This is a genomic window from Deinococcus terrestris, assembly GCF_009377345.1.
Classification (GTDB): Bacteria; Deinococcota; Deinococci; order Deinococcales; family Deinococcaceae; genus Deinococcus; species Deinococcus terrestris.
On record NZ_WBSL01000002.1, the window covers coordinates 53,862 to 283,531 of the forward strand.

189 protein-coding genes, 6 pseudogenes and 1 CRISPR repeat array (1 of these 196 only partly in view) are annotated in these 229,670 nt (G+C 69.3%); of the genes and pseudogenes, 104 read left to right on the forward strand and 91 right to left on the reverse strand.

Translation table 11 applies throughout. The annotated features are described in order from the left end of the window. Window positions 1-180, reverse strand: partial view of a hypothetical protein gene (locus F8S09_RS06435; RefSeq protein WP_152870333.1) — the start only. It extends 246 nt beyond the left edge of the window; the window shows 180 of its 426 coding nt (coding positions 1-180); the start codon lies at window positions 178-180; the stop codon falls past the left edge of the window. 202 nt (window positions 181-382) lie between these two features. Between F8S09_RS06435 and F8S09_RS06440 the strand changes: the two genes are divergently transcribed. Both F8S09_RS06440 and F8S09_RS06445 read left to right on the forward strand, forming a co-directional pair. Next, window positions 383-1,798, forward strand: a complete 1,416-nt coding sequence (locus tag F8S09_RS06440; protein WP_152870335.1) for a DR2241 family protein — start codon at window positions 383-385, stop codon at window positions 1,796-1,798. Window positions 1,799-1,843: 45 nt separating this feature from the next. Continuing rightward, complete coding sequence (locus F8S09_RS06445) at window positions 1,844-2,638, forward strand: VC0807 family protein (protein WP_407643654.1); 795 nt, start codon at window positions 1,844-1,846, stop codon at window positions 2,636-2,638. Between the two features lie 60 nt (window positions 2,639-2,698). Here F8S09_RS06445 and F8S09_RS06450 read toward each other — a convergent pair whose 3' ends face one another. The 5 genes from F8S09_RS06450 to priA all read right to left on the reverse strand — a co-directional run bounded on the left by F8S09_RS06450 (window position 2,699) and on the right by priA (window position 8,713). Further along, complete coding sequence (locus F8S09_RS06450) at window positions 2,699-3,433, reverse strand: metallophosphoesterase family protein (protein WP_152870339.1); 735 nt, start codon at window positions 3,431-3,433, stop codon at window positions 2,699-2,701. A 115-nt stretch (window positions 3,434-3,548) separates the two neighbouring features. After that, complete coding sequence (locus F8S09_RS06455; RefSeq protein WP_152870342.1) at window positions 3,549-4,193, reverse strand: CsgG/HfaB family protein; 645 nt, start codon at window positions 4,191-4,193, stop codon at window positions 3,549-3,551. Window positions 4,194-4,237: 44 nt separating this feature from the next. After that, entirely contained in the window at window positions 4,238-4,936 is a 699-nt protein-coding gene (locus F8S09_RS06460) for a hypothetical protein (protein WP_227978543.1), read from the reverse strand. A 23-nt stretch (window positions 4,937-4,959) separates the two neighbouring features. Continuing rightward, a complete protein-coding gene (locus F8S09_RS06465) occupies window positions 4,960-6,045 on the reverse strand; it encodes a flagellar assembly protein T N-terminal domain-containing protein (protein WP_152870344.1) in 1,086 nt (361 codons plus the stop codon). Window positions 6,046-6,199: 154 nt separating this feature from the next. Then, window positions 6,200-8,713 (reverse strand): replication restart helicase PriA, encoded by a 2,514-nt coding sequence (gene priA / locus F8S09_RS06470; RefSeq protein WP_152871001.1) that lies wholly within the window; start codon window positions 8,711-8,713, stop codon window positions 6,200-6,202. Window positions 8,714-8,813: 100 nt separating this feature from the next. Here priA and F8S09_RS06475 point away from each other — a divergent pair, with 100 nt between their 5' ends. After that, on the forward strand, window positions 8,814-9,707 hold the full coding sequence (locus F8S09_RS06475; protein WP_152870346.1) for a DMT family transporter: 894 nt from the start codon (window positions 8,814-8,816) through the stop codon (window positions 9,705-9,707). Between the two features lie 22 nt (window positions 9,708-9,729). Further along, window positions 9,730-12,084, forward strand: a complete 2,355-nt coding sequence (locus F8S09_RS06480; RefSeq protein WP_152870348.1) for a penicillin acylase family protein — start codon at window positions 9,730-9,732, stop codon at window positions 12,082-12,084. Window positions 12,085-12,114: 30 nt separating this feature from the next. Here F8S09_RS06480 and F8S09_RS06485 read toward each other — a convergent pair whose 3' ends face one another. Further along, a complete protein-coding gene (locus F8S09_RS06485; protein ID WP_152870350.1) occupies window positions 12,115-13,278 on the reverse strand; it encodes a nitric oxide synthase oxygenase in 1,164 nt (387 codons plus the stop codon). Between the two features lie 51 nt (window positions 13,279-13,329). Next, entirely contained in the window at window positions 13,330-13,761 is a 432-nt protein-coding gene (locus tag F8S09_RS06490; protein WP_152870352.1) for a secondary thiamine-phosphate synthase enzyme YjbQ, read from the reverse strand. 53 nt (window positions 13,762-13,814) lie between these two features. Here F8S09_RS06490 and F8S09_RS06495 point away from each other — a divergent pair, with 53 nt between their 5' ends. Beyond that, on the forward strand, window positions 13,815-15,209 hold the full coding sequence (locus F8S09_RS06495; RefSeq protein WP_152870354.1) for a DUF4403 family protein: 1,395 nt from the start codon (window positions 13,815-13,817) through the stop codon (window positions 15,207-15,209). A gap of 10 nt (window positions 15,210-15,219) precedes the next feature. Here the strand turns inward: F8S09_RS06495 and F8S09_RS06500 are convergent, their stop codons facing one another. The 4 genes from F8S09_RS06500 to pgeF all read right to left on the reverse strand — a co-directional run bounded on the left by F8S09_RS06500 (window position 15,220) and on the right by pgeF (window position 20,491). Beyond that, window positions 15,220-16,452 (reverse strand): type IV pilus twitching motility protein PilT, encoded by a 1,233-nt coding sequence (locus F8S09_RS06500; protein WP_152870356.1) that lies wholly within the window; start codon window positions 16,450-16,452, stop codon window positions 15,220-15,222. A gap of 64 nt (window positions 16,453-16,516) precedes the next feature. Beyond that, window positions 16,517-19,186 (reverse strand): ATPase, T2SS/T4P/T4SS family, encoded by a 2,670-nt coding sequence (locus F8S09_RS06505; RefSeq protein WP_322618603.1) that lies wholly within the window; start codon window positions 19,184-19,186, stop codon window positions 16,517-16,519. A gap of 40 nt (window positions 19,187-19,226) precedes the next feature. Then, window positions 19,227-19,727, reverse strand: a complete 501-nt coding sequence (locus F8S09_RS06510) for a YqeG family HAD IIIA-type phosphatase (protein ID WP_322618604.1) — start codon at window positions 19,725-19,727, stop codon at window positions 19,227-19,229. Beyond that, a complete protein-coding gene (pgeF, locus tag F8S09_RS06515; RefSeq protein WP_152870358.1) occupies window positions 19,724-20,491 on the reverse strand; it encodes a peptidoglycan editing factor PgeF in 768 nt (255 codons plus the stop codon). The genes F8S09_RS06510 and pgeF overlap by 4 nt, the downstream gene beginning before the upstream one ends. A gap of 459 nt (window positions 20,492-20,950) precedes the next feature. On the opposite strand from pgeF, the gene F8S09_RS06520 reads away from it, so the two are divergent. From F8S09_RS06520 to F8S09_RS06545, 6 genes are all read left to right on the forward strand, one after another. Further along, on the forward strand, window positions 20,951-21,736 hold the full coding sequence (locus F8S09_RS06520) for an enoyl-ACP reductase FabI (protein ID WP_152870361.1): 786 nt from the start codon (window positions 20,951-20,953) through the stop codon (window positions 21,734-21,736). 76 nt (window positions 21,737-21,812) lie between these two features. Further along, window positions 21,813-22,691: an acyltransferase gene (locus tag F8S09_RS06525; RefSeq protein ID WP_322618605.1), complete on the forward strand. Its 879-nt coding sequence runs from the start codon at window positions 21,813-21,815 to the stop codon at window positions 22,689-22,691. A 13-nt stretch (window positions 22,692-22,704) separates the two neighbouring features. Then, window positions 22,705-23,286, forward strand: coding sequence for a 5-formyltetrahydrofolate cyclo-ligase family protein (locus F8S09_RS06530; RefSeq protein ID WP_152870363.1), 582 nt, complete (start codon window positions 22,705-22,707; stop codon window positions 23,284-23,286). Window positions 23,287-23,290: 4 nt separating this feature from the next. Further along, on the forward strand, window positions 23,291-23,875 hold the full coding sequence (locus tag F8S09_RS06535; RefSeq protein ID WP_152870364.1) for a DinB family protein: 585 nt from the start codon (window positions 23,291-23,293) through the stop codon (window positions 23,873-23,875). A gap of 5 nt (window positions 23,876-23,880) precedes the next feature. After that, on the forward strand, window positions 23,881-24,345 hold the full coding sequence (locus tag F8S09_RS06540; RefSeq protein ID WP_322618606.1) for a DUF488 domain-containing protein: 465 nt from the start codon (window positions 23,881-23,883) through the stop codon (window positions 24,343-24,345). Between the two features lie 49 nt (window positions 24,346-24,394). Further along, a complete protein-coding gene (locus F8S09_RS06545; RefSeq protein ID WP_152870369.1) occupies window positions 24,395-25,474 on the forward strand; it encodes a type IV pilus twitching motility protein PilT in 1,080 nt (359 codons plus the stop codon). Window positions 25,475-25,535: 61 nt separating this feature from the next. On the opposite strand, the gene F8S09_RS06550 is transcribed toward F8S09_RS06545, so the two are convergent. Together F8S09_RS06550 and dnaE are read right to left on the reverse strand one after the other, a co-directional pair. Continuing rightward, a complete protein-coding gene (locus tag F8S09_RS06550) occupies window positions 25,536-26,468 on the reverse strand; it encodes a hypothetical protein (protein ID WP_152870371.1) in 933 nt (310 codons plus the stop codon). A gap of 63 nt (window positions 26,469-26,531) precedes the next feature. Beyond that, the gene (dnaE, locus tag F8S09_RS06555) at window positions 26,532-30,533 is read right to left on the reverse strand and encodes a DNA polymerase III subunit alpha (protein WP_152870373.1); all 4,002 of its coding nucleotides are present in this window, start codon (window positions 30,531-30,533) and stop codon (window positions 26,532-26,534) included. A 134-nt stretch (window positions 30,534-30,667) separates the two neighbouring features. On the opposite strand from dnaE, the gene F8S09_RS06560 reads away from it, so the two are divergent. Continuing rightward, window positions 30,668-32,452: an N-acetylmuramoyl-L-alanine amidase gene (locus F8S09_RS06560; RefSeq protein ID WP_152870375.1), complete on the forward strand. Its 1,785-nt coding sequence runs from the start codon at window positions 30,668-30,670 to the stop codon at window positions 32,450-32,452. A 61-nt stretch (window positions 32,453-32,513) separates the two neighbouring features. On the opposite strand, the gene rpoZ is transcribed toward F8S09_RS06560, so the two are convergent. Continuing rightward, the gene (gene rpoZ, locus F8S09_RS06565) at window positions 32,514-32,813 is read right to left on the reverse strand and encodes a DNA-directed RNA polymerase subunit omega (RefSeq protein ID WP_152870377.1); all 300 of its coding nucleotides are present in this window, start codon (window positions 32,811-32,813) and stop codon (window positions 32,514-32,516) included. Between the two features lie 369 nt (window positions 32,814-33,182). Between rpoZ and F8S09_RS06570 the strand changes: the two genes are divergently transcribed. From F8S09_RS06570 to F8S09_RS06590, 5 genes are all read left to right on the forward strand, one after another. After that, window positions 33,183-34,178, forward strand: a complete 996-nt coding sequence (locus F8S09_RS06570; RefSeq protein WP_152870379.1) for a LacI family DNA-binding transcriptional regulator — start codon at window positions 33,183-33,185, stop codon at window positions 34,176-34,178. Next, entirely contained in the window at window positions 34,175-35,413 is a 1,239-nt protein-coding gene (locus F8S09_RS06575; RefSeq protein ID WP_152870381.1) for an extracellular solute-binding protein, read from the forward strand. The genes F8S09_RS06570 and F8S09_RS06575 overlap by 4 nt, the downstream gene beginning before the upstream one ends. A gap of 75 nt (window positions 35,414-35,488) precedes the next feature. Next, complete coding sequence (locus tag F8S09_RS06580) at window positions 35,489-36,586, forward strand: carbohydrate ABC transporter permease (protein WP_152870383.1); 1,098 nt, start codon at window positions 35,489-35,491, stop codon at window positions 36,584-36,586. A 28-nt stretch (window positions 36,587-36,614) separates the two neighbouring features. Next, on the forward strand, window positions 36,615-38,147 hold the full coding sequence (locus F8S09_RS06585) for a carbohydrate ABC transporter permease (protein ID WP_152870385.1): 1,533 nt from the start codon (window positions 36,615-36,617) through the stop codon (window positions 38,145-38,147). Window positions 38,148-38,192: 45 nt separating this feature from the next. Continuing rightward, window positions 38,193-40,088 carry an amylo-alpha-1,6-glucosidase gene (locus tag F8S09_RS06590; protein WP_152870387.1) on the forward strand — a complete coding sequence of 632 codons (1,896 nt, stop codon included), beginning with the start codon at window positions 38,193-38,195 and terminating at the stop codon, window positions 40,086-40,088. 626 nt (window positions 40,089-40,714) lie between these two features. Here F8S09_RS06590 and F8S09_RS06595 read toward each other — a convergent pair. From F8S09_RS06595 to F8S09_RS06605, 3 genes are all read right to left on the reverse strand, one after another. Next, entirely contained in the window at window positions 40,715-41,134 is a 420-nt protein-coding gene (locus F8S09_RS06595) for a type II toxin-antitoxin system VapC family toxin (protein WP_227978544.1), read from the reverse strand. Then, window positions 41,134-41,379: a type II toxin-antitoxin system Phd/YefM family antitoxin gene (locus F8S09_RS06600; protein WP_152870391.1), complete on the reverse strand. Its 246-nt coding sequence runs from the start codon at window positions 41,377-41,379 to the stop codon at window positions 41,134-41,136. The genes F8S09_RS06595 and F8S09_RS06600 overlap by 1 nt, the downstream gene beginning before the upstream one ends. Window positions 41,380-41,517: 138 nt before the next feature. After that, the gene (locus F8S09_RS06605; protein WP_152870393.1) at window positions 41,518-44,571 is read right to left on the reverse strand and encodes an ATP-binding protein; all 3,054 of its coding nucleotides are present in this window, start codon (window positions 44,569-44,571) and stop codon (window positions 41,518-41,520) included. 312 nt (window positions 44,572-44,883) lie between these two features. Here F8S09_RS06605 and F8S09_RS06610 point away from each other — a divergent pair, with 312 nt between their 5' ends. Continuing rightward, complete coding sequence (locus tag F8S09_RS06610) at window positions 44,884-45,357, forward strand: hypothetical protein (RefSeq protein WP_152870395.1); 474 nt, start codon at window positions 44,884-44,886, stop codon at window positions 45,355-45,357. 395 nt (window positions 45,358-45,752) lie between these two features. Continuing rightward, window positions 45,753-46,694: an aldo/keto reductase gene (locus F8S09_RS06615; RefSeq protein WP_152870396.1), complete on the forward strand. Its 942-nt coding sequence runs from the start codon at window positions 45,753-45,755 to the stop codon at window positions 46,692-46,694. Window positions 46,695-46,806: 112 nt separating this feature from the next. On the opposite strand, the gene cas6 is transcribed toward F8S09_RS06615, so the two are convergent. Genes cas6 through F8S09_RS06630 form a run of 3 tightly spaced genes read right to left on the reverse strand, consistent with a single transcriptional unit; the run spans window position 46,807 to window position 48,843 of the window. Further along, entirely contained in the window at window positions 46,807-47,592 is a 786-nt protein-coding gene (gene cas6 / locus F8S09_RS06620; protein ID WP_152870398.1) for a CRISPR system precrRNA processing endoribonuclease RAMP protein Cas6, read from the reverse strand. 1 nt (window position 47,593) lies between these two features. After that, the gene (locus tag F8S09_RS06625) at window positions 47,594-47,911 is read right to left on the reverse strand and encodes a hypothetical protein (protein ID WP_194165252.1); all 318 of its coding nucleotides are present in this window, start codon (window positions 47,909-47,911) and stop codon (window positions 47,594-47,596) included. Window positions 47,912-47,937: 26 nt separating this feature from the next. Further along, entirely contained in the window at window positions 47,938-48,843 is a 906-nt protein-coding gene (locus F8S09_RS06630; protein ID WP_152870402.1) for a hypothetical protein, read from the reverse strand. 69 nt (window positions 48,844-48,912) lie between these two features. Here F8S09_RS06630 and F8S09_RS06635 point away from each other — a divergent pair, with 69 nt between their 5' ends. Both F8S09_RS06635 and F8S09_RS06640 read left to right on the forward strand, forming a co-directional pair. Next, on the forward strand, window positions 48,913-49,611 hold the full coding sequence (locus F8S09_RS06635) for a site-specific integrase (RefSeq protein WP_152870404.1): 699 nt from the start codon (window positions 48,913-48,915) through the stop codon (window positions 49,609-49,611). Between the two features lie 177 nt (window positions 49,612-49,788). Further along, complete coding sequence (locus F8S09_RS06640; RefSeq protein WP_152870406.1) at window positions 49,789-50,298, forward strand: hypothetical protein; 510 nt, start codon at window positions 49,789-49,791, stop codon at window positions 50,296-50,298. Window positions 50,299-50,474: 176 nt separating this feature from the next. Here F8S09_RS06640 and F8S09_RS06645 read toward each other — a convergent pair whose 3' ends face one another. Beyond that, window positions 50,475-51,986, reverse strand: a complete 1,512-nt coding sequence (locus F8S09_RS06645) for a S8/S53 family peptidase (protein ID WP_194165253.1) — start codon at window positions 51,984-51,986, stop codon at window positions 50,475-50,477. A 28-nt stretch (window positions 51,987-52,014) separates the two neighbouring features. Continuing rightward, window positions 52,015-52,984 (reverse strand): IS630 family transposase gene (locus F8S09_RS06650; protein ID WP_152870410.1). Its coding sequence is split into 2 segments (ribosomal slippage): window positions 52,015-52,629 and window positions 52,631-52,984, totalling 969 coding nucleotides; the frame shifts between segments, so codons are not numbered across the junction. A gap of 33 nt (window positions 52,985-53,017) precedes the next feature. Between F8S09_RS06650 and F8S09_RS06655 the strand changes: the two genes are divergently transcribed. The 3 genes from F8S09_RS06655 to F8S09_RS06665 all read left to right on the forward strand — a co-directional run bounded on the left by F8S09_RS06655 (window position 53,018) and on the right by F8S09_RS06665 (window position 55,573). Then, window positions 53,018-53,992 carry an NAD(P)-dependent alcohol dehydrogenase gene (locus F8S09_RS06655; protein ID WP_152870412.1) on the forward strand — a complete coding sequence of 325 codons (975 nt, stop codon included), beginning with the start codon at window positions 53,018-53,020 and terminating at the stop codon, window positions 53,990-53,992. Window positions 53,993-54,160: 168 nt separating this feature from the next. Next, complete coding sequence (locus F8S09_RS06660; RefSeq protein ID WP_152870414.1) at window positions 54,161-54,397, forward strand: stress-induced protein; 237 nt, start codon at window positions 54,161-54,163, stop codon at window positions 54,395-54,397. 69 nt (window positions 54,398-54,466) lie between these two features. Beyond that, entirely contained in the window at window positions 54,467-55,573 is a 1,107-nt protein-coding gene (locus F8S09_RS06665; protein ID WP_227978545.1) for an EAL domain-containing protein, read from the forward strand. 238 nt (window positions 55,574-55,811) lie between these two features. Here F8S09_RS06665 and F8S09_RS06670 read toward each other — a convergent pair whose 3' ends face one another. Next, complete coding sequence (locus tag F8S09_RS06670; RefSeq protein WP_152870416.1) at window positions 55,812-56,732, reverse strand: tyrosine-type recombinase/integrase; 921 nt, start codon at window positions 56,730-56,732, stop codon at window positions 55,812-55,814. A 191-nt stretch (window positions 56,733-56,923) separates the two neighbouring features. On the opposite strand from F8S09_RS06670, the gene F8S09_RS06675 reads away from it, so the two are divergent. Beyond that, complete coding sequence (locus F8S09_RS06675) at window positions 56,924-57,421, forward strand: hypothetical protein (protein WP_227978546.1); 498 nt, start codon at window positions 56,924-56,926, stop codon at window positions 57,419-57,421. Window positions 57,422-57,711: 290 nt separating this feature from the next. On the opposite strand, the gene F8S09_RS06680 is transcribed toward F8S09_RS06675, so the two are convergent. Further along, window positions 57,712-58,467, reverse strand: a complete 756-nt coding sequence (locus F8S09_RS06680) for an SDR family NAD(P)-dependent oxidoreductase (protein WP_152870419.1) — start codon at window positions 58,465-58,467, stop codon at window positions 57,712-57,714. A 357-nt stretch (window positions 58,468-58,824) separates the two neighbouring features. Between F8S09_RS06680 and F8S09_RS18300 the strand changes: the two genes are divergently transcribed. Further along, the gene (locus F8S09_RS18300) at window positions 58,825-59,181 is read left to right on the forward strand and encodes a transposase (protein ID WP_152871007.1); all 357 of its coding nucleotides are present in this window, start codon (window positions 58,825-58,827) and stop codon (window positions 59,179-59,181) included. Window positions 59,182-59,377: 196 nt separating this feature from the next. Here the strand turns inward: F8S09_RS18300 and F8S09_RS06690 are convergent, their stop codons facing one another. Both F8S09_RS06690 and F8S09_RS06695 read right to left on the reverse strand, forming a co-directional pair. Beyond that, the gene (locus F8S09_RS06690) at window positions 59,378-60,478 is read right to left on the reverse strand and encodes a DUF4384 domain-containing protein (RefSeq protein WP_152870420.1); all 1,101 of its coding nucleotides are present in this window, start codon (window positions 60,476-60,478) and stop codon (window positions 59,378-59,380) included. A gap of 128 nt (window positions 60,479-60,606) precedes the next feature. Further along, the gene (locus tag F8S09_RS06695) at window positions 60,607-61,113 is read right to left on the reverse strand and encodes a hypothetical protein (protein ID WP_227978547.1); all 507 of its coding nucleotides are present in this window, start codon (window positions 61,111-61,113) and stop codon (window positions 60,607-60,609) included. Between the two features lie 221 nt (window positions 61,114-61,334). Here F8S09_RS06695 and F8S09_RS18130 point away from each other — a divergent pair, with 221 nt between their 5' ends. Next, the gene (locus F8S09_RS18130) at window positions 61,335-62,744 is read left to right on the forward strand and encodes a sensor histidine kinase (protein ID WP_322618607.1); all 1,410 of its coding nucleotides are present in this window, start codon (window positions 61,335-61,337) and stop codon (window positions 62,742-62,744) included. Window positions 62,745-62,753: 9 nt separating this feature from the next. Continuing rightward, window positions 62,754-63,392: a response regulator gene (locus tag F8S09_RS06705; RefSeq protein ID WP_152870422.1), complete on the forward strand. Its 639-nt coding sequence runs from the start codon at window positions 62,754-62,756 to the stop codon at window positions 63,390-63,392. A gap of 70 nt (window positions 63,393-63,462) precedes the next feature. Here the strand turns inward: F8S09_RS06705 and F8S09_RS06710 are convergent, their stop codons facing one another. After that, window positions 63,463-65,160, reverse strand: coding sequence for a GGDEF domain-containing protein (locus F8S09_RS06710; protein WP_152870424.1), 1,698 nt, complete (start codon window positions 65,158-65,160; stop codon window positions 63,463-63,465). A gap of 165 nt (window positions 65,161-65,325) precedes the next feature. On the opposite strand from F8S09_RS06710, the gene F8S09_RS06715 reads away from it, so the two are divergent. The 5 genes and pseudogenes from F8S09_RS06715 (at window position 65,326) to F8S09_RS06735 (ending at window position 74,802) form a co-directional block, all read left to right on the forward strand. Beyond that, window positions 65,326-66,210, forward strand: a complete 885-nt coding sequence (locus tag F8S09_RS06715) for a DNA repair protein (protein ID WP_152870426.1) — start codon at window positions 65,326-65,328, stop codon at window positions 66,208-66,210. A 194-nt stretch (window positions 66,211-66,404) separates the two neighbouring features. Next, window positions 66,405-70,092: a CRISPR direct-repeat array (repeat unit 29 nt; unit sequence GTGTTCCCCACGGGTGTGGGGATGGTCCG). Between the two features lie 337 nt (window positions 70,093-70,429). Continuing rightward, window positions 70,430-70,828 (forward strand): annotated as a pseudogene (locus tag F8S09_RS06720) (hypothetical protein). A gap of 417 nt (window positions 70,829-71,245) precedes the next feature. After that, window positions 71,246-72,577, forward strand: coding sequence for a nucleotide sugar dehydrogenase (locus F8S09_RS06725; protein ID WP_322618662.1), 1,332 nt, complete (start codon window positions 71,246-71,248; stop codon window positions 72,575-72,577). A gap of 522 nt (window positions 72,578-73,099) precedes the next feature. Then, window positions 73,100-74,410 (forward strand): glycosyltransferase, encoded by a 1,311-nt coding sequence (locus F8S09_RS06730; RefSeq protein WP_152870428.1) that lies wholly within the window; start codon window positions 73,100-73,102, stop codon window positions 74,408-74,410. Then, complete coding sequence (locus tag F8S09_RS06735) at window positions 74,410-74,802, forward strand: hypothetical protein (RefSeq protein WP_152870431.1); 393 nt, start codon at window positions 74,410-74,412, stop codon at window positions 74,800-74,802. The genes F8S09_RS06730 and F8S09_RS06735 overlap by 1 nt, the downstream gene beginning before the upstream one ends. 171 nt (window positions 74,803-74,973) lie before the next feature. Here the strand turns inward: F8S09_RS06735 and F8S09_RS06740 are convergent. Both F8S09_RS06740 and F8S09_RS18305 read right to left on the reverse strand, forming a co-directional pair. Next, window positions 74,974-75,745: pseudogene (locus tag F8S09_RS06740) on the reverse strand (IS982 family transposase). Window positions 75,746-75,993: 248 nt separating this feature from the next. After that, window positions 75,994-76,257, reverse strand: coding sequence for a recombinase family protein (locus F8S09_RS18305; protein ID WP_227978548.1), 264 nt, complete (start codon window positions 76,255-76,257; stop codon window positions 75,994-75,996). A 212-nt stretch (window positions 76,258-76,469) separates the two neighbouring features. Between F8S09_RS18305 and F8S09_RS06755 the strand changes: the two genes are divergently transcribed. The 5 genes and pseudogenes from F8S09_RS06755 to F8S09_RS06775 all read left to right on the forward strand — a co-directional run. Continuing rightward, window positions 76,470-77,066: a DUF305 domain-containing protein gene (locus tag F8S09_RS06755; RefSeq protein ID WP_152870433.1), complete on the forward strand. Its 597-nt coding sequence runs from the start codon at window positions 76,470-76,472 to the stop codon at window positions 77,064-77,066. 97 nt (window positions 77,067-77,163) lie between these two features. Then, the gene (locus tag F8S09_RS06760) at window positions 77,164-77,832 is read left to right on the forward strand and encodes a response regulator transcription factor (protein WP_152870435.1); all 669 of its coding nucleotides are present in this window, start codon (window positions 77,164-77,166) and stop codon (window positions 77,830-77,832) included. Then, on the forward strand, window positions 77,829-78,929 hold the full coding sequence (locus tag F8S09_RS06765; protein ID WP_322618608.1) for a sensor histidine kinase: 1,101 nt from the start codon (window positions 77,829-77,831) through the stop codon (window positions 78,927-78,929). Before F8S09_RS06760 ends, F8S09_RS06765 begins: the two co-directional genes overlap by 4 nt. 58 nt (window positions 78,930-78,987) lie before the next feature. Then, complete coding sequence (locus F8S09_RS06770) at window positions 78,988-81,432, forward strand: heavy metal translocating P-type ATPase (protein WP_152870437.1); 2,445 nt, start codon at window positions 78,988-78,990, stop codon at window positions 81,430-81,432. A 102-nt stretch (window positions 81,433-81,534) separates the two neighbouring features. After that, window positions 81,535-82,184, forward strand: a pseudogene (locus tag F8S09_RS06775) (Tn3 family transposase); the annotation flags it as partial. A gap of 192 nt (window positions 82,185-82,376) precedes the next feature. Here F8S09_RS06775 and F8S09_RS06780 read toward each other — a convergent pair. The 3 genes from F8S09_RS06780 to F8S09_RS06790 all read right to left on the reverse strand — a co-directional run bounded on the left by F8S09_RS06780 (window position 82,377) and on the right by F8S09_RS06790 (window position 84,687). Continuing rightward, the gene (locus F8S09_RS06780; RefSeq protein WP_152870439.1) at window positions 82,377-82,781 is read right to left on the reverse strand and encodes a hypothetical protein; all 405 of its coding nucleotides are present in this window, start codon (window positions 82,779-82,781) and stop codon (window positions 82,377-82,379) included. Then, a complete protein-coding gene (locus F8S09_RS06785; RefSeq protein WP_152870441.1) occupies window positions 82,781-83,998 on the reverse strand; it encodes a hypothetical protein in 1,218 nt (405 codons plus the stop codon). Before F8S09_RS06785 ends, F8S09_RS06780 begins: the two co-directional genes overlap by 1 nt. A 101-nt stretch (window positions 83,999-84,099) precedes the next feature. Continuing rightward, window positions 84,100-84,687 (reverse strand): hypothetical protein, encoded by a 588-nt coding sequence (locus F8S09_RS06790; protein WP_152870443.1) that lies wholly within the window; start codon window positions 84,685-84,687, stop codon window positions 84,100-84,102. 351 nt (window positions 84,688-85,038) lie between these two features. On the opposite strand from F8S09_RS06790, the gene F8S09_RS06795 reads away from it, so the two are divergent. Beyond that, a complete protein-coding gene (locus F8S09_RS06795) occupies window positions 85,039-86,049 on the forward strand; it encodes a GNAT family N-acetyltransferase (protein ID WP_152870445.1) in 1,011 nt (336 codons plus the stop codon). Window positions 86,050-86,103: 54 nt separating this feature from the next. Here the strand turns inward: F8S09_RS06795 and F8S09_RS18135 are convergent, their stop codons facing one another. The 4 genes from F8S09_RS18135 to F8S09_RS06815 form a co-directional block, all read right to left on the reverse strand. Further along, window positions 86,104-89,157: a BTAD domain-containing putative transcriptional regulator gene (locus F8S09_RS18135; protein WP_152870447.1), complete on the reverse strand. Its 3,054-nt coding sequence runs from the start codon at window positions 89,155-89,157 to the stop codon at window positions 86,104-86,106. Window positions 89,158-89,277: 120 nt separating this feature from the next. Further along, window positions 89,278-89,820, reverse strand: a complete 543-nt coding sequence (locus tag F8S09_RS06805) for a DUF3592 domain-containing protein (RefSeq protein WP_152870449.1) — start codon at window positions 89,818-89,820, stop codon at window positions 89,278-89,280. 73 nt (window positions 89,821-89,893) lie between these two features. Beyond that, a complete protein-coding gene (locus F8S09_RS06810) occupies window positions 89,894-90,646 on the reverse strand; it encodes a carboxypeptidase regulatory-like domain-containing protein (protein WP_152870451.1) in 753 nt (250 codons plus the stop codon). 82 nt (window positions 90,647-90,728) lie between these two features. After that, window positions 90,729-91,745: a hypothetical protein gene (locus F8S09_RS06815; RefSeq protein ID WP_152870453.1), complete on the reverse strand. Its 1,017-nt coding sequence runs from the start codon at window positions 91,743-91,745 to the stop codon at window positions 90,729-90,731. Window positions 91,746-92,185: 440 nt separating this feature from the next. On the opposite strand from F8S09_RS06815, the gene F8S09_RS06820 reads away from it, so the two are divergent. The 5 genes from F8S09_RS06820 (at window position 92,186) to F8S09_RS06835 (ending at window position 97,443) form a co-directional block, all read left to right on the forward strand. Next, window positions 92,186-93,061, forward strand: a complete 876-nt coding sequence (locus F8S09_RS06820; protein WP_152870455.1) for a hypothetical protein — start codon at window positions 92,186-92,188, stop codon at window positions 93,059-93,061. An 81-nt stretch (window positions 93,062-93,142) separates the two neighbouring features. Beyond that, entirely contained in the window at window positions 93,143-93,277 is a 135-nt protein-coding gene (locus F8S09_RS18140; RefSeq protein ID WP_265468997.1) for a hypothetical protein, read from the forward strand. Between the two features lie 53 nt (window positions 93,278-93,330). Next, complete coding sequence (locus F8S09_RS06825) at window positions 93,331-94,092, forward strand: carboxypeptidase-like regulatory domain-containing protein (protein WP_152870457.1); 762 nt, start codon at window positions 93,331-93,333, stop codon at window positions 94,090-94,092. 122 nt (window positions 94,093-94,214) lie between these two features. Next, on the forward strand, window positions 94,215-96,317 hold the full coding sequence (locus F8S09_RS06830; RefSeq protein ID WP_152870459.1) for a tetratricopeptide repeat protein: 2,103 nt from the start codon (window positions 94,215-94,217) through the stop codon (window positions 96,315-96,317). Between the two features lie 127 nt (window positions 96,318-96,444). Then, window positions 96,445-97,443 (forward strand): hypothetical protein, encoded by a 999-nt coding sequence (locus tag F8S09_RS06835; RefSeq protein WP_152870461.1) that lies wholly within the window; start codon window positions 96,445-96,447, stop codon window positions 97,441-97,443. 416 nt (window positions 97,444-97,859) lie between these two features. Here the strand turns inward: F8S09_RS06835 and F8S09_RS06840 are convergent, their stop codons facing one another. From F8S09_RS06840 to F8S09_RS06855, 4 genes are all read right to left on the reverse strand, one after another. Further along, entirely contained in the window at window positions 97,860-98,330 is a 471-nt protein-coding gene (locus tag F8S09_RS06840) for a YbjN domain-containing protein (RefSeq protein ID WP_152870463.1), read from the reverse strand. Window positions 98,331-98,419: 89 nt separating this feature from the next. Further along, window positions 98,420-99,223, reverse strand: coding sequence for a GNAT family N-acetyltransferase (locus F8S09_RS06845; protein WP_152870465.1), 804 nt, complete (start codon window positions 99,221-99,223; stop codon window positions 98,420-98,422). A 60-nt stretch (window positions 99,224-99,283) separates the two neighbouring features. Further along, window positions 99,284-99,577: a hypothetical protein gene (locus tag F8S09_RS06850; RefSeq protein WP_152870467.1), complete on the reverse strand. Its 294-nt coding sequence runs from the start codon at window positions 99,575-99,577 to the stop codon at window positions 99,284-99,286. 76 nt (window positions 99,578-99,653) lie between these two features. Beyond that, complete coding sequence (locus tag F8S09_RS06855) at window positions 99,654-99,878, reverse strand: hypothetical protein (RefSeq protein ID WP_152870469.1); 225 nt, start codon at window positions 99,876-99,878, stop codon at window positions 99,654-99,656. A 496-nt stretch (window positions 99,879-100,374) separates the two neighbouring features. On the opposite strand from F8S09_RS06855, the pseudogene F8S09_RS06865 reads away from it, so the two are divergent. Beyond that, window positions 100,375-101,105 (forward strand): annotated as a pseudogene (locus tag F8S09_RS06865) (IS6 family transposase). 103 nt (window positions 101,106-101,208) lie between these two features. Here the strand turns inward: F8S09_RS06865 and F8S09_RS06870 are convergent. From F8S09_RS06870 to hutU, 8 genes are all read right to left on the reverse strand, one after another. Then, window positions 101,209-102,726, reverse strand: a complete 1,518-nt coding sequence (locus tag F8S09_RS06870; RefSeq protein WP_152870473.1) for a sensor domain-containing diguanylate cyclase — start codon at window positions 102,724-102,726, stop codon at window positions 101,209-101,211. 254 nt (window positions 102,727-102,980) lie between these two features. Beyond that, window positions 102,981-103,142, reverse strand: a complete 162-nt coding sequence (locus tag F8S09_RS17615) for a hypothetical protein (protein ID WP_194165255.1) — start codon at window positions 103,140-103,142, stop codon at window positions 102,981-102,983. Window positions 103,143-103,221: 79 nt separating this feature from the next. Then, window positions 103,222-104,469, reverse strand: a complete 1,248-nt coding sequence (locus tag F8S09_RS06875; protein ID WP_152870475.1) for a glycerate kinase type-2 family protein — start codon at window positions 104,467-104,469, stop codon at window positions 103,222-103,224. A 70-nt stretch (window positions 104,470-104,539) separates the two neighbouring features. Then, the gene (locus tag F8S09_RS06880) at window positions 104,540-106,117 is read right to left on the reverse strand and encodes a catalase (RefSeq protein ID WP_152870477.1); all 1,578 of its coding nucleotides are present in this window, start codon (window positions 106,115-106,117) and stop codon (window positions 104,540-104,542) included. A gap of 155 nt (window positions 106,118-106,272) precedes the next feature. After that, complete coding sequence (gene hutH, locus F8S09_RS06885; RefSeq protein WP_322618609.1) at window positions 106,273-107,772, reverse strand: histidine ammonia-lyase; 1,500 nt, start codon at window positions 107,770-107,772, stop codon at window positions 106,273-106,275. Next, window positions 107,769-108,983, reverse strand: a complete 1,215-nt coding sequence (gene hutI / locus F8S09_RS06890) for an imidazolonepropionase (protein ID WP_322618610.1) — start codon at window positions 108,981-108,983, stop codon at window positions 107,769-107,771. Before hutI ends, hutH begins: the two co-directional genes overlap by 4 nt. Further along, window positions 108,976-109,887, reverse strand: a complete 912-nt coding sequence (locus tag F8S09_RS06895; protein ID WP_322618611.1) for an arginase family protein — start codon at window positions 109,885-109,887, stop codon at window positions 108,976-108,978. Before F8S09_RS06895 ends, hutI begins: the two co-directional genes overlap by 8 nt. Next, window positions 109,884-111,581 carry a urocanate hydratase gene (gene hutU / locus F8S09_RS06900; RefSeq protein ID WP_152870479.1) on the reverse strand — a complete coding sequence of 566 codons (1,698 nt, stop codon included), beginning with the start codon at window positions 111,579-111,581 and terminating at the stop codon, window positions 109,884-109,886. The genes F8S09_RS06895 and hutU overlap by 4 nt, the downstream gene beginning before the upstream one ends. A 168-nt stretch (window positions 111,582-111,749) precedes the next feature. On the opposite strand from hutU, the gene F8S09_RS06905 reads away from it, so the two are divergent. The 14 genes from F8S09_RS06905 to F8S09_RS06970 all read left to right on the forward strand — a co-directional run bounded on the left by F8S09_RS06905 (window position 111,750) and on the right by F8S09_RS06970 (window position 126,358). Next, window positions 111,750-113,267 carry a tetratricopeptide repeat-containing diguanylate cyclase gene (locus F8S09_RS06905; protein WP_152870481.1) on the forward strand — a complete coding sequence of 506 codons (1,518 nt, stop codon included), beginning with the start codon at window positions 111,750-111,752 and terminating at the stop codon, window positions 113,265-113,267. 53 nt (window positions 113,268-113,320) lie between these two features. After that, entirely contained in the window at window positions 113,321-114,055 is a 735-nt protein-coding gene (locus F8S09_RS06910; RefSeq protein ID WP_322618612.1) for an IclR family transcriptional regulator, read from the forward strand. A gap of 16 nt (window positions 114,056-114,071) precedes the next feature. Beyond that, window positions 114,072-114,293, forward strand: coding sequence for a DUF6766 family protein (locus F8S09_RS06915; RefSeq protein ID WP_152870483.1), 222 nt, complete (start codon window positions 114,072-114,074; stop codon window positions 114,291-114,293). An 88-nt stretch (window positions 114,294-114,381) separates the two neighbouring features. Beyond that, the gene (locus tag F8S09_RS06920) at window positions 114,382-116,106 is read left to right on the forward strand and encodes a S8 family peptidase (RefSeq protein ID WP_152870485.1); all 1,725 of its coding nucleotides are present in this window, start codon (window positions 114,382-114,384) and stop codon (window positions 116,104-116,106) included. Window positions 116,107-116,215: 109 nt separating this feature from the next. Then, on the forward strand, window positions 116,216-117,778 hold the full coding sequence (locus F8S09_RS06925) for a bifunctional metallophosphatase/5'-nucleotidase (RefSeq protein WP_152870487.1): 1,563 nt from the start codon (window positions 116,216-116,218) through the stop codon (window positions 117,776-117,778). A gap of 260 nt (window positions 117,779-118,038) precedes the next feature. Then, window positions 118,039-119,208: a homocitrate synthase gene (lysS, locus tag F8S09_RS06930; protein WP_152870489.1), complete on the forward strand. Its 1,170-nt coding sequence runs from the start codon at window positions 118,039-118,041 to the stop codon at window positions 119,206-119,208. A gap of 11 nt (window positions 119,209-119,219) precedes the next feature. Further along, the gene (locus F8S09_RS06935) at window positions 119,220-120,506 is read left to right on the forward strand and encodes a 3-isopropylmalate dehydratase large subunit (protein ID WP_152870491.1); all 1,287 of its coding nucleotides are present in this window, start codon (window positions 119,220-119,222) and stop codon (window positions 120,504-120,506) included. Window positions 120,507-120,562: 56 nt separating this feature from the next. Then, window positions 120,563-121,111, forward strand: a complete 549-nt coding sequence (locus F8S09_RS06940) for a LeuD/DmdB family oxidoreductase small subunit (protein ID WP_152870492.1) — start codon at window positions 120,563-120,565, stop codon at window positions 121,109-121,111. Window positions 121,112-121,129: 18 nt separating this feature from the next. After that, the gene (locus tag F8S09_RS06945; protein WP_152870494.1) at window positions 121,130-121,291 is read left to right on the forward strand and encodes an alpha-aminoadipate/glutamate carrier protein LysW; all 162 of its coding nucleotides are present in this window, start codon (window positions 121,130-121,132) and stop codon (window positions 121,289-121,291) included. Then, the gene (gene lysX / locus F8S09_RS06950; protein ID WP_322618613.1) at window positions 121,288-122,169 is read left to right on the forward strand and encodes a lysine biosynthesis protein LysX; all 882 of its coding nucleotides are present in this window, start codon (window positions 121,288-121,290) and stop codon (window positions 122,167-122,169) included. Before F8S09_RS06945 ends, lysX begins: the two co-directional genes overlap by 4 nt. Continuing rightward, on the forward strand, window positions 122,166-123,197 hold the full coding sequence (gene argC / locus F8S09_RS06955) for an N-acetyl-gamma-glutamyl-phosphate reductase (protein ID WP_322618614.1): 1,032 nt from the start codon (window positions 122,166-122,168) through the stop codon (window positions 123,195-123,197). The genes lysX and argC overlap by 4 nt, the downstream gene beginning before the upstream one ends. 85 nt (window positions 123,198-123,282) lie before the next feature. Further along, window positions 123,283-124,122, forward strand: coding sequence for a [LysW]-aminoadipate kinase (locus F8S09_RS06960; RefSeq protein WP_152870498.1), 840 nt, complete (start codon window positions 123,283-123,285; stop codon window positions 124,120-124,122). Next, window positions 124,119-125,285, forward strand: coding sequence for an aspartate aminotransferase family protein (locus tag F8S09_RS06965; protein ID WP_152870500.1), 1,167 nt, complete (start codon window positions 124,119-124,121; stop codon window positions 125,283-125,285). Before F8S09_RS06960 ends, F8S09_RS06965 begins: the two co-directional genes overlap by 4 nt. Continuing rightward, window positions 125,282-126,358, forward strand: a complete 1,077-nt coding sequence (locus tag F8S09_RS06970) for a [LysW]-lysine hydrolase (protein WP_322618615.1) — start codon at window positions 125,282-125,284, stop codon at window positions 126,356-126,358. Before F8S09_RS06965 ends, F8S09_RS06970 begins: the two co-directional genes overlap by 4 nt. Before the next feature lie 4 nt (window positions 126,359-126,362). Here F8S09_RS06970 and F8S09_RS06975 read toward each other — a convergent pair whose 3' ends face one another. Next, window positions 126,363-126,809, reverse strand: coding sequence for a response regulator (locus F8S09_RS06975; RefSeq protein ID WP_152870502.1), 447 nt, complete (start codon window positions 126,807-126,809; stop codon window positions 126,363-126,365). Between the two features lie 352 nt (window positions 126,810-127,161). Continuing rightward, window positions 127,162-128,871, reverse strand: a complete 1,710-nt coding sequence (locus F8S09_RS06980; protein WP_152870504.1) for a long-chain-fatty-acid--CoA ligase — start codon at window positions 128,869-128,871, stop codon at window positions 127,162-127,164. Between the two features lie 398 nt (window positions 128,872-129,269). Here F8S09_RS06980 and F8S09_RS06985 point away from each other — a divergent pair, with 398 nt between their 5' ends. Next, the gene (locus F8S09_RS06985) at window positions 129,270-130,559 is read left to right on the forward strand and encodes a hydroxyacid-oxoacid transhydrogenase (RefSeq protein WP_152870506.1); all 1,290 of its coding nucleotides are present in this window, start codon (window positions 129,270-129,272) and stop codon (window positions 130,557-130,559) included. A gap of 10 nt (window positions 130,560-130,569) precedes the next feature. Here F8S09_RS06985 and F8S09_RS06990 read toward each other — a convergent pair whose 3' ends face one another. Beyond that, window positions 130,570-133,038, reverse strand: a complete 2,469-nt coding sequence (locus tag F8S09_RS06990; protein ID WP_152870508.1) for a tetratricopeptide repeat protein — start codon at window positions 133,036-133,038, stop codon at window positions 130,570-130,572. Between the two features lie 157 nt (window positions 133,039-133,195). Between F8S09_RS06990 and F8S09_RS06995 the strand changes: the two genes are divergently transcribed. Together F8S09_RS06995 and F8S09_RS07000 are read left to right on the forward strand one after the other, a co-directional pair. Beyond that, complete coding sequence (locus F8S09_RS06995) at window positions 133,196-135,031, forward strand: S8 family serine peptidase (protein WP_152870511.1); 1,836 nt, start codon at window positions 133,196-133,198, stop codon at window positions 135,029-135,031. Window positions 135,032-135,116: 85 nt separating this feature from the next. After that, window positions 135,117-135,647: a DinB family protein gene (locus tag F8S09_RS07000; RefSeq protein ID WP_152870514.1), complete on the forward strand. Its 531-nt coding sequence runs from the start codon at window positions 135,117-135,119 to the stop codon at window positions 135,645-135,647. Between the two features lie 17 nt (window positions 135,648-135,664). On the opposite strand, the gene F8S09_RS07005 is transcribed toward F8S09_RS07000, so the two are convergent. The 4 genes from F8S09_RS07005 to F8S09_RS07020 all read right to left on the reverse strand — a co-directional run bounded on the left by F8S09_RS07005 (window position 135,665) and on the right by F8S09_RS07020 (window position 141,483). Next, window positions 135,665-138,946 carry a carboxypeptidase-like regulatory domain-containing protein gene (locus F8S09_RS07005; RefSeq protein WP_152870516.1) on the reverse strand — a complete coding sequence of 1,094 codons (3,282 nt, stop codon included), beginning with the start codon at window positions 138,944-138,946 and terminating at the stop codon, window positions 135,665-135,667. A gap of 19 nt (window positions 138,947-138,965) precedes the next feature. After that, complete coding sequence (locus F8S09_RS07010; RefSeq protein ID WP_152870518.1) at window positions 138,966-139,499, reverse strand: hypothetical protein; 534 nt, start codon at window positions 139,497-139,499, stop codon at window positions 138,966-138,968. Further along, window positions 139,496-140,329 carry a COG1470 family protein gene (locus tag F8S09_RS07015; RefSeq protein WP_152870520.1) on the reverse strand — a complete coding sequence of 278 codons (834 nt, stop codon included), beginning with the start codon at window positions 140,327-140,329 and terminating at the stop codon, window positions 139,496-139,498. Before F8S09_RS07015 ends, F8S09_RS07010 begins: the two co-directional genes overlap by 4 nt. A gap of 236 nt (window positions 140,330-140,565) precedes the next feature. Beyond that, window positions 140,566-141,483: a hypothetical protein gene (locus F8S09_RS07020; RefSeq protein ID WP_152870523.1), complete on the reverse strand. Its 918-nt coding sequence runs from the start codon at window positions 141,481-141,483 to the stop codon at window positions 140,566-140,568. 282 nt (window positions 141,484-141,765) lie between these two features. Here F8S09_RS07020 and F8S09_RS07025 point away from each other — a divergent pair, with 282 nt between their 5' ends. Further along, window positions 141,766-144,063, forward strand: coding sequence for a hypothetical protein (locus F8S09_RS07025; protein ID WP_152870525.1), 2,298 nt, complete (start codon window positions 141,766-141,768; stop codon window positions 144,061-144,063). Window positions 144,064-144,122: 59 nt separating this feature from the next. Here the strand turns inward: F8S09_RS07025 and F8S09_RS07030 are convergent, their stop codons facing one another. Continuing rightward, window positions 144,123-145,919, reverse strand: a complete 1,797-nt coding sequence (locus F8S09_RS07030) for an acyl-CoA dehydrogenase (protein ID WP_152870527.1) — start codon at window positions 145,917-145,919, stop codon at window positions 144,123-144,125. 126 nt (window positions 145,920-146,045) lie between these two features. Between F8S09_RS07030 and F8S09_RS07035 the strand changes: the two genes are divergently transcribed. Genes F8S09_RS07035 through F8S09_RS07045 form a run of 3 tightly spaced genes read left to right on the forward strand, consistent with a single transcriptional unit; the run spans window position 146,046 to window position 148,893 of the window. Further along, window positions 146,046-147,020, forward strand: coding sequence for an NADPH:quinone oxidoreductase family protein (locus tag F8S09_RS07035; protein ID WP_152870529.1), 975 nt, complete (start codon window positions 146,046-146,048; stop codon window positions 147,018-147,020). Continuing rightward, window positions 147,017-147,493, forward strand: coding sequence for a MerR family transcriptional regulator (locus F8S09_RS07040; protein ID WP_152870531.1), 477 nt, complete (start codon window positions 147,017-147,019; stop codon window positions 147,491-147,493). The genes F8S09_RS07035 and F8S09_RS07040 overlap by 4 nt, the downstream gene beginning before the upstream one ends. Before the next feature lie 38 nt (window positions 147,494-147,531). Beyond that, window positions 147,532-148,893: an MATE family efflux transporter gene (locus tag F8S09_RS07045; RefSeq protein ID WP_322618616.1), complete on the forward strand. Its 1,362-nt coding sequence runs from the start codon at window positions 147,532-147,534 to the stop codon at window positions 148,891-148,893. Window positions 148,894-148,993: 100 nt separating this feature from the next. Here the strand turns inward: F8S09_RS07045 and F8S09_RS07050 are convergent, their stop codons facing one another. The 4 genes from F8S09_RS07050 to F8S09_RS07065 all read right to left on the reverse strand — a co-directional run bounded on the left by F8S09_RS07050 (window position 148,994) and on the right by F8S09_RS07065 (window position 154,061). Then, window positions 148,994-150,283 (reverse strand): AMP-binding protein, encoded by a 1,290-nt coding sequence (locus tag F8S09_RS07050; RefSeq protein ID WP_152870533.1) that lies wholly within the window; start codon window positions 150,281-150,283, stop codon window positions 148,994-148,996. After that, a complete protein-coding gene (locus tag F8S09_RS07055; RefSeq protein WP_322618617.1) occupies window positions 150,264-151,736 on the reverse strand; it encodes an FAD-binding oxidoreductase in 1,473 nt (490 codons plus the stop codon). Before F8S09_RS07055 ends, F8S09_RS07050 begins: the two co-directional genes overlap by 20 nt. After that, entirely contained in the window at window positions 151,718-152,869 is a 1,152-nt protein-coding gene (locus F8S09_RS07060; RefSeq protein WP_152870535.1) for an ABC transporter substrate-binding protein, read from the reverse strand. Before F8S09_RS07060 ends, F8S09_RS07055 begins: the two co-directional genes overlap by 19 nt. 94 nt (window positions 152,870-152,963) lie before the next feature. Next, window positions 152,964-154,061 (reverse strand): PucR family transcriptional regulator, encoded by a 1,098-nt coding sequence (locus tag F8S09_RS07065; protein WP_152870537.1) that lies wholly within the window; start codon window positions 154,059-154,061, stop codon window positions 152,964-152,966. A gap of 122 nt (window positions 154,062-154,183) precedes the next feature. Here F8S09_RS07065 and F8S09_RS07070 point away from each other — a divergent pair, with 122 nt between their 5' ends. From F8S09_RS07070 to F8S09_RS07090, 5 genes are all read left to right on the forward strand, one after another. Next, window positions 154,184-154,984 carry a fumarylacetoacetate hydrolase family protein gene (locus F8S09_RS07070; protein WP_152870539.1) on the forward strand — a complete coding sequence of 267 codons (801 nt, stop codon included), beginning with the start codon at window positions 154,184-154,186 and terminating at the stop codon, window positions 154,982-154,984. Window positions 154,985-155,046: 62 nt separating this feature from the next. Next, window positions 155,047-155,802: a hypothetical protein gene (locus tag F8S09_RS07075; RefSeq protein ID WP_227978549.1), complete on the forward strand. Its 756-nt coding sequence runs from the start codon at window positions 155,047-155,049 to the stop codon at window positions 155,800-155,802. After that, window positions 155,799-157,355, forward strand: coding sequence for a 5-carboxymethyl-2-hydroxymuconate semialdehyde dehydrogenase (hpaE, locus tag F8S09_RS07080; RefSeq protein WP_152870544.1), 1,557 nt, complete (start codon window positions 155,799-155,801; stop codon window positions 157,353-157,355). Before F8S09_RS07075 ends, hpaE begins: the two co-directional genes overlap by 4 nt. Continuing rightward, a complete protein-coding gene (locus F8S09_RS07085; RefSeq protein ID WP_322618618.1) occupies window positions 157,352-157,921 on the forward strand; it encodes an SMI1/KNR4 family protein in 570 nt (189 codons plus the stop codon). Before hpaE ends, F8S09_RS07085 begins: the two co-directional genes overlap by 4 nt. Next, a complete protein-coding gene (locus F8S09_RS07090; RefSeq protein WP_152870546.1) occupies window positions 157,918-158,736 on the forward strand; it encodes an NAD-dependent epimerase/dehydratase family protein in 819 nt (272 codons plus the stop codon). The genes F8S09_RS07085 and F8S09_RS07090 overlap by 4 nt, the downstream gene beginning before the upstream one ends. A gap of 53 nt (window positions 158,737-158,789) precedes the next feature. Here the strand turns inward: F8S09_RS07090 and F8S09_RS07095 are convergent, their stop codons facing one another. Beyond that, complete coding sequence (locus tag F8S09_RS07095) at window positions 158,790-159,107, reverse strand: endonuclease domain-containing protein (protein WP_322618619.1); 318 nt, start codon at window positions 159,105-159,107, stop codon at window positions 158,790-158,792. A gap of 112 nt (window positions 159,108-159,219) precedes the next feature. Here F8S09_RS07095 and hpaB point away from each other — a divergent pair, with 112 nt between their 5' ends. The 10 genes from hpaB to F8S09_RS07145 all read left to right on the forward strand — a co-directional run bounded on the left by hpaB (window position 159,220) and on the right by F8S09_RS07145 (window position 170,048). Then, window positions 159,220-160,707, forward strand: a complete 1,488-nt coding sequence (gene hpaB / locus F8S09_RS07100) for a 4-hydroxyphenylacetate 3-monooxygenase, oxygenase component (RefSeq protein WP_152870551.1) — start codon at window positions 159,220-159,222, stop codon at window positions 160,705-160,707. Beyond that, the gene (gene hpaD, locus F8S09_RS07105) at window positions 160,700-161,710 is read left to right on the forward strand and encodes a 3,4-dihydroxyphenylacetate 2,3-dioxygenase (protein WP_152870554.1); all 1,011 of its coding nucleotides are present in this window, start codon (window positions 160,700-160,702) and stop codon (window positions 161,708-161,710) included. Before hpaB ends, hpaD begins: the two co-directional genes overlap by 8 nt. Beyond that, the gene (gene hpaH, locus F8S09_RS07110; RefSeq protein ID WP_152870556.1) at window positions 161,700-162,536 is read left to right on the forward strand and encodes a 2-oxo-hept-4-ene-1,7-dioate hydratase; all 837 of its coding nucleotides are present in this window, start codon (window positions 161,700-161,702) and stop codon (window positions 162,534-162,536) included. The genes hpaD and hpaH overlap by 11 nt, the downstream gene beginning before the upstream one ends. Next, window positions 162,526-163,290 (forward strand): 4-hydroxy-2-oxoheptanedioate aldolase, encoded by a 765-nt coding sequence (hpaI, locus tag F8S09_RS07115; protein WP_322618620.1) that lies wholly within the window; start codon window positions 162,526-162,528, stop codon window positions 163,288-163,290. Before hpaH ends, hpaI begins: the two co-directional genes overlap by 11 nt. A 1,014-nt stretch (window positions 163,291-164,304) precedes the next feature. Then, entirely contained in the window at window positions 164,305-164,487 is a 183-nt protein-coding gene (locus F8S09_RS07120; RefSeq protein WP_152870560.1) for a hypothetical protein, read from the forward strand. A gap of 23 nt (window positions 164,488-164,510) precedes the next feature. Continuing rightward, the gene (locus F8S09_RS07125) at window positions 164,511-165,059 is read left to right on the forward strand and encodes a hypothetical protein (protein WP_152870563.1); all 549 of its coding nucleotides are present in this window, start codon (window positions 164,511-164,513) and stop codon (window positions 165,057-165,059) included. Window positions 165,060-165,180: 121 nt separating this feature from the next. Next, a complete protein-coding gene (locus tag F8S09_RS07130; RefSeq protein ID WP_152870567.1) occupies window positions 165,181-166,521 on the forward strand; it encodes an SWIM zinc finger family protein in 1,341 nt (446 codons plus the stop codon). Next, the gene (locus F8S09_RS07135; protein ID WP_152870569.1) at window positions 166,518-167,978 is read left to right on the forward strand and encodes a DUF5691 domain-containing protein; all 1,461 of its coding nucleotides are present in this window, start codon (window positions 166,518-166,520) and stop codon (window positions 167,976-167,978) included. The genes F8S09_RS07130 and F8S09_RS07135 overlap by 4 nt, the downstream gene beginning before the upstream one ends. 18 nt (window positions 167,979-167,996) lie before the next feature. Beyond that, the gene (locus F8S09_RS07140; protein ID WP_152870571.1) at window positions 167,997-169,082 is read left to right on the forward strand and encodes an ATP-binding protein; all 1,086 of its coding nucleotides are present in this window, start codon (window positions 167,997-167,999) and stop codon (window positions 169,080-169,082) included. Further along, complete coding sequence (locus tag F8S09_RS07145; RefSeq protein WP_152870573.1) at window positions 169,083-170,048, forward strand: SMI1/KNR4 family protein; 966 nt, start codon at window positions 169,083-169,085, stop codon at window positions 170,046-170,048. Window positions 170,049-170,050: 2 nt separating this feature from the next. On the opposite strand, the gene F8S09_RS07150 is transcribed toward F8S09_RS07145, so the two are convergent. Then, window positions 170,051-170,284, reverse strand: a complete 234-nt coding sequence (locus tag F8S09_RS07150; RefSeq protein ID WP_152870576.1) for an antitoxin — start codon at window positions 170,282-170,284, stop codon at window positions 170,051-170,053. Window positions 170,285-170,335: 51 nt separating this feature from the next. Between F8S09_RS07150 and F8S09_RS07155 the strand changes: the two genes are divergently transcribed. Continuing rightward, on the forward strand, window positions 170,336-172,570 hold the full coding sequence (locus F8S09_RS07155) for a DUF5682 family protein (protein ID WP_152870579.1): 2,235 nt from the start codon (window positions 170,336-170,338) through the stop codon (window positions 172,568-172,570). Then, window positions 172,567-173,835: a VWA domain-containing protein gene (locus F8S09_RS07160; protein WP_152870581.1), complete on the forward strand. Its 1,269-nt coding sequence runs from the start codon at window positions 172,567-172,569 to the stop codon at window positions 173,833-173,835. The genes F8S09_RS07155 and F8S09_RS07160 overlap by 4 nt, the downstream gene beginning before the upstream one ends. Window positions 173,836-174,684: 849 nt before the next feature. On the opposite strand, the gene F8S09_RS17620 is transcribed toward F8S09_RS07160, so the two are convergent. The 3 genes from F8S09_RS17620 to F8S09_RS07175 form a co-directional block, all read right to left on the reverse strand. After that, window positions 174,685-174,990 (reverse strand): hypothetical protein, encoded by a 306-nt coding sequence (locus tag F8S09_RS17620; RefSeq protein ID WP_194165256.1) that lies wholly within the window; start codon window positions 174,988-174,990, stop codon window positions 174,685-174,687. A 422-nt stretch (window positions 174,991-175,412) separates the two neighbouring features. Then, window positions 175,413-176,456, reverse strand: a complete 1,044-nt coding sequence (locus F8S09_RS07170; protein WP_227978551.1) for an alpha/beta hydrolase — start codon at window positions 176,454-176,456, stop codon at window positions 175,413-175,415. Window positions 176,457-176,477: 21 nt separating this feature from the next. Then, on the reverse strand, window positions 176,478-177,494 hold the full coding sequence (locus F8S09_RS07175; RefSeq protein WP_152870586.1) for an SDR family NAD(P)-dependent oxidoreductase: 1,017 nt from the start codon (window positions 177,492-177,494) through the stop codon (window positions 176,478-176,480). 89 nt (window positions 177,495-177,583) lie between these two features. On the opposite strand from F8S09_RS07175, the gene F8S09_RS07180 reads away from it, so the two are divergent. From F8S09_RS07180 to F8S09_RS07190, 3 genes and pseudogenes are all read left to right on the forward strand, one after another. After that, a complete protein-coding gene (locus tag F8S09_RS07180; RefSeq protein WP_152870588.1) occupies window positions 177,584-178,435 on the forward strand; it encodes a helix-turn-helix domain-containing protein in 852 nt (283 codons plus the stop codon). A gap of 112 nt (window positions 178,436-178,547) precedes the next feature. Next, window positions 178,548-181,004 carry a diguanylate cyclase domain-containing protein gene (locus F8S09_RS07185; RefSeq protein ID WP_152870590.1) on the forward strand — a complete coding sequence of 819 codons (2,457 nt, stop codon included), beginning with the start codon at window positions 178,548-178,550 and terminating at the stop codon, window positions 181,002-181,004. Window positions 181,005-181,125: 121 nt separating this feature from the next. Beyond that, window positions 181,126-182,442, forward strand: a pseudogene (locus tag F8S09_RS07190) (IS701 family transposase). A 309-nt stretch (window positions 182,443-182,751) separates the two neighbouring features. Here the strand turns inward: F8S09_RS07190 and F8S09_RS07195 are convergent. The 3 genes from F8S09_RS07195 to F8S09_RS07205 all read right to left on the reverse strand — a co-directional run bounded on the left by F8S09_RS07195 (window position 182,752) and on the right by F8S09_RS07205 (window position 186,258). Then, entirely contained in the window at window positions 182,752-184,065 is a 1,314-nt protein-coding gene (locus F8S09_RS07195; RefSeq protein WP_152870595.1) for a hemolysin family protein, read from the reverse strand. After that, the gene (locus F8S09_RS07200; protein ID WP_152870597.1) at window positions 184,065-185,378 is read right to left on the reverse strand and encodes a hemolysin family protein; all 1,314 of its coding nucleotides are present in this window, start codon (window positions 185,376-185,378) and stop codon (window positions 184,065-184,067) included. Before F8S09_RS07200 ends, F8S09_RS07195 begins: the two co-directional genes overlap by 1 nt. A gap of 613 nt (window positions 185,379-185,991) precedes the next feature. After that, on the reverse strand, window positions 185,992-186,258 hold the full coding sequence (locus F8S09_RS07205) for a metal-sensitive transcriptional regulator (protein WP_152870599.1): 267 nt from the start codon (window positions 186,256-186,258) through the stop codon (window positions 185,992-185,994). 61 nt (window positions 186,259-186,319) lie between these two features. On the opposite strand from F8S09_RS07205, the gene F8S09_RS07210 reads away from it, so the two are divergent. From F8S09_RS07210 to F8S09_RS17905, 3 genes are all read left to right on the forward strand, one after another. Further along, window positions 186,320-187,699 (forward strand): MBL fold metallo-hydrolase, encoded by a 1,380-nt coding sequence (locus F8S09_RS07210; RefSeq protein ID WP_152870601.1) that lies wholly within the window; start codon window positions 186,320-186,322, stop codon window positions 187,697-187,699. 68 nt (window positions 187,700-187,767) lie between these two features. Next, complete coding sequence (locus F8S09_RS07215) at window positions 187,768-188,085, forward strand: rhodanese-like domain-containing protein (protein ID WP_152870604.1); 318 nt, start codon at window positions 187,768-187,770, stop codon at window positions 188,083-188,085. Window positions 188,086-188,178: 93 nt separating this feature from the next. Beyond that, window positions 188,179-188,352 carry a hypothetical protein gene (locus tag F8S09_RS17905; protein WP_227978552.1) on the forward strand — a complete coding sequence of 58 codons (174 nt, stop codon included), beginning with the start codon at window positions 188,179-188,181 and terminating at the stop codon, window positions 188,350-188,352. Between the two features lie 58 nt (window positions 188,353-188,410). Here F8S09_RS17905 and F8S09_RS18310 read toward each other — a convergent pair whose 3' ends face one another. From F8S09_RS18310 to F8S09_RS07255, 7 genes are all read right to left on the reverse strand, one after another. Further along, window positions 188,411-188,617, reverse strand: coding sequence for an isocitrate lyase/phosphoenolpyruvate mutase family protein (locus F8S09_RS18310; RefSeq protein WP_152871020.1), 207 nt, complete (start codon window positions 188,615-188,617; stop codon window positions 188,411-188,413). Window positions 188,618-188,629: 12 nt separating this feature from the next. Next, complete coding sequence (locus F8S09_RS07230) at window positions 188,630-190,174, reverse strand: 2-isopropylmalate synthase (RefSeq protein ID WP_152870606.1); 1,545 nt, start codon at window positions 190,172-190,174, stop codon at window positions 188,630-188,632. A gap of 235 nt (window positions 190,175-190,409) precedes the next feature. Then, a complete protein-coding gene (locus F8S09_RS07235) occupies window positions 190,410-190,598 on the reverse strand; it encodes a hypothetical protein (protein WP_152870608.1) in 189 nt (62 codons plus the stop codon). 119 nt (window positions 190,599-190,717) lie between these two features. Beyond that, complete coding sequence (ilvC, locus tag F8S09_RS07240; protein ID WP_152870611.1) at window positions 190,718-191,728, reverse strand: ketol-acid reductoisomerase; 1,011 nt, start codon at window positions 191,726-191,728, stop codon at window positions 190,718-190,720. Between the two features lie 69 nt (window positions 191,729-191,797). Further along, window positions 191,798-192,394: an acetolactate synthase small subunit gene (ilvN, locus tag F8S09_RS07245; protein ID WP_194165257.1), complete on the reverse strand. Its 597-nt coding sequence runs from the start codon at window positions 192,392-192,394 to the stop codon at window positions 191,798-191,800. Next, window positions 192,391-194,070: a biosynthetic-type acetolactate synthase large subunit gene (gene ilvB, locus F8S09_RS07250; RefSeq protein ID WP_152870613.1), complete on the reverse strand. Its 1,680-nt coding sequence runs from the start codon at window positions 194,068-194,070 to the stop codon at window positions 192,391-192,393. Before ilvB ends, ilvN begins: the two co-directional genes overlap by 4 nt. Before the next feature lie 334 nt (window positions 194,071-194,404). Then, window positions 194,405-194,704 (reverse strand): hypothetical protein, encoded by a 300-nt coding sequence (locus F8S09_RS07255; RefSeq protein ID WP_152870615.1) that lies wholly within the window; start codon window positions 194,702-194,704, stop codon window positions 194,405-194,407. A 73-nt stretch (window positions 194,705-194,777) separates the two neighbouring features. Here F8S09_RS07255 and ilvD point away from each other — a divergent pair, with 73 nt between their 5' ends. The 4 genes from ilvD (at window position 194,778) to leuB (ending at window position 199,681) form a co-directional block, all read left to right on the forward strand. Then, the gene (gene ilvD / locus F8S09_RS07260) at window positions 194,778-196,553 is read left to right on the forward strand and encodes a dihydroxy-acid dehydratase (RefSeq protein WP_152870617.1); all 1,776 of its coding nucleotides are present in this window, start codon (window positions 194,778-194,780) and stop codon (window positions 196,551-196,553) included. A gap of 203 nt (window positions 196,554-196,756) precedes the next feature. Then, window positions 196,757-198,046 (forward strand): 3-isopropylmalate dehydratase large subunit, encoded by a 1,290-nt coding sequence (locus F8S09_RS07265; RefSeq protein ID WP_152870619.1) that lies wholly within the window; start codon window positions 196,757-196,759, stop codon window positions 198,044-198,046. Then, the gene (locus F8S09_RS07270; protein WP_152870621.1) at window positions 198,046-198,633 is read left to right on the forward strand and encodes a 3-isopropylmalate dehydratase small subunit; all 588 of its coding nucleotides are present in this window, start codon (window positions 198,046-198,048) and stop codon (window positions 198,631-198,633) included. The genes F8S09_RS07265 and F8S09_RS07270 overlap by 1 nt, the downstream gene beginning before the upstream one ends. Continuing rightward, a complete protein-coding gene (gene leuB, locus F8S09_RS07275) occupies window positions 198,626-199,681 on the forward strand; it encodes a 3-isopropylmalate dehydrogenase (RefSeq protein WP_152870624.1) in 1,056 nt (351 codons plus the stop codon). Before F8S09_RS07270 ends, leuB begins: the two co-directional genes overlap by 8 nt. A 411-nt stretch (window positions 199,682-200,092) precedes the next feature. On the opposite strand, the gene F8S09_RS07280 is transcribed toward leuB, so the two are convergent. Beyond that, the gene (locus tag F8S09_RS07280) at window positions 200,093-201,553 is read right to left on the reverse strand and encodes a glutamate synthase subunit beta (RefSeq protein ID WP_152870626.1); all 1,461 of its coding nucleotides are present in this window, start codon (window positions 201,551-201,553) and stop codon (window positions 200,093-200,095) included. A 24-nt stretch (window positions 201,554-201,577) separates the two neighbouring features. After that, window positions 201,578-206,305, reverse strand: coding sequence for a glutamate synthase-related protein (locus F8S09_RS07285; RefSeq protein ID WP_152870628.1), 4,728 nt, complete (start codon window positions 206,303-206,305; stop codon window positions 201,578-201,580). 324 nt (window positions 206,306-206,629) lie between these two features. Here F8S09_RS07285 and F8S09_RS17910 point away from each other — a divergent pair. After that, window positions 206,630-206,932, forward strand: a pseudogene (locus F8S09_RS17910) (DDE-type integrase/transposase/recombinase); the annotation flags it as partial. Between the two features lie 21 nt (window positions 206,933-206,953). Here the strand turns inward: F8S09_RS17910 and F8S09_RS18315 are convergent. Together F8S09_RS18315 and F8S09_RS07295 are read right to left on the reverse strand one after the other, a co-directional pair. Beyond that, complete coding sequence (locus F8S09_RS18315; protein ID WP_227978577.1) at window positions 206,954-207,199, reverse strand: IS3 family transposase; 246 nt, start codon at window positions 207,197-207,199, stop codon at window positions 206,954-206,956. Between the two features lie 53 nt (window positions 207,200-207,252). Beyond that, window positions 207,253-207,519 carry a transposase gene (locus F8S09_RS07295; RefSeq protein WP_194165258.1) on the reverse strand — a complete coding sequence of 89 codons (267 nt, stop codon included), beginning with the start codon at window positions 207,517-207,519 and terminating at the stop codon, window positions 207,253-207,255. 610 nt (window positions 207,520-208,129) lie between these two features. Between F8S09_RS07295 and F8S09_RS07300 the strand changes: the two genes are divergently transcribed. After that, window positions 208,130-209,278, forward strand: a complete 1,149-nt coding sequence (locus F8S09_RS07300) for a sigma-70 family RNA polymerase sigma factor (RefSeq protein ID WP_194165259.1) — start codon at window positions 208,130-208,132, stop codon at window positions 209,276-209,278. Window positions 209,279-209,327: 49 nt separating this feature from the next. Further along, window positions 209,328-209,825, forward strand: coding sequence for a MarR family winged helix-turn-helix transcriptional regulator (locus F8S09_RS07305; RefSeq protein ID WP_194165260.1), 498 nt, complete (start codon window positions 209,328-209,330; stop codon window positions 209,823-209,825). A 317-nt stretch (window positions 209,826-210,142) separates the two neighbouring features. Here F8S09_RS07305 and F8S09_RS07310 read toward each other — a convergent pair whose 3' ends face one another. From F8S09_RS07310 to F8S09_RS07330, 5 genes are all read right to left on the reverse strand, one after another. Further along, window positions 210,143-210,952, reverse strand: coding sequence for a bacteriorhodopsin (locus tag F8S09_RS07310; protein ID WP_194165261.1), 810 nt, complete (start codon window positions 210,950-210,952; stop codon window positions 210,143-210,145). Beyond that, entirely contained in the window at window positions 210,949-211,719 is a 771-nt protein-coding gene (locus tag F8S09_RS07315) for a hypothetical protein (protein WP_152870641.1), read from the reverse strand. Before F8S09_RS07315 ends, F8S09_RS07310 begins: the two co-directional genes overlap by 4 nt. 352 nt (window positions 211,720-212,071) lie before the next feature. Beyond that, window positions 212,072-213,514, reverse strand: a complete 1,443-nt coding sequence (locus F8S09_RS07320; protein WP_152870644.1) for a DEAD/DEAH box helicase — start codon at window positions 213,512-213,514, stop codon at window positions 212,072-212,074. A gap of 296 nt (window positions 213,515-213,810) precedes the next feature. Further along, window positions 213,811-214,008 (reverse strand): hypothetical protein, encoded by a 198-nt coding sequence (locus F8S09_RS07325; RefSeq protein WP_152870646.1) that lies wholly within the window; start codon window positions 214,006-214,008, stop codon window positions 213,811-213,813. Window positions 214,009-214,021: 13 nt separating this feature from the next. After that, on the reverse strand, window positions 214,022-214,939 hold the full coding sequence (locus F8S09_RS07330; RefSeq protein WP_152870648.1) for an SPFH domain-containing protein: 918 nt from the start codon (window positions 214,937-214,939) through the stop codon (window positions 214,022-214,024). 193 nt (window positions 214,940-215,132) lie between these two features. Here F8S09_RS07330 and F8S09_RS07335 point away from each other — a divergent pair, with 193 nt between their 5' ends. The 5 genes from F8S09_RS07335 to F8S09_RS07355 all read left to right on the forward strand — a co-directional run bounded on the left by F8S09_RS07335 (window position 215,133) and on the right by F8S09_RS07355 (window position 219,809). Next, window positions 215,133-216,182: a branched-chain amino acid ABC transporter permease gene (locus tag F8S09_RS07335; RefSeq protein WP_152870650.1), complete on the forward strand. Its 1,050-nt coding sequence runs from the start codon at window positions 215,133-215,135 to the stop codon at window positions 216,180-216,182. After that, window positions 216,179-217,957, forward strand: a complete 1,779-nt coding sequence (locus tag F8S09_RS07340) for a branched-chain amino acid ABC transporter ATP-binding protein/permease (protein ID WP_152870652.1) — start codon at window positions 216,179-216,181, stop codon at window positions 217,955-217,957. Before F8S09_RS07335 ends, F8S09_RS07340 begins: the two co-directional genes overlap by 4 nt. Then, window positions 217,954-218,664 (forward strand): ABC transporter ATP-binding protein, encoded by a 711-nt coding sequence (locus F8S09_RS07345; protein WP_322618621.1) that lies wholly within the window; start codon window positions 217,954-217,956, stop codon window positions 218,662-218,664. Before F8S09_RS07340 ends, F8S09_RS07345 begins: the two co-directional genes overlap by 4 nt. Window positions 218,665-218,687: 23 nt before the next feature. Beyond that, complete coding sequence (locus tag F8S09_RS07350; protein WP_152870654.1) at window positions 218,688-219,239, forward strand: inorganic diphosphatase; 552 nt, start codon at window positions 218,688-218,690, stop codon at window positions 219,237-219,239. A gap of 186 nt (window positions 219,240-219,425) precedes the next feature. Next, window positions 219,426-219,809, forward strand: coding sequence for an aromatic acid exporter family protein (locus tag F8S09_RS07355; RefSeq protein ID WP_152870656.1), 384 nt, complete (start codon window positions 219,426-219,428; stop codon window positions 219,807-219,809). Window positions 219,810-219,958: 149 nt separating this feature from the next. On the opposite strand, the gene F8S09_RS07360 is transcribed toward F8S09_RS07355, so the two are convergent. From F8S09_RS07360 to F8S09_RS07370, 3 genes are read right to left on the reverse strand one after another with little or no spacing between them, the layout of a single operon-like run. Beyond that, window positions 219,959-221,065, reverse strand: a complete 1,107-nt coding sequence (locus tag F8S09_RS07360; RefSeq protein WP_322618622.1) for an FAD-dependent oxidoreductase — start codon at window positions 221,063-221,065, stop codon at window positions 219,959-219,961. Beyond that, window positions 221,062-222,471 carry a glucose-6-phosphate dehydrogenase gene (locus F8S09_RS07365; protein WP_152870658.1) on the reverse strand — a complete coding sequence of 470 codons (1,410 nt, stop codon included), beginning with the start codon at window positions 222,469-222,471 and terminating at the stop codon, window positions 221,062-221,064. Before F8S09_RS07365 ends, F8S09_RS07360 begins: the two co-directional genes overlap by 4 nt. A gap of 28 nt (window positions 222,472-222,499) precedes the next feature. Continuing rightward, window positions 222,500-223,348 carry an SMP-30/gluconolactonase/LRE family protein gene (locus F8S09_RS07370; protein ID WP_152870660.1) on the reverse strand — a complete coding sequence of 283 codons (849 nt, stop codon included), beginning with the start codon at window positions 223,346-223,348 and terminating at the stop codon, window positions 222,500-222,502. 172 nt (window positions 223,349-223,520) lie between these two features. On the opposite strand from F8S09_RS07370, the gene F8S09_RS07375 reads away from it, so the two are divergent. From F8S09_RS07375 to F8S09_RS07385, 3 genes are all read left to right on the forward strand, one after another. Beyond that, on the forward strand, window positions 223,521-224,900 hold the full coding sequence (locus F8S09_RS07375) for a sugar porter family MFS transporter (RefSeq protein ID WP_152870662.1): 1,380 nt from the start codon (window positions 223,521-223,523) through the stop codon (window positions 224,898-224,900). A gap of 79 nt (window positions 224,901-224,979) precedes the next feature. Beyond that, entirely contained in the window at window positions 224,980-225,699 is a 720-nt protein-coding gene (locus tag F8S09_RS07380; protein ID WP_152870664.1) for an HAD family hydrolase, read from the forward strand. Then, a complete protein-coding gene (locus F8S09_RS07385) occupies window positions 225,696-226,361 on the forward strand; it encodes an MBL fold metallo-hydrolase (protein ID WP_322618623.1) in 666 nt (221 codons plus the stop codon). The genes F8S09_RS07380 and F8S09_RS07385 overlap by 4 nt, the downstream gene beginning before the upstream one ends. Before the next feature lie 10 nt (window positions 226,362-226,371). Here F8S09_RS07385 and F8S09_RS07390 read toward each other — a convergent pair whose 3' ends face one another. From F8S09_RS07390 to F8S09_RS07400, 3 genes are read right to left on the reverse strand one after another with little or no spacing between them, the layout of a single operon-like run. Next, window positions 226,372-227,247 (reverse strand): ParB/RepB/Spo0J family partition protein, encoded by an 876-nt coding sequence (locus F8S09_RS07390; RefSeq protein ID WP_322618624.1) that lies wholly within the window; start codon window positions 227,245-227,247, stop codon window positions 226,372-226,374. After that, window positions 227,244-228,035: a ParA family protein gene (locus F8S09_RS07395; protein ID WP_152870666.1), complete on the reverse strand. Its 792-nt coding sequence runs from the start codon at window positions 228,033-228,035 to the stop codon at window positions 227,244-227,246. The genes F8S09_RS07390 and F8S09_RS07395 overlap by 4 nt, the downstream gene beginning before the upstream one ends. A gap of 38 nt (window positions 228,036-228,073) precedes the next feature. Beyond that, window positions 228,074-229,480, reverse strand: coding sequence for a replication initiator protein A (locus F8S09_RS07400; protein ID WP_152870668.1), 1,407 nt, complete (start codon window positions 229,478-229,480; stop codon window positions 228,074-228,076). Window positions 229,481-229,670: the final 190 nt, after the last annotated feature.

The window sequence follows — 229,670 nt, forward strand, 5'->3', positions numbered from 1 at the left end:
CGGGCTCATCTGCGAGAAGTACTCGCGCATGATCTGCTGGCGCTCCTGCGGGGAGGCGTCCCGCAGGTAGTCCTGGATGTAGGCGGCGGCCTCCTGCGGGCTGACCACGCCGTCCATGTTGGTATCGCGGGGGTCGAGGCGGGCCATCTGCTCGTGGCGGTCACGTTGCTGGAAAAACATGGGATACCTCCTGGGGAATGGGGGGAAACTCCTCGTGGGTTGCGCCCTTAACCCTAAGCACCCCGGCCCCGTCCCGCGTGAGGGGAAGCTGGCGGAAGATTCATGCCGGGGCCACGGCCGGGAGCCGGGCCGAACCGGGGCCGGGCCAACTTGAGTCGGGGGGACAATCGCGCCGCAGGAGCGCTGCTAGAGTGCCCGCCGTATGCGTTCGCTCGTCCTGATCGGCCACGGGTCGCACCTCAACGGCGAGTCCGCCGGAGCCGTCTACCGTTACGCGGAGTTGCTGCGGGAGCGTGGCCTGTACGACGAGGTCGTCGAGGGCTACTGGAAGGAAGAACCCTCGCTGCGGCAGGTGCTGAGGACTGTACGCAGCACCGACGTGACCGTGATTCCCATGTTCATCTCGGAGGGCTATTTCACCGAGACGGTGATTCCGCGCGAGCTGGGGCTGGGCCACCAGGGGCCGGTGCCGCCGGAGGGCGTGGCCCGCGTGCTGGGCGGCAAGACGGTGCGTTACACGCTGCCCTACGGGGTCCACCCCGCCATGAGCGAGGTGATTCTGGCCCGCGCCCGTGAGGTGCTGCCCGACCTAAATGCAGAAGACACCGCCCTGATCGTGCTGGGGCACGGCACCACCCGCAACCAGAACTCCAACCGGGTGATCTACGGAAATGCCGACCGCCTGCGCGACTCCGGCCACTTCGCGGAGGTCCACGCCCTCTTCCTGGACGAGGACCCCAAGGTGGGCACCTGGCCGGACGTCGTGAAGGCACCGCGCGTGGTGGTCGTGCCCTTCTTCGCGTCGGAAGGATGGCACACGCTGGAGACGATTCCCGAGGACATGGGCCTGACCGGGGCCGTGACCGAGTTCGCGGACACGCCGAACGCCCCGCAGACCGTCTACTACGCTGCCCCCGTGGGCACCCACCCCGACGTAGCCGAGGTGGTCTTGCAGCTCGCGCAGGAGGCGCGGGGGGCGTCGGGCGCGGGCGGCGACGAGGACCACGGCCACGCCGCCGCGTGGAACGCCTTTCTCGCGCTGGCCCGGCGCGGCACCCGCATCGGGGAAGCGATGATCACCCCGCAGGCGGGCATGTATGAGCTGCGTCACGCCCTTGACGAGGGCCGCCCCGCCGCCGACCTCCAGACGCTGGTGACGGTGGAGGGCCTGCGCGACCGCACCCGCCGCGACGAGGGCGGGCACCACCGCCCGGTCCATACCCTGCGCAACCTTCCACGCGGCTGGCGGGCCATCCTGACGGAAGCCGAGCTGCCCCGCGCGGTGCACAACCTCTATCCCGCTGTCGTGGAGGAGAGCTACGCCCACCACACCCACAACCTGCGGGCGACCCCGTGGCCCACGACCGCCCGGCGCCAGACCGGGATCTACACCAAGGTCACCCGCGCGACCTCCGAGCAGGTGGAGGAAGTGGCGCAGGACGTGTGTAGCAAGTGCCTCAAGACCCGGCTGTGGGCGGGCGAGCGCCTGGGTTCCACCGTCTTCAGCGGCGTGCCCGGCGCAATTCCCTGCCCGGAAGCCTGCACCCTCTTTATCGCGGAGGTGCGCGAGGAGGTCAGCGGCAAGCGCGGCCAGGGCGGGCACGGGCACGACCACTGACCGGCGAGCGGAGCCCTCCCCTCCCCCTCACCCGCAGATGAGACAATGGCGCCCATGACCGTGCCCTCGCCCGCCGCCCGCCCTCGCACCGGGGTCCCCAAGACCGTCTGGGACCTCGTCTTCACGCTGCTGATCCCGATTCTGATTCTCAGCCCCAACATCCTGGGCAGCGGCATCAGCGTGGCGGACCTGCTGGGGGGCGACACGGCGGGGAACATCAAAGCTTACGTGATCGCGGCGCTGATTCCGGTCGTGTACGTGCTTGTCGACCTGATCGTGAACCGCAACGTCAGCCCGGTGGCGCTGATCGGCGGGGCGGGGGCGATCTTTTCGGGAGCCCTGGCGTTCTGGTACGTGGACGGCTTCTGGTACGCGATCAAGGACAGTGCGCGGTCGTACCTCGTCGGGCTGTTCTTCCTGATCAGCGCGGGGACGCGGGTGCCCCTCTTCCGGGTGTTTCTGGACGCCGCCAGCCTGGGCGAGAAGCCGGAGGAACGCGCGGCGACCCAGCAGGCGATGCGCGACCCCGTGGTTCACCGGGGGCTGGTCGGGGCGACGATCGCCTTTGCGGTGGTGGACCTGATCGGCGGGGTGATCAACAGCGCCGTGAACTACGCCCGCGTGACCGCCGAGTTCGGCTCCGACGCCTTCAACGCCCAGGTGGCCGAGGTCAACGCCCTGATGCGGGTGCCCAGCCTGGTGATCAGCCTCGCGGGGGTGGCGCTGGCGCTGTGGCTGGTGCAAAGCGCCGTGAAGCGCCGCTACGGGGCGGGCGCAAGCCTGCTGGAACCCACCAAGCTGCGGGAAGCGATGCGGGAGCGGGGGGAACTCCCCGCCTGAGCCTGGGAAGATGCAAGGGAGGCCCCGCCGCGTGCGGGGCTTCTCTTGCGGTGCCCTTCCCTACTCTCCCGTCCGCGCCCGCCGCTTCTGGTACGCCCCCGTCAGCAACTCCGCGATGTACTCGCGGGTAAAGGGCATTCCACTGGCCTCCGCCGCCGCGATCTCCGCGTCACGGTTGTAGGTCAGGCGCACGAAGGTCGCACTGTGGGCGGGACTGTTCGGGTCAAACTCTAGAATCAGATAACTCGGCAGCGTGCTGTCGAGGGGATTGCCCACCGAGCCCGTGTTGATCAGCGGGCGGCCCTCCACGTCCAGCATCAGCGTCTCGTGGACATCGGCGTAGACGAGAGCGTCGGCGTGCTGCCGCAGGGCGAACTGGGGGTTGGGCAGGTAGGCGTCGAGCTGCTCGGCGAGGCTGGAGTGCGGATAGAGCCGGTGAAAGAGGCCCTTGCTGGAGGCATGGACAAAGCGCCACCACGCCCCCCCGAACTGTTCCTCAATGCCGTAGGGCAGCCCGGCGAGGTAGGCGAGTTGGTCGGGCGTCAGGCGGGAACGCGGCCAGAGGTCTTGCGGCCGGTTGGTGGCCCCGGCGACGCGGGCGTCCCAGTTGCCCTGGATCACGCGGGTGGCGTAAGCCTGGGTCCATTCCACAACCTCACGGGGACGCGGCCCCTTGCCCACGAGGTCGCCCAGCACCCAGATCTCGTCCAGCCCGCGTCTTTTCACGTCGGCGTGTACGGCCAGCGTCGCCTCCAGGTTGGCGTGCAGGTCCGAGAGCACGGCGAGGCGAATCATGCGGGGCAGTCTAGCCCAGGGGACAGATGGGCCTGAAAAAGCTCAAGAAAAGGGTCAGGCCGGGGAGGAGAGGACGCTGCCGCTCCCCCCTTCTCAGCCTGACAAGGTCCCGCGCTCAGTTGCGGTAGTAGCTGGCGGGCACCTTAAGCAGCAGCTGCTGCACGGCGTCGTTGAGCATCGCGCTGATGGCCGCCTCGATCTGCGGGCTGGACTTGACGCCGAGATTCATGGGCAGCAGGCCGCTCAGGCTGAAGCTGTTACCCTGTGCCTCGCCCTTGACCTGGGTGCCGCCAATGATGCGGCGGGTCTTCACGTCCACGATCCGCAGGTCCATTGCAACGGTGCTTTTCTTCTGGCCCAGGGACACGCCCATGAAGCTGATCCCGCCCCCCGACGCTTCCGGCTCGTACTGGGTGATCGAGCCGAAGATCAGCAGATCCGCGCCTTCAAAGGCAGCCCCGCCGCTCAGGAAGGCCTCCTCGGTAAGCTGCCCGGTGTTCTCGCGCTCGTAGACGGCGAACTTGCCCGTGTTGAGCAGGGCAGTCGTCAGGGCGTCGGAGATGCCGTCACCGAGGTCAGACGAGCACTTAGACGCCTTGCAGCGGAAGGTTCCCACGGCGATATTGACCTGTCCCTGCGGGAGGGCGGGGGCAGCGGTCACTGGGGCGGGCGTGGCCGGAGCTGCCGGGGTGGCCGTGGTCTGGGCGGCGGCGGGCGCGGCGAGGGCGAGGGTCAGGGCGAGCAGGCGCAGGTGGGTCATGAAAAGCTCCTTGGAGTGGGGAAAGAGGCCAGGGGAAAAAAGGCCTAGAAGTCGCCGCTGGTGCCGGGCGGGGGCAGGGGGAAGCCCGAGCCGACCGGTGCCGGGCCGCCCGGCAGGGCCGCGCCGCGCGGGGCCGGGGAACTGGTCCCAGCGGAACGTTGATCCAGCGGCAACTCGTACCGCGCGACCACACACAGCCCCTGATTCCCCAGGCTGACGAGGCGGTGCCCGGTGACCCGGCCGCCGCGCAGCACGGCCTGGGCACCCGTGCGGACGCTCTCGCGCACCGTTTCCAGCGCGAAGTTGGAAAGCTTCAGGTCGCCGCCGTCCACGACGCTGGCGGTGGTGTCCTGGGTATCTAGGCTCCGCGAAACCGCCGTCCGCAGGCCCCCGAAGAACTCGGCGGCAGCTCCGTTGGCCCGCAGCTCCGCCTTCTGCATGGCGGGGGCGAGCGCGGTCACTCCCCGCGCCTGATACACCTGTGCGGGCACGATGCCAAAGCCGTACACGCGCAGGGTGTCGTTGCGCCCGTCCCGGTTGGTGTCCACGGGCGAGGCCCCGGACAGGGTGCACTGCCGCATCAGCGCGAGGGCGTCCACCGGACTGAGCTGGTCGCCCCGCACGGTATATGCGGCCTGCACCCCCTCGGTCTTCACGAACTGCTGGGGAGTGACGGGCGTGTCGGCGGTCTGGGCGAGTGCTATCCCCGCGCCCAGGGCGGCGGTCATCAGAATTTTCTGCATGGATTCTCCTTGAATGTGGGGGCTCAGCGGTAGGAGACGGTGATCTCGCCCGCGCTGAGGCCCGTCACGGACAGACCGAGGTCCTCGAGCAGGCCAGCGAGATCCTCGGGGGAGCCGCTGTACTCGACTTCCACTTGGGCACCCGCCGCATCAAAGTGGCGGTTCAGGGCCGCTGCCACCCCGGCACTCGCCCGCAGCGAGGCCAGCGTGTCGTTGAGGACTCGGAAACTGGGCACGCCCACCAGCCGCACGCTGAAGGTGCGCCCGGCCGCCTTGCCGCTGCCGCTGAGCCAGCCCAGCAGGGCACCAGGCAGGGCGGGCACCGCCGTCTTGGCGACGTTCTGCAGGGCTGCCTTGCCTGCCACCGCGTCGGTGGGGGCCGTGCCCGTTCCCGTGAAGGCGTCGCTGAAGATGATCTGCCCGGTGGCGAGGTCCACGATCTTGAGTTCGAGGCGGGCGGTGTAGGCCCGCTGCGAGAGCACGGTGCCGTACTCCTCCGCGAAGGCTTCCCCGGTGATCAGCAGGTCGGCTTTGAAGCGGGTGGCGAGGTCGCCCAGCGCCTGAGCGCTCAGGCTGCCGCCGCGCAGCACGTCGCGCAGGGCGTTGTGCTCGGTCTGCTTGAGGTCCACCACCCGGTACCCGGCGGCGATCAGGGCCCGCTGCACCTCGGTCTCGGCGGCGGGGTCGGGGACGGTGCGGCGCAAGATCACCTCGGGAATCGCCACGATGATGCGCGGGTCGCCCTTCTGCGCGAGAAAGGCCTTGAGTTCCTGCTCCAGGCTGGGGCGGGCCACGACCACCCGGACGGTCACGGTGTAGAGGCTCCCCTGCTGCCCCTCGGCCAGCACCTGGGTGACCCGGCCGAAGCCGTCCGAACGCTTCATCAAGCGTTGCTGGAACTGCTCAAAATCGTCGGTGCTGCGCAGGGTGCTCGACGTGCTGATATAGGCGCCGAGCACCTGCTCGATGGCGGCCCGCACCGCGTCATTGATGGCCGCCTGCCGCGCCGCCGCCACGTTCCCAGTGAACGGGGCACTCCCCTGCACCTGCACCGACTGCTCGGCCTGGGTCGCGGCCAGCGCCACCGATCCGGTGGGAAGAGACGGCATTACAGGCAACGCCAGCGCCAACGTCAGGAGCAGGGGACGCCACGAGCCCCGCTGTGGGCTTTTCAATCTCACGTCAGCAGTGTCTCAGGCTTCTCTCAGCCTCGCGGCGCACATGAGGGCACCCCCGTTGGGGGTGTAGGTCCGACCTCCCCGCCTACAGCCCCCCCCGAGGATTCACGTCCACCCGCACCCGCGCCCGCCAGGGCCGGTCCAGTGTGGCGAGCAGTTCGGAGAGGCGGGCGTCGTTTCTCGCCCGCAGCAGCAGGTGGTAGGGGTACACCCCGCGCAGCCGGGCGACCGGGCTGGGGGCAGGACCGAGGACCTCTCCTGGCGCGGCTCCCGCCCCGTGCAAGGCGTCGAAGACCTCGGTGGCGACCTCCCTGGCGCGGCGGGCTTCGCGGGCGGCGACCTCCACCTGGGCCAGGCGGGCGTGGGGGGGGTAGCCCAGGGCCTTGCGGGCACGTTCCTCGGCGGTGGGGTAGGCCAGGGCGTCCTTGCCGTCCACGAGGACGCGCAGGGCCGGGTGCTCGGCCTGAAAGGTCTGCACGACCAGCAGGGGCGGGCGCGAGACGTGCCACTCCCCGAGCTGGCGCAGCAGGCGGTGGTAGCGCTCGGAGGCCCGGAAATCCGAGACGTTGAGCCAGGTGTCCGCCAGCGTCACCCCGATCAGGGCGAGGTTCGGCGGCGCCTCGCCCGAGAGCAGGAGCTGGGTCCCCACCACCACGCCACCCTCCCCCGCGTGCAGGGGCGAGAGGTCGTCCTGACGGTCGCGGTCGCAGCGGTAGACGGGCAGGCCGGGCACCAGTCGGGCGACCTCGGCGGCAATCCACTCGGTGCCGGGGCCACGGGCCTTCCACATCTGCTCGCCGCACTCGTCGCAGCGGTCGGGGACGGGTTCGTGGTAGCCGCACTGGTGGCAGGTGAGCTGCCGGGTGCCCTGGTGAAAGCGCAGCGGCACGTCGCAGTTGCGGCAACCCGGCGTGTGGTCGCACGAGGGGCAGCGCAGCAGGGCCGAGTAGCCCCGCCGGGGGGCCAGCAGCGCCGCCTGCCGCCCGCGCTCCTGCACCTGCCGCAAGAGGCGCACGAGGTCGTGGCTGAGGGGGTAGCCCAGGTCGCCGGGCGTCAGGTGAACCGAGGAGAGCGGCCCCAGTTCGGGCTGCTCGGGCGGGTTGGCGTAGTCCACGACATGCAGCCGCAGCCGGGGCGGGGGCAGCACCGCGCCGGGCAGGGGCACGCTCTCGGCGGCGGGGGCCACGCCCACCAGCGCGAGGGCCGCGTCATGAGCGGCGGCCACCCGCGCGGCCACGTCGGGGACAAAGGCCCGTGAGCCCGACTGGAGCTTGTAGGCGTCGCTGCCCTCCTCCAGCACGACGATCAGGGCGGGGGCCTCCAGCGGCGAGGCGAGGGCGAGGTAACTCCCGACCGCCAGCCGGGCCGCCCCCGTGCGGATCAGGTGCCAGGTGTGCTCGCGTTCCTCCGGGTTCAGCGCCCCGCTGACCTGCACGGCCCGCGTGCCCGCCGCCTCCGCCAGCCCAGAGAGGCCCTCCCAGGCGCGGCGCAGGGTGGCGTGGTCGGGCGCGAGGACGAGGACGCCGCGCCCCTGCTCCAGAAGCCGGGCGACGCGGGGCGCCAGCGTGCGGAAGCGCGAGGCTGGACGCCCGCCGTGCAGCCGCCACGCGGAGCCTTCGGGAAGGCGGTCGGGGTCGCTGGAGGGGGGGGACGGGACGGGAGAGGCCAGTGTGGGGGGCGGCGCGACCTCCTGCACCGTGTCCGCCCAGCCGCGCAGGGCCAGGGTGCCCGCCGCCGTGGGGGTCAGCGGCACGCCCCCCGCCGAGGCGAGGGAAGCCCACGCGCTCAGCGAGTCCACCGGGCCGTGCTCGTGCAGCCAGGTCCAGGCGGGGGGCGGGGAGGCCTCCTCCCGGACATACGCTGCCCCGCCCGCGTTCAGCACCCCGTTCACCACGCCACCGCTAACCCCCACGCCCCGCGCCCAGGCGCTCAGGGTGGGCTGGGGACCGTATTCGGCCAGCCATGCCCACGCCTCCCGGCCCTTCGGCGTCAGGGTGGGGGGCGGCTCAGCGGAGGCCCGCAGCACCGTCATCGTGCGGGCCGCAGGGGGCACCTCCTCCAGGGGCCGCGCCCGCACCACCCCGCGCAACCGGGGCCGGGGGCGGAAGGCTTCCTCCAGGAGTCCCTGCTCACGGATGGCGTCCAGCAGGGGTGACGAGTAGTCGGCGGCGTCGGTCCAGGCGGTGCCCGGCACGTGCGACCCGAAGGCCCCCAGGTCCGCGTCGGGAACGGCCCGTACCCGGTGCTCCAGCCGAACTTCCCACCCCACGCCGAGGAGGTCGCTCCAGACGAGTCCGGCGGGCAGCCGCGCCTCCCGCGCCCAGCCGGTCACCGCTTCCACGGTGGCAGGAGAGACCCAGGGGCCGTCCTCGTCGTCCAGCAGGTGAACGGCCTCGCGCAGGCGGGAGCTTCCGGCGCCGCCCTCGCCCGCGCCCACGACCAGCCCCGCCGAGAGCCCGCCGCGCCAGGGGACCAGCACCCGGCAGCCCACCGGCACCGCACCGCCGAAGCCGTGTGGGGCGGCAAAATCCAGCGCCGGAATGGGCACGGGAAGTGCCACCCGCCAGGGCACCGGGGGGAGGGTGGGGGCGGGCGACATCACATGCTCGACCCTACCGCAAGGGGTCAGGCGGCGGGGTGGGGCGGGTCGCAGACAACCCCGGACGGGAGTGGCCCGCCCCGCGTTACGCTGCCCTCCTATGCCCACGCCCGCCCGCCCCGGCCTGCTGCTCGCCCTCGTCGCCGCGCTGAGTTTTGCCACGCTGGGGGTCTGGGGCAAGCTCGCGGGGGAGGTGGGGCTGGGGACATTTGAAGTGCTCGTGTGGCGCTTCGGGCTGGTCGCCGCCGTGCTGCTGCCGCTCGCGGGGCGGGGGATGACGCTGGCCCAGCGGAGGCCGCTGTTGGGCGTAGGGGTGGTGTACGTGCTGGCGACCTTCTGCTACTTCGGGGCGCTGGGGCGCGTCACAGCCGGGGCGACGGGGCTGCTGCTGTACCTCGCCCCCGCCTTCGTGATTCTGTTCGGGTGGCTGGCGGGGCGGCGGCCCGGTGCGGCGCGGCTGGGGGCGGTGGCGCTCGCGGCGCTGGGGCTGGGCCTCGTCGTGGGACTGCCGGGGGCGGGCGACCGGGACCCGCTGGGGTTGGCGCTGGGGGCCGGGGCGGGGGCGCTGTACGCCGCCTATCTGCTGGCCTCCGAGCACTGGCTGCGGGGGGTCACGCCACTCGCGGCGACCGGGCACCTCGCGCTCGTGGGGGCAGTTGCCTTCGGGAGCCTAGCCGGGGCGCGGGGCGAACTGGGGGTGCCGGACACCGCCGCGCAGTGGGGCGTGGTGCTGGGCATGGCCGCGCTGCCCACCCTGATCGCGGTGCCCGCCCTGTACGGGGCCATCGCCCGGCTGGGAGCAGCGCGGGCCAGCCTGCTGGGCACGTTGGAGCCGCTGTTCACGGTGGGACTGGCCTTTCTCGTTCTCGGGGAACCTCTGCGGCCCGCCATGCTGCTGGGTGGGGCGCTGATTCTGGCGGGGGCGGCACTGGCGCAAAAACCCGAGCGGGTCACGCCCCCGGCCCCCTCCCCCGCCCCGTCTCCCCTATCCTGACGGCCTAGACAAAGGAGGCAGGATGCGTTTGATGGGACGGGTGGGCCGGGGCCTGCTCTGGGTGGTGTTGGTCGTGCTGCTGCTCGTGCTGGCGGCGGTGCTGTGGCTGCGGGGCACGTCGCGGCCCCAGGTGTCGGGCGAAATGAGGCTCGCGGGCCTCTCGGGGCCGGTCACGGTCACGCGCGACGCCTGGGGCGTGCCGCACATCCGGGCCGAGGCGTCGGACGAGGACGCGATCTTCGCGCTGGGCTTCACCCACTGGCAGGACCGGGCGTGGCAGATGGATTTCCAGCGCCGGGTCACCCAGGGGCGGCTCTCGGAGGTGCTGGGCGAGGCGGGCCTCTCGCAAGACCGCTTCCTGCGGACGTGGGGCTTTTCCCGCGCCGCAGAGAGCGCTTTGCCCGCCCTCTCGGAGCGCTCGCGGCGGATGATCCGGGCGTATACGGCGGGCGTGAACGCGGCGATGGCTCAGGGCAAGGTGGCCCCCGAGTTCCGCATCCTGGGGTACACGCCTGAACCCTGGACCGAGGTGGACGCCATCGCCTGGAGCAAGCTGATGGCCTACGACCTCGGCGGCAACTGGGACGAGGAACTGCTCGCGGCGCGGGTGCAGGAGAAGCTCGGGGAGGGCCGTATGGACGACATCCGACCCCCCTATCCTCAGGGCGCGACCACCATCCTGAGCGCGGGCGAGGTGGGCGAGGAGAACGCGGCCCCGGTGGGGGCGAACGCCGTCACCCTGCCGGACGCGACCCTGGCCGCCCTGCGGACCCATCTGGAGGCCGCCCGCTCGCTGGGCATGGAACGGGTCCCCGGCAAGGGAAGCAACAACTGGGTGATCTCGGGGAGCCGCACCGAGAGCGGTAAACCCATCCTGGCCGACGACCCGCACCTCGCGCTGTCCAGCCCGATGCTGTGGTACCTCGCGGACCTGCGCGGGCCGACCCTGCGGGTGATCGGGGCGACCATTCCGGGCCTGCCCAGCGTGGTGATCGGCCGCAACGACCGCATCGCCTGGGGGGTGACCAACGTGAACCCCGACGTGCAGGACCTCTATATCGAGCCGGAGTCGGCCCGCCTGACCCAGCGCACCGAGGTCATCAAGGTCAAGGGCGGCGAGGACGTGCGCCTCACGGTGCGCGAGAGCGAGCACGGGCCGATCATCTCGGACGTGGGCGCGGGGGCGCTCGGGCCGCGTGTGGCCCTGAAGTGGACCGCGCTGCAACCCGGCGATACCACCCTGGACGCCTTCCTGGGCCTGAACTACGCGCAGAACTGGAACGAGTTCCGCGAGGCGCTGCGCCCCTACGTGGCCCCCAGCCAGAGCTTCGTGTATGCCGACGTGGACGGCAACGTGGGCTACACGGCGCCGGGGCGGGTGCCCGTGCGCGAAGGCTGGGACGGCTCCGAGCCCGTGCCCGGCGACGGCTCGCGCGAGTGGCAGGGCTTCATCCCCTATGAGGAACTGCCCGCCACCCTCAACCCGGACGACGGCCTCGTCGTGACGGCCAACAACAAGGTGCTGCCGGGCGGGGCCGACCCCCTGGGCAACCTCCGCAACTGGGCCGAGCCGTACCGCGCCGAGCGCATCACGGCGCTGCTGACCGCCAAGCCGGAGGGCCTCACGCTGGACGACGTGAAGGCCGTGCAACTGGACACGGTGAGTCTGGTGTGGCGCGACCTCCAGCCGCTGCTGCTCGCCACCCAACCGGACGGGGACCTCAGCCGGGCGGCGCTGGAGCGGCTGCGCGGTTGGGACGGGAATCAGACCACGGAGAGCGTCCCCAGCACGGTCTACGAGGCGTGGCTGGCCGAGTTGCAGACGATGGCGGGGGACGAACTGGGCGACGACACCCGCCTGAACGCGCTCGCCGTGCGCGAGCAACTGCGGGAGGACGGCGAGTTGTGCCGCTCGGAGGCCGCCCGCGTGGAGTCCTGCGCCGACCTGCTGCGCGTCAGCTTGAAAGCGGCGGTGGACGGCCTCGCCGCACGGCTGGGGGACGACCTGGACGGCTGGACCTACGGCCGGGTGCACACGGTCGCCAGCAACCACCGCGCCTTCGGGCAGGTGGACGCGCTGGCGTGGCTGTTCAACCATGCCGCGCCCACCCCCGGCGGCACGAACACGGTGAACGTGGCCCGCCCCGACCCCGAGACGCTGCGCCAGACGCACGGCCCGAGCTACCGCCACATCATCGACCTGGCGGACATGAACCGCAGCCTCTACATCGGCAGCCTGGGGCAGGGGGGCAACCCGCTGGGCGAGCACGTCAGCGACCAGCAAGGCCGGTGGACGTCGGGTGAGTACCTCCCCATGAGCACCGACGAGGGGGACTGGGGCCGCACGGTGACGCTGACCCTCACGCCGGGCGAATAACACTCACGGAGCGGTGGCGGACGGGAGGCTTCAGTCCGCCGCCGCCCCTTGCCGCCTCCCGGTGAAAGGGCAGACCGCTTCCGCCCGCTCCTCCTGCCACGCGGGAGTCTGGGCGACGTAGCCGGGCCGCTCCTCCCCATCGGTGTATGAGCGGTGCCACACGGGGGTGGTCGCGGGCGAGAGGGGCGGAATCAGCCACGACCAGCGGCCCCGCACCGCCCGCCCGGCCCGCTGCTCCTCGGCCTCGAAGCGGACGAACTGCCGGGTGACCGCGTGGTGGTCGGTAATGCGAATCCCCGCCCGGTCGAAGGAGTGCAGCACCGCCACGTTCAGCTCCACCAGGGCTCGGTCCCGCCACAGCCGCCGGGGCGAGAGGTCCAGCCCCAGCGCCCGCGCCACGGCGGGGAGGGCGTCGTAGCGCCCCTCATCCGCGAGGTTGCGGGCGGCAATCTCGGTCTGGAGGTACCAGCCGTTGAAGGGGGCGGCGGGAAAGCTCAGGCCCCCGACCTCCAGCGTGAGGTTGCTCAGGACCGGGAGGGCGAACCACCGCAGCCCCAGCTCGCCCACGCCGGGACAGTCGGGGTGGGTGATGGGCACCTGACAGGTCGCGTCCTCCGGCAGGCAGTAGAGCCCCACCCGGCCCCGGCCCTCGATGGCGAGCGGCAGTACGTCGAAGGCGGTGCCGGGACCACCCGCCCACCCCAGGCGGCGCAGATGGTCGGTGAGGGCCACGTTCTGCGGGTCGCCCACCACCGTCCCGCCGGGCTGGCGGTAGCCCGCGTAGCGCAGCAACTGGTCGTTGTGAACGCGCACGCCGGGACCCAAGATGCTGATGACCGGGCGAATGCGTCCGCCCCCCAGGGCGTCATGCAGGTGCGCCATGAGGTACGCGAACACGTCGTCGGGGTGGGTGACGTGCCGCAGGTCGCGCACCTCCAGCGCCCGCCAGGGCAGGCGGCCCACGCAGCGGCTGCTGTTGCGCCACGCCACCCGCGCCCCGTGCGCGAGTTCCGCCGTGCGGAGGGTGTACGTCCCCGTGCGGGCCACCTCCGCCCGGACCTCGGCCAGCCGCGCCTCCCGCTCGCGGGGACCATGCCCGTGCTCGTCCGCGTACAGGTGCAGGAAGCGTTCGGCCTCGGCCAGCAGCGCGTCAGGGGCCAGGCCGGACGGCGGGCGGGGGGCGGCGGCGGACATGGCCCCATGCTGCGGGTCCCGCCCCCCGCCGAATGTCCCCGGCTGGTCCTCTCAGCTCTGGCCCTCCTCGCCCTGCAAGGTCAGCACCAGCCGCCGCGCTCCCCCGTCGTTCCGGTGCTCGCACAGGTAGATGCCCTGCCAGGTTCCCAGCGCCAGCCGCCCCCCGCGCACGGGCAGGGTCAGCGACGGCCCCAGCAGGCTGGCCTTGACGTGCGCGGCCATGTCGTCGGGGCCTTCGTCCGTGTGCTCGAAGTCCGGCCAGCCGTCGGGTACGAGGTGGTTGAAATACCGCTCGAAATCGCGCCGCACGTCCGGCGAGGCGTTCTCGTTCAGGGCGAGGCTGGCCGAGGTGTGCGTGATGAAGACGTGCAGGAGGCCCACCCGCACCCGCGCGAGTTCGGGCACGGCAGCGGCGACCTCGCGGGTGATGAGGTGAAAGCCACGCGGGAGGGGCCGGAGCCGGAGGTCGTGTTGTGCCCACATGCCCGCCAGCGTACCCAGCGCTCATGGCCCGGCCCTAGCCTGAGCCCCAGCCCATGCGACGCCTTCTCATCCCGCTGCTGTCCACTGCCCTGATGACCGCCCCCGCCCCCACCCAAGCTCAGGCCCAGAGCGTGCCGCGTTCCTCGCTGGTCCTGCCCGTCACGGTGCCGCTCTCTGGCGTGCAGGCGGCGGCCAACGCCCGCGTCCCCGCCGAGTTCGCCCGGCTGGATGAGACGCGGCCCCTCGCGGGCGGGCTGCTCACGGTGCGCCTCACGGGGACGGTCACCCGCACCGGGCACGTGCGGGTGGGGGCCGCGCCGGAGGGGGACGCCCTGCTGGTGCGCGTGCCGCTGCGGGCCGCCTTCCGCGCCGAGGGCCAGGGGCTGGGGTCGGCCCTGGGCCGCGATTTCGGCGGCGAGGCGACGGTGAGCCTGCGCCTGACGCCCACCCTCGGGGCCGACTGGCAGGCCGGGGTGAAGGTCGTGGGGACGGTGGAGTGGACCGACCCCCTGAGTGTAGAGCTGACGCCCGGCGTGCGGGTTAGCGTGCAGTCTTTGGTGGACGGACAGGTGCGGGCGGCGCTGGACCGCGTGACCGCCGACATCGAGCGGGCGGTGCGCGAGGGCGCCGACCTGCGGGACCGCGCCGGGGCGCTGTGGGCGCGGGCGGGGCAGCCCTGGACGCTTCCGGCGCCAGAACCCGCCTACGCCCGCGTCACGCCGCGTACCCTGACCGTCAGCCCCTTCCGCTTCACCGGGGACGCGCTGAAACTCACGCTGGGCGCGACCTTCGACCTCGCGGCGGGGCTGGGTCGGGCGCCCGCACAGCCGTCCGTCCCCCTGCCCCCGCTGCGGGTGGCCGAGCCGCCATCGCCGGGCGTGGCCCTCGCCCTGCCCGTGCGCCTGCCCTACCCGGAGCTGTCGCGGGCCGCGACCCGCGCCGCCGCCGCGCGGACCCTGACCCTGCCGCTGCCCCTCTCCCCCACCCTGCGGGTCGAGAACGTCGTGGTGACAGGCCGGGGACCCAGACTGAACGCCGCCGTCACCGTGCGCGTCTCCGGCCCGCTGGGCCTCAGCGTGCGGGCCACCGCCGACGTGTCGGGCGTGCCCGCGCTGGACGCCTCCGGGCGGGTGGTCACCCTACGTGACCCTACCGTCGTCACCCGCCGCGAGGGGTTGACCGGGCGGGTAGTGGGCTGGCTGGCCGACGCCCGCGCTCAGGCCTATCTGCGGGGGGCGGCCCGCTTCGACCTCACGCCGCAACTCACACAGGCGCGGGGGCAGGTGCAGTCGCGGCTCCCCTTCACGCCCGTCCCCGGCGTGACCCTGACGGGCAAGGTGGGCGAGTTGCGGCTGACCGGGCTGAATGTGACCCCGGAAGCCCTCGTCGTGACCGCCGCCGCTGGGGGGCAACTCGCGGCAGCGGTGGATGCGGGGAAGGTGCGCTAGAGCCGGGGTCTCAGCGCCGCCCGAACTGCGTCCCCGTCGTTCCCGACTGGGTCGTGGTCGTGCCCGTCCCCGCTGCCGTCCGTCCCAGAGACGCCCCCGCAGGCTGAGCCGGGGCAGGTGCTGCCGGAGCCGCAGGCGGCGTGTAGGTCGCGCCGCCCACCCCCGCGCTGGGGTCGTTGGCGAGGCGGGCGAACTCCTTGGGGTCCACGGCGCGGGCCACGCCCGTCTCGTAGGAGATCACCCGGCGGCGGTAGAGGTTCGCCAAGAAGGCGTCCATCGTGACCATGCCCTCGCGTGCCCCGGTCTGCATGGTGGAGACGATCTGGAAGGTCTTGCCCTCGCGGATCAGCGCCCGGACGGCCGGGTTGGCAATCAGCAGTTCGTAGGCGAGGACCCGGCCCGGACCGTCGGCGCGGGGCAGGAGCTGCTGGGTCATCACGGCGACGAGGTTGTTGGCAAGCTGCACCCGGATCTGCTCCTGCTGCTCTTCGGGAAACACGTCCACGATGCGGTCGATGGACTCGGGCGCCGAGTTGGTGTGCAGGGTGCCCATCACGAGGTGCCCGGTTTCGGCGGCGGTCACGGCCGCACGGATGGTCTCGTAGTCGCGCATCTCGCCCACCAGAATCACGTCGGGGGCCTGGCGCAAGGAGGCCCGCAGCGCGTCCTCGAAGCTCAGGGTGTCCGACCCGATCTCGCGCTGGTTCACGATGCTCTGCTTGTGAGAGTGCATGAACTCAATGGGGTCCTCAATGGTCACGATGTGCAGCTTTTTGGTGACATTGATGTGATCGATCATCGCGGCCAGGGTGGTCGACTTGCCCGACCCGGTCGGCCCGGTCACCAGCACCAGCCCGCGCGGCGCGTTGGCGATGTCGGTGATGTTCTGCGGCAACCCCATCTCGGCGGCGCTGCGGATGGTCGTCGGAATCAGGCGCATCACGCCCCCCACGAAGCCGCGCTGCATAAAGGCGTTCACACGGAAGCGGGCCTTTTCGCCCAGTGCGAAGGAGAAGTCCAGTTCTCGCTTCTCCTCGAAGGTGCGCTGCTGGCGCTCGTTCATCATCGAGTACATCAGCTTGCGCGTCTCGGTCGCGGCGAGGGGACTCATTCCCTGCTGCACCTCGTAGGTCCCGCTGAGCTTGAACTGCGGCGGCAGCCCCACCGTCAGGATGATGTCGGACGCGCCCTTCTCGGCGGCGAAACGCAGGATGTCGGTGATGTCGGGAGTGGCTAGGGTCATCGGTTACCTCGGCGTGTGGCGTTTGGAGGGGAGTGGGGAGTAGGCCGTGGAAGGCTGGCGGCTCTTACCCCGCCGTCACCGCGAGCACTTCTTCGAGGGTGGTCAGGCCCGCGAGCGCCTTCTCGATGCCGTCCTGGCGCAGCGTCTTCATGCTGCTTTCGGCCAGGGCCACGTCGCGCAGCTCGGAGGCGGTCTGCCCGGCCCCGATGGCGCGGCGCAGCGGGTCGTCGATCACCATCAGTTCGTGAATCCCCATGCGGCCCTTGTAACCGGTGCCGCCGCAGCGCGGGCAGCCCGCCCCGCGCACGAGCGAGGCCCCGCGCACCTCCTCCTCGGCGAGTCCCAGGCGGCGCAGCACGTCGGGGTCGGCGTTGGTGGGCTGCTTGCACTCGGAGCACACCCGGCGCACCAGCCGCTGCGCGAGCACCCCGATCACCGACGCGGAGATGTTGAAGGGCTCCACGCCCATTTCATCCAGACGGGTAATGGCCCCCGGCGCATCGTTGGTGTGCAGGGTCGCCAGCACGAGGTGGCCGGTCAGCGCCGCTTCGGTGGCGATCTTGGCCGTCTCGGTGTCGCGGATTTCGCCCACGAAGATGATGTCGGGGTCCTGGCGCAGGAAGGCGCGGAGGGCACGGGCGAAGGTCATCCCGGCCACCGAGTTGACCTGCGACTGCACGATGCCCGGAATCTCGTACTCGATGGGGTCCTCGATGGTCGTGGTGTTCTTCTCGGGCCGGGCGATGCGCTTGAGGGTCGAGAAACTGGTAAAGGACTTGCCCGACCCCGTCGGCCCCGTCACCAGGAAGATGCCGTTGGGCTTCTCGATCACGTCGAGGTAGCGCTGGAAGTTGTGCGCGGAAAAGCCGAGCTGCTCGACTTCGGGGATGTTCTCGGCCTTTTGCAACAGGCGCATCACGGCCTTCTCGCCGTACACGGTGGGCAGGGTCGAGAGCCGCAGGTCGATGTCGATGGAGCCTTTCTTGAAGCGCACGCGCCCGTCTTGCGGCAGGCGGCGCTCGGAGATGTCGAGGTTCCCCATGATCTTGATGCGGGCCAGCACGCTCTGGGAGCTCCCGCGCGGCAGCTCGGGCTGCTCACGCAACACCCCGTCAATGCGGTAGCGCACCCGCAGTGAGGTCTGGGTGGGCTCGATGTGGATGTCGGAGGCGTCTTGCAGGGCGGCCTCGCGGATAATCTGGTCCACCACCCGCACGACGGCGTTGTCGTCGAGCCCGGCCGAGAGGTCCACGTCCTCCCGCTTGGCCTCCCGCGCCCGGCTCTCGGCGGCGAGCTTCTGGTTGAGCGCCGCCATGTCCTTGTTGCCGTGGTAGCGCTCGATCAGGCGGGTGATGTCTTTTTCCGCCATCACCGCCGGGATGATCTCGCGGCCCGTGATCAGCTTGAGGTCGTCGAGCGCGAACACGTTGCGCGGGTCCTTCATCGCCACGATCAGGGACTCGCCCTGCAACCTGACTGGCACCACCCCGTAGCGCCGGGCGGTCGCCTCGGGGATCAGCAGGGCCACCGCCGCGTCGGGCGGGTTCTGGCCGGGGTCGAGGTACTCGTAGCCGAGCTGCGCGGCCAGCGAGCGGGCCAGCATCTCGGGGCTGAGCTTGCCCGACTGCACCAGCGTGTCTTCCAGCCGCCCGCCCCCCGCGTTCTGCTTTTGCAGCGCCCCGTCGATGTCGCCGGGAGTGGCGAAGCCCAGCTCGACAATCACCTCGCCCAGCGGCTTGACCTTGCCGCCGCGGGCCTGGACCTGCAAGGCCTCGCGCAGTTGCCCGCGCGAGAGGGTCCCCTGCTGCACCATCTGCTCGCCCAGGCGGGTGCGCTGGGGGTAGCAGCGCTCGATCAGGGCCTCGACCTCGCGCGGGCGGGCCAGCACCAGGCTCACCGGGCGGCCGATCAGGGCTCCGAGTTCCTCGCGGCGGCGGGGGTCACTCGTCAGGACCGTCACACCCGCCGCCGTCTCCTCGACCGGCACCGCCGAAAGCCGCAGGGCGTCCGCCCGCAGCAGCGCCCCCAGCACCTCTTCCGGGGGCTGGAGGCCGCGCGTGTCGGGCAGGTAGGGGGCACCCGCCTGCTCGGCCAGCACCTCGTAGAGGCGGTCCTCGGTCAGGGCGCCCTGGGCCACCAGCGTCGCGCCCAGCGATTCACCGGTCTGCTGCTGGGCGTCGAGCGCCACCTGAAGCTGCGCGTCGGTGATCAGCCCGCGCGTGATGAGCAAGCGGCCCAGTTGCCCGCCGTTCGCGTCGCCGCTCTCCTCGCCGGGCAGGGCCACGTCCAGTCCGAGTTCCGGGTAGTAAGTGGCGATCGCCCACAGCACCTGATCACGCAGGGCCTGGTACGGCTCGATGTTCAGGCCCGAGTCGTCCTCCAGCGCCTCGATGGCGAGGCTGGACAGCGGGTCCACAAACGCCACCCGCAGCGTGTCGCCCTCCCGCGCGAAGGGGAACGCGGCCACCCGCTGCGCCGTCTGTGCCCGCACCGCCCCGACCGCCGCCGACTCCGGCGTGACCACCAGCAGGTTGACGAGCGGAATGCCCAGCGCTTCCTCGATGGCCCGCGCGATGCGCTTCTCGCCGACCTGCCCGGAGTCGATCAGGATGTCGGCCAGCCGCCCGCCGACCTCGGCGTGCCGGACGAGCGCCTTTTGCAGTTCGGTGTCGCTGACGTAACCCTGTTCGAGCAGGATCGCTCCGAGTCTCCGGTCGCCGATGGAAAGTGCCACTGTGTCTCCTGTAGGGAAAAGGGGGAAGGGAATGCGGGAGTTAGGCCCGCCAGTCGTGTCCGTAGCGCTTGAGAACGGCCCGCTCGAGCTTGCGGGTCACGCGGGTGTGCGGCAGGGCGTTGTCGGCCAGGGGGTGAACGAGGATGGTGTGCATCCCCGCGAGGTTGCCCCCGAGGATGTCGGTAAAGACCTGATCCCCCACCATGCCGACCTGATGGGGCGGCAGCCCGAGCTTGCCGAGCGCCTGCCGGAAGGCGCGGGGATTGGGTTTGCCCGCCATGCCGACGCCCTCGAAGCCGAGTTTGTCCAGCCAGAAGCGGGCACGCCTCCCCGTCGCGTTGCTCAGGAGGTACAGCCGGATGCCGGAGCGGCGCAGCTCGGCGGCCCAGGCCATCACGTCGGCCCGTTCCTCATAGCTGCCGTAGGGAATCAAGGTGTTGTCGAGGTCCAGCAGCAGCCCACGCAATCCCCGCGCCGCCAGGAACTCGGGGGTGATGTCGTGAACGTGGGGCAGCACGTCGCGGGGGCGCAGCAGGCTCACGCGTCCACCCCCGCCGAGCCGGAGGGGTCCGGCAAGCCGATCACAGCCCACATCCGGCCCGTGCGGCCCGCGTCCCGGCGGTAGGAGTAAAAGTCTCCTTCCGTCGAGCAGCGCCCGCTGACCCAGACATGCTGGGGCGAGAGGCCCGCCGCGAGCAGCACCGCCCGGTTCGCCCCGACGAGGTCGAGGTGCGGCCCTTTTTCCCGCTCCATCACGAAGTCACTTAGGCCCGCGTCCTGAAACTGCTGGGCCACGTCCCCGCCGACCGCGTACCGCTCGCCGCAGATGCCGGGGCCGACGGCGGCGCGGATGTTCGCCGGAGTGGCCCCCCGCGCCACCATCGCCTCCACCGTGCGGGCGGCGATGCGGCCCAGCGTGCCGCGCCAGCCCGCGTGGGCGGCCCCCACAACCCCGGCGGCCTCGTCCGCCAGCAGGATGGGGTAGCAGTCGGCGGTCCCGATGGCTAGGAGCAACCCCGGCTCGGTGCTCACCAGCGCGTCGCCGTCCTGCACGCCGGGCCGCGCTTCAAGGACATCCGTGCCGTGAAACTGGTTCAGGCGGGCCACCCGCGAGGGCGCGAAGCCCAGCGCCTCGGCCACCCGGCGGCGGTTCTCGGCCACCGCCTGCGGGTCGTCCTCGCGGTCGTCGAGGTTCAGGCCTGCATACGCCCCCAGCGACACGCCGCCCGTCCGCGTGGTGAACGCGTGGGGCAGCGGGAGGGCGGGGGAGCGCAGGAGCATCAGGGGGTCAGTATCGGGGCGCATGTCTCACCGAATTCTGACGGTCAAGCCCCCCGGCGGGGGTGTGGAGGGGGTGGGGAAGCCGCCAGCTTCCAGCTCCCGGCTGGCCGCTGGAGGACCTGGCGGGGCTGAGGGGTCCACTGCTGCTTTTGCCGAGGCCGTCTCTCTCCTTGTATCAGCCGCCCGAAACGTCCCCACCCCTCAAGCTCACGTTCCAGGCAGACGAGCCGTTCGGCGCGGACGCGCCGAGGCCGCCCGCTGGGCGACAGAAGGGCGTGGAGGGGGAAACCGCGACGAGGCAAGCGACGCCGGAGCATGGGGGAACGACCTTTGCCCAGCGCCACGCCGCTCCCCCCTTTCCTCTGGGGAGGGGGCTGGGGGGGGAGGCCACCGACGCGAATCGAAACCCCATTCCTCTCCCGCCCCCTCTTTCCTTGCACCCACTCCAACGCCCGCCCCCGCCGCGTTGCTACAGTCGCCCCCATGAGTCTGACGATTGACCTCTCCGGCAAGACGGCCCTGGTAATGGGCGTGGCAAACGCCCGCAGCCTGGGCTGGGCCATCGCCGAACCCCTCCTCCAGGCCGGATGCCGGGTGGGCTTTTCCTACCAGGGCGAGCGCCTCAAGGGCGAACTCGACAAGCTCCTCGTGGGGCGGGAGGGCGTGTGGACCCAGCAGGCCGACGCGACGAGCGAGGAGGACCTGACCGCGCTGTTCGCCCGCGTGAAGGCGGAATTCGGGCATCTGGACTACCTCGTCCACTCCATCGCCTACGCGCCGCGCCCCGCGATGGAGGGCCGCTTTATCGCCACCACGCCAGAAGACTGGAACACCGCCCTGAACGTCAGCGCCTACACGCTGGTGAGCGCGGCCCGCCACGCCGAACCCTTGCTGCGCCCCGGCGGAAGCATCGTCAGCCTGACTTACCACGCCTCGCAGCAGGTCGTGCCCAAGTACAACGTGATGGGCGTGGCGAAGGCGGCGCTGGAGGCCGCCACCCGCTACCTCGCCGCCGACCTGGGCAAGATGGACGTGCGGGTGAACACCATCAGCGCCGGGGCGATGCGGACGGTCGCGGCCCGCTCCATCCCCGGCTTCAGCGGCCTGTACGACGAGGCCGGACGCCGCGCCGCCCTGGGCCGCCACGCCACCCCCGAGGAGGTGGGCAAGCTGGCCCTCTTCCTGCTCTCGGACCTGGGCAGCGGCGTGACCGGGCAAACGGTGTATGTGGACGCCGGGGCGAACATCATGACCATGAAGTTGGAGTGACCGCCTGGCCGCGCCCGGCCTCAACCCTGCTTTACTTCCCACAGTAGCCCCCGGTTCACGCGCTACAGTGGCGGGCGTGACGTGGCTGAAGCCGGTGAGCATCGATGGAGACGCGCAGGCCGCGTATAACGAGTTTCTGCGGGACCTGGAAGCCAGGCTCGCGGACCCGGCGACCGACCGCAATGGGGTGGCCCGCGAGGTGCTGGCACAGGCGATGTATGGCCGCGAGTATGGGCAACTCCTTGCGGACGCGCCCCTCGCGGCCCTGAACCTCGACGCGCGGAATGTGACCTTCGAGGCCGAGTATTACCTCGCGACCGACGCCGAGCAGTTCGCCCGCGTCAAGCCGCTGCTGTGGCTGTGGAAGAACCTCGACCTCACGCCCGTCGGCCAGAACCCGGTGACTGGGATACCCGTGCGGCGGATTCTCGCCGGGCACATCTTCCGGCGGGTGGGGCGCGACTTCAAATGCTGGCAGAACGTGGAATTCTCGGTCGGCTACAACATGGAGGTGGGCGACAACGTCGTGGTCCACCGCCATGTCCTGCTGGACGACATCGGCGGCATCGAGTTGCAGGATGGGGCCTCGGTCAGCGACTACGTGAACATCTACAGCCACACGCACTCGGTGCTGGACGGCCCGGACGTGACGCTGCGCCGGACCGTGATCGGCCGGGGCGCCCGCATCACCTACCACTCCACCATCCTGGCGGGCAGCGTGGTCAGCGACGACGCGATGCTCGCCACCCACGCCCTGCTGCGCGGAGACATCCCGCCGCACGGCATCGCGATGGGGCTGCCTGCCCGCGTGACCCGCTTCAAGGAGCGGCCCCAGCCGGAGGCGTATGGGGTGGACTCGCGCACCCATCCCCACGACGCGGGGCGCAAGGCCAACCCGCAGTTTCCCGACCCCACGCCCAACCAGACCCGCGTGCCGGGCGAGGGCGACCTCTAGCCCTGCGCCGCCCATGACCCTGCCCGGTGCCCACCGTGAGGCGGTCTGGACGCGGCTGATGCGCGAGCGGGCCTGCGCGTACCCGCTGCCGCCGCACGGGCACCACCCCAACTTCATCGGGGCGCGGGAGGCGGCGCACGCCCTCCTCTCGCACCCGGAGGTCGCCCGGCACCGCACGCTGATCGTGGGCGGGGACCGGGTGCTGTACCCGCTGCGCAAGCTCGCTCTGGCCTCGGGCCTGATCCTTTACGTGCCGCATCAGACGCGCGAGGGGTGGTACTGGCGGCTGAGCGACCCGGCGGGGGCACAGCTCCGGGCGATGGCGCGGGTGGGCGAACCGAGGCTGCACCCGGAGGGGGCGGGGGCCGCCGTCCTCGCCTGCGTCGCCGTGGACCGCGCGGGCGGGCGGCTGGGCAAGGGCTTCGGGTGGGGCGCACGGGGCCTGGGCCTCGGCCTGCCCGAATACACGCTGGTGCACCCGCTGATGCTGGCGGACATCCTGCCCTGCCTGCCGGACTCGCGGGCAGAGCTGATTGGGTTACCGGGAAGGGTACTGGGCGTTTCGGTGCAGGCCGGTCCGCAAACTCTAGACTGAGTTCATGACCAAGCGCAGCAAAGTCTTCGTGCCCGTCGTCGTCACTGTGGCGACAGTCGGGGTGGCCGCCGGGGCCGCCTACGTCGCCCGGTACCGCAAGGACGACGTGAAGGAACTGTTCGTGGCGCAGGCCCTGGAGCGCCCCGCCGCCCGCCAGAGCTATGCCGAACTCGCCCAGGGACTGGAGCGGGCCGGGATCGCCCTCTTTCAGCGGGCGGGCCGCGCCGCCGATACTCCCGCCAACCGGGGCCTCCTGACCCACATCATCGGCCTGGAACGCTGGGGCCAGGAGCGGCTGCGCGTGGCCCTGGGCGAGCGCGAGTTCGTGCGCGACGAGCACCACCCCTACAAGCCCGGCGCGGGCACCACGTTGCGCGAATTGCAGGACCTCCTCTCCCAGACCCGCTCGCGGACGGTGGACCTTGCCCGTCGCCTGAACGCCTCGCCGCCCGCCGAGGGGACCACCGTCGAGCACAACGGGCTGGGGTCGCTGACTCCCAAGGGCTGGCTGCGCTACCTGACCCAGCACGCGGACGGGGAAAGCCGCAAGCTGCGCGGGGCCAAGGAAGCCAAGGCCCTGGGCGAGTAGGCCGCGTGGCCCCGCCCACCCTCTGGACGGTCGGCTACGAGGGGGCCGACCCCGGCGCTTTTCTCTCCACGCTGGAGGCGGCGGGCGTAACGCTGCTGGTCGACACCCGCGAGCGGGCGCAGAGCCGCCGCCGGGGCTACAGCAAGACCGCGCTCTCGCAGGCCCTGGCGGAGCGCGGCATCGGCTACCGCCACCTGCGGACGCTGGGCACGCCGCCCCCGGTTCGCAAGGCGTACAAGCTGGACCACGACTTCCGCGCGTTGGAGGCCGCCTATACCCTGCACCTCGCCACCCAGGGGGAAGCCTTGGAGGACCTCGGCGCCCTGGCCGCGCGGGACCGGGTGGCCCTGTTGTGCTACGAGGCCGATCCCACAACCTGTCACCGCTCGCTGATCGCCCGCCGCCTGCGGGTGTTGGGGCTGGTGGGCGAGGTGGTGGACCTCGACATTCCGGGACGCAGGCTGACGTAGCAAAGCGCCGTAGAAAGCTGTAAGACTCCCTCCCCTACGCTGGGCGGCGATGAGCGTGCTGCAAGCCCTCTTGGGCGTGATCGTGAAGGCCGGGGCCAGTGACATCCACCTGCGGGCCGGGAGTGCCCCTGCCGCGCGGGTCAACGGCGAGATCGTGCGCTTCGGAGAAGACCGCCTGATGCCCGAACACGTCGAGGCTTTCGCCCGCGAGATGATGGGTCGCCCCGGCCTGTGGGACGACTTTTTGAATCGCCGGGACGCCGACTTCGCCTATGGCATTCCCGCCGTGGCCCGCTTCCGGGTCAATGCGTACTACCAGCGCGGCAGCGTGGGCCTGATCATGCGCGTGATCGAGGACAAAGCGATCCCCAGTTTCGCGGACCTCGGCCTGCCGGTGGGCACCTTCGAGGAACTGGCAGGCCATGAGCGCGGCCTCGTGCTGGTCACCGGGCCGACCGGGTCGGGCAAGACGACCACGCTGGCCTCGCTGCTCGACCACATCAACGCGACGCAGCCCGTCAACATCGTCACGCTCGAAGACCCCATCGAGGTGCTGCACCGCGACAAGCGGGCGCTCGTCTCGCAGCGCGAACTCGGCACCGACACGCTGAGTTTCGCGGCGGGGCTGCGGGCCGCGATGCGCCAGGATCCCGACGTGATCCTCATCGGCGAGATGCGCGACAAGGAGACGGTGGAGGCCGCGCTCTCGGCCGCGCAGACCGGGCACCTCGTCTTCTCGACCCTGCACACCCAGGACGCGATCCGCACGGTGAACCGCATCATCGACTTTTTCGCCCCGCACGAGCGCGACCAGATTCGGCTGGGGCTCTCCGAAAGCCTCGTCGGGGTGGTCAGTCAGCGCCTGCTGCCGCGCAAGGGCGGGGGCCGGGTGCTGGGCATGGAGATCCTGCTGGGCACCCCCACCGTCCGCGAATGCGTCAAGGACCCCGAGCGCACCGACGAGATCAAGCAGGCGCTGCTGGAGGGCGGGGCGAGGGGGATGCACACCTTCGACCAGCACCTCGCCCAGCTCGTCGGCGAGGGGCTGATGACCGAGGAGGACGCCATGCAGACCGCCACCAGCCCCCACGAGCTGAAGATCATGCTGATGAAGGCGCAGTTCGCCTGAGCCGTAGAACCAAGCCCCGGCACGCCCACCGTCAGAGCGTGCCGGGTTCACTTGGAAAAGGTCAGTACGGGGACCGCACCGCCCGGCGCAACACCGATGCGGGCGTCTCGCGGACGGCGCGGTCCACCTCGGCCACCGGGGAGCGGTAGATCAGTTCGGAGACGAGGCTGCGCTGTGCGTCCAGCGTGTGGCACACCTGCCGCGCCAGCGAACGCCATAGCACCAGCGTGAACCCGGTGGTCAGCAGCAGGCCCACCAGTACGGCGATCATGGGCTGAAGCTGACCGGCCAGCACCTCGTCAAAGTCGGTGATGTGGTACGCGGAAGTCGTGACCTGAAACAGGGTCGCGGGCAGCATCCAGAGTCCCAGCCCCAGCAGCAGCGCGGCGGCGTATTTCAGCGGCGAGGTCGCGTCCCGCAAGGCCCGGTGCAGTGCACCCGAGGGTCCGGGCTGCCTCTGCCACGGCCCCACCCGGCCCGCCCAGCGCGACAGTCCCCCAAAGCCCCGCCACAGCAGCCCCAGGATCGGCCCCGTCAGCGTGACCGCCAGCACCACCGTGATGAAGGCATACAACCCGGCAGGCAGCAGTTGCGTGGTGGGTTGAGGTTGCCCCACCGCCCACAGGCGTACTCCCACGAAGACCAGCACACCCAGCCCCAGCACCCAGCGAAAGCCCTGCGTCGCCGCGGTAAAGGCCCGCCGCGCCGCCCAGTCGTCCCAGTTCGGCAGGCCCGCCGCCCACGCCCGGAAGCCCACAAGCCCCAGCGCGAGCAGGCCCGCGAGCAGGCCCAGGGTCACTTCCAGCGCGAGGTGCGGCAGGATTCGCGCGGCGTGCAGGGCTGGAATGCCGATCTCCCGCGTGTCCTCCAGCATCCCCGCCCACGCCCGCAGCAAGAAGAACACCAGTCCGCCGCACACCGCGAACAGGACGAGGGCAGCGGCGGCCAGCACTCGCAGGGCCAGGTCCTGACGCGGCGTCAGCACGGGTGTCATGGTGGGAGGAGCGTACACCGCCCCGGAGGGCGGCGTGAGCAAGGATGCCGAGCGGTCCTTAGCCTAGGCCTGCATCCCCCGCCCCTTGTTCATCCACGCGGGCGGCTTGGGCGCAAAGCGGCCCAGGATGGTGCCCTGGTCGTAGGCGAGGTAGGCATCGGCCCAGGGGAAAGTCTGGTTCAGCACCCGGATCGCCTCCGGGCTGCCCATGTTGTGGTCGAGCTGGTAGAGCACGAACTGCTCGGGCGTCTCCAGCCGCAGGTAGGTCGGCATGGCCCCGGCATGCTCATCCAGCACGCTCTGGAACTCGCCCACCGCGTCGGGGCTGGCCGTCTCCAGGTCGATGGTCACGTACATGACCTTGGGCACCTCGGCGAGCTGCTCGATGCTGACCACTTCCTCCGCGATGGCCCGCAGGCCGCCGTCCTCGGATTCGAGTTCGACGATGACGAGGGCGGGGGTGTCGTTGACCAGCTTCTCCTGAATACGGTCGTAGGCGCGGGAAAAGGCCACCAGCTCGGTCTGTCCCGACTCGTCCGCGAGGATGAAGCGGGCCATCATGCCGCCCGACTTGGTGGGCTTCTTGACCACGCTCTCGATCATGCCCGCCAGCACGGCCTTGACCCGCTTGCCCGGCGCGACGTTCTGGGTGGTGAACCAGGCGTCGAGGTCCGAGATGCGGCAGCTCGCGGCCTCGCGCAGCCCCTCGTGCTGCTCCAGCGGGTGCCCGGAGATGTAGAGGCCCAGCGATTCTTTCTCGACGGCGAGGCGCTGGAGGTCGGTGTAGGGTTCGACGCCCGACTTGAGCCGTGGCTCGGGGGCCGTCTCGTTCATGCCGAACAGGGCGTCCATGCCGCTGTTCGCCATCGCCGCCGCGCCCTGTGCCCAGGCCATCGCTTCTTCCAGGCTCTCGGAAAGCTGCCGCCGCTCTCCGAAGCGGTCGAAGGCCCCCGACTTGATCAGCGATTCCATCGCCTTGCGGTTGCAGACCTTATGGCCCAGGCGGGAGCAGAAGTCGGCCAGCGACTTGAAGGCGCCGCCCCGCTCGCGTTCCTCCAGAATCCGCTGGACGGCGGCCTCGCCCAGCCCCTTGATCGCGTACAGACCGAACAGGATTTCCTCGCCCTGCACGGCGAAGTCGGGCGCCGAGCGGTTGATGTCGGGCGGCAGCACCCGCACGTCCATCTTGCGGGCGTCGGAGACATACTCGGCCACCTTGTCCGAGTCGCGGCGCTCGACGGTGAGCAGCGCGGCCATGAACTCGACCGGGTAGTTGGCCTTCAGCCACGCGGTCTGGTAGGTGATGACTCCGTAGGCGGCCGAGTGCGACTTGTTGAAGCCGTAATTCGCAAAGGCGTCCAGCAGGTCGAAGAGGCGGTTCCCCTCATCCTGCGGCACCCCGTTCTTCTCGGCCCCATCCACGAAGATCTGCCGCTGACGCTTCATCTCCTCCGCGTCTTTTTTACCCATCGCGCGGCGCAGGAGGTCGGCGCCGCCCAGCGAGAACCCGGCGACTTCCGAGGCGATCTGCATGATCTGTTCCTGGTACACGGGGATGCCGTAGGTTTCGGCCAGGATCTTTTCCAGCCACTTCGCGCTGTTGGGGAAGCCGTCCTTGACGTAGTCCACCTCCTCGACCCCGTGGTGACGGCGCACGTAGGTGGGGATGTTCTCCATCGGGCCGGGGCGGTACAGCGCCGAGAGCGCGATGATGTCGGCCAATCGGCGGGGCTTGAGGCGGCGGGAAGCGTCCGCGATGCCCGCCCCTTCGAGCTGGAAGACGCCCTTGGTATCGCCCCGGCTCATCAGCTCATAGGTCCGGGCGTCGTCGAAGGGGATCGCGTCGAAGTCGATCTCGATGCCCTTCGACTCGCGCATGATGCGCCTGGCCTCGTCGAGGAAGGACAGGGTGCGCAGGCCCAGGAAGTCCATCTTGATCAGGCCGATGTCCTCCACGGCCTTCATGTCGTACTGGCAGACCATGCCCTCGCCCGACGTATCGCGCATCACGGGCACGAGATCGGTCAGTTGCGTCTTGCCGATCACCACCCCCGCCGCGTGGACGGAGGCGTGGCGGGTCAATCCTTCGAGCTTTTGCGCGAACTCGTAGGCTTCGAGCAGTTGGGCGTCCTCGGCCAGCATCTGCTGGATGTCCGGCACGGCCTCACGGGCCTGCTCCAGCGAATACGATTTTCCGAACTTGATGGGGATGAGCTTGGACACCTTGTCCACCTTGGCGTATTCCAGCCCCATCACGCGGGCCACGTCCTTGAGGCACGCCTTGCTCGCCATCGTCCCGAAGGTGGCGATCTGCGCGACCTTGTCGTCGCCGTACTTCTGCTGCACGTAGCCGATCACCTCGCCGCGCCGCGCGTCGTTGAAATCGATGTCGAAGTCAGGCATGGAGATGCGGTCGGGGTTCAGGAAGCGCTCGAACAGCAGCTCGAACTCCAGCGGGTCGAGGTTGGTGATGCGGATCGCGTAGGCCACGAGCGACCCCGCGCCCGAGCCGCGCCCCGGCCCCACCGAGATGCCCTGATCCTTGGCCCAGTTGATGTAGTCCGCGACGATCAGGAAGTAGTCGGGGAAGCCCATGTTGTTGATGACGCTCAGCTCGTACTCGGCGCGGCGCAGGATGGTCAGGGCGTGCGCGTGGTGGGTGCGGGTCGTCTCGGTGTCGTCGGCTTCCGGGTCCAGTTCGATGGCCGTGTCGCTGTCCTTCTGGCGGGCGCGGCGACAGTCCTCGTGGGCATATACGGGCAAGATTCCCGACTCAGCCTCCGCCTCCATCACTTCCAGCGCCGGATACTTCGTGTACTTTTCCCCTGCCGCCTTGCCCCGCGCCTCCCACTCACTGCCCATAAAGGCGAGCAGCGTGAACAGGGTTTCGAGGTCGCAGGTGGTGGCGTCACAGCCCTTCACGCGGGCGAGCACCTTCGCCTTGTCCTCCGCTCCCAGCGCTTCCAACGAGCGCAGGGCGTAGTCACGCAGCAGCCCCTCCGTCGCGTGCGCCGGGTAGCGCTTCACCGTTCCCCGGTACGTCTGCACCCGCAGTTCCTCGGCCATCGTGCGGCCTTCCGGGATGGGGAGGGCAGGCATCTGGTACTGCCGCTTCTTGCCCACCGGCAGGTCCACGTTGCAGATGGAGGCGATATAGGCCGTGTTGTCGAACGGCTCCTCGCCCCACTCGGAGACGGGCAGGGCGGCCTGCATCTCGTCCAACCCCTTCACGTAAAACTCGTCGCAAGGGAACTTGAAACGGTTCTCGTCGGCGAGGGTCGCCTTGGTCTGGATGGCGAGGAGCGTCTCGTGGGCGGTGGCGTCCGTCTTCTTGACGTAGTGGCCGTCGTTCGTGGCGACCAGGCCGATGCCGAGTTCCTGCGCCCAGGCCTTCAAAATGGGGTTGTTCTTCCGCTGCTCGGGCAGGCCGTGGTCCTGAATCTCGATGAAATAGTTCTCGCCGAAAAGGTCGCGGTACCACAGCAGGCGTTGCTTGGCCTCGTCCTCCCGGCCCTGGAGGAGAAGCTGCTGCACCTCCGACCCCAGGCAGCCGGAAAAGGCGATCACGCCCCGGTGGTGCTCCTGCAAGAGCTCGTGGTCGATGCGCGGCTTGTAGTAGTACCCCTCGGTATAGCCGCGCGAGCTGAGGCGGCAGAGGTTCTGATACCCCTCGAAGTCGCGGGCGAGGAGCGTCAAGTGAAAGATCCCCTTCTCGCCGCTGACGCCGGGCTTCTTGTCGCGCCGGGTGCCGTGGCCGGGGACAACGTAGGCCTCGTAACCCAGGATCGGCTTGACGCCCGCCGCCTGGGCATAGTTGTAGAAGTGCACGGCCCCGTGCATGTTGCCGTGGTCGGTCATCGCGCAGGCAGGGTCGTTGGGGGTGACCTCCTTGACCCATTTCAGGAGGTCCTTGAGCTTCGCCGCGCCGTCAAGCAGGCTGTACTGGGTGTGCTGATGCAAGTGCGCGAACCTGGGCTTCTTATCGGCGCTAGGGCCGCAGCAGGAGCCGTCCGGCAGATGGATGTGCCCACTAAGGGGCGGTTGAGCAGCGTCGGCGGCGGTCATGTCCCGAGTCTAGGCCGGAGCCGACGCGCGGGTCAGTGGCGCTCAGCCTTGACGAAACCGAAGCTGCCGAGGCTCACATTCATGAGCGGTGAAGGTCGCGCTTCTCACTCTTAAGTATTACAGTGGGCGCACACATGAAGCCGCATACCATCTTCCTCTCATCCGTCTTGTGGTGCGGTGTGGCGGGGTGTTGGGCGGGGGCGCAGGCGGACCCCTTTCAGCGGACGGCCCCAGCCCAGTCTCTTCCCAACCTGCGCCCCGGTACGTCCCCCGCTCCGGCGGCGGCCGCGACGCCCCGCCCAACAGCGGCTACAGCGGTCACGGCGCCGACCCAGACCGAGGCCACCTTCGGCACCCCACGTACCAGCAGCGACGGGTCGCAGACACGGGTGGTGTTCGACCTGACGCCGGGCGTGACCTATACGCTCAACCCGACCTTCGGGGGGCTGCGGCTGGACGTGAAGGGTGCCCGCGTGATGCCCGCCATGACCACCCGGCTGGGGGCCAGCGTGAGCGAGTACCGGGCCGGAAACAGCTCGGTCACCCTGTTCACTCCCTTTCCGCTCTCGCTGACAGACGGTTGGCGGGCCTCGGAGGCGACGCTGGCCTCCGGGTCGCGGGTCTTGATTCTGGAGTTCGGGCCGACCCTGTCGGGGGGGGCGAGCGCGTCGTTGAAGGCGCTGGTCCGCACGGCGACCACGCCCGCCGCGCCCCCGCTGACGCTCACAGCTACCCCGCCCGTGCCCAAGGCGCTGGCCGAACAACTGCCGCCCGGCGACGCGATTGCTCCCGCGAACCGGGCGGCGCTGCCGTCGCCCCCTGCCCTGCCCGGCCACGATCCGGGCAAGCCCAGTGCCCTGACGGGCCGGGTCAGCCCTGGGGCGGCGGCAGGCACGGCGCTGGGCGCTCCCCGCGTGGGCAAGAATCCGGGCCTGACCCGCATCGTGCTGGACCTGCCGCCCGGCGCCACCTACCGCCTGATTCCCGGCGGGGTGGGCCTGCGGGTGGAATTGACCGGGGTCACGGCGGCGGCCCTGAGCGCCCAGAATGTCAGCCCCGAGGTGCGCGGCTGGCGCTACGAGCCGGGCACGAACGGGGTCACGGTGACGCTGCTGACCGGCACGCCGCTGACCGAGCGCAGCGGCTGGCGGGCGCTGCTGGTGCCGCCGCTGGAGGGCAGCGCCCTCTCGCGGCTGGCGATCGACCTCTCCCCCGCGCTCGCAAACCTGACGCCGCTGACTCCGCGCGAGAAAGTGGTCGCGGCGGTTCCACCCACCCCGGTGAGCCGGGGCACGGCGCTGCTGGCCCTCAGCACCAGCCTCGTGCAGCCGCGCGTGGTGATCGACGCCGGGCACGGGGGCAAGGACCCCGGCGCGGTCGGCTCGGTCGTCGAGAAGCAGGTCACACTGGACGTGGCGCTGCGGGTGCGCGAGCTGCTGCGGGCGGCGGGCGTGGACGTGGTGCTGACCCGCGACAGCGACCGCGAATTGCATCCCACCAAGAGCACCGACCTCGACCTGCGGGCCGGGGTGGGCCGGGCGGCGGGCACCCAACTGTTCGTGAGCATCCACGTCAACGCGATGGACGCCAGCACCGCCCTGCGCGGCTACGGCATCGAGACGTGGTGGAACGGCAACCACCCGCTGTCGAGTTCGCTGGCGGGCCTGCTGCAGCAGCATATGGTGGAGGCGACCGGCGCCTACTCGCGGGGCCTGCGCAGCAACCGCTCGCTCGCCGTGCTGCGCGAGAGCCGCATTCCCGCCGCCCTGGTCGAGATCGGCTATACCAGCCACCCGGTCGACGGCCTGAACCTCAAGGACACCAACTACCTCGACCGGGTGGCGCTCGGCATCGCGCAGGGCATCCGCGCCGCGCTGGTGGGGGGCGTCTCGGCCAGCGGCCCAATCGGCGGGAACTAGGCCCCAAATGCGAGGGACACCGCCAGCCGCGCGGTGTCCCTCCTTTTTTCTTTTTTGCTGCTCAGTCGCGTTCGCGTTCGCGCTCGGCATTGAGCTGCGCCTGAAGCTGGGCCTGGCGCTGGCGCACGTAGTCCTGATGAAAGCGGGGCTCGTCCATCAGCTCGGTGCCCACCGTGAGCTTGCCGGTGGCGAGTTCGCGCATCGCCTGCGTGACGAGGTTGCGGGTGCGGACCCGCTGCTCGACGGGCAGCACGCTGGGCGCCCCCGAGCGCAGTTGCAGCGCCCGCTTGGCGGTGACGACCGACAGGCGGTACTTGCTGTCGGTCAGGGAAAGAAGCTTGTCGATATCCTGTTCGGCCATGTGAAGAACCCCTTTCATCCGGCGTCCGTCCTGGTCTGGGCGGAAGAAACCGGGCATCCGGCCTGCCCCTGGTGGGCGGGCATACTCAGCCGCTCAGTCTAGCCCACCGGAGCGGGACAGGGGCAGCAGAGGGCCACGCTTTCTACATCCAGCTCCCAGTGCCGGTCGCCGCAGAGGCCAGGGGTCCTCTGGCGCCCCGGAGGCGTGGGGAGCTTGCCTTTCCAACAGCTCTGCCGCGCCCCCTCTTGACAGACTGCGCGGAAAGGTGACAATGACCTTGTAACCGCTTACAAATGATCCAGGGCCTGCCAAGCCCAGCCGAGCCGTGGCGTTTGTAACCGCTTACAACGGCAGAGGGGAGCGCCGACGATGAAGCCTGTGTCCAGAACACGCCCAACCATCGACGACATCGCGCAGGCGGCCGGAGTCAGCAAGGGCACGGTCAGCCGCGTCCTCAACGGTCACGCCACCGTCGCTGCGCCGACCCGGCAGCGGGTCCAGGAGGTGATGGCCCACCTGGGGTACGTGCCCGACCCGGCGGCCCGGCACCTGAGCTGGCGCACCGGGCGGACGCTGGGACTGTCGTTCGCTTCCGGTGACCCCCTGCTCAGCCCCTACCACGTGCTGTTCCGGCACGCGCTGGAAGAGCACACCGCCTCGCACGGCGTGCAGCTCGTGAACCTGCGGGCGGACCTGACCCGGCTGGCCCGGCTGCCCAGTGCGGTCCTCGTCATGCACGCGACCGGGGACGATCCCCGCCTGAGCCTGCTGCGCGAGCGCGGCGTTCCAGCGGTGCTGATCGGGCACCAGCCTGGATTCTTCTGGGTCGCGCCCGACGACGAGGGCGGGGCGGCGCTGGCGACCGAGCAGCTTCTGCGGGCTGGGCACCGCGACCTGGTCTACCTCGGCGCGGGGGACAGCCAGGTGGCCCAGGACCGCGAGCGGGGCTTCCGGCGGGCGGCGCAAGCGGCGGGCGCCCGCGCCCACGTCATCGAGGCGGACTTCACTGTGCTGGGGGGCTACCGGGCCACCCGCCGGGCCTGGGAGGGAGGCCTGCGCCCGACCGGGCTGTTCGCCCAGAGCGACGAAAGTGCCGCCGGTGCCATCGCTGCCCTGGAGGACCTGGGGCTGCGGGTGCCGGGGGACGTGTCGGTCGTGGGCTTCGACGGCCTGCCCGAATTGCCACTGCCCATCCGCCTCACCACCGTCGCGCAGGACATCGGGCGCATCGCCCGCACCGCGCTCTCCCTCGTGCAGGAGGCCACCTCGGGGCGCCCCCCCCGTGGCGAAGTCGTTCCCGTTCACCTCGTGCCCGGCGCGACGGTCGCTCCCGCCCCCGCGCCCCCCCCCGGAGGAACCCCATGAACCGAGCCCTTTGCCTGACCCTCGGCCTCGCCCTGCTCGCCTCCACGGCCGCCGCGCAGACCGCGACCCGTACCATCAAGATCAACGGCTACGGCGGCACCGATCAGGCGCTCGTCAACGACCTGATCAACCGCTTCGTGCGCCCCGTGATGGCCCGCGAGGGGGTCACGGTGACCTACCAGCCGCTGCAGGGCGACTACAACCAGCAGCTCAGCACCCTGCTCGCCGCTGGAACCGCCGGGGACGTGATGTACCTCCCCGCCGAGACGCTTGACGGCTTCGTGGCGACCCGCAAGATCCTGGCGCTCAACGGGGTGGTGAACACCAGCCCCTTTATCAAGAGCCTGAACACGGCCTTTACGCGCAATGGGCGCCTGTACGCCGTCGCCAAGGACTTCAACACCCTGACGATGGTGTACAACCGCGATCTGTTCGACGAGGCGAAGGTCGCCTATCCCAACAACAATGACACCTGGACCAGCCTGGCGACCAAGCTGCGGCAGGTCAAGCAGCGGCTGGGCAACGACTATTACGGGACCTGCCTGCCGCCCAACTTCGACCGCTTCGGGGCCTTCGCCTACGCGACCGGCTGGCAGCAGTTTGGGAGCAATGGCCGGACCAACCTCGCCGACCCGCGCTTCGCGGAAGCCTTTAACTGGTACACCGGACTGGCGCGGGACAAGGTCGGCGTGACCCCCAGCGAACTCTCGGCGGGCTGGGGCGGCGACTGCCTGAAGTCCGGCAAGGTCGCGGTCGTTTTCGAGGGCGGCTGGATCGTGAACTTCCTGCGCGACACCGCCCCCAACCTGCGCTACGGCACCGCGCTGATGCCCAAGAACAACAAGACCGGCCAGCGCGGCAACCTGCTGTACACCGTGGGCTGGGCGATCAACGCCGGGACCAAGAACCGGGCCGCCGCCGTCAAGGTCCTGAACCTGCTGACGAGTGCCCAGGCCCAGCAGTACGTGCTGGAGCAGGGCCTGGCGATTCCCAGCCGCTCCTCGCTGACTAACAACGCCTATTTCAAGAAGACCGATCCCGGCGCCCAGAATGCCCGCCTCGTCTTTGCCGGGGCCGACGACGGCAACGTCCGCGCCTTTACCTTCGGGCCGCAGGGACCCGACTGGGCCAAGCCCATCAACGAGGCCCTCGCCGCCGTCCTGAGCGGGCAGCGCAGCGCCGCCGACGCGCTGAAAAAGGCGCAGGCGGACATGACCACCTTCCAGCGCCGCTAGAGGCTCTCAGGGGAGCCGGGCCACTCTAAACAGGGGCGCCCGGCTTTCCCGGACCCCCCGGAAGGAGGCGTGCCCATGTTCCGACGAGGCCAAGTCACGGCGACCGCCTACCTCTTTCTCGCGCCCTTCCTGATCACGAGCGCGGTCTTTTTCTTCTACGCCTTCGGGCGGGCGATCTATTACTCCTTTACCGACTTCAACCTGTTCAACACGCCGCAGGTGATCGGGCCGCAGCCCTACGCGCAGGTGCTGGCCGACCCGTCTTTCCGGCGGGCGCTTGCCAACAGCCTGGTGTTCGCGGTGGTGACCACAACCCTTCAGACCGTCTTTGCCCTCTTGATGTCGGTCGCGCTGAACAACCGGCTGCGTGGCATGGCCTTTTTCCGCGCGGCGTGGTACATGCCGTCCATCACCAGCAGCGTGGTGATCACGCTGATCTTCCTGTGGCTCTTTCAGCGCCGGGGGGTCGCCAACTACCTGATCACCCAGTGGCAGGCGTACCAGCCCCTGATCTTGACCTTCGTGATCGGTTTGATCGTCGCTCAGGTCATTCAGGTGCTGCTCGAGCGCCGCGCCGGGCACCCCGCCGGGTGGTTCGACCCCGCGCTGGCCGCCGTGAGTGCGCTGGGGGCGGGGGTGGTCACGGCGGCCCTGGTGTTCCTGGGGGTGATCGGGGTGCGGGAGGTGCCGCCCTTCGACTACCAGTACTTCGCGGACAAGTGGATCACGCTGGGCGGCGTGCGGGTGCTGAGCATCCCCTTGCTGGTGGTGGTCATCCAGAACACCTTCACCACGGTGCCCACGCTGATGCTGTTTTTCCTGGCGGGACTTCAGAACATCCCCGGAGCGCTCTACGAGGCCGCCGACATCGACGGGGCCACGCCCTGGCAGAAGCTGATCAACGTGACGGTGCCCAACCTGCGGCCGGTGACCTTTTACGTGGTGACGGTGGGCCTGATCGGCACCATGCAGATGTTCGACCAGGTGGCGGTGATCGGCTCCGCCGCGCCGCGCGACACGCTGATCACCCTGGCCTATTACGTGTACACCAACACCTTCCAGGCGGGCACGGCTCCGGTGAACATGGCGTCGGCGGCGGCGATCATCCTCGCGCTGATCATCCTGGCGATGGTGTTCGTGCAGCGCCGCTTCTTCCCCTCGGAGGTGCGCTGATGAACACCGCAACGGTCAGGAGGCGACCATGACCGTCCTTCCCGCACCGCGCCGCGCCCGCGTGGCCGACACCGGCGAGCGCTGGCTGGCCCGCCGCCGCTGGGCACGGGCCGCGTGGCTCTACGCCTTCATGCTGGTCATGAGCTTCTTTTTCCTGGGACCCTTCCTGATGGGCGTGCTGAGCAGTTTCAAGGACGACCCCAACGAGTACCCGCCCCGGCTAATCATCCCGCAGCTCAGCGCCCAGTACATCGGCGCGGCTTACGACCTGGGCGTGCAGGGCGGCGGCGGGGGCTGGCAGGGCGGGCTGTATCCGGGCCGCACGGTCACCTTTGATGTGCAGGTGCGCTCGCCGGGGGGCACGCCGCCGACGCCGCCTGCCGCCGCGCTGTTTCCGTACCAGCCGGTCAGCCTGGTGAGCATTGCCCGCTTTGCGCAAGCCCGCGACTTTGCCCGGCTCTCGCTCACGCCGACAGGCACGAGCGGCGACGTGCGCTCCTACCGGGTGACGGTGGAGTACCCGGCGCTGACCCAGCAAGCCGGGCGAGTCGTGACCGGGCAACTCGGCGCCCCCGGCGACCGCCTCACCGCGACCCTGGAGGATGGCCGGACGGTGCCCCTCACACTGGATACCCCCGAGGCCCAGGCAGTGCAGTACACCCTGTCGCAGTACCAGCCGGTCGAGGTGGTCGAGCGGGGCGGGACTTACTTCCTGCGGGGGCCTATCTTCGAGCGCACGCCCCTCCAGATCGACGTGCAGCGCGGGCAGGCGGTGGTGGAAGGGACGCTGCCGCCCTCCGACGAGCAGAACTTCGGGCGGTCGCTGGCCTACCGCAACGTGACGCCGGGCATCCTGGGCTACACCTTCAACAACTACCGCCGCGCCTTCAACGAGACGGCCAACCCCGCGACCGGGCGCAGCCTCTTTTTCACCTGGATGCTGAACACCTTTTTCTATGCCTTCCTGCGCGTCGCGGCGGCCATCGTCTTTTGCTCGCTGGCGGGGTACGCGCTGGCGCGGCTGCACTTTCCCGGCAAGACACTGATCTTCCTGGCCTTCGTGCTGTTCGCGCAGATGGTGCCTGCCCAGGTCAATCTGGTGAGCAACTACGTGCTGCTCAACGACCTGGGGCTGCTCAACCTCTGGGGGCTGTGGTTCAACGGGCTGGTCGCGGCGGCGGGCGTCTTCCTGATGAAGCAGTTTTTCGAGGGCATGCCGCGTGAACTCGAGGAATCGGCGGCCATTGACGGCGCCGGTCCCTTCACGACCTTCTGGCGGGTGATGCTGCCGCAGGCGGGTCCAGCCCTGGTCGCGCTGGCGATCACCCAGTTTCAGGGGGCCTGGAACGACTTCTTCTGGCCGCTGGTGATCCTGCGCGAGAACACCAGCTTCACCCTGACGGTCGGCCTGTCGAACTTCCGCGAGCTGTACGGCGGGCAGGGCGACTACGGCCTGATCCTGGCGGGCGCGGTCCTCAGCGCGATTCCGGTCATCATCGTGTTCGTGATCTTTCAGCGCTACTTCGTGGACACCGGAGCCGACAGTGCCGTCAAGGGCTGAGGCTTCCTCCCTCTCATTTCCCGCTCCCACCCCTGAAAGAGGCCCATGCTGAGCACCCGCACCGTCCTGAAGGACAACGACCTGTACCTCGTCGGCGACCAGCAGCATCAGGTCGCCCAGGGCGAGAGTGGCCTCTACCGCCGCGACACCCGCTTTCTGTGCCGCTACGAGTGGCGGCTCGGCGGCGAGCGCCCGCAGCCCCTGGTGCAGCATGAGCGCTGGCCCTTCTGGCTGCACGAGCAGTCGGCCAACGCGGACGTGGGCTACACCATGCACGTCGGGATCACCCGCGACCTGACCCTCACCGGGACCGAGGTGCGCGACCGCCTGCGGATCACCCTGTACCAGCCGGGCACCCATCGCCTGAGCCTGCGCCTGGGTGCCGATTTCGCCGACATGTTCGAGGTACGCGGCTGGCCGGGCGGTGTCGGCCCCCGTGAGGTCGGAACCCGCCCGGTGCCGGGAGGGGTCGAGTTCGCCTATACCGCCGGGGACGGCCTGCGCTGCCGCGCCTTGGTGCAGGCGACTCCCGAACCCACCTGGGACGGCGAGGCGCTGAACTGGGAGCTGGATCAGGACACCGACGTGCAGGTCAGCGTCTTTCTTCTCCAGGGGGACGAGGTGCCCACGGCAGGGGACCCGGACGCCCTGGCCCGCGAGTACGCCGCCCTGCCCGTGCCCCTGACCCTGCCCGATCCCCGCGACCAGCGGGTGCTGGAGCGCAGCGTGCAGGACCTGCGCAGCCTGAGCTTTCAGACGGAGGCGGGTCCCTTTCCGGCGGCGGGTCTGCCCTGGTTCGTGGCTCCCTTCGGGCGCGACAGCCTGATCATCGCCCTGCTGACCCACCGGCACCTCCCCGACCTCGCCGTGACGGTCGCCCGGTACCTCGCGGCCCGGCAGGGCACCAACCTTGATCCCGTCACCCTGGAGCAGCCCGGCAAGATCCTGCACGAGGAACGGACCGGCGAACTCACCCGGCTGGGCCGCACCCCGCACCGCCCCTACTACGCGACCGCCGACGCCACGCCCCTCTTCGTGTGGCTGGTGGGCGAACTCAGCCGGGAGCGCCCCGAACTCGCGGCCGAGCTGCGCCCCCACTGGGAGGCGGCCCTGACCTGGCTGACCACCTTCGGCGACCCCGACGGGGACGGCCTGATCGAGTACACCCCCGACCCCGGCGGCATCACCAACGCGGTCTGGAAAGACAGCGGCGACTCCACCTTCACTGAGGACGGGGAGGATGTCAGCGGCCACGTCGCGGTGATCGAGGTGCAGGGCTACGCCTACGCCGCCTTCCTCGCCGCCGCCCGGATGTACCGGGACCTGGGCGAGTCCGGGCGTGCCCTGGAGTGGGAAGCCCGCGCCGCCACCCTGCAAGACACCTTTCAGCGGGCCTTCTGGTGGCCCGAGCGCGGCTATTACGTCCACGGCCTGAATGGGGACAAGCGGCCCCTGCGGGTCCTCGTCTCCAACCCGGCCCACACGCTCTGGACCGGCATCATCCCGCCCGAGTTCGCGCCGACAGTCGCCCGCACCGCGCTGGGCGAGGAGCTGTGGAGCGGCTGGGGGATTCGCACTCTGGGGGTGCGCGAGCCGCGCTACAACCCGGTCTCGTACCACAATGGCAGCGTGTGGCCGCACGACACCGCCGCCGCCGCCCTAGGTTTCGAGCGCTACGGCCTGCACGCGGAGGCGGCCCAGATCGCCCGCGCCCTGTTCGACGTGGCCCGCTGGGCACCGGACCACCGCCTCAGCGAGCTACTGGCGGGCTTTCCCCGTGACGGTGGCCCGCCGGTGCCCTACCCGGCCGCCTGCCACCCCCAGGGGTGGGACGCCGCAATTCCGCTCGCGCTCGCGCACCTGCTGCCGGGAAGCACCGGGAAAGAGGCTGTGCAGGGAAGCAGGCAGGAGCAACCCGAGTTCCACGAATGGCGTAAATAGGTCGGGGGGCCGGGGGGTTCACGTAACACAGGGAGGCTGGATGCCCCCCGTTCCTACAGGACCTCGGGGCTTGTGGGACGGGATGGACCCCACCGCAGCACGAGGAGCCGCGAGAGGCAGGTGGCCTCCTTGGGGTGGGAGGCGGGTGTTGGCCTCCCTGAAGCGAAATGAAACCCGGCTGTCCCAGGAAGGTCGAGTCATTGGCCGCCGATTCTTCGCCCAGCCGCGCCGCTTCCAGTCCTCCGCGCCGTCCTCCTCCCTGTGATCGAGATTGACTGTTCCTCCCTATAGTTCACCTGATTTTGGAGGGGGGGGGTCATAGGCGGCCGCTGTGGGGACCGCAGGGGGCATCACAGGCAGACAAAAAAAGCTCACCCAGACGTACTGGGTGAACCTGTTTGGAGCCAGAGGTCGGATTTGAACCGACGATCTACTGATTACGAATAGGTCTCGGCCATTTCCGCCCTTTTCCGCTCCCTTCCAAGAACGCCCACCAGAGCGTGTTTTCCACCGGCAGTGTACCGCCAATGACCGCCCCTTTCCAGAGATTTCCACCCCAACTGTGGCAAAACTGTGGCACTTTGGGGCAGGGTGAGGCCCCCGGGAGGAGGCTGGAACGCAGTCCCTCAGGCCCCTTCCCAGGGGTTGACGACCCGAACCTGCGCGGCTTCAAAGTCGGTCACGTTGCGGGTTACGACGGTCAAGCCATGGGTCAAGGCCGTCGCCGCGATCAGCGAGTCCGCGTAGCCCAGCGGCTTACCCGCCGAGATCGCCTGCGCCGTCATGGCCGCCCACATGCGGGCCACCGCCCGGTCAATGGGCAGGATGCGGCCCGTGAACTGCACCTCCACGCCACTCAGGAACTCGCGCAGGGCCGCCCCCCGCCGGGTGTCTCCCAGGCGCAGGATGCCCTGCTCGAGTTCCGCTAGGGTGATGACACTGAGGTAGGTTTCCCCGACGCGGTGCGCTCGCAGCCAGGCCCGGACGCGCTCATCGGGTTGAGGCCGGCTGCGCTCTCTGACGACGTTGGTGTCGAGCAAGTACATCATTCGAGCGTGACGGCAGGAACGGGTGTGCGGTCACGCTCGAAGACGAGTTCTTCCGGTGCGCCCGCCAGCGCGTCGTCCAGGGTCGTCTCGGCCTGGGTCAGGCGCACGAACTCCTGATAGGGAACCACCACGACGGCCTTCTGTCCGCGCCGGGTGACCGTTTGCGGCCCTTCTTTCAGCGCCGCATCCACCAGCTCACTGAAGCGGGCCTTGGCATCTTGCAATTTCCAGGCTTCTTTCATGGTCGCCCTCCTGACCAGTACTGACCAGTCGAGCTGATTCTAAGACCTGCCTGCTGCACGGTGGGTCGTTCCACCATAACGACGCCTTGGGTAGCGCGAGTTCTATGGAAGGGCTGCGGTGCCAGAAGCTCACTGTTCCTACCTCACGCCTACGCTCTGCCAGTTCAGCAGCAGCTCGCGCGCCGCCCCGAGCTCTGTGGCGCCACCAGCGCTCAGCAACTGGTTGAAGCTCTCCTCTGTCAGGCGCTCACGCGCGAGCGCCTGCTCCCGGTCAAGACCCTCCCGGAAATAGGGTGGGACCGGCACGGCGTGCTCCTGTCGGAAGGCGGCGGTGGCGCCCCAGACGCGGGCGGCGACGTCAGGCCCCCCGAGGCGGCTGACGGTCGCTGCCGCCCCCTCCAAGCCGACCAGCAGCGCGATGTAATGCGAGGTTAGAGACAGCATCTGCCGGAAGTGCTCCAGGGCTGTGGGGAAATGTCCCTGCGCATGGGCCACCCGCGTCAGCCCGTGATGGGCGTTCATCATGGTGGCCGTGTCATCCTCGCCCTGCGCTGTGTCCAGGGCCTGCTGAAAGTGAAGCTGGGCCTCCGGCCACGCCTCCTGACCCAGGAGAACGTCTCCCTGGCCTGGGCGCAGCAGGTCCATCTTCTGCCCCACCGAGCCGCGCTCCAGCAGCTGGGCACTTCGTGACAGCCACTTCTGGGCCTCGTCGAGCCTGCCCTGTGCCCTGGCCTGGGACGGCCCGCACTTCCACAGGGCCGCGATCCCCAGCATCAGGTAGGCGAAGCCGAGATCGTGCTGCCGGTTCAGCCTCAGAAATAGGGCCTCCGTCCGCAGGCAAGCCCGCTCGGCCGACGCGTAGTCCCCCAGGGTAAGCAGCGCCTCTGCCTGTAAGAGGGAGGCTCCCCCCTCCAGACTGTCGAACCCGTGAGCCCCCGCGAGGGCCACCCCCCGTTCCAGGTGTGACCGGACGGCAGGGAGGTCATGGAGGTGATTGGCGACCGCACCGAGGTTGACGAGCGCGGCGGCCTGACCATAGGGAAAGTCGGCGTCCGCGGCCACCCGCTCGGCTTCGTGCAGGTGCTCGCGGGCGGCGCTGAAGTCGCCCCCATAGGCGCAGAGCAGGCCCCGTCCACTCAGGGCCTGCGAGAGACACGCCCCGTCTCCCGCCTGCCGCGCCAGCGTGATGGCCTGGTCCAGGGCATGGGTCAGCTCGGGGCCGGGTTGCCCCAGGTTGAGTTGCAACTGGGCGCGGGTCAGCCAGCCCCAGCGTGTGCTGGGGCTGGCAGGATCGCTGGCCCCCTCCAGCAACCGGTCCAGCCTCTCTATGCCGTCCCGCATCAGGCCACGGTTGATCCACTCTCCCGACTGAAAGCGGGTCAGGTCGAGGGCCTGCTCGGCACGGCCGTGACGCTCGGCATAACCCAGGGCCGCCTGGAGGTTCGCGTACTCCTCGCGGCCCCACCCGGCAGACCGTTCCTGACCGCCGGGGCGGCCGCCCCCGTAAAAGTCCGTCCAGGCGTCCAGTGCCCGGCCCGTGAAGTGCGCGGCGTGGGCACGTTCGGCCGCAGCCTCCCGCTCCACGTCCGCCGCGAGCCTCTGCCGGAGGAAGTGCCTCAGCAGCGGGTGCAGGGCGTAGCGCCCGTCTCCCGACACCCGCAGGAAGGCGGCGTCCACCAGCGCCAGCAGGGGGCGCAGCGTGGCCCCGGCGACCGCCGCCGCGTCGAGCCGGGTCAGGCCCCCCGCGAAGACGCTCAAGGCGCTCGCCAGCCGCTGCTGCTCGCCGGACAGCCTGGCCCAGGACTGCTCAAAGACGGTCCTCAGGCCTCGGCGCGCTTTTCCCTCTCCCGCCTCCAGCAGTTCGGGGCCCAGGGCCAGCTCCGCCGCGATCTGTGCGGGGGGAAGCGACCGCACCCACGCCGCCGCGAGTTCGATGCCCAGCGGTGAGCCTTCCAGCCGATCGCAGATTTCGGCGATGACCGGAAGGGTGTCTGGCGTGGGCCGGAAGCGGGCATTGGCCCGCCGCGCCCGGCTCACGAACAGTTGCGCCGCCTCCGAGTCGGGGCCAGCGTGGGCCAGGCCACCCACCGGATAGAGGGTCTCCTGAGGCAGTCCCAGCCGCTCCCTGGACGTGACGAGCAGCTGCAACCCTGGACAGGCGTCCAGCAGCCCGGCCAGCGGTGCCCCCGCCTCTAGGACCTGCTCAAAATTGTCGAGAATCAGCAGCAGCGGCCGAGTCCCGATGCCTTCTTTGAGCAGGTCCAGCGTGCCCTGCGCGAGCGAGGGCTTCAGGCCCAGGGCCAGGGCGACGGCCCCCGGCACGAGGTCCGGTGTGGCGACCGTCTCCAGGGTGACGTAAACGGGGGGCGGCCCTGGGCGCCCCCGGGCGAGTTCCAGGGCCAGCCGGGTCTTGCCGGTTCCACCCGGTCCCAGCAGGGTCAGCAGCCGGGTGTCCGGGTCGTCCAGCAGGGCGTGCAGTTCGCGCAGTTCCTCCTGCCGCCCCACGAAGCTGGTCGGCGGAAGGGGCAGCGCCCCCGGAGGGGAGGGGACCGGGGCCAGGGCCGCAGGCCGCGACGTGACCTCCAGCGGCACCTCCAGTTCCCGGGCCTCCTGCCGCAGCGGGCCAGCCAGTTCGTCTCCGGTCAGGGCTGCGAGCGCGTAGAGGGCCTGCAGCTCCTCGGCGTCGAGGGGCCTGGCACCGGGCAGACGCCACGCCTGCCGGAGCAGGGCCGAGACCTCATCCGACTTCCCCTGCCCGTGCCGTTCAGCCGCCTGGCGGATCAGATGGGTGCGCACCTGTCCGGCCAGGTGCTCGCGCATGGTCAGCCCCCAGTCTTCCAGTTCGGCACTCCAGTCCAGCCGGAGGCCCTCCAGGAAAGCCCCCTGGTAGAGCATGGGCACCTGCTCTGGGGCCGACCGGAAGGCGTGAAGCAGTTCCGAGACGTCTGAGGGGATGCCCAGGTGAAGCTGTCCGCCCTCCTCCCGAATTGCTTCTGGCCACGCCGCCCGAATCTGCGAGAGCGCAAAGCGCAGGTTGCCCGCTGGATCCGAGACGTCCGGCCAGAACAGCTCCCGCAGGTGCGCCCGGCTGCCCCCGCCCTCGGCCGCGAGGTAGGCGAGCAGGAGCAGACTCTTGGGGCGCGAGAAGGTTGTTCCTTCCAGAGCTGGCCCGCCGAAGGTTTTCAGGCGCATATGTCGGCAGTGTAAGCGGCTTCAGGGAGCCGCCTGCACGCAGTTGACGCCCGCCGCTCACGCCCCGCTCACGCCGTCCGGGGCAGGCTCACGCACAGGGGGCATCGGGACCTTGCCCCACCCCTCGGAGGAATCCATGAACAAGCGGTTGCTTACTGCACTGCACGTCCTGTATCGCTTTTCAACCGCGCAGGGTCAGCCTATGAAGCTCCAGGGCTGCATGAGCGAGTGGCTGTTCAACGTCCTCGACCGCCTGCGGAGTGACAGCGTGGCCTGGAACGGAACAAGAAGCCTCCTTCGCCGGAGATATTCATGAAACGAATCCTCTTATACACTCTGATGCTCGCTCCCGCTCTCGTGGCCACCGCCGCCCATGCCCAGGTGCCGAGGGACAATCTCAAGGGCATGTCGGTATGCCTTTACCCTCTTGGACCCAGTTCCGAGATCAATATTCAGGCGCTCAAGCTGATTCCGGTCCTAGAAAAGAAATACAGCGTGCGCCTGCCGATCTGTACGAAAGGCTTGACCGCTCTGGCCCCTAACGAGGCCGCTGCCTTATTCATCTTCGACCCCCTAAGGCAACCCATCGGCTCGCCCTACGTTTCCTATTTGGTCTCATTCGACGTAATGAGGATGGCCGACAAATTCTCTTACGCGGTGACCATCTACAGCAGAACCCTGACTGACACGCTTCCGATGAACCTGTACCCCGCGAGGGTCAGCCAGACGACGGAACTGCTGTTAGAGCAGTTCTTTAAGGACTACGCTACCGTCAACCGTAAGTAAAGCTCCCAGATCGCCATGAGCGTCCTTTGCTTGGCGTGACGGGGCCAGTACCCGGGCCCGCCCCCGCTGGCATTCCGCGCTCCCTAGGGCCACGCGGAGGCCCGGGGCAGTCGCCTTGCTCACAATGGCTCTTGGCCGGGCCGTCCGTTACCTTCTTGCTGCCGACCGCGCTGCTGCTCACGTTGACCTTCGCCGCAAGTCACGTTTACTTCCCCTCCTTAACGAACTTAGAGGGCGGATGACGGGTTGGGAACCCAGCCGCGCGGCCGCCCTACCCCTGCCCATAGGTCTAGGGGGTGAATACGTTGCCCACGCCGGGGTTTGTGATGGGCCGCCTGGTCATAAGAAGCGCCGGGGCTGCCCTGACGAAAGCTCACCCCCTTAGGATGCTTCCCATGCAAACGCGCGTCTTGGGTCACTCCGGCCTCCAGGTCTCTGTTATCGGCCTCGGGTGCAACAACTTCGGTGGCCGCCTTGACCAGGCCACCACCGACGCCGTCGTGCGACGTGCCCTCGACCGGGGCATCACCCTCTTCGACACCGCCGACATCTACGGCAACCGGGGCGGCTCCGAGACGATGTTGGGCAAGGCCCTCGGGGCAGAGCGCGCGGGGATTGTGCTCGCCAGCAAGTTCGGTCTGCCAATGGATGACAGCGGCCAGCTTCAGGGCGCGAAGCCCGCCTATGTCCGCCAGGCCCTGGAGGCCAGCCTGCGTCGCCTCGGCACCGATTACCTCGACCTCTACCAGCTGCACCGCCCCGATCCGGAGACCCCCATCGAGGACACCCTCGGCGCTCTGGACGAGTTGGTTCAGGAGGGTCTGGTGCGCCACGTGGGGGTGTCCAACATGGACGCGGCGGGGGTGCGGGCCGCGGACGAGGCGGCGCGGCGGCTGGGCCTGACCCGCTTCACGGCCTGTCAGGACGAGTACAGCCTGCTGGTGCGGGGCCTCGAGGACGAGCTGCTTCCGACCATGCGTGACCTGGGCCTGGGCCTGCTGCCGTACTTCCCCCTGGCCAGCGGCCTGCTGAGCGGGAAGTATCAGGCGGGGCAGCCGCTCCCCGAAGGCGCCCGCATTACCGGATCGGAGGGTGCGCAGAACCGCTACCTGACCGAGCGGAACTGGCAGGTGGTGGAAGACCTGCGTCAGTTCGCCCAGACCAGGGGACGCACCCTGTTGGAACTGGCCTTTAGCTGGCTGCTCTCGAACGAGCTCACAAGCAGCGTCATCGCCGGGGCGACCCGGCCCGAGCAGATCGACCAGAACGTCGCGGCGGCAGGCTGGGTGCTGACCTCGGAGGAGCTCGCGGAGGTGGGCCGCATCACCTCGGCCTGATCGGTCAGAGGCTTCCGGCTCCTGGGGCTGGAGTTGCGGAGTAGGCGTGAGGTACCTGAGCCGCGTGGGGTGATCAGACTCGCAGTGAGGGCCGCACCTGAGGACCAGACCCTTACTCCCGGGCGTGCTCCCGCCAGCCCCAGGCCTCCACGTGGCCCAGGCCATAGGTGGTCTTGTAGCCGACCCCCGCAAAGTTGGCGTAATCGGCCAGCAGCCGCACGAAGGCGGGTTCGATGTCGCCGGGCCGTGCGAGGGTGAACTGGACCTCGCCCACGCAGGCGCTGAGGGCGGCCTCCCGGACTCCCTTGAAGTACACCGACCGGGGCCGCAACTGGAAGTCCTGCACGCGCACCGCCCGTCCCACCCAGCCGTTCAGGTCCTCTCCGAAGCGCAGGTCGCTGAATGCCTCCCAGCGGCGCTGAAGGCCGTAAAACACCGTCTTGGGCACCGGGAACGGCATGTCCAGTCCGGTCGCCTGGAAGGTCGTCGGCGTGACGAAGCGCAGGTGAATGGTCCGGCCCGACGTGCCCCCCGCGTGCCGGGCGTACAGCGCCGCGTAGGTTTCGCGGGCCAGCACTTCCACGTCCAGCACCTCGCCCCACAGGGTCGCGTTCTCGTCGCCGTGTGTACCGCCGGGAGTGAAAGCCTCCAGCAGCACGTCGGTGAGGTCGTCGGCCAGCGCGCCCAGCAAGAAGCGCACCACCGCCCCGCCCTCCACGTCCTGCCACTGCGCGGCCCCCACCCGGAAGGGCTTGACCTCCGCCGCATGAAGGTGCGCGGACAGACCGGGGTTCAGGTGCTCCAGGGCCGCGAAGACCAGCCCGTGCAGCGGCACACCCAGCAGCCCGCGCGGCCGGGGGGCCGTGGTGCCCAGCGTCACTTCCAGCAGGGCGGGCATGTCAGCCCAACCAGCCTTGCAGGTCGGTGACCAGGCGGCTGAGAGACGCGGCCGATACCGGACAGCGTTCCGGCTCCCTGACCCAGTTTTGCGCCCAGTCCGCACCGAATGGGAAAGCCGCCAGCAACCCGCGCACCACGTCGTCCACCTCCGTCACATCGACGTTGCCGAGAGCCGCGTTGTGGACAATCTGGTTTCGCCAGGCACGCACCTGGGCGAGCTGCGCATTCCTGCGGTAGTTCCCGTCGAAGTCATCCACATTCACCCGCGCCTGCACAGCGGGCAGCCGCAGCAGTTCCAGGCGCCGATCCAGCCACATGACGTCCAGAAAGTGGCCGTCGCTGCTCAGGAGGTGCGGCGCTTGGGCACGGACCCGGGCCAGCACCTCCGGGGGGCCTCGAACAGCTCGACCTGGCGACCCCGCACCCTCTGCTCAGTGGGCCTCAGCCCATGCAGCGGCAGCAGTTGCGCCACCATGACTTCCTGCAAGATCGTCGCCCAGATCAGCGCGTCTGCAACCCGCTCCTGCTCGGCGGCGCGGTCGTACCGCCCCCAGGTCAGCCACACCAGGGCGTCCGTGTCCTGCCCCGCGCCTCCCTCGACCAGTTCCCGCAGGGCGTCCAGCGGCGGGATGTGAACCTCCAGCCCGCCGAGAACCTGCCTCGCCCCCACGAAGTCGCGGGCGTCGAGCAGATAGAGCGCCTCGGCCACCCTCGCCAGCGCCGCCACGCCCCGCGCCCTCTCTGGCAGTCCCAGGGGTTGAGCGGCCAGGGCCTCGAACTCGGTCTGCGCCCCCGCGAAGTCAAAGCGCCGCAGGGCTGCGAAAGCCCCCGCCAGCCTCAGGGTTTCTTCCAGAAAAGGCGTCGTGGCCTCGTAGTGATGGGGGTGGCCGGACTGGCGATGCTCGGGGTGGTCCACCTGCCAGAGCGTGACCTGCCCCTGCGCGAACCAACCCGTGCCGCGCAGCAGTTTCAGGGTTTCGAGCATCTGCGGGGTGCCGCTGGAGGTGTTGACGTGCAGCACCCGCCCCCCGTGCCGGTAGCGTTCCAGCATCTGCGCGACCGCCGGAAGCAGCTCACTGCCCGAGTTCGGGCGCATGACACGCAGCGGCTCCTCGCGCACCCGGAGGCCCGGCAGTCGGCCGCGCAGATGCTGCACCAACGCCGTTTTCTGTCCGTCGTAGCCCCCCTGCCAGCCGGGACTCCGGGTGTTGTCGGCGCCCGGCGTCCAGGCCACCACCACTTCTGTCACGGCCACCCCCGCCGCGAGTAGGGCGTCCAGCAGGTCCAGCGCCGGACCCTGCGGGGAACCATCCGGGGTATGCCAGGGGTGGAAACGGCCCGCTTCGGCGTCTGGCAGCCCGACCAGGTGCAGACTTTTCTCAAGGTCACCCGGGACACGCGGGAGCATGCCCTGTACTGCGTGCTGCTGGCGACCGGCATGCGCAGCGGTGAGGTGCGGGGGCTGCGCTGGCAGGACGTGGACCTCGAACAGGGACTGGTGCGCGTCGAGCAGCAGTACGTGGAAACAGCGAAGTCTGCCAACAACCACTTCGGCCCGCCCAAGCGGGACTCGCGCCGAACAATTCGCATCGGGCCTGACCTGGTCAGCATTCTCAGGGCGCACCGGCAAAGGCAGCAGGAAGAGCGGGACACCGCCGAGGACTTCTGGCAGGCTCATGACCTGGTGTTCTCAACCACCCTCGGCACGCCCATCAGCGCGAGCAACTTGGCCCGCGTGTTCAAGACACACGTCGAGGTAGCGAAACTGCCCCTGATTCGCGTTCACGACCTGCGGGACACGGCCGCGTCCAACATGCTCGCCTCGGGCACCGAGCTTCCCCTTGTCGCTGAGATTCTCGGACACAAGGACGCCTCGGTGACGCTGCGCAAATACACGCACGTGCTGGAGGGGCAGCGGGAGGCGCGGCGGGTGGGGCTCGGCATCTACAGCGGGGGCACAGGCAACAAGGATGAGGCCCCCAGCCGTGGGGTGGAGGCCGAAAGCACGGGCGACTGACCTCTGGCCCACGCTCCAGACCGGTGTCGGCCGAGCCGCCGCAGCCGCGCCCATGGTGCCCCTACGGCGTGAAGTGCCGCGGGCCGGGGCTGACGCCCACGGCCCGCAACACCCGTGGGCACAGGGAGGGGGGCAGACCGCCCCAGCCGCACTTGCGGTCCCCTGAAGGAGCCCACCGTGAGCGAAACCCATCCCTCCGTCCGCCGCTTGCTGCTGCCCATCACAACCACGCAGTGGTCGGCCATTGAGGCCGCCAACGATGTCTGGATGGCCACCGAGAGTGGCGTGTCAGCCGCGTTGCTGGATTACCCACCCTCCCGTCGACGCGCCTACAGGCACCTGCTGTCGGCCGCGGAGTGGCAACGGACCTGCCCCCAGGATCCGCGTCTCGCCGCCGTCACCGGAAACGACTTCACCATCCTGATGGCCCTCGGCGACGAAGTGGTTTACTGGACCGAGCAGGGCGATGGCCTGTGGCTGCCCGGCATCCCCGGTGTGCTGCCCGTCGAGGAAGACACCCACGGCCAGGCCGCGGTCGACCCCGGCTTCACCGATCCCTACTTCGCTTCCAGCGGGCTGCTGTGGTTGGGATTCGACACCGCCGCCACGCGGCGTCGCGGCGGCAACTGCATCGAACTTCGGCTTTGGGAGGATGCCGTCACGGCCTTCGCGCCGCTGGAGCACTGAGGTCGGACGGTTGAAGGGATTGGCCTGGATGCCCCGGTCTTTTGGCTGGCCTGACCTACACAGGCTTTTGCCCGCTGGCTTGGGCTCGGGAGCGGTTGCGGTGTACGTGCCTGTCAGTGCCGAGAACCCTGCCAGGGACGTGCGCCGCAGCCTAAACGTCCGATGGGCGCTGTTCCTCAGCGGCAGGCCGCCTCGGTGGGCGAGACCAGGCGCCCGGTGTCGAGCTTGCCGAAGCCGAGGTACTCGTCTTTGGTGCCCCGGTTGCTGCCGATGGCAGCGAAGCAGGCGTAGAGCTTGTTGTACAGCGCGTCGCCGCGCAGGCCCTGAGTGCGCGAGCCGTCGGCCCGGTAGTGCTGGTTGGCGTACATCCACATGGCGATCTGGGCGCTGACCCAGGGCGTCGCCATGGACGTGCCGCTCCAGAACTCCGCCGCGCCATTGACCATCGTCGGCACGGCCATCGCGGGGGCCGCCACGTCCACCCCGGGGCCGTAGTTGCTGCCGAAGCCGGCGCGGTGGGGGTCCACCCAGCGGTTGCCGTCGAACATCACGCCCGCCACCCCGATGGAGTGGTTCAGCCCCGCCGTGTCGGTGGTGCCCGAGGCGAGTTCGTTGCCCGCTGCCGCCACGATCACCACGCCGCGGTTGGCGGCGGCGGTAAAGGCGCTCTGGAAGAACTGCGAGGGGCTGCGGGTGGCGTCCGAGCCGAACGACAGGTTGATCACCGACGCCGGGTAGGGGTTGGTGAAGACCTGCCCGTTGATGGTCGTCTGGCCCACGGCGTACTCGATGCCCTGCACGGCGGCCGTGGCGCCGATGGACGAGCCGGTGGTCCGTGCGTTGATGGGCAGCACCTTGGCGAGGTTGTACGACACGCTCGCACCTGCGCCGTAGCCGTTGGTCGTCATGGCAATCACGCCCGCGACCGCCGTGCCGTGGTCGTAGCCGGGGTTCATTTCGGTGGACTCGGCGTTGCCCTGCTGGGCCTTGATGGGATTGAACCACGCGCTCTGGGGCACGAGGTTGTACTCGGCGTGGGTGGTGCTGCCGGTCCAGCCGCCGTCGATCACGGCCACGACGGGGTGGTCACAGCCCAGGTCGAGTTGCGACCAGGCCGCTTGGGTGTTCATCATCGGCAGGTACTTGCTCTGGTTGCCGAGGGTGGCGTCCGAGGGGGCGGGCAGGCCGACCGTCTTGAGCGTGGGCAGCTTCTCGGCGTACTGGACCAGGCCCTGCGCGACGAGGCGCTGCGCCTGCGCGGGCGTGGCCTGCACCGTGATCCAGTAGCCGAACTCGCCGTCTACGGTCACGTTCTGGGCCTTGACCCGGGCGAGCGCCGCGCCCGCATCCTCACCCGTGGGCAGCAGCAGCGCGAGTTCCTGGGGCCCGGCGCTCTGGACCGTGAGTCCGGTGAGGTTCTCCGACAGGCCCGAGAGGCCGCGCATCGCGTCGGTAGGCGCGGCGAGCAGGGACTCTTCGCTCACGCTCTGGGCATGCAGGCTCTGGGTGCTCACCTTGCCCTGGCACCACGGCCCGGCGGCCTTCCGGCCGTTCCAGAACCCGGCGGCAGGCAGGTACTCGGCGGCGATGGGCTGGGGCTGCGGCTGAACGGGTTCGGCAGGGTTCTTGGGAGGGTTGACGGTGCCGCCACCACCGCCGCCATTGCAGGCCGAGAGGGCAAGAGCCATGGACACAAAAGCGGCAGACAGAAGAAGTTTAGAGCATTTGACATAAAAAGATGTTTGGGAAGGTATGGGTGAACCAACCGAAGACATCTCGCAACGTCACAGCGTCCAAGGCGGCCCAAATGCTTTGAAGCAGGGCCGGTATGTTTCGCCAATCTCCAGCCCGGACCAGAGCTTTGATCTTGGAAAACAGCATCTCGATGGGGTTGAAGTCTGGACTGTAAGGCGGCAAGAACAACACCGAGCAGCTCTGGGCTTCGATGCGCGTCCGAACGGACGCGCGATGGTGCGCCGAGAGGTTGTCCAGCACGACGACCTGTCCAGGGGTCAGGGCTGGGCACAACACCTCCTGCACATACCACTCGAAGATGGGTCCGTTGACAGCACCCTCGACCACGAGGGGAGCAAAGGGGCCGGTCGCTTGGACCGCGCAGATCAACGTTTGGTTACGACCCCAGTTGCGCGGCACGGCATACCGGACCCGGCAGGTCCGGTGTGCTCGCCCATATCCCCGGGTCATCGCGGTATTGAACCCACTCTCGTCGAGAAAGACCAGCCGTGCGGGTGTCTGAAGGTAAGGCATGAGGTCGTTCAGGAACTGCTGGCGCAGTTCCTCATTGCGTTCGGACGCGACCCGCGTTTTTTTTGTAGGTGATGCCGTGCCGCCGGAACACCCGGTCCACCGTGCGATAACTGATCTTTAAGCCGGTCTTGGCCTCCAGCTTGCGGGCATGTTCTTCCAGCGAGGCGTCGGGGTCCTCCTCCAGCAACTGGAGGAGGACCTGTTCATGCTCGCTCTGCACCGTGCGACGACGCCCGGTGGGCCGCTTCACGTCCCGCAACGTGCCAGCCGCGTGTTTGTTCAGGTACAGCTCGACCGTCCCGACCCACACCTGGAACGTCTCGGCCACTCGCTGATGGTCGCTGTCTTTCAGCGCTGCCGCCACGATGCGCTCCCGCAGGTCCACGCTGTACCCCCGCGCCCCCACCCGTTTCTGCATAACCTTATTATGTCAAATGCTCTAGGGTGACCCATGCTCGCAGCCCGTTTTCACACCTTTGGCGGCCCCGAAGTCCTGCGCGTCGAGGAAGTGCCCTGGCCCTGGCCCCAGCGAGACGAGGTGCTGATCCGGGTTGCGGCCTCCAGCGTGAACGGCTCGGACCTGCGGCTGCGCTCGGGGAGTGGCCCCATCTCCCTCACAGTGCGCCGCCCCTACACCACCGGCCTGGACGTGGCGGGCACCGTGGTGGGCGTGGGGCCACGGGTGACGGCCTTTATGCCCGGCGAGCGCGTCTTCGGACTGCTGGGGCACGGCGGCGGCGGCGCGGCCGAGTACGTCACCGTGCCCCAATCACGGGTGGCCCACCTGCCGGACGCGCTGGCGCTGGCCGAGGCCGCCGCCGTTCCCCTGTCGGGCCTGACGGCCTTGCAAGCGCTGCGAGAGGGCGCCTCGCTGCACCGCCGCCCTGGCGCACGGGTGCTGATTCACGGGGCAGCCGGGGGCATCGGGTCCTTTGCCGTCGGCCTGGCCCGCCACTTTGGAGCGGTGGTGACCGGAACCGCCCGCGCCTCGAAACTGGACTTCGTGCGGACGCTCGGGGCCGACGAGGCGCTGGATACGGCGAGCCTCGACCTGACCCGCGGCGGGCGCACCTGGGACGTGATCTTCGACACGCCGCCCGCGCTCGACTTCGCGCGGGTGCGGGCCAGCCTGGCACCTGGCGGGGTGTACGTGACGACCCAGCCCTTTCCCCTGCGTCCGGCTGAACTTGCCGCCACCCTGGGCGGCCCTGGCCCCCGTTTCGCTGCCGTCCGTACCCAGGAACGGTCCTCCGACCTTGCCTTCCTGGCGCGGCGCCTCGCCCAGGGCGACCTGCGGGTGCCGCTGGACCGCACCTTTCCCCTCGCCCGCATCGCCGACGCCCACCGCCATGTCGGGGGACCAGAGGCGCGGGGCAAGACCGTCGTGCTGATCGGGTCAGACTCGCCCTCGCAGAACCGACAATGAGAGAAGAGGAAAACAGTTCTTATCCACGCGGGCCTGAATTCAGCGGTCCTGCATGAATGCAGGCTCTGGCACAGGCGGGGTGCTGGGGAACATCCACAAGTAGGAGGACGACCCGTAACCCAGGAACAGGACCACCAGCAGGCCAGGACCGGACGCGGCTTCACGGGCATGGACCCGCAGCGCCGCCAGAAGATCGCCCGTGCGGGGGGCATTGCCGCTGCGGTGGGCGGCAATGCCCATCAGTTCACCTCCAAGGAGGCCCGCGCCGCCGGACGCAGGGGCAGGCGGGCCGTCAGCGAGAGCCGCCGCCATATGGCCGAGATCGGCCGCCGTGGCGGCACCGCCTCTAGCCGGAAAAACCCCGCGCTGGATGAAGCGGCGCTCAAGCCGGAGCACGGGAGATGAAGGCAGCCTTAGCCTGGGCGCGTCCCGTTGCCAGGGTTGCGTAAGGTCTGGCCTGATACACCGGGAACGATGCCGTCTCTCTCCGGTTCTTCCCGCTCCCGTTCGGCCACGTCCGGCGTGGCCTGCGACTGCGACCTGTTCTCGCCCCCTGCCGCGCCGCCCACCAACGGGCTCTACCTGCACGCCAGCTCCCGGCACGTGGGGCGGCGGCTGACGGCGTGGCTCGCCGCCCTGGGCCTGTCCCACGAGCGGTGGCCGGAAGGCCTGCTGGTGACGCGGGACGGGTTCGGCACCCTCCAGACGCTGCTGGACGCCCTGAGTCCCACTGAGCGGGCCGACCTCTTCGCGGCGCCCCGCCGGGCCGACGGGCAGCCCGACGCCTGGCAGATGGCGCCGCTGGAGCGCTGGGTGCAGCGGCTGAGCAGCGACTGGTTTTTCGGAGCCAGCGGGCGGCTGTGCTTTCACCTGCAACCAATCGTGAACCTGACGGGGGGAGAGGTCTACGGGTACGAGGCGCTCGTGCGGGCCGAGGGAGAGGAGGGCCTGATCGGGGCGGGGGCGCTGCTGCAAGCTGCCGAGGCGCACGGTCAGTCCCGCGCCTTTGACGCCCAGGCGCGGCGGGGAGCGATTCGGCAGACCTACCCGCAGCTTGCGCCGGGGCAGGTGCTGTTTATCAACTTCGCCCCCGGCGTGGTCTACAACCCCGATGTGTGCCTGCAAACCACCTTTCAGACCTGCCGGGAGGTGGGCGCCGACTTCTCACGGCTCTTGTTCGAGGTCACCGAGAGCGAGGCCTTTCCCGATCTCGGCCTGCTGCGGCGGATTCTCAGCCGCTACCGGGCCGAGGGGGCGCAGGTGGCCCTTGACGATCTGGGCGCCGGGCACACCAGCCTCACCTACCTTGCTGAGCTGCGTCCCGACGTGGTCAAGCTCGACCGCGCCCTGATCAGCGGCCTGCACGCCCACGACCGCCGCACCCCGCTGGTGCTTGCCCTGATCGAGTACGCCCACGACCTCGGCATCCGGGTGGTCGCCGAGGGCATCGAAACCGCGACCGAGTTGCAGATGGTGCGTGAGCTCGGCGCCGACTATGCGCAGGGCCACTTTCTGGGCCGCCCGGCCCCAGCTCCTGCCGGAGTCACCCCCGACGCCGCCCGGCTGTGGGGCGGCCGGTGAAGCTGCCCGGCTCCGTCCGAACCCAAGCTGCCGATTCCCGGAGCCGCAGAGCTGCCGGGTGAGCTGATATGGCAAGGCCTCGACACCGCTGACACCGGCCTGCTGATCATGGACGCCCAGCTGGGCCTATCTCAACAGCCTGACCGGGCCGGGCAATCGCTGAGCCTTTGGCGAGGCGCTCGCTGGGTGCCTCACGAGGCCGCCGGGATGTCCATGAATGCCTTCACACTAATCATAGTTAGTGTGAATCATCAGTCTCACCCTTTTTCCGTTCCCGTCCTGAGCGGGCGGTGAGGTCGGGGCGGTCACTGAGACGGATCAGGGGGCGCACAGCGGTGCGTCCACCCAGACCCAGGGCCTCGGTCACCTCGCGCTGGCTGGCCTGCTCGGTCAGCAGTTTCAGGCCCGCCGCGTGGCGCAGCGCGTGCCATGCCTTGTAGGGTACCCCAGTCCTTTGACAGAGCCGGAACACCTTGGCCCGCAGCTCATGATCAGTGAGCGGAGCTCCGCCGTGCCGGAAGAGCAGCCCCTCGGGCGTTCCGTACAGGGGCGTCTCGCCGCTCAGCTGCGCCCAAGCCTTCAGCGCCGCCGCCAGTTCCGGCGTGCAGGCGACGGTGCGCCCGCTGACCTGCAAGTGGGTCCGGTCGCCCGATATGACCCCGAAGGTCAGGCCCCGTACCTCTGGCCCGCTGAGGCCCCCGTGGGCCCCCAGCAAGATCAGCACCCGCTCCTCGGCCGAGGCGTGGTCGAGCAGCCGCGCCACCTCCTCTGCTGTGTAGACCGGGCGACGTTCGTGGGCAACGTGGGTGCGGCCCTGGACCGTTACGAAGGGATTGACCTCGACCAGACCGAGTTCCCCCAGGATCCGGTACAGGCGCCGCGCCTGGACCAGTCGGTTGTTCACCGTGGCGGCGACTCCGCCGTATTCGGTAGCCAGCCAGTCCGCGTAGGCCTGGGCAAAAGCCCTGGCGTCGGGCACGTTCAGGAGGTTCCGGTCCTCGGCACGGAGCCAGCGCACCAACACGCGCCAGCCGCTCAGGACGTTTTTCCGGGTCGCTCCGGTCGGCGGGCCGGGCAGGCTGGTCGCCAGCAAGTCGAGGGCCGCGCTGAGGTCATCCTGTTCCAGCAGGCGCTGCAGTGCGGAAGGCGAGGGGGACATAGAGGGAAGATAGGGGGATAGGAAGCTCAGGAGGATGGCTTGTATATATTGACAGGGCGTAAGTGAGCATAGGCTTTATTCGCTCCCGGTCGGAGGGCTGTCGCGGCGGCCGGAACCTCCCGTAGACTGTCCGGCATGAGCGGCTGTGCCCTGGTTATTTCTCCTGCTTCTGTCCACTGGCGGGCAAGCGCATGACGCGGCCCCCCGGGGAGACGGGGCCAGATTCTCCCTCGCTGGCCGAAGCGGCAGCGCTGTGGCAGGCGGGGGGGCTGGACCGGGAGGCGCTGGTGGGACAGCTCACGACGCTGGGCGAGGGCGAAGCGGTTCATGCGCTGATCGGCGACCTGATCGGGGAGGCGCCGGGGCACGAGGTCACGGACGCCGCCGGTACGGGCGAGTGGCGGGCCGAACTGCTGGCCTCGCGGGCGAAGGCGTGGGCGCATCCGGCGAGCGCAGGGCTGCTGGTGGGCCCGCACGTGCTGATCCTGACCGACGGGCGCCGGGGTGTCGTCCTCACTGCAGAGGGCACCCGCGTCCTGAAGGCCAGTGTCAGTGCGTCCATGTTGCTGCTGTGCCAGACCATTGTGATGGCCGACCACGCTGTGGACGCCCAGGAACTCGGCACCCTGCGTCAGCAGCGCATCGAGTCCACCTCCACCTCCCTCTCGGAGATTGAGCCGTTGCCCTAGCAGGGTGTTTGAAAAAGGCCAGACCCTGGGGCCGTTTTGAAGTGTGACACGCAAAACAGCCCCGAGTGACGGCGACTCGGAGCGCGGTCATCGCGACGCTAAGGGCCCTGTTCCTGAATCGGCTGAACCTGGGTCGCCCAGCAGGCCCTGGGAGCTGAGCAAAGTCGGAAGAGCGTGTCTGCCGTGCGAGGCAGAGGCCGTCAAATCGGGCAGCCCCAGCAAGAAGGCCAGCACCCGCAGGTGCTGGCCAGACCGGTACCGCTTAATCCTTGTCAGAGCCGGGCGGCCTCTTACTTGGCGAGGTACCCACCATCGGCGTTGTAGTACGCTCCCGTGATCAAACTGGCGAGCGGGCTACTCAGGAACACGATGAGGTGGGCGATTTCCTCCGGCTTGCCCAGGCGACCCATGGGATGCAGCGAGGCCAGGTAATCCAGGGCCTGACGGTCCTGTCCCAGAATGGGCGTTTCAATAAAGCCAGGGCCGACCGCATTCACGCGCACGCCCTTCTGGGCGTAGTCCAGCGCAGCCGTGCGGGTCAGGCCAACGACTCCGTGCTTGGAGGCCACATATGCGGCCCCGTTGGCCCATCCGGCCTGTCCCAGGATAGAGGCGACGTTGACGATGCTGCCGCCCTCACCCCCGAGCATGGCGTTGAGCTGGGCCTGCATACCGTAGAACACCCCGCTCAGGTTCACCTCCAGCACCTTCTGCCAGTTCTTGACGTTGACCTCGGCCACGGGAACAGCTTCTCCACCCATTCCGGCGTTATTGACAGCGGCGTCCAGGCGACCGAAGGTTTCCATGGCGGCGTCCACGGCCTTCTGGTGGTCGTCGGGATTGCCCGCGTCGGCAATCACCGTGACGGTCTGGACGTCCTTGTTGGCCTGCTCGATGAGCTTGACCGTTTCGTCGAGGCTTTCCTGTTTCAGGTCGGTCAGGACGACGTTGGCGCCCTCGCGGGCGAACGCCAGGGCGACGGCCTGTCCAATGCCGGAGCCTGCACCAGTGACGAGAGCTGTCTTTCCGTTCAGGTTGAGATTCATAACTGTTCTCCTCCGCACAGGGCCAGATCGGGCACCCGTACTTTGAAATCTAAACTGATTCAGAGTATAAACCGTTTAACGTCGAAATACAAGTCCCGTCCCGACTCAACCGGTTAGAGGAAGTGTCCTGTTGACCTGCAGACGTGAGCAGCCCGTCGAAGTGGGCGCCGGAGTCGCTTGGTGGTCCTCGCGACGTTGGACGTAACGGGACAATAACGTCGAGAGAAAACGCTGAAAGCTTGCTTGGGAAAGGGTGCGGGGTAGGACGGCGGGCCAGCACTTGACCCGCTGTCGTTCATGGGATGACAACGCTATGCCAGTGACTTCACCCGCAAGCAGTCGAAGCGCAGTGAACTCCTGCTGCCCGCCTTGCAGGAAGGCGGCAGACCTCGGACGGCCAAGATGGACGGGGTCATCTGCGCTACCGTGGATGTCCTCCAGAACGGCTGCACTTGGCACAATCTCCCTCATGATTCCCCGGCTTGGGAAAGCGTCTCTGGCTATTTTCGACGCTTTGAGCGGGACGGCACTTGGGGAGCAGTTCACCGCTTCCTGATCCGACGCACCCGTCGCCAAGTGGGGCGCGACCCCGAACCCAGTGCGGGTATTCATCAACGCTCAGACCCTTCGCTGTGTGCCTCACACGGGGATTCGTGGTCCGGAGAACAGGTGAGCTGGGCGAAGGCTTTGCTGGCGTGGCCAAGCGCTTCTTGACCTGGATCACCCGTTCACGTCGCTTGACCCGCAACTAGGAGGGAGTCCCCGGAACCACGGAGGCTTGGATCTTCCTCGCCAACATCCAGCTCATGCGGCGACGACCTGGACCCACTACCTGACCCTTCCACGAAAGGGGCGAAGTTTCCATAAAAAGTCCCCCAGGCGCTCACCTGGGGGACCATTGCGTTGAGGCTCAGTAGCGGTAGACGGTGGTTTCGTTGACCTGCACGACGATGGTGCGGTTTGCGCCCCGGTCGACGGTCAGGGTGACGGTGCCGGTGCGGCCCTGCAGGGTGCCGACGTAGCCGCTGGCGGTCTGCCGGGTGTTCTGAAGGACGTAGCCCTGGCGCTGCAGTTCGGTGACCTTCTGGTCGTAGGCGCTGCGGGCGGGGTCCTGAAGCTGGGTGCCCGCGATGGCCCCGAGCAAGCCCCGGAACAGGTCGAGCACGATGTTGCCGGGCTGCGCGGGCTGGACAGGCTGCACCGGGGTCACGGCGACGGGCGCGGCGAAGTCCACGTTCAGGTTGGTGGTCACGCCCGCGCGAACGGTGACCGTGGTCGAGAAGTCCTGAAAGCCGGGGGCCTGCACGCGCACCGGGTAGGTGCCGGGACGGATGTTGCTGTAGGTGACGTTCGCGCCGCCCAGCCGCTGGCCGTTGAGAATCACGGTCGCGCCCGCCACGTTGGTGCCCACGAACAGGCCGCCGGTCTGCACCGGGGTCTGCGCGGAGACGTTGAAAAAGGCGGTGTCGGTCACCCAGTTGGTCTGGGGCAGCGGGGTCACCACGATGCTCAGCGCCTGCGCGAGCTGGTCCTGGCCGCGGGCCGTCACGGTGGCGAACTGGTCTTGCTGGGTCTTGAAGGAGCTGACCTGGTCGAGGTTCAGCGGGGTCAGGCTGGCGAGCGCGAGGACCTTGTTCAGGCCGACCGGGCCGTCCACCGTGAAGGTGAAATTGGCCCCGGCCTGGGGAAAGGTCACGGTGGTGTTGGCCTTGACGAAGTTCTCGCCGCCGAGGCGGTTGGGGAGAATCTGGCTGACCTCGCCGGTCGCGTCCACATTGAACAGGTAGACGTAGGCGTCACGGTTCACGCTGGTCGAAATCGAGATGCTCTCGCCCACGCGGTAGGTGGGGTTGGCGTTGCCAGTCGTGTCCTTGTTCACCCGCACGCTGACCGACAGTTCGGGCTGCACGGGATTGACGATGATGCTCTGGGCGCTTAGGCGCGGCTGGGCCAGGGCGGAGGTCGTGAGGGCGGCCCCGAGGGCCAGGCTGGTCGTCAGCGCTTTCTTCATGCGGGCCATCATGCCGCGCCCGCTTAACGGCATTCTGATGGTCTGGCGCCGGAACTTAAGCCTGTCTTGAGCGGCCGTAAGCTTTCCGCCAGGCCAGTGGGGGGACCCCCGAAGAGGGGCGCCGACCTTCAGGATTCTCGAGTCAATGCCCCGGCCACCGCCGCCGCCGCCAGCCCCCCGGCGAGGTACCAGGTCGCCGTCAGGACGGGCGTGCGGGGGGCTCGGGCGCCGGGCTGCCGCCCCTGCCCCAGCGGTTCCGGGAGCACCACGGCGCCCACTCCGGCCGCCAGCCCCAGCGCCGCGCCCCGCTGCCAGTGTCCGCCGGGCTGGCCCAGCGCCACAAGACCGTAATACAGGGCGTTCGAGAGCAGGTCGGCGGCCAGGGTCGCCCGGTAGAGGTCGCGGCCACGCGGGGGCTCGGCGCCCGCCGCCCGCAGGGTGCCGCTCAGGGCACGCTCCCCGATCACGTCCATGCGCGGCGCGTGCGGGAGAACCCGGCGGACGCCCTCATTGAGCAGCGTCACGGTGACGGCCCCGGCGGCTCCGGCCGCGACCGCCACCAGCCAGCGGGGACGGCGATGGGGACGGGCGGGGGCCTGCGTATCCTGTGCCGGATGGGCCTGGTCTGGAGTCATGCCTCTGCATAGCGCATCTGGGGCGGCTTGCGGGCGAGGTCTCAAGAACGCCCCCAGGGGGCAAGACGCTGTCCGGTCCAGGTCGCATACTGGGGCGCAGTTCCCCTGCGCTCTGCGCCGCGCCCTCTCGTCAGGAGTCTGCCCTGCCCGCCCGCCTTGCCCTACCCCCGGCTCCCCGCTGGCTGCCCCGGTCCCTGGGGTGGCTGAGCGCCGCGCTGCTGGTGGCGATCACCCTGGCGGACCTGCTTACGCCCGGTGGCCTGGTGGTAGGCACGCTGCTGACGGTGCCGGTGGCCCTGGCCGCGCTGGGGGGCAGCCGCAGGCTCGCGGCGGTTCTGACGGCGCTGGCGGTGGCGGCAAATGTGGGGGCGGGGCTGCTGGGCACGCTGCGGGACGTTTCTGGACCGCAGGAACTGGGCAACCGGGTGATCAGCGTCGTGGCGGTGCTGCTGGTGGGGGCGCTGTCGCTGCGGGCGCGGGAGGCGTCGGCGCGGGCGGCGCGGCTGGCGGCTGAGGAAGGGCGGCTCGCGCGGGAGCGGGCGCTGCGGCGCCTGGCCGAGGCCGTGAGCGGGGCGCTGGGTGAGGCCGACTTCGTGGAGCGGGCGGCGACGGCGCTGCGGGAACTGGCGGGCGCGGAGGCGGTCGAGATCGGGCGGCTGACGCGGGCCACCCTGCGGGAGCCGCACGCCCTGAGTCCCGCCGACGCGCCATCGCATCTGGGCCGCCGCCTGCCGCTGGAGGTCCTCGCACGGATGGGCGGAAAGGGGGGCGCAGGCGACTCGTCCTTCGTCAGTCACCTGCGCCGCCGGGACGGGGAGGACCTGGCCGTGCTGGTGACGCGCCCGGCGGTGACCCCGGAGCGGCTGCGCGAGGCGCTGGCGACCCTGGAGGCGCCGCTGGAGCGGGCCGCCCTGCTGGGCGACCTGCGGGTGCAGGGCGAGCGGCTGGCGCGGCGCGGGGAGGTGCTGCAAGACCTGGTGTACGCCTTTTCGCACGATCTGCGCACCCCCCTGCTGGCGAATTCCATGAACATGCGGGCGGCGCTGCGGGGAGCGTATGGCCCCCTCCCCGACGACTACCGCGCCACCCTGGAAAACGGCCTGGAGGCGAATACCGAGCTGCTGGCGCTGGCCGACCAGCTGCTGCTGCTCGCAAAGTACGAGAGCGGCGAGCCCGGCGGCGAGCGGCGCGAGGTCAAGCTGCGCGACCTGACGCTGGGGGTGATCGGGCAGCTCGGGGAGCGGGCGGGGGCGCGGGGGGTGGTCTTCGAGCTGGAGCTGGAGGGGGTGAGCGTTCACGGGCTGGCGCACGACCTGCGGCGGGGGGTGCAGAACCTGCTGGAAAACGCGGTGAAGTTCAGCCCGCCGGGGGGCACGGTGTGGGTGACCCTGCGGGGGCGGGGGGACGAGGCGGTGCTGGCCGTCACCGACGAGGGGCCGGGCGTGCCCCCGGCGCGGGAGGCGACCCTCTTCGGGCGCTTCCGGGGCGGGGGGGCGGGGGGCGGGACCGGGCTGGGGCTGTACCTCACCCGGCAGATCGCGGCGGCACACGGGGGCACGGTGACCTATGCCCGCACCGCCCACGCCCAGAGCGTCTTTACCCTGACCCTGCCCCGCGGGGAGGCAGGGTAGCCTGCGGGCATGAGCCCTCCCGCCTCCCCCATTCGCGTGCTGCTGGTCGAGGATCACGCCTTTACCCGCGACGGCCTGCGGGCCACACTGAATCTGGAGCCCGACCTGAGGGTGGTCGCGGAGGCCCGCAGCGGCGAGGAAGCGCTGGAGGTGCTCGCCCGCGTGCCCGCAGACGTGGCCGTGCTCGACATCGGGCTGCCGGGGATGGATGGGGTGCGGGCGGCGGCGGAGATCAAGCGCGGCTGGCCGGAGGTGCGGATCGTGATGCTGACCGCCCACGACCTGCGCGACGAGGTGTTCGCGGCGCTGGCCTCGGGAGCGGAGGCCTACTGCCTCAAGCGCGAGACGCCCGAACTGCTGCTGCTGGCGGTGCGGGCGGCGGCGGCAGGGAGCGCGTACCTCGACCCCCGGATCGCGCACCACGTGTTAGGAGGGGTGCGGGCGCCCGACGCGGCCTCGTCCCTGACCCCGCGCGAGACCGAGGTGCTGCGCCTGATCGCCGACGGCCACCCCAACCGCGAGATCGCCGCCCGGCTGGGCATCAGCGTGAGCACGGTCAAGCTGCATGTGCAGGACGTGCTGGTGAAGTTGCAGGCCGCCGACCGGACGCAGGCGGCGGTCAAGGCGCTGCGGCAGGGGCTGCTGTAGGGCCGCTTCTCCTCTTCCCCCCGTTCCCGGTGCGGTCAAGCTTGGCATGCGGCCAGGAAGAAGCGGGCGCTCAGACTAAAGGCGCCAAGCCCTTTTCCTCACGCTTGGCGCGGTACATGGCGGCGTCGGCGCGGCGCAGCAGGGCCTCGCCGTCGGGGTCCTCGCCGGGGGTGGTGCCAGCCACGCCGATGGTGACGTGCAGGGGCAAGCCCCCCACCTGGCGGGCATGCAGCGCGGTCTGGATGCGCCCCGCGACGACCCCCGCCTCGGCAGCGGCGGTGTGGGGCAGCAGCACGGCGAACTCGTCACCGCCCCAGCGGAAGACCTCGTCTCCGGTTCGCAGCGCCCCCGCGACGGCCGCGCCAATCTGCACGAGCGCCTCGTCCCCGGCGGCGTGGCCGAGGCCGTCATTGATGGTCTTGAAGTTCGACACGTCCAGCACCAGCAGCGAGAGGGCCTGCCCGTAACGCCGCGCAGCGGCGACCTGCCGGGCGAGCGACTCGGTAAAGGCGCGGCGGTTGGGCAGCCCGGTGAGGACATCGGTGCGGGCGGCTTCCTCGATGCGGGCACGCTGGGCCGTTTCACGCAGCAGCGCCGCCGCGTGCAGGGCGAAGGTGCGGGCCACTTCCACCGAATCGCCGCCAAAGGCGTGGGGGTCGTGCCGCGCGTCGATGTTGAGAAAGGCGTAGACCTCGCCCCGGTAGAGCACGGGCACGCCCACGTTGGCCGCGATTCCGTACACCGAGGGCAGCAGGGCGTCGACCCACACGCCCGCGCGGGTGTAGCTGGTGCCGTGCACCCCCTGCCCCGGCCGCACCAGCACGCGCGGCACCCCGGCGGCCCAGGCCTCCAGGCCCAGGCCGTACCAGCGGTCGCGCACGTCTTCCAGGGTAAAGGTCACGTCGCGCAACTCGGCCATGTCGTGAACGATGGCGGCCCGGTAGCGGAACACGCCCCCCTCGCGCACCAGCAGCGAGCCTGTCTCGGCGCCGGGGATGACCCGCAGCGCCTCTTCGAGCAGGGGCTGGTAGGCAGCCTCCGCGCCCAGGGCCAGCAGGTTTTCCTGCAGCCGCAGCAGCGCGGCCATGTGGCGGGTGAGCTGCACCCGCTCGAACTCCAGCCCGGCCGCGTGCGCCATCGCTCCCAGCAGGTCGAGGTCGTGCGGGGACCACGCGCGGCCGGGGGGAGCCGTGAACCACATCGCCAGCCGGGTCCGCCAGCGCCCGGCGAGGGGCAGCAGCAGGCCGTCCTCGCGCACGGTGGGCTGGCCCTCCCGCAGGGCCGAGCGCTCGGCGGCGCTCCACTCGGGCAGGGCGCCGGGGTCGCCCACCCGCCAGCGGGCCTCGGGGTGGAGGGTGCCGCAGCGGTCACGCAATCCCTGGGCGCCGCGCAGCCCGAACTCGGTCACGACTCCTTCCAGAATGCGGCTCACCAGGTCGAGGTCCTCGCCCTGCCCGGCCAGCCGCTCGGTCAGGCGGTGCAGCCGCTCGGCCCGCGCCCGCCCGGCCCCGGTCTCCAGCAGCGCCCCCACCCCGGCAGCGAAAAGCCGCCACGACCCCAGGGGTGCGCCCGGCGGCAGCCGCAGCTCGCGCACCACCTCTTCCCCGCAGCGCAGCGGCACGTGCCCCGCGCCGGGAAGCACGACCTCAGCGGCGTCCGGTCCGATGTCCGCCAGCAGAACGGGCAAACGGGTCAACACCTCTTCGCCCGCCAACCGCCCCAATGCGGTCAGCACGGTCGCCAGTCGTCCGTCCAGGGTGTGCGCCAAGTGAGCCTCCGCAGTCAGCTTAAGAGGCCGACCCTGACGGCACTCTTTCAACCCGCCGACCGATGGGCGAGCGCCATGGGTGGCCTCGCCAGGCCGTTTATGACATAATCAGGACGGATTTGATCTGTTCACAACAGAACGCTTTCCGAGTTTTCCGAGGTGCCCATGACCCGAGCCGCAAAGAAAAAGGACGCAGCCGAGCAGTCCGCCGCCCCGAAGGGCACGGACGTGCTGACCCAATTCGCCGATCTCGTCGCCACGGCGGGCGTCGCCAGTGAGGCCCCAGCGCTGCACGCGGGCGGCGCAGGCGAGGACCGCCTGAACGAGCTCCTGAGCGCTGAACTGCAACTCGCGCACGACCGCTGGGGCCTGGGGCTGCTGCACCTGCGCCACGCGGCCGAACTGCGCCGCACCGAGGCGGGGCTGGAGATCGCCCTGCTCGTCGACGGAGCCGAACGCGCCCGTGTGGGCGAGGGGCCGCAGACGGTCGCCGCGACCTACGCGGTGATGACGGCCCCCGGTGCCGACGGCCTGAGCGAATGGGGCGTGCTGCCCGACGGGCACCGGGTGACCCTGCGCCCTGGCCTGGGCCAGCTCAAGGTGCTCGTCGAGGACGCCCGCGACTTCGAAACCCACTGGGCGCAGGAGCGCGGCGGCCTGTGGACCCGCACCTGGCGGCAGGGCGAGACGCTGGCCGTGGAGGTCCACCGCCCCGCCTCTCCCACGACGGCGCTGGCCGACGCGGCCTGGGACGTGATCGCGTCCATCAAGGACCGCAACTTCCAGCGTGAGCTGATGGAGCGCTCCAACAGCGTCGGGATGCTCGGAGCACTCCTGGGCGCCCGGCACCGGGGAGCGGGCGAGGCACTCGCGCTGCTGCCCGAAGCGCACTTCGCCGTCAGCTCGGCCGTGCTTCGCGTGCAGGGCACCGAAGCCCGCAGCCTCGACCGCTGGAAAGCCCTGTTGCGCGAGGGGGCTGAGCAACTCGACGACCTGCAACGCGCCGGAACCAAGCGGCTGGCGACCGTGCTGAGCGGCGGATTGCGCTGAGTGATCTTCTCGCTGTCCCCTTCCATGCTGGAAGGGGCTTTTCTGTAGACTGGCGAGCAAAAAGCCGAGTGCGGTGATTCGTCTAGAATGGGACGGGACTTCACCCAGCGCTTCATGAAAATGTGAGCTGGTTCCAGGGTTGTAAGTTGGCCCTGAGCGTGGTCGAGGTGAGAAGGGGGCCATGTTTCCGAAGTGTGTTCCCCACGGGTGTGGGGATGGTCCGAGCGGCCGAGAGCACGGCAGAGGCTTTCAACCGTGTTCCCCACGGGTGTGGGGATGGTCCGAGTGGCATCCGGGGCATCACGACCCACCCGGCGTGTTCCCCACGGGTGTGGGGATGGTCCGACTGGGATGACCTCGGGATGGGGCCTGATGCCGTGTTCCCCACGGGTGTGGGGATGGTCCAGATCAGGAACAGCTCACCGTCCACGGCGAGTGTTCCCCACGGGTGTGGGGATGGTCCGGGTCATCCGACCCCATCACCATGCTCTGCCCGGTGTTCCCCACGGGTGTGGGGATGGTCCGGGTGGGCGGGGTCACGGCCGGCCCTCCCTCGCGTGTTCCCCACGGGTGTGGGGATGGTCCGCCGATCTCGGCGGGGTCCATCAGGTAGGTCGCGTGTTCCCCACGGGTGTGGGGATGGTCCGGCCCAGTGGCTCTCGCAGCTCCGGGGCGCGAGGTGTTCCCCACGGGTGTGGGGATGGTCCGACCCGGCGCTCCGGGAGCGGGTCGCGCGGCGGGTGTTCCCCACGGGTGTGGGGATGGTCCGTCGCTGACCTGCCCCCAGGACACCAGCGTGAGGTGTTCCCCACGGGTGTGGGGATGGTCCGAGTGGCCTCCGCTTTCAACGGAGGCAGGTTGGGTGTTCCCCACGGGTGTGGGGATGGTCCGTTCCGGGCGGCGGCGCGGCGGCGGGCGGGCGGGTGTTCCCCACGGGTGTGGGGATGGTCCGTGGGCGTCAGCGTCGCCCGGATGACCTGGGAGGTGTTCCCCACGGGTGTGGGGATGGTCCGGGGGAGGTGATTAAACGCGAGTACGGCAACATGTGTTCCCCACGGGTGTGGGGATGGTCCGTAGTCCTCCCAGTAGCGGGCCTCCAGCGGATGGTGTTCCCCACGGGTGTGGGGATGGTCCGGTGCCTACAAGGCCCTGGAGGGCGCTGGGGCGGTGTTCCCCACGGGTGTGGGGATGGTCCGCGCTTCTTGAACTCCGGGGTGATCACCAGCAGGTGTTCCCCACGGGTGTGGGGATGGTCCGGGCACAACAGCACGGAGGCTGTGCGCCTCCGTGTGTTCCCCACGGGTGTGGGGATGGTCCGTCGTCCGTCCCGGCACCGCTGGGGCCAAGGAGGTGTTCCCCACGGGTGTGGGGATGGTCCGGCCCTCCAATTCGCGGCAGCCAACCCCGGGACGTGTTCCCCACGGGTGTGGGGATGGTCCGCGGCTTTACCCCCCCAGCAGACGGGACAGGTCGTGTTCCCCACGGGTGTGGGGATGGTCCGTATTTGGGCTCGGTCTCGGGGACGACCGTGCGGTGTTCCCCACGGGTGTGGGGATGGTCCGGCGGCTTTGGCGGCGTCCAGGGCCGAGAGCACGTGTTCCCCACGGGTGTGGGGATGGTCCGATGAGCGCGACACAGATGGGGCGCGACATCTAGTGTTCCCCACGGGTGTGGGGATGGTCCGGGTCCTCGTGGGGAGCTTTTTACCAGCAGACGGTGTTCCCCACGGGTGTGGGGATGGTCCGCCTGTCACTGTTATTTGTCAGGGGATTAACAGGTGTTCCCCACGGGTGTGGGGATGGTCCGCGCGTCGTCCCAATGGTTAGCAGTCACGAGCGGTGTTCCCCACGGGTGTGGGGATGGTCCGCGGCTCACGGAGGCCGAACAGGTCACGGAGGCGTGTTCCCCACGGGTGTGGGGATGGTCCGGTCTGAGCTAACCGGGCCGGGCCGATATCAGAGTGTTCCCCACGGGTGTGGGGATGGTCCGCCAGTTGCGGAAACGGTATGCAGAGTTCTTCAGTGTTCCCCACGGGTGTGGGGATGGTCCGCTGCTCAACAGTTGGCGCAGGCCATCTTTGCTGTGTTCCCCACGGGTGTGGGGATGGTCCGCCACAGTGTCGACTTATTGCCAGCGCCGTTAAGTGTTCCCCACGGGTGTGGGGATGGTCCGGTCCTGTTCGGCCTGCGGCAGAAGAGTTTTCGGTGTTCCCCACGGGTGTGGGGATGGTCCGTTCCGCTGACCATCTGGGCGGGTTCGTCATCAGTGTTCCCCACGGGTGTGGGGATGGTCCAGTGACCCACGGTGGGAACGGTTGGCATCCCCACGTGTTCCCCACGGGTGTGGGGATGGTCCGTTCCGCTGACCATCTGGGCGGGTTCGTCATCAGTGTTCCCCACGGGTGTGGGGATGGTCCGGCGGGAGATACAAGGATTGTCGTCGGCGCGGCGTGTTCCCCACGGGTGTGGGGATGGTCCGGTCATGCACCCCTGGACGGCCATCGGCCAGTTGTGTTCCCCACGGGTGTGGGGATGGTCCGCTTGTCGACGACGAAAAGCATGTCAAGGACGGGTGTTCCCCACGGGTGTGGGGATGGTCCGCTGGGCATCATCTCCCGCGCCCTGAAGACCCTGTGTTCCCCACGGGTGTGGGGATGGTCCGAACCACGTCGGCATCTACATCGGCAACGGGATGTGTTCCCCACGGGTGTGGGGATGGTCCGGCCTGGCTCCCCGCGGCCGACCTGCGGGGGCTGTGTTCCCCACGGGTGTGGGGATGGTCCGTGCCGCTTCATCGCGGCGAGCACGTCCGCATTGTGTTCCCCACGGGTGTGGGGATGGTCCGTCAGGCGCAGGCCCGGTAAATGACAGCCGGGAGTGTTCCCCACGGGTGTGGGGATGGTCCGGCGGCGGCCTGGTCGGCGGCCTTCCACGAGGAGTGTTCCCCACGGGTGTGGGGATGGTCCGAACGTGCGAACGCCGACCTGCTCTACCCGCATGTGTTCCCCACGGGTGTGGGGATGGTCCGGGGGTGGCCTGGCAGATCAGCGGCCACCCCCGGTGTTCCCCACGGGTGTGGGGATGGTCCGTCGCCCCGATTGAGTTTGGGGGCGCCATCATCGTGTTCCCCACGGGTGTGGGGATGGTCCGCCTCCGACCTGACAGCCCCCATCGAGGACGTGGTGTTCCCCACGGGTGTGGGGATGGTCCGGCGTCTACAGCTACGACCACCCGACCTACCCCAGTGTTCCCCACGGGTGTGGGGATGGTCCGACTTCCTGCCTCAAATCCTGGCCGAGATTGGCGTGTTCCCCACGGGTGTGGGGATGGTCCGCGGGTCCCACCGGGCCACAGGGTGAGGCTGGAGTGTTCCCCACGGGTGTGGGGATGGTCCGGCGCGGTAGGCGGCGCGGTGCCCGCCGGGCATGTGTTCCCCACGGGTGTGGGGATGGTCCGGCCATCGCCGCCAGCATCCGCGAGCGGGCCGGGTGTTCCCCACGGGTGTGGGGATGGTCCGCGAGACGACTCGGTCGTGGCGCCTCGACGGGCGTGTTCCCCACGGGTGTGGGGATGGTCCGAGGTGGCCGACCTCGGACTGCAACCCCGCGTCGTGTTCCCCACGGGTGTGGGGATGGTCCGGGTCGGGTGTCGGCGGGCATGGCCTAGAACACGTGTTCCCCACGGGTGTGGGGATGGTCCGGCGGGCGGCGGCAAGCTGTCGGCCGCGTTCGGGTGTTCCCCACGGGTGTGGGGATGGTCCGTTGGAGCAGCTCCGGGGCGAGTACACCCGGCAGTGTTCCCCACGGGTGTGGGGATGGTCCTTCGGGCAGTCCCGCGTGGGGCACAGTCTGGAGGTGTTCCCCACGGGTGTGGGGATGGTCCGACGAGATCGAGGCCGCGCCCCTCCAGCACTCGGCTCATCCACCTCCAGCGGCAGTGGGCAGCACTCCAGGCGTGGCGGGACTAGGACCGCCAGCGCCACGGCTTGGGCGCCGCCGACCCCCTGGCGTTCCGGGGTGTGCCGATCTATAGGGGCGTGGGCCGTCTCGCGCTCACGGCTGCTGGACCTCAATACGGGTGAATGAGTGGTCGTCTAGCAGTCGCACTGGCGACGGGTGCAGAGACGGAGGTGGCTGGTGCTTCCTGACCTCGCGCCTCCAAAAGGGCAGGACATCGGGCGGCAGTTCCAAGCCAGGCGAGCGCCAAGCGTTTGTTTTCGTATGCCGCTGTCCACCGATGTCACCCTGCTCAGCCGCTGGGTTACTCCACATATCCCGGCAAAGTTGTTGCACACAAAGGAGAAAATCTCCGATGCCGACCTCCTCGCCATCGCCCTGCTCCAGCAACTGCACAAGGTGCCGTATTTCAGCCGGTGGTGGCGCTTCCTCAAGCTCGAGCTCCCTTCTGAACCCCAGGCCCGCATTTGGTTTGCCCGACTCCACCGAAGGTCAACGCCAAACGAGTCGATCCGCGCTGGAAACCAGAATATGGCGCGCGTCGAATTGGCGTTCTCCGTCCTGGTGAGAGTAGAGCTGGGTTAGGGACAGGTCAAAACGATGGTGAGCTTTCGGCTCAAGGTGGCTCTGAACGTTGTGGTCCACAACCTCAAATTCCATTGACCTCAGCCCGTGACGTGCGCCCTGTCAACCCCTATTCGCGGCCACCCGGTTCCCCTCCAGCGGCACAGTCAGCGCTGTATAAAATTTAGCAGTGCCAACGCCACCACAAGTTACATATTTAGGACGACCGTAAGGTTTGTGTGACAAAAGTTTGCCTCGGTTGCTCCTACCAAAGTGAAGAGTGCTTCCCAGCATAGAATCTAGAGCTATAACGAGCACGGCCGTGAGTCATATACATTTACCCAAAAGATTATACGTTGGCGCTAAGATCGTTAATCAGCCCCTTTTGCACAACTTAAACAGCACCCGTTTCAAAGTAAATGCATCGCTCTTTAAAAATGGTGATAACTAATCCAGGCTCGACCCGCGTCTAATTCCCCGCCTCTACCTCAGGATCACGAAAGGCGCGTGAACATCGTGACTATCTCGCCCATCTCCTCTTCGTCTGCCGTACTCTGCGAGAAACTACAACACCGTACCGCTAAAGTCGCTGTATTGGGTCTAGGGTATGTCGGCACACCGTTGGCGATCCATCTAGCTCAAAGTGGATACGCTGTCACAGGATTTGATCCTCAAGTGTCGAGGGTCAATGCCATCAACGGTGGGCGGAGTCCTGTGCAGGATGTCGACAACCATGCGGTGCTTACCTTAAGGGCGGGCGGGCTGTTGCATGCCACAGCGGACAGCGAAGGTCTTGCTGAGCATGACGTGTTCATTCTCTGCGTGCCGACGCCATTGACGGATTCGAAGCAACCCGATGTCAGCTACATTGAACAGGCGGCGGACAGCCTGGTGGATCACCTGCGTCCCGGCTGTCTGGTAATTTTGGAGAGCACCACTTACCCAGGCACCACCGACGAACTGCTTCTACCAATATTGCAGCGCAGTGGGTTGACGCCGGAGGTCGATCTCTTCGTCGCATTTAGCCCTGAGCGGGTCGATCCTGGCAATGCCAGTTTCAACACGGGCAATATTCCCAAACTCGTGGGCGGTATCGGTCCAGCCAGCACCGAAATGGCCACCACCCTCTACCGGAGTTTCCTGACGCAGGTGTTCCCCGTTAGCAGTGCACGAGTGGCCGAGATGGCGAAGCTGCACGAGAACACCTTCCGGGCCATCAACATTGGCTACGTCAACGAACTGGCAGTTGTCTGCAACACGTTAGGAATTGACGTCTGGGAGGTGATAGATGCGGCGGGCACCAAGCCCTTTGGCTTCATGCCTTTCTATCCTGGCCCTGGCATCGGGGGCCACTGCATCCCGCTTGACCCCCACTACCTCGCGTGGCGTGCTCGCAAGGCTGGCTTCGTGACCCGCTTCATCGATCTCGCAGACCACGTCAACAGCCAGATGCCGAAGTACATCGTGACCCGTATCGCCGAGAGTCTGAATGAGCATGGCCGCGCCATACGTGGGAGCCGCATCCTGGCGCTTGGGGTGACCTACAAGCCGGATGTGGACGACGCGCGGGAAAGCCCAGCGCTCGACGTCATCCATGAATTGGAGCGCCGGGGGGCGCAGGTCCGCTTCGTCGACCCCTATGTACAAGCGCTCCCGCAAGATCATGGCCCCGTTCTCAATGCCCAGAAAGCAGAACTCACGGACGACACCTTCGCGTGGACGGACATGGCCCTGATACTGACCAACCACAGCTCGTTCGACTGGCCCGACATCAGTGCCCGTGTACCCCGCGTCTTTGACACCCGGGGTGCTGCTCGCAACATTGCCATGAATGTCACCTCACTGTGAATGGTGTCAGACCATCTGGACGCCAAGGCCGAGACACAGAGATCTGTACCCAAGTCCCGATGGAACCGGGCCTGGCCTGCTGAACCGAGTGTAAGTCGATCATCTTCCGGTCGAATCCTGCTTTGCTCTGCATCCACTAGCCAGAGGATAGTGATCGCTCAAGAACAGAAGATTGTTGATGCTTCTGTCACTACAGGCAAAGGGGAAGACTAATGGCGCAGCCAGGCTCCCAAATATGTCAATGCTGTGCTGATTCTCTTCTCCACTTCCCGGCGCTCACGATGGCGCAGTCCATTAGCAATCACACCAGGGCGAACGCCGTGGCGGAATACAGCCGTTTTCTGGCGAGGCTATAGCCAACTCTAGCAGCAGTTGAGCTGATAAGCCCGGCGCACAGTGGTTGAGAAGTTGGGAAATCAGAACCAATAAGTCGATTGGTTTATAAGCAGTAGCTGCGAAGTCCATGGTCGCAATCGTGCATCTGCTTGCCTACGATGTCGCCCTGATCAAGAGGATGTGCATATGACTGTTCATAACAAGATGTTGGATACGGCCCCTCTCCAGCCTGTTGGGTCGCGCCTGATGTGGCCCCTCATCGGCATTGGGGGTCTGTTCCTGGCGTACCTTGTGGCCAAGGTTGCGTTCCTGTTTCAGGCCACTTCAAGGGTCGAGCAGGTTCTGGCCCTGCTCTGGACCTATCCAGTGATGATGGCGTTTTTCCTGTTCTTCCGGTCCGTGCTCCGAGAACAGAGGGTCACTCTATGCACGGAGACTCCCAGCGTGTCGCTGGTCGTTTGCTGCTTCAACGAGGGAGAGGGCATCCGCCGGACGGTACAGAGTTGCCTGAGCCAAGGCTACGCGAACCTCCAGAAAATCATCGTTATCGATGACGGCAGCACAGACGGCATCACGCGGGATATCCTGCGCGAGGTTGAGGCCGAGTACGGTTCCGCCGTCGAGGTTCTCTACAAAGAGAAGAATCAGGGCAAGCGCCACGGCATGTACGACGGCTACCACAAGGTGGATACGGAGTACGTGATTTTCGTTGACAGCGATACGGTCCTGGGGCCGAACTTCGTTCATTGGATGCTCACCTCTGCTTCCCAGCCGGGCGTGGGCGGTGCGGTCGCCAACATCAAGATTTCGTCGCCCGACACGCTGCTCATCCGGCTCCAGAAGGCCATCTATGCCCGTGGGATCAACTTCCAGCGCCGTGCCGAGTCCTCCATCGGAGCAGTGAGCTGCCTGTCCGGCTGTGGGGCGATCTACCGCAAGGAGGCATTGGATAAGGTTATGGCGGGCTGGCCGGAAGAGTCATTCTGGGGCAAGCCGGTAGGGTTCGGGGACGACCGCTCCCTCACCAACCGCGTGCTGCTTCAGGGCTACCGCACCGTCTATCAGCCCAACGCCACGGTATACACAGATGCGCCCCAGACGTTCCAGCGCCTGATGAAGCAGCAGATCAGGTGGAAGAAGGGTTGGTTCATCAACTCGCTGAAGGTGTTGCTGCCATTCATCCGTCTGCGCCCTGGCGTCGCCCTGATGCTCCAGATTCCCTACATCCTGTCGGCAGTTCTCACGCCATTTATCGTGCTGCACGTGCTGTACAACAGCCTCACGACTGGCACCTGGCCGACCTACTGGGTGGGGTCCATGTTGCTGCTGACGACGGCGATGTACGCCTGTACGAAGGTGGGAGCGCAAGACGCCGAAGTGCGAGAGGCGGGCTTTCTAGACTTCATCGGCTCAGCCCTCTTCACCATAGGCGTGCTGAGCATGTTGATCGTGCCAGCGCTCGCGCAGATTCAGAAGCGCGGGTGGGGTACGCGGTAATGGTGATGGTCATGCTGATGGCTGCGACAAGTACAGGAGTAGGAGTGGCCGTCAAGGTTCCTGACCCTATTCGTGATCGTCAGTACATCTACTGCGTCGACCGACACGAACGCTCAAGCGGGACCATTCAGATCACATTCCGCACAGAACGGATTAACTTATTCCAAATTCGTATTCGAGATTACGAGGCCAACAGTAATGGTCAGCAACTACTGAACCTGCCACAGTTCCGGAATAGTGTGGCAACTTACCTGGCCTCAGACCGCCCAGTGATGGCATGGCGTATCAAATCAGCGCTGACAGCGTGGAAAGCTTGGTCGAGTGATTCCAAGTACTACACAGTGACGCTGAAGGGCGTCAACTACATCTGCGCTGTGAACCTCAGTCCATAGAAGTCCTCCGGAAAATGGTCACGGTAGAGGGGCGGGGTCGGCTGGCACATGGGGCCCCCGCTCCTCCTTTACCTACGGCGCAACAGGTCTTCAGCACCTGCTGAGCTTCGTACAGCTCGCCTGCATCCTCATCCTGCTGCGTCAAATTTCCGGATGACCTCTAAACGCCGTTTAGAGCTGGGTGAGGTTATGAGCGAGGACGGCCAGGACGACACGCAGGCGAAGTGAGGCGAGCGTCTTCATCTGAACGGAGCGAATTTGGGCCTCAACAAGTTGTGAGAAGACGGTTTCAATTCGCTTCCGTAACTTCGGGTGGCGGTCTGACCGCCACCCGGTGTCGTACCGGGAGTTTTTCTTGGGTGGAAACACGTAGCCCAGGCAGCGATACCCCTTATCCCCGATGATCTTTGGTCCGCCGAACTCCGGCCATCTGCGGTTCAGCTCGTAGCTCACCGTGGTGTCGTGAAGGTTGGCGGGTCTCAGCAGATACTGGACGATTTCACCAGCCGGCGTCACCCAGGCGTGCAGCTTGTATCCGTAGACGTCCCCTGCGTCCCAAAGCCCCACCTGGCGCCAGGAAACGCGCAGCGTTTCCCCCACTTGGGTCGGCAGACAGGCAGTGGCATAGAATCGATGATCACCTTGACACACCGTTTGGAAGGGCTGACGATCGCTTCAAGGCGGTCAAGGAGACGGAGGCCACGAGTGTAAGCCTGGGTGTACGAGGGGAGACCGCTCCGGCCTCCCCTCAGCATCTGCCACCAAATCGACGGAAATGGATGCTTGAAGACGAGACGGCTGAGCAGCAAGGCCACCAACAGCGCATCGCTGAGTTTCTGTGTTTGCAGCGCTTGTGATCGCTGAAATGCCGTTTGGCCCAGCGATAAAGCTGACGGATGACGGTTCGCCGACCTAAACTGTGGTGGAGACGGTATCTAGCCATACCGCCTCTATTTTTTCTCGTCTACGTGCTGCTTGAAGCCGCTTCAAGCAGGCCCTAAACGGCGTCTCTAAATCTGCATTCCCCCACCAAACATTTTGGTCCTTTGGGAGCCGTCTACAGGTAGCTGTAAAGCGTTTCCCGGCTGATGCCCAGTTCTCGCGCCGGGACAGCTTTCCTCTCCCCCTCCCCCACTTGGACGCGTGTGCGGAGATCCTCAAGCTGAGCGGGCTTGAGCGACTCTTGCGGCCTCAGTAAGCTCTTTTCTTCTTGGCGGCCTCGATGCCCTCGCGCTGGTGCTCCTTCAGCAGTTGCCGCTCAAATTCGGCAAAAGCCCCCATGACGGACGGCAGCAACCGCGCCATCGTGGCGTCTATCGACTTGAGCGCTTTCGAGTTGTCGGTCGGTGTTCTGGTCGAGGCTGCTGACGCGGATGTTCCCAAGCCGTTGCCCAGTGTCCACGCCGTCAGTAGGTCAGGTTGAAGTCTATGACCATCCAGAGTCTGTTCCAGCAAAGAACAGAATCGACCCTATCCTGACGCCTTTTCCGCCACCATCCTGACCTCAGGCTGAGGGTGCCCCAGATGGACAGGGTGGGCCGCCAGCGTGGCAAGATCTGGCGTCCCAGGTCATCTGGGACTGGTCATTGAACTGCCCAGCGGGAGCCAGACAGCTTGGCTCTTGCGGTCTTTACAGGAGCTGAACACAGCCCCGGTAGCTTCGGGCCATGAAGCTTCCGCCGCGCCTGCTCCCATTTGCCGTCCTGACCCTGATCAGTGGCCCGGCCCTCGCCCAGATGGACCACAGCATGCACGGCCAACCGGCCATCAACAGGGCCTCAGCCCCGCACGCCATGACCGATATGGACGTTCTCGCGCCCCTGAGCGGGAAAGCTTTTGACCGCGCCTATCTCAGCATGATGATCGGGCACCACCAAGGGGCGGTCGAGATGGCCCGCGCTGTGCAGGGACGGGTGAAGGACGCTCAGGTCAAGACCTGGGTGGCGAACGTCATTCGGGACCAGACCGGCGAGATCCGGGATATGACCGCCTGGCTGAAGCCCCTGGGTGGACTCGACATCAAGATGCGCGGGATGATGGCCACCGGCATGAAGGGCATGATCACGCCGCTGAAGACCGCCAAGGAACCGGACCGGGCTTTTGTCCAGGGCATGCTGCCCCACCACGCGTCCGCGCTCGACATGGCCAACCTTGCCCTCCAGAAAAGCAGTGACGCCCGCGTGCTGAAGCTCTCGCGCGACATCATCAAGGCGCAGGCCGATGAGATGTACGCCTTCAAGCTGTGGCTGGCCAAGCGCGGTTGAGTGAGGGTGCTCCGGCGGCCCTGCAACTCTGGCGGGTCCGCCCCCTACGGTCCTGGCCGGAGGAAGGGAGCCAGGGCCTCTACCCTGAAAGGCAGCCATGGCCCGCATCCTGATCGTCGACGACGACCCCGCCATCCTGGACATCCTGGGCACGTACCTGAGACGGGAGGGGCACACCGTGCTGGAAGCGCAGGATGGCGGCGCCGGACGGGAGAGGTTGGCGGCGGCGGACCTCGCCATCCTTGACTGGATGCTCCCCGGAATCACCGGATTGGATCTGGCCCGCGAGCAGCGCCGGGCGCACCCGGAGTTCCCGATCCTGCTGCTCACCGCGCGGGGCGAGGAGGAAGACAAGCTCCGTGGCCTGGCGGTTGGGGCCGACGATTATGTCACCAAACCCTTCTCGCCCCGGGAGGTCGTCGCGCGGGTCCGGGCGTTGCTGCGGCGCGCCCACCTGCACGACCAAGTGTCGGCGGGCGGCCTGCACCTTGACGAGCGGACACGCACAGCCACCCTGGACGGGGAGGGCCTCAGCCTCACGCGGCTGGAGTTCGATCTGCTGCTGACTCTGGCCCGCCATCCTGGCTTCGTGTGGTCGCGCGACCAGCTGCTGGAACGGGTCTGGGGACCGGACTTTCCCGGCGTGGAGCGGGTGGTCGACGTGCATATGGCGGGCCTGCGCAGGAAGCTGGGAGAAAACCCCGAGCAGCCACGCTTTATCGAGACGCTGCGTGGCTTGGGTTACCGCTTCCGGGAGGAAGTGTGAGGCTCTTTCCCCGGCTCTTCCTGGGGCATCTGCTGGTGGTTCTGGTGGCCCTGGGCGCCCTGCTGCTGGTCGCGGAGGTGACCGCACCGAGCTTCTACCGCCACCACGTCGAGCAGATGGTCGCGCTGCTGGGGCCGGAGGGCCGGGAGTTGCGGCCTGACCTGGAACGCGGCATGCGCCAGACCCTGAACCGGGCGCTGCTGGCTGCCCTGCCCTTCGCGGTGGTGGGCGCGGCGCTGACCTCCTGGCTGACCTCCCAGCGCATTGTGCGCTCGGTCCGACTGCTGGGTGAGGGAAGCCGCGACCTGGCAGGCGGACACTACCGCCGTCGCCTGCCAGAGACAGGGCGCGACGAACTCACCGACCTCGCGCACAACTTCAACGTGATGGCGGGGTCGCTGGAACGGGTCGAGCAGGACCGGGTGGCGTTGATCGGTGACGTGGGGCACGAGCTGCGCACGCCGCTGGCTGCGCTACGCGGGTACACCGAGGCCATCACGGACGGCGTGATGCCCCCCGAACAGGCCGCGCTCGCCATCCGGCGGGAGGTGCGGGCGATGGAGCGCCTCGCCAGTGATCTCAGTCTGGTCTCGCGGGTCGAGGCCGGGCGGGTCGAGCTGCATCCCACGGCATTTGGCGCTTCCCAGCTTCTGACGGCGGCGCTGGAACGCTTCGGGGACGCCTACGCCGAGTGCGGCGTGACGTTGACCGTGCAAGCCGGGCCAGACGCTCTGGAGGTTCGGGCCGACTTCGAGCGGTCGCTGCAGGTGCTCTCCAACCTGCTCTCCAATGCCCTACGCCACACACCCCAGGGAGGTCAGGTCACGCTGGGAGCCGAGGCTGCTGGTGTCCAAGTGAGCTTCACGGTGCAGGACACCGGACACGGCATCCCACAGGAGCATCTCGCGCGCATCTTCGAGCGCTTTTACCGGGTGGACCCCGCCCGAACACGGGGAGACGGGAGCGGCGTGGGGCTGACCATTGCCCGGGGGCTCGCCCAACAGATGGGCGGGGAAATAGGGGTGACCTCGGACCGGGCGGGGACCCGCTTTACCTTGTGGCTGCCACGGGGGGTGCAGGTATTTCCACAACCCTGAAGCTTTACGTGGGCTGGACACGTCACGCCTACAGTGGCGGGATGGACAGGGGACGCCTATGACGACGCAGGACCACGGCAGGCATCACGGCCACCACAGACCAGGGGCTGTCCTTGAGGTGGCCTTGCGCAACTGCCACGACGCTTCAGAGTTCGCAGACCTGGAGCGCAGCCTCGCACGAATTAGCGGCGTGACCTCGGTGCATGTCGACCGGACGCGCGCGGTCGCGCATCTGGGGTACGATCCGGGCCGCGTGACTGAGGCGGAGCTTCGTCACCACCTGCATGGGGCCGGATACGACTGTGTTTGCCAGGATTGTGCGCCGTCTGTCTCGCAGCCCGGTCACCCGAGCGTCGGTCATGAGCATCAGGTGCCCGACCCCGCTGCGGTGAGCCACGCCGCCGCCCCTGCGACCCACGATTTGCACGCTGCGGGCGAACACGGCCTCCACGCGGGCACGGGCCACGTCGGGCGGGACGCACACGCCGACATGGGCCATGACGAGCACGCGGGGCACGGCGCGGACATGGTGAATGACATGCTGCGCCGCTTCGTGGTGTCACTGCTGCTGACCCTCCCCATCGTCCTGTACTCCCCGATTGGCGAGCTGCTGGGGTTCACTGCGGCGCCGCCCTTCGGCCTCTCGATGGCCTGGTTTGGCCTGATCCTGTCCACGCCCGTCGTGTGGTGGGGGGGATGGCCGTTCATCTCCGCCGCCTGGCGTGCCCTGAAGCGGCGCGAGGCGAACATGATGACCCTGATCGCTACCGGCATCCTGGTCTCCTACGTCTACTCGGTCTGGGCCACCCTCTTCCTGCGGACGGACGAGGTGTTCTTCGAGGCGGCCGCGATGCTCACGACCTTCTCGCTGGCCGGGCACTGGCTGGAGATGCGCTCACGCTTCGCTACGGGGAGAGCGGTGGAGGCCTTGTTGAAGCTGGCCCCGGCCACGGCCCGCGCCGTGCGGAACGGCCAGGAAGTTGAGATTCCGCTGGAGCAGGTCGTGGTGGGCGACGAACTCGTGGTGCGCCCCGGCGACCGGGTACCGGTGGACGGCGAGGTACTCACGGGAAGCAGCTACGTGGATGAGTCGATGATCACCGGCGAGCCGATTCCAGCCGCAAAGACGCCCGGCGTCCGGGTGACCGGCGGCACGGTGAACCAGAACGGGGCATTCACCTTCCGCGCGACCGCTGTCGGCGCGGACACGGCCCTCTCGCGCATCGTGCAGATGGTGCAAAACGCGCAGGCCAGCAAGGCCCCGGCGCAGCGCCTGGCCGACACGGCGGGCAAGTATCTGGTGTTCGTGGCCCTGGGCAGCGGGCTGATCGCCTTTCTGGTTTGGTCTCTCCTGGGGGCAGGCACCGTGTTCGCTCTCACCGCCGCTGTCTCGACCATCGTCATCGCCTGCCCGGACGCGCTGGCCCTCGCCACGCCGACCGCCATCACCGTGGGGGTTGGGAAGGGAGCGCGGGAAGGCGTGCTGTTCAAAAATGCTGCGGCGCTCGAAGCGACCGCTGGGGTGGACACCGTGATCTTCGACAAGACCGGGACGCTCACCGAGGGCACACCCGCCCTGACCGACCTGGTCACCGCCCCTGGAGTCAGCGAAGCAGACCTGCTGCACCTGGCGGCCTCGGCGGATCAACCCTCACAGCACCCGTTGGCCGAGGCCATCGTCAGGGGGGCACAGGCGCGCGGCGTCACGGTCCTGCGACCTGAAGCCTTCGGCAGCATCCCCGGACACGGCGTGCACGCGACCGTGCAGGGCCGCCGGGTCTTGATCGGCAACCGCAGGCTGATGGACCGGGAAGGCGTGGAGGTAGGTGTCCTTCCGGACGAGGTAGACCGGCTGGCGGCGGATGGCAAGACCGCGATGTACGTGGCGGCGGATGGGCAGGCGCTGGGCGTGGTGGCGGTAGCGGATACCATCCGCGAGTCGGCGAGGGTGGCGGTGCAGGCCCTCCATGCCGCTGGCGTCCAGACAGTGATGTTGACGGGTGACAACCGGCACACGGCGGAAGCGGTCGCCCGTCAGCTGGGGATGGACACGGTGATCGCGGACGTGCTGCCTGAACAGAAGGCCGCAAAGGTTCAGGAGCTCCAGGCACAGGGCCGCAAGGTGGCGATGGTGGGCGACGGTGTGAATGACGCGCCCGCGCTCGCGCAGGCCGAGGTGGGCATCGCCATTGGGGCAGGTACTGATGTAGCCGTCGAAACAGCCGACGTGGTGTTGGTCAAGAGCGACCCGGCGAGCGTGGCCGTCGGCATCGCCCTGGCGCGTCATGTCCGCGGCAAGATCAAGCAGAACCTCTTCTGGGCCGCAATTTATAACTTGCTGGCCATTCCCTTCGCGGCGGGGGTGCTGTATCCAAGCTACGGCATCCTGCTGCGCCCCGAGTGGGCCGCGCTGCTGATGAGCGCCAGCACCTTGATCGTGACGCTGAACGCCCTGTCGCTGAATTGGTTGCGCTTCGGCCACCCAACAGTCACCGGGAACTGAGCATCGCCAAAGGAGCGCCCCCGCCCATAGGGTTATAGGGTTGGGTGGACTTGCGGGTCAGGCGCTCAGCGCAGCCGGAGGGTGATGACGCAGATGTCACCCCTGCCCAACATCGACCTGCCTGAGGTGCTGCTGGAAGAGCACGCCCGAACAGGATTTCCAGGCGCTTTCACCCGCATGAGCGAGGGGGAACACCCGCATGGGGGACCTGACGACGAGCCTGTGCGCCGTGCTCGTGGCTCAGGCGGGCAACATCGGCCTGAAAGCCGTCGCGCGCCCCCACATCCCGGCGCTGACCCTCTCCCGCCTGTCGTGGGTGCAGCAGCGCTCTCTGCGGAACGAGACCACCGTGACCGCCAACGCCCGCTTGGTGGAGGCCCAATCACGGATTCCCCTCGTCCAAGCTTGGGGTGGTGGGGAGGTCGCCTCTGTGGACGGGTTGCGCTTCGTCGTTCCGGTCAAGACCATCAACGCGCGTCCGAACAGCAAATATTTCGGGGCCGAGCGCGGCACCACCTACTACAACTTCAGCTCGGACCAGTTCACAGGTTTCCATGGCATCACCGTGCCGGGCACGCTGCGCGACTCGCTGTTGATTCTGGCAGGCAAAGACCCACCTCGACCCCCGCGAGATCATGAGCGACACGGTCTTCGGTTTGTTCTATCTGCTGGGGTACCACTTCAGCCCCCGGCTGGCGGACCTGGCCGACTTGCGATACTGGCGACTCGGTCGCGAGGCAGACTACGGCGTCGAGCAGGTGGCTGTCGCCCGCGCTCGCGCTCGGTGCCCTCCGGCCGTTCGCCGACCCCGGCCAGGAGTGCCAGGGCGAGGGCCTGAAGGCTTGGCGTTGGTTTTCCCGCGCTGCTGGCGTCACCCCATCTACGTGTTGTAGCCACAACCACCCAAAAACAGCCGTCAAGCACAGGCAAGGCTGTTCGCCACTTCAGGCCGCTTTGGCCCGGCGGTTCAACCATGCGGAGACCACCCCCCCCAAGGCCCCCAACACGGCGAGCTTCGGCGTCGTCATGAGCGTCACCAACAGCAGGCCGCCCCCGGCACTCGTAAGCCACATCAACGCAGGATGCACACGTCCCAGGCTCGCCGAGAGCGGCGCCACGGTGAACCCGAAAACCACGGCGACGGGCAGTCCCACTGCCAGTCCCAACGCGACCATGCCGGTCCAGGCGAAGGGTACGTCCGGCAGCGCAGCGTCCGGGTCGGTCGCCAGCCAGTACAGGCACAGCAGGGTCGCGCAGACGGTCACCACCAGGACGGCGGCCACCGCGGCACGCAGCACCTGATTCAGGAGAAAGCGGGTGGCAGACGGCAGGGTGGCAAGGAGCGCCATCAGGACCGCCGGGGGCCACAAGCTGGCGCCGTTGCCCCCGGTATCCGGGAAACGACCTGACCGTCCGACGCCCGCATGACCAGCAGGGTGTATTCGGCGCGTGGCGGCAGGAAGCTGTGAGCTGCCTTCAGGTCTCCCGGCCGCGGATGGGCGACGCTCAGGGCGAGGTGGCCGGAATCTCCGAGCCAGCACGCACCGTCCACGACGCTGCTCCGTCCCGGCGGGGGCGTGACCACCCTCAACTCCCTCCGGGTCTTCGCCTTCAAGTCGGCCACGTAGGCCAGCACCGGCGTCTCCCGGTTGCTGACATGACGGGTGAGCAAGATCAGCAGCTTCTGCCCGTCTGGCGAGGGCAGGAGGTCCAGGGCGCTGCCGGAAAAGGTGCCCAGCCAGCCCAGGGCCCGCACCCGCACTTCGCCCACATCGACCTCGAAGACCGCCGCCGTGGTCGTTCCGCCGCTGCCGACCCCCCAGCCCGCGTTGGAGGCGAAGTACACCCGTTTCCCGTCCCGGGTCACCTGCGGGGGCGTCACCACCCAACTCACGTCGTCCGCCTGTGCCTGGGGGTCAAGGTCGGCCAGGAAGCGGCGTATGGCGGATTGTGGGGCCGATTTCAGCGCCCTCAGCAGGTTCTGAGGCTGGCTCCGGGTGAAGACCTCGGTGCCGGGCCTGGCACCAGGGCCGTACAGCAGGACACCCGGCTCGTCCGGAGACTGAACGCTGCCCAGGGTGGCCGTCACCTCACCGTCCAGTGAGGTGGTCTGATAGAAGGGCGTCTGGTTGGGAATGAAGCTCTGGCGCCGCACGAGGTTCCAGGCCACGGTGCCCTGATCGGTTCCGGCAATCAGGTTCTGCCCGTTGCCCTCCCACCTCAGCCAGCGGGCCTGGACAGAGCGGAGATGGGGGGCCGGGACAAGCGTACTGAGCGGGACGGAGGTGGTGTAGGGAGCCTTGCTCAGCCAGGGGGTCAGGGCGGGGGTACGGTCCGCGTGGACGTTGACTCCGGCGGACCCCGTCATGAAGGCGATGGAGCCGGAGGCAGGCGAGACGTCCAGCAGCACGGTGCCCTGGGAATGGGGCAGCTTGCGCGCGGGTTGGCCGGGATTCGTCTGAACCCAGGCCGAGCCTCCCCGCAGGTAGGCGAGGGTTCCTGAGGGGGCGGGCGCGCTGAAACCGAGACCGAGCACGGCCAGCGTGAGGATGGAGAAGGCATTCATGCGGGCAGTGTGCCCGGCGCAGGATGATGCGGGGATGACGGACTCCACGGCCAAACGCGGACCACCCCTCCGGTGGTCCGCGTCGCCCGGAAGGCTGGCGCTCAGGCGAGGGAAGCCAGGTCCGTCGCCTGCCTGTCCGCGTGGGGAGCGGCCGTGATCAGCGTGAGGCCCAGCAGCCCCCAGGCCAGGATGGTGTGCGCCTCGAACAGGTAGGGCACCTCCACCCCCAGCGCGCCCTGGATCACCATGATCGGGATGAAGGCGCCCATGAACAGCGGCACGAAGCGCGTCCAGCCCTTGAGCTGCCGGGCAAAGACGGCGGCGATGCCCGCGACCAGGGTCAGGAGCATGCTCAGCGGCCAGGCGACGTCGGTCACCAGGTAGAGGGGGTTTCCGGTCGGCACCTTCAGCAGGTCCATCGCCGTTTGCAAGGTCGCCAGGGTCACGGTGACCGCGAGGACGTTGAGCAGCCAACGTCCCGCCTTGCCCGTTCCGGTGGCGCGCAGATGGCGCAGCCCCAGCACGCCGCACAGCCAGCCCACCGAGAACAGGCCGTACAGCAGTGCGCCGAGGGGGTCGGTGTTCTCGTTGGCGACCTGCTGGAAGCCGTGGCGGGCCGCCTCCAGGGTCATGGCGGGAGCGGTGAGCAGGGTGACGAGGCCGAAGGTCCGCAGGGTCTGTGCGTTCATGGTGTTCCTCCTGTGGGCGGGGCAACTTGCCCGCGCCTCTGAACTGGGGGCACCGTACGGGGGGGAGGATGATGGGCGGATGGCGCCCTGGGCCACGAGCGAACGTTGCGGGGTGCAGCGCAGGCCTAACCCTGCGCCGCGGGGGGGGCGGCCAGGGTTCTGAACCTGAACGGGCTGGTCGGTCACAGGCCTCCCCGAACCGGCCATCATCCGCCCATCATCGCGTCCTGCCTAGATTGGTCACTGTCCAGGCTCAGGGCAATTCACCGGCCCTAAGGACCACGTCAGGCACGTTCCGATGCATTGACGCCCCTGTTCCACGTTCGCGCCCCGTTCTCAAAGGAGTCACCGATGACCAGCCCCACGTCCCAGGCCTTCACGGTTCGTCCCCTCACGCCGCATGAACACCCGGCGGTGGCCCGCATCCTGACCGAGACGCACCCCCACGACCCCATGAGCGTGCAGGATCTTGAGCGGCTGCTGGAAGACCAGGCGCGCTGGGGCTACCGACATGAGGCGCTCGTGGCCGTCCGGAACCCAGGAACCAGCAACGCAGACCGACCGGTGGATGACACGGTGCTGGGCACGGCCCTCTACTTCCAGAATCCGGGGGCCTACCATCCGCACCGCTACGCCCTGCACCTGGCGGTGGGTCCTCAGCATCAGGGCCAGGGCATCGGCGCGGCACTGTGGCGTGAGCTCCTCGCCCGACTGGGCGCCCTCGGGGCTGAGTCGGCCCGCATCCACGCCCGCGAGGACCACCCCGTCGCGCCCGGTTTCCTGGCCCGCCGAGGGGGCGTGCCCGACCACTGGGCCTTTCCCAGCACGCTGGACGTCCCGTCGTTCGACCCGGCACCGTACGCGGCCCTGTTCGCCAACCTTGAGCGGCAGGGCGTCCGGCTGACCACGCTCGCGGCGCTGCGGGCGCAGCACACCCCACACCTCAACGCCCGGCTGTGCGCGCTGATGAACGAGATCCGCACCGACGTGCCCCGGCCGGAACCCGCCCTGCCCTTGACCCAGCAGCTTTTCGACGAGGCGATCCTGGGCGACTTTGGCCTGCTGCCCGACGGGTACGTGGTGGCCGAGCAGGGCGGCACCTTCATCGGACAGAGCACGCTGTTTACCAACGGCGAGGGCGAGGCTCTGTTCACCGGCCTGACGGGCGTGGCGCGTCCCTGGCGGGGCCGGGGTCTTGCCACCGCCATGAAAGTGCGGGTGATTGAGCTCGCCCGCACCCTCGGCGCGGCGCAGATCGTGACCGACAACGCCAGTGACAACGCCGCCATGCTGGCCGTCAACGAACGGCTGGGCTTCGCGCGGCAACCGGCGACGGCCAGTTACCTGGTGCGTTTTCGTTAAATTGGCTTGGCCTCCTTACCCCCACTGGAGCGCGGGCGGCCGGGCCGCCTTGACTCACAGCGCGCTCCAATGTCGGTCCGGCAAGCCGTGCCGCTCGCGCAGCACCCGCGCGGCCTCCCGGTGGGGCCCACCGGCCTCCTGGCCGCGCCGCAGCGCCCACAGGTCGTGCAACCGCGCCTCCCAGGCCACGTTCGGCGCGTCCCGAAGTTGGCTCTCGGCCTCGGCGAGGGGGGCGTCCGCGTCCGCGTTCCGGCCCAGGGCCAGCAGGATCGCGGCCTCTTCCAGGGCACGCAGCGCGGCGAGATGGACAGGAAAGGCACGCCCGTCGCGCACGCGCCGCATCTCGGCCCAGGCGTCGTCCGGTCGACCAGCGAGACGCAGGGTCTTGGCGTGCAGCACCGGGAAGGCGTCCAGCAGCGCGTTGTGTTCGGAGGTGTGGTCGCGCCGCGCCTGTTCGTACAGCGCCTGGGCGAGCCCGAGGTCCCCACCTGACTGCGCGACGACGATCTGCGCGTTCAGCAGCGCGACGCGCTCGCCGTGGTTGGCGTCAAGGCGGCCCAGGTGCGCCGCGCCGCGCGTGGTGGCCTGCCGGGCGGCGTCCACCTCCCCGAGTTCGCACAGCACCCGCGCGAGCTTGGCGAGGCTCGACCCGGCGCGCAGCAGGTCGCCCCGGCGCAGGTGCAGGGCCTCGGCCCGCTCCAGGTGCAGGCTCGCTTCCCGGGGCGCGGTGGCACTCAGCGCCAGCCCCAGCCCCTCCTGGGCCTTGGCCTGCCACTCCAGGGCCTGCGCCTGCTTGCCCAGCTCATCCAGGCGGCGCAGGTGGGTCAGCGTCTCCTCGCGCTGCCCGCGCAGATACGCCACGAGCGCGAGGCCCTCAGTGAGCTGGGCCTCGACCAGCCACGCCTCCCGGCCCTCCTCAGCCGCACGCAGGGCCAGGAGGCCCGCGCGCACCACCGGCCCGATGCGGGCCACGTCCATCGTCCCCTCCAGTCCCCGGTACTCCTGCATGTGGGCGGTCGCCCGCTCCAGCGGCGTGACCGCCCGCTCGTGCAGCGCCCGCACGGCGTCCGCGTGCCGGGGGTCGTCCATGTTCGCCAGCACCTCGGCACGCAGCGCGAGGGCCCCGAAGGCGGCGGCGCGGTCGACCGGGGCGAAGTGCTCGGCCGCCTGGGCGAAGAAGTCGGCCGCCTCACGCTGCCGCGCGGCCTGCCACGCGGCGTGCCCGGCCTTCAGGAACCACGGGGCGGCCTGCGCGGCGTCCCCGCCCAGCATCCAGTGATCCGCCACCCGGGCGGGCGCCCGCCCGGCCGCGCCGAGGGTGCGGGCTGCGGCGCGGTGCAGCAAGCGGCGCACCCCCTCGGGCATGTCGGCGCGCAGGGTTTCGGCCAGCAGGTCGTGGCCGAATCGCTCGCCGACCATCACCTGCGCGGCTTCCAGTTCCTCCCAGGCGGCGGCCACGTCGAGCAGGGGGGCCCGCAGGGTATCGGCCACCAGCTCGAGGTCGAAATCGCTGGCCAGGATCGCTGCGGCGCGGGCGGCCTGGAGGGCGGACGTCGAGAGGCCAGACAAACGCCGGGCGATGATGCCCGATACCCGCCCAGACACCGGGAATGGGCTGTCCCCGGTGCGGTGGCCGCTCTCGATCATGTGTTTGATGGTTTCGAGCACGAACAGCGGAGTGCCGCCCGCGAAGCGCGCGAGCTGTGGGGCGACCTCCACGAGGCCCGGCACCTCCAGGGAGGCGATCAGCGCCTCCGCGTCTGCGGCGGGCAGCGGCTCAAGGTCAATCCATTCGGCCTGCCCCGCCGCCACGTAACCCTCGAACATCGCCCGGTATTCGGCCGAGAGTTCGTCGCCGCGCAGCGTGCACACGATCCACGGCAGCCCACCGGGCCGACCCAGGGGAAAGTGTTCGGACAGCAGCGCAAAGCCCGCGTCGCGCGACGCGGCGTCGGTAAAGTGCGTGTCCTCGTAAGCCACGGCCACCACCTGGCGCATCGCCAGGCCGTAGACGAGGTGAATCGCGGCCACCACCTGCTCGGGCGGCGCCGGGTGGGGCGGCGGCTCCAGCAGCTCCGGCACCAGGGGGTACAGCGCCTGCCTCGCCCAGGGGGGCAGCGCCTCCAAGTCCCTCGGTTCGCCCAGCGTGCGGCGCACCATGCGCGCGGTCGCCGCATACGGGGACTGGGCGTCGCCGGGCCGGGCCTCCAGCCACAGCGCCGTCCCCTTGGAAGCCAGAAAGTCCTGCATCAGCCGCGTTTTCCCGGTGCCCGCCGGCCCCACGAGCAGGATGCACTGTCCGCGTTCCCAGGCCTGCTCCATGCGGGCCCACTCGCGCTCACGGCCCACCAGCACAGGCGGACGCAGCACCGAGAGCGGGATCGTGGGCATCTTGGGCACAGACGGTGCCTCCACCGCTCCCCGGTCGATCAGGCGGGCCAGTTCCCGAGTTTCGGGCAGCGGTTCCACGCCGAGGTTGCGCTCCAGCACGTCCCGGCAGCGGTGGTAGGCCTTCAGGGCCGCCGGACGGTCCCCGGCCAGATACAGCAGGCGCATCAGGCGCCGGTGCGCGTCCTCAGACAGGGGATCGAGGTCGATCAGGTCGCGGGCGAGGCGAATCGCCCCCTCCAAGTCGCCCGCCTCCTCGGCGACAGTGGCGGCATGGGCCAGGCGGCCCGAGCGCGCGAGGTCCAGCCGCTCCCGCCACGCCAGCAGCCATTCGGCGAGATCAGGCTGGTCATCAAAGGCGAGGCCGTCGAGCAAGACGCCTCCGGGCACACTCTCCGGCCCGGACGCCCCCGTCCCACCCCAGGCCCCCACGTCTGATTCGAGCCCACCCCCGAGCGCGACCGCCTCCCCCGCCTGCACGAGGTCGGGATGGTGGCTTTTCGCCACCCGGCGCAGCAGATGGACGAGGTTGTTCCTGGCCGCTGCCTCCGGCGTGTCCGGCCACAGGAGTCCGGCCAGCCGCGAGCGCGACGTGGGCCCCTCCAGCGCGAGGTAGGTCAGCAGGGCGAGGGTCCGCGCCTCACACCGCACCACCTCCCCGGACGGATTCAGGAGGCGCGGTTTGCCGAAGGCCGCCAGGTGCCAGGCTGCGCTGCTCATGATTCTTTAAGATACAACAGCAGTCATTCCACAGAATTAGGGCTCCCGGCCATCCTCGCGGGGCAGGTGGGCCGGGCAGGAACGGGCTTGCATTAGGTGAAAGGTCGTGCAGTCGGAGCGTTAACGGGCGCCACGAGCAGCGCGTCTGGAGGTTGGAAAGCGCCGCCCACCCTGCCCACGGGATGACCCGCGCCCTCTCCGCATCAGCCCCACCCCAAGCAGGAGCGCGAGGCCGGGCAGGGCGAGCCAGGCCCAGACCCCGGCGGACAGGGCGGGCAACAGGGCGGCGCGTCTGCCGTTCGGCGAGTGGTAGACCGTCACCCCGTCGCCGGGCCTGTACCGCGCAGCCTGCGTCCGGGCCCACCCTTCGTCCACCGACGCGACCTCATGCGGCGCGAGGTCATGGCCCACCTGGGTCACCCCGGAGACCGTGTAGCGGTACGTGACGCGGGGCTCGAAGCGCTCGACCAAGAACCTGTTGCCGTCCGCATCCGTCTCGTGGGAGACGCGGCGCTCGACCGTCGAGGACAGGACGATGCCGGGCACGCTCTCCCAGTTCGTGCCACGGGTCAAGTCAAGCAGCGCGGGCACCAGCACTGCTCCTGTGGCAAGGCCCAGCAGCATCAGCGCCAGCCCGACCGACCTCAAGCAATCGTGGCTCATCGCGTCTCCTCCGGGCGGGACAAGGGCGCCCGTCCCTACCGGGCGCCTCGTGGGTCCAGCCAAATACCCCGCCTCAGCGGCGCGGATGCACCATGTCCACCGAGAGCGTCATGCCCGTGCCCGCTGTGTACGTGGGATGGAGCACCGCCTCGGGGCCGTACGCGCCGCCCCGCACCTTCAGCCAGATCGGCCCCTTGCCCGAGATGGAACGCGCCGTGACCTTGTACCGGCCCTGCGGCACCTCGAAGGGGAGCTGGGATTGACGCAGCTTGATCGGCTGCCCCTTCGAGCCGTCAATCAGCGGTCCTGCTGGAGTCAGGGTGAACTCCACGTCCCCCCACTCGGGCATCTCCCCGGCTTCCGACAGGCCCAGGTTGGCGTAGAACAGGGCGCCGTAGTACCCCCCGCCCGGCGACTTGCCCGTGATCTTGAGGGTGAAATTGCGGATGGCACCGTCCTTGCCCAGAAAGGGGGCGGAGTTGTCCACCTCGGGCGTGAGCGTCTGCTGCTCGCCGCCGTACTTCACCACCACGTGGGCCACGGCGGTCCACGAGTTGAGGATGGGCATCCTGGAAAGGTCGAGGTCGTAGCGGCCCTGGGCGTCGGTGGTCGTCCAGACCTCGGAACCGTCGAGCACGGTGTTGTCGGCGCCGACCCGCACACCCGCGAGAGGTTTGCCCTGCGAGTTCTTCACCACGCCAGTCATGTGGAAGGGCCGGGCCTTGGCGGGCGCCGTCCGCGTCTGACTCTGCGCGACGGCGTACGTGTGGGACGACATGGGGGTGAGGGGAATGAGCAACGAAAGGGCGAGGGTCAGGGTTCGCATGGTGTGTCCTCCTGTGGTGAAGCGAAGCTCTTTGCATGTGGCGGCGCAACAAAGCCGTGTCCCGTCACGCACTTCCGTGCGCTCAGGGGTTCTTCAGAAAAAGTTCGAGGGTCTGGCCGTAGTGGCTGTCGTGGGTGAACTCCGCCAGGACGCTCGTCGCCCCGTTCTTCTGCTGGCGCGAGCTGAGCAGGAGCTGCTGCCTCACCCCGTTCAACACCTGGGTCGCACTCACCTTGTAGCGGCCCAGGGGGATGGCCGGGACGCCTACGCCCTCCACGTACTTGCGGGTAAAGGGCGTGGTGTTCCCCGCCGCGTTCGGACCCTCGGGCGTGAAGGTGAACTCCAGGGAGCCGTAGTCGAGTTCGACGTTGGAGTGCTCGGCGTAGGTCTCCACCTTGCCGCTCGGGGCGTTGCTGGCCTTGAAGGTGAAGTTGCGGACCGCGCCCTTCGAGCCGTCAAAGGGCGTGTCGTCGTCCGGCGAGAGGCGCACCTCGAACGGCTGCCCGCCGACCTCCCCCCGCAGGTAGGCGCCCGCGTTCCAGGTGCCGGGCTGCTGGGCGAGGGGGATGCGGTAGCGGCCCTGGGCGTCGGTCTTGCCCACGGCGTTCATGTTGTAGTAGGCGGTGTGGTCGGCGAAGACCTCGACGCCCGCGATGGGGTTGCCCTTGTCGTCTCGCACCACGCCCGTCATGACGTAAGCCCCGGCGTTTGCGCCCGCCTTTCCAGCTCCAGCGGCGGTGACACGCGTGAGGCTCACCGCCGTCTGCTTGCCCCCCGGGGAGATGTTGAACCCGGTGAGGGTGCTGCCCTTCAGGGTGGCCTTGACGGTGTGCACTTCCTTCGCATACGTGTACTTGAAGGTGACGAGGTTCTTGGCGGCGTCCCAGGTGCCCTTGAAAGGAAAGTCAGTCTTGGCGAAGCGCAGGACGCCGGTGACGCTGCTCCCCTGCACGGTAAACCGGGCGTCCAGTTCGTAGAAGCCGTCGAGTTTGCCCTTCCAGGCGCCGCCGAGAGTGCTGGCGGGGGCGGCGAGGGCGGCGGACATGGGGGCGACGGGCAGCACGAGGAGGGCGAGAGACAGCAGTCGGGCGTGGGTCATGGGAGTCTCCAGTTGCGCAGAGCGGGTGCGCTTGAACTGGCCGGATGATGTCGGGGACAGGATGATGGGCGGATGACGCCTCCGGGTGACGGGAAACGCCAGTGTCAGGACCCTCCCGGCCCCGCCAGCGCGGACGTTCTGCCCGGCGCGGCTGGGGGTGTGCGGATATGACCCGCGGGACTCCCTCCTGGCCCTCGGCCACCAGATGCCGAATTCATTGAGGTTCCCGGTCATACGGAACAGCGTCGCCCCTCGACCTGCCCGTCCATCTCCTGAATTCGGCATTTTTCTGTCACTCACTCCGTTCGGGTTCGTCTGCGACTCACCACAGTTTCGTATGAGCCGTCCTCCCGCAGCGCCATCCGCTCATCATTGGCGGCCTTCTACGCTCCGGTCACTGAGGGCGGCCTATCCCCGCCGCCCTTCTCAGGAGGAACGCCATGAAAAACGCGAAGTTGCTGCTGCTCGTCCTGACTCTCACGGCCGTCCCGGTCTGTGGCGGTGCAGGTTCCGCCGTGGCGGCGCAGTCCCGGCCCTCCCCCAGCCCCACGTCCCCCGCCGCGGCTACCCCCAGCGGGACATGGAGCGGCAAACTCGATGGTTGGATTGACGCGGGGGCGACGCTCACCGTGCGGGGCGACCGGGTCACCGGCACCTTCGTCCTGGCCGAAACCCCGTATCCGCTGGAGGGCACCTGGACCGCGGCCTCGCGGCGCCTGACCTTCAGCTTCCGGCGAGCCGCCGGGACGGTCACGGTTCAGGGAACCGTCAAGGACGGCGGCTTTTCCGGGACCTACAGTCTGAACGGTGCCTCGGGGCCGGTCGCGCTGCACCGCGCCGCGAGCACGTCGAATCCTCCGGGCAACGCTGTAAAGCCCGCGCCCTACGTCATGACCGGGGTGGTGCGAAACTCGGCGGGCCAGCCCGTGCCCGCAGTGAAAGTCTTTGCCGATAACACGCTGTACCACAACATGAACGCCCTGGGCACCACCGACGCCCAGGGCCGATACCGCATTGAACTGCCACGCGAAGTTGGCACCTGGCGCCCGGGGGCCTACGTCTCCCACGAGTACGGCGGCGAAACGTGGACGCTGCGGGTCTACGCCGACGAAGAGACCGCCTTCGACGCGAGGACCGGGGCCGTGCGCGACTTCACTTGGCGGCTGACGGGCAAGACCAGTGAGGGCCTTATCGGCGGCACCGTCTGGATTCACCCCCAGTACGGCGGCGTGGACTACGACACGAACGACGTTGAACTGACGCTGACCCCGGACGGCCCGCTCGTCGACGGCAGCGTGGGCAGGGCAATCACTTGAAGGCTCGGCGAGGACTACACCCGCGAGGATGTGCCGCTGGGCCGCTATGTCCTGACTGCGAACCACATCGGCGTGGGCGGCGTGAAGAGGGCGATGCGGGTCAAGTCCAGTTACGACGGCAACAGCAGCCATTACGCGCCCTCCGTCACAGCCCTGTTTCGCAACTCTGCCAAGTACGGCGTGCTCATGGAACTCGACGTGACCCTACTGCCCTGAGTGGCCGCAGTCACCACCCCATCCTGCACCGCACCTTTTCCAGGAGGAACGCCATGAAGAACGCGAAACTGCTGCTGCTGGCCCTCGCCGTCACCACTCTCCCCGCCTGCGGGGGCGGCGCGGCTCCCGGCCAACCCGGCCCCACGCCGCCCGGTCAGGAGCAGCCCGCCCCGACCCCAAGCCCGGCGCCCGCCCCCGGCGCATACACCGTCACGGGCCGCATCCTGACCGAAGGCGGCGAGCCACTGGCGGGGGTGGAGGTCACGGCCACCCACACGGTGTCCTACACCTACGGCACGGCAAAGACCGATGCCCAGGGGAGATACCGCATCGCGCTGCCCCAGACCCTCGGCTCCTGGGACGTGGCCGCCTCCATGACCCTGACCTTCGGTGGACAGGATTTCGACCTGCGCCTGGCCCCCGAGATTGACACGCCGTTTGCCGGGGCCCAGGGCGCGGTGCGCGACTTCGTCTACCGCGCCGAGGACGCCCCCAGGGGCAAGGTGTTTGACTACATCAGTAACTCGGATGTGGAGATTGACTACGGCACCCTGGAGGTGACCTTCACGCCCGACGGCCCGAATGCGGCGAAAAGCACCGAGACGGTGACCATCAAGTATCCCTATGGCTATGGCCTGCCGGACTTGCCCCTGGGTCAGTACTACGTGACCGCCAGCCAGATGCGCGGCGGCGTGAAAGAGCAGCTGCTGATCGCCACGCGCGACAATCCCAACTTCACCCCCCGCGCCCTGGCCCGCTTCCTGCCGGACAGCCACTACGGACCCACGCTGGAACTGTTCTGGAAGAACCCCTGAGCTTTCGCGCCCCGGCCAGCCACACCTCCCCCGTGGCTGGCCGGGCCTTTTCTTCCTTATGCCCCGTCCGGCGGTCTCCGCCCACCATCCGGCCATCATCCCCCCTGCGTCACCCTGCGGCCATGAACAGAGGAGCCCATCTGCTTTCCCTCGCCGCCCTCCTCCTCGCCCCCTCCGCCCTCGCCGCCGGGTCCTGGGTGTCCCTCAGCGACCAGACCATCCTGGGTCCCGAGGCCGAGATGCGGAAACAGGTCGGCGAACTTCGCACCGACGCCTGCAAGCCCGCCGTGCGCGACTACAAGACGCCGGGCCTGCCCCCGGGCGGCGGACTCGACATTGACGCCGCGATCAAGTCGCTCGAAGACATGCTGAAGACGATGGCGCCCGGCGCTCAGGGCCGCGAGGCGGTCGAGCAGTCCCTGAAGCGGCTGCGCGAACAGAAGGAAAAGGGCACCAAGGTCCTGCCCCTTCCCGTTCGCCGCGAACAGGGCGCGATGACCTTTGAGGCGGCCATCAAGACGGCGGAGACCCTGGTGGGGGCGCCGGGCCGGAAGGCGACGGGCGGCACCTCGTCCGACGTGGCCGCGGCCCTGGCGGCGAAGAGTCCCCGGGCCGCCCTCGCCCTGCTGCTCGCCGGGCACCGCGCGAAGCCGAAGGACGCGATGACCCTGGTGAACCTCGCGGGCGTGCTGACGCTGGCGGGATTGCCGCGCGAGGCCATCGCCGTGCTCGACCGGGCGGCGGAACTGGGCGGCAAGCTGCCCGCGCCCGGCGGCGTGCCCGGAGAGGCCATCGCCCTGACGAACCGGGGGCACGCCTTCCTGGGCCTGGGACGCTGGAGCGAGGCGCAGATTCCCCTCAAGCAGGCCCTCGCGCTCGCCCCCGACCTGTCCGAGGCCCGCATGAACCTTTCCAAGGCCCTGCTGTGCTCCGGCGACGTGACCGGAGCGACGCGCGAACTGCGGACGGCCCTGCGGCGAACGGTGGCCCCCGAGAGCAGCGACCTCATCCTCACCGAGGACACGCCGGGCACGCACGGCGACGCCCTCAAGCCCCGTGAGCAGGCGTCCACCCGGCGTTCGGCGGGAACCATGTTCGACCTGTCGCGCGGCGCGACCTTCGATCTGCCGCAGCTCAAACTGCCGCGCGACCGCCGCGAGGCGATCTCGCTGCACCCCAAGTACGAGGCGCTGGAGCGTGAGGGGCGCGGAGTGCTGAACGGCTTGCAGGCCCGCGCGACCGCCGTGAATCTTTCCCAGGTGCTCGATCCCGGCGAGCGGCGCTGGTTCGAGCGGGTCAACGGCGCCATCACCACCTCGGTCTACGAGCCCGAGGTCTGGCCTGCGTACCAGTCCGCCTACGCGGCGCACTACGCCCTGAACAAGGCGTTTCGCCCCCTCGCCGACACGCGCAACGCGACCATCGAGGCAGGGATGAAGGCGTTGCCCTCGCCGCACACCTGCGAGGACGTGGACAAGGTATACGACGACGCCTACCAGACGTACATGGACGCCCTGCGCCCCTACGTGAGGGCCCAGGAGCAGGCGATGGCCCGCTTCGTGTCGGCCCGCGTGCGGTTCGAGACGGCGCTCGCCGCCAACCTCCCCGATCCGCAGGTGCGAGCGGCCAAACGCGCCGCCATCGAGGCGTCCGCCAAGTCGTCCTTTTACGGCCCCGTCGTGTACGGTGCGATCCTCATCAGCGACGTGTTTCCCCTCGTCTGCAACAAGAAGGTGCCGGACGTGCCCCTCGACCTCGCCGCGCTCCCGACCCTCGACCTGGACCCCTGCGGCGGCGCCCTGTCCAGCATGAAGCTCAAGTCCAAGGTACCCTCGGCGGCCCTGAAGGGCGCGGGGCTGGGCCTGAGCTGGTCGCTGAGCTGCAAGAAGATCGATATCGAACTCTCGACCTCGTCGCTGATGGACGCCAAGTGGCTCGGGGGCTTCGCCTCGGCCAGCCTCGATTGGAACGGCAACGCCACCCTGTTCACGGGGGTGAAGGCCGAACTCAAGCTGCCGAGCGGCGCACCCGCCACGGGTGGCCTCGGGGCGAAGGAAGGCGTGTACATCAAGTTCGGCCAAGGCGGCATTCAGGACGCCGGGATGCGCGTGGAACTCAAGGGATCGCTGGGCGCCGGACCGGACGCTTCCACCGGGCTGTGGGAGGGCAAGATCGAGCAGGAGTTCGGCGTGGCGGCGGCGGTGGCGTACTGGCGCGAACGCTGAGGGGAAGCAGGACTGGGGAGGCCCCCTGTCCCGAGGCCTCCCCAGTCCTGCCCACCATGCCGCCATCATCCCCATTTTTCTACGGTGGGCGCAGTTCAAAGGCCGCACCGGCCCACAGGAGAACCCCATGAACCAGACCGCTACCCGCCGCTTCCTTCCCCTTCTCGCCGCCCTGACGCTCGCCGGAGCCGCGCACGCCACCGTCCCCACCCGCGCCGTGCAGGGAACCACCCAACTGGACGGCGTGGCCGCAAAGTTCGGCGAAACCTTCACCCTGGGCAAACAGAGCCCGCTGAACTTCACGCTCTTGAAGGCCGAGTACAGCGTGGGCCGCGTCGTGATCGGCAACACGGTGTACTTCCCCAAGGCCGCCGAGAAGCTCCTCATCCTGCACTACACCGTCCACAACCCGCAGAAAGCGGAGGTGCGCTATTACTGGCCGGAGGTGCGCTTCACGGCGGTAGACGCCCAGGACCGCAACTCCCCCTCTGTGCAGGCGGTGGCACGTGACGGCACGGGCGAGAGCCTGGAGGTGCGGCTCAAGCCCGCCCAGAAGATCAACGTGATGACGGTGATCCGCGTCCCGGCGGCAGGCGTGGTGCCCAAGCTGATGGTCCAGCGTGAGGCCGCCCTGCTGCGCTACGACCTGCGCGGTCAGGTGACGCCCCTTGCCAGGGGGATTGCCGATCCTGCCGACACCAGCGGCGCGACGCCGCTCACCCAGGTGCCCACCGCCCCGAACACCTTCAGCCCCCTGGAACGCTTCGACGTGCGCCTCGACGAGGTGAAATTTACGGGGGAGGCGCTAGGCGGCAAAGCGCCCCCCACGGGTCAGCGGTACCTCAGCGCCGTCTTCACGATCCGCAACATGGAGCCGGGCGGCGGCCGCTACCTCTGGTCGGACTTCAAGCCGGTGCTCAAGGATGCTGACGGCGAGCGCATGGAGTACAACCAGACCATGCTCAAGGCCAGCCGCGACGAGAAGGCGGGCGGCACGCTCACGGCGGGCGAGGAAGCCCGCGTGCGTTTCTTCTTCGCCCTTCCGGCAAACGTGAACGCGCAGAGCCTCATGTTGACCGACGGCTCCGGGCGGGCCTACGTGTACGACCTGAGCGGCGTGCGCTGAGGGTGGAGCACAAAGCCCAACAGGGAGGGGGCGGCCGTCCCTCCTGATCATGACCCCAACGGAGGCGAGGAGAGCGCCTTTTTTCCTGCCATAGCCGCCACAGCGGCAGCGCCTAGGCCCACCGCTCCGCACAGCCCCGCGTGAAGGGGTGAGCGAGAGAAGCACGGCGCGGAGGCGGAGGTCGGTGGCGGGCACCGAGGGAGAGGCTTCCGAGTTCTCCGGCGACCAGCAGAGCCACCACCTTTGCGTTCTTGCTCAAAAAGGCCGTCCGGTGATGGGAAAAGCTTGGAAAAAGGGGAATGACGGGTGGAGGCTCTTCCGTCACAGCCTCTCGCACCACTGGAGAGGGCCACCCCCCAGAAGAAGCGGGGCCGGGAAAGGCATCTCCCTTCCCGGCCAGCTCCTGAACCCGCCGCTCAGTACAGCTTGTCCCCGAAGTCGCCGTACTCCTCCAGGTAGGCGTCCAGCCACGCCGTGAAGTTGGCCTTGGTATAGCCGCCCGCGAGCAGGTAGGAGGCGTCGAGGTATACCCCGTCCTCCCCCTCGTAGGCCTGGCTGTACCACTCGGCGTTCCAGTCCGCCAAGACTTTGGCGAGCCCACTCCGGTCCTTGGGGAACTCGAAGCCGTTGCTGGCCGTCACGCGGCGGCACATCCCGTCCTTGCAGCCGCTGAAGTAGAGATATACGTCGTCGCCCTTCACCTTGAGGGCAATGGAAGGCTGGGTCTTGCTGTCACCGGGACGCAGTTGTGGCTTGTACCCCCCCTCACTGAGGACCTTGACCAGGGAAGCGGGCTTGGCATCGAGCACGTCCGCGGTGGCGGCGCGGGCCGGGGTCAGGGCGGCGAGTGAGAGGGCGGCGAGGAGCAGCAGGGGGTTCTTTTTCATGCCCGCAGTGTGCCGGGGAGGGGATGATTGGAGGATGACGCAGGCCGGGCCGGAGCACGCGGGGGCCGTTCTGCCCTTGCGGGGGCGATCTAGCGGCTGACATGGAGCAGGAGCTGCTGGCGCTCGGCGTCCTGGAAGCCCACCGACGAGTACACCCGTTTGGCGACGTAGTGCTCGTCCGCCACGATCACCAGCCGCTCGGCCCCGAAGTGCGCGCGGGCATGTTCCCCGGCGAAGAAGGTCAGGGAGCCGCACAGCCCCTGCCGCCGGTACGCCGGGTCGGTGCCGACGCTCTGGTACCGCAGGAGCCCCTCGCCGTCCGAGAACACGCCCAGGTCCGCGACCAGCCGCCCGTCCAGAAAGGCCCCGTACCAGAAGCCCTGCCCCGCGCGGCACATCTCGCGCAGCCCACGCAACTGGCCCTCCTTGAAGCGGCGGTAGCGGTCCTCGTCGTAGCCGTCCTCCCGGCTGGCAATCTGGTTTCCCAGGGCCTGTGCCCACTCCTCGTCGGTGTCGGCCAGGGGGCGATACTCGGCGCGGGTGTTGGGCTGAGGCGGGGGGCGCAGCCGGGGGGCCGCCATCACGACGTTCTCCTCCAAGTGGTAGCCCGCCCGCAGGAACTGGGTCCAATCGGCCTTCCCCTCGGCCGGAACGTCCCAGCCGAACAGGCGGTGCGGGGTCTCGGGCGGCTGGCCGATGTGGCGGGCGAACAAGGTTTCCCAGTGGGGCAGGTCCCCCGGCTGCGGCGGTCGGCGAAAGATCAGCAGGTTGCCGAAGTAGTGGCTGGGGCTGTGGGGGTTGGCGACCGCGACCGCCTCGCCGAGGTCGGTGACGCGGCCCCGGGAGCGGGCAAAGATCAGGTCGGTGCGGTAGCCCAGGGAACGCAGGTGCATGGTGAGTTCTCCTTTGGGGGAAAGAATGCCAGGGTCAGGGGAGCCAGGTTGGCAGGCGAGTCACTGGGACTGCCCGGTCCGGCGCCAGATGAAGTGGCGCACCGCCCCCTGGTCCCCGGGAAAGGCCGCGCCATTGTCCGCGTGCAGCCAGGGCTCCCAAGCCTCGCCGCCGGAGGTCCGCTGCACGGAGGCGCCAGCACGCCACGTTCCCACCTCGCGGGGCCGCGTGATGCGGTGGCAGCCCCACGCGTCGGTCTTGCCGAGGGCGTTCGTGGTGGAGTAGAGGGTGTTATCCGCAAAGACCTGGACTCCGGTAAGGGGCTGTCCGGCGCTGTCCTTCACCACGCCGGGCATGACGTCGGACGTGACCCGGGCCTGGCCCTGGGGACGGCACTTGCCCGCTGGGGCCGGACGGGAGCGGCCTGGTTTCTCAGGACGGCAGTGCCCACCCGTTGCCCGCCTTCAGGGTGAGGTTGACCGAGACCCTGTCTGCGGCCCACCGGGAGAGCTGCCCGTTTGAGAGGAGCCAGGTGACTTGGACGGGACAGGCCGTGCCACCGAGGGCGAGGGTGCCGGGGACCTTTGCGCCGGACCGCTTGAGGTTGGCCGTCACGTCGATCCAATCGAACTTGCCGGTCCAGGCCCCGCTGAGCATGTCGCGCTGTGTGACCTGAGCGGCGGGTTCGACCGAGACAATCTGCCCGTCCCGGCGGAGAGGGTGGCGGTTCGCAGGTGGGTCATAGGCATTCTCCCATCAAGTGAGGTGGGTCCGTGCGCGACCATCTTGCGAATTCACCGGCGAATCAGTTCGCCATACAGGTGGTCAATGCAGTCGTCGACGCTGGCGAAGTACCGCCGATCTCCCAGCGTACCCTCCTTGATAGAAGCCCGCCAGGCGGACCCGGTCGGAAGATCCCCGGGCTCATGCCAGATGCGCAGGACATACACCCGTCCCGGAGACGGTGGGTGAGTGGCGGGGGGCACTTCGGGTTCCTGAAACATGGCAACTCCTTGCCGGGCACCGTAGCGAACCCAGGATGATGGCCCGATGGTGTGCATCCGTGCTGCGGTGCCCTGTGAGAGCAAGGAAGTTCGCCGGGGCCGTCATCGCGAAGTGTTGTGGCAAGTTGCTGAGGTGGGGTGACGCGGTGCTGAGCGGCCAGAAGCTTCCTGTATGTCGGTTTCCCGTGGTCGTCATCGGTTACGCCGTGTGGCTCTACCACCGGTTTACCCTCAGCTACCGGGATGTTGAAAAACTCCTGCCGGAACGTGGGATCTGCGTTACCCGTGAAGCCGTCCGGGCCTGTGCATCAAGTTCAGCGGGCTTTTTACTCATGGTCTGCGCCACTGAGAATCCCGGCGGGGTTCTCGGTCGCACCTTGACGTTACGGCACGTGGACGTTGGCGGTATTAAATACTGGCTGCGGCAGGCAGTGGATGAACACGAAGCTGCGCTGAACGTCTCTTTACAGGAACACCGCGATACCAAAGCTGCTACACCGTTCTTCGAGCGCCTGCTGGGGAAATACGACACGCTGGAGGCCATCTACACGGCAAAGCTGTGGAGCGATCGTGCGGCCATCCGGGAACCTTCTGTGCTCCGCGTCGTGGAGCACGTCCAAGTCGCCTCGACCACGCGCTGCAACACTCTCGTCGAGCAGTCGCACCGCTCGACCCGGCGACAAGACCGGCACCCCTGAACTTCAAGCGACGACGGACTCCGGAGTTCCTGGCCCTGCACGCCCGCGTCTCGAGCCTCCACCAGCACATACACACCACCGTGCCCGCTCCAGTCCGACGAAGCAACCAGACCGCAGCGCTTCTCCCGTGGCGAGAGGCGATGCAGCACATGGCTCGACTCTTAAGCCGTCTGCTGCGCTAAGTGGCCCCGCTGAGGTTAAGTGGCCAGAACCCCCACGGGTGTGGGGATGGTTCAACTGCCTGGCACGCTTGCCCGCATGGGCCTGACGGCAGCTCTCTGACCCCTATCTGGCCGCCGAACTGTTGCGGCGCTCGTCGGCCTGGCGGCGCTGGCTGGCGAGGTGCAGGAGAGCGCGGGCCGAGCGGGCGTCGCGCGGCCACAACGCGGTGCCCACGCTGACGCCGGGCAACTCGAGTCCAGCGTCCCGCGCCGCACTCAGGGCGCGGGCGGGCGCCTCGCGGGCCTGGCGCTCGGCCGTCTCCCGGTCGCCTTCCGGGGAGGCTGACAGCAGCAGGGCGAAGTGGACGCCGTCAAGGCGGTAGGCGCGGTCCCCGTCCGTCAGTCCACGGCCCAGCGCTTCCGCACACCGCGCCAACAGGACGTCGCCCTCGACATGACCCAGCGCTCCATTGAGAGCCGCGAAATCCGTGAACGCGCAGCGCACCAAGGCGAACGGCTCTTCCCCGGCCACCCGCGCGTCGAGATCGCGCTCGAAGGAACGGCGGCCTGGCAATCCCGTCAGGGCGTCGAAGGTCGCCTCGCGCTGGGCGGCGTCCAGCGCGGCTTTGCGGCGCACACCGGCCACCACGCAGCGGCCCACCGTTTCCAGCAGGACGCGGTCCGCAGCGGCCCAGGCCAGCGGGCGGGTCCGCACGGCGAGGAGGTGGGAGGGCTGATCGCCGGAGCTTCCCAGCGGGACCTGCGCCGCCACGCACACTCCGGCCTCCAGGAGGTCCGGCCGCGTGCGGGCGAGCGCGGCCGGGGTGTCCAGAAAATGCACGGCGTCGCCGCTGGGGTCTGTTCCGCGAGGAGACGGCTGGGTCAGCCGCTCCGCAAGTTGAGGATTCAGCCCCGGCGCCTGCCAGACGGTGCGGGTGTGCCACGTGTCGCCGTCTGTGGTGACCAGCCCGGCCCAGCCGAGGTCCGTCACGTCCGCGACGAGGGCGGCGGCGTGTTCGGCCAGCTCCTGCGGAAGCAGGTCAAGGTCGGCGAGCTCGAAGATGGCCAGCAATGTCTCGCTGTGGCGGGTCACCCGGCGAAGGTCATGCATCAGGCGGTCGCGGGCGCGGACTTCACGTTCCAGCTCGGCTGCCACCCGCCGCAGTTCCAGTTCGTCGACGGCCAGGGCCGCGAGATTCTGGAGGGCCTCGCGCTCGGCGGTGCTGGCCCCCCCACGCGGCTGCGTGTCCAGCACGCAGAGGGTCCCGATGTTGTGGCCGGACGGCGTGGTCAGGGGCGCTCCGGCGTAGAAACGGTACCCCCCCGGCGCCGTGACCAGCGGATTGTCCACGAAGCGAGGGTCCTGCTGCAGATCTGGAACCACCAGCACGCCAGGCTGCATCACGGTGTAGCTGCAAAACGACACCTGCCGGTCCAGCACCCGCAGGTCGACGCCCACGCACGCCTGACACCGGGCGCTGTCCTCGGCCACAAAGTTGATCAGCGCGATGGGTGCCTGAAAAAACTGGGCAGCCAGCGTAGCCAGCCGGGCGAAGGCTTCAGCAGGAAGGTCATCCAGCACCGCATAACGGGCCAGGGCTTCCAGGCGCACGAATTCCTCTGCAGGAAGGATGGGAGACATGCCCGGCCACTGTAGGACACGGGCTGTCACGTCCTCCTCACAGAGAACCTAGAAAAACCATGACGACAGGCGGCCAGAAAGGGCCGCTCACCCGGTCGCCCTCTCATGCCTTCTCGAATCGGGAAAGCACCGACAGGGGAAGGTCCTCTCCGGCGACCGCCGTGTTCCTGCCCGTTCTGCTGGGCAGCTTTACAGGGCCGCTCGGGTGGAACAACCACAAAAACTATTCAACCGGAATCCAGAGCAGCCGAAGTTCAGTCTCGCCGGACTTCCAGCGGGACGCCTGGGCGGCTGCCGGGGGCAGCGGGTCCGCGCCCGGCCGGGGTTCGGGAGGGTCGGGGTTCGTCGTTGAGCGACAGAAAGCCCAGGACGACCAGCAGCAGGGTGGTCGCGGCCATCACCAGGGTCAGTTCCATGCGTCCAGTGTGCGGGGCCGCCGATCCAGCTGCCACGGTCTCCCGTTCAGTGAGCCCAGAGGCAGCCTAGAGCCCTTCTTCAGACGCCGGGGAGAAGCACCAGCAGCCGCAGGTCCCCGAGGTTGTGGCCAGTCGGCCCGGTCACCAGCGCGTCGCCCAGCCGGGTGAAGAAGGTGCCGGAATCATTGCGGGCCAGAAAAGCGTCCGGGGCGAGACCCAGCCGCCGCGCCCGCGCGAGCGAGTTGGGGGTCAGGAAGGCTCCGGTCGCCGCACTGCTCCCGTCCACCCCGTCGGACCCGGCGGAGAGGGCGTGGAGTCCCTTCTCCCCAAGGTCACGGAGCAGCCACAGGGCGAATTCCTGGTTGCGCCCGCCCACCCCGTTTCCGCGCAGGGTGACGGTCGCTTCGCCGCCGGAGAGGAGAACCAGCGGGGCAGGCAGGCCGGGGAGGCGCCGCCGGATCTCTGCCGCGTGCCAGGCCGCGAGGTCGCGCACGTCGCCGTCCTGGGTGGCGGAGAGGAGGTGGGCGTCAATCCCGCGCCGGGTGAGGGCGTCGCGGGCCGCCCCCAGCAGCACCCGCCCGGAGCCGACGATCTGGGTCTGGGCATGGGGCACCTCGCCGGGCTTGGGAGTTTCCCGGAGGTGGCCCCGCGCTCCCGCCGCCAGATGGGCGCGGGCCTCGGGAGCCGCGATCCGGAAGCGGTCCAGCACCGCCAGCGCGTCCGCGAAGGTCGAGGGGTCGGGCACCGTCGGCCCCGACGCGATCACCGAGGGATCGTCCCCGATCACGTCGGAGATGAGAAGCGCCCGCACCTCCGCCTGGGTCGCCACCGCCAGCCGCCCCCCCTTCACCCGCGACAGATGCTTGCGGACGGTGTTGATCGCGGTAATGTCCGCCCCGGCCGCCAGCAGCTCGCGGGTCAGGGCCTGCTTCTGCGCCAGCGTGACCCCCCAGGGCGCCGAGAGCAGGGCGCTGCCACCGCCGGACACGAGGACCAGCACGCGGCTTCCGGCAGGCAGCGCCGAGACGCGGGCCAGCACCGCCTCGGCTGCCCGCACGCTGTCCTCACCGGGAACGGGGTGGGAGGCGGGATAAATCTCTGCTCCCGCCGGGGCTTGAAGGTCCGCCGAGTCACGCGGGGCCACGGCGAGACCGGGAACCCCCGGATGGGCCTCCAGTGCGGCCCGCAGCATGGGCAGGGCTGCCTTGCCGAACGCAACCACCAGGTCAGGGCGTGGCCCGTCCAGATGGGGCACGAGCAGCCGGGCTGGGGCCACCGCCGCGAGCGCCTCCCGGTAGGTGTCCTCCAGCACAGCCCGCCAGTTCATGCCCAGAGCATAAAAAAACCCCTCCCCCTGGTGGGAGAGGGGCCTTGCGGGGCAAGGGGGTGAGGGGGCCTCAGTAAGGCTGCGCCTCCTTGCTGCGCTCCTCGGCCTGCGCCACGGCCTCGCGCTCGCGCTCCTCCCGGCCCCGGCGCACCTGCTCAAGCCCCTCGGCCACGCGGCGGCCATAGTCCTCGTCGCACTTCGTGAACAGCTCGACCATCCGCGCCTGCACCTCGGGGGTGGCGGCAGAGATGTTTTCCACGAGGTTCGAGATCAGGTCGTCACGCTCCCAGTCCTCGAAAGCCCGGTACTGTTCGCCCGCCTGCTGAAAGTCGTTGGTGCGCTCGATGGGCGCCCGCTGGAGATGACCTTCGACCCAGGGGGTGTATTCCACCACGTCACGCGGCGCTTCACGCAGGCCGTTCGTGGAGTTGGGCTCGTAGTTGACGTGGGGGTTTTGCCCCGGCGCCACGTCCACCCGGTAGGCCATCTGCCCGTCGCGCTGGTTGGTGGCGACGTGCTTTTTGGGCGCGTTGATCGGGAGCTGGAGGTAGTTCGTGCCCACCCGGTAGCGCTGGGTGTCCGAGTACGAGAAAGTCCGCCCCACCAGCATCTTGTCGTCACTGAAGTCCAGCCCGTCCACGAGAACACCCGTGCCGAAGGCGGCCTGCTCGACCTCCGCGAAATAGTTCTCCGGGTTGCGGTCGAGGGTCATCCGGCCGACCGGGAGCCAGGGGAACTGCTCCTTGGGCCAGATCTTGGTGTCGTCGAGCGGATCGAAGTCGAGTTCCGGGTGGTCGTCGTCCGACATGATCTGGACGAGGAGTTCCCACTGCGGGTAGTCGCCGCGCTCGATGGCCTCGTAGAGGTCCTGGGTGGCGTGGTTGATGTTCTTGGCCTGAATCTGCTCGGCGTCGCGCTGGGTCAGGTTGCGGATGCCCTGCACGGGCTCCCAGTGGTACTTCACGAGCACGGCCTCGCCCTGGTCGTTCACCCACTTGTAGGTGTTCACGCCCGAACCCTGCATCTGGCGGTAGTTCGCCGGGATGCCCCAGGGCGAGAACAGCAGGGTCAGCATATGCATCGCTTCGGGCGTGTTGCTCATGAAGTCGAAGATGCGCCCGCCGTCCTGCCGGTTCGTCACCGGGTCAGGCTTGAGCGAGTGAATCACGTCCGGGAACTTGATCGCGTCGCGGATGAAAAACACCTTGAGGTTGTTCCCCACGAGGTCCCAGTTGCCGTCTTCCGTGTAGAACTTCACCGCGAAACCGCGCGGGTCGCGCATCGTCTCCGGCGAGTGGCTGGAGTGGATCACGGTGGAGAAACGCACGAAGACGGGGGTGCGCTTGCCCGCCTCCTGAAAGAGCTTGGCCCGCGTGTACTTGCTGATAGGCTCGTCGCCCACCTTGCCATAGGCCTCGAAGTAGCCGTGCGCCCCGGCGCCGCGCGCGTGCACGACCCGCTCGGGGATACGCTCGCGGTCGAAGTGGCTGATCTTCTCGAGGAACTGGTAGTTCTCCAGGGTGGCGGGGCCGCGCGTGCCCACGGTGCGCTGCTGCTGGTTGTTGCGGACGGGGTGGCCCTGCCGGGTGGTCAGGGTGCGCTCGCCCTCGGCAGCGGTGTTGTGTTCGGGAAGCTTCTGGTCGCTCATGGGTCCTCCTGTGGCTCAGCGTGCAGCCGGGCGAGGTGCCCGGCCGTGTCCTGGCCTCCAGTCCCAGACTGCCATACCCTGCCGGGGTGTTCCTTCGCCGGGAGACAGTCTTCAGGGGGCATGAAGGCGGTGGGTCGGGACGCCCGCCCGCGCCCTCACGCCTCTCGCGCCACCCGCAGCAGCTCTCCGCTGACGATCAGTTCGCGCACCCGCAGGAGATCGGGGCGGTAGTAGCGGTCGCGCTCCATCGGGGCGATCTCCCCCCGCAACCGCTCCCACGCCGCCTGTACGCCCGCGCCTGCCCGCAGCCCGCCAAAGTCGAGGGCCTGCGCCGCCGCGAGCAGTTCGACGGCCAGCACGGACGTTACGTTGTCCACGATCTGCCGCAGTTGCCGCGCCCCGTGCGCCCCCATGCTGACGTGGTCCTCCTGATTGGCCGAGGTGGGGATGGAGTCCACGCTGGCCGGGTGCGCGATCACCTTGTTCTCGCTGACCAGGGCCGCCGCCGTGTACTGCGCGATCATCAGGCCGGAGTTGAGGCCCCCCTCCGGCGCGAGAAAGGCGGGCAGGCCGGAGAGGGCCGGGTTGAGCAGTTGCTCGGTGCGGCGCTCGGAGACGCTGCCGAGTTCGGCCACCGCCACCTTGAGCGCGTCGGCGCTCAGGGCGAGGGGCTGGCCGTGGAAGTTGCCGCCGGAAATCACTTCCCCGGTGTCGGGGAAGATCAGGGGGTTGTCGGTGACCGAGGCGAACTCGACCGCCAGCACACGCTCCGCCTGTGCCAGCGCGTCCCAGGTCGCCCCATGCACCTGGGGCACCGCCCGCAGGCTGTAGGCGTCCTGCACCTTGCCGCAGTTTGCGTGGGCGGGAGCGATGTCCGAGCCGCGCAGGAAGGCGCGGACCTCCCCGGCCACCGCCACCGCGCCGGGGTGGGGCCGCAGGGCCACGACGCCCGCCGAGAAGGGGCGGTGCGAGCCGGAGAGGGCCTCGACCGTCATCGCGGCGGCCAGGTTCGCGGTGCCCAGCAGGGTGCGGGCATCGGCCAGGGCGAGGGCCAGCAGGCTGCCCATCAGTTGGGTGCCGTTGATCAGGGCGAGACCTTCTTTCGCCTCCAGTACCAATGGCGCGAGGCCCAGTTCGGCCAGCACGTCTCCAGCGGGACGCACCGCTCCCCCCACCTCCAGTTCCCCCAGCCCAATCAGCGCCAGCGCGAGGTGGGCCAGCGGCGCGAGGTCGCCTGACGCGCCCACGCTGCCCTGCGCGGGGATGACGGGGTGGGCACGGACGTTCAGCAGCGCGAGCAACAGCTCCACGACCCCCGGCCGCACGCCCGAATGCCCCAGCGCGAGCGACTGCGCCCGCAGCAGCAGCATCCCGCGCACGACCTCGGCGGGCAGGGCCTCCCCCACCCCGACCGCGTGCGACACGATCAGGTTGTGCTGAAGCTGCGCGAGCTGGTCCCGGCCCACCCGCACCGAGGCGAACTTGCCGAAGCCGGTATTCACGCCGTACACCGCCTCGTCGCCGTCCACGATGCGCTCGACAACCGCCCGTGCCCGCCGGATACGCTCCCGCGCCGCGTCTGCGAGCGTGACCGGCTCGCCGCCGCGCACGACGATCAGAAAATCTTCCAGCGAGAGGGTCTGGTCCAGAATCACAGCTTGACCTCCTTCACAGGCTGGCCGCTCACGTACACCCCGCGCACCGGACTGGCCCCCAGCGTATAGGCGAGGTCGCGCCAGTCGGCGGAATGCAGGGCGAGGAAGTCGGCCCGCGCCCCGGGCACGAGGGCACCCCGGTCGGTCAGGCCCAGCCCGGCGGCGGCGTTCACGGTGCAGGCGGTCAGCGCCTCGGCGGGGGTCAATCCACACAGCCGCACGGCGAGGGCGAGGGCCAGTTGCGAGCTGAACACGGGCGAGGAACCGGGGTTGAGGTCCGTCCCCACCGCCACGCACGCACCCGCGTCCACCAGCGCACGGGCGGGAGCAGCGGGCAGGCCGAGGTGAAGGGTGACGCCGGGAAGGACGGTCGCCACTGTCGTCGAGGCCGCCAGCGCCGCGATCTGTGCCGGACCGCTCGCCTCCAGATGGTCCACGCTCAGCGACCCCAACTCGCAGGCGAGTTCGACCCCACCGACGGCGTGGAACTGGTCGGCGTGCAGCTTGGTGGCGAGGCCGTGGGCTTTGGCAGCTTCGAGAATGGTCTGGGTTTCCGCAACGCTGAAGGCTTCCTTCTCGCAGAACACGTCTACAGCCTGAGCCAGATTTTCCTGGGCCACTTCCGGAATCAAGTCCTCGCAGACGGCGCGGACGTACTCGGCGCGGCCCTCGGACGGCGGAACATGAATCAGCAGCGTGGGCAGCAGCGTGAACTCCAGCGCCAACTCGCGCACGGCCTCCAGCATCCGCAGCTCGGCCTCGAAGTCCAGCCCGTAGCCGCTCTTGACCTCCACGGTCGTCGCGCCCGAATCCCGCAGGGCTTGCAGGCGTGGCCGGGCCAGAGCGACCAACTCGTCCCGCGAAGCTGCCGCCGTCGCCCGCATGGTGGAGCGGATGCCGCCGCCCCGCGCGAGGAGGATTTCGTAAGGTACCCCCTCCACCCGCGCCTCGAAATCCGAGAGGCGGTCCCCGGCCCAGACCGCGTGGGTGTGGGGGTCCACCAGACCAGGCACCACCGCCACGCCCCCGAGGTCGCGCTCGTGCGCCGTCGCGGGAGCCTCGACGCGGCGGCCCACCCAGCGAATGAGCCCACCGGAGACGAGGAGGGCAGCGTCCTCCAGCACGGTCAGCTCGCGCATCGCCCGCCCCCGCTGCGGGCCGGGGCGGGGGGTGACGAGCTGGGAAATCCCGGTGTAGAGCGTGTCAGTCACGGAAGACCTCCGCCAGCGTCTCCATGATCAGCCGCGCCCCAATGAGTTCGCTACGCCCGGTCGGATCAAGGTTCGGCGCGAGTTCCACGAGGTCGAGGCCCACGACCGTGTTGCGGCGGGCCGTTTCCGCGAGCACTCGCATCGCCTGACCGTAACTCAGTCCATCCGGTTCCGGACTGCTCGTCCCCGGCAGCACGGCGGGGTCCAGGGCATCGGCATCCACGCTGAGGTAGACGTTTTTGCCAGTTGGCAAGCGGGCCAGAACCCCGGCGAGGTCGCTTGCCACGTCCTCCATCGGGATCAGCGTATGGCCCCGTGCCCGCGCCGTCGCCACCGCCTCGGGATCGAAGCGCAGCCCGCGCAGGCCCACGGTGGTGATGTGGACGAGGTTCGGCAGAACTTCCACCGCCCGGCGAAAGGGGCTGGAGTTGGAATAGCGGGTGTCGTTGCGGGTGTCGGTGAAGTCGAGGTGCGCGTCGAGTTGCACGACGTGGAGGTCGGCCACGTCGTCGAACGCCCGCAGCAGGGGAAAGGTGACGGAGTGGTCGCCGCCCAGGAAGATCGGAAGTCGGCAGCGTTCCCGCACCTGCCGCGCCGCGTCCGTCGTGCGGTCGCGGGCGAGTTCGGGTTCGAGGGAAGGCAGGACCACGTCGCCCGCGTCGGTGAAGGTCACGCCCTGCAAGCGGGGGGCACCGTCCAAGCCCGTGAAGGGCGGCACGTAGCGCAGGCTGGCTTCCCGCAGCGCACGCGGCGCGAAGCGGGCACCAGGGCGGAACCCCAACGCGATATCAAAGGGCACGCCCAAGACGGCCACGTCCGAGCGCCAGTCGCCGTCCGGCGCCCCGTGTGGGCCACGGGCAAAGGTGGGAATGCCGCCGTAGGGGAGGTGGGTGGGCTGGCTCACCCCTGCTCCCTGGTGTGGTCCCTGGTCCCCAGACTCGGCAGGTCCAGCCCACGCTCCCGCGCCACGTCCAGCGCGAGGTCGTAGCCCGCGTCCGCGTGGCGGATGACGCCCAGGCCAGGGTCGTTCGTGAGGCAGCGGCTCAGGCGGGCAGCGGCTTCCGGCGTTCCGTCCGCCACCGCAACCAGCCCGGAGTGCTGCGAGAAGCCCATCCCCACGCCCCCGCCGTGGTGAAAACTCATCCACGCCGCACCCGAGGCGATGCCCACGCCAAAATTCAGCAGCGGCCAGTCGGACACGGCGTCCGAGCCGTCGCGCATGGCCTCCGTCTCGCGGTAGGGACTGGCGACCGACCCCGCGTCGAGGTGGTCGCGGCCGATCACGACCGGGGCCTTCAGCCGCCCGTCCGCCACCATCTCGTTGAACAGCAGCGCCGCGCGGTCGCGCTCGCGGTAGCCCAGCCAGCAGATGCGGGCGGGCAGGCCCTGAAAGGCGATCTGGTCGGCGGCATAGGTCAACCAGGATTGCAGCCGCTCGTCTTCCGGGAACAGGTCGAGGAGTGCCCGGTCGGTCGCCCGGATATCCTCGGGGTCGCCGGAGAGGGCCACCCAGCGGAAGGGGCCGCGCCCCTCGCAGAACGAGTCGCGGATAAAGGCGGGGACGAAGCCGGGATAGTCGAAGGCGTTCTCCACGCCCGCCTCCCGCGCCCGCTGCCGCAGGTTGTTGCCGTAGTCGAAGGCGACCGCGCCCCGCCGCTGGAGTTCCAGAATCGCCCGGACGTGCGCGGCCATCGCGTCGTAGGCACGGCGGCGGTACTCTCCCGGCTCGTCCTGGCGCAGCCGGGAGGCGTCCTCGTCGGCGGCGACGGGCGGGAGATAGCCCCACATGGGGTCGTGGGCGCTGGTCTGATCGGTGACGAGGTCAGGGGTATAACCGATCTCCACCAGCCGGGGAATCAGGTCGGCGGCGTTCCCGAGGAGGCCGATAGAGCGGGCCTCTCCAGCCGCCTTATAACGCTCGGCCCGCGCGATGGCGTCTTCCAGCGAGTCGGCCACCTCGTCGAGGTAGCGGGTGTCCAGCCGTTTCTGCACGCGGGTGGGGTCGACCTCGACCGTGATGCTCACCCCACCCGCCAGCTTCACGGCGAGAGGCTGAGCGCCGCCCATGCCGCCCAGGCCCGCCGTGACGGTGACGGTGCCTTTCAAGGAACCGCCGAAGTGCTTGCGGCCCGCCGCCGCGAACGTCTCGTAGGTGCCCTGGAGAATGCCCTGGGTGCCAATATAAATCCAGCTTCCGGCCGTCATCTGCCCGTACATGGCGAGGCCCGCGCGGTCGAGGCGGTCGAACTCCTCCCAGGTCGCCCAGTGCGGCACGAGGTTGGAGTTGGCGAGCAGCACGCGGGGCGCCCACTCGTGCGTTTTCAGGACGGCAACGGGTTTGCCCGACTGGATCAGCAGGGTCTCGTCGTTCTCCAGGCGGTCGAGCGTCTCCACGATCCTGTGGAAGGCGGGCCAGTTCCGCGCCGCCTTGCCGCGCCCGCCGTACACGATCAGCTCGGCGGGGTGCTCGGCCACCTCCGGGTCGAGGTTGTTCATCAGCATCCGCTTGGCGGCTTCCTGAATCCAGCCCTTGGCGGTTTTCTGGGAACCACGCGGGGCGCGGACGACGGGGGCAGACGGGTCGGTGGTCTGGGTCATGCTCGGCTCCTTGCGCGGCGACTGGGCCGGGAGGGTGGGCGTCCGGGAGGGGGAAAACGTCTCTATCGTCGCGCCGCGCCGCAGCGCTGTCAGGCCCCTTTCCGCCTGAGCCGGAAAACGTGTGGAAGTGTGCTACTGCTGCAAGAGTCGGCCCGGCATACTCCTCTCATGTGGAGCCGTCTGGAGCGGGCCTGGGCCGTGCGTATGAGTGACCGGGCGCTGGCCCTGGAGACGGCCGAGGAGCAGCCCAGAAGCGTGGGGCACGAGGTCCTGCGGGCCTACCTGCACTGGCGCGACGCCCAGTACGACGAGGCCTTCTTGTGCCTGGAGCGGGCCGACGCGCGGATGGAGGAGGCCCCACCCGTCTGGGCCGCCCGCGCCGCGAACGTGCGGGGGGTGGTGCTGCTCAACCTGGGGCGGGGTGACGCCGCCCTCACGGCCTTCCAGAGCCAACTGACGCTGGCCCGCGAGGCCCACGACCCCGAGATGGAGGGGCTGGCCCACAACGACATCGGCGTGCTGCTGGTCTGGGACGATCCGCAGCGGGCGCTGCTGCGCTATCAGATGGCCTATCAGGTGTTTCAGGAAGCGGGAGAGGCCCACCGGGCCAACCTCGGGCTGGCGAGCTTCAACCTCAGCGTGGTGTACGCGGAGCTGGGGGAGCGGGAGCGCAGCGACGCCCTGCTCGCACAGGCGACCCGGCTGGTGCGGGAGGCGCGGGCGTGGCCGTACTGGGTGGGCACCGTCAGTCAGCAGGCCCTGCGAATCGCCGCCGCTGGAGACCTGGAGGCGGCCCGGCACCTCGTCACGGACCTTCCCCCTGGCCTGCCTGCCGACAGCCACGACACCCTGCGCTTCTTCGCCGCGAAACTGGAGGCGCTGCACGGCGACCCCGCGCGGGCGCTGACGGGGCTGGACGCCCTCTCCGGGTGGCTCGCCGGGCGCGACGACATGCGCGACGACTTTCTGGAAACGCAGGCCCACGCGCTGGAACGGCTGGGGGACTTCCAGGGGGCGGCCCGCGTGTTCCGCGCCCTGCTGGACTGCGTGCGCGAGCGCCACAGGCGCGAGCAGGACATGGGCCTCAAGGTCACGGAAACCATGCACCGCACCGAGGAGACGCGCCGGACCGCCGAGCAGTTCTGGGCCGAGGCGCAGACGCTGCGCTCGCTGCACCGCGAGGCCGCCGAACTCAGCCTGCGCGACGACCTCACCGGGCTGCCCAACCGCCGCCATTTCGTGGCCTGGAGCCGGGAGAATCTGGAGGCTGGGCGCAGGATCACCCTCGCCTTCGTGGACGTGGACCACTTCAAGGAGGTCAACGACGCCCACGGCCACGACGTGGGCGACGCGGTGCTGCGCGGGGTGACGGCCCTGCTGCAGGCCCATCTGGGCGCGGGCGACCTGCTGGCCCGCCTCGGTGGGGACGAGTTCGTGGCGGCGCGGGTGGGAGCGGACGCCGCCGGGCTCTCCCGGAGGCTGGAAGGGGCGCGGCGGGCCTGCGAGAAGCGCGGCTGGGACGAGTTGGGGGCTGCTGTCCCCGTCACCCTCAGCGTCGGGGTCACGGTGGCCGGGGTGCCGCTCCCGGAGGGCCTGCGCCGAGCCGATCAGGCGATGTACGCGGCCAAACGCGCCGGGCGCAATCAGGTCCGGGTCTGGGAGGAACAGCTAGAGGTGGACGCCTGAAACCCTCCCGCAACGGGACACCGGGGGCCGGGCGGGGCACCGTCGCGGCGGCCGTGCGCCTGCTCGAACTGTTCGACGCCGACCACACCGAGTGGCACCTCTCCGACCTCGCCCGGACGCTGGGACGGCCGACCTCCACCCTGCACGAGCAACTGGAAGCGCTGACCGACACCGGCCTGCTGACGCGGGTGGGCCGGGGCCGCTACCGGCTGGGATGGCGGCTGCTAAAGCTGAGTTCAGCCCTGTACGGCAGCCTGCCCTGGTACGCCCCCGCCCACGCGGCGATGGAGCGGGTGGCGCGGGGAACCCACCTGCTGGCCTTTTTGTGCGTGCTGGACGGCCCACCTGGAGAGAGCGGGCGGCTGCTGTGCGTGGCCCGCAGCGTGCAGGGCCGGGACGGGCCGCCCGTGGCCGGGGAGCTGGACTTCGAGTTGCCCGCGCACGCCACCGCGAGCGGCAAGCTGCTGCTGGCGCTGGCGGGGCGGCCTCTTCCCTCCCCTGCCCCGGTCTACACGGCGCAGACCCTGACGGACCCCGCCGTGTGGGAGACCGGGGCCGCCGCCATCCGCCACGCCGGGCACGCGGAAACCGCCGACGAGTGGGCCGTAGGCACCGGGGGCCTGGCCGTGCCCCTGCGCGGGGCGGGCGGGGAGGTGCTCGCCGCGCTGGGCGTCAGCCTGCCGACCGCCCGGTTGCGCGGGCGCGAGACGCTGCTGGCGACCCTGCACGCAGCAGCGGCGGAGGTGGAGTGGGAGTTGGGATACCGTCGCCCACCGCCCCCGCGATAGCCCAACACTGTGGGACGTGATCCTTCCGAGGACCAGCGGGAAAAAGCCCTGCACGGCGCGTCCCATCTCGGCCCTGAGGTTTCTGAGCAGTGCGGACTTCTGGCAACGGCCTTTCCAGAGCGGGCAGAGCAAGTTTCTGTCGGTCGGGGCGATGGTGGCGCTTATTATCTTCCTGCGCGAGCGCGGCTCCGCCGAGTCTAAAAAGGTAGAGGCCCCGCACCGCCACACCGGAAAGTGACCCCAGCAGACGGGAACTGACGCCCGTCTGACCGTCCCATTCACGCCCGAGTCATCCGGCAGCTTCTCACCGGGCGCACACTGGAAGCATGCAAAAGCTGATCGGTTCCGCGCTGCTGGGTGCCCTGCTCGTCGGCTGCGGCACGTCCCCCAGCACCCCGACTCCTGGCACTCCGAACCCCGGCACCCCGACCTACTCGGTCAGCGGGCAGGTGCTGCTGCCGGGAGCGGGCGCGGCGTCGCTGACGGGCGCCGAGCTGGAAGCCCTCTGGGCGCTGCCGCACGTCCCCGGCGAGGTGCTGGTCCGGGACGCGGACGCGGGGACGGGCGGGCTGGGGGCACAGGGCCTCTCGGTGCTGTCGGGCCTGACCCTCCAGGCCGTGCCCGGCACCGACCTCAGCCGGGCGGCGACCCCGGCGGGCGAGGGTGACGAGGCATTCGCGCAACGGCTCGCGGCGGCGGGGCTGGACGTGCAGCCCAACCTGATCTACCGCCCGCTGGCGGTGCCCAACGATCCCGGATTCCCGGCGGGTCCGGGGCTGGCGGTGCCGGGCCGCCCCTACCTCTACGATCAGGATTATCTGACGCGCATCCGGGCGCTGGAGGGGTGGAACCGGCTGGAGGCCCTGGGCAAGCGCAAGTCGGGCGTGCTGACGGCGGTTCTGGACACCGGGGTGGACCGCTCGCACCCTGAGCTGTCCGGGCGGCTGCGGCAGGGGCGGGACTTCTGCTCGCGGTTGGTCGGGGACGCTTGCCAGGGCACCGACGACGACCCCGCCGAGGTCACAGCGGGCGACGTGGGGCACGGCACAAGTTCGGCTGGGATCATCGCCGCCAACACCAACAACGGTCAGGGCATCGCCGCGCTGACCTGGGGCGGCACGGTGCTGCCGGTCAAGGTGTTCGGGACCGACGGCCGCATCTCCGGGGCGACCAGCGCCAGCCTGACGGCGGGATTGAACTACGCGGTGAGGCAGGGAGCGCGGGTCATCAACCTTAGCCTGGGGTTCGCGGGCAAGGACGGACGTCCTGCCCCCGCTGACCCGACCATTGCCCAGGCCCTCGCCAACGCTGCCGCCCGTGATGTCATTGTCGTCGCAGCGGCGGGCAACAGACCAAATGAAGAGGTTCTGGATCAAGCACCGAACACTGGCATCTTCTACCCCGCCAGCGATCCCAACGTACTCGCCGTGGGCGCCCTCGGGCGCGAGGACAGCCTGGCCTGCTACAGTGCCCGGCCCGTCGCGGGGCAAAAGGCGCTGGACCTCGTCGCGCCGGGGGGCAACGCGGGCACGGGTGGCCCGAACTGCTACGTGACCAGCGACTACGACATCCTCACGCTGACCACCGTGGGCCTGGGGCGTTACACCCTGCGGGCCGGGACCAGCGAGGCGGCCCCGCAAGTCAGCGGCGCGGCGTCGCTGCTGCGCGGGGCCTTCCCGAGCCTGACGGCAGCGCAGGTCCGGCAGGCGCTGACGGCGGGAGCGCGGTCGGCGGGGGGGCAGCGGATTCTGAATGTGGAGGGCGCGATTGCTCAGGCCGAACGCCTCACGGCCACGCCGCCCGCCAACCGTAATTACTCCCTCCTCGTGGAGGCGCGGCGCGGCGGCAGCGTCGTGACGAGCAAGACCTTCACGGGCACGCTGCCGCAGGGGCAGCGGGCAATCAACTACAGCCTGAACGGCCTCGCGGCGGGGACATACACCCTGAACGCCCGCGTCACGTTGACCAACCCAAACGAGACGGTCACTGGGACGCGCAATGTGCAGATCAGTGGCAACCTGAGCGGGGTGAACATCCAGACGCAGCGCTGAGTGGGAGGGGGGGGGCGGCGGACTCTAAGTGTGGGTCTACCGCCCCGTCCTGCCGGGCTGACCCTGGCATCACCCACCGCCAGCCTCCTGCGCCTATCATGAACCCGCTATGAAACGCTGGTTCCTGACCGCCGCGCTGCTGGGCTCCGTTGCCACGGCCGCGCCCCTCACCGTCACCATCCTCCACACCGACGACCTGCACGGGCACCTCGACCCGGTCAAGATCGGGGAGGGCACCTACGGCGGCTACGCCCGCCAGACCACCCTGATCAAGCAGTACGCCGCGCAGGACACCAATCCGCTGATCCTCTCGGGCGGCGACACCTTCCAGGGGACGCTGTTCTACAACGTCTACCAGGGCCTCGCGGACGTGCTGTTCATGAACTACCAGGGCTATCAGGCGATGGCCGTGGGCAACCACGAGTTCGACAACGGCCCGGAGGCGCTGGCCCGCTTCGCTCAGAAGGCGCAGTTCCCGCTGCTGGCTTCCAACCTCGACCTCAGCGCCGAGCCGCTGCTGCGGGACCTGATCAAGCCCTACGCGATCATGAGCGTGGGCGGCGACCGGGTGGGCGTGATCGGCGCCGTGACGCCCGACCTGCCGCTGATCAGCTCGCCCGGCCCGAACGTGAAGATGCTGGAACTCATGGGCAGCCTGAACAACAGCGTGAAGGCCCTTCAGGACCAGGGCATCAACAAGATTGTGCTGGTGTCGCACCTGGGCTACACGGTCGAGCAGCAGGTCGCCCGGACGGTGCCCGGCATCGACGTGATCGTGGGCGGGCACTCGCACACGCTGCTGGGCACCTTCGACAACAAGGACTTCCCGGCTCCCGAAGGCCCCTATCCGACCATCGTGCCCAACCCCGACGGCAACCGCACCCTGCTGGTCGCCGCCTGGGAGTGGGGCAAGGTGCTGGGCCGCCTGAAAGTCACCTTCAACGACGCGGGCGCGGTGGACAGCTTTGAGGGCAATCCCATCGTGGTGTCGGCGGCGGTCGCCGAGGACCCCACCTCCAAGCGCATGATCGAGACGCTCAGCGTGCCCATCGCCAACCTGCGCCGTCAGGTGGTCGGCACGACCACGGCGGGCCTGAACGGTGCCCGCGAGATTGTCCGCAAGCGCGAGAGCGGCATGGCGAACGTGCTGGCCGACGCGGCGCTCGCCGCCGGGCAGCGGGCCGGGGCACAGATCGCCTTTATCAACGGGGGCGGCGTGCGCTCCTCCATCGACGCGGGGCCGATCACCTTCGAGGAAGCGATCACCGTGCAGCCTTTCGGCAACACGCTGACGATCCTCGACCTCACGGGTGCCGAGATCAAGCGGGCGCTGGAGCACGGCGTGGCGACCTGGAGCGAGAACAAGGGCCAATTCCTGCATGTGTCCAAGGGGATGAGCTACACCTTCGACCTTGCCCGCCCTGCCGGAAGCCGCGTCACCTCGGTCACGCTGAACGGCCAGCCGCTGAGCGACACGCAGACCTACACGGTCGCCATGAACACCTTCACCGCCAACGGTGGCGACGGCTTCGACGTGTTCAAGAACGCGCAGGGCCGCCGCCTGGACACCGGCACCCTCGACATCGACATTCTGGTGAACTACCTCAAGGCCAACCCCACCATTGACGCGCAGCCGGAAGGCCGCATCATGCTGGTGAACGAGCCGCGCTGAGGAAAGAGCTGGTCAGAAGGGGCGTGCCTGCGGGTGCGCCCTTTTTTCGTAGATGCAGTTATCAGATGTAAATCTATTGACATTTTTATTATCTATTTGTAACCTTCGACGCATGACCGTTCTCGCAACCGCCAGCAAAAAACCCACCGCGCCCCCAGGGTGAGGTGAGCCGCTGCTGTCGTGAGACGTGTGCCCCCGCCTGACCCGAGCAGGCGGGGCTTTGTTTGCCCCTCATCCCACCCCCAACCCTGGAGAGAGACATGACCCCGACCCTGCCGCGCCGCCCCCTGATCGTGGACACCACCCTGCGCGAAGGTGAGCAGTTCGCCGCCGCGCACTTCAGCCCCGAGCAGAAACTGCGGCTGGCCCGCGCCCTCGACGCCTTCGGGGTGGAGTACCTCGAACACACCTCGCCCGTGGCCTCGCCGGGCAGCGAGCGCGACCTGCGGGCGCTGGTGGGGCTGGGCCTCTCGGCCCGCGTGGTGACCCACGTCCGATGCCACGAGGACGACGTGCGCCGGGCACTGGACTGCGGTGCGGACGGGGTGAACCTGTTGTTCGGCACCTCGGCGGTGCTGCGGGAGGCCAGCCACGGGCGCAGCGTGGAGGGGCTGCTGGCTGACGCGCTCGCGGCCATCCGGCTCGCGCAGAACGCGGGGGTGGAGGTGCGCTTTTCCTGCGAGGATGCCTTCCGCACCGAGACGGCCGACCTGCTGCGGGTCTACACCGCCGTGGACGCCTGCGGGGTGGACCGGGTGGGCGTGGCCGACACGGTGGGGGTCGCCACCCCGCGCGAGGTGGAGCGGCTGGTGGGCACGGTGCGGGCAGCGGTGCGCTGCGACATCGAGTTCCACGGCCACAACGACGGCGGCTGCGCGGTCGCCAACGCCGCCGCCGCGTTCGAGGCGGGGGCCACCCACCTCAACGTGACCGTGCTGGGCATCGGCGAGCGCAACGGCATCGCGCCGCTGTCGGGGCTGATCGCCCGGCTGTACCTCTCGAACCCCGCGCTGGTCGGTGCCTACGACCTCGCGGCGCTGCCTGCCCTGGACGCCCTGGTCGCGGAGATGGTGGGCGTGAACATTCCCTTCAACGCCTGCATCACGGGCGAGACGGCCTTTACCCACAAGGCCGGACTGCACACCAACGCCGTGCTGCGCGAGCCACGGGCGTACGAGGCGCTGGACCCCGGCGTGTTCGGGCGCGAGCGGCACCTGCTGAGCGGGAGCCGCCTCACCGGGCGCCACGCCGTCGCCCACCGCGCCGCCGGGCTGGGCGTCCACCTCTCCCCCGCCGACCTGCGCCGCCTGACCGCCCAGGTCAAGGCCGCCGCCGATGCCGGGGCGCTGGCAGACGCCGAGCTGGACGCGCTGATTCTCGCCTTCGCCGGGACGTTGCCCGCCCCGACGGCCCTCGCCTCCAACGCCTGAAAGGACCTGATATGACTCTCTCTCCACCCCAGACCCAGCCAGCACAGACGCTGGCCGAACAGATTCTCTCGCACGCCTGCGGGCGGCCCACCTTCGCGGGCGAGGTCGTCACCTGCGCGGTGGACCTGGCGATGGTCCACGACTCCATCGCGCCCGCCGTGATTCGCATCCTGACCGGGGACCTGGGGGCCGCTGGCGTGTGGGACCGCGAGCGGGTGGCCGTCGCCATCGACCATGTGGCGCCCGCCGCCACCATCCAGACCGCGACCGCGCAGGACGGGGTGCGGCGCTGGGCGATAGAACAGGACCTCCCCCACTTCTTCGAGACGGGCCGGGGCATCTGCCATCAGGTGATTCTGGAGGAGCGGCTGGCGCGGCCCGGCATGCTGGTCGTGGGCTCGGACTCGCACTCGACCGCGTATGGCGCGGCGGGGGCCTTCGGGACTGGGATGGGCGCGACCGATATCGCCCTTGCGCTGGCGACCGGGCAGACGTGGCTGCGGGTGCCGGAGACGGTGCTGGTGCGTGCCCGTGGGGAGCTGCGCCCCGGCGTCTCCGCCAAGGACGTGGCCCTGCACATCGCCCGCGAACTGCGGGCCGACGGCGCCACCTACGAGGCCGTCGAGTACCACGGCTTCGACGCCTTCACGCTGGGCGAGCGCACCACCCTGACGAGCATGGCGGTGGAGGTCGGCGCGAAGGCCGGAATCGTCGCCCCCACGGGTCCGGCGCTGGCAAGTTACGACGTGCCGGAGTGGTTCGGCGTGCAGCCCGGCGCGAGCTACCGCCGGGTGCTGGAGGTTGACCTCGGCGCCCTGGAGCCGCAGATTGCCGCCCCCAGCTTCGTGGACAACGTGACCGACCTCGGCGCGGTGGCGGGCGGGGACCCCATCGCCGTGAATGTCGTGTACCTGGGCACCTGCACCAACGGGCGCCACGAGGACATGGCAGCGGCGGCCCGGATTCTGCGCGGGCGGCGGGTGGCGCGGGGGGTGCGCTTGATCGTGGTGCCCGCGTCGTCGCAAGCGCTTCAGCAGGCCGCCGAGGACGGCACCCTGAGCGTACTGCTGGAGGCGGGCGCGGCCATCGGCACGCCCGGCTGCGGCGCGTGCATCGGGCGGCACATGGGCGTGCTGGCCCCCGGCGACGTGTGCCTGTTTACCGGCAACCGCAACTTCCGGGGCCGGATGGGCAGCCCGGAAGCGCAAATCTACCTCGGCTCGCCGGAGGTGGCCGCCGCTACCGCCGTGACGGGATTTCTGACCGATCCGCGTGCGCTGGGGGCGAGTCCGGCTTGAGAGCGTCCAAGCGTCCAGCCGCCAGCTTCCAGCCCCCCACTCCCCCCGAGGTATCCATGACCCTGACCACTTCCCTCACCCTGACCCCACCCACCCGCACCGCCCGCGTCTGGCGCTTCGGCGCGGACGTGAACACCGACCAGATCGTGCCGGGGCGCTTTGCCCCCTACATGACCTCGGAGGCGGAGCTGCGCAAGGCGCCCTTTATCGAAGCGCGGCCCGAGTTCGCCCCGACGGTGCAGCCCGGCGACCTGATCGTCGCGGGGAACAACTTCGGCTGCGGGTCCTCGCGCGAGTACGCCCCGCAAGCCCTGAAGCTCGTGGAAGTCGGCGCGATCATCGCCCCCAGCTTCGCCCGCATCTTCTTCCGCAACGCGCTGAACCTCGGCATCCCCGTTTTCGAGGCCGACCTGACCGATCTGGAGGACGGCGAACGGGTCCACCTCGACCTCGACGCGGCCGTCCTACACACCGGGCGCGGCGAGCTTCGGCTCCCCCAGCCTCCCGCCTGGATGCGCGAGGTCTGGCAGGCGGGCGGCATCGTGCCCTACTACCGCACGCACGGGCGCTTTCCCGGCGTGCCCTCGCCCCTCTCACCCTTCTAGCCCCCCAAGGAGTTCCCCATGACCTGCCCCGAATGCGACGCTCCCCTCACCATCGCCGCCGACGTGATTGAAGGCGAGATTATCCCCTGCCCCGACTGCGGCGCCGAGCTGGAAGTGCTGTCGGTGTCGCCGGTCGAACTGGCCCTCGCGCCCTCGGTTGAAGAGGACTGGGGCGAGTGACCAGCAGTCCCCGCCTCGGCGTCCTCGTGTCGCGCATCCGCGCGGAGGAGAAACTGCTGCTCGCGGAACTCGACCGCCGCCGGGTGGCCTATACCCGGATAGACGACGGCGACCTCGTGTTCGATCTGCGAGAGCGTGAGTTTCCTTGTGACACCGTGCTGGAACGGTCCATTTCCTACGGGCGGACCCTCTACACCCTGCGGGCGCTGGAAGCGCGGGGGGTGCACTGCGTGAATCCGGCGGCGGTCGTGGAGACGTGCGGGGACAAGTTTCGCACGACCCAGGCGCTGGAGGTGGCGGGCGTGCCCACCCCCCGGACCCTGATCGCCTTCACGCCGGAGGCCGCGTTGGAGGCGGTGGAACGGCTGGGCTATCCGGCGGTGCTCAAGCCCGTGGTGGGCTCGTGGGGCCGCCTGGTGTCCCGCGTGAACGACCGCGACGCGGCCGAGGCCGTGCTGGAGCACTTGCAAGTGCTGGGCTCATGGCAACAGCACATCTATTACGTGCAGGAGCACGTCCGCAAGCCGGGCCGCGACATCCGCGCCTTCGTGGTGGGCGACGAGCCGGTCGCGGCGATCTACCGCAGCTCAGCGCACTGGATCACGAACACGGCGCGGGGCGGGCAGGCGTCGAACTGCCCGCTAACGGGCGGCGTGGGCGAGCTGGCGCTGCGGGCGGCGCGGGCGGTGGGCGGCGGCATCCTGGCCGTAGACGTGCTGGAGACAGCGGACGGCGAGCTGCTCGTGAACGAGGTCAACCACACGATGGAATTCCGCAACTCCATCGACACGACCGGGGTGGATATTCCGGGCGCGATGATTGACTACCTGCTCGCGCAGGCACGGGCGGCGGCCCCGGCCCCGGAGGCGGTGGCGTGATCCGGGTCGCCATCGCGGGCGGCTCCGGTTACGTGGGCGGCGAGCTGCTGCGGCTGCTGCTGGGGCATCCGGAGGTGGAGGTCGTGGCGGTCACGTCCGAGCGCCGGGCCGGGCAGTACGTGGCGTCCACGCATCCCAACCTGCGGGGATGGACCGACCTGCGCTTCGTGCCGCTCGCGGAGTTGCCCGAGTGCGACGTGCTGTTCACGGCCCTGCCGCACGGGTACGCGGCGGAGCAGATTGAGCATCTTTCCACCCTCGCGCCCCGCCTGATTGACTGCTCGGCCGACTTCCGGCTGGACGACGCGGCGGCCTACCGCGAATGGTACGGGCGCGAACATCCGGCTCCCGAGTGGCTGGGACGCTTTGCCTATGGACTGCCAGAGGCGAACCGGGAGGCCATCCGCGAGGCGCGGTACGTCTCCGGCGTGGGGTGCAACGCGACCGCCGTGAACCTCGCGCTGCTGCCACTGGTGCGGGCCGGGCTGCTGGACCCTGCGCGGCCCATCGTGGCCGACGTGAAGGTCGGCTCCTCGGAGGGCGGCGACCGGGCGAGCGAGTCCAGCCACCACCCCGAGCGCTCCCACGTCGTGCGCTCCTTTGCGCCCACCGGCCACCGCCACACCGCCGAAGTGCGGCAGGTGCTGGGGGTGGACGCCGAACTGTCGGTCACGTCGGTGGAACTCGTGCGCGGAGCGCTGGCGACCGTCCACGCTTGGCTGCGCGAACCGCTGGAGGACCGCCAGCTCTGGAAGGTGTACCGCACGACCTACAGCGCCGAGCCGTTCGTCCGCATCGTCCATGAAAAGGGCGGCAACTACCGCCACCCCGAACCCAAGATTCTGGCGGGCACCAACGCCGCGGACGTGGGCTGGAGCGTGGACCCCCGCACGGGCCGCGTGGTTGCCCTCTGCGCCCTCGACAACCTGATGAAAGGCGCGGCGGGGACGGCGGTGCAGTGCCTGAACCTCATGCACGGCTGGCCGGAAATGACCGGGCTGCGGTTGATCGGGCTGCATCCGGTGTGAGTGCAAGCCAGCCGATCTGATTACCCCTCACCCCTGACCTCGCTAGGCCCTCTTTCCGCAGAGGGTGAAAGGACTTTTCCCTCTCATGACTCCCTCCTCCCTCGTCATCAAGATCGGCGGCGCCGAAGGCATGGACCAGCAGGCGCTGTGCCACGACCTCGCCGCGCAGTGGCACTCGGGCCGCTCCCTCGTCGTCGTGCACGGCGGATCGGCGGAAACGGACGCCCTGGCCGCCGCGCTGGGCCACCCCTCACGCACGCTGACGGCCCCCTCCGGCCACGTGAGCCGCTACACCGACCGCCGCACGCTGGAGATTTTTGCGATGGCGACCGCCCGCGTAAACCGCCTGCTGGTCGAAACCTTGCAGGGCCTCGGCGTGAACGCGCTGGGCCTCAGCGGGGCGGACGGCCGCCTGCTGCGGGCGCGGCGCAAGGAGGTGCAGCGCAGCGTGGAGGGGGGCCGGGTGCGCCTGGTGCGCGACGACTGGACGGGTACGGTGACGGCGGCGAACGGCGAGTTGCTGCGCCTGCTGCTGGACGCTGGATACCTCCCGGTGATCGCGCCGCTGGCGATCAGTGACCGGGGCGAACTCCTCAACGTGGACGGGGACCGGGCGGCGGCGGCCGTCGCGGGGGCGGTGGGGGCCGGAACGCTGCTGCTGCTCAGCAACGTGCCCGGACTGCTGCGCTCCTACCCCGACGAGGGCAGCCTGGTCGGGCACGTCCCCGCCCACGGGGTCGAGGAGGCGCTGGGCTGGGCGCAAGGCCGCATGAAGCGCAAGGTGCTGGGCGCGGGTGAGGCTCTGACGGCAGGCGTGCCCACCGTCGTGATCGGGGATGGCCGCCGGGCTGCACCTGTTGGCGACGCGCTCGCCGGGCACGGCACCGTGCTGGGCACGCCACTCGCCGGGGCGGGGCCCGCATGACCGTCACCCTGGACCCCCGCACGCTGGAAGCCCGGCACGGCACGGGCGTCTATGCCAAGCGGCCCCTCACGCTGGTGCGCGGGCAGGAGGCGACCCTCTGGGACGACGCGGGCCGGGCTTACCTCGACTGCGCCTCCGGGCAAGGGGTGGCGAACGTGGGGCACAGTCACCCCCGCGTGGTGGCCGCTGTGCAGACGCAGGCCGCCACGCTGGTGACCTGTCAGGAAGCCGTGCACAACGACGTGCGGGCGGTCTACCTCTCCGAACTGGCCGGGGTGCTGCCCGCCGGGCTGGACCGAATCTTCCTGTGCAACTCCGGCGCGGAGGCCGTGGAGGCGGCCATCAAGTTCGCCCGCGCGAGCACCGGGCGCCCCGGCGTCGTCGCGGCGATGCGGGGCTTTCACGGGCGCACGCTGGGCGCACTCAGCGCGACCTGGGAGGCCCACTACCGCGAGCCTTTCGCGCCGCTGGTGCCGGAGTTCGGGCACGTCCCCTACGGCAATCTGGCGGCGCTGGAGGCGGCGATCACCGACACGACCGCCGCCGTCCTGCTGGAAGTCGTGCAGGGCGAGGGTGGGGTGCGGCCCGCCTCCGAGGAGTTCCTGCGCGGGGCCCAGCGGCTGTGCCGGGAGCGCGGCGCCCTGCTGCTGACTGACGAGGTGCAGACCGGCTTCGGGCGCACCGGGCGGATGTTCGCCTGCGAGCACACTGGGCTGGAACCCGACCTCCTGATTCTGGGCAAGGCCATCGCGGGCGGCGTGCCGATGGGGGCGGTGGCCCTCGGCCCGCGCGTGGCGCAGATGACGCCCGGTACCCACGGCTCGACCTTCGGGGGCAATCCGCTGGCGTGCGCGGCGGCGCGGGCGGTGCTGGACATCCTGCGCGAGGAGAATCTGCCCGCCGAGGCTGCCCGAAAGGGTGAGTGGCTGATAGACCGGCTCCGGGCGCTCCCCCACCGCCGCATCCGCGAGGTGCGCGGGCGGGGCCTGATGGTCGGGCTGGAACTGCGCGACCGGGTGGCGCCCCACCTGGCCGCCCTTCAGGAGCGCGGCGTCCTCGCCCTCCCCGCCGGGCCGAGCGTGCTGCGGCTGCTGCCCCCGCTGGTGATCTCGGACGCCGAGCTGGAACAGGTCGTGCAGGCGGTGGACGAGGTGCTGGCGTGACACTCGCTCCTGTCCTCACCGCCGAGGAAGCCCTTGTCCACGGCCTCGTCGCCATTCCCAGCCTCTCCGGGCAGGAGGGGGACGCCGTGGGCTGGTTGGTGGAGAGGATGACGGAACTGGGCCTGACCTCCTCTACAGACGGCGCTGGAAACGCGGTCGGCGTGCTGGGCCACGGCTCGCCGCAGACCGTCCTGCTGGGCCACATCGACACCGTGCCCGGCGACCTTCCGGTGAGGGTCGAGGACGGCGTGCTGCATGGCCGGGGCGCGGTGGACGCCAAGGGAGCGCTCGCCGCCTTCGTGAGCGCGGCGGCGCGGCTGGCCCGGCGGGATGACGTGCGCGGCCAGGTCGTCGTCGTGGGCTGCGTGGAGGAGGAGGCGTCCTCCAGCAAGGGAGCGCACCACGCGCTGGCCGAGTACGCCCCGGACTTCTGCATCGTGGGCGAGCCCAGCGACTGGCGGCGGGTCACCCTGGGGTATAAGGGGTCGCTGCGGCTGCGGGCGCGGCTCGCGGTGCCCTGTGGACACTCCGCCCACCAGCGGCGCACGGCGGCAGAGACGATGGTGGCCTTCTGGCGGCGGGTGGAGGGCTGGGCCTCGGACCTCACCGGGCACGAGCCCCGCGTCTTTGACCAGCTTCAGCCCACGCTGCTGCACCTGAACACCGCCAGCGACGGCCGGACCGAGACGTCGGTCGCGGAACTGCACCTGCGGCTGCCCCCCGCGCACCCACCCGGCCCGGTACTGGAGGGCCTGCGCGGACTGGCGGCCGACCTCCCCGCCCTCACGCTGGAGGTGCTGGGGCAGTGCCCCGCCTTTCAAACCGACCGCACCTCGCCCCTGGTCCGCACCTTCACCCGCGCGATCCGGGCGCAGGGGGAGCAGCCGGGGCTGGTGCTTAAGACGGGCACGGCCGACCTGAACGTGGTCGGCCCGGTGTGGGGCTGCCCGGTGGTCGCCTATGGGCCGGGCGACGCGGCGCTCGACCACACGCCACACGAACGCCTCTGCCTCGCGGAGTACGGGCGGGCAGTGGACGTGCTTGAATCCGTCCTGGCCGAACTGCACCGCTGATGGGTCAGGGCCGCTCCTTGGGCGACAGCGCCGCCGTGGCGAACCAGAAGGTCCCGAAGGACTTGATCACGTCCACGAACTCGCTGATGGTGACCGGCTTGGGGATGTAGGCGTTGGCGTGGAGGTTGTACGACCGCCAGATGTCGCCCTCGGCGCGGGAGGTCGTCAGGACCACCACCGGGATATTCCGCAGCGCGTCGTCGACCTTCAGCACGTCAAGGACTTCCAGCCCACCCATGCGCGGCATGTTCAGGTCGAGCAAGATCACGTCGGGCGTGGCGGTCCCCGCGTAGGGACCCTCGCGCCGCAAGAAGGCCAGCGCGTCGACCCCGTCGCGGGCGATATGCAGGCGGTGGGGAAAGTGGGCCTCTTCAAAGGCCTCTTCCGTGAGCAGAATGTCGGCCGGGTTGTCCTCGACCAGCAGGATCTCGATGGGCTTGGTGGACGTCATGGGGCAGGCGGACTCCTGGGGGCAGAAACTGAGCGAGGCTGAGGGAAGCACCCCCGGCACCCGGACGCTTGAAAATACGCCAAAAATAGTGAGCGCTCAGTGCCCATCGGTGCCCATTGCATGAAGCCTGCCTTTAGAAGTGGCCGCGTCCGACGGGGGAAACGGCCCCTGGTGGGGCAATCCTCTCCCGGAACTGGTGCTGACGGCGCCGCCGAGACATGACTGTCCCAGGCGCCACCCCCCCCTTCCTGTCAGGGAAGTGGAGTGGAGAGGCGCCTGCTCATGACCTGCTCCCGAACTTGCGACGATTGCCGGGCACCACCCGGAATGACCTTGCCAGAGCTGGCAGCGGCTAGCCCTGATGGGCAGCCATCGCGGCGCGGGCCTGCTCCTGTAGGGGGCGCCACGCCACCTTGCCCGTCGCTCCACGCGGCAGGCTCTCCACGAACTCGTAGTCGCGCGGCACCTTGTAAGTTGCCATCTGGGTTCTGGCCCAGGCCTCGATCTCCTCGGCGGTGGCCTGCTCGCCGGGTCTTAGCACGATCAGGGCGCGGGCGCGTTCCCCGGTGCGCTCGTCGGGCACCGAGATCACGCAGGCTTCCTGAATGGCGGGGTGGCCGTGCAACAGGTTCTCGACCTCGGCGGGCCAGACCTTCATGCCCGACACATTCACCATGCGCTTGAGGCGGTCGGTGAAGAAGAAATAGCCCTCCTCGTCCATGTAGCCCAGGTCACCGGAGCGGAAAAAGCGTTTGCCGTCCAGTTCGACAAAGGCCTCGGCGGTCGCCTCGGGGCGGTTCCAGTAGCCCTGCATGACCTGTTCGCCGTGCATCACGATCTCGCCGACCTCGCCGGGAGGCAACTGGCGCCCGGTGTCGAGATCGAGGACGCGGGCGTCGACGCCGAACAGGGCGATGCCCAGGCATTGCAGCTTCTGGCGCCCCTTGGGGTTGGAGTGCGACTGCGCCATCGTCTCGGTCAGGCCGTAGCCCTCGGTGAAGGTGATGCCGGTCAGGTCGAGCAGCCGCTGCCCGATCGCCGCCGGGAGGCTCGCGCCGCCGCCCGTCACGTTCCGCAGGCTGGCGAGGTCCGCCGGATTGAAATGGGGGGAGGCCATCAGGTCGATCACCATCGTGGCCGTGTTCGTCCAGAGGGTGACGCCCCGGTCGCGGATGAGGTGCCGGGCCGCGTCCCGGTCCCAGCGGGCCAGTGCCACGATGGTGCCGCCACCGTTGAGGGGCGCGAGCAAGCTGTTGATGAAGCCGGTGACGTGGAAGAAGGGCAGCGAGGCCAGAAACACGTCCTCGACCGTGCCGTCTACCCAGGCCCCGGCCCCGAAGACGTTCGCCTGCACGCTGCGGTGGGTGTGCATGCAGCCCTTGGGCAGCCCGGTCGTGCCGCTGGTATAGGGCATGACCGCCAGATCGTCGGGGCCGACCTCGGCGGCGGGGGCAGAGGCAGCCTGCAGGGCCTCTTCCAGGGTCACGTCGCCGGGGTGCAGCTCCGGGGTCACGTCCAGCTCGGTGGGGAGCGGAATTCCGGCCCGTTCCGCGTCGGTCCCGACCATGACGTTGGCAACGACCGCGTGCGCGAGGCCCGCCTGCTTGGCCTTCTCGTACAGCTCGGCGCCCACCACACCGGCCCGGATGCCCGCGTCTTGCAGGAAAAAACCGAACTCGCGGGCCTGGAGCATGGGCGCGAGCGGCACCACGACCGCCCCGAGGTGCCAGATGGCGTGCGCGGCGACGGCCCAAGCGGGGCTGTTCTGCATCCACACCGCCACCCGGTCCCCCTTGCTGACCCCCTGCGCGGCGAGGTGCCCGGCGAGGCGCTCGGCAGACTCGCGCAGTTCGCGGTAACTCAGCTCACGGCCGTAGAACCACATCGCCGCCTTGTCGGGATACCGCTCGGCCGACACGCGCAGGTTGTGCATCAGCCCGGTGCGCGGCAGCGTCAGTTGACGCGGCTTGCCGGGGGGCCAGTAGCGGCCCGCCGTGCGGGTGGCCGGAGCGACCGGGCGGGGAGGCTCGGTGGGCAGGTGGAGTTCGGGGTCGTGCGACATGAGAAACCTCCGGGGGAGAGCCGGGCCACCTGCCCCCGAGGCCGGGAGACGGGCAGCCCGAGCGTGAATTGTGCGTGCCCCGAGTGTAGGGCATGGGGCGTCTGCGGCAAAGACGCGGCGTTGCTCGTCACGTGACGAGCAACGGTATGGTTCCGTGCAGATGGCTTCCGGATCATTGCGGCACCTGACGATGCCACGTCGCTGCGGGGCGTCCATCCCTCCCCTGGCCTGCTCCCTCTGCGGCGCAGCCCTGCAAGTCCAGTTGGAGGGCACCGTTCTTCGGTCACGGGTCCTCCGGCCCGCGTCTCACGGGCTTGTCCAGAAGGGGGTGCGGGCAGGAACGTCCGTACCTCCCCTGCCGCCTGGACCCCGTAGGCTGAAGCGCAGGAGGTTCACCCATGTCCCAGCCCCCTACCCTTACCCCTGAGACGCTCCACGAAACCCTCTTTACCGTCGAGGCCACCCCCTTCAAGTTCGGTCCCGGCGCGGCCGATGATGCGGGCTGGGAGGCGGCCCGGCTGGGAATGCGCCGCGCTTTCGTGGTGCTGGACCCGGCGCTGGCGCACAGCGGGGCAGTGGAGCGCGTGCTGGAGAGCCTGCGCGGAGCCGGGGTGGAAGTCGTCCTCTATACCGATGTGCGGGTCGAACCGGACCTCCCCAGCCTGGAGCGGGCGGGGGCGGCGGCACGGGAAGCGGGGGCTGACGGCTTCGTGGGACTGGGGGGCGGCTCGACCCTCGACACGGCGAAAGTCGCCAACCTGCTCGCCACCCACGGCGGCGCGGTGATGGACTGGGTGAATGCCCCGGTGGGTGGGGGCCGGACCGTGCCGGGGCCGCTGCGCCCGCTGCTGGCGATTCCCACGACGGCGGGGTCGGGGTCGGAGGCGACCACGGTGGCGATCCTCGACCTGCCGGAGCTGGGGATCAAGAGCGGCATCAGCCACAGGTATCTGCGGCCCGCGCAGGCGCTGGTGGACCCCGAACTCACCCGCACGGCCCCGGCAGGCGTGATTGCCTCGGCGGGGCTGGATGTGGTGTGCCACGCGGCCGAGAGCCTGCTGAGCCGCCCTTACACCTCGCGTCCCCGGCCGGAGTCGCCCGCCGCCCGCCCCCCCTACCAGGGCAGCAATCCGGTCGCGGACGTGTGGTCGGCGCAGGCGCTGCGCTTGGGCGGCGAGTACCTGCGCCGGGCGGTGGCCGACCCCGACGACCTGGAGGCGAGAGGCTTCATGATGCTCTCCGCGACGATGGCGGGGGTGGGGTTCGGGTCGGCGGGGGTGCATCTTCCGCATGCCTGCGCGTACCCCATTGCGGGGCTGCGGCACACCTACCGGGCAGCCGGGTATCCGCAGGACCACGCTTTCGTGCCGCACGGCTACAGCGTGATCGTGACCGCGCCCGCTGCCTTCCGCTTCACCTTCGCGGCGGACCCGGAGAAGCATGTGCGGGCCGCCTCCCTGCTGACTGGGCGCGAGTACACCCCGGATGATGAGGACGCCCTGCCGAACGCATTGTGGGACCTAATGCGCGACGTGGGGGCGCCCACCACCCTGACCGAACTGGGGTACGGCGAGGCCGACCTGCCCGCCCTGGTGGAGGGGGCCTTGAAACAGCAGCGGCTCCTAGCGGTGGCCCCCCGCACGCCGAGCGCCGCCGACCTGGAGGCCATTCTGCGGGCGTCGTTGTAGCCACACCCTGTTATTCGAGTTCGCGCTGGACTTCTTCCAGGCGGACCCGTTCCTGGGACGCGCTTTCGTGCTCGCCACGGGCCAGGTGCCAGTCGATCAGTTGGCCGCGTGCTCCCACGTCCAGGGGATCGGCGCCGATCAAGGCCCGCAAGGCGTCGCGGCGCTCCACACTGTCGCCGGGCTGGGCGACGGCGTACACCTGCAGGGCGTCGAGCACCAGCCGCTCGGCGAGTTCCCGTTCCTCGTGCAGCTCGGCGGCGAGGTCGGGCAGGACGGTGGGCGGGACGGCCTCCTGGCGAATCAGCGCCCCAAGGCGGTCCGGATCGCGGTCGGTGACGGCGGCATACAGGTCGGCGAGGTCGCTGCGCACCGGGAAGGTCAGGGTGAGGCGCCCCCGTGCACTGCTGATCAGACTGACCCCGAAGGTGCTGCGCAGATGGTAGATCGCAGTCTGGAGGCTGGCGACCGGATTCTTGGCACCGGGCCAGAAGCGCTCGGCCAGCGCCTCGCGCGGCTGCGAGCGCCCTGAAAGGGCGAGGGCCACCAGCAGCGCCGCGCTTTTGCGGGTGGGAAAGTCGCCCGACTCCCAGACCCGTCCAGCCTGCGTGACCCGCAGTGGCCCCAGCACCCGGACCTCCAACGGGAAGAGGGCGCGGGTGACCTCATCCCCGGCGTGGGCGACCAGGCGGTGCGCCGTGCCCCCGCGCAGCAGTGGCCGGTAGCCGTGGGTGCGGATCAGGGCGAGCGCTTCGGTCAGGTCCTCAGGCGTCCCCCGATGCAGCAGGGCGGTGGCGAGTTCCAGGCGGGCATCCTCACGTCGGGCCTCCTCGACCACAGCGCTGAGATCCCTCTCGCCTTGGAGGGCCGCTTCGAGGTCGGCCCGCAGGCCCAGCGGCCGGGCCTCCTCCAGCGCCGCGTGGGCGGCGTCGGGGTCGCCGAGTTCGCGGCAGGTGCGGGCCAGCAGCAGCGCGGTTTCAGCCCGCAGGCTGGGGTCCTCGGTCGGGGTTTGCTCCAGCAGGGTGCGGGCGGTGCGGGGGTGTCCGCCTTGCAGGGCAAGCAGCGCCTGCACCCGCGCGACCCAACCGCGCAGGTCGGGGTCGGTGCTCAGCGCACGGGCACGGGTGAGGTGGCTGCGGGCCTGCCCAGGGTCGTCGAGCAGTGCGTGGACCTCAGCGAGATTGACATGGGTCAGGGCGCTCGCTTCGGGGCGGTGATCTTCCAGCAGCGCCAGCGCCTGCCCGTAGGGACCCAGGGCCTCGGTCAACAGGCCCCGGCCGAAGTGCAGCGTTCCCAGGGCTTCCAGGCTGCGGGCCTCGCGCCCCAGGTCGCCCGCCTCGCGGAAGGCAGCCACCGCGTCACCGAGGTCGCGCTCGGCCTCAGCATGACGGCCAAGCTGCACGAGCAGGGTCGCGCGGTTGTGCGCGGCCTCGCCCCCGGTCAGACCGCCCGCCCGCGCTGCGCCTCCGAGATCCTCCAGCGCCCCGGCCGACTCACCGCGCATCGCCCGCACAACCCCACGGGCGTTCAGGGCCAAGGGCCGCAGCGCGGGGGGCAGGTCCGGCAGGGCGCGGCTGTACAGTTCCTCGGCACGGGTGGGGTCGCCGCAGGCGCGGGCCAGCAATCCGGCGAGGTACAGCGCGGCGGGCTGCTCGCGCCAGAAAGGAGGCAGGCCGCGCAACGCCGCCCGCAGCGCGTCGGGCCCCGCGCCCACCCGCAGCTCGCGGGCCTGCAAGGTCAGCAGGTCGTCCCAGGCCCCCGCCTCGCGCAGCAGGGTCAGGGCCTGGGGCGTGCGTCCGGCCCGGTGCAGCAGCCCCGCCACCTCGCGGGCGAGGGCCGGATCCGGCAGGGGGCACAACCAGCGCCGCAGCACCCCGGGCAGGCTCCAGCCCCCGGCGGCAGGCCACACCCAACCGCCGTCCGCCAGGGCTTCCAACTGTGAAGAGGCCACCCCCAGCCGCGCCGCGACCTCTGGAGTGACGAGCGGGGTCAGGGCCAGGGCGCGGGCCGCCTCCCGGAGCTCGGTGGGCGGAAGGAGGGGAGGCAGCCGCACGTCGGCGAGGGGGTGGCGGAACCATTCCTCCCATTCCTCCTCAGGGAGGTGACCCGCCAGCCCACGGGCCACCTCCAGGGCCGCAGGCCAGCCCTGCGCCAGTTCAAAGGTGTGGTCGGCCCAAGTCGGGTCCCCTCCCAGGGCATCCCGCCACTCTTTCTGAGTCAACCGCAGTTCGGCGCCACTCAGGGCCAGGGGGGTTGTCTCCAGAGAATCCGCCTGTTCGCTCCAGACGGCCAGCTCTCGGCGTGAGCGCGGCCACCACAGCCAGCGGGCCTCGCCGGGAGGCGGAGGGTCGCGCCAGACGGGCAGGTTATGACCTTGGGCCCACTCTGTCAGCTCCTCTTGCCCGGCCCCCACCTCTACGGGAGCCACGATCCGGGTGGGCAGGGAAGACAGCCGTTGAAGCAGGCACGGGGGCAGAGGCATCGCAACCCCAGTGTAAAGCATTGCTTCATACAACTCCCAGAAACCTCGTCTGGCATGAGCGTTTGCGTTTTTTTTGAGCCGGGTTTGTTGGAATAACTCCAACCTTCAAGTCAGCCCCGATCCACTCGCCGCTTACCCCAGTTCCGGAGGACCGCCCATGAAGAACCTGACCCCCGCCGCCCTGAGCCTGACCGTCCTCCTCGCCGCTTGTGGGCAAAGCACCCCGACCGTCCGCACTTCCCAGAGCAGCCCCACTGCGCAGGGCGCCACCCTCCAGACCCAGGCCGTGAAGACCACGGCCTCCACCACCCTCTCCGAGTGCCAGGCCTTGTATGCGACGGCCCCCTCGGGCGTGCAGGTGGACAGCAGCATGAGCTACGGGCAGGTCGGCACCCTGATCCTCTCGTTCGTGGACGACACCAGCAAGGGCCGCGCGGTCCACTGGATGGACTCGAACCTGCCGTTGGACCTCGGCAAGGGCCTGGGGGCGCTGGAGAACCTACCCGTCGTGGCGGCCAAGCTGCTGGTCACCCCAGACCTGATCGAGAACCTTCAGGCGAACCTACCCGGTCTGGTGTCGATCTATCAGGACGCCCCGCTGCGGTACCTGCTCAAGGAGAGCGTCTCGTACATCGGCGCGGACGTGGCCCGCAGTGCTTACGGGGTGGACGGCAAAGGCGTGGGCGTGGCGATCATCGACTCGGGGGTGGACGGCACGCACGCCGACCTGAGCCACATGGCGGAGAACGTGAAGCTGGTCGGCCCGGTCGTGGACCTCGGCGTGGGCGGCTACCTGCACGTCAAGCTGCCCAACACCGACACCTCCAGCGGCCACGGCACACACGTCGCGAGCACCATCGGCGGCAGCGGGGCGGCGTCGGAAGGGGCGAACAAGCGGCAGGGCGTGGCGCCCGGCGCGACCCTGGTAGGTGTGGGGGCGGGGGACGCCCTGAGCATCCTGTACGCGCTGGAGGGCTTCGACTACGTGCTGAAGCCGGAAATCCGCGAAACCCATAACATCCGCGTGATCAGCAACTCCTGGGGCTCGAGCGGCGAGTTCGCCCCCTACAACCCCATCAGCCTGGCGGCCAAGCGGGCCTACGACGCGGGCATCATCGTGACCTTTGCATCGGGCAACGAGGGACCGGGCGCCAACACGCTCAACCCCTACTCGGCGAGCCCCTGTGTGCTGAGTGTGGCGGCAGGCGACAAGCAGGGCTATCTCGCCGACTTCAGCTCCCGGGGCCGTGCTGGGGACACGCTGGTTCACCCCGACGTGACTGCCCCCGGCGTGGACATCAGCGCCGCCCGTGCGCTCACCGGACTGGCCGCGACCACCGTCCCTGACCTCGACAACCCGCTCTACTCGACCATCAGCGGCACCAGCATGGCGACCCCCCACATCAGCGGCGTCGTGGCGTTGATGCTTCAGGTCAATCCCACCCTCAACCTCGACCGTGTGCTGGAGATCTTCAAGAAGACCAGCCGCCCGATGTACTACACCCAGACCAGCACGAACGGCCTCGACCCCAACCAAGTCGTGACCAAGAGGCGTGAGCTGTGGGAAGTAGGCTACGGCTACGTGGACGCCAACGCCGCCGTCCGCGAGGCCGTGCGCCTGAACACCAGCCGCTACACCCTCCAGACCACCGCCCTTCCCGGCTGGACCGGCACGGTGGCTCCCAGCGTCTGCGTTCCCCTCCTGAACTGCGTGATGACCGCCCAGCACACCCAGACGATCAGCGTGCCCAGCGGTGCCTCGGCCCTGCGGGTGGCGACCGAGTGGGGCAACCCCGCTTACGACCTCGACCTGGAGGTCTACGACCCCGCCGGACGCCTCGTCGGCTCCAGCGCCCAGGGCACCAGCACGGGCGAGGCCGTCAGCATCCCCAGCCCGGTGGCCGGGAGCTGGAAGGTTGTTCTAAAGGGTTTCCTCAACGGGTCCACGACCTACACGGGCACCGCCGAGGTGGACAAGCTGGTGCGCCGCTAAAGACCAGCCGTCACGAGAGGGGGAGGTGGAACCCACGCCGGGTTCTCTTCCGCCTCTCTGGTATGCGGGCGCCCTACACTGCGGCATGACCCAACCGCAAGAAGAAGCGTGGGCCCAGGCCGCCGCCGGGCTGCGCCGCCTTGGCACGACGGGGGACGAAGTGGCGGCGCGGCTCACCCGCGAGCTGGACGCCTTCGAGGCCACTGTCGCTCGTGCGCAGGACCGCTGGCACAAGCTCCTGCCTGGCCGCGAGTGGACCGCCGCGCAGGAGGCCGAGCACGTCCTCCTCGTCAACGAGAGCAGCGCGCGAATCGCTGCGCTGCTGGCCTCTGACCGTCCCCTGCGGCCCACGCCGCGCGTTCCCGGCAAGGAGGTGGGCGGCAAGCGTCAGGCTCCGGAGGGCACCCGCCCCGGACCGGATCAGCCCTGGGAGGCCCTGGCGGAGCGGCACGCGGCGGTGCGAACGCAACTGCTGACGCTGGCGGAAGGGGCCGGGGACGACCCGGAGCGGACCTTGTTTCACCCCTTCATGGGCGACCTGACTGCGCTGGACTGGCTCAGGATGGCCGCCTATCACGTCGGGCACCACCGGCGGCAACTGGAGGGGGCAGGCTAGGCGCCAGGTTCCGGCGATCACGGGCGGCCCAGAACCCGGTATCGCCCCTCGGCGCGGGGCTGGCCGTCCACGAGCAGGGTGTAGCTGTACTCGCCCGGCGTCGGGTCGGCCCGCAGTTCGGCCCGGTAGGTGTGGTCGGCGCCGGGCAGCAACTCGGTGACTTGCCCCGAGCTGCTGCGCACCTGCACCCGCGTGGCGGCACTGTAGACCACTGCCCGGAGCTCCATGACCTGTCCTGGCAAGGCATTGAGCGGCACCACCTGCAGGGTCGCGAGGGGCAGCTCGGCGTCGATCAGCACGAGCGCCCGCGCGGTGGCCCGCGCCTCGCCCCGGCGGGCCACGACCTGCACCTCGGTGGAGGTCCGCTGCTCCGGGGGGAGGGGCAGCAGCCCGCGCCAGACGCGCCCGCCTTCCTCGGGGCGCAGGGCCAGGGGAACGCCCAGACCCTCCAGCGTGACCGCGTCCGCGCCGGGCTCGACCTCGACGGTCACGGGCAGGGTGGTGCCGGGCGGGCGGGGGTCGTCGGGAAGGTACACCTGCACGCCCAGCTCGTCGGCCGTGACCCCCTGCACGTCGGCAGTGCCCGTCACGCGCAGGTCACGGGTCACCAGTGCGGCCTCGCGGCTCAGGGTGAGGGCCACGGGCGCCAGCGGCAGGTACAGGGCCGGGTCAAGTCCCACTCCAAGCTGATAGGGGCCGAAGTCCAGCCCGCTCAGGCGGTAGGCGCCCGTGCTGTCGGTCACCGCCTGCACCGCGCCGCCGGGGCCGCTCAGCGAGAGCTGCGCCCCCACCACCGGCCGGCCGTCCCCGTCCAGCACCCGGCCCTGAAGGGTGGCGACCTCGCGCACCGGGATCTCCAGGGTCACGCTCCCGCGCAGGCGGACCTCCACCGGGGGCAGCACCGGGATGACGTACTGTGCCAGCACCCCCTCGCCCAGCTCCACCGTGTATGGCCCCGGCCGCAGCAGCACGCTGGCCTCACCTGCCGCATTCGTGCTCAGGGCCTGCCCGCCGACGAGCAGCTCAGTCGCCACGCCCGGTTCGCCGGGGTCGCGGGCGCCGTTGCGGTTGCGGTCAGCATAGCTCCGGACGGTCAGGGTGCCCGCGTTGCGGCCCCCGAACAGCGAGACGACGGCGTCCGGGGTGGCGAAGCTGCCCCCCGGCGTGAGCCGCCCCCCCACCGTGAAGCGTGGATGGCCGCCGTCCAGCAGCGCCTGCCCCTGCACGCTCAGCCACGGCAGCAGTTGCCCGCTCGCGGTGACCCCGTAGCTCAGCCTCCCACCCTCCCCAGCTCCGGGCGCGTAGGCCGCGACCAGCCCGGCGCTCCAGCGGTCGGTGCCGTAGCCCACCTGTGCCCGCAGGTCGTGGGTCAGGCCCAGGCCAGTGCCGCTCAGGCCGGTGGCCTTCATGACGTAGTCGGCCCCTGCGTACAGGCCCCGCTCAGGCCGGTAGGCCACGTGGAAGGTGCCCTCCAGGGTGCTGCCCCGGCCCTGCACCCCGCCCGAGACCTCCAGCGGGCCGCGCAGGTAGCCTGCCCCGGCCCCGTACAGCAGGCTGCCCCCAGCGTAGCCCAGCAGCCCGCTAAGCCGCCATTCGCCCCCCAGGCCGTCCAGAGCGGCGGTCGCCTGCACCGCCCCGCTGACTTCGCCGCGCCGGTACTCGGCCTGACCGAGCACGAAGAGGTCGGCGCGGCCAAGCTGCCACTCCCGCACCGCCAGCAGCCGGGCGCCGAAGCCGTCGCTGCCGTAGCTCAGGCCCGCCACGACCCCGAGGTCCTCGTTCGGGCGGTAGCTGAGCTGCGCGGAGGCCGCCGTCCGGGTCACGTCCCCCACCCGGTTGAGCTGCGCGGCGGCGCTCACCCCGAAGGGCTGCTGCTGGCGCGAACTCACCTGCACCTGAAGGTCGTGCGCCTCCCGCACACTGTCGAAAGCGTAGGTCTGCCGGACCAGCAGCCAGGCGTTTTCGTAGCTCAGCCCCTGGCTCAGGCCATAGCCCCACTCATCCCCATGACGAACCGCGCTCACGCCGATGAGGGGGGTCCAGGCCCCGAACGGCCGGGACCAGCCCACCGTCAAGGCGTTGCCGGGGTCGGCTCCGAAGGTCTGCGCGGCGCTGAGGTACGCACCCGAGCGGTGCGAAGCGCTCGCGGCCACCCCATAGGTCGCCTCCCCCCCCTCGCCCACCGTGCGCCAGGTGTTCAGCCCCAGCGAGTAGGCCCCCAGGCGGTACTCGGCCCCCACCTCGGCTGTGCGGAACAGGTCGCGGGTGCGGGCCTGCACGCCGAAATCTCCCCACTGGAGCGAGGCCGTCCCCTCGTCGCGCAGCTGCCCCGCCAGGTCGCGCCGGGCCGCGTAGGTGATTCCCCCGGCGGCGTAGTCGCTGAGCTGCCCCTGCACCGCCGCCGAGACGCCGCCGAACCAGGCCCACCCTCCCGCCGGGGCCGCCGCGTCCTCCGGGTTCCCCGGTAAAGTGGGCAGCCCCGGCAGGGTCGGCACCTCGGGAAGGGGGACCGGGGTCAGGTCCGGCTGGATCACATCGGGTTGAACGGCGCCCACGCCCACCCCCGGCGAAACTTCCACGCTCCAGGTGAGCTGCGGCCCCGCGCCCGCCCCGGCCCCCAGCCCCACCCGCAGACCCAGCAGCGCCTCGCGGCTCAGGTCGGCATCCACGCTGCTGCGGGCGGTCAGGCGCACGAGGTCGCCGTCACCGGGACCGCGCTGGGTGTAGACGACCCGCACCTCGGCGCTTTCCAGCGGCTCCAGCGTGACCCGGTCGGGGGTGACGGTGGCGCTCCCCTCCACCTCCAGCCGCAGCGTGTCGCGCACGTTGCCCAGGTTGGTCACGCGGGCCACGTAGGTCTTGCGCTCGCCGGGGCGCACCCGGTCGGTGTCGGGGAGGGTCACCGTGAACTCGGGCCGCGCCCCCACGACCACCGTGACCGCCACCCGCTGCGCCGCCCCCGCCGCGTCCGTCAGCACGAAGACGAGCGCCTGCGGCCCGGCCAGGGCGTCCTCCGGCAGGTGCAGCGCCGCGAAAGCCGGGCCGCCCTCCCCCGCCTCCAGCGCCTCCGTGAGCAGCGCCCAGCCGGGGGGCAGCTCGGCCGTGACCTGGTACGCTCCCGCGCCGGGCCGGGTCAGCGGCACGGTCAGGAAGTCGCCCGGTTCGGCTGCCAGGGTGAGGGAGGAGGAGGTTGGCGGCGTCTGGGCCAGCGCCCCGCCCGACCACGTGCTTCCCAGCGCGAGCAGGGCCGTCAGGCCGAGGGCCGGGGCCAGCCGCCGACCAATTGCCCGGCGCCGCATCCTCAGGACCCCCGCCACCTCACTGCGCCTCCAGCGCCCAGGTCAGCAGCACCCGGTACTGTCCGGCCGGTTCGTCGCCCTCCAGCCGCAACCGGAAGGATAGGTCGTAGATCGCCCGTCCGGTGTCGGGCACCAGCGCCACAACCTGAAGTGGTCCCGCCCGCAGCCACGGCCCCGTGCCGACGCGGTACTCCAGGCGGCCTACGGGCAACGTCGCCCCCCGCGCGTCGGGCAACCCGCGCACCCGCAGCAGCAGCGCGGCGCGGGGCAGGTAGGTGGTCACGTTCAGGCGCACCGGGCCGGGGGTTCCCAGCGGCGGGTAGTAGGCGGGCTGCGTGCGCGAGAAGCCCCCCCGCGGCGGGTAGGCCGGACCCGAGGGATCCCCCGGCTGGAAGCTCAGGTCCAGGGTCAGGCGCTGCCCGTCCCACAGCAGCGCGGGCGGCGGGGGCGGCGCGGGGGCAGTCTGGGCCTGCCCCGGTCCACCCAGGCCCAGGACGAGGAGAGTGGTCCCCAATTGCAGGGCACGGACCAGCGGGGCGGGCGCGGTTGTCATGGCGCCTTCACCACCAGGGGCGTCTGGGCCGTGAAGAACTTGCCCTTGGCGTATTGCAGGGCCACAAGCACCTGATACTGACCGGGGGCCAGCTTCAGGTCGCCCCCGCCCCCGAAGCGGCGGCTGTAGCCGGGCAGCACCACGCTTTCCTCAATGGGCAAGAAGCCCACCGCCTTGCCCGCGCTGTCCACGACCTGTGCCCGGCCCGCCGCCCGGACCAGCCCGGTCCCCGCGTTGCGGACGGTGGCCTGCACCGCGATCCGGCCGCCATCGTAGGCCGCCTGCACGCCCACAAGCTTCGCGTCCAGGCGCGGGGTGCCCACCTGGAGGTAGATGATCTGCCCCACGTCGATGGTGTAGGTCACCCCCAGGATGTTGCCGGGCTGGGCCTGGGCCGCCTGCTCGGGCGAGTTGCTGGAGAAAAACAGCACCCCCCAGTACAGCCCCGGCTCGGCGTCGGCCGGGACCTGGAGGGTGTAGCGCACCTGCTGACGCTGCCCCGGCGTGAGTTGAAAGCTCTGCGGCGACACCTGAAGCCAGCGTTGCAGGCTGTTGCGGGCCGTTCCAGCAGGCAGGAACTGCACCTCGCCTGACTCGGGAAAGCGGAAGTCGCGCAGGGCCGCGCCCACCACCATCGGGCCGGAATTGGCCGCGCCGGGATGCAGCACCGTCACAGCGTGGTTGACGGTACTGCCAGGCTGGGCACTCAGTTCAACCCGCGACACGTCCACGCTGACTCCCGTCGCGGCGCGGGCGACCGGGGCAGCGAACAGAGACAGCGAGGCGAATGCCCAGGGCAGGGCGCGGCGGGGGGGGGAGACTCGGGGCATACGGTGTCCTCCAGAAGTGCAGGAAAGCGGGGGGCCGGGGCGTGCGGACACAAACGGAGGCTCTGATGTTGGACGGAACGTCAAAAGGGTGCAGCCAAAGAACCAGCGGACATGAAAGATGGGAACGTGGCACGCCCCGCGACACGTTCCCGACTGTTGCGCGACTGTGACCGCCCCGGGGCGGGCGGGGCAGAGGGAGAGCGGGACGCCACGGTCCGGCCCTCCCTCCATCTGGCTCAGAAGTTGCCGGTCAGGGTAAACGAGACGCGGGCTTCCTTGACGCCGTTGGTTTCGTTCCCGTCCAGGACGATGGCTTCAATAATGTGATCATCCAGCCATCCGCCGGTGGTCTTGGCGCTGCCGAGGTCGGTGTTGGATACTTGAAGCGTGGGGCGGGCGGCGGTTGGGTTCGCGGCGTTGTAGAGCATCTCCACCTTCTTGACGGAGGAGTCCGCTACCTGATCACCGAGCATAAAGGTGGGGAAACCTGCGGGCACATTGCCGCCCGTCTTGCCTTCCAGTTGTGCCTTGAAGGTCCAGCCGCCCTGAGCGTTACTGAACTTTTGCACAATTTTCTGGTTCATGCAGATCATGGGACCCTTCCACTCCACTTTGCTACGGTCCCCGCCAGTGAAGACGATCCCAGGGTAGCTGGATTGCGGGGCCATCAGCGAGCTGGGATTCCCAGTGAATGCCGTCCCATTCGAGTTCGTTCCCGTGAGCGATGTGGGTAAGCTAAAGCTGCCGACAAACGAGTAGTTGTTGCCTGTGACGATGTTGCCGTCACCCTTCCAGGTGGAGGCCCGCAGAATCTCCAGCAGCGGGTAGGTAAAATCGCGCCCGGTCGTCTTGCTGTGGTCGCCAGCGCGGTAGCACTTCTGCTTGTCCAGGTCCGCCAGGTTGATGTTCCAACTCGTCTCGTGCAGATGCATGGCGACCACAGCGGGGATGGTCACACGCACGTCCTCGTACAGCTGCGCGGTTCTGTCGTCGATATCGTAGTTACCGCCGTTGTTGGAGGGTGGGTTGCACCCAAAGACGGGGTTGCAAAAGTTTTGTGCTTCCGCCTGACCACCCTGCGCCTGTGCCTGCGCTCCGGCCATTCCGCCCAGCCCCATCGTCAGCAGCGCCAGCCCCATCATCGTCTTCTTCATATTGCTCTCCCTTCCAACCCAAGAAGCCTGTGTACGGCGCTGAAGGCCCGATCGCCCTCTGCTGTCCAGAAGGTAATGAGAGTGGCGTTAACAGTTCGCTAACAAGATGTCGACGACGTGAAGGGCTCGTTAAAAGGTAGAGTCTAAGGGTCTTCCACACTTGCCGCGACCCTCTCGTGTCAACCGTCTCCCGCGACTTTCATGCGTAGGGAAACAGGCTCCACGCGCGTCCCGACCTCCGCCGATGGGGCCGAACGACCTTTAACAAACGAGGCTCTGAACATGACTGAAAGGTTACGGGACGGTGATGATCAACCGGCGCAGCAGCCAACCCTGCGGGTGCTGGGGCACGTGTACCTGTGGGGCGCCGGGCCGCTGCCCGCCGTGTCCAGTAAAGGGCTGGCCCTGCTGACCTATCTGGCGCTTGAGGCCCGCCCACACCACCGCGAACATCTGGCCAACCTGCTGTGGGACACGGCAGACGCGATGGCCAACCTGCGGGTGGAGCTCGTGCGGCTGCGCCAGCGCGGGGTCAGTCTGCCTGCCCGACAGCCCATGCTCAGCCTGCCTGGTGCGACCGATCTGACCGAATGGGAGGCCCTGCCCGATCCCTCCCAGGGTGACGGGGAGGTGCTCGAATGGCTCGCGCCGCTGCGAGGACCGGTTCTCAGTGGACTGGAGGACCTCGGCACCACGGCCTTCCGGGAGTGGCTGGACGGCCAGCGCGGGGCGCTGCACGACCGCATTGAGGCGCGGCTCTCGCGGGTTGCCGGAGCGCTGGCAGCGCGGGGTCAGGCGAGCGGTGTCCGGTTGATCGAGGCGCGGGCGGAAGCACTGGGGCTGCACCTGAGCGTGCCCGTCCCGGCCGCCCTACCGCCTGCTCCACCGGAGGCCCCGGAGCCGCATCCGTCCAATTCGCCCGCATCCGGTCTGCACTGGCCCGAGCCAGAGGCCCGGTTGCGCGAGGTGCTTGGCCGGATCCTGGAGGGACACACGCCGCACCTGCTGCTGCTGCGGGGGCGCGGCGGCACGCGCCGGGGCCTGATCGCCCGCCTGACCTGCCACACCCCCTGGCAGACCGTGCAGGTACAGGCGTCCACCGACCCACTGCTGTGGCAGCAGTCGCTGCGGCTGCACCTGCGCCGCCTGCTGCCCGCGGCCTCTGCCCCCGCCGCGTCCGACCCACTGCTCGACCCACTCCTCGAACTCGCGGGGCTGTTCAGTGCGCTCCAGACCCCGCTGCTGCTCGTCTTGCACGACCTCTCTCCGCAGACACCCGGCCTGCACCCGCTGCTGAGCTTCCTGCTGGACCTGCCTGCCCCCATCGCCGTGATGGTCACCGTCACGTCGGAGGCGGCCGAGGCGGGGCTGCGGCCCCTGCTGCGGCGGGCCGCCGGAGCCCGGTTGGAGGTGCTGAACCTGCCGCCGCTGGGGGTGTCCGCCGTCACCGGGGCACTTCAGGCGCGGCGCCCGGCCAGCCTGGCAAGCGCCGCGCTGGAGGACGACCGTGTCCTGGCGACCCGGCTGGTGCAGTGCAGCGAGGGCTACCTGCCCTATCTGGACGTCCTGCTCGCCGCCGACCCACCCCGGCTGGAACACCGGTTGCCGGAGGGCGTGCGCGACCTGCTGCTGGCCGAACTGGGGCCGCTGACGGCCCCCGACCTCGACCGCTGGGCCCGGCTGGCCCAGATTCATGGCCGGTTCGACCCGGCGACTGCTCAGGCCCTGCTGGGCGAGGGCGCTGGGACGCTGCTGCTAACCCCTACGGCCCGGAGCGTGCTCGTGCCGGTGCCACGCACCGAGGCGCTGGTTTGGCCCGAACCGATGTCGCCGCAGCTCACCTGGCCCCAGCTCACGGGCCGCGCCGACGACGCGCAGGGCCACCTGGGGTTCGCGCACGAGCTGACCCGCAGCGCCCTGGCCTCCTTGCTGCCGCCCCACGAACGCCACGCCGCGCGGCGCACGCTGGCCCGGCACTTCCAGACCACGGACCCGGCCCGCAGCCTGCTGTATGCCGAACGGGCGCAGTGCCCCGACCTTGCCGAGCAGGCCCGCGCCGCCCTGCCGGAACTGACGGCCCCCGCCCTCCCCCGCGGCCCGCAGCCCCGCCCAGTCCCTGCTCCAGAAGCCCCTCCCTCCCACGCCGGGCGCGACGGTTGGACCGCCGGGGGCTACCGGGTGGCCTTTGAAGACGGCAGGCTCCGCATCCTGCGCCGGGGGCATCCCGGCCTGCCGCCCCTGCTGACCCTCTGCTTCCCTGGTTCGGCCCCGGCCTGGAGCCTGACGCTGCGGCACGACCTCGCGGCCAGCGGGCGACCCGCGGCGCATTGGCCGCCGAATTTCGTGCTGGGCGTGCGCGTCGGCTCAGGCCCCCGCGTGGTGTACAGCACCGAACCTGTTCCCGACCACTTCAGTGACGGGGTCGAGCATGTGTTCGGGGGCGTGCTGACTCCGGGGTGCTGGCTCGGCCTGAGCGGGCCGGGCGGAACGGGACCGCTGGAGCTGAGCGTGCGGGCGGTGGACTCGGCCCTCACGCTCGGTGCCCTGAGCTGGGGGAATCACCGCCTGGGCGGGCAGTAGGGGAAGACGCCCGTGGGGTCAGGGCGGATACTCGGCTCCGGCGGACCGGGCCGCCCTTTTCAGAACCACGCCTCCTGCATCTCCAGCGTCGTGGGGTCCGCGCTCGCCAGCAGGTCGGCGTGGGCCTTGACCTTGGGCAGCTCGTGCACGGCAAAGAAGCGTGCGGCGTGGAGTTTGCCCCGGTAGAAGTCGGCGCCCTCGCCCCTCGCCTCCGGCAGCTTGCGGGCCGCGACCGCCGCCTGCCGCAGCCACATCCAGCCCACGACTGTGTGCCCCAGCATCTCCAGGGCGCTGTGAGCGTTGGCAAGAAAGCGGTCGGGGCCGAGGGTGGGGGCCTGGGCCAGCAGGCCGCGCAGGGCCGCCGTGCTCTGGGCGACGGCGGTGGCGAGCGCGGTGCGAATCTCGGCCACCCCCTCCAGCTCCTCGGAGGCGGCGAGGTCCGCCGACATCCGCTCCAGCAGCACGGTCAGGCCGCGCCCGCCCGATTGAGTCACCTTGCGCCCCAGCAGGTCGAGGGCCTGAATGCCCTCGGTGCCCTCGTGGATAGGGTTGAGGCGGTTGTCGCGGTAGTACAGCTCCACTGGGTAATCGCGGGTGTACCCTGCCCCGCCCATCACCTGAATCGCGTCGCTCAGGGTCTCCTGGCTGTACTTGCTGGGCCAGGATTTGACGACGGGGGTCAGCAGGTCGAGGAGCAGCCCGGTATCCCCCCGCCCCTCTTCCGGCCCGGTGTGCAGGTCGTCTACCAGCGAGGAAGCGTAGAGGCCCAGCGCGAGGCCGCCCTCCACGAAGCTCTTCTGACGCAGCAGCATCCGGCGCACGTCGGGGTGCTGAATGATGGACACGGGTTCGGCGTGGGGGTCCTTGTTGCCGGGGGAGCGCCCCTGCCGCCGCTCGCGGGCGTATTCGAGGCTGGCAAGGTAGCCCGCGTAGCCCAGCATGACCGCGCCCATCCCGACGCCGATGCGGGCCTCGTTCATCATGCGGAACATCTGCGCGAGGCCCTGCCCCGGCTCGCCCACGATCTCGCCGACCGTCTCGCCGCCCTCCCCGAAGTTGAGCAGCGTGTTCGTGGTGCCCCGGTAGCCCATCTTGTGGTTCAGGCCCGCCAGGACGACGTGGTTAGATTCGCCCGGCCTCCCATCCTCCCCCACCCGGTAGCGCGGCACGATAAAGAGTGAGATGCCCTTGACGCCCGCCGGGGCGCCCTTGATCCGCGCTAGGACGAGGTGAACGATGTTCTCCGAGAGTTCGTGCTCGCCGCCCGAGATCCACATCTTGGTCCCAGTGATGCTGTAGGTGCCGTCTTCCTTTGGCGTGGCGGTCGTCGTGATGTCGGCCAGCCCGGACCCGGCGTGCGGCTCGGAAAGGGCCATCGTGCCGAACCAGCGGCCTTCCAGCAGCGGGGTGAGGTATTTGGACTGCTGCCCCTCCGACGCGAACTCGCGCAGCAGGTTGGCATTGCCGATGGTCAGGAAGGGGTACCCGCTCGTGGAGATGTTGGCCGCCTGAAAGTGCGCCTGCACCGCCTGCATGACCACCCAGGGGAGTTGCAGCCCGCCCAACTCCTCGTCGTGGTGGGCGTTGAAAAAGCCCGCCTCCCGGAAGGCCCGCATCGCGTCCGCCATCTGGGGCGGCAGCTTCACCTTGCCGTCCACGACGTGCGGCTCGTGGACATCCGCCTCGCGCAGGTGGTTGGCGAAGTGGCGCTCGGCCACGCTGTAGGCGAGGTTCAGCACGTCGTCGTAGACCTCGCGCGAGTGCTCCGCAAAACGGGGACGCTGGGGCAGCGCGGCGGTATCGAGCACCTCGTAAAGCTGGAACTGGAGGTCGCGGCGGGACAGGAAGGGGGCCATCGGGGGTACTCCTTTCAGGGCACAGGCAGCGGTGGGCGGAGTGTCCGTGAACGTCAACTGTGAACGCTGGCGTTTACTATAGGGCACGTTCAGACCCCTTTCTCCCCGTTCCACCGGAGGTTTTCCATGCGTGCCGTGACCTGCACCGCCTTTGCCGAACCCGAAGCCCTCAGCGTTCAGACTGTCCCCGATCCCGCACCCGGCCCCGGCGAGGTGGTGCTGGCGGTGGAGGCGGCGGGCGTGAACTACCCCGACGCCCTGATGGTGATGGGGCAGTATCAGGTCAAGCCTCCCCTCCCCTTCACGCCGGGCGCGGAGGCCGCTGGGACAGTGGCGGCGGTCGGCGAGGGGGTGACGCATCTGCGGCCAGGGCAGCGGGTCGCCGCGTTCACCGGAACCGGGGCCTTCGCGGAGAGGTTGCTCGCTTCCGCGAATGCAGTCATGCCTCTCCCCGATGGAGTCAGCACCGAAGTTGCCGCTGGGCTGCCGCTCGCCTTCGGGACCACCATGCACGCGCTGGTGGACCGGGCGAACCTCCAAACAGGCGAGACGCTGCTGGTGCTGGGCGCGGCGGGGGGCGTGGGCCTCGCCGCCGTCATGATCGGCAAGGCGCTGGGCGCACGGGTGATCGCGGCGGCGAGCAGCGAGGAGAAGCTGGCCCTCTGCCGCGAGCACGGAGCTGACGAGACGCTGAACTACAGCTCGGAGGACCTGCGCGAGCGGATCAAAGCACTGACGGGAGGCAAAGGACCGGACGTGATTTTCGACCCGGTGGGCGGCGACTTCGCGGAGGCGGCCTTCCGCTCCATCGGCTGGGGCGGGCGGTACCTCGTGGTGGGGTTCGCGGGGGGCGGCATTCCGAAACTGCCGCTAAATCTGCCGCTGCTCAAGGGCGCGTCGCTGGTGGGCGTGTTCTGGGGCGAGTTCGCCCGCCGCGACCCCCGCGCCAATGCCCGCAACCTCGCCCGGCTGCTGGGGTGGGTGGCAGACGGGACCGTGCGGCCCCTGATCAGCGAACGCTACCCGCTGGAGCGCACCCCGGAAGCGCTGCGGGCACTGCTGGAGCGGCGGGTCACCGGCAAGGTGGTCGTCACCCCTTGACCCCGCTGACCTTCTACACGACCGCCGAACTCGCGCGGGAGGCGGGCGTGACCCGGCGCACGGTCATGCATTACGCCGACCTCGGCCTGCTGACCCCCGATCAGGTGACGGTGTCGGGGCGAGCGCTCTACGGCCCCTACGCGCTGCGGCTGCTGCGCGACGTGCTGGATCTGCGGGCGCTGGGCGTGCCCCTCGACGAGGCCCGCGACATGGTGACCCTGCGCCGGGCCACGCATACCCTCGACGGCACCTATCGCCGCGACTGGACCCGCGCCGACATCCCCCTCTCGGACGAGCAGCTGCGCGTCATTCACGCCCGGCTGCGGCTGTTGCAGGAAGCCTACGCCCGCCAGGCCGAGGGCCTGGCCCGCTTCGACCGCTGGCTCACCAAGCGGTTTACCGGGGGCGAGGTGGAACCGCTGGACCCGGAGGCGCTGGAGGGGGAGGAGCAGGCTCAGCCAGGTGGCCTATAGGGAGGGGAATCGGTGACGAGAGGGACTACACTCTCCCGGTGACGTCCGGCCCGGCCTCTTCCTCCCCCACCCCGCGCACCAGCGAACTCGGCCCCCTGGTACGGCTCGCGGGGCCGGTGATCGTGTCGCAGTTTGCGGCCAATGCGCTCACGCTGATTTCCACGGCGGTGATCGGTCGGCTGGGCACCCCGGAGCTGGCGGCGGCGGCCTACGCGAACGCCACCTACTACCTGCTGTTCCTGATCCTGAGCGGGATCATGCTGGCGGTGGGGCCACGGGCGGCGCAGGCGCATGGGGCGGGGAATCCGGCGGGCGTCGCCCTCGCCCTGCGCGGGGGCCTGCGGCTGGCCCTGGGCCTGACGGCGATTGCCTTGCCGCTGATGTGGGGCATCGCGGCGATCTTGCCCGGCCTCGCGCCCGAAGGCGTGCGCGGTGACCTCGCGGCGAGCTACTTGCGGCTCTACGCGCTGGGGATGCTGCCGGTGCTCGCCTTCGTGGCCCTGCGGGGGGCGCTGGAGGGCACCGGGCAGCCCCGCGTGGTCACGGTGACGGCGCTGGGCGGGGTGACGGTCGTCGCCTTCCTGAGTCCGGCCCTCGCCTTTGGGTGGGGGCCGCTGCCTGCGCTGGGGCTGCCAGGAGCCGCCGCCGCGAGCGCCGTGACCGCGTGGGCGATGGCGCTGACGCTGCTGCCAGTCGCGCTGCGCCGCTTTCCCGCCGTGCCAGGAAGCCGGGTGGGGCCAGAGGTGGGGGCACTGCTGCGCCTGGGCTGGCCCATCGGCCTGACGCTGGGGGCCGAGGGGGGCATGTTCAGCGTGACCTCGCTGCTGATGGCGAGGTTCGGGGCCGAGGCGCTCGCGGCGCACAACGTGGCGCTTCAGGTCATCACGGCGGTGTTCATGGTGCCGCTGGGGCTCTCGACCGCCACCGGCATCCGGGTGGCCCAGGCGGCGGGCGGTGGTGAAGCGGGCCGGGTGCGCCGCGCCGGGCTGACTGGGATCGGGCTGGCGGCGGCCGTCATGCTGGCCTTCGCCGCACTGGAACTGCTGGCGCCCCGGCTGGTGCTGGGGGTGTTCGTGGACGCCGGGGACCCGGCGAACGCGGCGCTGCTGGCGACCGGCGCGAGTCTGCTCACCATCGCCGCCCTCTTCCAGACGGTCGACGGGGTGCAGGTCACCGCGAACGCGGCGCTGCGCGGCCTGCAAGACACCCGCGTACCGCTGCTGATCTCGCTCGCGTCGTACTGGGGGGTAGGGCTGGGGGTGGGGTCGCTGCTCGCCTTCGGGCTGGGGTTGGGACCGCGCGGGCTGTGGTTCGGGCTGACGGCGGGGCTGAGTATGGCGGCCGTAGCGCTGCTGTGGAGGTTCTTGAAACGTAGCCAAGGCCGTTCTCTGGGGAACTGAAGCCGCTCTCCCGCATCTAGAGGAACGAGCTGCGCTCACCCGAGCGGCCCACAAAAGGCCCCCTCCACTTCCGGTAGGGGGCCTTGTCTATGCTTCCGGGCTACCCTTTCCCGCGCAGGTCCGTCACCCGCCGCAGCTTACCCCCCTCGCTGCGGGGCAGAGAGCCGGGCACGCACAGCTCGCAACGTACGGTCACGCCCACCTGAACCTTGACCAGCCGCTCGATTTCGGTCCGCAGCGCGACGGTTTCCTCCCCCGCCTCGACGCGCAGCAGCAGGTCATCGCGGGTGCCCGTGCGGGTCAGGACCACGTGGTAATGGGGGCTGACCTGCCCCATGCCGACCAGCACGGCCTCAAGCTGGGTGGGGTAGACGTTGACCCCCCGCAGGATAATCAGGTCGTCGGCGCGGCCCCGGATGCCGTCCATGCGGCGCACCGTGCGTCCGGTGGCGTTGGGCTCGGTGGCCTCCGGCAGCAGGCGCGTGATGTCGCCCGTCCAGTAGCGCAGCATGGGCAGGGCGGTGCGGCTGATGGATGAAAGCACGAGCACGCCCCACTCGCCGTCGGGCAGCACCTCGCCTGTCTCGGGGTCCACGATCTCGGGGTAAAAGTGGTCCTCCCAGAGGTAGCTGCCGCGCTGCTCGGCCGCGTCCTCGTTGGAGACGCCGGGGCCGATGATCTCGGACAGGCCGTAGATGTTGGTCGCCGTAACACCCAGCCGGGCCTCGACCTCGCGGCGGGTCTTCTCTGTCCAGGGCTCGGCGCCCAACACCGCGTAGCGGAGGGAAGTGTCCCCTGGCCGCACGCCCCGGCGGGTGAACTCGTCCGCGAGGACCAGGGCGTAGCTCGGCGTGCAGGCGATCACCTCGGGTTCGAGGTCGAGAATCAGGCTGACCTGCCGCTCAGTGCCGCCGCCGGAGACGGGGACAGTGCACAGGCCCAGCCGCTCGGCGCCGCCGTGCAGCCCCAGCCCTCCGGTAAACAGCCCGTAGCCGTAGGCATTGTGAAAGGTCATGCCCGGCCGCGCCCCCGCCGCGTAGAGCGAGCGGGCCACAACTTCCGCGAACACGGCGAGGTCGTTCTCGTCGTAGGCGACCACGGTGGGCTTGCCGGTGGTGCCGCTGCTGGCGTGCAGGCGGCGCAATTCGTGGCGCGGCACGGCGCTGAGACCCAGGGGGTAGTGGTCGCGCAGGTCGCTCTTGCGGGTCAGCGGAAAGCGGGCGAGGTCGCCCAGGGTCCGCAGGTCGTCCGGGGTGACCCCCACCGCCTCAAAGCGGGCGCGGTGGGCGGGCACGCGCTCGTGCATCCGGGCGGCGGTCGCCTGAAGGCGGGCAAGTTGCAGGGCGCGGAGGTCGGGGAGGGGCATGCCCTCACGGTCGGGCTGGAACATCGGGCCTCCAGTCGGCAGCAGTGTCACCCACAGCGTCGTGATCGGAAACAGGGAAGGCAGGCAGGAGGGCCGGGTCGCCCACCACCTTGCCAGGGTTAAGGAAGTTCAGCGGGTCCAGCATAGCCTTCACCTCCCGCATCACGTCCAGCGCGTCCCCGTGTTCCGAACGCAGGTACGTCCGTTTGCGCAGCCCCACCCCATGCTCGCCCGTGCAGGTGCCGCCCACCGCGACCGCGTGCGCGGCGAGGGCGTGCAGGACGTGGTCAATCCGAGTCCAGGTGTCCACGTCGTCGGGATGGGCATGCATCAGCAGGTGAAGGTTACCGTCCCCGATATGGCCGACCAGGGGCGCGGTCAGGCCATGCTCTTCCAGCAATTCCTGAGCAACCGCTACTGTCCCCGCCAACGCTGAGAGGGGCACGCACACGTCCCCGATGCGGGTCGCGTGACCGGGCCAGGCCGCCCGCAGCGCGTCGTACACGCCATGACGGGCCGCCCACAGCTCGGACTGCGCCTCCGGGGTGCGGGCCTCGCCGACGGGGGTGCCGCCATGCAGGGAGGCCGCCTCCCGCAGCAGGGCGAGTTGCGCGTCCAAGTCGGCCCGGTCCCGGCCCGCAACCTCTGCCCAGAGGGTCGGGGCTTCCGGGTCGTGGCGGGCGCGGTGGCAGTTCACGGCGGCCACCGTCGCGGCGTCCACGAATTCCAGCCGCTCCGGGGTCAGGCCCAGGCCGCGCAGGGTCACGCTGGCGGTGACTGCCCCCTCCACGTCCCCGAAGGCGAGTTGCACGCTGGCGGTCGCGGGCGGCAGAGGGTGAAGCCTCAGGGTCAGCGAGGTGATGACCCCCAGCGTTCCCTCCGAGCCGATGAACAGCTGTTTCAAGGCGTAGCCGCTGCTGCTCTTGCGGGCGGCGCTGCCCAGCGTCAGCACCCGGCCGTCCGCCAGCGCCACCCGGAGGGCCGCGACGTTCTCGCGCATGCCGCCGTAGCGCACGGTGGTCGTGCCGCTCGCGTTGGTGGCGGCCATCCCCCCCAGCGAGGCGTCCGCGCCGGGGTCCACCGGGAAGAAGAGGCCGTGCGGGCGCAAGCGGCGGTTCAGAGCGAGGCGCCGCACCCCCGGTCCCACCGTGACGGTGAAGCCCACGGGGTCAGGCTCCCCGACCGCGTCCATCCCACTGAGGTCCAGTGAGATCGCGCCCGGCACGGGCAGCGCCGCCCCTTCCAGGCTGGTGCCCGCGCCCCAGGGGGTGACAGGGACGCGCCAGTCGCGGGCGACCGCCAGCGTCTCCAGCACGTCCCCTTCCGAGCGGGCATAGACCACCGCGCCGGGCACCCAGGTCAGCGGCGTGCCCTCGTCGCGGGCGTGGGCGCTCCGGTCACCGGGAACGAGGCTGACGCGCTCGCCCAGCCCGGTTCGCAGGGCGCCCTGCCAGCCGGTTACTTGATCATCTTCCACGTGCCGTTCACGACCTGCACCATCACGCGGCTGCGGGCGTCAAGGCCGAGGTGGTCGGTCGCGCTCATGTTGAAAATGCCGTGCGCCCCGATCACGTTGCGGGTGCCCTCGATGGCGTCACGCAGCGCCGAGCGGAACTGCGGAGTGCCGGGCTTGGCTTTTTTCAGGGCGGCCGGAATCGCCTTTTGCAGAATCAGGCCCGCGTCCCACATGTGCGCCCCGAAGGTGCTCACCGAGTTCTGGCCGAAGCGCCGCTCGTAGGCCTGGGTGTAGGCGAGGCCCACGCGCTGGGTGGGGTTGGTTGCGGGGAGCTGGTCGGCCACCAGCACGGGTCCGGCGGGGAGGATCGCGCCCTCCACGTCCTTGCCGCCCACCCGCAGGAAGTCGGCGTTGGCGACCCCGTGGGTCTGGTAGATCTTGCCCGCGTAGCCCCGGTCGTTCAGGGTCTTTTGCGGCAGCACGGCGGGCACCCCGGAGGCGCCGACGAGCACGGCGTCGGGCCGGGCGGCCACGATCTTGAGAATCTGGCCGGTGACGCTAGTATCGGCGCGGTTGTACTTCTCGACGGCGACCACCCGGATGTTGCGGGCCGCCGCCGCCCGCTGAAGCTCGGAGAGCCAGCCCTCGCCGTAAGCGTCGTTGAAGCCGATGTAGCCGACTGTCTTGATGCGGTTTTGCGCCATGTGCGCGACGATCGCGTTGGCCATGATCGCGTCCGTCTGCGGGGTCTTGAACACCCAGCGCCGCCGGGCGTCCACGGGCTTGATGATCGCCTCGGACGCGGCGAGGCTGATCATGGGCACCTTCGCCTCAGTCACCACGTCGATCATGGCGAGGCTGGCGGGCGTGGTCGTCGTGCCGATAATCACGTCCACCTTGTTGTCCTGAATCAGCTTGCGGGTCGCGGTCACAGCGGCAGTCGTGTCGGACGCGTCGTCGAGGACCGTGTAGGTCACCTTCTGCCCGCCGATGGTCTGGGGCAGCAGGGCGACCGTATTCTTCTCCGGAATCCCCAGGCTGGCCGCCGGGCCGGTCGAGGACACGACCACCCCCACCCGGAGCTGCGCGGCGGCAAAGGACGAGGCGAGCAGGGCGGCGGTCACGAACAGGCGGGCAGGGTGCAGGCGCTTCATGGGAAAACCTCCACGGCGAGGGAGCAGCCCGGCGGAACCGGGCAGGGAAGCTGCTTGAGGGTTGGTTGATGAAGCTTAGCAGAAGGCCGGGGGCCTAGTTCCCCGCCGAGGGAGCCTCCTCCCCCTCGGCTTCAAAGGCGAGGTACAGCCGGGCCAGCAGCGCAGGGTCACGCAGGGAGCCGCCCAGAGCCTCCTCCGCCCGGCGCAGGCGGTAACGCAGCGTATTCACATGCACGTGAAGCCGCGCGGCGAGGTCGGGCAGTGGCCCCGAGTGGCCCAGGTAGGCCCGCAGGGTAGCCTCGGTGCGGCCCCCGTCTTCCAGCGCGGCGAGCCGTGCCCGCACCTGTCCCCGCAGCGGCGCGAAGGAGCCGTCCGCGAGCAGGGCATACAGGGGGTCCATCGCGTGATAGGTCGTGTACCCCCGCGCCTGCCGGGTGGCGGCGAGGGCGTGCCGCGCTTCGCCCTCGGCGGTGCGGGCATGGCGCGGGCCGGGGTGAGGGGCACTGACGCCCAGCCGCACGTCCTGCGCGGTGCTGGCGAGCAGGGCCGTATGCAAGTCCCGCGCCTCGCGCCCTAGGTCGGCGGTCGGCCACAGCCACACCGCCCGGTCCCCCCGCACGGTGGAGTGCGCGGGCAGCCCGCGTTCCAGAAAGTATCCCTCCCCCACCGCCGCGAGCACGTCGAGGGCGTGGGCATGAGCAGCGCGGGCGGCCGAGCCGGGAGCGGGAGGCCGGGCGAAGGCCGCCACCGCCACCGCGACGGGCTCGGGGTCGGGGAGACTGGCCTCCGGCAGCGTGCCCGAGAGCAGGGCGTCGAGCGTCCTCTCCCCCACCCGGCGCCGCGCCGCGCCTGCCGCTGCCGCCTGAAGCCGTGCCAGCAGGGCATATTCCGCCGCCACCGGAACCAGGGCCGCCCACTCCGGCGGCACCGCCAGCGTGAGGCTGCCCACGTGACGCTCGCCGCTCGCGTCGCCGTAGCTCAGGCGACGGGTGACCTCCGGCCCGGCGGCTTCTCCTGCCGAGGCCACCACATCGCCCCAGCTCGCTCGGATCTCTGCCCGGCCCCCGGTCAGCCGCGCCAGCCGAGCGACGAGTTCGCGCTCGGGCTGCGGCCCGGCGACGGCTTCCCGCAATGAGGTCAGCAGCGCAGCCACGCCGGGCAACGCGAGGAGATCGGGCGAGGTGTCCCGCATTTGTTCCAACCTATAACGGGGTGGGGCCGGATTCACGCGCCGCACAAAGGAGGACACGGGGAGGTGGACCGTATGCTGAAAGGCACACCACCACGCTTCCTTTCCACGAACGGAGAACTCCCTTGAAATACGCCCGCTTTATCGCCGGGGGCCGGATGCTCAGCGGCCACCTCCACGACGGTCACCTGATTGACGCGGCAGGCGTCGCCCATGATCCCGACTCCGTCCAGTTCCGCCTGCCCGTGGACCCGCCCAAAGTGATCGCCCTCGCGCTGAACTACAACGACCACGCGGGTGAACTCGGTCTGACGCAACCCAGCGAGCCCGCCCTCTTCTGGAAGCCGAACACCACCCTGCTGCCGCACCGGGGCACGGTGATCTACCCGCGCGGCGCGGAGTTCATGCACTATGAGGTCGAACTCGGCGTCATTATCGGTCGGGACGCCCGCCGGGTGAAGGCGGGGGACGCCATGGACTACGTGGGCGGCTACACCATCGGCAACGACCTCGTGGTGCGCGACTACGTGACGAACACCTTCCGCCCGCCCCTGCGCGGCAAGGGCTGGGACACCTTCGGGCCGCTGGGGCCGTACTACGTGACCGCCAACGAGATCGCCGACCCGCACGACCTCGCGCTCACCGCCCACGTCAACGGCGAGCTGCGCCAGCAGGGTAGCACCCGCGACATGATTTTCTCGATTCCCGAACTGATCGAGCACATCAGCCGATTCATGACCCTCCAGAAGGACGATGTAATCCTGACGGGCACCCCGAAAGGCATCTCGCATGTCCACCCCGGCGACGTGATGCGGCTGGAGGTCGAGGGGCTGGGCGTGCTGGTAAACGGCATTCAGGAGGAGGACGACCTCGCCGAGCCGATCAAGGGCAAGGAAGCGAAGGAAGGGGAGTGGGACGGGCGGTGAAGCGCACGGACAGGCCAGCGAAGCGGAGGACAACGCTCATGCGGCGGGCGGAAGCTGCGGGCATGAGGCGGAGAACTCTGCTGACCCTGGGCCTCGCGCTCCCGGCCCTCGCCCTGGCCGCGCCGCAGCGGTACGAGATGCGCTCCTTCGTGAACGTGAACGGCACCGTGCGACCGGCTTTCGCGTGGTGCGACGCGCCGGGGCGGGTGCTGGCGGTGACGCGGCCTGCCAAAGGTGTCCAGACGACTCCGCAACCTGTCACGCTGTACCGCTGGCTCAAGCGCCCGCTTCCCGAGTCGGACGCGAGCAGGCTGACCGCGCCCTACCTCCTCGGACCGAGCGAGGGGGCGGCGGGAAGTGTGTACACCCGCCTCTCCCTCCCAGACGGCTCTGGGGCGGCTTCCAACTTCTTCATCCGCACCAGCAACGTCGAGAACGTCATCGACCCCGCCTACCGCATGACCCGCGTGAACGAATTCCGCACGCCGGAAGGCTCCTTTTCCTGCCGTTACCAGCCCCAGGCAGTATTCATGGGCGCGACGGCCAAGCGCACCGTGATCGTCTGGGACAACGGCAGGACGGCCACCTACGCCACACGGAACTTTGACGGGACGCCGGGGGTGTACGTGACGGGTGGGAAGGTCAGTTACGACGAACTGGGGCCGGAGTACATCTTTAACGGGGCCGATGGGTACAGCTACCTCGTCAGTTATCACGACTCTTCCGCGTTCGTGCAGACACGTAGAGCCGGAAAGACACTGCAAACCGAGCCTTTTCTCGCCTATTCCTACAGCCTCCCCGTCAAGGAGCAACCATGACCCAGACTGCCAGCACACCAAATCACGACCTCGCCCGCGAGTTGCGTGAAAGCCGACTTACCGGAGGCTTGAAACACTTCATCGGTGGCGAGTGGGTGGACTCGCAGAGTGGCGAGACCTTCCAGACCCACACGCCCACCGACAACTCCGCGCTGGCGACTGTGGCGAGCGGCGACGCCGCCGACATCGACCGGGCCGCCCGCGCCGCGCACGACGCCTTCCAGACGTGGCGCGAGGTGAGCGGAGCCGAGCGCCGCAAACTCCTGCACAGGGTCGCTGACCTGATCGAGAAGCGTTCGCAGGAAATCGCCGTGCTGGAGAGCGTGGACACCGGGCAGGCCATCCGCTTCATGAAGTCGGCGGCGGCACGCGGAGCGGAGAACTTCCGCTTCTACGCCGACCGCGCCCCCGGTGCAGGAGACGGCGAGAGCCTGCCCGCGCCCGGCTTCCTGAACTACTCCATCCGCCAGCCCATCGGCCCGGTCGGGGTCATCACGCCCTGGAACACGCCCTTCATGCTGAGCACCTGGAAGATCGCCCCGGCGCTGGCCGCAGGCTGCACGGTGGTCCACAAGCCCGCCGAGTGGAGCCCGGTCACGGCGACCCTGCTCGCCGAGATCATGGACGAGGCGGGGCTGCCGAAGGGGGTCCACAACCTTGTGCACGGCTTCGGCGAGAGCGCGGGCAAGGCGCTGACCGAGCATCCGCTGATCAAGGCGATTGCCTTCGTGGGCGAGACGGTCACGGGCAGCCACATCATGCGGCAGGGGGCCGACACCCTCAAGCGCGTGCACTTCGAGCTGGGCGGCAAGAATCCGGTCGTGGTCTTCGACGACGCGGACCTCGACAAGGCGCTTGACGCCGTGGTCTTCATGATCTACAGCCTGAACGGGGAACGCTGCACCTCCTCCAGCCGCGTGCTCATCCAGGAGGGCATCTACGACGAGTTCACGGCCCGGATTGCCGAGCGAGCGCGGAACATCCGGGTCGGCGACCCCCTCGACCCCGACACCGAGGTCGGGCCGCTGGTCCACCCCCGCCACTTCGAGAAGGTCCTGTCCTACTTCGACAAGGCCCGCGAGGAAGGGGCCACCATCGCGGCGGGCGGCGAGCGCGTGGGCGGCGAGGGGAATTACGTCTCCCCCACCCTGTTCACCGGGGCACGCAACGACATGCGGATCAGCCAGGAGGAAATCTTCGGCCCGGTCCTGACCGCCATCCCCTTCACCGACGAGGCGGACGCCCTGGCGCTCGCCAACGACGTGAAATACGGGCTGGCCGGGTATCTGTGGACGAACGACCTCACGCGGGCGCACCGATTCGCGCACGGGTTGGAGGCCGGGATGATCTGGGTGAACTCCGAGAACGTGCGGCATCTGCCCACGCCCTTCGGCGGCGTGAAAAACAGCGGCATCGGGCGCGACGGCGGCGACTATTCCTTCGAGTTCTACATGGAGACGAAGAACATCGCCATCTCGCTGGGGACGCACAAGACGGCGCAGCTCGGCGTGGGGCAACCGCCCGTGGTGCAGAAGGAGGTGGCGGAGGGGTGAGCGAGATAGAAGCTGTCTGGCGGCGCATAGAAGCGTGGTACGAGTTACACGGAACCTCACATCTTCTGAACTCTGGAGCCACTGATCAGGCCATCGCAGAAGCCGAAAAGCAGCTTGGGGTGAGCTTTCCAGCGGAACTGCAAGAGTCGCTGCGGCGGCATGACGGCTCAAACGTCATGGGATGGGCGAGCGGTGAGTTGCTGTCGCTGGAGCGTATCGCCAGCGAGCGCCGTATCTGGATGGAACTGCTCCAGGACGGTACCTTCGACGACAACGCTAAACACAACGCAGATTCCGAGGCAGTGCAGCCCGGGTGGTGGAACGCCGCCTGGATTCCGCTGGACGCTGATGGCGGAGGCAACGGCGCGGTTATTGACATGGCTCCGGGACCGGAAGGAACGGCAGGCCAAATCATCGACATGGACCATGAAGTCGGCCCCAATGGACCTCAGTATCAGTCGCTCACCGAGTATCTGGAAGCGGTGGCCGATGGCTTGGAAGCTGAGCGGTTCGTTGTCTATGACGGCGCGGTCGTGTCTATTGATGAAATGGAGGAGGGTTCATGACGCCCCACACCGTCCTCCTCACCGGGGCCGCCGGGCAGGTCGGCTCAGCCTTGCGCGAGGGCCTGCGCGGGCGCTTCCCGGTCCTGCGCCTGACCGACACCCGCGACCTGGGGGAGGCGCAGGAAGGCGAGGAGATCGTCCCCGCCGACCTCACCAACTTTGGCGAGGTTCGCGCCGCGATGGAGGACGTGGACGCCGTGATTCACCTCGGCGGCATCGCGGACGAGCACACCTATGAGCGCATCCGGGACGTCAACATGGACGGGACCTACCACGTCCTCGAAGCGGCGCGGCAATCGGGTGTGCGGCGGGTGGCGTTTGCTTCCTCCATCCACGCGGTCGGCTTCTATCCCCGCTCGGAGAAGATTGGGCCGGACGTGCCCGTGCGCCCGGACACCTACTACGGGGTCAGCAAGGTGTTCGGGGAGGCGCTGGGCCGCATGTATTTCGAGCGGTACGGCATCGAGTTCGTCGGCGTCCGCATCTGCTCGTTTCAGCCGAAGCCGAAAGATGCCCGGCACCTCTCGACCTGGCTTAGCCCCAGGGATGCGGTGCAGCTCTTTGAACGCGCCGTCACCACGCCCGATCTCGGCTTTCTGATCGTTGCGGGCATCAGCGGCAACACCCGGCGCTGGATGACCCCGGAAGGCTGGGACGTGCTGGGCTACGTGCCCCAGGACGACGCCGAAGCCTACGCCGCCGAGGTCGAGCACATTCGCGGTGACCCTGCGGACATCACCGAGCAGCGGCAGGGCGGGATTTTCGTGGACTCGGAGTATAGGGGGCTGGCGGGGAAGGAGGGCATGGGGCGATGAAGGTCACTGGGTGGCCCCCTCACCCCAGCCCTCTCCCGCGGGGGGAGAGGGGGCTAAAGCGCTCCAGCAATTCGCTCCAGCACACCGTCCAGGTTGTCGCGGACTTCGTTGTTCCAGAAACGGAGGACGCGGAAGCCGCGTGCTCGCAGGTCAGCATCGCGCACGGCGTCATAGGCGCTGTTCGTGTGCTGACTGCCATCCAGTTCGACGATCAGCTTGTGCTCGAGGCACGCGAAGTCAGCGAAGTAGAACCCCAGCGGTTGCTGCCTGCGGAATACGGCCCCAAGCTGGCGGTTTCGCAACCGGCTCCACAGCAACCGCTCTTCGGGCGTGCTGCGTCGCCTCAACTCCCGCGCCCTACTCTTCGTCACATCTCGCGGAAACCGGTCCACGCCCAAGCCTACCTGCTCCCTCTCCCCTTGCGGGAGAGGGCTGGGGTGAGGGGTGTCGAGCAACGCTCGACCAGCAAGGAGGTTTAATCTCATGGCAGCCATCACCGGACAGCAGTTCCTCGACCGCCTGCGGCAGAATCCGCCCACCCTCTACATCGACGGGGCGCGGGTCGAGGATCCCACCACCCACCCGGCGACCCGCAACATGGCGCACTCGCTCGCGGGCCTATACGACCTCCAGCACCAGCCGGAGCTGCGCGAGCAGCTCACCTACGAGGAGAACGGCGAACGCCACCCGATGAGCCTGATGGTGCCGCGCACCAAGGAAGACCTCGCCCGCATCGGGGAGGCGCACCGCATCCGCGCGAACTACTCGCTGGGCTTCCTGGGCCGCGCTCCCGATTACATGAACGCCAACGTGATGGCGGCGGGCATGGGGGCCGACTACTTCGCCCGCTGCGAGGTGGAGGGCGACCACAAGCCCGACTTTGCGGGCAACATGCGACGCTACTACGAGTACGTGCGCGACCATGACCTGTGCCTCACGCACGCGCTGACCAACCCGCAGGTCAACCGCGCGAAGATGGCCTCCGAGATGCCCGACCCCTATATCGCCCTGGGGATCGTGGAGGAGCGTGAGGACGGCGTGGTCATGCGCGGCGCCCGCATGATGGCGACCCTGCCCATCGCGGACGAGATTCTGGTGTTCCCGTCCACCGTCCTCAAGGAGAACGCCGACAAGAGCCGCTACGCGATGGGCTTCGCCGTGCCGACGAACGCGCCCGGCCTGAGCTTCCAGTGCCGCGAGCCCTTCGACGTGGGCCGCGACCCCGAGGACCATCCGCTGGGCAGCCGCTTCGACGAGCAGGACGCCTTCGTGATCTTTGACGACGTGCTCGTGCCCTGGGAGCGCGTGTTCCTGCTGTATGACGTGGAGCTGGCGAACAAGGCCTACGCGGGTACCGACGCCGTGCTGCACATGGCCTATCAGGTCGTGAACCTGAAGGTCGCCAAGACTGAGGCGTTCCTGGGCACCGCGCAGAGCATCGTGAACGCCATCGGCTCCGGGCAGTTCCAGCACGTGCAGAGCAAGGTCGCCGAGATCATCGTGATGCTGGAGATCATGAAGGCGCTGGAGGTCGCCGCCGTCGCGGGCGCCACCGTCAACGAGTACGGCGTGATGACCCCGGCGCGTGGCCCGCTGGACGCCGCCCGCAACTACTACCCGGCGGTGTACGCCCGCCTGCCCGAACTGCTGCAACTCCTCGGCGCGTCGGGCATCATCATGATGCCGAGCAAGGCCGACCGCGAGGGACCGCTGGGGCCGCAGATCAGCAAATACCTGCAAGCCGGAAACGCGAGCGCGGAGGACCGGCTGAAGCTCTTCCGGCTCGCCTGGGACATGTCCATGAGCAGTTTCGGCGGGCGCCAGAGCCTCTACGAGAAGTTCTTCTTCGGGGACCCCGTGCGGATGCACTCGGCGCTGTACGAGGTCTACAACAAGCAGCCGTACGTGGAGCGCATCGGGGCGTTCCTGAACCGCAGCGAGAAGGCGGAGGGGGTGGCGGCCGATGACTGAGAGCCGTCAGGCGTCAGCCGTCAGCACTCAGGAAAGGGCAGCCGCCGATGTCATCCGCATCGCCCACACCGTCTTTACCGTCACGGACCTGGACGCCTCGCGCGACTTCTACGTGGGGCTGCTGGGCCTGAACGTCCTGCACGAGGAGCCGGGAGCGCTCTACTTGCGCGGCGTAGAGGACCGCGAGTGGACGCTGAAGCTGGAGCAGGCCCCCGAGGCGGGCGTGCGGCACCTAGCCTACCGGGTCCGGACGGACGCCTGCCTGGACGGGCTGGTGGCCCTGGCCGAGCGTGAGGGGCTCCCCTACCGCTGGGAGGAGGAACTCGATCGGCCCCGGCTGCTGCGGATGCAGGACCCCTTCGGCGTGCCCGTCGCCTTTTACCGCGAGAGCCGCACGCACCGCTGGCTGTTGCAGGACTACCACCTCCACCGGGGGCCGGGCCTGCAACGGGTGGACCACGTCAACGTGATGACCCCCGATGTGGGCAGCATGATGGCCTGGTACGGCGAGCGGCTGGGCTTCCGGGCGTCCGAGCTGACGGAGGACGAGGACGGGCGCATCTGGGCGGCCTGGATTCAGCGGCGGGGGGGCGTCCACGACCTCGCCATGACGAACGGCGCCGGGCCGAGGCTGCACCACTGGGCCTACTGGATGCCCGACGCCATGAGCATCATCCGGGCGTGCGACATCCTCGCGGGGGCGCGGCAGCCCGAACGCATCGAGCGCGGGCCGGGGCGGCACGGCATCTCCAACGCCTTTTTTCTGTATGTCCGCGACCCCGACGGGCACCGCATCGAGCTGTACACCTCCGACTACGTGACGGTGGACCCCGACTTCGAGACGATCCGCTGGCAGCGCGACGATCCCCGCCGCCAGACGCTGTGGGGGGCCAAGACGCCCCGGAGTTGGTTCGAGGAGGGCTCGCGGATGGAAGCCTTTGACGGAGGCTGGGTGGCCCTGACCGAGAGCGAGCTGAAGGGGATGCCCAGCAATGTCATCTGAGCGGGTCATTCCCGACAACCTCCTGTCCGGCCTGGCTGACGAGTTGGAGGGGGCGGAGGCGACGGGGGCGCAACTCGCCCCCTTCTCCGAACGCTTCCCCGGCATGACGATTGCCGACGCCTACGCGGTGCAGCGGGCGTGGGTGGCGCGGAAGGTGGCGGGCGGGCGACGCCTCCTGGGACACAAGATCGGCCTGACCTCGCGGGCGATGCAGATGGCCTCGCAAATCACCGAGCCGGACTACGGGGCGCTGCTGGACGACATGTTCTTCGAGCCGAACGGGGACATTCCCCTGTCGCGCTTCGTGGCGCCCAAGGTCGAGGTCGAACTGGCCTTCCTGCTCAACGCCGACCTGCACGGCCCCGACGTGACGGTCTTCGACGTGCTGCGGGCCACCGAATACGTGACCCCCGCCGCCGAGATCATCGACGCCCGGATTCAGCGGGTGAGCCGTGAGACGGGTAAGCCCCGCCGGGTCACTGACACCATCAGCGACAACGCGGCCAATGCCGGGGTGATCGTGGGGGGGCGGGCGGTGCGCCCCGACGACCTCGACCTGCGCTGGGCAGCGGCCCTGTGCATTCGCAACGGCGTGGTGGAGGAAACCGGCGTGGCGGCAGGTGTGCTAGGACACCCGGCGGCGGGCGTCGCGTGGCTGGCGAATCGCCTCGCGCCTCACGGGGAGGGACTGAAGGCGGGAGAACTCGTGCTCGCTGGGTCGTTTACCCGCCCGGTGGACATCGCCCCCGGCGACGTGTTCACCTTCGATTATGGGCCGCTGGGGACCTTCTCGTGCCGCTTCGCGGGAGTGGCCCGTGGCGGCTGAGAACGGGTTCAAGCAGGCCCTGACCCGTGGCGACACCCTCCACGGCCTGTGGCTGGCCCTGGCCGACGCCTACAGCGCCGAGGTCTGCGCGGGGGCGGGCTTCGACTGGTTGGTGGTGGACGGCGAGCACGCGCCCAACGACCTGCGGAGCATCCTTGCGCAGCTTCAGGCGCTGGCCGCGTACCCCTCGGCCCCGGTGGTGCGCCTGCCCGTGGGCGACCCGGTGCTGATCAAGCAGATGCTCGACATCGGTGCCCGCACTCTCCTGATTCCAATGGTGGAGTCGGCGGCGCAGGCACGGGAGATGGTGGCGGCGACCCGCTACCCGCCGCAGGGCAGCCGGGGGGTGGCGAGTGCCCTGGTGCGGGCGAGCGCCTTCTCGCGGGACACCGATTACCTCCAGCACGCGAACGGGGGCATTTGCCTGCTGGTGCAGGTAGAGTCGGCGGCGGCGCTAGGGGAGCTGGACAGCATCGCCGCTGTGGAGGGCGTGGACGGCGTGTTCGTCGGCCCCGCCGACCTCGCTGCGAGCCTGGGGCACCTGGGCCACCCGGCCCACCCCGACGTGCAGGCGGCCATCCGGGATGCGGCGGGGCGCATCCGGGCGGCGGGCAAGGCGGCGGGCATCCTCGCCACCGACGACGCCACGGCGCGGCGGTATCTGGACTGGGGTTACACCTTCGTGGCGGTCGGGGTGGACGTTTTGCTCCTGACCCGCGCCAGCACAGAGCTCCTGGCCCGCTTCCGAGACTGACAGCGGTGGCCGGAGAAGTTGAGGAAGCGGGGTGGGAGATGCGAGGGCGAACGTACAGCCTGGACTTGAGGGAACAGATCGTGCGTGCGGCACAACAAGGAATAAGCCAACAACAGGCGGCTGACCATTGCACCGTCAGCGTCGTGAGCGTGGAGCGGTACCTGCGGTTGGTGCGCGAGGGACGAGGCTGCACCCTCGTCCCCGTCCCGGACGCGCGGTGACCGTCATTCCACAGGCAGAGCATGAGGCGTTGCGTACTCAGCACTCCCCGGACCTGACGTTAGCTGAACATGCGGCCTGATCCACCGGCTCAAGACCTTGCAACTGACGAGAACAAGGACGCTGGCCGCAGTTGAGTGGGATGAGGACTGGCGTGCTCAAGTCGTCGCTGATCTGGCCGAGGTCGTGCTGAGTGACCTGGTGTACCTGGCGAGAGCAGCTTCCAGACAGACATCACCCGAACGTCATTGAGTCATTCCTCGAAACCGAGGGAGGAACCTGACTCTGCTGTGCGCGTTGACGCTCACTGGTCCTAGAGCATTTGACAGAATAGTCGCAAGTGGAGGCGTTGACGTACAGGACACCGTCCCGCACCTCCCGCCCGTACCCCTCGTGAATGTGGCCGAACAGGTGGACCCGTGGACACACCCGTCCGACTGCCCGTCCCAGATGGGGGCATTCGACGGCCTCCCCAGCCGGGAGTACGGTGTCGGGTAGGCTCCGGAGCAGCCCTTGGGTGAGCACCATGTTCCCGCGGGGATCCGTTCCCAGGGCTGTACCAGTTCCTCTCCATGCGGTTCTATGAACGCAGGCGTCACCGGCCTGCTCCACACCCGCAGGCCCCCATCTCGGCTCCGTATAGAGATAGGTAACGTTGTTGGCGACAAGGCCCTCGGCGACGTAGGGCGTGCGCTCGAAGGCAAAGTCATAGTTGCCCGCCATCATTACCCGGTGGGCAAACCGCCCCGCCCGGCTGAACCAGTCCAGAAATCGGCCGATTTGATCGAGCCGTTCGTGGCGGCTGACGTCGCCCGCGACGGAGACGAGCGCTACGCCCGCTTGCTGAAGCGGGAACAGGAAGGCCGCAGCGTGGCCCACGATCACGACAGCATCCTTCTGGAGCGCCTGCGCCGTGGTGTCGCCGAGATGGAGACGCTCCAGATGCGCGGCCTGCTCCCCGCTGGGCTCGACGCCTGATCCGGCAGCGGGCCGCGCACAGCGTGCCCTGGCAGGTGGAATTGGCCCGCTACCTGGGGCAGCACTTCCGGCCTGGGGACACCCGCCGCACCTACGGCCGGGCGGCCAGGCGTCAGGGCTCCACCCCCGACCTGATCCGCCCCACCCGCGTCGTGGATCAGGAGCGAGAGGCGCAGGTGCTCGGTGTACTGATCGACACCAGCGGGAACATGGACGAGCGGACGCTGGGCCTGGCGCTCGGCGCCCTGTCCACCACCGCTCAGACGCTGAACATCGACCTGCTCCGGGTGGTGACCTGCGACGCGGGCGCCCACGACCTGGGCTGGCGCAGCCCCTGGGCGGCTGGAAGCGGTGTGACGTTGGTCGGTGGGGGCGGCACGGTGCTGCAACCCGGCGTGGACCTGAGCCGCACGGTGAAGGACGTGCCCGTGGACATGCCGCTGCTGATCATCACGGACGGGTATTTCAAGCCGGAGCTGCATGTTCCTGGCGAGCACGCCTGGCTACTGGACAGTCATGGGGAGCTGGCCATCCCCTCCCAGGCCCCGGTCTTCCGGATCCGCGCGCGGTGAGACGCTGGCCGGGGCATCATGGCCGTGTGGCGCGAGTCTCCTCGCGCGCTGATGGCCTTGCGAATAAATCTCCCCCGTGTTACAATTACGTCATAAACATAATAGAGGGGGAGTTTACGCATTGAATTCGATTCTTGACCAATGGTCTTCTGACGCTGTCCTTGCTCTCGCCCCTGACAGCAGCAGCGCCAAAGCCGCCCAGAAGCTTGCCCGCCCCGCGCAGTGGCCCACCCTGGACCGGGACGGCGACGTGCTGTGGGGCGAGTGCCAGGGCAGCGGGGCGCACCCCTACCTCGTGGGCGTGGACGCCCGCAGCGCCGAGATCGCCAGCAAGTGCAGTTGCCCCAGCCGCAAGTTTCCCTGCAAGCACGCCCTGGGGTTGTTGCTGCTGCACGCCGCCCGATCTGGTGAGTGGCAGGCTTCTCCCCCGCCCCCCGACCTCGCCAAGTGGTTGGGGGGCCGCACCGAACGGGCCGGGAAGGCCGCGCAGCCCTCTGAGGGCGTGCCCGCCGACCCCGCCGCGCAGGCGAAGGCCCAGGCCACCCGCGACCGCAAGAAGACGGCGGGCCTGGGAGACCTCGAACTGTGGCTGAGCGACCTCGTGCGGGAGGGGCTTGGGGCGGCCCGTGCCCGCCCGTACGGCGACTGGGACCGGCAGGCGGCGCGGCTGGTGGACGCGCAGCTTCCGGGCGCGGCGCGGCTGGTCCGGCAGATTCCCGAACTGCTGCACGACGAGACGGGTGAGGCCCTCACCGCGCACCTCGGCAAGCTCTGGCTGCTCACCCAGGGCTGGCGGGTGCGCGAAACCCTGGGTGAGTTCGAGCGCAGTGACCTCCTGACCGCGCTGGGGGCACCGCTCGACCGGGCCAGCCTTCCCGAAGCCGAGTCGCAGATGTGGCAGGCCCTCGGCTCGGTGCAGGAGGAGGAGGGCAAGCTGACCGTGCGCCGCACCTGGCTGCTGGGGAAAGGAGAGGCGTTGGCCCTGCTGCTCGACTTCGCGCCGACGGGACAGGCACTGGCCGCGCCACTGGTCACGGGGCGGCCCTTCACGGCGGCGGTAGCTTACGCGCCCTCGGCGTATGCGCAGCGGGCCGTCGTACAGGGTGAGCTGGCTCCAGCGGGCGAACCGCTCCCCCTCCCCGTCGGCACCCTGTCAGACATGCAGGCCCGGTATGCGGCGGCCCTGGCCCTGAATCCCTGGCTGGAGCGCGTCGGCGCGTTTGTCGGCCCGGCATACCTCCACCTCGACCCGCCGCAACTGTGCGACGCCGAGGGTCACGCCGTCCCGCTGAGCGCGCGGGTGGAACAGGCCGACCTCTGGGCCATGCTTGCCCAGGCCGAAACGCGGATGCAGACGTATTTCGGCGAGTGGGACGGTCAGAGCTTCGTGCCTGTGGGGGCAGTCTCCGCTGAGGTACCCCTGCCCGGAGCCGAACTTACCGAACCCGGAGTGCCCACGTGAGCCGCGACCTGCGCGAACTCGCCGTGATCGCCACGCGCGGCACCAGCCGGGCCGAGCTGCCCGCGCCCTCGGGACCACTGGCCGGGGCGCTGGCGAGCGTGCCCGGCGACACCCCCGAGGCGCTGCTGCTGGGCCGCGCCGCGCTGCTCGGCCTGTACGCCCGCGCCGGAGCGCCCCTCGGGAAAGCCGCCGCGCCGCCGCCCACCCCGCTTCCTGCCGCCGAGCGTCCGCTGCCGCCTGCGCTGGCCGCCCTGCTGCCCAGGCTGATCCGCATGGATGCCGTCCTGGCCGCCGAGGCACTGAACACCGTGACGGCGCGCGGCTGGACCCTGAACGCCGCGCAGGTGCTGGCGCTGCACCGGCAACAGCCGGACCTCGCCCGCGACCTCTGGTCCCTGGCCGACGGGCGTGCTCGGGTCACCCTGGACGCTCACCCTCTGCACGCCCAGGCGCAGAAGGCCGAGGAGAAAGCTGCCTGGGGAGCGCGGCTGGCGGCCCTGGCCGAAGGGCGCCGCCACGACCCCGCCCAGGCCGCCGGGGAGCTTCAGGAGCTGTGGGCCACCCAGCCCGCCGACCGCCGCAAAGACCTGCTGGCCCTGGTGCGCCAGGACCTGCGCCCCGAGGATCGCCCGCTGCTCGAAGGTGCGGCGCGCGACCGTTCGCCCGAGGTGCAAAAACAGGTGCGACAGTTGCTCGGTCACCTCCCCGGCCCCTTGCAAGACGAGCTGCTGGCGTTGCTGCCCCAAGCGGTCAAGGTGAGCGGCCTTCTGAAGAAGAAAGTGACCTTCGGGGCCTTCGACCTCCCCGCCGCGCTCGGCAAGCCCCGGGCCGGGCAGTACGACGACAGCGACCTGCACCGCCTGCTGGGCGCGCTGCCCACCGGGCTGATCCTGGAGACGCTGGGCCTGGGTTGGGAGGAGCTGGAAAAGGCCGCCCGGGCGCGTCACTGGTCCCTGGCGAACGAACTGCATGGGCCGCCCCCTCCGGCCCCACCACCGCTCGACCCAGAAACGGCCCGCGCCCGGCTGCGCGACCTTGCCAGGCAGCCTAGGGTGTCTCCGGAAAAGCTGTTGCTCGCGGTGCAGGCCCTACTGCCGGACCCCTGGGCGGACCTCGGAGCCGAACCCACTGACCTCCAGACGGCCCTAGCCGTGCGTGCGCTCGACCTGATTCAACGCGGGGGCCAGAGCGGACTGGTGCAGGGGCTGGCCGGACTGCTGGGCCAGCGCCTCTCGCCCGACCTGACCGTGCCCCCGCCCACGCCCCTCCCGTTCGAGCTGCCGCCGCGTCCCAAACAGCTTCCCTCTTGGCAGACCCCCGCCGACTGGGAAGAAAGCGAGCGCCAGAGCCACGCCTACCGAGAACAGGCTGCCTTTCAGGCCTGGCGCGAGTTGACCGACACCCTGCGGTTGCGCCGCGAGTGGCGGGACGCCCTGGCCGCCCATTCAGACCTCTGACCCCTCAAGGAGCCTGCCATGACCAGCACCCCCGAAGTCCTGCGCCAGCACGCCGAGCAAGCCTACGCCCACGAACTCGCCGCCCTCGCCGAGCATGACCGTCACCCGCGCCCGCCGAAGTGGAACCTCAGTCCGCGCGCCGTCCTGACCTATCTAATGGGCGGGCGGGCCGGGGATACTGAGATCACCCCGAAGTACGTGGGCGAGGCGCGGCTGATGGAGATCGCCGTGGCGACCCTCGCCACCGACCGGGCGCTGCTCTTGATCGGCGTGCCGGGCACCGCCAAGAGCTGGGTGAGCGAGCACCTGGCCGCCGCCATCTCGGGCGACTCCACCCTGCTCGTGCAGGGGACGGCGGGCACCGACGAGAACGCCATCCGCTACGGCTGGAACTACGCGCGGCTGCTGGCCGAGGGACCCAGCGAGGCCGCGCTCGTCGAGAGCCCGGTCATGCACGCCATGCGCCAGGGCAAGATCGCCCGCCTGGAGGAGCTGACGCGCGTGCAGAGCGACGTGCAGGACACCCTCATCACCATCCTCTCGGAAAAGACGCTGCCGGTGCCCGAGCTAAACACGGAGGTGCAGGCGGTGCGCGGCTTCAACCTGATCGCCACGGCGAACAACCGCGACAAGGGCGTCAACGACCTGTCGAGTGCCCTCAAGCGCCGCTTCAACACGGTCGTCCTGCCCGTGCCCGACAGCCTGGAGGACGAACTGAGCATCGTGATCCGCCGCGTCGAGGCGCTGGGCCGCAGCCTGGGCTTGCCCGAGCTGCCCCCGGCCCTCGACGAGATTCGGCGCGTGGTGACGGTCTTCCGCGAGTTGCGCGCGGGCGTCACCGAGGACGGGAAGACCAAGCTCAAGACCCCCAGCGGCAGCCTCAGCGTGGCCGAGGCGATCAGCGTGGTCACGAACGGGCTGACCCTGGCCGCCCACTTCGGCGACGGCGAGCTGAGCAGCCGTGACGTGGCCGCCAGCGTCATCGGGGCCGTGGTGAAAGACCCGGTGCAGGACCAGGCCGTGTGGAACGAGTACCTGGAGACGGCGGTCAAGAAACGGGCCGGGTGGAAGGAGTTCTATGCGGCGTGCCGGGAGGTGAGCTGAGTGGATGACCTGACGGGCTTCTGGTCCACCGACCATATGGACTACCAGCGCAGGGACCTGATTCTGCCGCCCCTGACGCCCGAACTCGTCGTCTCGGTGGAGGCGCAACTCGGCTACCGTCTGCCGACTCTTTACGTGGAACTGCTGAAGATTCAGAACGGCGGGCTGCCCGCACGCACCTGCTTTCCCACATCGGAAGCGACCTCCTGGGCGGAGGATCACGTCGCCATCACCAGCCTCTTCGGCATCGGCGGACAGCACACCTCTGGGCTGCCGGAGGCCAGTCAGTTCATGGTGAGCGAATGGGGCTACCCGCCCATCGGGGTCTATTTCGCGGACTGCCCCTCGGCGGGACACGACATGGTGGCGCTGGACTACCGGGCGTGCGGCCCCCAGAGTGAGCCTTCTGTGGTCCACGTGGATCAGGAGGGGGACTACCGCATCACGTGGCTGGCCCCGGACTTCGCCACCTTCGTGAAGGGCTTGTTGCCGGAAGAGGCGTTCGGGGACGATCCGGAGGAAACCAAGGCCGACGATCTGGAGCGTATCCAGACAGGGGCGTTCAGCCCGGAACTGGAGGCGCTGCTGGCGGCCTTTCCCGATCCGACCATGGCCGCGCGGCTGCGGGCGCTGGCCGCCGTCATCGTGCACGAGAAGGGCTTCTTTGCGCTGCACGCCGACCCGTACTCGACGCTGATGTACGACCTGCAATTCCTGCTTCACAGCCACCGCCACGCCGTCCGGGACGGGGAGAGCTACGTCGAGGGCGTGTACCCTTCGCTGGTCGCCCTCGCAGATAGCCAGGGCTTTTCCACTGGCGGCTACGCGCCGGACTTTGTGGCGGACTGGCTGAGGGACGCGCGGGCACGGGGCCGGATTGCGTCCACGGCGGAAGGTCTTCAGTTCACACCGGAGGCGGCGCGGGGCGTGCTGGAAGCCCTAACAGAAGTTTGGGAATCCCGTTGACCTCAGCCGTCCTCCAGCACTTCCCGTTGCTGCATCGCGGGCTGCTCGCGTTCGATGGGGCCGTCAAAGGCAGCCAGCGCCTCAAAAGTGGCCCGGCCATCCTGCCCCTGCACCAACGTGATGATCAGCTTCCGACCCCGCCGCGCGATTCGCCCCTCGTCGTCAGACGGTTGACGCTCTGGCGGATTCCGGACCTCCTGACTGTTTCCACTCTTGAACGTTCGGTGGCGTGCCACAGGTTCACCTCTTGCTGAAATTTATCCATACACCTCTTTCGGAGCGTTGCTATGTCTGACCTCACCATCTATCCCATTCGCCACCACGGACCCGGTTCGGCGCGCAGCGTGGAAAGGGCGCTGGAGGCCCACCCGCCCGCCACGTTGCTGATCGAGGGGCCGGTGGACGCCGACGGCCTGCTACCCTTCCTGAACGACCCCGCCCTCACGCCTCCCGTCGCGGTCATGGCGCATGTGCAGGGCCAGCCCGAGCGCTCGGTGTTCTACCCGCTGGCCGAGTTCAGCCCGGAGTTCGTGGCGATCCGTTGGGCTTTGAAACGCGGCGTTCCCGTGGCCTTCATGGACCTGCCCGCCAGCGTGACCCTCGCGCAGAAGGAGGAAGGGGACGTTCCAGCCGAAGCCGACCCGGACGCCGAGCCGGTGCCCACCTCTCCCGCCGACGCCGTGCGCACCGACCCGCTCGCGCTGCTGGCTGGGGCGGCGGGCTACAGCGACTTCGAGCGCTGGTGGGACGCCCTGGTCGAGTCGCGCGGCGAGGGCGAGGCGGTCTTCGCGGCGATTGCCGAGGTCATGGCGGCGGTGCGCGAGGATGAGGACGGGCACACCTCGGAGCGCGACCTCATCCGTGAGGCGCAGATGCGCCAGACCATCCGAGCGGCCCTGGGACGCGGCAGCGTGGCCGTGGTCTGTGGCGCGTGGCATGCCCCGGCCCTCACCCCCGAGGTGCTGGCGCGCGAGGCGAAGGCCGACCCGGCGCGGGTCAAGAATCTCCCCAAAGCAAAGGTCGCCCTCACCCTCACCCCCTGGACGCACGGACGGCTCACGCAGGCGAGCGGGTACGGGGCGGGCGTCACGTCGCCGGGCTGGTACGCGCACCTCTACGGCACGCCTGCGCAGGTCACCGAGCGCTGGCTGACCCGCTCGGCACGGCTGCTGCGCGAGCGTGGGCTGGATGCGTCGAGTGCCCAGGTGATCGACGCAGTGCGCTTGGCTGACGCGCTGGCGACCCTGCGCGGGCGGAGTCTCGCGGGCCTGGACGAGCTGACCGACGCCACGCGAGCCGTCTTCGCCTGGGATTCCGACACCCCGCTGCGCCTCCTCTCGGAAGAGCTGTTCGTGGGCGAGGCGCTGGGCACTGTCCCCTCCGGTGTGCCCGCCGTGCCGCTGGAACAGGACCTGGCCGGAACGCTGGCCCGGCTGCGCCTGAAGCGCGAGGCTGTCACCCGCCAAGTCACCCTCGACCTGCGCGAGGACGCGGGCCTGGGCCGCTCGCAGCTCTTCCACCGCCTGAACCTGCTCGGCGTGCCGTGGGCGAGGGAGGCGGCCAGCCGGGGCGCGGGCACCTTCAAGGAGGCGTGGACCCTGCGCTGGGAGCCGGAGTTCAGCGTGCGCCTCGTCGAGGCGAGCCGTCACGGCAACACGCTGGTGCGCGCGGCGAACGCGGCGGCCATCTCCCAGGCGCGGCAGGCCCCGGACCTGGGCGCCCTCTCGGCATTGCTGGAGGTGACGCGGCTGTGTGGACTGCCGGGCGCCGCCAGCTTCACCCTCGCCCGGCTGGACGCCCGCGCCGCCGACGCCGACACCGCCGCGCTGCTGCTCTCGCTGCCGCCCCTGGCGCGGCTGGCCCGCTACGGCGACGTGCGGGCGCGCGAGGGCGACGACCTGCGACCCGTGTTCCGCACCCTGATCGCCCGCGCCGCCGCCGGGCTGCCCAACGCCGCGCACGGGCTGGGCGAGGAGGCTGCCGGAACGCTCCACGGCCAGATCGTGGGGGCCGACGCGGCGGTGCGCCTCCTCGACGACCCGGAGGCGAGTGGTGAATGGGTGGCGGCCCTGCACGCCTTGGACGCGGAGGGCACCGCGCCCCTCCTGCGCGGCGACGCCGTGAACCGCCTGCGCGACCGGGGCATCCTCGACGCCGAACAGGTGCAGTCCAGGCTCGCGGCGGCGCTCGCGCCGGGGGCACCGCCGCTCGACGTGGCCGCGTGGCTGGGCGGCTTCATCGGCGAGGACGGCGGGACGCTGCGGCACGACCCGGCGGCCCTAGCCCTGCTCGACGCCTGGGTGACGGAACTCGACCCGGACGCCTTCGGCGAGGTGCTGCCCCCCCTGCGCCGCGCCCTCTCGCGCCTGGAACCACATGCCCGCAAGAGGCTGGGCGAGGAGTTGCGCGGGCTGGAACGCGCCGAACAGGCGGCGCAGGTCAACGGCGACCTAGGGGCGGGCGTGGTGCCCGTCGTGCTGCGGCTGCTGGGCGTGACGCTGCCTCAAGGAGACGCTCAATGACTGAACCCGCTCCCCAGAACCTGACTCCCGAGCAAGAACGCCTGCGCCGCTGGCGCCTCCTCCTGGGCGGCGAGACCGCGAAAGGCGAGAGCGCCGACGGCATCGGCTGCGAGCTGGGCGAGCACGACCGCCGCCTCGACGCGGCGCTGGCCTCGCTGTACGACGGCGCACCCTTCACCCTGCAAACCGGGAGGCCGCAGGGGGGCCGCAAGTCGCACCGCAACGTGGGCTTCGGCAAGAGCGCCCCGGCGGTGGCGGCGTGGCTGGGCGAGGTCCGCGACCTCTTCCCGCAGTCGGCAGTCCAGGTCATGCAGGGGGACGCGGTGGAGCGGCTCAACCTGAAAACCCTGCTGCTCGAACCCGAGCTGATGGAGCACCTGCAACCCGACGTGCACATGGCCGCCACCCTGATCAGCCTCAAGGACGCCATGCCGGACCAGGCCAAGGCGCTGGCGCGGCAGGTGGTGGCGCGGGTGGTGGACGACCTGCAGGCCCGCCTCGCCGAGCCGCTGCGCAGCGCCGTGACGGGCAGCCTCAACCGCTCGCAGCGCAACCTGCGCCCCCGCCAGAACGAGGTGGACTGGGGCCGCACCCTCCTTAGAAATCTACGGACCTACGACCCCAAGCGCCGCAGCGTGATTCCCGAGCGGCTGGTGGGGTACGGACGCGCCCGGCGGCAACTCAAGGCCGTGACCCTCTGCGTGGACCAGTCGGGGAGCATGGCATCCAGCGTGGTTTACGCGGGCATCTTCGGCGCGGTGCTGGCGAGCCTCCCGGCCCTGAAGACGAACGTGGTCGTGTACGACACGGCGGTCGTGGACCTGACCGAGCACCTCGCCGACCCGGTGGATGTGCTGTTCGGCGTGCAGCTCGGCGGGGGGAACGACACGCCGCTGGCCCTGCGCTACTGCCGGGGCCTGCTCACCAACCCCGAGGAGCACACCTTCGTCCTGATCTCCGACCTGTACGAGGGCTCGGGCAGCGCCGAGATGATCCGCCGCCTGAACGAATTTCGCGAGATGGGAGCCCGTGTGATCGTGCTGCTGGCCCTCGACGACGACGGGAGGCCGAGCTACGACCACGACAACGCGGCGAAGCTGGCCGCTTTGGGCATTCCGGTCTTCGCCTGCACGCCGGACTACTTCCCCGAGCTGATGGCGACTGCGCTGGGGGGAGCCGACATCGGGGCCTGGGCGGCCTCGCGCGGCATCGTGACGGCGCGGGCGGGGGCCGAAACCGGGGGAAGTCCGGGCAGGGGGGCGTGACATCTATCTGTGCGGCGATGGGTGGTGGGGCCACGCTGGTTGGTCCGGTGGGCGGGAGCCTGAGCATCTGGGACCGATACCGGCAACGCGCAACCGACCAAGACGAACGGCGGCTGAAGTTGCACTTGGCAGAACTCATGTTCCTGCGGGCCGCTTAGGCTCATATCCAGCTGCCTTCCGAGCAACAGGCCCTCTTCGAGCGGTGGAAGGAAGCAGTACCTCGCGCGGAACAACGGGTGGCGGGAGAGGCTGCTGAACCGGGGCACCGCGACCGAGCGGGAGTACGAGGCGGTCTTCCGGGAGCTGGGGCTCCATGACGGCGGCATTCCTTCCGGGGACCAGCGGGAAATGCTGAGGGCGCTGGGACAGCTCACGCTCCACCGTGAATCTCCCGAGTTTCGCATCATCGGCCAATGCGAACTGGGAGACCGCCCCAGAGCCGAGCGCCACTACCGGCGGACCCGCACGCTGCTGGAAGGCCTCCCGGATTCTCCCACGGCACGCTGACTCCGCCAGCGTCTGCTGCTCGACCTCGACCGCGTTCGTGACGATGACGACCTCAATGCGGTCCTTGAGCACCATCAAGTCATGCTGGAGCTCCCGGCCTGGTATTCCCACCCAGTGACCGACGCCCTGATGCGCAGTGCGGCGGCCCTCGTGAGTCAGGAAGCGCACGCGCAGCAGATCTCAGCAAATCGGACGGCCAGGTGCCGAGACGAGTCTCAGAAGCCGCCACCGGTTCAGGACTGCCACCACGTCAAAGTGTTGCCGTCCCGCACTAGCAGGCGGTTATCCGGGGCGAATGCTGCAACGGGGTAGCGCAGGTCCCGACCGCAGCCCCCCTGCCGGTTAAGCCCACCCGCGAGGCCCTTCGGCGTGGGGAGCCGCTTGCCCGCCTGCAAGTCCACCAGCGCGTAGCCGTACAGCGCCCAGCCGCATGCGTCCCCATGCGTCCCCACTTCCCTCACACAGCAGCGCGGGGGCGGCGTCGTCCTCGCGGTCGGGCGTTGCGGTGAGAGGATACGGGTGCAGTTCGACCGGGAGGCCGTGGCGGGCGGCCCGCCGGACCAGCCACTCGCCCTCCACCAGCGGTTCGGGCAGGTCCAGCACCCAGAAGCGCAGGGGCGGCCCCCTGTAGGCGGCCTGCCAGAGCAAGGCGGCGGCGCGGTCCTCCGAGCAGTGGGCAGGAAGATCAGTCCTGCCAGGCCGCTGTCCTTGGGCAGGCTAACCTCGAGAAGGTGGTCCAGCAGCCCCGGCACGTCGAGGGGCGCCGGCCGTGATCGCCACCCTGCGGCGCGCTTGGCAGGCGTGGAGCGCGGGCGGCTGAGGGGGGACGCTGCTGCTCGCCAGGGCGTCCTGGCCGCCAGCAGCGTGATGAACCTCTCCCCTCCCTGGCGGCCTTCGAGGCGGCCGTCCTGCTGACACCATGTCCGAAGGACTATTCCGTTCCCACGAGCTGGCCCTCCCGCTGGGAGTCCGCTCCATCCTTGCCGATGGTCGTCCAAGTCGACGACAGGGCATTCCTTATCTGTGCCGGCTCCACGGCTCTTCGGTGGCGACCTCCGCGCCCGGCCTCGTCACCCTGCTGATGGGCTGGGTGCCAGGATCGGCGGGTGAAGCTGCAATCCACGCCGCAACGCGTCGAGGCTCCGTTCCAGGAACAGGCCCGATACCGACGCACCCGGCATGAACAGTTCACTCGCGTGATAGGCGCCGTCCACCTCGAAGAACTCGCACGGCACCCCCGCCTCCACGAGGCGGCGCGCGTACTCCCGGTCCTCCAGGTAAAACAGATCCAGGGTGCCCACTCCGATCCACGCGGGCGCAAGACCCGAGAGGTCTTCCCGGCGGGCGGGCGCCGCATACGCGGGCGCGTCCTCCAGGCGGGGCGCGTGCCCCAGGTAGGCTGTCCAACCCAACCGGTTCGAGCCGGGCGTCCACACAAATTCCCCCCGGCCCCCGTGATCGGTTCGCAGCACCGTCCGGTCGTCCAGCATGGGGTACAGCAGCAGCTGGAAGGCCACGGACACCTCCCCACGGTCGTGCGCGAGCTGCGCGAGCCCTGCTGCGAGCCCCGCCCCGGCGCTGTCCCCCGCCACGGCAATCCGCTCAGGGTCGACGCCGAGTTCCGCAGCGTGGGCGTGAAGCCACTTCAATGCGGCGTAGCAGTCCTCCAGCGGCCCCGGAAAGGGCGTCTTGGGCGCGAGGCGGTAGTCCACGTTCACCACGAGCAGCCCCAGCTCGTTCGCGAAGCGCGTGCACTGCCGGTGGTACGCGTCCGCCGAACCCGTGATGAACCCCCCGCCGTGGAGGTACAGCAGGGCCGCCGGGTTCCTTTGGCCGTTCTGGGGACGGTACAGCAGCACCGTCACGTCGGGCGCCCCCGCCGGACCGGGCACGTCGCGCCGCTCGAAGTGCACGTCTGCCGGGTCGGACACGCGGCGCGGAACACGGCTGAGCGCCGAGACGACCGGCCCACTGAAGGCCGGGTGACGCAGGCGCAGCAGTGGGGACCGCAGTTCGGGATGTAGCCGGACGTATGACGCGGCGCGCCTTGAATACATCCACGCGCCCAGCGCACCGAGCGCCACGCCGAGCCCCAGCCGTCTTGTGGTGTTCATCCTTCCTCCTGGGCGTGCTGGCTACTGGACGGACCAGCCGCCATCGGACGGCAAGACCGCCCCGTTGATGTTGACACCGTCGTCGCTCAGCAGGAACGTGATGCTCGCCGCGAGATGCTCCGGCAGCGCCACCGGCGGGATGAGCGCGAGGAACGGCCCGAGCCGCTGCTGCCCCAGCGGGGACGCGAAGTTGGCGGTTATGCCCGTCGCGACGCCGCCCGGCGCGACGGCATTCACACGGACGCCGCTCGGACCGTACATGAACGCCGCGCTGCGGGTCATGCCGACCACCGCGTGCTTCGACGTCGTGTAGGCCAGTCCCGCAGCGGAGCCGCGCAGCGACGCTTCCGACGCGACATTCACGACCGACCCGCCTCCCGCTGCGAGCATCAGGGGAAGGGCCGCGCGTGTCAGGCGGAATGGGCCGTCCACGTTCACGGCCATCACCCGCGACCACACCGCGTCACTGACCTCGTGCAGGGGCGTCATGTCGTCCGTGATGCCCGCGACGTTCGCGAGCCCGTCCAGTCGGTCCCCAGCAGCAGCGACGATGGCCTCAATGTCCGCCTGCTTCGTGACGTCCGCGACGATGGGGACAATATCGAGCGAAGCGTGCTCAGCCCTGAATGCCTCGAGACGGTCTCCGGAGAGGTCCGCAGCGATGACGCGTCCACCCTCGCGGGCGATGCGGGAGGCGACAGCGCGTCCGATGCCGCTCGCGGCGCCCGTCACGATGACGGTCCGGCCCCCGAAGCGGCCGGGCGTGATGCGTTCCGTCCAGCCCTGCGGGGAGCTTACCTCGTCGGGCAGGACGCCGCCGTTGGCGCGCCGCACGAGGTCGTCGATGACCGCCTGACTCATCTGGCCGCCACTGAGGGTGACGAGCTGCGCGAGGGGAAGGTTGCGGATGGGTGTGAAGACGCTGGCGTCCTGCCCGCCCTGCGCAAGCATCTCGCGCAGGAGCGGCCCGCCGACGGGATGGTCGAGCCACGTGCCGATAGAGGCGTTCGCGGTGATGGGCGTGGGATCGTTCGTCATGGAAGTCCTTTCCGCGCGACTCCGGGGGGTCGCGGCATGCCCTCACCATCGCGTGCGGCGCGGACCAGAACCAGTCAAGGGATTATCCTATGAGTCACGCTGACAGGCTGAAGGGAGGCAAGGTGGCCGAAGCGAGACGAAGGGAACTCGGGGCGTTTTTGCAGGAGAAGCGTCGGTCGCTGCGTCCCGAATCGGTCGGTCTGCCGCCCGGGACACGTCGCCGCACGCCCGGTCTGCGGCGGGAGGAGGTCGCGCTGCTCGCCGATGTCAGCGTGTCGTGGTACACGTGGCTGGAGCAGGGCCGGGACATTCACCCTTCAGTGGGGACCCTGACGCGCGTCCTGGACGCGCTGCGCTGCACGTCCGAGGAGGGTGCGTATGTGCGGGGCCTGCTGAGCGGCGTGGCCTCACCCCCCGGGGACACCTGGGATCCGGCCCTTCAGCAGGTGCTTGGCGCGTTCCTGCCCGCCCCGGCGGTGCTGCTCGACCGACACTGGCGGCCCGTCGCCGTCAACGACGCCGCGCGTTACCTGGACCGTGGCGGACGGGCGGACGTGCTGGACGGTCGGTCGCTGCTGGAGCTGATGTTCCTTGACGAGGCTGTCCGCGCGAGCGTCGTGAACTGGGAGGAGGAGGCGCGGGCGCTCGTGGCGGCGTTCCGGCTGGACAGCAGCCGGTACCCGGACGACGGGTGGTTCGCACGGCAGGTAGCGGCGCTGAGCGAGGCCAGCGCGGAGTTCACGCGCCTGTGGGCGGAGCGGCAGGTGCGGGCGCACGGATCGGCGCGGACGGTGATGCGGCACCCGGAGGTTGGGGAACTGGTGTTGAACGCGTCGTGGTTGCAGGTAATGGGGGCGCCACACCTGAAACTGCTGGTGTACACCGTGGAGCCAGGGTCACCGACGGCTGCAGTGTTTGCGCGATTGGCTTCTGAGCGTTGAGAGGGGCGGTGTGGGCGGCCGCAGACCTCCCCCCTCCCCTACCCCCGCCAACTGAAGCTGATCGTCTACCTCGCGTATATGCTGCCAGCCAGCGCCGCTTCATAATCGGTCAATGCAGTCCTCGGCCGCACCCGGTGCCCTCCTCCCCTCCGAGCAACTCGACCTTGCCTGGAGGACCCGCTCCGCCGAACCGGGACGCGCCCAGGACATCGTCCAGGCCTGGCAAGACGACCCGGAGTGGACCTTCCAGGCCCAGACGGTGCAGAGCGGGATCACCCTGGCGCACCGTCAGCACGCCGAAGCGTTGAGGATGGCCCTGACCGCGGCGGCAGGCCTACGGACACGTGAAGACCTCACGTGGCTGTGGCGAGCGCTCAACTTGGCTGCCCTCGCGTCCGACCGCCTGGGTCAGCGGGACCAGGCCCTCGCCCACCACCACGAAGCCCTTGACGTCGCGCGCACCCTCGGCAATCTCCCCCAGCAGGGGCTGACGCTGCTCAATATCGGCGTGCTGTGGTTCATCACCGACGTGGAGAAGGCTGGGGAGTATTTCCGCACGGCGGTGGAGGTGCTGGAACAGGCCAGGCCCCGGGGCGTGCCCAGCCTCGCCCGGGCCTACGTCAACCTCGGCATCCTCGACTACCAGGCGGGTCGGCATGCAGAGGGCGTCACCTGCATGGAGCGTGGCCGGGACCTCGCGCTCTCGGTCCGCGAGCTGGGCACCTGGGTCAGCGCCGTGTGTCACCTCGCCCAGGTCTGGACCGAGCGTGGGGACCCTGGCCAGGCCAGGCGCGAGTTGGACGCCGCGCTGCGGGAGATTCCTGAGTTATCGGCAGGTTTGCGGCGGAACTTGCTCTACGCGCGAGTCATCGTGGAGCATCATGCTGGGGAGTACGCAGCGGCGCTGGACGCCTACGAACACCTGCGTGACTTTACCCTCACCGAACTCGAGCAAAAAGCCGTCCTCCCCATCCGTGTCGACTGCCACGCCCAGCTCGGGCAGTTCGAGCAGGCGTACGCGCTGAGTCAGGAACTCGTGGCCTTTAACAAGGGGCTCTACAAGAAGGAACGCGAGACCGAACTGCTCAAGCTCGAAGAACGCCACCAGGCGGAGACCGCCCGTCGGGAAGCGGACCTTCAGCGTCTCGGAGCCGAAGCGGCCCGTCGTGAGGCCGAGCTCAAGCATCTCGAGAACGTCGAACTTCAGCGCGCCCTGGAAGCCAACGCGGGCCTGATTCAGACGCTGCACGAAAGCCAGCTCGTGAGCGAGACCCTGCTCGGGGTTTCGCAGCTGATGCAGCTTGACCTCGAGCCGCTGGACCTCGCCCGGCACGCCGTCGCCCTCGTCATGCGGCTGGTCGACGCCGACTGGTGCACCCTGGCCCAGATTCACAGCAACGAGGTGACCTTCGAAACCGTCTGGGCCCGGGATGAGCAGGACGGTGCGTTCGTGCAGCTTCAGTTGCCGGGCCTGTTGGGTGTCCGTGACCCCCCCCTCCACCGCTCGGCGCGGCATGACGACCCGACCTTCGTCAGCGGGTATGCGCAGGACCGGGTAGGCCACCCGGCCTTGGTCGCCGCGGGCTTGCAAGGCTTTGCCAGTCTTCCAGCCGGAACCGCGAACGGCTTGACCTATGTCTTGCTGCTGGGCCGCATGAAACAGGATCGCCGCTGGAGTGAACGTGAGCGCCGGGTACTGGGCGCGACGGGCCGAGCCCTGCGCGCGGCGGTCGAAGCGCAGGAACACGTGCGCCGCACCCATGAAGCGGCCCTGACCGACGTCCTGACGGGGCTGGGCAACCGCCGGGCCTTTGAAGCGCAGTTGCGCGAGGCGACGAAGCAGGCCACCTTCAGCGTGGCGATGCTTGATCTCGACGGGCTCAAGACCATCAACGACACCCGCGGCCACGCCGCTGGGGACATGCTGCTGCAAGTGTTCGCGGCCCACCTGCGGGCCAGCGCCCCGGAAGGGATGCACGTCTTTCGCTTGGGCGGGGACGAGATCGCGCTGCTGATGGAGCATGGCCGGACCACGACGCCGGATACGGTGCAGGCGAACGTGCTGGAAGTCCTGGATGCAGGCGTGTCCGCCGCCCGAGCAGCTGGATTTGCTGAGGCAGGCTGTTCGTTCGGTGTGGCCCGCTGGCCGGACGAGGCCGTGACCGCCGCCGACGTGGTGGCGTTGGCGGATACCCGGTTGTATGCCGACAAGCGGGTCAGAAAGACCCACCGGACGGAGCAGCCTGTGGCCACCTCCCGCCAGGAGCTCATCACGTTTGGGGACACCACACTGGACGTTCGGACGCGCGAAGTCAGCGGACCGCTCGGCCGGACCACGCTCAGCCTCCGGGAATCGGAGATTTTGCAGGCGCTGGCCGCGCGCAGTCAGCAGGTCGTCCCCCGCGCAGAGCTGATGGGGGCCGGGGGAATGGACTCCGGGGGCACCCTGGACGCCTATGTCTCGACCCTGCGCCGCAAGCTCGCGTCGGTGACGGAGCAGGCGGGCATCCGCACGGTGCGCGGCCAGGGTTTCAGCCTCCACTGGTACCTTCCCCGTTCTGACGCGTGAGGAGAGATCGCTCCGGTCGAGATGGAGTGAGAAGCTCGGCGTGGTGTTGGGGTATACCCCACCCTGAAGCTAGCTGTACTTCGGGGAATATTTAGCGGCGTCGTCCTGGCCAGCATCTGCGATGCTGGCCTTCTTGTTGAAGCGTTCTCGACCCCCTCGGTTGACCCGACATTTCCCCACCTGGTTTGCGCCCTTTCTGGTGCACTTTCGCCACCGAGCCCAGCGGACCTGGGCGCCACTGTACGTCCGTGGATTGTGCAGTACGGTCCATCGAAAAAGCATGCAGTCCTTGACTGCCGTGGTGGCGCCGGGGAAAAAGGATCATCTCCAGCAGTTCATCACCGACAGCCCCTGGCTGACCGCGCTCCTGGAAACCCTGCTTGCTCAACGGGCCCAGCAGATGCTGAGGGGCAAAGACGCCGTACTAATCGTCGACGATACGTGCTTGGCGAAGTTCGGCACCAAGTCTGTCGGCGTCGCCCGTCAATATTCCGGGCAGGTCGGGAAGATTACTCCCTGTCAATGCCTCGTCTCCCTGACGTTGGCCCAGCACGACTTGCCGGTTCCGCTCGCCCTAAGGCTCTTCTTGCCGCAGGAGTGGACCAGCGATCCCGCTCGGCTCAGGGCGGCTGGTGTTCCGTTGGAACACCAGCCGCCGCAGACCAAGTGCGAACTGGCCCTGAAGGAGTTGGACCGGGTGCGCCCACACGTCACCTTCGGCATGGTTCTGGCCGATGCCGGGTACGGCGTGAACGCCCAGTTCCGGCAGGCACTCACCGAGCGAGGACGGCTATGGTCAGTCGGCATTACTCGCACGCAGACGGTCTATCCCAAGGACGTTTACTTGATCCCCAGCCCTCGGATCTTCCGGGGCAGGAAACCGACGTACCCAACCCCGTCCGAGGACCGACTGTCGGTAGAAGAAGTGCTGGCGGGTGCTGTATGGAAGCACCTGGTATGGCGACATGGAACTAAAGGCCCGCTCTCCGGACGCTTCGCGGCTGAATACGTTCGCCTGGCAGATGGGGAGAAATACGCTCGCAGTCAACATCTGCCGGGTCAAGCGGCCTGGATCATCGGGGAACAGCGCCGAGGTGAGGAGCGCAGATACTACGTCTGCAATTTGCCCCTTGACACGCCGTTGTCGCGGTTGGTGGAAGTCACCTCTCTCCGCTGGGCGTGTGAGCTGACCCACCGGGAGCTGAAGGACGAAGTTGGGCTGGACCACTTCGAGGGCCGGTCCTGGCACGGTCTGCATCACCACGCTGTGCTGTGTATGGTCGCCCTGACCTTCCTACAATGACTTCGCCTCACCCAGCCCGACGACCTCAGAGGCGACACCATTCCTGCCATTCGAGCGGAGGTGGCAGAGGACTTATCCCCGCCACCTCCTTGCCGCCAATGTCACACTTGCACGGCCTTATTCAGCGGCCCCTGAATTTCCCCGAAGTACAGCTAGTCACACCTCGCCAGGATGCAGGCCAGCAAACCTCTCCCCGACAGCGACGGGGTTGTTCTTGGTAATGAGGATTCTGGAGTCAGGCTGCTTAAGACCACGACCAAGGCGCTGGCCGCCTTGGAGACCGTGCGCGTGACGTGATTGACCTTCTCGCTGGTGGGTGGGCTGTCAGGAAGGGCATGGGTTCAGGCCAGACAGGCCGGGAGGGTCGGCAGCAGCAGGCGCCAGAGTAATGCCACAGGGCTCACCTGGGGGGCAGGAGAAGCGTATCCGGAACAACCGTAATCGTCACGCGCTGCGCGAGGTGTCGGCTGAGGCAACCGGCCGGACCCGCACGCGGGTGATCTTAAAACCGTCGACGGCCTCGGCCGTGAGATCGTGGCCCTGCACATGCAGCGTGATCCCCGGCGGCGGCACGGTCCCATGGGCTTCCAGCAACAGCCCGGCGATGGTCGTCGCCGCGTCACTGTGCAGGTTCAGGTCATGGTCTTCGCGCAGCTCACTGAGGGGCACCTCGCCGTCCAGTGAATAGGAGCCGTCGGGGTTGCGGCGGACCCAGTCGCTGTCCAGGTCCTCTTCCTCCATGACGTCCTCGATCAGGTCGTCCATCGTCACGAAGCCCAGGGTGCCGCCGAACTCGTCGACTACCAGGGCGGCGTGCAGCCGCTCGCGCTTGAACAGGGCCAGCAGATCCTCGGCGCTCGCGGCCGCGGCCACGCTGGGCAGTGGGCGGACGAGGTGCCCCAGATCCAGTGAGGCGCCCGTCGCCCGTGCCCGAATGAAATCTTTGACGTGCAGCACGCCCACAATCTCGTCGAGATTGCCCTCGTAGACCGGGTAGCGGCTGCGCGGTGAGCGGGCGATCCGGCCCAGCACGTCTCCGGGCGCAGCGTCCACCGACAGGGCGTCCAGACTCCGGCGAGGAGTCATCAGTTCCTCAGCGGTGCGCTCTTCCAGGGCAAAGATGTTGTGGATCAGGTCCCGCTGCGTTTCGCCAAGCTGCCCGCTCTGTGCACTTTCCTCGGTGATCAGGCTAAGTTCACGGCTAGTGTAGAGCAGCGCCTCCTTGCCGGGATCCTTGATTCTCAAGAGGCGCATGAGCGACAGGGCCAGGAAGTTCAGCACCGCGATCAGGGGCCGGAACACGAACCCGAAGACGCGCATCAGGGGATTGACCCGCACGCTCACGGACTCGGGCGTCTGGAGCGCCAGCGCCTTGGGGATCATCTCCCCGAAAACCACGTGCATGAACGTGATCAGGCTCAGCGCGATGATGAAGCCCAGGGTATGCGCCGCCGCATACGAGAGCCCCGCGTTCTCGAAGGGACCATACAGCCATTTCGCAATGGCCGGTTCGCCGTACATGCCCAACCCGATGGAGGCCAACGTGATGCCCAGCTGCGCGATGGCGATGTAGCGGTCCTTGCCCGTGGGGTGGTCGAAAATCCGCAGCAGCCAGCGGGCGGGGGCGCTGCCCCCCTCGGCCAGCAGGTCGAGCCGGGTGCGGCGTGAGGCGACCAGCGCGAACTCGGCGGCGACGAACAGGCCATTGAGCACGACCAGGACCAGGATAACCACGATGGGGATGAGGTACTCCAGCATCAGAGGCTCCCCCGGTCATCCCGGTCAATACTGCCGCTGGGCAGCAAGAAGCTCACCCGCTGCACGGCGCGGCGCTCCATCGCCTCGACCCGGAGCACGAGGTCACCGACCCGCACCTCGTCGCCCAGGCGGGGGAGCCCACCCAGTTCCTGCCACATCAACCCGCTGACCGTATCCACCTCATCGGTGGGGAGGTCGAGGTCGAAGCGGTCATTCAGGGTCTCGATCAAGACGTCGCCCCGCACGGTGACGCGGCTCCCCTGGACCACCACGGGGTCCTCCTCCTGGTCGAACTCGTCTTGCACCTCCCCGAAGATCTCTTCCAAGGCGTCTTCCAACGTGACCATCCCGGCCACGCTGCCGTACTCATCCACCACCAGGGCGCTTTGCCGGGAGGCTTCACGCAGCTTGCGCCACAGGTCGGGCACGGCCATGCTCTCGGCCACGATCAGGGGCGGGTGCATAACGTCGCCCACCTGGGCGCCGGGTCGCCTCTCGGCCAGCAGGAACACCTGACGCAAGTTCACGACGCCGATGACGTCGTCGGGGGACTCACCTGTCACGGGAAAGCGTGTGTAGGAGGTAGGGGCCAGTTGCCTCAGGGCCTCCTGCACCGGGAGATGAGCGGGGACCGTCACCATACGCGTGCGGGGGGTCATGATCTCGCGCACCACGCGGTCCTCCACATTCAGGACGCCCGCGACCATGTCGCGCTCGGCCGCGTCGATCAGGCCCCCCCGCGCACTCTCGCGGTACAGGTCCTCAAGTTCCTCTGGCGAGTGGACGTGCGCGTGGCTGTGGTCGGCATTCAGGCCCCAGGCCCGCATCAGGCGGAAGGCGGTGCCGTTGAACAGGGCGATCAACGGCCGGAAGAGCCACAGGCTCAGCTGCATGGGCCGCAGGGTGGCGATGGCGAGGCGTTCCGGGTAACGCAGTGCCACGGTCTTGGGCAGCAGTTCGCCCAGCACCACCTGGAGTGCCGTAATCAGGACCAGCACGATGATGGTGGCGACGACCGGCCCGCCCACGGCGCCCAGCGCCGGTGTGAGCAGGGGCGTGAGTTGCGACTGGCCGTAAGCACCCGCGACCAGGCTGCTGAGGGTGATGCCGATCTGGCAGGCCGCGACGTAGGTGTCGACGCGGGCGGGGTCCCGCAGAATCGCGAGCAGCCCCGCCGCGTTCCGGTTGCCTCCTTCAGCGGCCTCCTGCACACGCGACTTGCGGGACCCGACGGTCGCGAACTCGGCGGCGACGTACAGGGCGTTGACGGCCACCATCAACAGGATCACCAGCACCGGGAGCAGCGCACTCAACGCGCATCACCGGATCTCGAAGCGAGAGGGCTCGAATTGTCGGCAGAACTGGGAGGTTCGGCGTTGTCACTACTGGGCAACGTCATAGAGGGATATCATACAGGGATGACGTCAGGGCCATGTGAGGGCTGTTCCAAAACCAGAGCCACCTACAAAGGCTGAGGCGGCTGTCTGGGGTGGGTCTCTCCGAGTGGGTGCCGAATGACCAAGGTCCGTCCTGACCATGGCACCCCTGCTCAACCCTCAATATGTGGAAGGTACCAGTGGAGTCTGAAGCCCCAGCTCTCCACCAAGCGAATGCCCGCTTACTGCATGACCAGGGCGAGCTTGCAGCGCAACATTGAACTGTGCTCATCAGTTCGGTCCACTTCACCACCTGATGGGGCCGATCCTCGAAGGCCTGCGACACTCCCGCTTCCCGGGAACCGAGCCTACGGCGCGCTAGTGGGCCGTTGAGGTCACGTGTTCGCCGGTTGAGCTTCACGCCCGCAAAGGTGACAACGTCCTGACGTAGGCTTGCGGCCTGGTCGCCGACTTGCCCCGGACGGATACAAGGTTCATAGCGCTGGCACAGGTCCTGCGGGCTGAGCAACAAGGAAGACTCATAGCTCTCTTAGCGGGCGAGCTTGAGCAGCTTCACGAGGTCGGCGGGCTTCTCCTCACGCGCCTGGCACATCTCGACGTAGGTCTCCAGAATCACGTCGCCGGTGGACTCCAGCGCACTCTTGGCGCTGGCGTACAGGCCCATGACCTCCACGCAACTCTTCTCTTCCTCCACCATTCTCTGAAGGCCCCGCAGCTGCCCTTCCAGGCGGCGCAGGCGGTTCAGGATCTTCGTCTTTTCGGCGGTCCGGTCACTGACAGGCAGGGTCGCAGTCATGCCTCCAATATACCCCCTAGGGTATTTGACAGGATAGGGGGAGGGGGTATATGCTCGTGGCATGTATTTCAAGCGCTTCTACGACACGGACCTGGCCCAGGCGTCCTACATGATCGGCTGCCAGAAGACCGGCGAGTGCCTCGTAGTAGACCCCGTGCGCGACATCTCCCAGTACCTCGACGAGGCGCAGGCCCAGAAGCTGCGCGTCACGCACGTCACCGAAACGCACATCCACGCCGACTACCTGTCAGGGAGCCGCGAACTGGCAAAGGCCACCGGCGCGAAGCTGCTGCTCTCGGACGAGGGAGGCGAGGGCTGGCGGTACACCTACGACGATGAACACCAAAAGCTCCATGACGGGGACACTTTCATGGCGGGCAACATCCGCATCCAGGCCGTCCATACGCCGGGCCACACGCCCGAGCACTTGAGCTTTCTGGTCACCGATACGCCCCGTGGCGACGCGCCCAGCATGATCTTGACCGGTGACTTCGTCTTTGTCGGAGACCTGGGGCGCCCGGACCTGCTGGACGAGGCAGCAGGCGGTCAGGACACGCGCTACGTGGGCGCCAAGCAAATGTTCGCTTCTGTGCGCGACAAGTTCCTGACCCTGCCCGACTATGTGCAGGTCTGGCCTGGTCACGGGGCGGGGAGTGCTTGTGGCAAGGCGCTGGGCGCGGTGCCCACGACCACCGTCGGCTACGAGCGGGCGCTGAGCTGGTGGGGCAAGCTCGTCGAGAAGGGGGACGAGGAGGGCTTCACGAAGGAACTCCTCGAAGGCCAGCCCGACGCGCCGCTGTACTACGGCCGCATGAAGACCGAGAACCGCGATGGCCCCGCCCTGCTGGGTGAGGTGCAGCCGCTCGCCGAGCTGAGCGCCGCCGACGTGAAAGCCAGAGTCGCCGCCGGTGCCCGCCTCATCGACACCCGTAAGAAGGAAGAGCACCAGGCCGCCGCGCCCGTGGGCAGTGTGAACATTCCCGACGGCGGCACGCTGGAGACGTGGTCGGGCTGGCTGCTCAAGCCGGGCCGCGAGTTGATCCTGCTCGCACCTACCGACCGCGCTGAGGCCCTGCGCCGCAAGCTCTGGATGGTGGGGCTGGACCGCGTGACGGGCTTCATCCCCAATGCTGAGGGCCTGGACACCGTCCCCGCCCAGCCCATCCCCGCGACCAAACTCGGCTCGCACGAAGGTGCGCTGATTCTGGACGTGAGGGCGAAGACCGAGTACGAGGAGGGCCACATCCCCGGTGCCCGCCAGCTGCACGCCGGACGCCTGCCCTGGCGGCTGGACACCCTGCCGCGTGACCGCGAGATCGTCGTGCATTGCCAGGGCGGAGCCAGGAGCGCCGCCGCCGCAAGCCTGCTGCGGGCTGAGGGCTTCGACGTGCTGGAGCTTGCCGGGGGCTACGACGCTTGGGCGAAAAGCCAGAACGCCTGACCCCTACCCGGCGGAGGCGGTGCAGGACCGGGCCGCCTCCGCCTTTCGCTGAAAGGAGTGACCTTCCCATGACCTACCAGGACATCTTCACCACCGAACTTGAGGTCAAGAAGCGTGAGGGCGCGCGACTGATCGACGTGCGTGAACGCAGCGAGTACACCCAGGGACATGTCCCTGACGCCGTGAACCTCCCCCTGAGCGAACTCGTCGGGCGAGAGGACGAGATTGCGCCCAACACAGTTCTGATCTGCGCGAGCGGCAACCGTTCCTCGCAAGCAGCGGCCTACCTCGCCTCCCAGGGCAAGGCCGGGCTGATGAACCTCTCCGGGGGCACCGCGGCCTGGGTGCGTGAGGGCTGTGACCTCCACCGGGGCGAACAGCCATGATCTTCGCCTGGATCGGTGCGGCCCTGATCGGGCTGAGCCTCTGCCTGCTGGGGTCGGGCGGCTTGATCCTGACGGTGCGTACTGGTCTACTTCGTGGGCGAGCCGGAGAAGCTGGCGATTACCGAATCGCTCGCCATCGTGGGCGGTATCAGCCTGATCGGAGCAGTTCCCTGTGCCCTGAATCGGCAGATCGAGTGGCGCTCAGTCCTTTGGTTCGGCGTTCGCGGCGTGGTGGGCACCTTTCTGGGCGCGGCGCTGAATGTGTAGCTCAGCGGTGTGGTTCAACTGCTGCTCTTTGCGGTGGTGATGCTCCTGGCTGCTGTGATCAGGTGTCCGTGTTCCCCAGGACAGCGAGCATCGCGCTCTGACCAAGGCTGACCCGCGTGGCCCCGGCGTCTAGCAGGGTGGGCACTGAGGGCGCTCCGGGCAACGCCATCACCGTCACGGGACCGCCCAGTTTCTCCCTCAGCAGGCGGATCGTCGCGGAATCGGTCAGCAGGGGAACGAAGAGGCTGTCCGCCCCCGCTCTCAGGTAGGCCCGTCGCTACACCGAAGCCTGCGTCACCTGGCGGCTCTTGCCCATTCCGGCGACGACCTGATTCACGATCCGCAGCCACGCGCGGGCGCTGGCCTCGACCACGTCGGTGGCGACCCCGGTGCCGTGCAGGCTGATCTCGCCGTAGCGGGCACCAATGCTGACCTCGCCCACCGCGTCGCCGCCACCCGTGACCGCCTGGATGCGGTAGCTCTCCAGCACGGGGCTGATGCCGGTGAGGCGCCCGATGGCCTGAAACGCCGCTTCGACCGGGCCGTCGCCGTGCGCGGTGGCCTCGGCGGACCCGTCGGGGGTCTTCAGGCGCACAAAGGCCACCGGGGTCATGTTCATGCCGGAGGTGATCTGGAAGCCCTCCAGCGCAAAGGTCTGCGGCACGTCGCTGCGGCTGTCCACCAGCGCCCGCAGGTCGTCGGCGGACACCTGCCCCTTGCGGTCGGCGAGGTCCTTGAAGCGGGCGAACAGCGGCCCCACGCGCTCTTCATCCAACGTGTAGCCCAGATCGGTCAGCGCCTTGCGGAAGGCGGCGCGGCCCGAGTGCTTGCCCATGACCAGCACGGCGGCCTCGCGGCCCACCTGCTCGGCCTGCATGATCTCGTAGGTTTCGCGGGCCTTGAGGACCCCGTCCTGGTGGATGCCCGACTCGTGGGCAAAGGCGTTGTCGCCCACAATGGCCTTGTTGGGCTGCACCGGCATTCCGCTCAGGCGGCTCACCAGCCGGGAAGCGCGGTACAGCTCGCGGGTGCGGATGCCGGTTTGAAAGCCGTACACGTCCCCCCGCGTGCGGAAGGCCATCACGATCTCCTCCAGGCTGGCGTTTCCGGCCCGCTCACCGATGCCGTTCACGGTGCATTCGATCTGCCGGGCGCCCCCCTCGGCCGCCGCGATGGAGTTGGCGACCGCCATCCCCAGGTCGTCGTGGCAGTGGGCGGAGAGGATGACGTGCCCCGGCAGCTCAGCTTTCAGGGACGCGAACAGCGCGCGCATCTCGGCGGGCGTCGTGTAGCCCACCGTGTCGGGCACGTTGATGGTGCTCGCCCCGGCCTCCACCACCGCGCGGAAGATGCGGACCAGGAAGGCGGGGTCGCTGCGGGTGGCGTCCTCGGCGCTGAATTCTACGTCGTCCACGAAGGAGCGGGCCAGCGTGACGGCCTCCACCGCCCGCTCCACCACCGCGTCCGGCTCCAGGTTCAGCTTGCGAGCCATATGAATCGGGCTGGTGGCGATGAAGGTGTGAATCCGGGGCTTATCGGCGGCCTCCACCGCCCTCGCTGCCGCCTCGATGTCGGCGCGGCCCGCGCGGGCCAGCCCAGCGATCACCGGCCCGCGCACCTCGCGGGCGATGCGAGACACGCCTTCGAGGTCGCCGGGAGAGGCGATGGGAAACCCGGCCTCGATCACGTCCACGCCCAGCCGGGCGAGCTGGTGGGCGATCTCCAGCTTCTGCCCGTGGTTCAGTGCCACACCGGGCGACTGCTCGCCGTCGCGCAGGGTGGTGTCGAAGATGCGGATGCGGTCGGCCTGGGGCTGGGTCATCGGATGCTCCTCTGAAGGGTAGGGGAAAAAGAAGAAGCCCCCGGAGAGGCTTTCCTCCGGGGGCCGGGCGGGCGCTGCCTTCCGCCGCTCACTCCACCGGAGGAACGCGAAGAAGAAGCAGGCCGCTGAACTTGAGCATGGGGTCACTCTACGGGTCGGGCCAGGCTGGGGGCGCAAGTTGTCTGCACGGGGGGAGGGTGCGGCGGCCAACTTCAGGCCAGTCCGGCGCCGGGGCTCAGTTGGCGTAGCGCTCGGCCGCGCTCTGGGCTTCCAGCCGGTGGTGCGTCCGCATCTCCTCCTCGGTCACGACTAGGGCGCGGCGACTGATCCGCTCCCCCCGGCCCTCCCAGCTCAGGCGCGGCTGGGCGTGACGGCGAAACCAACGTTCAGGGCGGAGTTTTTTCAGCATTTGAAGGGTCGTCATGCCTTTAGTGTACGCCTTACACTTAGGTTCTTTGGTCTCCTGGAGAATGCTGGCGTTCCGCGAGCGTGGACGGAGAAAGGCCGCCCTCCCAGTGGAGAGGCGGCCTGAACGGAAGCGGCCTAAACTTCCAGTTCCTTTTTCTCGATAAAGGGCATCTTGCCGCGCAGCTCGGTACCCACGGTCTCCAAGAGGTGGCCGCGCATCTTCCCGCGCTGCTCCTGCATATACGGGAATCCAGCCTCGGCATCCGCGATGAAGCGCTCGGCGAAACGGCCCTGCTGGATGTCGGTCAGCACGTCCTTCATGGTGGCCTTGGTCTGCTCCGTGATGATGCGCGGGCCGGTCACGTAGTCACCGAACTCGGCGGTGTTGGAGATCGAGTGGCGCATTCCCTCAAAGCCCTTCTCGTAGATCAGGTCCACGATCAGCTTGACCTCGTGGAGCGTCTCGAAATAGGCGATCTCGGGCTGGTATCCGGCCTCCACCAGCGTCTCGAAGCCCGCCTGGATCAGGTGCGTGACGCCGCCGCACAGGACCGACTGCTCCCCAAACAGGTCGGTTTCGGTTTCCTCCTTGAAGGTGGTTTCCAGCACGCCTGCGCGGGTGCAGCCGATGCCGCGCGCGTACGCCAGGGCCAGGGCGCGGGCGCCCCCGCTGGCGTCCTGCGCGACGGCGAAGATGCCGGGCATCCCGCCGCCGTCGGCATAGATGCGCCGCAGCATGTGCCCCGGTCCCTTGGGGGCGACCAGAAACACGTCCACATCGGGGGGCGGCGTGATGCGCCCGAAGTGGACGTTGAAGCCGTGGCCGAAGGCGAGCGCCTTGCCCGGCGTCAGGTGGGGAGCGATGCTCTGCTCGTACAGGCCCGGCTGCGCCTCGTCGGGAATCAGGAGCATCACCACGTCGGCCTCGCGGGTGGCGTCCTCGACGGTGGTGACGCGCAGGCCCGCCCCCTCGGCCTTGGCGCGGCTCGCGGACCCCTCGCGCAGACCGACGACCACGTTCAGGCCGCTGTCCCGCAGGTTCTGGGCGTGGGCGTGGGCCTGGCTGCCGTAGCCGATGATGGCGACCAGCTTCTCCTCGATGGGCGAGAGGTCCACGTCGCGGTCGTAGTACATGGTCGCGGTCATGGGGGGATTCTCCTACAGAGTGTGAGGTGGGGGGGAATGCGGGCTAGGGGAGGCGCGCGGCTCCTGCGTCTAGGACACCCCCGGCATCCCTCCCGCCTGCGTCTCACTCGGCTCCGGCGCCTCCAGTACGGGCCGCAGCACCTCCGTTTCCCCGCCGTGGAAGACCTGCCCCGGAAGGTCCGCGTTGGACCCGCGTGTCAGGGCCACCCGGCCCGTCCGCATCGTCTCCAGAATGCCGAAGGGCCGCATCTGCTCTATGAAGGCGGTGACCTTGCCCTCGTCGCCCGTGACCTCGAAGGTGAGCGCGTGGCGGCCCACGTCCACGATGCGGGCGCGGAAGTCCTCGGCGATCTGGCGGACCTCCACCCGGCTCTCGGGGGTGATGGCGACCTTGAGGAGCACCAGTTCGCGGTCCACGTACTTGTGCAGGCCGTGATCGACCACGTGCAGCACGTCATGCAGCTTTTCGAGCTGTTTCATCGCCTGCTCGACGATGTTCCGGTCGCCCGTCACGACAAACGTCATGCGGCTGACCCCCGGCTGCTCGGTGCGGCCCACCGACAGGCTGCGGATGTTGTAGGCGCGGCGGCCGAAGAGGGACGTGATGCGGGTCAGCACGCGCGGCTCGTCACGCACCAGCACGCTGACCAGGTGGTCGGCGCTCATGCCCGGCCCCCGGGGACGGCCTGCGGCTCCGTCTCGATCATCTCGCTCAGCGCGGCCCCGGCGGGCACCATCGGGAAGACGCCGTGCTCGTTGGGGACCACCACTTCTAAAAGGGCGCTGCCGTCGTGGGCGAGCCAGGCGTCGATGGCCCCCTCCAGATCGTCGGCGTTGTCGGCCCGCCAGCCGGAAATGCCGTAGGCGTCCGCCAGCTTCAGGAAATCGGGATTGGAGTCGCCCAGGTAGACCTCCGAGTAGCGGCGCTCGTGGAAGAGTTCCTGCCACTGGCGGACCATCCCCAGGTAGGAGTTGTTCACGATGCAGATCTTGACGTTGCGAATCCCGTACTTGGTCAGGGTGGCGAGTTCCTGGGCGGTCATCTGGAAGCCGCCGTCCCCGGCGATCACCATGCTGGTCACGCCGGGTTCGGCGAGGGCCGCGCCGATGGCCGCCGGGAAGCCGAAACCCATCGTGCCCAGGCCGCCCGAGGTCAGCCAGCGCCGGGGCCGGTCGAAGCGGGCGAGCTGCGCGGCGAGCATCTGGTGCTGGCCCACGTCGGTGCTGAGAATGTCGCCGGGGCCGAGGCGCGAGACGACCTGCCGCACCGCCTGGGCGGCGCCCCAGTGGGCCGGGTGCTCGCCGCGCGTGCGCCACTCGGCGAGCGTGGCGGTCCACTCGGGGTGGCTCAGGGGCTGGGCCCGTTCGGTGAGAAGCCGGGCGGCCCGCCCCGCGTCGGCACGCACCGGCACGTGCGCCCGCACGATCTTGCTGATCTCGGCGGCGTCGAGGTCGATGTGGATGATGCTGGCCCGTGAGGCGAAGTCCTTGACGCGCCCCGTCACCCGGTCGTCGAAGCGCAGGCCGATGCCGATCAGCACGTCCGCCTCCGAGATCGCGCGGTTGGCGGCCACGCTGCCGTGCATCCCGGGCATCCCCAGCCACAGCCCATCAGAGGCGGGAAAGGCGCCCAGGCCCATCAGGGTGGTGATGGTCGGGATGCGCCACGCGCGGGCGAAGGCGGTGACCTCGGCGGCGGCTCCCTGGGCACCGCCGCCCACCATCAGGACGGGCCTGCGGGCCTCCTTCAGCAAGGCAACGGCGGCTTCGAGGGCGTGCGGGTCGGGCGCGGGCGCTTCCGGCGGGGCCTGCGGGCCGTGGACCTCCCCGGCAAAGGCCGCGAGTTGCACGTCCTTGGGGATATCCACCAGTACGGGGCCGGGGCGACCGCTGCGGGCGATGTGGATGGCCTCGGCCACGACGCGGGGCAGGTCGCCCGCCTCCTGCACCACGTAGTTGTGTTTGGTGATCGGCAACGTGATCCCGGTGATGTCGGCCTCCTGAAAGGCGTCGGTGCCCATCAGGTGCCGGGCCACGTTGCCGGTGATCGCCAGCAGCGGCACCGAATCCATCATCGCGTCGGCCAGGCCGGTCACCAGATTGGTGGCGCCCGGCCCGCTGGTCGCCAGGCAGACGCCGAGGTCGCCAGTCGCCTTGGCCCAGCCTTCCGCCGCGTGGATCGCGCCCTGCTCGTGCCGCGCCAGGATGTGGCGGATGTCGGGAAAGAGGGTCAGCGCGTCGTACACCGGCATGATCGCGCCGCCGGGATACCCGAAGACGGTCCCGACGCCGTGCGCGGCGAGCGTCTGCCAGAGGGCCTGGGCGCCGTTGGGGGGGGTCATGGCAGGCTCCGCGCCGAGTGTGTCCGGGGCTGCGGGTGGGGCTGGGGACGAATGCTCATCTCTTGACCTCCTGTGACCTGCTGGCTGTGACCTGCTGGGCACTGAAAATGGAAAATCCCGCCCTCTGGCTTGGGGCGGGGTGTCTGTGGCAACGCTGAGCGCTCAGCCTCCAGAAACCCCGGGGCCAAGAATGAGCGTGAGGACGGTGCGCGGCGGCATGGCAGCACCGTACGGCGTGGGCGGGGGCCGGGCGGGGCGGCGACCTAGACGAGTGGGGCCGTATAAGGGGGGGGGCAGGTCCAGAGCAGCGCCCGATGGCTGAGGCGGAATCCAGTCAGACGTAGAGCGGCACCAGAAACCACGCCGCCACGCCGCCGATCAGCACCCCCAGCGCCCCACCCAGCACGGCCGCCCTTCCTGTGCTTTCCGGCCTGAGCCGCAGCGCGAGGAAAAGCAGGACCACCCCGGCCCCGATCAGCCCGCCCGACACCGCCTGAAAGCTGTCGATCCTCTCCCCCACGGTAAGACCCGGCAGGGCGGAGCCGACCAGCACATGCAGCCCCAGCGTCAGGAAGAAGACGGGGAAGCCCACGCTGAAGGCGAGCAGGAAGCGGCGGTCACGGGCGCGGGTCATGGAACGCGCCCCAAGCTGGCACCCGTCTGAGCAACTGCCCCTCCCCGCCCCGCCGACCGCGTTAGGGTGGCCCATGGGAGACTCCGCGCCAGCACGCCGCAGCGACACCATCAAGTCGGGCTTCGAACGCGCCCCGCACCGCAGCCTGCTGCGGGCGACCGGGGTGATCGAGCGCGAGAGCGATTTCGGCAAGCCCTTTATCGCCGTGTGCAACAGCTATATCGACATCATTCCGGGGCACGTGCATCTCCAGGAGTTCGGGCGGGTGGTCAAGGCGGCGGTCCGGGAGGCGGGCGGCGTCCCCTTCGAGTTCAACACCATCGGCGTGGACGACGGCATCGCGATGGGCCACGCGGGCATGAAGTACAGCCTGCCCAGCCGCGAACTGATCGCGGACTCGGTCGAGACGGTCGTGCAGGCCCACCAGTTCGACGCGATGATCTGCATCCCCAACTGCGACAAGATCGTGCCCGGCATGCTGATGGGCGCGATGCGCTGCGACATCCCCACCATCTTCGTGAGCGGCGGGCCGATGCTGCGCGGGCTGACGAAAGCGGGGCGGCGGGTGGACCTCGCCTCGGTGTTCGAGGGGGTGGGGGCCTTCCAGGCGGGCCGGATGGGCGCCGACGAACTGCGCGAGCTGGAGGAACAGGCCTGCCCCACCTGCGGAAGCTGCTCGGGGATGTTCACCGCCAACTCGATGAACTGCCTGTGCGAGGCGCTGGGAATGAGCCTGCCGGGCAACGGGACCATTCCGGCGACCGACCCCCGGCGGCATGAACTGGCGCGGGCGGCGGCGCGGCAACTCCTCGTACTGCTGGAGCGCGGCATCACCCCCCGGCAGGTCGTGACCGCCGAGGCCATTGACAACGCCTTCGCCCTCGACATGGCGATGGGCGGCTCGACGAACACGGTGCTGCACACCCTCGCCATCGCGCACGAGGTCGGGGTGGAGTACCCGCTTTCGCGGCTCAACGAAGTGTCCGACCGGGTGGCGAACCTGTGCAAGATCGCGCCCAGCAGTGACTTTCATATCCAGGACCTCGACGAGGTGGGCGGCGTCAGCGTGATCCTGCGCGAGCTCTTTCAGCGGGAGGGCATCCTGCACCGGGGCTGCGTCACCGCGACCGGGCGGGCGCTGGAGGACAACGTGGCGGAGGCGCCCGCCCCCGACGGCGAGGTGGTGCGGCCCTGGGAGGCCGCCTATTCGCCCACCGGGGGCCTGCGGCTGCTGTTCGGCAACCTCGCGCCCGAGGGGGGGGTGGTCAAATACGCGGGGGTGGTGCCCGCCATGCGCCGCTTCGAGGGCGACGCCATCGTCTACGACAGCATGGAGGCCGCCAACGCGGGCATCCTGGGCGGCGAGGTGCGGGCCGGGCACGTCGTCGTGATTCGCTACGAGGGGCCGCAGGGCGGGCCGGGAATGCAGGAGATGCTCTCCCCGACGGCCAACCTCGCCGGGATGGGCCTGGGCGAGAGCGTCCTGCTGCTCACCGACGGGCGCTTCAGCGGGGCCACGCGCGGGGGATCGGTCGGCCACGTCTCGCCGGAAGCGAGCGCGGGCGGTCCCATCGCCCTGGTCATGAGCGGCGACCGCATCCGGGTGGATATGGACGCCGGGACGCTCGACCTGCTCGTCTCCGACGAGGAACTGGCGCGGCGGCGGGAGGGGTGGCGGCCTGTCGTCAAACCCATTCCGGGCCGCTGGCTGAAGCGCTACGCCCGTCTGGTCACCAGCGGCAGCCGGGGCGCGGTGCTGGACGACGCGGCCGGGCCGCAGGTTCCCGCGCCGCCTGCTCGGCCAGAGGCCCCGGCGGCCCGGCCCCAGGTCCCGCCGCCCCCAGCTTGAGCAGACAGGCTCTCCTCTCCCCCGCCTCCGCCCCGGTAGGCTGCCCCCATGTTCACCGTTCCCGGCCACAGCGGAGGCACCCTGCGCGGGCAGCTTCTTCTTCGGTGGGGGCGCTGAGCGCGAGTACCCGCGTTCACCACCGGCCCCCGGAGTCCACACGGCTCCGGGGGCCTTTCCCTTTTCTCCCGCAGGAGGCGAGTCAGATGGGCATGACGATGGCACAGAAGATCCTGGCGGCCCACAGCGGCCACGCCGAGGTGGTTCCCGGCCAGCTGATCGAGTGCGCGACCGATCTCGTGCTGTGCCACGAGATCACCACCCCAGCGGCCCTGCGGATGCTGGAGGAACGCGGCATGAACCGGGTGTTCGACCCCGAAAAGATCGTGGCGATTCCCGACCACTCGGTCCCCGCCATGAACATCAAGGCCGCGAAGATGTACCAGAAGCTCAAATCCTGGGTGCAGGAACAGGGCATCCGTCACTTCTACGACGTGGGGCGCGGCGGCATCGCCCACGTCGTGCTGGAGGGCAGCGGCCTGCTGCGGCCCGGGCAGACGCTGGTGAGCGGCGACTCGCACACCTGCAACGGCGGGGCGCTGGGGGCCTTTGCCACCGGAGTCGGCAGCACCGACCTCGCCGGGGCGATCTACGCGGGCCGGGTGTGGTTCAAGGTGCCCGAGACGATGCTGATCCGCGTGACCGGCGAGATGCAGCCGGGCGTCACCCCCAAAGACCTCGTGCTGGAGGTCATCAAACGCATCGGGGCGGACGGTGCGAACTACCTGGTGATGGAGTGGACCGGGGACACCATCGACCGGATGGACATGGAGGGCCGCTTCACCCTGACGAACATGGCGATCGAGGCGGGTGGCAAGACCGGCATCATCGCGGTGGACGGCACGACGCGGGCGTACCTCGCCGCGCGAGGGGTCGCGCCGGACGAGTACACCGAGTACACCTCCGACCCCGACGCGCCGTATAGGGTCGTGATCGAGCTGGACGCCTCGACGGTGGAGCCGACGGTCGCCTACCCGCACATCCCCAGCAACGGCCGCGTGGCGGGCAGCGACCGCATTCCGGTCACGCACGCCTACGTGGGCAGTTGCACCAACGGGCGCCTCAGCGACCTGCGCGAGGTGGCGCACATCCTGCGGGGGCGCCGGGTCGCGGACGGCGTGCAGATGATCGTGGTTCCGGCGACCCAGGCGATCTGGAAGCAGGCCGCGCAGGAGGGGTTGCTGGAGGTCTTCGTGGAGGCGGGCGCCAGCGTGAGCTACCCGAGCTGCGGCGCCTGCCTGGGGATGCACTCGGGCGTGCTGGGACCGGACGACGTGTGCATTTCCAGCTCCAACCGCAACTTTGTCGGCAGGATGGGCGACCCCTCGGCGCAGATTTACCTCGCCTCGCCCGCGACGGTGGCCGCGAGCGCGGTGGCGGGCGTGATCTCGGACCCGCGCGAGTACGCGGGGCCGCCCCGCGTGGAGGTGGCGTGATGCCCCGAGTCCACGTCTTCGCCCGCGACCACATCAACACCGACGAGATCATCCCCGCGCGGCACCTCACCAGCGACGTGGAGAGCGAACTGGCCCCCTACGCGATGGAGGACTACGACCCCGGCTTCGTGCGGCGGGTGGGGCCGGGCGACCTCGTGGTCGCGGGGGCCGACTTCGGGTGTGGCTCCAGCCGCGAACACGCCGTCTGGGCGCTGCGCGGGGCCGGGGTGGGGGCCGTGATCGCCCCCAACTTCGCCCGCATCTTCTACCGCAACGCGATCAACAACGGCTTTCTGGCGCTGGAATGCGCGGGCATCGTGGAGGCCTTTCAGGACGGCGACGAGGCCGACCTCGACCTCGCGGGCGGCACCATCACCAACCGCCGCAGTGGCGAGCAGCTCAGCTTCGTGCCCGTGCCCCAGTTCGCGCTGGACGTGCAGCGGGCGGGCGGCTGGCTGGAATACATGCGCGAGCAGGACGCGCTGGCTGCCGGAACCCTGAACACCCCCAACCTGAACACCCCCAGCACCGAAGCCGGACACGGCCATCCCGGAACCCCCGCCCCCCAGGAGGACCCCCATGCCTAGGATCGTCACACTGCCCGGAGACGGGATCGGCCCCGAGGTCACTGCCGCCGCCGTGCAGGTGCTGCGCGAGGTCGCCCCCGACGTGACCATCGAGGAGCATCTCATCGGCGGAGCCGCCATCGAGGAGACGGGCGAACCCTTTCCCACCGCCACCCGCGAGGCCGTGCGCGGGGCCGACGCCGTGCTGCTGGGCACGGTGGGCGGGCCGCAGGACTCGCCCTGGAACCGCCTGCCGCGCCCTCAGCGGCCCGAGTCCGGCCTGCTCGCGCTGCGGCGGGCCATGGGCTGCTACGCGAACCTGCGCCCGGTGCGGGTGCTGCCGGGGCTGGAGCACCTCTCGCCGCTGAAGCCCGAGCTGGCACGCGGGGTGGACATCCTGATTGTGCGCGAGCTGCTGGGCGGCCTCTACTTCGACGGGGACCGGCGGCTGGACGGCGACTCGGCCCACAACACCATGCGCTACACGCGGGCCGAGGTCGAGCGGGTGGCGCGGGTGGCCTTCTGGGCGGCCGGGCAGCGCCGGGGCCGGGTGACCTCGGTGGACAAGGCCAACGTGCTGGAGGTCTCCGAGCTGTGGCGCAGCGCGGTGCAGGACGTGCATGGCCGCAAGTACCGCGACCTCACCCTGAACCACGAGTACGTGGACAGCGTGGCGATGCTGCTGGTGTCCAACCCCGGCCGCTACGACGTGGTCCTGACCGAGAACCTGTTCGGGGACATCCTCTCGGACCTCGCGGCGGTGATTCCGGGCAGCCTGGGGCTGATGCCCTCGGCCAGCCTGGGAGACGGGGCGGGCCTGTTCGAGCCGATCCACGGCTCGGCCCCCGACATCGCTGGGCAGGGGGTGGCGAACCCGGCCGCCGCGATCCTGAGCGCAGCCATGCTGCTGCGCCACGGGCTGAACCGCCCGGCAGCCGCCAACCACGTCGAGGGCGCGGTGGCGCGGGCCTTGCGGGCCGGGCCGACCGCCGACCTGGGGGGTCGCGCGAGCACGGGTGCTTTCACGGACGCCGTGCTGGACAACGTGCAGGTGATGAGCGGGGCGTAGGGCGGGACCCCCGGGCCTTCCGCCGACCACCACGGACCTGTCGGCGGGAGAGCGGACGGCCGGGCGGCGCCGCCCGGCCCCGCCCGGCCCCGTTCAGGCGCGGGACGGTGTGGACCGACAGGCCCCTCCGACTCTGCCGCAGAGCCGACGCGCGGAGTCACCTCTCCCTGCGAGGCCGCCGGGCCGAACCAGAAGGGTACCGTCGGCACGCCTGCCCACCTCGGGCAACGCGGTTCAAGGTACGCCAGTCCGCCCGGTGGACGCGGCGGTGGACGCCGGGCTGTACCTCAACGACGACAGCGGAACGGTGCTCTTCCCGGTCGCCCCCCTCCCCTCTGGGCGAATGCGGAGAGGAACAGGGGAAACAGACTGGCTCAGTGACGAGTCACGAACCGTTCCCCCCTTGAAAGCTCAGCGCGGCAGTTCGCTCGTTCCCATCAGGAACTCGTCCACGGCCCGCGCCGCCTGCCGCCCCTCGCGGATGGCCCAGACGACGAGAGACTGACCCCGGCGCATGTCGCCCGCCGCGAAGATGCCGGGGACGTTTGTGACGTAGCCTCCCAGCTCGTCGGTGCCCGCCCTGGCATTTCCGCGCTGGTCGCGCTCGACGCCGAAGACGTCGAGGATGCTCCCCGCCGGGCTGACAAAGCCCATCGCCAGCAGCACGAGGTCGGCTCTCAAAATCTCCTCGCTGCCGGGAATCTCGGTCATCTTTCCGCCCTGCCATTCCAGGCGCACGGTCCTGAGGGCGGTGACGCGCCCGTCCTCGCCGATGAATTCCTTCGTGGCGATGGCGAACTCGCGCTCGCCGCCCTCCTCGTGGCTCGACGACGTGCGGAGCTTGTGCGGCCAGTAGGGCCAGGTGAGCGGCTTGTTCTCGTGCTCGGGCGGCATGGGCAGCAGCTCGAACTGGGTGACGTGCGCGGCGCCGTGGCGGTGCGAGGTCCCCACGCAGTCCGACCCCGTGTCGCCGCCCCCGATCACGACGACGTGCTTGCCCCCGGCGTGAATCTGACCCTCCACCCGGTCGCCCGCGTTCACCCGGTTCTGCCCCGCCAGGAACTCCATCGCAAAATGGACGCCGCCCAGCTCACGCCCCGGCACCGGCAGGTCGCGCGGTTGTTCGGCCCCGCCCGCCAGGAGCACGGCGTCGAACCCGGCGCGGAGGTGCTCCGGGCCGACCCTCTCCGGTGCGGAGTTGGTTCCCTCCGGCACCTCGCCCACCAATACGCCCGTGCGGAAGGTCACGCCCTCGGCCTCCATCTGGCGGATGCGGCGGTCGATCACGTGCTTGTCCAGCTTGAAGTCGGGGATGCCGTATCTGAGCAGGCCGCCGGGGCGGTCGTTCTTTTCGAAGACCGTCACGCTATGCCCGGCGCGGGCGAGTTGCTGGGCTGCCGCAAGTCCGGCGGGGCCGGAGCCAATCACCGCGACCCTCTTCCCCGTTCTGAAAGGCGGAGGCTGCGGCGCCACCCACCCCTCCTCCCAGGCGTGGTCGATGATCGCCCGCTCGATGGACTTGATGCCGACCGGCTCATCGGCCGTGAGGTTCAGGGTGCAGGCGGCCTCGCAGGGGGCGGGGCAGATACGCCCAGTGAACTCGGGAAAGTTGTTGGTCGCGTGCAGCGCGTCAATGGCCGCCCGCCAGTTGTTCCCGTACACGAGGTCGTTCCAGTCGGGAATCAGGTTGCCCACTGGGCAGCCGTGGTTGCAAAAGGGAATCCCGCAGTCCATGCAGCGGGCGGCCTGCACCCGCGACTGCTCGACGGTCAGCTCGTGGACGAACTCGTTGTAATTCCGCAGGCGCTCGTCGATAGGCTCGTAGGTTTCTTTGACGCGGCGGTAGTCCAGGAAGCCGGTGACTTTTCCCATCCTTGCTCCTCATCCCCCTCAGCTTCACTTCGTCAGGACGCCCTGGCCGGTCGGCTGGGCGACCTCTGCCGGGCCATGCCCCGCGTGCCTGCCCAGGTCGCCCAGTGCGCGTTCGTACTCGCGCGGGAAGACCTTGACGAAGCGCGGCAGCGCCTCCTCCCAGCCGTCCAGCAGTGCGCTGGCCCGCAGCGATCCCGTCCAGCGGTGGTGCTCCTCGATCAGCGTCCGGAGCTGCGCCTCGTCGGTCTGCCCGCGGTGCCAGAAGCGGCGCTCGATGGTCGCCTCCTGCTCGCCCGCAGGCACCACCCGGTCGAGCGACACCATCGCCGCGTTGCAGCGGCTGGCAAACGCGCCGTCCTCGTCGTACACGTAGGCGACGCCGCCCGACATGCCCGCCGCGAAGTTGCGCCCGGTCTTGCCCAGCACGACGACCGTGCCGCCCGTCATGTACTCGCAGCCGTGGTCGCCCGTGCCCTCCACGACCGCCGTGGCCCCCGAGAGCCGCACCGCGAAGCGCTCGCCCGCCACGCCCCGGAGGAACGCCTCGCCCGAGGTCGCGCCGTACAGCACGGTGTTCCCCACGATGATGTTCTTCGTCGCGTCCCCCCGGAAGTCGATGGAGGGCCGCACCACGACCCGCCCGCCCGAGAGGCCCTTGCCGGTGTAGTCGTTCGCGTCCCCGATCAGGTAGAGGGTGATCCCGCTTGCCAGGAACGCGCCGAAGCTCTGGCCGCCGTTGCCCTCCATCTGGATGAAGACCGTGTCGTCAGGGAGGCCGTCGGGGCGGCGGCGGATGAGTTCGCCGGAGAGCATCGCGCCCACCGTGCGGTTCACGTTGTGGGCGGCCTCCAGCACCTTGACCTTCTCGCCGCGTTCCAGGGCCGGGCGGCACTTCTCGATCAGGGTCACGTCGAGCGCCCGTTCCAGCCCGTGGTCCTGCGTCTCCACGTGGCGGCGGGCGACCTCGGCGGGGACGGCAGGCTGGTGGAAGACGCGGGAAAAGTCCAGGCCCCGCGCCTTCCAGTGCTCCACACCCCGGCGGGTGTCCAGCAGGTCCGTGCGCCCGATCAGGTCATCGAAGCGGCGGATGCCCAACGAGGCCATGATCTCGCGCACCTCCTCCGCCACGAAGAAGAAGTAGTTGATGACGTGCTCGGGTTTGCCCGCGAACTTCCGCCGCAGCGCCGGGTCCTGGGTCGCCACGCCCACCGGGCAGGTGTTCAGGTGGCACTTGCGCATCATGATGCAGCCCTCGGCCACGAGCGGCGCGGTGGCGAAGCCGAACTCGTCCGCGCCCAGCAGCGCCCCGATCACCACGTCGCGCCCGGTCTTCATCTGGCCGTCGGCCTGCACGCGAATGCGGCCCCGCAGGCGGTTGAGCACGAGGGTCTGCTGCGTCTCCGCCAGCCCCAGTTCCCAGGGCGACCCCGCGTGCTTAATGGAAGACCAGGGCGAGGCGCCCGTGCCGCCGTCGTGCCCGGCGATGACGACATGGTCGGCCTTCGCCTTCGTCACACCCGCCGCGATGGTGCCCACGCCGACTTCCGACACCAACTTCACGGAGATGTCCGCCTGCGGGTTCACGTTCTTGAGGTCGTGGATGAGCTGCGCGAGGTCCTCGATGGAGTAGATGTCGTGGTGCGGCGGCGGCGAGATCAGGCCCACGCCGGGCACGGAGTGGCGCAGCATCCCGATGTACTCGCTGACCTTGCCGCCGGGAAGCTGCCCGCCCTCGCCCGGCTTGGCCCCCTGCGCCATCTTGATCTGGATCTGGTCGGCAGAGACGAGGTATTCGGTGGTGACTCCGAAGCGGCCCGAGGCGACCTGCTTGATCTTCGAACGCAGGGAATCGCCGTCCTGAAGCTCGTAGTCGGCTGGAGCTTCGACGCGGCCCTCACCCAGGATGTCGCCCAGCCGCGTGCCCGCCGTGATCGTCCCGCCCCCCATCTCCGCGCGGTACCGCGCCGGGTCCTCGCCGCCCTCGCCCGTGTTCGACTTGCCGCCGATGCGGTTCATGGCGACGGCGAGGGTGGTGTGCGCCTCGGTGCTGATGGAGCCGAGGGACATGGCGCCCGTGGCGAAGCGTTTGACGATCTCGGAGGCGGGCTCCACTTCCTCCAGTGGGATCGCCCCCTCCGGGTCTGCCTTCAGCTCGAACAACCCGCGCAGGGTCATGTGCCGCCGCGACTGGTCGTTGATGATCCCCGCGTATTCCCGGTACGTTTCCACCCGGCCCGAGCGCGTCGCGTGCTGGAGCTTGGCGACCGCGTCGGGGGTCCACATGTGCTCCTCGCCGCGTGCCCGCCAGGCGTACTCCCCGCCGGGATCGAGCATGGAGGCGAGCAGGGGGTCCCCGCTGAAGGCAGCCCGGTGCAGCCGCAGCGCCTCCTCGGCGACCTCGAACACGCCGATGCCGCCGACCCCCGTGGAGGTGCCGCGGAAGTACTTCTCGACCAGCTCCTCGCCCAGCCCGATGGCCTCGAAGATTTGCGCCCCGCAGTACGACATGTACGTGCTGATGCCCATCTTCGACATGATCTTGGAGAGGCCCTTGCCCACGCCCCCGATGTAGTTGGCGACGGCTTTTTCCGGCGCTTCCGGGTGCAACTGCTCCAGCGTCTCCAGCGCGAGGTACGGGTGAATCGCTTCCGCCCCGTATCCGGCCAGGACCGCGAAGTGGTGGACCTCCCGCGCCGAGCCCGTCTCGACGACCACTCCCGCCGTCGTCCGCAACCCCTGGTGGACGAGGTGCTGGTGGACCGCCGAGAGCGCGAGGACCGCGGGGATGGCGACGTGATCCCGGTCCATCGCCCGGTCGGTCAGAATCAGGATGTTGTGGCCCCTGCGGACCGCGTCCACCGCCGCCGCCCGCAGGGAGGCGAGGGTGGCCTCCACGCCCTCGGCACCCCAGGCGGCAGGGTAACAGATGTTCAGCTCGTGGGGCCGGAACTTGCCGCCCGTCTGCGCCTCGATGGAGCGCAGCCGCGCCATGTCGGCGTGGTCGAGGACGGGCTGCGCGACCTCCAGCCGCATCGGGGGATTGACCGCGTTGATGTCGAGCAGGTTCGGCCTGGGGCCGATGAACGACACCAGCGACATGACGACCTGCTCGCGGATGGGGTCGATGGGCGGGTTCGTGACCTGCGCGAACAGTTGCCGGAAGTAGGTGTACAGCGGCTTGTTGCGGCTGGAGAGCACGGCGAGCGGCGAGTCGTTGCCCATCGAGCCGATGCCCTCCTCGCCCGCGGCGGCCAGGGGGGCGAGCAGGAACTTCAGGTCCTCCTGCGTGTACCCGAAGGCCTGCTGCCGGTCCAGCAGCGATTCGCGGAAGGCGGGCGCCTCGGCCCCGGCCCCGAGGCGGCCCAGCTCCACGCGCACGTTCTCGATCCACTGCCGGTAGGGTTTGGCCGAGGCGTAGCGCGACTTCAGCTCCTCGTCCTCCAGAATGCGTCCCTCGTCGAGATCGAGCAGGAACATCCGTCCCGGTTGAAGGCGCCACTTCTTGACGATCCTGTGCTCCGGGACCGGCAGCACGCCCGTCTCCGAGGCCAGAATCACGAGGTCGTCGCGGGTGACAATGTAGCGTGCTGGACGCAGGCCGTTGCGGTCCAGCGTCGCGCCGATCTGCCGCCCGTCGGTGAAGACCACTGCGGCGGGGCCGTCCCAGGGCTCCATCATCGCCGCGTGGTACTCGTAAAAGGCGCGGCGTTGCGGGTCCATCGCCCCGTGCCCCTCCCACGCTTCCGGAATCAGCATCATCATCGCGTGGGCGAGGGGATAGCCCGCCATCGTGAGGAGTTCGAGCGCGTTGTCGAAGGTCGCGGTGTCCGACTGCCCCCGCAGGCTGATCGGGTAGAGCTTCTGAAGGTCGTCGCCCAGCACCGGGGACCGCATCACGCCCTCGCGTGCCCGCATCCAGTTGAAGTTGCCCTTGACCGTGTTGATCTCGCCGTTGTGGGCGACCATGCGGTAGGGGTGCGCCAGGTACCACTCGGGGAAGGTGTTCGTGGAAAACCGCTGGTGGACGAGGGCGAGGGCCGACACCACGGAGGGGTCCTGAAGGTCGAGGTAATACTCCCCGACCTGCCCGGCGAGCAGCAGTCCCTTGTAGATCACCGTCCGGCACGACATGGAGGGCACGTAGTACTCGCGCCCGTGGGTGAGCTTGAGGCGCAAAATAGCCAGCGACGCCCGCTTGCGGATCACGTACAGCTTGCGCTCCAGTGCGTCGGGCACCAGGATGTCGGACCCGTGGCCGATGAACACCTGACGGATGATGGGTTCCCTGTCCCGCACCGCCGGGGACATGGGCATCTCGCGGTTGACCGGCACGTCGCGCCAGCCCAGCAGCACCTGGCCCTCGGCGTGGATCGCCCGCTCCAACTCCTGCTCGCAGGCCAGGCGGGAGGCGTGCTCCTTGGGCAGGAAGATCATGCCCACCCCGTAGTCGCCGGGACGGGGCAACGTGACGCCCTGCTTCGCCATCTCTGCCCGGTAGAACTCGTCGGGAATCTGGATCAGGATGCCCGCGCCGTCGCCCATCAGTTCGTCGGCGCCGACGGCCCCCCGGTGATCGAGGTTCTCTAAAATCTTGAGGCCCTGCGTGATGATGCTGTGGGACTTGGTTCCCTTCAGATGGGCGATAAAGCCGACCCCGCAAGCGTCGTGCTCCTGGTCTTGCCGGTACAGCCCCTGCTCGCTGAGCGCGGCTCTCTCCTGCGGCGCGGGGTGACGCGTTATGTCGTGGTCCATCAGCTTCTCCTCCCCGTTCGGCGCTGGGCGCTGCGGAGTTAAAGCATACACAGGCGTGCATACACACGCCGCTCAGTTGTCCATGCGTGTCCCGTACGCAAAACCCGCGCTAGACAAGTGCCAACAGTGGTCGATATGGACGGTGAACCTTCCGGACCAGTTCACAGCGATATTCATACATCTGCATAGTTTTAAGGCTCCTAACACTGCGGCGAGGATTCTGGGCATTTAAGGCTGGCGGGCTCATGCGCTGTGACTGACTCGCCACCGCTCTCCCCTGGCGTCGGGGGTGAAGGGCTCCAGCGCTGGTGATGGCGGGCGAGTGACGAACGTGGCGACATGCTGGAGGTGCTCCTCCAGAAACGCCGCGCCGCCGAGGCCGCGAACGCATTTTTCGTGTACCTGCTGGGGAAATACGACGTCCCGAAGGTGATCCCCACCGACACCGACAAGCTGTGGAGCTGTGGGGCAGCGCAGCGGAAACGTTCCGGGCTCCACACTGGGGAGCACGTTCAGGTCGTCTCCGCTGCTCGCGGCAACAAGCTCGTGGAACAGTCGCATCGGCAAACACGGCAGCAGGAACGCAGCCATCTCACCTTGAAACGACGGCGACGAGCACAGGAACTCCCTGCGCTCCATGCCCGAGTCTTAAAGCCCTTCAGCCCGGTAGATCCGGTAGACGCGCTTGTGGTCCACGGTCTCACCTTCACGGCCCAGCATCAGGTGGATCCGCCGGTATCCGAATCGCGGTCGTTCCCGTGCCAGCGTACGGAGACGCTCGATCAGGCACTGGGCTTTCCCCCTTTTGGGGCTGTTTCGTCTTTGCGTCGTCCGAGAGAAGCCCAATACCCGGCAAGCCTGTCGTTCGCTGACAGCGGAGATCCTCTGCAGCATGGTCACTCTCTGCTTTCTGAGGGGCGTCTGCGCCTGGGACGACGTCCTAAGCGTCACCACTTTCGCCCCACCACCTCCTTCAGCGTGGCGTTGTCGAGCGACAGGTCCGCCACCAGCTTCTTCAACCGCTGATTTTCTGCTTCCAACTGGCGAAACTTGCGGGTCTCGTCTTTGGTCATCCCACCGTATTTGGCTTTCCAGCGGTAGATGGTCGTCATCGCGACTGCATGGAGTCGCGTCAGATCGCTGATCGGGGTCCTGGCCTCAAGTTGCCCGAGGATGTCCAGAATCTGCTGTTCCGTGTACCGCTTGCCCAACACACTGCCTGCCAGTCTGCTGCTGGAGTTGCAATCAGATTGGCACTGGAAATAGAGGCAAGGTCAGTCGTACTTGCGGTCGTTCACCTAGGCGCGAGCGTACTCCAGCAGCCCATCGTAGTTCGTAGTGAAGATGTCCGCCAAGGTAAATCCAGCCGCAACTGGCGAAGGAGTCTTGGGAAGTGCTACCGCCAGGGGATCAGGCGGATGACGACTTCGTTGAGCGCCTCAGGTCCGAAGGAAGCTTCGCATTTGCCCGCCAGCCGTTCCAGAGGAAAGCGGCTGGCACTTGGGAGGTCAAGACCCAGGCCCTCGGCCAGTGCGGCGCGGTAGTTCCCAGAAGTGGAAAGGGAGACGTGCTGGGGCAGTTGAGGCACCCTCGGGAGTACAGTCAAGGGCCGTCCTCAGATGCCCCGGTGATAGTTCAGGTTAGACCGCCCCTCACAAATATGTATGCTAATATATATATCACTGGCGGATGCCCCACGGGCCTCCGTGCACAGGCCTTCGCAGAGACTTCCTCTGGCTCATCAGGCCGGGGCGTCAGAGAAGTTTGTGACCGATGCTTACCTTCATTCCTGATCCAGCCCAACTGGATCCCCCAGGGAGAACCATGACGACCTCATCCATTGAGCCTTCCCACACCCAGACCCTTCAGGGCCGCCGGGCCACTGCGCAGCCCTTCCCCGAGGAGGAAGGCGACCTGGATTCCTTGCTGGAACTGGACGACGCGGAAACCGGCGAGGAAGAACTTGATCCCGGAGAAGACGCGCCGGATGCGGAGGCCCGCGGTGACGAGGACGAGTTCACACTGGAGGAGGGGGCCGCGGCGGCCGCCGCTCAGGGTGACTCGTTGCGGCAGTATCTCAACGAGATCGGGCGAGTGCCGTTGCTGAGTTACGCCGAGGAGATCGACCTCGCCCGGCGGTACGAGGAAGGCGAGCAGGCGCGGCAGAAGCTGGAGGCGGACAGCGGCGATACCTTCGACGACCGCCAGCGCCGCCGACTGGCGCGTCAGGCCGAGGACGGGGCCGCCGCCAAGCAGGCGCTGACCGAAGCCAACCTGCGGCTGGTGGTCTCCATCGCCAAGAAGTACACCGGACGCGGGGTGGGGCTGCTGGACTTGATTCAGGAAGGCAACCTCGGTCTGGTGCGGGCGGTCGAGAAGTTCGAGTACCGCCGGGGGTTCAAGTTCTCGACCTATGCGACGTGGTGGATTCGTCAGGCGGTCACCCGTGCCCTCGCGGACCAGTCCCGCACGATCCGTGTGCCGGTCCATATGGTCGAGACGATCAACAAGCTGAGCTGGACCAGCCGCCGTCTGGAGATGGAGCTGTCGCGCGAGCCGCTGGACGAGGAGCTCGCCGAGGCCATGGGCACGGGCTGGTCTACGGACAGGGTGGGCGAGGTACAGAAGCTGCGCCGCGACCCCATCTCGCTGGAGGCCCCCGTGGGCGAGGAGGGCGACAGCTTCGTCGGGGACTTTATTGCGGACGACCAGTTCACCTCGCCCGCCGAGAACGCGAACCAGATCCTGCTGAGTGACGCGCTGAATCAGGCGCTGGGGGCGCTGGACGAACGTGAGGCGCGGGTGATCCGGCTGCGCCACGGCCTCGCGGACGGCCGCCAGCACACGCTGGAGGAAGTCGGGCAGGTGCTACACGTGACCCGCGAGCGGGTACGCCAGATCGAAAACAAGGCCCTGCGCAAGCTGAAGTACCATGAGGGCCGCACCCGCAAGCTGCACGGATTCCTTGAGTAGCCGGAGGACCGTGGACACTTCCCGACCACCACCCGGCTCCGCTGGTCCCATGGCCCAGGACGCCGCCCTCCCCTCTTCGGCAGACCACCTGCTGACCGACACCGTTCAGGACCTCTACTGGACGTTGCGGCGCCTCGCGGATCACGCCACGAGCGCGGTGCCCCTGCCACTCTCAGAGGTCGAGGTGCTGCGCCACCTCCACCAGTATCCGGGGGTCAGCGTCTCAGAGATCGCCCGTGACCTGGGATTGCAGCACAGCAATGTCAGCGCGACCCTACGGAGCCTGAGTGCCCGCGACCTGATCGTGCGGCGGCCCGACGAGCGTGACCGCCGTTGCACGCGCCTCTATCCCAGCCCCACCGCCCTCGCCACCCGCGCCGAAATCGACGGAGCGTGGGCCAGGGCGCTGGCTCCCTTTCTGGAGGAGCTGTCCGGGGAGGACCGGGACGCCCTGCTGGGCACCCGGCCCCTCTGGAAGCGGCTGGCCGCCCTTCGCCCCGCTCTGACCAAGCCCGCCGCTCCTCTGCTGGAAGAGCGGCGGGCTTGACACTCTCTTTGCCCAGACAAGGACTCTCCCGCCCTCGCTGTGCGAATCCCTCTCGATGCAGAGGGCTTTTTTTGGCTCCGGTCAAGCTAGCGGATGGTCCCTCAGCTTGCTCGTCACGTGACGAGCAAGTAAAAGAGAGCCCCGTGAGGCTCTCCAGACATAGGGCGTAAGGCCAGAGCGGCTTATACGGATTCGGTCTGTTTCCTTCACAACTCGGAACCTCACCGGGTTGCCAAGTCGACGCCTGGAACCCGCTCTTCTGCTGCTTACTCCGCTCGGACCAAAGCACTCCGTCAACGATTCACTCGGAGGCCATATCAATCACTTCCCAGCACGGGCGGGGCGGCGCGGCCTTCCTGGGGAAACTGACTCCCCATCCCAGCGTCCAGCGTCTTTTCCCGGGCGATGCCGTAGATCAGCAGGCCGTAGAAGACCTTGGCCGTCAGGTCGGCGACCGAGTGCCCCACCTGACCCGCGATCAGGGCAGAAGCGCCGGTCAAGCCCAGCAAGGGAAAGGCGTAGACGAGGGGATGCAGACTCCACGAGGCCAGCAGCAGCCAGCGCAGCCGGGCGAAGCGTTGCCGGACGCCCGGCGTGTCGTGGCGCACCGCCCCAGCGAGTTCGCCCCACAGGACCCAGAGGATGTAAAGAAAGGGTACGGTGCCCGCCAGGCCCCACAGCGCCCGCGCGAGCAGGTTTCCTTGTTCGATCTCGCCGGGGTAACCCAGGGCGATCATCAGGGCGGCGGCACCGCCCAGACGCACCATCAGCCGGGTGGTCTTCTGGCGCCCGATGTCCAGCACCAGCAGCAGGGCACTGAGAATCAGGGGAACGGTGCTCAGCCAGTCGGCATAGCGGGAGGCGTCCTGAAAGGGGAGCCCAGTGGGGCGGTAGGCACCGCCCGAGGGGGCGTAGGCGGCCGTCCACGACCCCAGAATCTGGGTGTAGTGGTAGCACGCCATGCCCACGGCGACGGCCATCACGATCAAGGCCGCGCGGTAGGGGCGGCCGACCTGCTCGCGCAGCAGCACGAAGAGCAGGGCCGCGCCGCCCATCGTGGCGACCGACAGGTTCAGCACCTGCTGAATAAGGAGGAACTGTTCGCTTGTCAGGGTGGGAAGTGTCATGGTTCCTCCAGCCATTCGCGCAGAAAGCGTTGGCGAAAGCGGTGGGCGGCGTCCGCGCCCGTGACCCGCTCCAGATGCGGCATTAGGTGGTGCAGCAGGGTCGAGACATCGTCCCGGCCGTGCTCGCGCCGCAGCCAGGCCAGCAGCCGGGGGGCACGGTCGTCGAGTTCGGTATGCAGTTCGCGCTCCAGTGCGGTCCACAGTGAGGACGTGCTTCGGCGCTCGCGGTCGAGAAAGACCTGAAGGCCACGGGGCTCGTCCGCCACCGCCCAGCGAAACAGCGACTTGTGGTAGCCGCCCGGCTCAGCGGGCCAGGCGGGCGAGCCCAGCCAGCCCCGCGCCCGGTCACTCCAGACGCGCAGGTCAAAGGCCCGCTCAACCAGCAGCACGCCTGCGTAGTTGCGCCCGTCCAAGAGGGGCAATAGGTCCCGGTCTTGCGGAGTCACCGGTTGGCGAAAGGCCACGGTCGTCCCGTGGCTGACGGCGTGGGCCAGCAGCTTCTCCTCGGTTCCCAAGAAGGCCGCCTGACACCACCCACCGGGCGCCTGGGCATAGAGGAAAGAAAGGGCCTCGGCGGCGGCGGAGTGCTGGCGGGTCTGGGCATAGGTCGGGTGACCCGATTCCACCAGAATCCAGCCCCCGGCCCCGGCACGCGGCGAGGGCGCGACACGGACAAGCGCGCTGCTGCCGTGAACGGCCCACTCTCCCAGGATCTGGGGAAGATCCCGCCCGGCAAAAGGGGCCTTTTCCGCTGAACGCTCCAACAAAAGACCAAAAATAGACTCGACTGGGCTGAGCATACCTGCCTTTCTGCTTCCCAGACGGCGGGGCGTTTACTCCCTGCGTCTCGCCGCAGGAATGAATGCCTCCAAGAAAGCGCCTTTCTTTTACCGGCGCTGAAATGACAAAAACCTTTCGCATCAAGCATTTAATTGTGTGATCAATTGATATTAGAACAAACAATAAACAAGGCAGTTACCAAAGGGGAACTGAACAACTAAGAAACGGGAGGCGGCCACGACAAGGTTTTTCGCCTTGCTCCCCAGCCGCAGAGGGGAGGGGGGGGCAGCAGATGCACTGCCGCCCCCCCCAGGGAACCCCCCTATTCAGTTCGCCCGATCACCGCCCCCGGCGACGCGCTTTTTGCGGCCCGACCCGCCCGGCCCCGGTGCCCGTGTCGAGGCCCTGGGCATTGTGCGGATGCGGCCTGGCCGCCCGCTTCTGGCCCTGCTCGGGGCGACCGTGGGCCTGCGTGGTGGACGACTCGCGCGGGGGCCGGGGCTGGCCCTGCCGCTGGGCCTGCTGCTGCCCGCGCCCCTGGCCGCCTCCGCGCACGCCGTTGCCGCTGCCCTGACCCTGCTTTTCCTGAATCGAGCGGTCGATCTGCCCTTCTTGCTGGGTCAGGGGCGGCTGGAGGGCGGCGGGCAGGCCCCGGCGCACGTTGCGCCACAGCTCGCGCTGTTCGGGAATCAGCAGGACGAGGTTCACGCCGGGGCGTCCGGCGCGGGCGGTGCGGCCCGAGCGGTGCACGTGGTCCTCGGAGGTGGAGGCCACGTCCATGTGAATGACCAGGCGCACCTCCGGCAGGTCGATGCCGCGCCCGGCGATGTCGGTGGCGACCAGCACGCGCGACTTGCCCTCGCGCAGCAGGTCCATGGTGCGCTCGCGCTTCTTCTGGTCCATGTTGCCCTGAAGGGCGCTGACGATCTCGCCGGGAAGCAGGTCACCCAGCCGCTCGGCGCGGCGCTTGACCAGGGCCTTGGTGCGGCAAAAGATCACCACGCAGCCGCCCGGCGCCCGCAGCGCCTCCCGCGCGTGCTCGGCGGTCACGTTCAGCACGTCCTCGCGGGTGGTGTGGATCAGCAGGTGGGTGGCCCCGGTCGCCCCACCCAATACGTCCCCGGTCTGCGGGGCCTCGGCGGCGCGGGCGGGGGCGATGTCGATGCGCTCGGGCGAGTGCATGAAGCGCTCGGCCACCTCGCGGATCGCGGCGGGAAAGGTCGCGGAGGCCATCGCAATCTGGAGGTCCTGCCCAGCCGCCTTCTGCGCCGCACGGAGGATGTCGCCCACATCCTTCAGGAAGCCCAGCGAGAGCAACTCGTCGGCTTCGTCAAGGACCACGTAGCGCAAGCCCGCAAGGCTGAGTTCGCCGCGCGTGATGAGGTCCTTGAGGCGCCCCGGCGTTCCGGCGATCACGCCCTTGCCGCTGGCCTCGGTGCGGGTTTGCGAGGGCGTGATGCCCCCGGTGATGCGCCCGGCGGGCATCCCGAGTTCGCGGGCCACGTCGCGGATCTGCACGGCGAGTTCGCGGGTGGGCGTGACCACCAGCACCTCGGGGCGCATCCCGCGGGTGGGCTTCATGCCGATGCCGCGCTCGGCGGCGGGAATCAGGAAGGCGAGCGTCTTGCCGCTCCCGGTGCGGGCGGTCGTGATCACGTCACGGCCCGCGAGCAGGGCGGGAATGGCCCCGGCCTGCACGGGCGTGGGGGTGCGGTCCCCCAGCCAGCGGTGCCAGTCGGTCGCGGCGGGAGGGGTGGGGCGGGCAGTCGTGTTGGAAGTCATGAAAGTCCTGTCGGCAGAACACGCCGGGCCAGCGCGGGGGCTGGCGGCGGGGCGCGGCGCTGGAGAGGGCGCCGGGTGAGAATGTGGGGAACGCTTCAGCTGCCGTAGCGACTGGCTCTCCGCGCCCGCGAATCTGTCTGCCTGCGGTGGGGGGTCTGTTCTGCCAGGAGGAGCCGACTTCACAGACAAACCTCAGCAGTATGCCCCATCGGAAGGCGGGAGATGGGGGGTGAGGTTGGAATGGGAGAGTCCGTGCCGTGAAAACCCCCTCCCGGTGGGCGGAGGGGGAGAGGGCTTCAGTCGTCGGAGGGGGTGGGGGTGTCCTCGGCCTCGGGCCTGGGCTTCAGGCGCCCGGCCTGGCGCACGCTCTGGGTGAGCAGGTACTCGATCTGGGCGTTGACCGAGCGCAGGTCGTCGGCGGCCCAGCGTTCGAGGGCGGCGTACAGCTCGGGGCTGATGCGGAGGGGGAAGTTCTTTTTCGGGCGGGCGGGCATGTGGCGCCCCCCGCTAGTACAGGCTGCCCGCGTTGACGACAGGCTGGGTGCCGCGCTCGCTGGTCAGGACGACGAGGAGGTTGCTGACCATCTGCGCCTTGCGTTCCTCGTCGAGCCGCACGATCTCCTGCCCCTCCAGTTCGCGCAGGGCCATCTCGACCATGCCCACCGCACCCTGCACGATCTGCTGCCGGGCGGCGATGATCGCGCTGGCCTGCTGGCGCTGAAGCATCGCCCCGGCGATCTCGGGCGAGTAGGCGAGGTGCGAGAGCCGCGCTTCGAGCACCTCCACGCCCGCGTGCCGCAGCCGGGTGTCGAGTTCGCGGCCCAGGGCCTCGGACACCTCGTCGGGGTTGCCGCGCAGCGAGAGGGTGCGGCCGTCGTAGTCGTCGTAGGGGTACCCGGCGGCGAGGTGGCGCAGCGCCGTCTCGGCCTGGATGGCGACGAACTCGGAGTAGTCCTCCACATCGAAAACCGCGCGGGCCGTGTCCACCACCCGCCACACGATCACGGCGGCGATCTCGATGGGGTTGCCCATCTGGTCGTTGACCTTGAGGCGCTCGGAGTTGAAGTTGCGGATTCGCAGCGAGACGTTGCGGCGCAGGGTAAAGGGGTTCGTCCAGTAAAAGCCGTTGCGCCGCTCGGTGCCCACGTACCGCCCGAAGAGGGTAATCACGCTGGCCTGGTTGGGCTGCACGATGAAAAAGCCCGCCAGCCCGATCAGCAGCAGCACGCCCAGCACGACCGCCGGAACGATGAACCCCAGCCCTAGCCCCAGCCACACGGCGAGGCCCACGAGAACCAGCCACAGCAGCACGGCGGGAATCCCCGGCAGTCCGAATGCCGGGCGCTCGGCGCTCGCCACACCGGGCACGGGGGAGACGCCCCCAGCGGGGCCGACGGTGGCGGGCGCTTTTTCCAGTTCGCTCATCAGGTTCTCCCGGCACCGGGGAACGTCCGGCGCGTATCAAAGTGATATCACATTGATGCAGGCAAAACCAGGGGAGGAGTTGCCGGGGCCGGGGGCAACCCGTATCGTGAAGACCTCCACAATCTGAACGTCCCCTGAAGGTCGTCTCCCGAGTTTCCCCCTTTCCCGCAGGAGTGCCGCATGGAGCCGTGCTATGGAAATCTTTGATCCCGCCATCTTTCCCATCCTGGTCGCGGACGGGCTGACCAACGGGGCCGTGTACGCGCTGCTGGCGCTTGCGCTCGTGCTGGTGTTCGCGGTGACCCGCGTGACCTTTATTCCGCAGGGCGAGTTCGTGGTGTTCGGCACGCTGACGCTGGCTTCCCTGCAACTCGGGCGGGTGCCGGGGACCCTCTGGCTGCTGCTGGGGCTGCTCGCCCTCGCGGCGGTGATGGAGGCGGTTTCGCAGGTGCGCCGGGGGCAATCGGGCCGGGGCCTGCTGACGCTGGCGGGAGCCGCCGGGGTGGGGCTGGCCGTCTGGGCGCTGACCGCGTGGGCCGCGCCGCTGGGATGGCCGCTGTGGGCACAGGCGCTGCTGACCCTGGGGTTGATCGCCCCGCTCGGGCCGCTGCTGTACCGCACGGTCTACCAGCCGCTGCGCGACGCAACGGTCCTGGTGCTCTTGATCGCCTCGGTCGCGCTGCACCTCGTGCTGACGGGGCTGGCGCTGGTGTTTTTCGGGCCGGAGGGGTCGCGCACGCCGCCCTTCGCCCAGGGGAACGTGACCCTGGGGCAGGTCACCCTGAGCAACCAGAGCCTGCTGGTGATCCTGCTCTCGGCCCTGCTGATGCTGGGGCTGTACTTCTTCTTCGAGCGGACGATGGCGGGCAAGGCGCTGCGGGCCACCGCCGTCAACCGGCTGGGGGCGCGGCTGGTCGGGATCAGCCCGGCCTCGGCGGGCATGTTGACCTTCACGCTGGCGGCCTCCATCGGGGCGGTGGGCGGCATGATGATCGGCCCCAGCGTGGCGATGAACTACGACTCGGGCTTCCTGATCGGCCTGAAGGGCTTTATCGGGGCGATCATCGCCGGGCTGGTCAGTTACCCGCTCGCGGCGGCGGGGGCGCTGCTGGTGGGCCTGATCGAGAGCTTCGCTTCCTTCAGCCTCTCGGCCTGGAAGGAGGTCATCGTGTTCACGCTAATCCTGCCCGTGTTGCTGTGGCGCAGCCTGACTACCCGCCACATCCCGGAGAACGAGGAATGAACGCGCGGCTGATTCTCTCGGTCGTCGCGGTGGTTCTCGCCCTCGCGCTGCCGCTGATCCTGCCGCTCTTTCAGGTCACGCTGCTCGTCAACATCCTGATTTTCGCCACGGTGGTCGTGGGGCTGGTGCTGCTCACGGGCATCGTGGGGCTGACCTCCTTCGGGCAGGCGGCCTTCATGGGGGCGGGGGCGTACACGACCGCCGTGCTGACGACCCAGGCGGGCTGGAGTCCGTGGCTGGCGCTGCCCGCCGGGCTGGTGGTCACGGGCCTGATCGCGTGGGTGCTGGGGTTGCTCACCCTGCGGATGCAGGGGCATTACCTGCCGCTGGCGACCATCGCGTGGGGCATGAGCCTGTATTACGTCTTCGGCAACACACCCGCGCTGGGGGGCTTTACCGGCCTCACGAACATTCCCCCGCTGTCGGTGTTCGGGCTGGACCTCACCTCGCCTCGGGCCTTTGCGTACCTCGCCCTGCTCGCACTGGGGCTGACCGGGCTGGGCGCCCAGTTCCTGCTCTCCAGCCGCACCGGGCGGGCGATGCGGGCGCTGCGGGGCGGGCCGCTGGTGGCCGAAGCCTTCGGGGTGAACTCCTTCCGGCTGCGGGTGCAGGTGTTCGTCCTCGCGGCGCTGATGGCGGGGCTGGCCGGGTGGCTCTACGCGCACAGCCAGCGCTTCGTGAATCCCACGCCCTTCAGCCTCCAGGCGGGCATCGAGTACCTGTTCATGGCGGTGGTGGGTGGCTCCGGGTTCGTCTGGGGGGCGCTGCTGGGGTCGGGCCTGATTACCGGACTGCGCGAGTGGCTGCGCGACGTGCTGCCGGGGCTGATCGGGGCGCAGGGCAACTTCGAGGTGATCGTGTTCGGCGTCCTCGTCATCCTGACGCTGCAATTCGCGCGGCGGGGGCTGTGGCCGCTGCTGGAGCGGGTCCTGCCGCAGGCCCCGGTGCGCCTGCTGCCTGAACGGGGCCGCCTTCCCGCCCGCGAGAAGCCCGCGCCGGGCACGCCGCTGCTCTCGGTCGAGCACGCGGTCAAGCAGTTCGGGGGGCTGCGGGCGGTGAATGACGTGTCCTTCGAGCTGCGGGCCGGGGAAATCCTGGGCCTGATCGGGCCGAACGGGGCGGGCAAAAGCACCATGTTCAACCTCGTGACCGGGGTGAATCCGGCGACCTCAGGGCGGGTGAGTTTCATGGGCCGCGACATCACCCGGCTCACGGCGGGGCAGATTCACCGCCTGGGACTCGCCCGCACCTTTCAGCACGTGCACCTGCTGCCCGAGCTGTCCCTGCTGCAAAACGCGATGATGGGCGGCTACGCGCGGGGCCGGGCGGGGATGCTGGCGAGCCTGCTGCACCTGGAGCGGAGGGAGGAAGCGGCCCTGCAACACGAGGCGCTGCGGCAACTCGAGCGGGTGGGGCTCGGCGAACTGGCGCACACCCTCGCCGGGAACCTCGCCCTCGGGCAACAGCGGGTGCTGGAGGTCGCGCGGGCGCTGGTGGCCGACCCCACGCTGCTGCTGCTGGATGAACCCGCCGCCGGGCTGCGCTACGGCGAGAAGATGGACCTCGCCGACCTGCTGCGGCGGCTGAGGGCCGAGGGAGTGACGATCCTGCTGGTCGAGCACGACATGGACCTCGTGATGGGGCTGGTGGACCGGCTGGTGGTCATGAACTACGGGGAGAAGCTGGCCGAAGGCAGCCCCGCCGAGATCCGCGCCCACCCGGCCGTGCGCGAGGCCTACCTCGGGGTAGACGTGAGTGGGGAGGAGGTCGCGTGACGCCCCTGCTGGAAGTGCGTGGCCTGCATACCCGCTATGGCCGGGTGGAGGCGCTGGGCGGGGTGAGTGTCGAGGTTCCCGCCGGGCACATCGTGAGCGTGATCGGCGCGAACGGGGCGGGGAAGACCACCCTGATGAACTCGGTCATGGGCGTGCTGACGCCCTCGGCGGGCGAGGTGCTGTACGCGGGCGAATCGCTGCGGGGGGTGCCGCTGGAGGCGCGGGTGGCGCGGGGCATCACGCTGGTGCCCGAGCGCCGCGACCTGTTCGCCTCCATGACGGTGGCGGACAACCTGCAACTGGGGGCCTATACCCGGCGGCGGGGCGGGTGGCGGGGTGATCTGGACGGGGTGTATGCCCGCTTCCCGCGCCTCGCGGAGCGCCGCCGCCAACTGGCGGGCACCCTCTCGGGCGGCGAGCAGCAGATGCTGGCGATTGGCCGGGCGCTGATGGCGCGGCCCCGGCTGCTGCTGCTGGACGAACCCAGCCTCGGCCTCGCGCCGCTGATCGTGCGCGACATCCTCCGCATCGTGCAGGGCCTGCGGGATGAGGGCGTGACCATCCTGCTCGTCGAGCAGAACGCCCGCGCGTCCCTCGCCATCAGCGACGGGGGCTACGTACTGGAAACCGGGCAGGTGCGCCTGAGCGGCCCCGCGCACGAGCTGGCGCGGGACGAGACGCTGGGGGCAAGCTACCTGGGGGGGTAGAGCGGACCGCTATCCTTCCCCCCATGCACCCCTGGCACGACCTGCCCCCCGGAGACAACCCGCCCACGCTGCTGCGCGTCGTCGTGGAGGTGCCGCGCGGGGACACCACCAAGTACGAACTCGACCGCGAGTACGGGGTGCTGGCGGTCAACCGCATTTTGACGCCGCCCGTACCCTATCCGGCGCACTACGGCTTCGTGCCGCGCACACTCGACGAGGACGGCGATCCGCTCGACGCGCTGGTGGTCATGCAGAATCCGGTCGTGCCGCTCGCGGTGCTGCGGGCGCGGCCCATCGGGGTGGTCAAGCTCGAGGACCGGGGGCAGATTGACGACAAGCTGATCTGCGTGCATGTGGACGACCCGTCCTGCGTGGGCTTCCACACCTTCGGGGACCTGCCGGGGCACGATCAGGAGCGTTTCAAGTGGTTTTTTGAGGTCTATCAGGACCAGCTTCAGCGCGACGTGCGGGTGGCCCACATCGGCGGGCGGCAGGAGGCCGAGGCGTCGGTGCGGCGGGGGCTGGAGCGGTACGCAGCGGCCTTTCCGGACCGCCCGGAGCCGCGCCCGCGCTGAGGGACCGGGCTGAGGGACCGGAACGAGCCCCTGCACGCCGGGAGAGGATACTGAACGCGGGAAGCCGAAGCGAGGAGGGCGGAGGCGGCAGCGGGGGCGCAGGCGTGACAGCGGGCGCGGCAGCGGGCCGAGACGACGCCCCAGGTCACACTCGCGGCCCTGACCGCGCTCGTTCTGGTACGCGACGTGCTGAACCCCCCCCACCCCTTCTGCGCGCCCATCGCGGCGGTAATCGGGCTGAATGCCTCGCTGGGTACGCGGGGCACGAACGCGCGGCGGCGGCTGGGGGTGGGCGAACTCGCGGTCCTGGGGAGCGGGGACCTGGCCTTTGCGGTGGCGACCCTGGTGGCCGTCAGCGCGGCGCAGGCAGCTTCCAGTGCGGTCCCGACGGTCACGGTGGCGGGAGGGGAGGCCGGACTCGGCCGACTGACCGACGCCCTGATCGGCGTGGCAGTGGCGCCCACCTTCAGCCAGGGCCTCTTTCTCCCTGAGCCGCTGGGGCTGCTGCGCCGGGCACAACGGGCCGCTCTGCTCGACCTCGCGGTCGTTCCCAGGCCGCCCGCGACCTGACACACGGGCCTGCCGGATGAGGCGGGTTGAGGGCGGGCCCGAACAGTTGGGGCCGGGTCCTCACTGACTCGGCGCACACGAGCTTGTGCTCCTCTTCCCTTGCGCGTGACTCGTGTGAGGCAGTGAACCCAGGACCGCGCCCCACCCCCTCACGGCAGCCCCAGCACCTCAAGCAGTTCCGTCGCGGCAGCCCGCCCCGCCCGGTTCGCGCCGATGGTGGAGGAGGACGGGCCATACCCCACGAGGTGAATGCGCGGGTCACGGGCGACCTGGGTGGCGAGGCGTCCGGTCATGACGATGCCGCCCCCCGGCTCCCGCAGCCCCAGGGGCGCGAGATGGTCAAGCGAGCTGCGAAAGCCCGTGCACCACAGAATCACGTCCGTCCGCTGCTCGCTGCCGTCTTCCCAGCGCACGCCGGTCTCGGTGATCTCGCGGAACATGGGTCGGCGCTCCAGCACGCCCCGCGCCCGCATGGCCTCTACCGCCGGGGTCACCGGGAGCCCGGTGACGGAGACAACCGACGCCGGTGGTAGCCCACGCCGCACCCGGTCCTCAACGAGCGCGACCGCCGCGCGACCCGCCTCCTCGTCAAAGGGACCCTCGCGGAACTGCGGGGGGCGGCGCGTCACCCAGGTGGTCGTCGTGACCCGCGACACCTCGTCCAGCAGTTGCAGGGCCGAGATTCCAGCGCCGACAACCACCACATGCTGCCCGGTGAACTCTGCGGCCGTGCGGTAGTCGCGGGTGTGAAGCTGCCGCCCGCGGAAGCGGTCCGCGCCCGGATACGCGGGGATATACGGGCTTTCCCAGGTTCCGGTGGCGTTGATGAGCCCACGGGCGGAGAGGTCGCCCCGGTCGGTCTCGATCCGGAAACGCTCGCCGCGCCGGGTCACCAGCGTCACCCGCACAGGCCGGAAGACGGGCAGCCCGAAACGGCGCTCGTAGGCCGCGAAGTAGCGCGGCACCGCGACGCTGGCCCGCACCTGCCCCTGCCCGGCCCCCGCGACCTCCGAGAAGGGCATCCCCGGCAGGTCGTGCAGGCGGTTGACCGTGCTCAGCGTCAGGCTGGGCCAGCGAAACTGCCACGCGCCTCCGGGCTCGGGCGCGGCGTCCAGCACCACGAAGCCCTTGACCGGGGCGAGGCCACGTTGCGCGAGGTGGTACGCGGCGGAGAGGCCCGCCTGCCCCGCGCCGATCACCACGACCTCGGTCTTGATCGCCGCGCCGGGGACGAGGGTGGGGGGGGCAGCAGTCACTGGGACCGGTCACCCGGGCCGGACGACCCCGCCGGGTACTCCTCCAGCGGGACGCGGCCCGCCGCCCAGCCCTCCAGCACGGGCGTCACCACCCGCCACGCTTCCTCGGCCTCGTCGCCCCGCACGGACAGGGCGCTGCCGCCCGCCAGCACGTCGCGCAGCACGCGGGCGTAGGGGGGCAGGCCACTCTCCGGCGGGGGTCCAGTGAGGGCGAGGGGCACGGGCTGCGGCCGCGACCCGGCGCTCAGGCCGCTCAGGTGCAGGCCGAGGTCGGTGGGGCCGTCCAGCCCGATGCGCCACTCGTTGGGGGGCATATCCTCTGACTCTCCGAAGGGTGAAGGCTCGGCGGCCCGGAAGCGGACGACGATCCCCTTGCGCCGCGCGGAGAGCGCTTTGCCTGCCCGCAGGACGAAGCGGGTGCCCTGCCAGCGGGGGGTATCCAACTCCAGCACGACCTCGGCCCAGGTTTCGGTCTCGCGGGAGGGGTCCACGCCCTCCTCGGCGGCGTAATCGGGCACCTCGCCTCCGCCCGCCCCGCCCGTGTCGGCGAGGCGGCCCGCCGTATAGCGGGCGCGGCGCGTCTGCTCCTCCACGGCCTGCGGGGTCAGGGAACGCACCGAGCGCAGCGCCGCCACCTTGGCGTCCCGCAGGTCGCGTTCGTTCAGGCTGGCGGGCGGCTCCATCGCGGCGAAGCACAGGACTTGCAGCATGTGGTTTTGCAGCACGTCCTTCAGGGCCCCGGTCCCGTCGTAGTACCCGGCGCGGCCCTCCAACGCCAGGGTCTCCTCCCAGAGAATCTCGATCTGCTCGATGTGCTCGCCGGTCCACAGGGCCTGAGCCACCCGGTTGGCGAAGCGCAGGCCCAGCAGGTTCTGTACCGGGGCCATGCCCAGCACGTGATCGACCCGGAAGACGACCCGCTCGGCCTCCTCCCCGTAGGTGTCCGCGAGCAGGGCGTTGAGCGACCGCGCCCCTTCCAGATTCTCCCCGAAGGGCTTTTCCAGCACCACGCGGCTGCCCGGCGGCAACCCGGCGGCCCCAAGCGCCCGCACCGCCGGGGCGAAGAGGCCGGGCGGCAGCGCGAGGTAGGCGGCCAGGGGCCCCTCGCCGGGAAGGGCGGCCAGGGCGGCAGCCACGCTTTGCGGGTCGGTGGCGTCCGTCTGGCGGTAGCGCAGCGCCCCCAGCACCGCCTCACGGGAGGCGGCGGGAAGGTCGCCCGCGTGCTCCTCCAGACCCTCCGCGACTTGACGGCGAAAACCCTCGTCGTCCCCCTTACGGGTCGCCGCCCCGAGGATCTGGAAGCCGCCGGGAAGGTCCCCCTGCGCGTGCAGTGCGGCCAGGGCGGGCAGCAGAAAGCGGCGGGCGAGGTCACCCGTGGCGCCGAACAGCAGCAGTCTCTCGATCATGCGGGCCTCCTTCCGGGGGTCCGGGCGCTCACCCGGCGAACTCGCGGGTGGGCTGGCCCCGGACGCCGACCTCGGCCCGAAAGAGGGACCCGGCCAGCGGGTCTTCGCCCGGCTCCAGGTTCTCGCGCGAGGTGGTGATGTAGAGCGTCCCCAGCCCGGCGCCCCCGAAGGTACAGGCCGTGACCTTTTTCGTGGGGAGTTCGATCACGTCCGCCAACCTGCCGTCCGGCGCATAGTGCCGCACCGCGCCGCCGTTGGAGAGGGCCACCCACACGCCTCCCCGCGAGTCCACCGTCAGGCCGTCGGGCCGCAGTTCCTCGCCCCGCAGGTCTACGAAGGGGCGCCGGTTGGTCAGGCCCCTTTCGCGGTCGTAGTCGAAGACGCTGACCTGAAAGGTCGCCGTGTCGTTGTAGTAGGCCAGCGAGCCGTCGGGGCTCCACTCCAGGCCGTTGGAGACGGTGACATTCTCCAGCACCACCTCCACCGTGCCGTCGGGATTCAGGCGGTACAGCTTGGCCGCGCCGGGCGTCTGGTCGTAGGCCATCGAGCCGCAGTAGAAGCGGCCGTCGGGGTCGCAGGCGCCCTCGTTCATACGGACGCCGGGGGCGCTCCAGACCTCCGGGAGCGTGCGGAGCGTCCCGTCCGCGTCCTCCAGCGCGAAGCCGCGCTCCACACCGATCACGGCGCCGCCCCCACGGCGGGGGCGCACGGCGGCGGCCACCCTGCCGACGTGCCGCCGCTCCACCATTCCGCCCGGCCCCAGCGACAGCACGTCGCCCGCGAGCATGTCCACCCAGCGCAGGCCGCCCCAGCGCCCGGACCACACCGGACCCTCGGCGTGGTAGGCCACCGGGTCCGTCACCTGTTCTGCTCGCATGCTCCTCGCCTCCCCTGGTGCCGCCAGCGTAAAGCCTGGGGGCGGCGCCAGAGCTTGCCCTTTCCCTTCATGAAGCCGCGCCGGACGGTACCTGTGGGTACGATGCGCCCATTCACATCCCCGCAGGAAGACTCGCCAGCGGCCTGTCGCCTCCCTTCCCCAGGAGAACCTCATGGCAGATTCGAAGTACCGCTCCGCCACCCTGATTGCCGCCGGGGCCGCCGTCGGCGGGCTGCTCGCGGGCGGGGACACCTCGACCCTGAACGGGGGCATCGTCGGCATCCGCACCACGCTGGAGCTGGAAAGCGGCTCGGTGGGGTTCGTGACGGCCATCAGCCTGCTGGGGGCGGCGGCGGGGGCGTGGTTCGCGGGACCACTGGCGTCGCGCTACGGGCGGGGCCGCATCATGCTGGGGGCAGGCATCCTGATCGGCCTGGGGTGGCTGGGCGTGACTCTGGCGGGGGGGGTACTGCCCCTCGTGCTCGCGCGGGTCGTGGTGGGCCTGGGTCTGGGTGCGGCGAGCGCGGTCGTGCCCGGCTACATCAGCGAGGTCGCGCCGACCGCCATCCGGGGCCGCCTGGGCACCTTCTGGCAGATTTCCATCGTGCTGGGGCAACTGATCGCCCTGATCGTGAGTTACCTGCTCACCCTCTGGGCGGGGTCGGAGGCGGCTCCCCTCTTCTTCGGGGCTGCCGCGTGGCGCTGGATGTTCGGGGTGGCGGTTCTCGCCGCCCTCGCCTATATCGTGATCACCCTGCGGCTGCCGCGTACGCCGCCCGAACTTGTCCGCGAGGGCGACGTGCAGGGGGCGCAAGAGGTCCTGACCCGCCTCGGCGGTGGGGAGGGGGCGAGCCGGGAGCGGCTGGCAGAAATTCAGCAGGGCCAGGCGGACGCGGGGGGTGAGCGCAGCCTCGCAGCCCTGCGCGGCCCGGCCCTGGGGCTGAGGCCCATCGTCTGGACGGGCATCGGGCTAGCGGCCTTTCAGCAGCTCGTGGGGATCCAGATCGTCAAGGTCTATTCCAACACGCTGTGGCAGGCGGTGGGCTTCTCGACCGATCAGGCCTTCCTGACGAGCATTCTCACCGTGGGCCTGAGTGTTGTCGCGGCCCTGATCGCCATCGGGATCATCGACCGGGTGGGGCGGCGGACCATGCTGGGCGTCGGCGGTGTCTTCCTGGTGATCACGCTGGGCACGCTGGCCGTGGTGTTCGGCAATGCCGGGGACGGGGCGGAAGGGCCGGTGCTGACCCAGGGTTCGGCCATCATTGCCCTGAGCGCCGTCGGCGTGTACTCGCTGGCCTTCGGCATCACCTGGGGGCCGGTGATGTGGGTGATGCTCAACGAACTGTTCGCCAGCAACCTGCGGACCACGGCGGTGGCCGTCTGCACGGCCGTCAACTGGATCATGAACTGGGCGGTCGTCCGGACCTTCCCCAGCCTGGCCGACCTGGGACTGGGGCTGGCCTACGGGGTCTACACGGTCTTCGCGGTGCTGGCCCTGCTCTTCGTGTGGCGAACGCTGCCGGAGACGCGGGACCGCTCGCTGGCCTAGGCTGGCCTAAGCTGCCGGGCCGCCCCACGGAGGCCGGTCCCGGTGCGAAAGACGGCTCAGGGAGGGCTAGAGTGCCCCCATGATCGTCGCCTTTGTCAACCCCGCCGGACTCCTGACCCGTCCCGGTCCCGACGACCCCGACCCCGGCGAGGCCCCCGCCGCACTCGCGGGCCTGCTGGGTGCCGGGGCCGACCTCATCCCCGTGACCGGACTGGACGAGGAGGAACTGCTGGAGGTCCCGGCCCTCTTCACGTCCTGGCAGATTCTGCGCCACGGGGCGGTCGTGCTGACCCCCGACGGCGAAGAGGACCCGGCGTGGAAGCGCCTGAGCCGCGAGACACTGACCGAGCGCGGGGAAGCGCTGCGGCTGGCGCACCAGGCGGCCCAGCACATCGGGATGCTGGGCCAACTGGGCACTGAGGCTAGGCTGCATGAGCGCGGCGGGCTGCCCCTGCGCGTGACTGTGCGCCATCCCTACGGGGTCGCCCCGGCCCTGGCAGCGGCGGCGCGGGAGTGGCGGGCTTGGCTGGACGAGGGACCCTTCGCGGGCGAGCTGCGGCTGCGGGAAGAGCCGGAGGAACTGGTGCTGCTCCCCCGCGAGATCAACCCCGAGAGTGCCGTGAATTACGTGCTGGGTCAGCTTCCAGACGAGGTCACCCTGCGTCTGGGCGTCAGCGCGGCGGCCAGCGACGCCCCCTTCCTGGCCCTGTGCGACTACGCGGTCGTGCCGGGTGGCGGCGGGGTGCTGCGCTCGGCCCTGGAAGCGGCCGAGGAGCAGATGGAGGACGACCTCGGGTGACGCCTCCGCTGCCACCCTTCGTTCGGCGTTTTCCCCTTTATGCCAACGTCTACCTGCTGGACAGCCCCGACGGACGTCTGCTGGTCGATACGGGCACCCTCGCCCATGTACCCCGGCTGGCGCGGCTGCTGGCGCAGTTCCGGCCCGACGCGGTGGTGCTGACCCATCACCACATCGACCATGCGGGCGGGGCGCCCTTCGCGGCGCGGCGTGGCCTCCCTATCCTCGCCCACACGCCGGAACACCCCTACCTGACGGGCGACGTCCACGACCTGCCTTATCCGGCGGGCCGTCCGGAGATCGGGAAGATCGTCTCGCGCCTGCATCCCAAGGTCCCAGCCCATGCTCTGCGCTCCATCCAGCCCGGCGAGAACGTGGCGGGCTGGGAGGTGGTCGCGCTGCCGGGCCACACGCCGGGGCAAATCGGCCTGCTGCGGGACGGCGTGCTCGTGGCGGGAGACGCGGTGGTAGGTGGCCCGACCGGGGCGCACCTCCCCCGCACCGCCTACAACGCCGACAACCGGGAAGCGGCCCGCACCCTGCGGCGCATCGCGGACCTCGCCTCCCAGCTGGTGCTGCCGGGCCACGGCGCTCCTCTCACCCCCGAGCAGGTGCAGCGGCGGGCAGAACGGGACCCGGAACCCTCATCGCTCGTCACGTGACGAGTAAAGCTCAGTTGCCGTCCAGCAGCGCCTCGATCTGGCCCAGTAGGCGATCCAGCTTGCGGCGGCGGGCGGGGTCGAGGGCGGTCAGGGTGCGGCGGTCGGAGAGGCGGCGGGCGACGGTGCGGGCAGGGTCGGCATCCACGCGGCGCGGGGCCACCTGCTCGCGCAGGGCCTGCACGGTGGCTCCGGCAGCGGCAGCGTCCAGCAATTCAGCGCGGCGGGTGGGGTCCTCGGCGCGGCCAATCACCAGCGCCTTGCGGTAATCCAGCCCGCCCTCGACGGCAGCCTGCACGTCCTCCGGCAATGAAAGGAGGGCGGCACGGTTTTTCACGAACGACCGCCAGCTCTCACGGCCCAGCGCCCCGAAGACGGTGTCCAGCCGCTCCACGGCCCCCGGATTGTCCTCCGGTCGGCGGTCGAGGGCGAACAGGCGGGGGACCACTTCGTCGGGTGTCAGGCCCAGGGTGGCGGCGGCGACCCCCAGGCGGGCGCGGACCTCTTCGAGCGGATTGAGGTTCTCGCGCTGGAGGTTTTCTACCGCCGCCGCCAGCCGTGCCCCCTCGTCGCTGAGGTCGCGCAGCAAGACGGGCACCTCGGCCAGCCCCGCGATCTGGGCCGCCCGCCAGCGCCGCTCGCCCGCCACGATCTCGTAACGGCTGCCAGACAGGGGGCGCACCAGCAGCGGTTGCAGGATGCCCTGCTCGCGAATGCTGGCGGCGAGCGCCTCCAGCCCCTCGGAGGCGAACTGCACGCGCGGCTGAAACTGGCCCGGCTGGAGGGCTTCCAGCGGCAGGGTGGTCGTGGCGGGCTGGCTCAGCGCCTCCACGCCCTCCACCAGCCCGCTGAGACGGGCACCGATGGCCGGGCGGGGACGGCGGGTCACGCGTCCCCCCACCGGTCAGACACTGCGGGACCGGGGAAGGGCAGCCCCACCACCCCGGCGATCTCGGTGGTCACCCGCTCCACGTCGCGGTGGACAGGCGAACCCGGCGCGTACACGCCCACGGGCTGCCCCGCACTCGCGCTGTCGTTCCACACCGCGCCCCGGTCAGGAATCGGGCTGGCGAGGGGCCGCAGCATCCCCTGGAGAGCCGTCAGAGCCTCGCGGTCATGCGAGCGCCGCGCGTCGTACAGGGTGGGCACGTACAGGGCCACCGTGAGGTCCGGGCGCAGCTTGCGGTAGGTCGCCATCGCCTCGGACAAGCCCGCCAGCGCGTTCATGCCCTTCTGGCGGGTCGGCACGGGCACGATCAGGTGGTCGGCGGCGAGCGCCCCCAGAATCGAGAGCTGCCCCAGACTGGGCGGGCTGTCGATCAAGGCCACGTCGTAGTCCCCGGCAACCGCCTGGAGGCCCTGGCGCAGGTGCAGGTGCGCTCCCACCACGCCCATCATCTGCCCCTCGGCCAGCGCGAGCGACACGTCGCTGGGAATCAGGGCGAGGCCGTGCACCCGCACCGGGGAGGGGAGGGGCTCGCCCCGCGTGGCCGTGGCGAAGACGGTCTGCTCCTGCCCCACGCCCGTCACCCCCAGCCAGTCGGTGAGATTGGCCTGCGGGTCGAGGTCCACGAGCAGCACCCGCAGCCCCGACCGCGCCAGGCTGTAGCCCACGTCGCGCGTGAGGCTGGTTTTCATCACGCCGCCCGCGTGGTTGAAGAAGGTCAGCGTCCGCATCCTGCCTAGCCTACCCTGCGGGGCCTGGGAAGCGGGGCTCATGCCCCCTCTCCCAGTCGCTCGCGCAGCCCTTTGACGAACTCGGGAAGGGCGCCACGGGCCGCGTGCGTGCTGGCCTCGCGCACCAGGCTGGTGGCCGAGAGGGTCCCCGTTTTGCAGGCCGTTTCCAGGGCGCTCCACTCGCCCTCCCGCAAACGGCGGCGCAGCAGGGTCCGGAGAGTGGCCTCTGCGGCCTCCCATTGGCCCCCAGGAGGCAGAGCAAGGAGAACCTGCTGCTCTTCCTCGAACTGTTGCTGCGCGGCCCGTTCCTGGGCCTCCTGTTGCCTTTCTTGCCGGGCGCGGGTTTCCTCGGCGTCGGCGTGGGGGGCGGGCACCGTGTCCTCGGGCAGGGTGTACTTCTCGGGATGTTCCAGAAAATCCGCGATCAGGCCACCGGGATTACGGATGGGCGTGGGGCTGGAACTGCGCCGCAGCCGCAAGAAGGCGATGGCCTCCTCCACCCGGTCGGGGTACTGCTTGGCGAGGACGTTGGCGCGGGGGGCCGACACGCCCGCCTCGCGCAGTGCCTGCACCAGTGCTGGGTCCGGCGTGTCCTCGGTCCGGAAGCGGTAGGTGATCTGGGTCGTTCCCCGCCCGCCGTCCGTCTCCACGCTCTCGAGATACCCCTGGGCAATGAGCTCCTGGTGGGCTTCTTCCAGGGTGCGAATAACCCGCGACGGCTTGCCCTCACTGATACCGCAGGCGGCCCGCCAGTCGTCCAGCCCCGCCGTGACGCTGTCGGCCCGCACGCCCGTCTCGCGGTAGCGGTGGGCTTCCAGCAGGCGGTACAAGGCCCGCGCGGGCGGCTGCTCGATCTGATGCAGCAGCCGCCCGTCGAGTGCCTGGGTATACCCGGCCCGGATGCTGGCGGCGAGCTGATCCCCCAGCTTGATGCTGAGGGTCGCGTCGGGCACGAGCTGCCGGGCGCGGTCGGCGTCGGGGTCGGCGCCCTCGCTCTGGTCCCAGTAGGTGATGCGGTCGATCAGGCGCAGGGTCTGGTTGGCCCAGGTCGTGCGGCCCGTGTCGGCCACCCAGCCCTCGCTCACGATGAAGCCCGTCGACCACAGCCGCAGCAGCGACTCGCGCAGGCGGTGGTAGTTCTTGCCGTTGTTGACGAGAAAGCTGGCTTCCCGCAGTTCGTAGGCCGAGGTGTGCAGCCAGTTGTCTTCAGGCATGCCCTTTTGCGCGAAGAGGGTCTCGATGCCGAGGATGACATTGGTGTCGCCGCCTCGTGGGCGGCCGTCGGCGGAACGGCCCTCGACCCGGAAGCGGCGGTCGGCGATCTGGAACTCGCTCGTCCAGCGGGTCTCGGAACTCAGGCGAGTCTGGATGCTGACGATCCCCAGACGGGCGATGTTGCGTTCGTCGAGCAGGGTGACCTGGTTGGGTTTTTTCGCTGGACGCATGTAGTGTTGTTCCTTTCTTTGTAAAAGATATAAAAGAACAACAACAAGGCGGACCCCACTTCGCGTCCCAGACGGCGTTTTTCGGCAAAAACGGACCAAAGGTATCGCTATTTTGATCCCAAACGGACCAAAGGTATCGCTAGTTTTGACCCCAAACGGACCAAAGGTATCGCTATTCCGGGTAGGGAGT

Excerpts from the sequence above, each read along its gene's own strand:
- F8S09_RS06440 (WP_152870335.1), top strand. The coding sequence starts at position 383 with ATGCGTTCGCTCGTCCTGATCGGCCACGGGTCGCACCTCAACGGCGAG.
- F8S09_RS06445 (WP_407643654.1), top strand. The coding sequence starts at position 1,844 with ATGGCGCCCATGACCGTGCCCTCGCCCGCCGCCCGCCCTCGCACCGGG.
- F8S09_RS06450 (WP_152870339.1), bottom strand. The coding sequence starts at position 3,433 with ATGATTCGCCTCGCCGTGCTCTCGGACCTGCACGCCAACCTGGAGGCG.
- F8S09_RS06455 (WP_152870342.1), bottom strand. The coding sequence starts at position 4,193 with ATGACCCACCTGCGCCTGCTCGCCCTGACCCTCGCCCTCGCCGCGCCC.
- F8S09_RS06460 (WP_227978543.1), bottom strand. The coding sequence starts at position 4,936 with ATGCAGAAAATTCTGATGACCGCCGCCCTGGGCGCGGGGATAGCACTC.
- F8S09_RS06465 (WP_152870344.1), bottom strand. The coding sequence starts at position 6,045 with ATGCCGTCTCTTCCCACCGGATCGGTGGCGCTGGCCGCGACCCAGGCC.
- priA (WP_152871001.1), bottom strand. The coding sequence starts at position 8,713 with ATGTCGCCCGCCCCCACCCTCCCCCCGGTGCCCTGGCGGGTGGCACTT.
- F8S09_RS06475 (WP_152870346.1), top strand. The coding sequence starts at position 8,814 with ATGCCCACGCCCGCCCGCCCCGGCCTGCTGCTCGCCCTCGTCGCCGCG.
- F8S09_RS06480 (WP_152870348.1), top strand. The coding sequence starts at position 9,730 with ATGCGTTTGATGGGACGGGTGGGCCGGGGCCTGCTCTGGGTGGTGTTG.
- F8S09_RS06485 (WP_152870350.1), bottom strand. The coding sequence starts at position 13,278 with ATGTCCGCCGCCGCCCCCCGCCCGCCGTCCGGCCTGGCCCCTGACGCG.
- F8S09_RS06490 (WP_152870352.1), bottom strand. The coding sequence starts at position 13,761 with ATGTGGGCACAACACGACCTCCGGCTCCGGCCCCTCCCGCGTGGCTTT.
- F8S09_RS06495 (WP_152870354.1), top strand. The coding sequence starts at position 13,815 with ATGCGACGCCTTCTCATCCCGCTGCTGTCCACTGCCCTGATGACCGCC.
- F8S09_RS06500 (WP_152870356.1), bottom strand. The coding sequence starts at position 16,452 with ATGACCCTAGCCACTCCCGACATCACCGACATCCTGCGTTTCGCCGCC.
- pgeF (WP_152870358.1), bottom strand. The coding sequence starts at position 20,491 with ATGCGCCCCGATACTGACCCCCTGATGCTCCTGCGCTCCCCCGCCCTC.
- F8S09_RS06520 (WP_152870361.1), top strand. The coding sequence starts at position 20,951 with ATGAGTCTGACGATTGACCTCTCCGGCAAGACGGCCCTGGTAATGGGC.
- F8S09_RS06530 (WP_152870363.1), top strand. The coding sequence starts at position 22,705 with ATGACCCTGCCCGGTGCCCACCGTGAGGCGGTCTGGACGCGGCTGATG.
- F8S09_RS06535 (WP_152870364.1), top strand. The coding sequence starts at position 23,291 with ATGACCAAGCGCAGCAAAGTCTTCGTGCCCGTCGTCGTCACTGTGGCG.
- F8S09_RS06545 (WP_152870369.1), top strand. The coding sequence starts at position 24,395 with ATGAGCGTGCTGCAAGCCCTCTTGGGCGTGATCGTGAAGGCCGGGGCC.
- F8S09_RS06550 (WP_152870371.1), bottom strand. The coding sequence starts at position 26,468 with ATGACACCCGTGCTGACGCCGCGTCAGGACCTGGCCCTGCGAGTGCTG.
- dnaE (WP_152870373.1), bottom strand. The coding sequence starts at position 30,533 with ATGACCGCCGCCGACGCTGCTCAACCGCCCCTTAGTGGGCACATCCAT.
- F8S09_RS06560 (WP_152870375.1), top strand. The coding sequence starts at position 30,668 with ATGAAGCCGCATACCATCTTCCTCTCATCCGTCTTGTGGTGCGGTGTG.
- rpoZ (WP_152870377.1), bottom strand. The coding sequence starts at position 32,813 with ATGGCCGAACAGGATATCGACAAGCTTCTTTCCCTGACCGACAGCAAG.
- F8S09_RS06570 (WP_152870379.1), top strand. The coding sequence starts at position 33,183 with ATGAAGCCTGTGTCCAGAACACGCCCAACCATCGACGACATCGCGCAG.
- F8S09_RS06575 (WP_152870381.1), top strand. The coding sequence starts at position 34,175 with ATGAACCGAGCCCTTTGCCTGACCCTCGGCCTCGCCCTGCTCGCCTCC.
- F8S09_RS06580 (WP_152870383.1), top strand. The coding sequence starts at position 35,489 with ATGTTCCGACGAGGCCAAGTCACGGCGACCGCCTACCTCTTTCTCGCG.
- F8S09_RS06585 (WP_152870385.1), top strand. The coding sequence starts at position 36,615 with ATGACCGTCCTTCCCGCACCGCGCCGCGCCCGCGTGGCCGACACCGGC.
- F8S09_RS06590 (WP_152870387.1), top strand. The coding sequence starts at position 38,193 with ATGCTGAGCACCCGCACCGTCCTGAAGGACAACGACCTGTACCTCGTC.
- F8S09_RS06595 (WP_227978544.1), bottom strand. The coding sequence starts at position 41,134 with ATGTACTTGCTCGACACCAACGTCGTCAGAGAGCGCAGCCGGCCTCAA.
- F8S09_RS06600 (WP_152870391.1), bottom strand. The coding sequence starts at position 41,379 with ATGAAAGAAGCCTGGAAATTGCAAGATGCCAAGGCCCGCTTCAGTGAG.
- F8S09_RS06605 (WP_152870393.1), bottom strand. The coding sequence starts at position 44,571 with ATGCGCCTGAAAACCTTCGGCGGGCCAGCTCTGGAAGGAACAACCTTC.
- F8S09_RS06610 (WP_152870395.1), top strand. The coding sequence starts at position 44,884 with ATGAAACGAATCCTCTTATACACTCTGATGCTCGCTCCCGCTCTCGTG.
- F8S09_RS06615 (WP_152870396.1), top strand. The coding sequence starts at position 45,753 with ATGCAAACGCGCGTCTTGGGTCACTCCGGCCTCCAGGTCTCTGTTATC.
- cas6 (WP_152870398.1), bottom strand. The coding sequence starts at position 47,592 with ATGCCCGCCCTGCTGGAAGTGACGCTGGGCACCACGGCCCCCCGGCCG.
- F8S09_RS06625 (WP_194165252.1), bottom strand. The coding sequence starts at position 47,911 with ATGTGGCTGGATCGGCGCCTGGAACTGCTGCGGCTGCCCGCTGTGCAG.
- F8S09_RS06635 (WP_152870404.1), top strand. The coding sequence starts at position 48,913 with ATGCCAGGGGTGGAAACGGCCCGCTTCGGCGTCTGGCAGCCCGACCAG.
- F8S09_RS06645 (WP_194165253.1), bottom strand. The coding sequence starts at position 51,986 with ATGGCTCTTGCCCTCTCGGCCTGCAATGGCGGCGGTGGTGGCGGCACC.
- F8S09_RS06655 (WP_152870412.1), top strand. The coding sequence starts at position 53,018 with ATGCTCGCAGCCCGTTTTCACACCTTTGGCGGCCCCGAAGTCCTGCGC.
- F8S09_RS06660 (WP_152870414.1), top strand. The coding sequence starts at position 54,161 with ATGGACCCGCAGCGCCGCCAGAAGATCGCCCGTGCGGGGGGCATTGCC.
- F8S09_RS06665 (WP_227978545.1), top strand. The coding sequence starts at position 54,467 with ATGCCGTCTCTCTCCGGTTCTTCCCGCTCCCGTTCGGCCACGTCCGGC.
- F8S09_RS06670 (WP_152870416.1), bottom strand. The coding sequence starts at position 56,732 with ATGTCCCCCTCGCCTTCCGCACTGCAGCGCCTGCTGGAACAGGATGAC.
- F8S09_RS06675 (WP_227978546.1), top strand. The coding sequence starts at position 56,924 with ATGACGCGGCCCCCCGGGGAGACGGGGCCAGATTCTCCCTCGCTGGCC.
- F8S09_RS06680 (WP_152870419.1), bottom strand. The coding sequence starts at position 58,467 with ATGAATCTCAACCTGAACGGAAAGACAGCTCTCGTCACTGGTGCAGGC.
- F8S09_RS06690 (WP_152870420.1), bottom strand. The coding sequence starts at position 60,478 with ATGAAGAAAGCGCTGACGACCAGCCTGGCCCTCGGGGCCGCCCTCACG.
- F8S09_RS06695 (WP_227978547.1), bottom strand. The coding sequence starts at position 61,113 with ATGACTCCAGACCAGGCCCATCCGGCACAGGATACGCAGGCCCCCGCC.
- F8S09_RS06705 (WP_152870422.1), top strand. The coding sequence starts at position 62,754 with ATGAGCCCTCCCGCCTCCCCCATTCGCGTGCTGCTGGTCGAGGATCAC.
- F8S09_RS06715 (WP_152870426.1), top strand. The coding sequence starts at position 65,326 with ATGACCCGAGCCGCAAAGAAAAAGGACGCAGCCGAGCAGTCCGCCGCC.
- F8S09_RS06730 (WP_152870428.1), top strand. The coding sequence starts at position 73,100 with ATGACTGTTCATAACAAGATGTTGGATACGGCCCCTCTCCAGCCTGTT.
- F8S09_RS06735 (WP_152870431.1), top strand. The coding sequence starts at position 74,410 with ATGGTGATGGTCATGCTGATGGCTGCGACAAGTACAGGAGTAGGAGTG.
- F8S09_RS06755 (WP_152870433.1), top strand. The coding sequence starts at position 76,470 with ATGAAGCTTCCGCCGCGCCTGCTCCCATTTGCCGTCCTGACCCTGATC.
- F8S09_RS06760 (WP_152870435.1), top strand. The coding sequence starts at position 77,164 with ATGGCCCGCATCCTGATCGTCGACGACGACCCCGCCATCCTGGACATC.
- F8S09_RS06770 (WP_152870437.1), top strand. The coding sequence starts at position 78,988 with ATGACGACGCAGGACCACGGCAGGCATCACGGCCACCACAGACCAGGG.
- F8S09_RS06780 (WP_152870439.1), bottom strand. The coding sequence starts at position 82,781 with ATGGCGCTCCTTGCCACCCTGCCGTCTGCCACCCGCTTTCTCCTGAAT.
- F8S09_RS06785 (WP_152870441.1), bottom strand. The coding sequence starts at position 83,998 with ATGAATGCCTTCTCCATCCTCACGCTGGCCGTGCTCGGTCTCGGTTTC.
- F8S09_RS06790 (WP_152870443.1), bottom strand. The coding sequence starts at position 84,687 with ATGAACGCACAGACCCTGCGGACCTTCGGCCTCGTCACCCTGCTCACC.
- F8S09_RS06795 (WP_152870445.1), top strand. The coding sequence starts at position 85,039 with ATGACCAGCCCCACGTCCCAGGCCTTCACGGTTCGTCCCCTCACGCCG.
- F8S09_RS18135 (WP_152870447.1), bottom strand. The coding sequence starts at position 89,157 with ATGAGCAGCGCAGCCTGGCACCTGGCGGCCTTCGGCAAACCGCGCCTC.
- F8S09_RS06805 (WP_152870449.1), bottom strand. The coding sequence starts at position 89,820 with ATGAGCCACGATTGCTTGAGGTCGGTCGGGCTGGCGCTGATGCTGCTG.
- F8S09_RS06810 (WP_152870451.1), bottom strand. The coding sequence starts at position 90,646 with ATGCGAACCCTGACCCTCGCCCTTTCGTTGCTCATTCCCCTCACCCCC.
- F8S09_RS06815 (WP_152870453.1), bottom strand. The coding sequence starts at position 91,745 with ATGACCCACGCCCGACTGCTGTCTCTCGCCCTCCTCGTGCTGCCCGTC.
- F8S09_RS06820 (WP_152870455.1), top strand. The coding sequence starts at position 92,186 with ATGAAAAACGCGAAGTTGCTGCTGCTCGTCCTGACTCTCACGGCCGTC.
- F8S09_RS06825 (WP_152870457.1), top strand. The coding sequence starts at position 93,331 with ATGAAGAACGCGAAACTGCTGCTGCTGGCCCTCGCCGTCACCACTCTC.
- F8S09_RS06830 (WP_152870459.1), top strand. The coding sequence starts at position 94,215 with ATGAACAGAGGAGCCCATCTGCTTTCCCTCGCCGCCCTCCTCCTCGCC.
- F8S09_RS06835 (WP_152870461.1), top strand. The coding sequence starts at position 96,445 with ATGAACCAGACCGCTACCCGCCGCTTCCTTCCCCTTCTCGCCGCCCTG.
- F8S09_RS06840 (WP_152870463.1), bottom strand. The coding sequence starts at position 98,330 with ATGAAAAAGAACCCCCTGCTGCTCCTCGCCGCCCTCTCACTCGCCGCC.
- F8S09_RS06845 (WP_152870465.1), bottom strand. The coding sequence starts at position 99,223 with ATGCACCTGCGTTCCCTGGGCTACCGCACCGACCTGATCTTTGCCCGC.
- F8S09_RS06850 (WP_152870467.1), bottom strand. The coding sequence starts at position 99,577 with ATGCCCGGCGTGGTGAAGGACAGCGCCGGACAGCCCCTTACCGGAGTC.
- F8S09_RS06855 (WP_152870469.1), bottom strand. The coding sequence starts at position 99,878 with ATGCTCAGCGGGGCCTGGACCGGCAAGTTCGATTGGATCGACGTGACG.
- F8S09_RS06870 (WP_152870473.1), bottom strand. The coding sequence starts at position 102,726 with ATGTCTCCCATCCTTCCTGCAGAGGAATTCGTGCGCCTGGAAGCCCTG.
- F8S09_RS17615 (WP_194165255.1), bottom strand. The coding sequence starts at position 103,142 with ATGGAACTGACCCTGGTGATGGCCGCGACCACCCTGCTGCTGGTCGTC.
- F8S09_RS06875 (WP_152870475.1), bottom strand. The coding sequence starts at position 104,469 with ATGAACTGGCGGGCTGTGCTGGAGGACACCTACCGGGAGGCGCTCGCG.
- F8S09_RS06880 (WP_152870477.1), bottom strand. The coding sequence starts at position 106,117 with ATGAGCGACCAGAAGCTTCCCGAACACAACACCGCTGCCGAGGGCGAG.
- hutU (WP_152870479.1), bottom strand. The coding sequence starts at position 111,581 with ATGACCCAGACCACCGACCCGTCTGCCCCCGTCGTCCGCGCCCCGCGT.
- F8S09_RS06905 (WP_152870481.1), top strand. The coding sequence starts at position 111,750 with ATGTGGAGCCGTCTGGAGCGGGCCTGGGCCGTGCGTATGAGTGACCGG.
- F8S09_RS06920 (WP_152870485.1), top strand. The coding sequence starts at position 114,382 with ATGCAAAAGCTGATCGGTTCCGCGCTGCTGGGTGCCCTGCTCGTCGGC.
- F8S09_RS06925 (WP_152870487.1), top strand. The coding sequence starts at position 116,216 with ATGAAACGCTGGTTCCTGACCGCCGCGCTGCTGGGCTCCGTTGCCACG.
- lysS (WP_152870489.1), top strand. The coding sequence starts at position 118,039 with ATGACCCCGACCCTGCCGCGCCGCCCCCTGATCGTGGACACCACCCTG.
- F8S09_RS06935 (WP_152870491.1), top strand. The coding sequence starts at position 119,220 with ATGACTCTCTCTCCACCCCAGACCCAGCCAGCACAGACGCTGGCCGAA.
- F8S09_RS06940 (WP_152870492.1), top strand. The coding sequence starts at position 120,563 with ATGACCCTGACCACTTCCCTCACCCTGACCCCACCCACCCGCACCGCC.
- F8S09_RS06945 (WP_152870494.1), top strand. The coding sequence starts at position 121,130 with ATGACCTGCCCCGAATGCGACGCTCCCCTCACCATCGCCGCCGACGTG.
- F8S09_RS06960 (WP_152870498.1), top strand. The coding sequence starts at position 123,283 with ATGACTCCCTCCTCCCTCGTCATCAAGATCGGCGGCGCCGAAGGCATG.
- F8S09_RS06965 (WP_152870500.1), top strand. The coding sequence starts at position 124,119 with ATGACCGTCACCCTGGACCCCCGCACGCTGGAAGCCCGGCACGGCACG.
- F8S09_RS06975 (WP_152870502.1), bottom strand. The coding sequence starts at position 126,809 with ATGACGTCCACCAAGCCCATCGAGATCCTGCTGGTCGAGGACAACCCG.
- F8S09_RS06980 (WP_152870504.1), bottom strand. The coding sequence starts at position 128,871 with ATGTCGCACGACCCCGAACTCCACCTGCCCACCGAGCCTCCCCGCCCG.
- F8S09_RS06985 (WP_152870506.1), top strand. The coding sequence starts at position 129,270 with ATGTCCCAGCCCCCTACCCTTACCCCTGAGACGCTCCACGAAACCCTC.
- F8S09_RS06990 (WP_152870508.1), bottom strand. The coding sequence starts at position 133,038 with ATGCCTCTGCCCCCGTGCCTGCTTCAACGGCTGTCTTCCCTGCCCACC.
- F8S09_RS06995 (WP_152870511.1), top strand. The coding sequence starts at position 133,196 with ATGAAGAACCTGACCCCCGCCGCCCTGAGCCTGACCGTCCTCCTCGCC.
- F8S09_RS07000 (WP_152870514.1), top strand. The coding sequence starts at position 135,117 with ATGACCCAACCGCAAGAAGAAGCGTGGGCCCAGGCCGCCGCCGGGCTG.
- F8S09_RS07005 (WP_152870516.1), bottom strand. The coding sequence starts at position 138,946 with ATGCGGCGCCGGGCAATTGGTCGGCGGCTGGCCCCGGCCCTCGGCCTG.
- F8S09_RS07010 (WP_152870518.1), bottom strand. The coding sequence starts at position 139,499 with ATGACAACCGCGCCCGCCCCGCTGGTCCGTGCCCTGCAATTGGGGACC.
- F8S09_RS07015 (WP_152870520.1), bottom strand. The coding sequence starts at position 140,329 with ATGCCCCGAGTCTCCCCCCCCCGCCGCGCCCTGCCCTGGGCATTCGCC.
- F8S09_RS07020 (WP_152870523.1), bottom strand. The coding sequence starts at position 141,483 with ATGAAGAAGACGATGATGGGGCTGGCGCTGCTGACGATGGGGCTGGGC.
- F8S09_RS07025 (WP_152870525.1), top strand. The coding sequence starts at position 141,766 with ATGACTGAAAGGTTACGGGACGGTGATGATCAACCGGCGCAGCAGCCA.
- F8S09_RS07030 (WP_152870527.1), bottom strand. The coding sequence starts at position 145,919 with ATGGCCCCCTTCCTGTCCCGCCGCGACCTCCAGTTCCAGCTTTACGAG.
- F8S09_RS07035 (WP_152870529.1), top strand. The coding sequence starts at position 146,046 with ATGCGTGCCGTGACCTGCACCGCCTTTGCCGAACCCGAAGCCCTCAGC.
- F8S09_RS07050 (WP_152870533.1), bottom strand. The coding sequence starts at position 150,283 with ATGTTCCAGCCCGACCGTGAGGGCATGCCCCTCCCCGACCTCCGCGCC.
- F8S09_RS07060 (WP_152870535.1), bottom strand. The coding sequence starts at position 152,869 with ATGAAGCGCCTGCACCCTGCCCGCCTGTTCGTGACCGCCGCCCTGCTC.
- F8S09_RS07065 (WP_152870537.1), bottom strand. The coding sequence starts at position 154,061 with ATGCGGGACACCTCGCCCGATCTCCTCGCGTTGCCCGGCGTGGCTGCG.
- F8S09_RS07075 (WP_227978549.1), top strand. The coding sequence starts at position 155,047 with ATGAGGCGGAGAACTCTGCTGACCCTGGGCCTCGCGCTCCCGGCCCTC.
- hpaE (WP_152870544.1), top strand. The coding sequence starts at position 155,799 with ATGACCCAGACTGCCAGCACACCAAATCACGACCTCGCCCGCGAGTTG.
- F8S09_RS07090 (WP_152870546.1), top strand. The coding sequence starts at position 157,918 with ATGACGCCCCACACCGTCCTCCTCACCGGGGCCGCCGGGCAGGTCGGC.
- hpaB (WP_152870551.1), top strand. The coding sequence starts at position 159,220 with ATGGCAGCCATCACCGGACAGCAGTTCCTCGACCGCCTGCGGCAGAAT.
- hpaD (WP_152870554.1), top strand. The coding sequence starts at position 160,700 with ATGACTGAGAGCCGTCAGGCGTCAGCCGTCAGCACTCAGGAAAGGGCA.
- hpaH (WP_152870556.1), top strand. The coding sequence starts at position 161,700 with ATGTCATCTGAGCGGGTCATTCCCGACAACCTCCTGTCCGGCCTGGCT.
- F8S09_RS07140 (WP_152870571.1), top strand. The coding sequence starts at position 167,997 with ATGACCAGCACCCCCGAAGTCCTGCGCCAGCACGCCGAGCAAGCCTAC.
- F8S09_RS07155 (WP_152870579.1), top strand. The coding sequence starts at position 170,336 with ATGTCTGACCTCACCATCTATCCCATTCGCCACCACGGACCCGGTTCG.
- F8S09_RS07160 (WP_152870581.1), top strand. The coding sequence starts at position 172,567 with ATGACTGAACCCGCTCCCCAGAACCTGACTCCCGAGCAAGAACGCCTG.
- F8S09_RS07170 (WP_227978551.1), bottom strand. The coding sequence starts at position 176,456 with ATGAACACCACAAGACGGCTGGGGCTCGGCGTGGCGCTCGGTGCGCTG.
- F8S09_RS07175 (WP_152870586.1), bottom strand. The coding sequence starts at position 177,494 with ATGACGAACGATCCCACGCCCATCACCGCGAACGCCTCTATCGGCACG.
- F8S09_RS07180 (WP_152870588.1), top strand. The coding sequence starts at position 177,584 with ATGAGTCACGCTGACAGGCTGAAGGGAGGCAAGGTGGCCGAAGCGAGA.
- F8S09_RS07185 (WP_152870590.1), top strand. The coding sequence starts at position 178,548 with ATGCAGTCCTCGGCCGCACCCGGTGCCCTCCTCCCCTCCGAGCAACTC.
- F8S09_RS07195 (WP_152870595.1), bottom strand. The coding sequence starts at position 184,065 with ATGCTGGAGTACCTCATCCCCATCGTGGTTATCCTGGTCCTGGTCGTG.
- F8S09_RS07205 (WP_152870599.1), bottom strand. The coding sequence starts at position 186,258 with ATGACTGCGACCCTGCCTGTCAGTGACCGGACCGCCGAAAAGACGAAG.
- F8S09_RS07210 (WP_152870601.1), top strand. The coding sequence starts at position 186,320 with ATGTATTTCAAGCGCTTCTACGACACGGACCTGGCCCAGGCGTCCTAC.
- F8S09_RS07215 (WP_152870604.1), top strand. The coding sequence starts at position 187,768 with ATGACCTACCAGGACATCTTCACCACCGAACTTGAGGTCAAGAAGCGT.
- F8S09_RS07230 (WP_152870606.1), bottom strand. The coding sequence starts at position 190,174 with ATGACCCAGCCCCAGGCCGACCGCATCCGCATCTTCGACACCACCCTG.
- F8S09_RS07235 (WP_152870608.1), bottom strand. The coding sequence starts at position 190,598 with ATGACGACCCTTCAAATGCTGAAAAAACTCCGCCCTGAACGTTGGTTT.
- ilvC (WP_152870611.1), bottom strand. The coding sequence starts at position 191,728 with ATGACCGCGACCATGTACTACGACCGCGACGTGGACCTCTCGCCCATC.
- ilvN (WP_194165257.1), bottom strand. The coding sequence starts at position 192,394 with ATGAGCGCCGACCACCTGGTCAGCGTGCTGGTGCGTGACGAGCCGCGC.
- ilvB (WP_152870613.1), bottom strand. The coding sequence starts at position 194,070 with ATGACCCCCCCCAACGGCGCCCAGGCCCTCTGGCAGACGCTCGCCGCG.
- F8S09_RS07255 (WP_152870615.1), bottom strand. The coding sequence starts at position 194,704 with ATGACCCGCGCCCGTGACCGCCGCTTCCTGCTCGCCTTCAGCGTGGGC.
- ilvD (WP_152870617.1), top strand. The coding sequence starts at position 194,778 with ATGGGAGACTCCGCGCCAGCACGCCGCAGCGACACCATCAAGTCGGGC.
- F8S09_RS07265 (WP_152870619.1), top strand. The coding sequence starts at position 196,757 with ATGGGCATGACGATGGCACAGAAGATCCTGGCGGCCCACAGCGGCCAC.
- F8S09_RS07270 (WP_152870621.1), top strand. The coding sequence starts at position 198,046 with ATGCCCCGAGTCCACGTCTTCGCCCGCGACCACATCAACACCGACGAG.
- leuB (WP_152870624.1), top strand. The coding sequence starts at position 198,626 with ATGCCTAGGATCGTCACACTGCCCGGAGACGGGATCGGCCCCGAGGTC.
- F8S09_RS07280 (WP_152870626.1), bottom strand. The coding sequence starts at position 201,553 with ATGGGAAAAGTCACCGGCTTCCTGGACTACCGCCGCGTCAAAGAAACC.
- F8S09_RS07285 (WP_152870628.1), bottom strand. The coding sequence starts at position 206,305 with ATGGACCACGACATAACGCGTCACCCCGCGCCGCAGGAGAGAGCCGCG.
- F8S09_RS18315 (WP_227978577.1), bottom strand. The coding sequence starts at position 207,199 with ATGCTGCAGAGGATCTCCGCTGTCAGCGAACGACAGGCTTGCCGGGTA.
- F8S09_RS07300 (WP_194165259.1), top strand. The coding sequence starts at position 208,130 with ATGACGACCTCATCCATTGAGCCTTCCCACACCCAGACCCTTCAGGGC.
- F8S09_RS07305 (WP_194165260.1), top strand. The coding sequence starts at position 209,328 with ATGGCCCAGGACGCCGCCCTCCCCTCTTCGGCAGACCACCTGCTGACC.
- F8S09_RS07310 (WP_194165261.1), bottom strand. The coding sequence starts at position 210,952 with ATGACACTTCCCACCCTGACAAGCGAACAGTTCCTCCTTATTCAGCAG.
- F8S09_RS07320 (WP_152870644.1), bottom strand. The coding sequence starts at position 213,514 with ATGACTTCCAACACGACTGCCCGCCCCACCCCTCCCGCCGCGACCGAC.
- F8S09_RS07325 (WP_152870646.1), bottom strand. The coding sequence starts at position 214,008 with ATGCCCGCCCGCCCGAAAAAGAACTTCCCCCTCCGCATCAGCCCCGAG.
- F8S09_RS07330 (WP_152870648.1), bottom strand. The coding sequence starts at position 214,939 with ATGAGCGAACTGGAAAAAGCGCCCGCCACCGTCGGCCCCGCTGGGGGC.
- F8S09_RS07335 (WP_152870650.1), top strand. The coding sequence starts at position 215,133 with ATGGAAATCTTTGATCCCGCCATCTTTCCCATCCTGGTCGCGGACGGG.
- F8S09_RS07340 (WP_152870652.1), top strand. The coding sequence starts at position 216,179 with ATGAACGCGCGGCTGATTCTCTCGGTCGTCGCGGTGGTTCTCGCCCTC.
- F8S09_RS07350 (WP_152870654.1), top strand. The coding sequence starts at position 218,688 with ATGCACCCCTGGCACGACCTGCCCCCCGGAGACAACCCGCCCACGCTG.
- F8S09_RS07365 (WP_152870658.1), bottom strand. The coding sequence starts at position 222,471 with ATGATCGAGAGACTGCTGCTGTTCGGCGCCACGGGTGACCTCGCCCGC.
- F8S09_RS07370 (WP_152870660.1), bottom strand. The coding sequence starts at position 223,348 with ATGCGAGCAGAACAGGTGACGGACCCGGTGGCCTACCACGCCGAGGGT.
- F8S09_RS07375 (WP_152870662.1), top strand. The coding sequence starts at position 223,521 with ATGGCAGATTCGAAGTACCGCTCCGCCACCCTGATTGCCGCCGGGGCC.
- F8S09_RS07380 (WP_152870664.1), top strand. The coding sequence starts at position 224,980 with ATGATCGTCGCCTTTGTCAACCCCGCCGGACTCCTGACCCGTCCCGGT.
- F8S09_RS07395 (WP_152870666.1), bottom strand. The coding sequence starts at position 228,035 with ATGCGGACGCTGACCTTCTTCAACCACGCGGGCGGCGTGATGAAAACC.
- F8S09_RS07400 (WP_152870668.1), bottom strand. The coding sequence starts at position 229,480 with ATGCGTCCAGCGAAAAAACCCAACCAGGTCACCCTGCTCGACGAACGC.